Source organism: Xanthomonas sontii, assembly GCF_040529055.1.
Lineage (GTDB): Bacteria > Pseudomonadota > Gammaproteobacteria > Xanthomonadales > Xanthomonadaceae > Xanthomonas_A > Xanthomonas_A sontii.
Genome location: NZ_CP132342.1, coordinates 1,989,918 through 2,220,603, shown reverse-complemented (window position 1 = coordinate 2,220,603; position 230,686 = coordinate 1,989,918). Strand labels below are relative to the sequence as shown.

179 protein-coding genes and 1 tRNA gene are annotated in these 230,686 nt (G+C 69.0%); 89 read left to right on the top strand and 91 right to left on the bottom strand.

Annotated elements, in window-relative coordinates:
* Positions 1–41: 41 nt before the first annotated feature.
* Both RAB70_RS09345 and RAB70_RS09340 read left to right on the top strand, forming a co-directional pair.
* A complete protein-coding gene (locus RAB70_RS09345; protein ID WP_148828965.1) occupies positions 42–920 on the top strand; it encodes a LysR substrate-binding domain-containing protein in 879 nt (292 codons plus the stop codon).
* 205 nt (positions 921–1,125) lie between these two features.
* Complete coding sequence (locus tag RAB70_RS09340; protein WP_039727065.1) at positions 1,126–1,416, top strand: hypothetical protein; 291 nt, start codon at positions 1,126–1,128, stop codon at positions 1,414–1,416.
* Between the two features lie 492 nt (positions 1,417–1,908).
* Here RAB70_RS09340 and RAB70_RS09335 read toward each other — a convergent pair whose 3' ends face one another.
* Positions 1,909–3,768, bottom strand: coding sequence for an ABC-F family ATP-binding cassette domain-containing protein (locus RAB70_RS09335; RefSeq protein ID WP_148828966.1), 1,860 nt, complete (start codon positions 3,766–3,768; stop codon positions 1,909–1,911).
* 252 nt (positions 3,769–4,020) lie between these two features.
* Here RAB70_RS09335 and RAB70_RS09330 point away from each other — a divergent pair, with 252 nt between their 5' ends.
* The 3 genes from RAB70_RS09330 (at position 4,021) to RAB70_RS09320 (ending at position 12,199) form a co-directional block, all read left to right on the top strand.
* Complete coding sequence (locus tag RAB70_RS09330; protein WP_148828967.1) at positions 4,021–6,411, top strand: TonB-dependent siderophore receptor; 2,391 nt, start codon at positions 4,021–4,023, stop codon at positions 6,409–6,411.
* Positions 6,412–6,723: 312 nt separating this feature from the next.
* On the top strand, positions 6,724–9,114 hold the full coding sequence (locus RAB70_RS09325; protein ID WP_148830317.1) for a TonB-dependent siderophore receptor: 2,391 nt from the start codon (positions 6,724–6,726) through the stop codon (positions 9,112–9,114).
* A gap of 700 nt (positions 9,115–9,814) precedes the next feature.
* Positions 9,815–12,199, top strand: a complete 2,385-nt coding sequence (locus RAB70_RS09320) for a TonB-dependent siderophore receptor (protein WP_148828134.1) — start codon at positions 9,815–9,817, stop codon at positions 12,197–12,199.
* Positions 12,200–12,479: 280 nt separating this feature from the next.
* Here RAB70_RS09320 and RAB70_RS09315 read toward each other — a convergent pair whose 3' ends face one another.
* Positions 12,480–12,653, bottom strand: coding sequence for a hypothetical protein (locus RAB70_RS09315; RefSeq protein ID WP_170268097.1), 174 nt, complete (start codon positions 12,651–12,653; stop codon positions 12,480–12,482).
* 342 nt (positions 12,654–12,995) lie between these two features.
* On the opposite strand from RAB70_RS09315, the gene RAB70_RS09310 reads away from it, so the two are divergent.
* Positions 12,996–13,427: a hypothetical protein gene (locus RAB70_RS09310; protein ID WP_026143831.1), complete on the top strand. Its 432-nt coding sequence runs from the start codon at positions 12,996–12,998 to the stop codon at positions 13,425–13,427.
* Here RAB70_RS09310 and RAB70_RS09305 read toward each other — a convergent pair.
* Positions 13,417–14,931, bottom strand: coding sequence for an MASE1 domain-containing protein (locus RAB70_RS09305; RefSeq protein WP_082028689.1), 1,515 nt, complete (start codon positions 14,929–14,931; stop codon positions 13,417–13,419). The two genes, RAB70_RS09310 and RAB70_RS09305, sit on opposite strands and share 11 nt — an antisense overlap.
* A gap of 479 nt (positions 14,932–15,410) precedes the next feature.
* Here RAB70_RS09305 and ybaL point away from each other — a divergent pair, with 479 nt between their 5' ends.
* The 9 genes from ybaL (at position 15,411) to RAB70_RS09260 (ending at position 27,986) form a co-directional block, all read left to right on the top strand.
* Positions 15,411–17,090: a YbaL family putative K(+) efflux transporter gene (gene ybaL / locus RAB70_RS09300; RefSeq protein ID WP_148828135.1), complete on the top strand. Its 1,680-nt coding sequence runs from the start codon at positions 15,411–15,413 to the stop codon at positions 17,088–17,090.
* A gap of 212 nt (positions 17,091–17,302) precedes the next feature.
* The gene (locus RAB70_RS09295) at positions 17,303–18,034 is read left to right on the top strand and encodes an HpcH/HpaI aldolase/citrate lyase family protein (RefSeq protein WP_043091784.1); all 732 of its coding nucleotides are present in this window, start codon (positions 17,303–17,305) and stop codon (positions 18,032–18,034) included.
* A 79-nt stretch (positions 18,035–18,113) separates the two neighbouring features.
* Entirely contained in the window at positions 18,114–20,192 is a 2,079-nt protein-coding gene (locus RAB70_RS09290; RefSeq protein WP_148828142.1) for a TonB-dependent siderophore receptor, read from the top strand.
* Between the two features lie 251 nt (positions 20,193–20,443).
* Positions 20,444–21,670: an acetyl-CoA carboxylase biotin carboxylase subunit family protein gene (locus RAB70_RS09285; RefSeq protein WP_148828136.1), complete on the top strand. Its 1,227-nt coding sequence runs from the start codon at positions 20,444–20,446 to the stop codon at positions 21,668–21,670.
* The gene (locus RAB70_RS09280; RefSeq protein WP_148828137.1) at positions 21,667–23,463 is read left to right on the top strand and encodes an IucA/IucC family protein; all 1,797 of its coding nucleotides are present in this window, start codon (positions 21,667–21,669) and stop codon (positions 23,461–23,463) included. Before RAB70_RS09285 ends, RAB70_RS09280 begins: the two co-directional genes overlap by 4 nt.
* The gene (locus RAB70_RS09275) at positions 23,460–24,632 is read left to right on the top strand and encodes an MFS transporter (protein WP_148828138.1); all 1,173 of its coding nucleotides are present in this window, start codon (positions 23,460–23,462) and stop codon (positions 24,630–24,632) included. The genes RAB70_RS09280 and RAB70_RS09275 overlap by 4 nt, the downstream gene beginning before the upstream one ends.
* Entirely contained in the window at positions 24,610–26,367 is a 1,758-nt protein-coding gene (locus tag RAB70_RS09270) for an IucA/IucC family siderophore biosynthesis protein (RefSeq protein ID WP_148828139.1), read from the top strand. The genes RAB70_RS09275 and RAB70_RS09270 overlap by 23 nt, the downstream gene beginning before the upstream one ends.
* Positions 26,364–27,617: a type III PLP-dependent enzyme gene (locus RAB70_RS09265; protein ID WP_148828140.1), complete on the top strand. Its 1,254-nt coding sequence runs from the start codon at positions 26,364–26,366 to the stop codon at positions 27,615–27,617. The genes RAB70_RS09270 and RAB70_RS09265 overlap by 4 nt, the downstream gene beginning before the upstream one ends.
* Before the next feature lie 54 nt (positions 27,618–27,671).
* Positions 27,672–27,986 carry a PsiF family protein gene (locus RAB70_RS09260; protein WP_148828141.1) on the top strand — a complete coding sequence of 105 codons (315 nt, stop codon included), beginning with the start codon at positions 27,672–27,674 and terminating at the stop codon, positions 27,984–27,986.
* A gap of 600 nt (positions 27,987–28,586) precedes the next feature.
* Here the strand turns inward: RAB70_RS09260 and RAB70_RS09255 are convergent.
* A complete protein-coding gene (locus RAB70_RS09255) occupies positions 28,587–29,684 on the bottom strand; it encodes a sterol desaturase family protein (protein ID WP_148828167.1) in 1,098 nt (365 codons plus the stop codon).
* Positions 29,685–29,822: 138 nt separating this feature from the next.
* Between RAB70_RS09255 and RAB70_RS09250 the strand changes: the two genes are divergently transcribed.
* Positions 29,823–30,595 (top strand): IS5 family transposase gene (locus RAB70_RS09250; RefSeq protein ID WP_148830346.1). Its coding sequence is split into 2 segments (ribosomal slippage): positions 29,823–30,165 and positions 30,165–30,595, totalling 774 coding nucleotides; the frame shifts between segments, so codons are not numbered across the junction.
* Between the two features lie 13 nt (positions 30,596–30,608).
* Here the strand turns inward: RAB70_RS09250 and RAB70_RS09245 are convergent.
* Entirely contained in the window at positions 30,609–31,844 is a 1,236-nt protein-coding gene (locus RAB70_RS09245) for an MFS transporter (protein WP_017914320.1), read from the bottom strand.
* A 93-nt stretch (positions 31,845–31,937) separates the two neighbouring features.
* On the opposite strand from RAB70_RS09245, the gene RAB70_RS09240 reads away from it, so the two are divergent.
* The gene (locus tag RAB70_RS09240) at positions 31,938–32,705 is read left to right on the top strand and encodes a helix-turn-helix transcriptional regulator (protein WP_225851638.1); all 768 of its coding nucleotides are present in this window, start codon (positions 31,938–31,940) and stop codon (positions 32,703–32,705) included.
* Positions 32,706–32,730: 25 nt separating this feature from the next.
* Here the strand turns inward: RAB70_RS09240 and RAB70_RS09235 are convergent, their stop codons facing one another.
* A complete protein-coding gene (locus tag RAB70_RS09235) occupies positions 32,731–34,017 on the bottom strand; it encodes an O-acetylhomoserine aminocarboxypropyltransferase/cysteine synthase family protein (protein ID WP_017914322.1) in 1,287 nt (428 codons plus the stop codon).
* Positions 34,018–34,181: 164 nt separating this feature from the next.
* Here RAB70_RS09235 and RAB70_RS09230 point away from each other — a divergent pair, with 164 nt between their 5' ends.
* Positions 34,182–34,790 (top strand): hypothetical protein, encoded by a 609-nt coding sequence (locus RAB70_RS09230; RefSeq protein ID WP_148828972.1) that lies wholly within the window; start codon positions 34,182–34,184, stop codon positions 34,788–34,790.
* 209 nt (positions 34,791–34,999) lie between these two features.
* On the opposite strand, the gene RAB70_RS09225 is transcribed toward RAB70_RS09230, so the two are convergent.
* Together RAB70_RS09225 and clpB are read right to left on the bottom strand one after the other, a co-directional pair.
* Positions 35,000–35,590, bottom strand: a complete 591-nt coding sequence (locus tag RAB70_RS09225; protein WP_225851639.1) for an HAD-IA family hydrolase — start codon at positions 35,588–35,590, stop codon at positions 35,000–35,002.
* A gap of 59 nt (positions 35,591–35,649) precedes the next feature.
* Positions 35,650–38,235: an ATP-dependent chaperone ClpB gene (gene clpB, locus RAB70_RS09220; protein WP_148828974.1), complete on the bottom strand. Its 2,586-nt coding sequence runs from the start codon at positions 38,233–38,235 to the stop codon at positions 35,650–35,652.
* Between the two features lie 218 nt (positions 38,236–38,453).
* On the opposite strand from clpB, the gene RAB70_RS09215 reads away from it, so the two are divergent.
* Positions 38,454–39,158, top strand: coding sequence for a glutathione S-transferase (locus tag RAB70_RS09215; protein ID WP_148828975.1), 705 nt, complete (start codon positions 38,454–38,456; stop codon positions 39,156–39,158).
* Between the two features lie 221 nt (positions 39,159–39,379).
* On the opposite strand, the gene RAB70_RS09210 is transcribed toward RAB70_RS09215, so the two are convergent.
* From RAB70_RS09210 to RAB70_RS09190, 5 genes are all read right to left on the bottom strand, one after another.
* Positions 39,380–40,213, bottom strand: a complete 834-nt coding sequence (locus RAB70_RS09210) for a DUF3014 domain-containing protein (RefSeq protein WP_148828976.1) — start codon at positions 40,211–40,213, stop codon at positions 39,380–39,382.
* A gap of 139 nt (positions 40,214–40,352) precedes the next feature.
* Positions 40,353–41,534, bottom strand: a complete 1,182-nt coding sequence (locus RAB70_RS09205) for a lysozyme inhibitor LprI family protein (RefSeq protein ID WP_148828988.1) — start codon at positions 41,532–41,534, stop codon at positions 40,353–40,355.
* A 78-nt stretch (positions 41,535–41,612) separates the two neighbouring features.
* On the bottom strand, positions 41,613–43,211 hold the full coding sequence (locus RAB70_RS09200) for a hypothetical protein (RefSeq protein WP_148828977.1): 1,599 nt from the start codon (positions 43,209–43,211) through the stop codon (positions 41,613–41,615).
* Between the two features lie 105 nt (positions 43,212–43,316).
* Positions 43,317–43,769 carry a GNAT family N-acetyltransferase gene (locus RAB70_RS09195; RefSeq protein WP_225851641.1) on the bottom strand — a complete coding sequence of 151 codons (453 nt, stop codon included), beginning with the start codon at positions 43,767–43,769 and terminating at the stop codon, positions 43,317–43,319.
* A gap of 101 nt (positions 43,770–43,870) precedes the next feature.
* A complete protein-coding gene (locus RAB70_RS09190; protein ID WP_148828978.1) occupies positions 43,871–44,350 on the bottom strand; it encodes a DUF3574 domain-containing protein in 480 nt (159 codons plus the stop codon).
* A 243-nt stretch (positions 44,351–44,593) separates the two neighbouring features.
* Between RAB70_RS09190 and RAB70_RS09185 the strand changes: the two genes are divergently transcribed.
* The 5 genes from RAB70_RS09185 (at position 44,594) to RAB70_RS09165 (ending at position 53,526) form a co-directional block, all read left to right on the top strand.
* Positions 44,594–47,032 (top strand): TonB-dependent siderophore receptor, encoded by a 2,439-nt coding sequence (locus RAB70_RS09185; protein WP_148828979.1) that lies wholly within the window; start codon positions 44,594–44,596, stop codon positions 47,030–47,032.
* Positions 47,033–47,224: 192 nt separating this feature from the next.
* Complete coding sequence (otsB, locus tag RAB70_RS09180; RefSeq protein WP_148828981.1) at positions 47,225–47,977, top strand: trehalose-phosphatase; 753 nt, start codon at positions 47,225–47,227, stop codon at positions 47,975–47,977.
* Between the two features lie 76 nt (positions 47,978–48,053).
* Positions 48,054–49,835 (top strand): glycoside hydrolase family 15 protein, encoded by a 1,782-nt coding sequence (locus RAB70_RS09175; RefSeq protein WP_148828982.1) that lies wholly within the window; start codon positions 48,054–48,056, stop codon positions 49,833–49,835.
* Positions 49,832–51,202, top strand: a complete 1,371-nt coding sequence (gene otsA, locus RAB70_RS09170; RefSeq protein WP_017916188.1) for an alpha,alpha-trehalose-phosphate synthase (UDP-forming) — start codon at positions 49,832–49,834, stop codon at positions 51,200–51,202. Before RAB70_RS09175 ends, otsA begins: the two co-directional genes overlap by 4 nt.
* Before the next feature lie 470 nt (positions 51,203–51,672).
* Positions 51,673–53,526: a methyl-accepting chemotaxis protein gene (locus RAB70_RS09165; RefSeq protein ID WP_148828983.1), complete on the top strand. Its 1,854-nt coding sequence runs from the start codon at positions 51,673–51,675 to the stop codon at positions 53,524–53,526.
* 36 nt (positions 53,527–53,562) lie between these two features.
* Here RAB70_RS09165 and RAB70_RS09160 read toward each other — a convergent pair whose 3' ends face one another.
* From RAB70_RS09160 to rluD, 5 genes are all read right to left on the bottom strand, one after another.
* On the bottom strand, positions 53,563–54,315 hold the full coding sequence (locus tag RAB70_RS09160) for a hypothetical protein (RefSeq protein WP_148828984.1): 753 nt from the start codon (positions 54,313–54,315) through the stop codon (positions 53,563–53,565).
* Positions 54,316–54,564: 249 nt separating this feature from the next.
* Entirely contained in the window at positions 54,565–54,957 is a 393-nt protein-coding gene (locus RAB70_RS09155; protein ID WP_017909434.1) for a thiol-disulfide oxidoreductase DCC family protein, read from the bottom strand.
* Positions 54,958–54,985: 28 nt separating this feature from the next.
* Entirely contained in the window at positions 54,986–55,528 is a 543-nt protein-coding gene (locus RAB70_RS09150; RefSeq protein WP_148828985.1) for a DUF4166 domain-containing protein, read from the bottom strand.
* Positions 55,513–56,292 (bottom strand): peptidoglycan editing factor PgeF, encoded by a 780-nt coding sequence (pgeF, locus tag RAB70_RS09145; RefSeq protein WP_148828986.1) that lies wholly within the window; start codon positions 56,290–56,292, stop codon positions 55,513–55,515. The genes RAB70_RS09150 and pgeF overlap by 16 nt, the downstream gene beginning before the upstream one ends.
* 112 nt (positions 56,293–56,404) lie before the next feature.
* Positions 56,405–57,412 carry a 23S rRNA pseudouridine(1911/1915/1917) synthase RluD gene (gene rluD / locus RAB70_RS09140; protein ID WP_043091751.1) on the bottom strand — a complete coding sequence of 336 codons (1,008 nt, stop codon included), beginning with the start codon at positions 57,410–57,412 and terminating at the stop codon, positions 56,405–56,407.
* 116 nt (positions 57,413–57,528) lie between these two features.
* On the opposite strand from rluD, the gene RAB70_RS09135 reads away from it, so the two are divergent.
* The 4 genes from RAB70_RS09135 (at position 57,529) to RAB70_RS09120 (ending at position 61,964) form a co-directional block, all read left to right on the top strand.
* On the top strand, positions 57,529–58,404 hold the full coding sequence (locus tag RAB70_RS09135; protein ID WP_017910377.1) for an outer membrane protein assembly factor BamD: 876 nt from the start codon (positions 57,529–57,531) through the stop codon (positions 58,402–58,404).
* A 335-nt stretch (positions 58,405–58,739) separates the two neighbouring features.
* The gene (locus RAB70_RS09130) at positions 58,740–59,678 is read left to right on the top strand and encodes a hypothetical protein (protein WP_017911682.1); all 939 of its coding nucleotides are present in this window, start codon (positions 58,740–58,742) and stop codon (positions 59,676–59,678) included.
* Between the two features lie 52 nt (positions 59,679–59,730).
* Positions 59,731–60,468 (top strand): ATP-binding cassette domain-containing protein, encoded by a 738-nt coding sequence (locus RAB70_RS09125; RefSeq protein ID WP_148829521.1) that lies wholly within the window; start codon positions 59,731–59,733, stop codon positions 60,466–60,468.
* Positions 60,469–60,500: 32 nt separating this feature from the next.
* A complete protein-coding gene (locus tag RAB70_RS09120) occupies positions 60,501–61,964 on the top strand; it encodes a glycine betaine ABC transporter substrate-binding protein (protein WP_192578969.1) in 1,464 nt (487 codons plus the stop codon).
* Positions 61,965–62,150: 186 nt separating this feature from the next.
* Here RAB70_RS09120 and RAB70_RS09115 read toward each other — a convergent pair whose 3' ends face one another.
* Positions 62,151–63,344, bottom strand: a complete 1,194-nt coding sequence (locus tag RAB70_RS09115; RefSeq protein WP_148829522.1) for an aminotransferase class V-fold PLP-dependent enzyme — start codon at positions 63,342–63,344, stop codon at positions 62,151–62,153.
* Between the two features lie 85 nt (positions 63,345–63,429).
* Here RAB70_RS09115 and egtB point away from each other — a divergent pair, with 85 nt between their 5' ends.
* Both egtB and egtD read left to right on the top strand, forming a co-directional pair.
* Positions 63,430–64,719: an ergothioneine biosynthesis protein EgtB gene (egtB, locus tag RAB70_RS09110; protein WP_148829519.1), complete on the top strand. Its 1,290-nt coding sequence runs from the start codon at positions 63,430–63,432 to the stop codon at positions 64,717–64,719.
* Positions 64,716–65,735, top strand: coding sequence for an L-histidine N(alpha)-methyltransferase (gene egtD / locus RAB70_RS09105; RefSeq protein WP_148829518.1), 1,020 nt, complete (start codon positions 64,716–64,718; stop codon positions 65,733–65,735). Before egtB ends, egtD begins: the two co-directional genes overlap by 4 nt.
* Positions 65,736–65,934: 199 nt before the next feature.
* Here egtD and RAB70_RS09100 read toward each other — a convergent pair whose 3' ends face one another.
* The gene (locus tag RAB70_RS09100; protein WP_148829517.1) at positions 65,935–67,572 is read right to left on the bottom strand and encodes an NAD+ synthase; all 1,638 of its coding nucleotides are present in this window, start codon (positions 67,570–67,572) and stop codon (positions 65,935–65,937) included.
* Positions 67,573–67,917: 345 nt separating this feature from the next.
* Here RAB70_RS09100 and RAB70_RS09095 point away from each other — a divergent pair, with 345 nt between their 5' ends.
* A complete protein-coding gene (locus tag RAB70_RS09095; protein WP_148829423.1) occupies positions 67,918–68,940 on the top strand; it encodes an IS5 family transposase in 1,023 nt (340 codons plus the stop codon).
* A 305-nt stretch (positions 68,941–69,245) separates the two neighbouring features.
* Here RAB70_RS09095 and RAB70_RS09090 read toward each other — a convergent pair whose 3' ends face one another.
* The 3 genes from RAB70_RS09090 to sucC form a co-directional block, all read right to left on the bottom strand.
* On the bottom strand, positions 69,246–71,303 hold the full coding sequence (locus tag RAB70_RS09090; RefSeq protein ID WP_148828466.1) for a pyrroloquinoline quinone-dependent dehydrogenase: 2,058 nt from the start codon (positions 71,301–71,303) through the stop codon (positions 69,246–69,248).
* A 379-nt stretch (positions 71,304–71,682) separates the two neighbouring features.
* Positions 71,683–72,558 carry a succinate--CoA ligase subunit alpha gene (gene sucD / locus RAB70_RS09085; RefSeq protein WP_026144653.1) on the bottom strand — a complete coding sequence of 292 codons (876 nt, stop codon included), beginning with the start codon at positions 72,556–72,558 and terminating at the stop codon, positions 71,683–71,685.
* Positions 72,559–72,580: 22 nt separating this feature from the next.
* Positions 72,581–73,750: an ADP-forming succinate--CoA ligase subunit beta gene (gene sucC, locus RAB70_RS09080; protein ID WP_010342227.1), complete on the bottom strand. Its 1,170-nt coding sequence runs from the start codon at positions 73,748–73,750 to the stop codon at positions 72,581–72,583.
* A gap of 391 nt (positions 73,751–74,141) precedes the next feature.
* Between sucC and RAB70_RS09075 the strand changes: the two genes are divergently transcribed.
* Together RAB70_RS09075 and RAB70_RS09070 are read left to right on the top strand one after the other, a co-directional pair.
* Positions 74,142–75,755, top strand: coding sequence for a PAS domain-containing sensor histidine kinase (locus RAB70_RS09075; protein WP_148828467.1), 1,614 nt, complete (start codon positions 74,142–74,144; stop codon positions 75,753–75,755).
* Between the two features lie 82 nt (positions 75,756–75,837).
* Positions 75,838–77,226, top strand: a complete 1,389-nt coding sequence (locus RAB70_RS09070) for a sigma-54 dependent transcriptional regulator (protein ID WP_148828468.1) — start codon at positions 75,838–75,840, stop codon at positions 77,224–77,226.
* Positions 77,227–77,442: 216 nt separating this feature from the next.
* Here RAB70_RS09070 and pilB read toward each other — a convergent pair whose 3' ends face one another.
* Positions 77,443–79,176 carry a type IV-A pilus assembly ATPase PilB gene (gene pilB, locus RAB70_RS09065; protein ID WP_148828469.1) on the bottom strand — a complete coding sequence of 578 codons (1,734 nt, stop codon included), beginning with the start codon at positions 79,174–79,176 and terminating at the stop codon, positions 77,443–77,445.
* 130 nt (positions 79,177–79,306) lie between these two features.
* On the opposite strand from pilB, the gene RAB70_RS09060 reads away from it, so the two are divergent.
* The 4 genes from RAB70_RS09060 to RAB70_RS09045 are packed head-to-tail and all read left to right on the top strand — an operon-like array spanning position 79,307 to position 83,097.
* Positions 79,307–80,164 (top strand): glycosyltransferase family 2 protein, encoded by an 858-nt coding sequence (locus RAB70_RS09060; protein ID WP_148828470.1) that lies wholly within the window; start codon positions 79,307–79,309, stop codon positions 80,162–80,164.
* A gap of 22 nt (positions 80,165–80,186) precedes the next feature.
* Complete coding sequence (locus tag RAB70_RS09055) at positions 80,187–80,975, top strand: bifunctional 2-polyprenyl-6-hydroxyphenol methylase/3-demethylubiquinol 3-O-methyltransferase UbiG (RefSeq protein WP_148828471.1); 789 nt, start codon at positions 80,187–80,189, stop codon at positions 80,973–80,975.
* The gene (locus tag RAB70_RS09050; protein WP_148828472.1) at positions 80,972–81,922 is read left to right on the top strand and encodes a YbhN family protein; all 951 of its coding nucleotides are present in this window, start codon (positions 80,972–80,974) and stop codon (positions 81,920–81,922) included. The genes RAB70_RS09055 and RAB70_RS09050 overlap by 4 nt, the downstream gene beginning before the upstream one ends.
* Positions 81,923–81,963: 41 nt before the next feature.
* Positions 81,964–83,097 carry a glycosyltransferase gene (locus tag RAB70_RS09045; protein ID WP_148828473.1) on the top strand — a complete coding sequence of 378 codons (1,134 nt, stop codon included), beginning with the start codon at positions 81,964–81,966 and terminating at the stop codon, positions 83,095–83,097.
* An 84-nt stretch (positions 83,098–83,181) separates the two neighbouring features.
* Here the strand turns inward: RAB70_RS09045 and RAB70_RS09040 are convergent, their stop codons facing one another.
* The 3 genes from RAB70_RS09040 to RAB70_RS09030 all read right to left on the bottom strand — a co-directional run bounded on the left by RAB70_RS09040 (position 83,182) and on the right by RAB70_RS09030 (position 85,972).
* Entirely contained in the window at positions 83,182–85,020 is a 1,839-nt protein-coding gene (locus RAB70_RS09040) for a hypothetical protein (RefSeq protein ID WP_148828474.1), read from the bottom strand.
* A gap of 28 nt (positions 85,021–85,048) precedes the next feature.
* On the bottom strand, positions 85,049–85,474 hold the full coding sequence (locus RAB70_RS09035; RefSeq protein ID WP_148828475.1) for a pilin: 426 nt from the start codon (positions 85,472–85,474) through the stop codon (positions 85,049–85,051).
* Positions 85,475–85,579: 105 nt separating this feature from the next.
* Complete coding sequence (locus RAB70_RS09030) at positions 85,580–85,972, bottom strand: pilin (RefSeq protein ID WP_148828476.1); 393 nt, start codon at positions 85,970–85,972, stop codon at positions 85,580–85,582.
* Between the two features lie 364 nt (positions 85,973–86,336).
* Between RAB70_RS09030 and RAB70_RS09025 the strand changes: the two genes are divergently transcribed.
* Genes RAB70_RS09025 through coaE form a run of 3 tightly spaced genes read left to right on the top strand, consistent with a single transcriptional unit; the run spans position 86,337 to position 89,109 of the window.
* A complete protein-coding gene (locus RAB70_RS09025) occupies positions 86,337–87,596 on the top strand; it encodes a type II secretion system F family protein (protein ID WP_148828512.1) in 1,260 nt (419 codons plus the stop codon).
* A gap of 6 nt (positions 87,597–87,602) precedes the next feature.
* Entirely contained in the window at positions 87,603–88,466 is an 864-nt protein-coding gene (locus RAB70_RS09020; RefSeq protein WP_017910397.1) for an A24 family peptidase, read from the top strand.
* Positions 88,467–88,479: 13 nt separating this feature from the next.
* A complete protein-coding gene (coaE, locus tag RAB70_RS09015; RefSeq protein WP_148828477.1) occupies positions 88,480–89,109 on the top strand; it encodes a dephospho-CoA kinase in 630 nt (209 codons plus the stop codon).
* 108 nt (positions 89,110–89,217) lie between these two features.
* On the opposite strand, the gene RAB70_RS09010 is transcribed toward coaE, so the two are convergent.
* From RAB70_RS09010 to rimK, 4 genes are all read right to left on the bottom strand, one after another.
* Positions 89,218–90,552, bottom strand: coding sequence for a HAMP domain-containing sensor histidine kinase (locus RAB70_RS09010; RefSeq protein ID WP_148828478.1), 1,335 nt, complete (start codon positions 90,550–90,552; stop codon positions 89,218–89,220).
* Complete coding sequence (locus tag RAB70_RS09005; protein WP_010340533.1) at positions 90,545–91,222, bottom strand: response regulator transcription factor; 678 nt, start codon at positions 91,220–91,222, stop codon at positions 90,545–90,547. The genes RAB70_RS09010 and RAB70_RS09005 overlap by 8 nt, the downstream gene beginning before the upstream one ends.
* Before the next feature lie 183 nt (positions 91,223–91,405).
* Complete coding sequence (locus RAB70_RS09000) at positions 91,406–91,588, bottom strand: hypothetical protein (RefSeq protein ID WP_148828479.1); 183 nt, start codon at positions 91,586–91,588, stop codon at positions 91,406–91,408.
* Between the two features lie 298 nt (positions 91,589–91,886).
* Positions 91,887–92,780, bottom strand: a complete 894-nt coding sequence (rimK, locus tag RAB70_RS08995; protein ID WP_026143298.1) for a 30S ribosomal protein S6--L-glutamate ligase — start codon at positions 92,778–92,780, stop codon at positions 91,887–91,889.
* Positions 92,781–93,061: 281 nt separating this feature from the next.
* On the opposite strand from rimK, the gene RAB70_RS08990 reads away from it, so the two are divergent.
* On the top strand, positions 93,062–95,371 hold the full coding sequence (locus RAB70_RS08990) for a TonB-dependent receptor (protein ID WP_148828480.1): 2,310 nt from the start codon (positions 93,062–93,064) through the stop codon (positions 95,369–95,371).
* A 409-nt stretch (positions 95,372–95,780) separates the two neighbouring features.
* On the opposite strand, the gene RAB70_RS08985 is transcribed toward RAB70_RS08990, so the two are convergent.
* Positions 95,781–97,829, bottom strand: a complete 2,049-nt coding sequence (locus tag RAB70_RS08985) for a phosphocholine-specific phospholipase C (RefSeq protein WP_192578922.1) — start codon at positions 97,827–97,829, stop codon at positions 95,781–95,783.
* Positions 97,830–98,020: 191 nt separating this feature from the next.
* Between RAB70_RS08985 and RAB70_RS08980 the strand changes: the two genes are divergently transcribed.
* Complete coding sequence (locus tag RAB70_RS08980; RefSeq protein ID WP_148828482.1) at positions 98,021–98,641, top strand: histidine phosphatase family protein; 621 nt, start codon at positions 98,021–98,023, stop codon at positions 98,639–98,641.
* Between the two features lie 117 nt (positions 98,642–98,758).
* Here the strand turns inward: RAB70_RS08980 and RAB70_RS08975 are convergent, their stop codons facing one another.
* The 3 genes from RAB70_RS08975 to RAB70_RS08965 form a co-directional block, all read right to left on the bottom strand.
* Entirely contained in the window at positions 98,759–99,619 is an 861-nt protein-coding gene (locus RAB70_RS08975) for a hypothetical protein (RefSeq protein ID WP_148828483.1), read from the bottom strand.
* A 376-nt stretch (positions 99,620–99,995) separates the two neighbouring features.
* Positions 99,996–100,069, bottom strand: a tRNA-Gly gene (locus RAB70_RS08970).
* A 261-nt stretch (positions 100,070–100,330) separates the two neighbouring features.
* Complete coding sequence (locus RAB70_RS08965) at positions 100,331–102,151, bottom strand: autotransporter domain-containing esterase (RefSeq protein ID WP_017911948.1); 1,821 nt, start codon at positions 102,149–102,151, stop codon at positions 100,331–100,333.
* 172 nt (positions 102,152–102,323) lie between these two features.
* Between RAB70_RS08965 and thiS the strand changes: the two genes are divergently transcribed.
* The 4 genes from thiS (at position 102,324) to RAB70_RS08945 (ending at position 106,106) form a co-directional block, all read left to right on the top strand.
* Positions 102,324–102,524, top strand: coding sequence for a sulfur carrier protein ThiS (gene thiS / locus RAB70_RS08960; protein WP_017914741.1), 201 nt, complete (start codon positions 102,324–102,326; stop codon positions 102,522–102,524).
* A 56-nt stretch (positions 102,525–102,580) separates the two neighbouring features.
* A complete protein-coding gene (locus RAB70_RS08955; RefSeq protein WP_017910410.1) occupies positions 102,581–103,375 on the top strand; it encodes a thiazole synthase in 795 nt (264 codons plus the stop codon).
* A 10-nt stretch (positions 103,376–103,385) separates the two neighbouring features.
* Positions 103,386–104,171 carry a tRNA (guanosine(46)-N7)-methyltransferase TrmB gene (trmB, locus tag RAB70_RS08950; RefSeq protein WP_148828484.1) on the top strand — a complete coding sequence of 262 codons (786 nt, stop codon included), beginning with the start codon at positions 103,386–103,388 and terminating at the stop codon, positions 104,169–104,171.
* Positions 104,172–104,237: 66 nt separating this feature from the next.
* Positions 104,238–106,106 (top strand): SLC13 family permease, encoded by a 1,869-nt coding sequence (locus tag RAB70_RS08945; RefSeq protein ID WP_010341810.1) that lies wholly within the window; start codon positions 104,238–104,240, stop codon positions 106,104–106,106.
* Positions 106,107–106,140: 34 nt separating this feature from the next.
* Here the strand turns inward: RAB70_RS08945 and RAB70_RS08940 are convergent, their stop codons facing one another.
* Positions 106,141–106,479, bottom strand: a complete 339-nt coding sequence (locus tag RAB70_RS08940; protein ID WP_148828485.1) for a Rieske (2Fe-2S) protein — start codon at positions 106,477–106,479, stop codon at positions 106,141–106,143.
* 202 nt (positions 106,480–106,681) lie between these two features.
* On the opposite strand from RAB70_RS08940, the gene RAB70_RS08935 reads away from it, so the two are divergent.
* The 5 genes from RAB70_RS08935 (at position 106,682) to RAB70_RS08915 (ending at position 110,936) form a co-directional block, all read left to right on the top strand.
* Positions 106,682–106,954: a hypothetical protein gene (locus RAB70_RS08935; RefSeq protein WP_017910413.1), complete on the top strand. Its 273-nt coding sequence runs from the start codon at positions 106,682–106,684 to the stop codon at positions 106,952–106,954.
* Between the two features lie 118 nt (positions 106,955–107,072).
* Positions 107,073–107,780, top strand: a complete 708-nt coding sequence (locus tag RAB70_RS08930; protein ID WP_148828486.1) for a fumarylacetoacetate hydrolase family protein — start codon at positions 107,073–107,075, stop codon at positions 107,778–107,780.
* Between the two features lie 109 nt (positions 107,781–107,889).
* A complete protein-coding gene (mscL, locus tag RAB70_RS08925) occupies positions 107,890–108,309 on the top strand; it encodes a large-conductance mechanosensitive channel protein MscL (RefSeq protein WP_017910415.1) in 420 nt (139 codons plus the stop codon).
* 96 nt (positions 108,310–108,405) lie between these two features.
* On the top strand, positions 108,406–109,821 hold the full coding sequence (locus tag RAB70_RS08920; RefSeq protein ID WP_148828487.1) for a M28 family peptidase: 1,416 nt from the start codon (positions 108,406–108,408) through the stop codon (positions 109,819–109,821).
* 65 nt (positions 109,822–109,886) lie between these two features.
* Complete coding sequence (locus RAB70_RS08915) at positions 109,887–110,936, top strand: LacI family DNA-binding transcriptional regulator (RefSeq protein WP_081613398.1); 1,050 nt, start codon at positions 109,887–109,889, stop codon at positions 110,934–110,936.
* Between the two features lie 6 nt (positions 110,937–110,942).
* On the opposite strand, the gene RAB70_RS08910 is transcribed toward RAB70_RS08915, so the two are convergent.
* From RAB70_RS08910 to RAB70_RS08900, 3 genes are all read right to left on the bottom strand, one after another.
* Entirely contained in the window at positions 110,943–112,016 is a 1,074-nt protein-coding gene (locus RAB70_RS08910) for a cytochrome P450 (RefSeq protein ID WP_148828488.1), read from the bottom strand.
* Between the two features lie 88 nt (positions 112,017–112,104).
* Positions 112,105–112,194, bottom strand: coding sequence for a tryptorubin family RiPP precursor (locus tag RAB70_RS08905; RefSeq protein WP_017911958.1), 90 nt, complete (start codon positions 112,192–112,194; stop codon positions 112,105–112,107).
* A 197-nt stretch (positions 112,195–112,391) separates the two neighbouring features.
* The gene (locus RAB70_RS08900) at positions 112,392–113,231 is read right to left on the bottom strand and encodes an RNA methyltransferase (protein WP_148828489.1); all 840 of its coding nucleotides are present in this window, start codon (positions 113,229–113,231) and stop codon (positions 112,392–112,394) included.
* A gap of 486 nt (positions 113,232–113,717) precedes the next feature.
* On the opposite strand from RAB70_RS08900, the gene RAB70_RS08895 reads away from it, so the two are divergent.
* Positions 113,718–114,779, top strand: a complete 1,062-nt coding sequence (locus RAB70_RS08895) for a hypothetical protein (protein WP_148828490.1) — start codon at positions 113,718–113,720, stop codon at positions 114,777–114,779.
* A gap of 42 nt (positions 114,780–114,821) precedes the next feature.
* Here the strand turns inward: RAB70_RS08895 and RAB70_RS08890 are convergent, their stop codons facing one another.
* The gene (locus tag RAB70_RS08890) at positions 114,822–115,379 is read right to left on the bottom strand and encodes a GNAT family N-acetyltransferase (RefSeq protein WP_225851596.1); all 558 of its coding nucleotides are present in this window, start codon (positions 115,377–115,379) and stop codon (positions 114,822–114,824) included.
* A gap of 164 nt (positions 115,380–115,543) precedes the next feature.
* Here RAB70_RS08890 and RAB70_RS08885 point away from each other — a divergent pair, with 164 nt between their 5' ends.
* Together RAB70_RS08885 and RAB70_RS08880 are read left to right on the top strand one after the other, a co-directional pair.
* Positions 115,544–116,287 (top strand): polysaccharide deacetylase family protein, encoded by a 744-nt coding sequence (locus RAB70_RS08885; RefSeq protein WP_148828492.1) that lies wholly within the window; start codon positions 115,544–115,546, stop codon positions 116,285–116,287.
* On the top strand, positions 116,284–117,405 hold the full coding sequence (locus tag RAB70_RS08880; RefSeq protein ID WP_148828493.1) for a glycosyltransferase family 4 protein: 1,122 nt from the start codon (positions 116,284–116,286) through the stop codon (positions 117,403–117,405). The genes RAB70_RS08885 and RAB70_RS08880 overlap by 4 nt, the downstream gene beginning before the upstream one ends.
* Positions 117,406–117,431: 26 nt before the next feature.
* On the opposite strand, the gene RAB70_RS08875 is transcribed toward RAB70_RS08880, so the two are convergent.
* The 6 genes from RAB70_RS08875 to cysD form a co-directional block, all read right to left on the bottom strand.
* Positions 117,432–120,557 (bottom strand): efflux RND transporter permease subunit, encoded by a 3,126-nt coding sequence (locus tag RAB70_RS08875; protein WP_148828494.1) that lies wholly within the window; start codon positions 120,555–120,557, stop codon positions 117,432–117,434.
* On the bottom strand, positions 120,554–121,657 hold the full coding sequence (locus tag RAB70_RS08870; RefSeq protein ID WP_148828495.1) for an efflux RND transporter periplasmic adaptor subunit: 1,104 nt from the start codon (positions 121,655–121,657) through the stop codon (positions 120,554–120,556). The genes RAB70_RS08875 and RAB70_RS08870 overlap by 4 nt, the downstream gene beginning before the upstream one ends.
* A gap of 148 nt (positions 121,658–121,805) precedes the next feature.
* The gene (locus RAB70_RS08865; protein ID WP_148828496.1) at positions 121,806–122,237 is read right to left on the bottom strand and encodes a hypothetical protein; all 432 of its coding nucleotides are present in this window, start codon (positions 122,235–122,237) and stop codon (positions 121,806–121,808) included.
* 119 nt (positions 122,238–122,356) lie between these two features.
* On the bottom strand, positions 122,357–125,035 hold the full coding sequence (locus RAB70_RS08860; protein ID WP_148828497.1) for a M1 family metallopeptidase: 2,679 nt from the start codon (positions 125,033–125,035) through the stop codon (positions 122,357–122,359).
* 720 nt (positions 125,036–125,755) lie between these two features.
* The gene (gene cysN / locus RAB70_RS08855) at positions 125,756–127,750 is read right to left on the bottom strand and encodes a sulfate adenylyltransferase subunit CysN (RefSeq protein ID WP_148828498.1); all 1,995 of its coding nucleotides are present in this window, start codon (positions 127,748–127,750) and stop codon (positions 125,756–125,758) included.
* Complete coding sequence (gene cysD / locus RAB70_RS08850; protein WP_017910600.1) at positions 127,750–128,658, bottom strand: sulfate adenylyltransferase subunit CysD; 909 nt, start codon at positions 128,656–128,658, stop codon at positions 127,750–127,752. Before cysD ends, cysN begins: the two co-directional genes overlap by 1 nt.
* 195 nt (positions 128,659–128,853) lie before the next feature.
* Between cysD and RAB70_RS08845 the strand changes: the two genes are divergently transcribed.
* The 3 genes from RAB70_RS08845 to RAB70_RS08835 all read left to right on the top strand — a co-directional run bounded on the left by RAB70_RS08845 (position 128,854) and on the right by RAB70_RS08835 (position 133,311).
* On the top strand, positions 128,854–130,731 hold the full coding sequence (locus RAB70_RS08845; protein WP_148828499.1) for an assimilatory sulfite reductase (NADPH) flavoprotein subunit: 1,878 nt from the start codon (positions 128,854–128,856) through the stop codon (positions 130,729–130,731).
* A 118-nt stretch (positions 130,732–130,849) separates the two neighbouring features.
* On the top strand, positions 130,850–132,574 hold the full coding sequence (gene cysI / locus RAB70_RS08840) for an assimilatory sulfite reductase (NADPH) hemoprotein subunit (RefSeq protein ID WP_148828500.1): 1,725 nt from the start codon (positions 130,850–130,852) through the stop codon (positions 132,572–132,574).
* Positions 132,571–133,311 carry a phosphoadenylyl-sulfate reductase gene (locus tag RAB70_RS08835; protein ID WP_148828501.1) on the top strand — a complete coding sequence of 247 codons (741 nt, stop codon included), beginning with the start codon at positions 132,571–132,573 and terminating at the stop codon, positions 133,309–133,311. The genes cysI and RAB70_RS08835 overlap by 4 nt, the downstream gene beginning before the upstream one ends.
* A gap of 303 nt (positions 133,312–133,614) precedes the next feature.
* Here RAB70_RS08835 and RAB70_RS08830 read toward each other — a convergent pair whose 3' ends face one another.
* From RAB70_RS08830 to RAB70_RS08820, 3 genes are all read right to left on the bottom strand, one after another.
* Positions 133,615–135,030: a PepSY domain-containing protein gene (locus tag RAB70_RS08830; RefSeq protein ID WP_148828502.1), complete on the bottom strand. Its 1,416-nt coding sequence runs from the start codon at positions 135,028–135,030 to the stop codon at positions 133,615–133,617.
* Positions 135,030–137,084 (bottom strand): TonB-dependent receptor, encoded by a 2,055-nt coding sequence (locus tag RAB70_RS08825; protein ID WP_148828503.1) that lies wholly within the window; start codon positions 137,082–137,084, stop codon positions 135,030–135,032. The genes RAB70_RS08830 and RAB70_RS08825 overlap by 1 nt, the downstream gene beginning before the upstream one ends.
* A gap of 68 nt (positions 137,085–137,152) precedes the next feature.
* Positions 137,153–137,557, bottom strand: a complete 405-nt coding sequence (locus RAB70_RS08820; protein WP_148828504.1) for a DUF2946 family protein — start codon at positions 137,555–137,557, stop codon at positions 137,153–137,155.
* A gap of 411 nt (positions 137,558–137,968) precedes the next feature.
* Between RAB70_RS08820 and arsC the strand changes: the two genes are divergently transcribed.
* Positions 137,969–138,394: an arsenate reductase (glutaredoxin) gene (gene arsC, locus RAB70_RS08815; protein ID WP_148828505.1), complete on the top strand. Its 426-nt coding sequence runs from the start codon at positions 137,969–137,971 to the stop codon at positions 138,392–138,394.
* Positions 138,395–138,527: 133 nt separating this feature from the next.
* Complete coding sequence (locus tag RAB70_RS08810) at positions 138,528–139,730, top strand: GAF domain-containing sensor histidine kinase (protein WP_148828506.1); 1,203 nt, start codon at positions 138,528–138,530, stop codon at positions 139,728–139,730.
* A gap of 346 nt (positions 139,731–140,076) precedes the next feature.
* On the opposite strand, the gene RAB70_RS08805 is transcribed toward RAB70_RS08810, so the two are convergent.
* Positions 140,077–140,664 (bottom strand): phospholipid scramblase-related protein, encoded by a 588-nt coding sequence (locus tag RAB70_RS08805; RefSeq protein WP_017908488.1) that lies wholly within the window; start codon positions 140,662–140,664, stop codon positions 140,077–140,079.
* A 330-nt stretch (positions 140,665–140,994) separates the two neighbouring features.
* Positions 140,995–141,978, bottom strand: coding sequence for a LysR family transcriptional regulator (locus tag RAB70_RS08800; RefSeq protein ID WP_017914513.1), 984 nt, complete (start codon positions 141,976–141,978; stop codon positions 140,995–140,997).
* Positions 141,979–142,145: 167 nt separating this feature from the next.
* Between RAB70_RS08800 and cobA the strand changes: the two genes are divergently transcribed.
* Positions 142,146–143,336: a uroporphyrinogen-III C-methyltransferase gene (gene cobA / locus RAB70_RS08795; RefSeq protein WP_148828507.1), complete on the top strand. Its 1,191-nt coding sequence runs from the start codon at positions 142,146–142,148 to the stop codon at positions 143,334–143,336.
* Between the two features lie 29 nt (positions 143,337–143,365).
* Positions 143,366–144,325, top strand: coding sequence for a cysteine synthase A (gene cysK, locus RAB70_RS08790; RefSeq protein WP_148828508.1), 960 nt, complete (start codon positions 143,366–143,368; stop codon positions 144,323–144,325).
* Positions 144,326–144,376: 51 nt separating this feature from the next.
* Here the strand turns inward: cysK and RAB70_RS08785 are convergent, their stop codons facing one another.
* Together RAB70_RS08785 and RAB70_RS08780 are read right to left on the bottom strand one after the other, a co-directional pair.
* Positions 144,377–144,763, bottom strand: a complete 387-nt coding sequence (locus tag RAB70_RS08785) for a tetratricopeptide repeat protein (RefSeq protein WP_148828509.1) — start codon at positions 144,761–144,763, stop codon at positions 144,377–144,379.
* Positions 144,764–144,882: 119 nt separating this feature from the next.
* On the bottom strand, positions 144,883–145,983 hold the full coding sequence (locus RAB70_RS08780; protein ID WP_043094962.1) for a nucleoside hydrolase: 1,101 nt from the start codon (positions 145,981–145,983) through the stop codon (positions 144,883–144,885).
* Positions 145,984–146,235: 252 nt separating this feature from the next.
* On the opposite strand from RAB70_RS08780, the gene RAB70_RS08775 reads away from it, so the two are divergent.
* Positions 146,236–146,751: an isoprenylcysteine carboxylmethyltransferase family protein gene (locus tag RAB70_RS08775; protein ID WP_017908605.1), complete on the top strand. Its 516-nt coding sequence runs from the start codon at positions 146,236–146,238 to the stop codon at positions 146,749–146,751.
* 22 nt (positions 146,752–146,773) lie between these two features.
* On the opposite strand, the gene RAB70_RS08770 is transcribed toward RAB70_RS08775, so the two are convergent.
* Positions 146,774–147,271, bottom strand: coding sequence for a hypothetical protein (locus RAB70_RS08770; protein ID WP_043094959.1), 498 nt, complete (start codon positions 147,269–147,271; stop codon positions 146,774–146,776).
* Between the two features lie 125 nt (positions 147,272–147,396).
* On the opposite strand from RAB70_RS08770, the gene RAB70_RS08765 reads away from it, so the two are divergent.
* From RAB70_RS08765 to RAB70_RS08755, 3 genes are all read left to right on the top strand, one after another.
* Positions 147,397–147,939: an O-acetyl-ADP-ribose deacetylase gene (locus tag RAB70_RS08765; RefSeq protein WP_017912991.1), complete on the top strand. Its 543-nt coding sequence runs from the start codon at positions 147,397–147,399 to the stop codon at positions 147,937–147,939.
* A 266-nt stretch (positions 147,940–148,205) separates the two neighbouring features.
* Positions 148,206–149,906: a ShlB/FhaC/HecB family hemolysin secretion/activation protein gene (locus RAB70_RS08760; RefSeq protein WP_148828510.1), complete on the top strand. Its 1,701-nt coding sequence runs from the start codon at positions 148,206–148,208 to the stop codon at positions 149,904–149,906.
* 13 nt (positions 149,907–149,919) lie between these two features.
* Positions 149,920–155,847 carry an MBG domain-containing protein gene (locus tag RAB70_RS08755; RefSeq protein ID WP_148830397.1) on the top strand — a complete coding sequence of 1,976 codons (5,928 nt, stop codon included), beginning with the start codon at positions 149,920–149,922 and terminating at the stop codon, positions 155,845–155,847.
* Between the two features lie 190 nt (positions 155,848–156,037).
* On the opposite strand, the gene RAB70_RS08750 is transcribed toward RAB70_RS08755, so the two are convergent.
* Complete coding sequence (locus RAB70_RS08750) at positions 156,038–158,077, bottom strand: sensor histidine kinase (RefSeq protein ID WP_225851706.1); 2,040 nt, start codon at positions 158,075–158,077, stop codon at positions 156,038–156,040.
* A 94-nt stretch (positions 158,078–158,171) separates the two neighbouring features.
* Here RAB70_RS08750 and RAB70_RS08745 point away from each other — a divergent pair, with 94 nt between their 5' ends.
* Positions 158,172–158,855 (top strand): response regulator transcription factor, encoded by a 684-nt coding sequence (locus tag RAB70_RS08745; RefSeq protein WP_148829779.1) that lies wholly within the window; start codon positions 158,172–158,174, stop codon positions 158,853–158,855.
* 148 nt (positions 158,856–159,003) lie between these two features.
* Here RAB70_RS08745 and RAB70_RS08740 read toward each other — a convergent pair whose 3' ends face one another.
* From RAB70_RS08740 to RAB70_RS08710, 7 genes are all read right to left on the bottom strand, one after another.
* Positions 159,004–160,008: a class I fructose-bisphosphate aldolase gene (locus tag RAB70_RS08740; protein WP_010341500.1), complete on the bottom strand. Its 1,005-nt coding sequence runs from the start codon at positions 160,006–160,008 to the stop codon at positions 159,004–159,006.
* Positions 160,009–160,126: 118 nt separating this feature from the next.
* On the bottom strand, positions 160,127–161,536 hold the full coding sequence (locus tag RAB70_RS08735; protein ID WP_148829778.1) for an HD-GYP domain-containing protein: 1,410 nt from the start codon (positions 161,534–161,536) through the stop codon (positions 160,127–160,129).
* Between the two features lie 105 nt (positions 161,537–161,641).
* Complete coding sequence (pyk, locus tag RAB70_RS08730) at positions 161,642–163,108, bottom strand: pyruvate kinase (RefSeq protein ID WP_010341498.1); 1,467 nt, start codon at positions 163,106–163,108, stop codon at positions 161,642–161,644.
* Positions 163,109–163,345: 237 nt separating this feature from the next.
* Positions 163,346–163,996 (bottom strand): HAD-IA family hydrolase, encoded by a 651-nt coding sequence (locus tag RAB70_RS08725; protein ID WP_148829777.1) that lies wholly within the window; start codon positions 163,994–163,996, stop codon positions 163,346–163,348.
* Positions 163,993–165,168 (bottom strand): phosphoglycerate kinase, encoded by a 1,176-nt coding sequence (locus RAB70_RS08720; RefSeq protein WP_026144036.1) that lies wholly within the window; start codon positions 165,166–165,168, stop codon positions 163,993–163,995. Before RAB70_RS08720 ends, RAB70_RS08725 begins: the two co-directional genes overlap by 4 nt.
* A gap of 218 nt (positions 165,169–165,386) precedes the next feature.
* The gene (locus RAB70_RS08715) at positions 165,387–166,751 is read right to left on the bottom strand and encodes a DUF3999 domain-containing protein (RefSeq protein WP_148829776.1); all 1,365 of its coding nucleotides are present in this window, start codon (positions 166,749–166,751) and stop codon (positions 165,387–165,389) included.
* On the bottom strand, positions 166,748–169,483 hold the full coding sequence (locus RAB70_RS08710) for a DUF2339 domain-containing protein (RefSeq protein WP_148829775.1): 2,736 nt from the start codon (positions 169,481–169,483) through the stop codon (positions 166,748–166,750). The genes RAB70_RS08715 and RAB70_RS08710 overlap by 4 nt, the downstream gene beginning before the upstream one ends.
* A gap of 258 nt (positions 169,484–169,741) precedes the next feature.
* Here RAB70_RS08710 and RAB70_RS08705 point away from each other — a divergent pair, with 258 nt between their 5' ends.
* The 3 genes from RAB70_RS08705 to RAB70_RS08695 all read left to right on the top strand — a co-directional run bounded on the left by RAB70_RS08705 (position 169,742) and on the right by RAB70_RS08695 (position 173,257).
* Positions 169,742–170,818 carry a methyl-accepting chemotaxis protein gene (locus RAB70_RS08705; RefSeq protein WP_043091478.1) on the top strand — a complete coding sequence of 359 codons (1,077 nt, stop codon included), beginning with the start codon at positions 169,742–169,744 and terminating at the stop codon, positions 170,816–170,818.
* A 289-nt stretch (positions 170,819–171,107) separates the two neighbouring features.
* The gene (locus RAB70_RS08700; protein WP_223875622.1) at positions 171,108–171,563 is read left to right on the top strand and encodes a hypothetical protein; all 456 of its coding nucleotides are present in this window, start codon (positions 171,108–171,110) and stop codon (positions 171,561–171,563) included.
* Positions 171,564–172,090: 527 nt separating this feature from the next.
* Complete coding sequence (locus RAB70_RS08695) at positions 172,091–173,257, top strand: hypothetical protein (RefSeq protein ID WP_148829773.1); 1,167 nt, start codon at positions 172,091–172,093, stop codon at positions 173,255–173,257.
* A gap of 264 nt (positions 173,258–173,521) precedes the next feature.
* On the opposite strand, the gene gap is transcribed toward RAB70_RS08695, so the two are convergent.
* Positions 173,522–174,523 carry a type I glyceraldehyde-3-phosphate dehydrogenase gene (gene gap, locus RAB70_RS08690; RefSeq protein WP_017911669.1) on the bottom strand — a complete coding sequence of 334 codons (1,002 nt, stop codon included), beginning with the start codon at positions 174,521–174,523 and terminating at the stop codon, positions 173,522–173,524.
* Positions 174,524–174,683: 160 nt separating this feature from the next.
* On the opposite strand from gap, the gene RAB70_RS08685 reads away from it, so the two are divergent.
* The 3 genes from RAB70_RS08685 (at position 174,684) to RAB70_RS08675 (ending at position 177,147) form a co-directional block, all read left to right on the top strand.
* Positions 174,684–175,313, top strand: coding sequence for an OmpW family protein (locus RAB70_RS08685; protein ID WP_017917377.1), 630 nt, complete (start codon positions 174,684–174,686; stop codon positions 175,311–175,313).
* Between the two features lie 257 nt (positions 175,314–175,570).
* The gene (locus tag RAB70_RS08680) at positions 175,571–176,191 is read left to right on the top strand and encodes an OmpW family protein (protein ID WP_148829772.1); all 621 of its coding nucleotides are present in this window, start codon (positions 175,571–175,573) and stop codon (positions 176,189–176,191) included.
* 143 nt (positions 176,192–176,334) lie between these two features.
* Positions 176,335–177,147: a S1/P1 nuclease gene (locus RAB70_RS08675; protein WP_148829771.1), complete on the top strand. Its 813-nt coding sequence runs from the start codon at positions 176,335–176,337 to the stop codon at positions 177,145–177,147.
* A gap of 87 nt (positions 177,148–177,234) precedes the next feature.
* Here RAB70_RS08675 and trxC read toward each other — a convergent pair whose 3' ends face one another.
* From trxC to RAB70_RS08655, 4 genes are all read right to left on the bottom strand, one after another.
* Complete coding sequence (gene trxC / locus RAB70_RS08670) at positions 177,235–177,678, bottom strand: thioredoxin TrxC (protein WP_148829770.1); 444 nt, start codon at positions 177,676–177,678, stop codon at positions 177,235–177,237.
* The gene (locus RAB70_RS08665; protein WP_017911670.1) at positions 177,675–178,154 is read right to left on the bottom strand and encodes an OsmC family protein; all 480 of its coding nucleotides are present in this window, start codon (positions 178,152–178,154) and stop codon (positions 177,675–177,677) included. Before RAB70_RS08665 ends, trxC begins: the two co-directional genes overlap by 4 nt.
* A 78-nt stretch (positions 178,155–178,232) precedes the next feature.
* On the bottom strand, positions 178,233–181,448 hold the full coding sequence (locus RAB70_RS08660) for an efflux RND transporter permease subunit (protein ID WP_148829769.1): 3,216 nt from the start codon (positions 181,446–181,448) through the stop codon (positions 178,233–178,235).
* Between the two features lies 1 nt (position 181,449).
* A complete protein-coding gene (locus RAB70_RS08655; RefSeq protein WP_148829768.1) occupies positions 181,450–182,493 on the bottom strand; it encodes an efflux RND transporter periplasmic adaptor subunit in 1,044 nt (347 codons plus the stop codon).
* Positions 182,494–182,788: 295 nt separating this feature from the next.
* On the opposite strand from RAB70_RS08655, the gene RAB70_RS08650 reads away from it, so the two are divergent.
* The 7 genes from RAB70_RS08650 to RAB70_RS08620 all read left to right on the top strand — a co-directional run bounded on the left by RAB70_RS08650 (position 182,789) and on the right by RAB70_RS08620 (position 187,204).
* Entirely contained in the window at positions 182,789–183,157 is a 369-nt protein-coding gene (locus RAB70_RS08650) for a rhodanese-like domain-containing protein (RefSeq protein WP_017909974.1), read from the top strand.
* A gap of 4 nt (positions 183,158–183,161) precedes the next feature.
* Positions 183,162–183,512, top strand: a complete 351-nt coding sequence (locus RAB70_RS08645) for a helix-turn-helix transcriptional regulator (protein WP_017917369.1) — start codon at positions 183,162–183,164, stop codon at positions 183,510–183,512.
* Positions 183,509–184,339 carry an MBL fold metallo-hydrolase gene (locus tag RAB70_RS08640; protein ID WP_148829767.1) on the top strand — a complete coding sequence of 277 codons (831 nt, stop codon included), beginning with the start codon at positions 183,509–183,511 and terminating at the stop codon, positions 184,337–184,339. Before RAB70_RS08645 ends, RAB70_RS08640 begins: the two co-directional genes overlap by 4 nt.
* Positions 184,340–184,455: 116 nt before the next feature.
* Complete coding sequence (gene modA / locus RAB70_RS08635) at positions 184,456–185,235, top strand: molybdate ABC transporter substrate-binding protein (protein WP_017917367.1); 780 nt, start codon at positions 184,456–184,458, stop codon at positions 185,233–185,235.
* A gap of 9 nt (positions 185,236–185,244) precedes the next feature.
* Positions 185,245–185,940: a molybdate ABC transporter permease subunit gene (gene modB / locus RAB70_RS08630; protein ID WP_017909969.1), complete on the top strand. Its 696-nt coding sequence runs from the start codon at positions 185,245–185,247 to the stop codon at positions 185,938–185,940.
* A 28-nt stretch (positions 185,941–185,968) separates the two neighbouring features.
* Positions 185,969–186,586, top strand: a complete 618-nt coding sequence (locus tag RAB70_RS08625) for a molybdenum ABC transporter ATP-binding protein (RefSeq protein ID WP_148829766.1) — start codon at positions 185,969–185,971, stop codon at positions 186,584–186,586.
* A gap of 60 nt (positions 186,587–186,646) precedes the next feature.
* The gene (locus tag RAB70_RS08620; protein ID WP_148829765.1) at positions 186,647–187,204 is read left to right on the top strand and encodes a flavin reductase family protein; all 558 of its coding nucleotides are present in this window, start codon (positions 186,647–186,649) and stop codon (positions 187,202–187,204) included.
* Positions 187,205–187,249: 45 nt separating this feature from the next.
* Here the strand turns inward: RAB70_RS08620 and RAB70_RS08615 are convergent, their stop codons facing one another.
* The 3 genes from RAB70_RS08615 to RAB70_RS08605 are packed head-to-tail and all read right to left on the bottom strand — an operon-like array spanning position 187,250 to position 189,646.
* Positions 187,250–187,846 (bottom strand): hypothetical protein, encoded by a 597-nt coding sequence (locus RAB70_RS08615; RefSeq protein WP_148829764.1) that lies wholly within the window; start codon positions 187,844–187,846, stop codon positions 187,250–187,252.
* The gene (locus tag RAB70_RS08610) at positions 187,843–189,288 is read right to left on the bottom strand and encodes a TonB family protein (protein ID WP_148829763.1); all 1,446 of its coding nucleotides are present in this window, start codon (positions 189,286–189,288) and stop codon (positions 187,843–187,845) included. The genes RAB70_RS08615 and RAB70_RS08610 overlap by 4 nt, the downstream gene beginning before the upstream one ends.
* Positions 189,278–189,646 carry a BlaI/MecI/CopY family transcriptional regulator gene (locus tag RAB70_RS08605; protein WP_010340889.1) on the bottom strand — a complete coding sequence of 123 codons (369 nt, stop codon included), beginning with the start codon at positions 189,644–189,646 and terminating at the stop codon, positions 189,278–189,280. Before RAB70_RS08605 ends, RAB70_RS08610 begins: the two co-directional genes overlap by 11 nt.
* A gap of 198 nt (positions 189,647–189,844) precedes the next feature.
* Here RAB70_RS08605 and RAB70_RS08600 point away from each other — a divergent pair, with 198 nt between their 5' ends.
* From RAB70_RS08600 to RAB70_RS08565, 8 genes are all read left to right on the top strand, one after another.
* Positions 189,845–191,800, top strand: a complete 1,956-nt coding sequence (locus RAB70_RS08600; protein WP_148829762.1) for an acetyl-CoA hydrolase/transferase C-terminal domain-containing protein — start codon at positions 189,845–189,847, stop codon at positions 191,798–191,800.
* A gap of 364 nt (positions 191,801–192,164) precedes the next feature.
* Positions 192,165–193,286 (top strand): phosphatidylinositol-specific phospholipase C1-like protein, encoded by a 1,122-nt coding sequence (locus RAB70_RS08595; protein ID WP_265531432.1) that lies wholly within the window; start codon positions 192,165–192,167, stop codon positions 193,284–193,286.
* 132 nt (positions 193,287–193,418) lie between these two features.
* Complete coding sequence (locus RAB70_RS08590) at positions 193,419–196,148, top strand: TonB-dependent receptor (RefSeq protein ID WP_148829534.1); 2,730 nt, start codon at positions 193,419–193,421, stop codon at positions 196,146–196,148.
* Positions 196,149–196,449: 301 nt separating this feature from the next.
* A complete protein-coding gene (locus RAB70_RS08585) occupies positions 196,450–196,884 on the top strand; it encodes a hypothetical protein (protein WP_148829523.1) in 435 nt (144 codons plus the stop codon).
* Positions 196,885–197,010: 126 nt separating this feature from the next.
* The gene (locus RAB70_RS08580) at positions 197,011–197,742 is read left to right on the top strand and encodes a DUF3348 domain-containing protein (RefSeq protein ID WP_148829524.1); all 732 of its coding nucleotides are present in this window, start codon (positions 197,011–197,013) and stop codon (positions 197,740–197,742) included.
* Between the two features lie 10 nt (positions 197,743–197,752).
* A complete protein-coding gene (locus RAB70_RS08575; RefSeq protein WP_148829525.1) occupies positions 197,753–200,209 on the top strand; it encodes a DUF802 domain-containing protein in 2,457 nt (818 codons plus the stop codon).
* Positions 200,206–200,856, top strand: coding sequence for an OmpA family protein (locus RAB70_RS08570; RefSeq protein ID WP_148829526.1), 651 nt, complete (start codon positions 200,206–200,208; stop codon positions 200,854–200,856). Before RAB70_RS08575 ends, RAB70_RS08570 begins: the two co-directional genes overlap by 4 nt.
* Complete coding sequence (locus tag RAB70_RS08565) at positions 200,846–201,592, top strand: DUF2894 domain-containing protein (RefSeq protein ID WP_148829527.1); 747 nt, start codon at positions 200,846–200,848, stop codon at positions 201,590–201,592. The genes RAB70_RS08570 and RAB70_RS08565 overlap by 11 nt, the downstream gene beginning before the upstream one ends.
* Positions 201,593–201,723: 131 nt before the next feature.
* Here the strand turns inward: RAB70_RS08565 and tkt are convergent, their stop codons facing one another.
* The 13 genes from tkt to RAB70_RS08500 form a co-directional block, all read right to left on the bottom strand.
* Positions 201,724–203,724, bottom strand: a complete 2,001-nt coding sequence (tkt, locus tag RAB70_RS08560) for a transketolase (protein ID WP_043094912.1) — start codon at positions 203,722–203,724, stop codon at positions 201,724–201,726.
* Positions 203,725–203,933: 209 nt separating this feature from the next.
* Positions 203,934–205,244 carry a dicarboxylate/amino acid:cation symporter gene (locus RAB70_RS08555; protein ID WP_148829528.1) on the bottom strand — a complete coding sequence of 437 codons (1,311 nt, stop codon included), beginning with the start codon at positions 205,242–205,244 and terminating at the stop codon, positions 203,934–203,936.
* A gap of 195 nt (positions 205,245–205,439) precedes the next feature.
* Positions 205,440–207,200, bottom strand: coding sequence for a BatD family protein (locus RAB70_RS08550; protein WP_148829529.1), 1,761 nt, complete (start codon positions 207,198–207,200; stop codon positions 205,440–205,442).
* Positions 207,197–209,059 carry a tetratricopeptide repeat protein gene (locus tag RAB70_RS08545; RefSeq protein WP_148829530.1) on the bottom strand — a complete coding sequence of 621 codons (1,863 nt, stop codon included), beginning with the start codon at positions 209,057–209,059 and terminating at the stop codon, positions 207,197–207,199. The genes RAB70_RS08550 and RAB70_RS08545 overlap by 4 nt, the downstream gene beginning before the upstream one ends.
* On the bottom strand, positions 209,056–210,078 hold the full coding sequence (locus RAB70_RS08540) for a VWA domain-containing protein (RefSeq protein ID WP_148829531.1): 1,023 nt from the start codon (positions 210,076–210,078) through the stop codon (positions 209,056–209,058). Before RAB70_RS08540 ends, RAB70_RS08545 begins: the two co-directional genes overlap by 4 nt.
* Positions 210,075–210,542, bottom strand: a complete 468-nt coding sequence (locus tag RAB70_RS08535; protein ID WP_148829532.1) for a DUF4381 family protein — start codon at positions 210,540–210,542, stop codon at positions 210,075–210,077. The genes RAB70_RS08540 and RAB70_RS08535 overlap by 4 nt, the downstream gene beginning before the upstream one ends.
* Positions 210,539–211,477, bottom strand: a complete 939-nt coding sequence (locus RAB70_RS08530) for a DUF58 domain-containing protein (protein WP_148829533.1) — start codon at positions 211,475–211,477, stop codon at positions 210,539–210,541. The genes RAB70_RS08535 and RAB70_RS08530 overlap by 4 nt, the downstream gene beginning before the upstream one ends.
* Positions 211,478–211,535: 58 nt before the next feature.
* Positions 211,536–212,555, bottom strand: coding sequence for a MoxR family ATPase (locus RAB70_RS08525; protein ID WP_017914104.1), 1,020 nt, complete (start codon positions 212,553–212,555; stop codon positions 211,536–211,538).
* Between the two features lie 153 nt (positions 212,556–212,708).
* Positions 212,709–214,619, bottom strand: a complete 1,911-nt coding sequence (locus RAB70_RS08520; RefSeq protein ID WP_148830319.1) for a type IV pilus secretin PilQ — start codon at positions 214,617–214,619, stop codon at positions 212,709–212,711.
* Between the two features lie 20 nt (positions 214,620–214,639).
* On the bottom strand, positions 214,640–215,179 hold the full coding sequence (locus RAB70_RS08515) for a pilus assembly protein PilP (protein ID WP_026143551.1): 540 nt from the start codon (positions 215,177–215,179) through the stop codon (positions 214,640–214,642).
* On the bottom strand, positions 215,176–215,850 hold the full coding sequence (locus RAB70_RS08510) for a type 4a pilus biogenesis protein PilO (protein ID WP_017914107.1): 675 nt from the start codon (positions 215,848–215,850) through the stop codon (positions 215,176–215,178). The genes RAB70_RS08515 and RAB70_RS08510 overlap by 4 nt, the downstream gene beginning before the upstream one ends.
* A complete protein-coding gene (locus RAB70_RS08505) occupies positions 215,847–216,638 on the bottom strand; it encodes a PilN domain-containing protein (RefSeq protein WP_148830005.1) in 792 nt (263 codons plus the stop codon). Before RAB70_RS08505 ends, RAB70_RS08510 begins: the two co-directional genes overlap by 4 nt.
* On the bottom strand, positions 216,638–217,696 hold the full coding sequence (locus tag RAB70_RS08500) for a pilus assembly protein PilM (RefSeq protein ID WP_017908825.1): 1,059 nt from the start codon (positions 217,694–217,696) through the stop codon (positions 216,638–216,640). Before RAB70_RS08500 ends, RAB70_RS08505 begins: the two co-directional genes overlap by 1 nt.
* 218 nt (positions 217,697–217,914) lie before the next feature.
* On the opposite strand from RAB70_RS08500, the gene RAB70_RS08495 reads away from it, so the two are divergent.
* Entirely contained in the window at positions 217,915–220,341 is a 2,427-nt protein-coding gene (locus tag RAB70_RS08495; RefSeq protein WP_148830004.1) for a penicillin-binding protein 1A, read from the top strand.
* Between the two features lie 154 nt (positions 220,342–220,495).
* The gene (locus RAB70_RS08490; protein WP_148830003.1) at positions 220,496–221,140 is read left to right on the top strand and encodes a hypothetical protein; all 645 of its coding nucleotides are present in this window, start codon (positions 220,496–220,498) and stop codon (positions 221,138–221,140) included.
* Positions 221,141–221,311: 171 nt separating this feature from the next.
* Here the strand turns inward: RAB70_RS08490 and RAB70_RS08485 are convergent, their stop codons facing one another.
* The 8 genes from RAB70_RS08485 to gmk all read right to left on the bottom strand — a co-directional run bounded on the left by RAB70_RS08485 (position 221,312) and on the right by gmk (position 230,571).
* Complete coding sequence (locus RAB70_RS08485; protein WP_026143410.1) at positions 221,312–222,601, bottom strand: citrate synthase; 1,290 nt, start codon at positions 222,599–222,601, stop codon at positions 221,312–221,314.
* Positions 222,602–222,891: 290 nt separating this feature from the next.
* Positions 222,892–223,134 (bottom strand): type B 50S ribosomal protein L31, encoded by a 243-nt coding sequence (locus RAB70_RS08480; protein WP_010341537.1) that lies wholly within the window; start codon positions 223,132–223,134, stop codon positions 222,892–222,894.
* Between the two features lie 151 nt (positions 223,135–223,285).
* The gene (locus RAB70_RS08475) at positions 223,286–224,224 is read right to left on the bottom strand and encodes a nucleoside hydrolase (protein ID WP_017909853.1); all 939 of its coding nucleotides are present in this window, start codon (positions 224,222–224,224) and stop codon (positions 223,286–223,288) included.
* 165 nt (positions 224,225–224,389) lie between these two features.
* Positions 224,390–226,537 (bottom strand): ATP-dependent DNA helicase RecG, encoded by a 2,148-nt coding sequence (gene recG / locus RAB70_RS08470; protein ID WP_265531431.1) that lies wholly within the window; start codon positions 226,535–226,537, stop codon positions 224,390–224,392.
* A 9-nt stretch (positions 226,538–226,546) separates the two neighbouring features.
* A complete protein-coding gene (locus RAB70_RS08465; RefSeq protein ID WP_010341827.1) occupies positions 226,547–226,930 on the bottom strand; it encodes a RidA family protein in 384 nt (127 codons plus the stop codon).
* Positions 226,931–227,259: 329 nt separating this feature from the next.
* Positions 227,260–229,431, bottom strand: coding sequence for a bifunctional (p)ppGpp synthetase/guanosine-3',5'-bis(diphosphate) 3'-pyrophosphohydrolase (locus RAB70_RS08460; protein WP_017909851.1), 2,172 nt, complete (start codon positions 229,429–229,431; stop codon positions 227,260–227,262).
* A 101-nt stretch (positions 229,432–229,532) separates the two neighbouring features.
* Entirely contained in the window at positions 229,533–229,832 is a 300-nt protein-coding gene (gene rpoZ, locus RAB70_RS08455) for a DNA-directed RNA polymerase subunit omega (protein WP_010343101.1), read from the bottom strand.
* A gap of 112 nt (positions 229,833–229,944) precedes the next feature.
* Positions 229,945–230,571, bottom strand: a complete 627-nt coding sequence (gene gmk / locus RAB70_RS08450) for a guanylate kinase (RefSeq protein ID WP_017909850.1) — start codon at positions 230,569–230,571, stop codon at positions 229,945–229,947.
* Positions 230,572–230,686: the final 115 nt, after the last annotated feature.

Sequence of the window (230,686 nt, the reverse complement as noted above, 5' to 3'; positions counted from 1 at the left end):
GGTTATTCAATCGCACCCATGAGCCGAATTGATACCTGGCGATGATCCGTCCGCATCTGCCGTTGAACGCCCTGCGTGCCTTCGAGGCCGCGGCGCGGCACCAGAACCTGACCCGTGCCGCCGCCGAGCTGTGCGTGACCCAGGCCGCGCTCAGCCATCAGATCAAACAATTGGAGGCGCGCCTGGGCGTGGTGCTGTTCCAGCGCCTGCCGCGCGGCGTGGCCCTGACCGACGAAGGCCTGCGCCTGCATCCGGTGCTGACCGAGGCCTTCGACCGCATCGCCGGGACGCTGCAGCGCTTCGCCGGCGGCCGCTATCGCGAGACGCTGAGCGTGGGCGTGGTCGGCACCTTCGCGGTGGGCTGGCTGCTGCCGCGGCTGGACGCCTTCCACGCCGCACACCCGGATATCGAACTGCGCGTGTACACCCACAACAACCGCGTCGACCTGGCCGGCGAAGGCCTGGACCTGGCGATCCGTTTCGGGGATGGCGACTGGCAGGGCCAGCACGCCACGTCGATCCTGGGCGCGCCGTTCGCGCCGGTGTGCGCGCCGGCACTGGCGCCGCTGCTGCGCACGCCCGCCGACCTCACCAGGACCACCCTGCTGCGTTCCTATCGGCTGGACGAATGGCCGCGCTGGCTGCAGGCCGCCGGCGCGCCCGAGGTGCAGGCCGGCGGCCCGATCTGCGATGCCTCGCTGACCCTGGCCAGCATCGCCGCGGCCGGCCACGGCGTGGCCTTGCTGCCGCTGCGGCTGTTCGCCCAGGACCTGGATGCCGGGCGGTTGGTCTGTCCGTTCAGCACCCGCATCGACCTGGGCCGCTACTGGCTGACCCGGCTGCGCTCGCGCGCGGAGAGCGACGCCGCCCGGCGCTTGCGCGAGTGGTTGCTGGCCGAGCAGGCCGCACCGGCCGACTGAGCGACACCGCTGCCGCCGCATTGGGCGCCGGGAGGGCTTGGGCACACGCCGGCACGCACCTTGCTTCGCCTACCAGCAAGGCCTGACAGTAATGTGAAGAATTTGTGCACTGCCGCTTGGCGGCCGGGCAGGCCCGAAATATGATCCTGGTCGCAGTCGCACTGTGCGCCGGGGATGGCGCTGACCGTTTCGGGGAAACATGCTGATGAACCGTGCTGTCCTGACCGCCCGTCCGGGCCTGGTCTCGCGTGACGTCGTGCTGGCAGCCGTCCTGGGCTGCCTGTGTGTGCTGCATCTGGCCTACTTCCTGCGCGGCGGCGCCAGCGAATGGCATTGGGCGCTCAGCGCCGCTGGCCTGGCGCTGATGGCGCTGAAGGCCAGCCTGCGGCCGACGCCGACCGCCCGCCCCTCGCTGCAGAGCCTGCGCTCGCGCACGCCGCTGGACTGGGCGGCGATCGCCGGCGGTCTGCTGGTCGTGGCCAGCGCCGCCGCCTGAGCGGCACGGGCCGGCGCCGCGCGCGTCGGCGGATGCGTCGTCCTCATCCTGCACGGCATGTCCGGCGCGCACGATTGCGTCGGGCACGGCCTGCCACTGTCGCCAGAAGCGTCCTCGTGGGGCAAGCGCGCGCGCAGCCCTGGGCGCTGGCGCAGGTGATGCAGGTGGGACTTGCCGTTGGCTGAGGCGATGCGGCGTCGGGGCTGAAGCCGCTCCCACACCGGGTACGCCGGCTCACGTTCCGGCTTGGCCTGGAGCGGCGTGAAGAAGCGATTGAAGCCCTCTCCCACCGGGAGAGGGGTTGGGGTGAGGGTACGCCGGCACGCACGGCCGGCCACTACGACTCCCCAGGCACCCGCACCTCATCCGCCCCTTTGGGGCACCTTCCCCCGAAAAGGGGGCCATGGTCCCGCAGGGAGAAGGAACCGTCAGCTCGACGTGGATCGTCCGTGCTCGCCGGCGCACACCGGCAATGGCGAGATCCACCGCGGCTCAGGCGCCGTCGATCAACTCCATCCACGCCTGCTCGGCCTGGGCCAGGTCGCGCGCGGCGGCCTCGCGCTCGCGGCCCAGCACCGCCATCTTCTCCGCATCGGCGTAGTGCTTGGGATCGGCGAGCTGGCGGTCGAGTTCGGCCAGCGCCGCTTCCAGCTCGCCCACGCGCTTCTCCGCGGCGGCCAGCTTGTGCGGGTTGGGCGGCTTCTTCACCGGCAGCGGCTTGACCGGCGGCGGCGGGGTCGGCGCGGCCTCGGCCAGTTTCTGCTTGGTGCCCTGCGCGGCCGGGCGGGTGCGCAGCCACGCGGCATAGGCGTCGAGGTCGCCGTCGAACGGCTCGACCACGCCGTCGGCCACGCGCCAGAAGGTGTCGCAGACCAGGCCGATCAGGTGCCGGTCGTGCGAGACCATCACGATCGCGCCCTCGAAATCGCTCAGCGCCTCGGCCAGCGCCTCGCGCATCTCCAGGTCGAGGTGGTTGGTCGGTTCGTCGAGCAGCAGCACGTTGGGCTGTTGCCAGGCGATCAACGCCAGCGCCAGGCGCGCGCGCTCGCCACCGGAGAACCCGTCGACCGGCTCGAACGCCCGGTCGCCGGGGAAATTCCACTTGCCGAGGAAATCGCGGAACGCCTGGTTGCTGGCGTCCTTGTCGATCTCGCGCATGTGGTCCATCGGCGACTGGCCTTCGTGCAGCGACTCCACCGTGTGCTGGGCGAAGTAGCCAATACGCAGGTCCGGATGCGCCATGCGCTCGCCGGCGATCGGCGGCAGCTCGCCGACCAGGGTCTTGACCAGGGTGGTCTTGCCGGCGCCGTTGGGGCCGAGCAGGCCGATGCGCTGACCGGCCTCCAGGCCGAAACCGACGTTGTGCAGGATCACCGCGTCGGCGCCGTAACCGGCCTCGGCGTGATTGAGGCGGATCAGCGAGAACGGCAGCTTGGCCGGCGGCGCCAGTTCGATGCGGAACTCGCGCTCGGCGCGCACCGCCTCGGTGCCGGCCAGCTTTTCCAGGCGCTTCATCCGGCTTTGCGCCTGCGCCGCCTTGGAGGCCTTGGCCTTGAAGCGGTCGATGAAGCTCTGCAGGTGGGCGCGCTCGGCCTGTTCCTTCTCGTGCGCGATCTGCTGCTGGCGCAACTGCTCGGCGCGCTGGCGCTCGAAATCGGTGTAGCCGCCGGTGTACAGCTTGGCGCCGCCGTTGTGCAGATGCAGGGTGTGGGTGGCGACGTTGTCGAGGAACTCGCGGTCGTGCGAGATCACCAGCAACGTGCCCGGATACTTCAGCAGCCACTGCTCCAGCCAGTACACCGCATCCAGGTCGAGGTGGTTGGTCGGTTCGTCGAGCAGCAGCAGGTCGCTGGGCATCATCAGCGCGCGCGCCAGGTTCAGGCGCACGCGCCAGCCGCCGGAGAACGAGGACACCGCGCGGTGATGGGTCTCGGCCGGGAAGCCGAGGCCGTGCAGCAGCTTGCCGGCACGCGCATCGGCGTCGTAGGCGCCCATCTCGGCCATCTTGGTGTGGGCGGCGGCCACCGCTTCCCAGTCCTCGCGCGCGGTCGCCTCGGCCTCTTCGGCCAGCACCGCGGCCACCGCGGTGTCGCCGCCGAGCACGAAGCTCAGCGCCGGGTCCGGCAGCGACGGGGTTTCCTGGGCGACGCTGGCGATGCGCACCTTGCCGGGCAGGTCGACGTCGCCCTTGTCGGCCTCCAGTTCGCCCTTCACCGCCGCGAACAGGCTGGACTTGCCGGCCCCGTTGCGGCCGACCACACCCACCCGGTAACCGGCATGCAGGGTGAGGTCGACATTGGACAGCAACAGCCGCTCGCCGCGGCGCAAGGCGAAATTACGTAGGGAAATCAAGGCAGGGCACTCGGCTAGCGAGGCGGAAGTGTAGCCGCTTCGCCCGTCCCGGCCCACCCGGGGCGGCGACGCGGCGCGGTCCGAGGCGGCGCGCGGGCCGCCGCGAAAACCCGACCCAGGTCCGTTTTTGTATACGCGCCCATGTGAAAAACGGATTTCAATTCGATGGCAAACGCTGCACCGCAGCATCCACCCCGCCCCACCGGAAATCGCCAGACCCGCGCCAATCCCCCAGCCAGGAGTCTCCGCCCGATGACGCAACGCCGCCTCCCCCTCGTCCGTGCCGTCCTGCTCGTGCTCGCCTCCGGCAACAGCCTCGCCCAGTCCCAGCAGGCGCCGACCACGCTGGACAACATCATCGTCACCGGCACCCGCATCGCCGACCGCACGGTGGCCGAATCGCAATCGCCGATCGACATCATCGCGCCCGAGGCGCTGCAGGCCACCGGCGCCAGCGACCTCGCCAGCGCGCTCGGCAAGCTGCTGCCGTCGCTGAACTTCCCGCGCCCGGCGATCAACGACGGCAACGACGCATTGCGCCCGGCGACCCTGCGCGGCCTGTCGCCGGATGCGGTGCTGGTGCTGCTGGACGGCAAGCGCTACCACACCACCTCGCTGGTCAACTACAACCCGTCGGTCGGGCGCGGCTCGGCGCCGGCCGACCTCAACTCGATCCCGATGTCGGCGATCGCGCGCATCGAGGTGCTGCGCGACGGCGCGTCGGCGCAATACGGTTCCGACGCCATCGCCGGCGTCATCAACATCGTGCTCAAGCACGGCGCCAAGGCCGGCAGCAACAGCGTCGCGGTCAACGGCGGCATCATGGACAAGGGCGACGGCGCGCAGAACGGCATCGACGGCTCCTACGGCCTGCCCTTCGGCGGCGCGCCGGGCGGCGAGGCGCCGGGCTGGGTGCGGGTGTCTTGGAACTACCAGAACGCGATGAACACCAACCGCGCCGAGAACACCGACAAGGCCACTACCCTCGCCGGCGCACCCAACCCCAGCGGGGTGCCCTACGAGCGCTACGGCGACCCGGCGCTGAAGACCTATCAGGGACTGGTCAATTTCGGCTACGCGCTCACCCCGCACGTCGACCTGTACGGCTACGCCAACGTCAGCCGCCGCGAGGTGCTGTCCAACGGCTACTACCGCGCCTGGGACAACAGCGACCGCAACGTGCCGGCGGTCTACCCCAACGGCTTCCTGCCGCAGATCTACAACCCGTCCAACGACCGCGCCGCGGTGCTCGGCGTCAAGGGCAGCACCGACAGCGGCTGGACCTGGGACGTCTCCGCCGACTACGGCAAGAACGACGTCACCTTCGACCTGCGCAACACCATCAACACCAACCTGTACTGGAGCACCGGCGCCTCGCCGACGCGCTTCAACGCCGGCGGCTTCCGCAACGAGCAGAACGCGCTCAACGCCGATTTCAGCAAGTCCCTGGACTGGGGCCTGGCCTACCCGGTCAACCTCGCCTTCGGCGCCGAGTACCGGCAGGACAAGTACGCCGTGGTGGCCGGCTCGCCCACCTCGATCTACTTCGATCCGAACGCCATCAACCCGGACACCGGCGCACCGTATCCGGGCGGTTCGCAAGTGTTCCCCGGCCTGTCGCCGACCGTGGCGGGGCAGTTCCAGCGCCACAGCAAGGCGGTGTACGCGGACCTGGAAGCGGACCTGAGCGAGCGCCTGTCCGGCGGCGTGGCCGCACGCTACGAGGACTACAGCGATGCCGGCACCACCCGCTCGGGTAAGCTGTCGGCGCGCTACCAGCTCAACGACGCCTTCGCCGTGCGCGGCACGATTTCCAACGGCTTCCGCGCGCCCTCGCTGGCGCAACAGAACTACGCCTCGGTGGTGACCCTGCCGGTGGACGGCGTGCTCAGCCAGATCGGCACCTACCGCACCTCCGATCCGGTGGCGATCGCGCTCGGCGCCAAGCCGCTGTCGCCGGAGAAATCCACCAACTACAGCATCGGCGCGGTCTGGCAGCCCGGCGGCGGCTTCAATTCCACCCTGGACCTGTACCAGATCCGCATCTGGGACCAGATCCTGTATTCGGACCAGATCTCGCTGGCCGTGCCGATCGGCCAGGTCAGCGCCGCGCAGTTCTTCGTCAACGGCGCCACCACCCGCACCCGCGGCGTGGACTGGGTGAGCAACTACCTGCTCGACCTCGACCGCGCCGGCACGCTCAACCTGAACTTCAGCGCCAACTACAACAAGATCGAGATCCTGGAGATCTCCGATCCGAACTTCGGTCGCGCCAGCCAGGGCCTGCTGACCGACGCGACGCCGCGCACCAAGTACGTGCTCAGCGGCGACTGGAGCCTGGCCGGCTGGACCCTGCATGGCGACGCCACCCGCTATGGCGCCATCACCCGCCGCGGCGACGACGCCGACGGCAGCCAGGACCAGGGCTTCGCCGCGCGCTGGCTGCTCAACCTGTCCACCAGCTACGCCTGGCACGACCTGACCTTCACCGTCGGCGCCGACAACGTCACCAACCAGTACCCGACCCGGACCGCGCTGAACAACATCTACGACGACCGCCCCAACGGCCTGCAGTACTCGCCGCTGTCGCCGTTCGGCTTCAACGGGCGCTACTGGTACGGGCGGGTGAGCTACCGCTTCTGAGCGACCCTGGCGGGCGTCGCCGCGATGGCGACGACGTCCGCCACGCGCGACTCGCGCAGACGACAGGCCTATGCCGCCGCTGTCCCGGTGGGCGCGGACGCTACCAGGACATTGTGCGTGCCTCCCCATTGCGGACGGCGGCGCGCGGCGTTTTGCCGCCCCTTAGAACGCAATGGAATAAGAACATGCGCTTGCATCCTGCGACGCAGCACGCATGTTAAAAAATAATTAGACATCCCTGAGGACGCGGCCTGCCGGCCCTGCCGGTCGCCGCACGCCCCGCCTGCCGTTTCGGCACCTGCTGGAGTTTTTATGAACCGTCCGTTGTCGCTGCTGGCGAGCGCCGTGCTCGCCGCCCTCGCCGCCCCCTCCTTCGCCCAGACCGCGTCCGACGCGCCGAGCACGCCCAGCACATTGGATACGGTCATCGTCACCGGCACCCGCGTCAGCGACCGCACCGTCGCCGAGTCGCAATCGCCGATCGACATCATCACCCCAGAGGCACTGCAGGCCACCGGCACCTCGGAACTGGCCACCGCGCTGTCGCGCGCCCTGCCCTCGCTGAACTTCCCGCGCCCGGCGCTGACCGACGGCACCAGCGGCATCCGCCCGGCGCAGTTGCGCGGGCTCTCGCCCGACCAGGTGCTGGTGCTGGTCAACGGAAAGCGCCGCCACACCTCGGCGATGATCAACGTCAACGGCACCATCGGCCGCGGCGCCTCGGCGGTGGATCTCAACGCGATCCCGATCGCCGCGATCGAGCGGGTGGAAGTGCTGCGCGACGGCGCCTCGGCGCAGTACGGCTCCGACGCCATCGCCGGCGTGGTCAACATCGTGCTCAAGGGCGCCGGCGAAGGCGGCAGCCTGGCCGTGGAGCACGGCAAGTACTCGGCCGGCGACGGCGCCAAGTCGCAGCTCTCCGGCGACGCCGGGGTCGGCTTCGGCGACGGCCGCGGCAGCCTGCACGTGGCCGGGCAGATCAGCCAGCAGGACGCCACCAACCGCGCCGGTCCCTACCAGGGCACCGCGCCGAACACCGGCAACTATCCCGGCATCGGCCAGACCACCTTCGTCTACGGCGACCCCAAGGTCGACGCCACCGCGGTCTCGGCCAACGGCGAGTTCCGCTTCAGCGACAACCTCACCGGCTACGCGACCGCGATCGCCAGCAACCGCGACATCACCTCGTTCGCGTTCTACCGCTCGCGCAACCACAACGGCCAGACCGCGCTGCTGGCGCAGGTCTATCCCGACGGCTACGTGCCGCAGATCGAGCAGTACTCCAAGGACCGCTCGCTGGTCGCCGGCCTGAAGGGCAGCACCGCCGGCGGCTTCGCCTGGGACGTCAGCTACAACTACGGCTACAACAAGGTCGACTTCCACACCGCCAACAGCATCAACTACAGCCTCGGCGTGGACAGCCCGCGGCGCTTCTACGACGGCGCACTGGAGTACACCCAGAACGCGGTCAACGCCGACTTCACCCAGCCGCTGGAATGGGGCCTGGCCTATCCGGTGACGCTGTCCTTCGGCGCCGAGTACCGCCAGGAGAAGTGGAACCAGTCGCCCGGCGAGCCGGCCTCGTACACCGGCACCACCGGCGGCGCGCAGGGGTTCGCCGGCTTCGCGCCGCTCAACGCGGTGCATTCGGACCGCCACAACTACGCGGTGTACGCGGGGCTGGAAGCCGACCTCACCGACAAGTTCTCCGCCGGCCTCACCGGCCGCTACGAGGACTACTCGGATTTCGGCAGCAAGACCTCCGGCAAGCTGTCGGCGCGCTACGCGTTCTCCGACAAGGTGGCGCTGCGCGGCACCGTCGCCAGCGGCTTCCGCGCGCCGTCGCTGGCGCAGCAGCAGTACCAGGCGGTGACCAGCAGCTACATCAACGGCAGCTTCTTCGAATCCGGCACCTTCCCGGTGAACAGCGCCGTGGCCCAGGCGCTGGGTGCCGCGCCGCTGAAGGCCGAGACCTCGCTGTCCTACAGCCTGGGCCTGGTGCTGCAGCCGGTCGAGCGCCTGTACCTGACCGTGGACGCGTACCAGATCGAGATCGACGACCGCATCCTGCTGTCGTCCAACCTCAACGATGCGGCGGTGCTGGGCAAACTGCGCCAGCTCGGCTACAGCAACGTCACCAGCGTGCGCTACTTCAGCAACGCCGCCGACACCCGCACCCGCGGCGTCGACGTGGTCGGCACCTACAGCATCCCGCTGGCGGCCAGCACGCTGGACCTCACCGCCAGCTACGGCTACAGCAAGACCGACATCACCCATGCGGTGACCCAGCCGCAGGCGCTGGCCGCGATCGGCTCGACCCAGACCACGCTGGGCCGCGACGAGATCGGCCGCCTGGAGGACAGCTACCCGAAGGACAAGCTGATCCTCAGCGGCACCTGGAAGCTGCCGAAGTGGGACCTGAGCCTGGCCGCCACCCGCTACGGCGAGTTCACCGTGCGCAATTCGGCCACCGCCGCCCGCGACCAGACCTACGGCGCGGACTGGGTGGTCGACGCCTCGGCCAGCTTCAAGCCGAGCACGAACTGGACGCTGACGCTGGGCGCGGACAACGTGTTCGATCAGTACCCGGACAAGACCGCCAACCTGATCAACTCCACCTACGGCATGCTCCCGTACAGCAACTACTCGCCGTACGGTTTCAACGGCGCCTACGTGTACGGGCGGATCAATTACCGCTGGTGATCGCACGCGCGGGCATCGATTGCGCCTGCGTTGAACGGCATGACGACGGCCCGGGTTTCCGGGCCGTTGTTGTTGGGGCGGGGATTGGGGATTGGGGATTGGGAATTGGAGATTCGCCAGCCTGCGACGTTTTCGCCGGCCTGAGCTTTCTTGCAGGAGCGGCTCCGGCCGCGGCACGATGCTTTCCATGGGGCACGGCTGAAGCCGCTCCTCCGGCGCATGGATCGGGCGTCCTTGTGGGAGAGACTTCAGTCCCGACGCATGAAGGTGCCGGCTGGCGTTGGGCTTCACTCGTCGCGGCTGAAGCCGCTCCCACAAGCGCCATACGCATTGCTCGCGAGATGCTGCCCGCGTGCAACCGCGACGCGCCCAACACCGTGCTCCGCCTCGTGCCGCGCAGCCAGCATCCCTCACATCGCACTGCGAAAAACGCCGCAGCACCCGCGCGCAGGCACCGCCGCGTGCACCACATCCGTGCGCATGGCCGGCATTTTGTCTACACGCCCGGAAAATCCCGGGATTGGCGCTGCCGCAACGCCTGCAGCGGTGGTTGCAATTGCAACCTCGGCATCAGGCTTAACGGAATATTGACTCCATTGACATCAACCGGTAATCCCTAGGTCGCGTCGTCGCATCCGCCAGGGGACAGGGGAGTGCGCATGCAGCGGCGCCTCCCCCCACTTCTGGAGCCGCCTCCCCCATGACGCGCACGCTCACTCCGCTCGCGCACGCCGTCGCCCTGTGTCTGGCGACGTCCGCCGTTTCGGTCCACGCGCAGAACACCGGCAACGCGCAAACGCTGGACACCGTCATCGTCACCGGTACGCGTGTGGCCGATCGCACCGTCGCCGAATCGGCCTCGCCGATCGACATCATCTCGCCGGAGACGCTGCAGTCCACCGGCACCACTGAACTGGCCACTGCGCTGTCGCGCGCGGTGCCGTCGCTGAACTTCCCGCGCCCGGCGATCACCGACGGCTCCGATGCGGTGCGCCCGGCGCAGTTGCGCGGGCTCTCGCCGGACCAGGTGCTGGTGCTGGTCAACGGCAAGCGCTACCACACCACCGCGCTGGTCAACCTCAACGGCGCGCAGGGCCGCGGCTCCTCGCCGGCCGATCTCAACACCATTCCCATCGCCGCGGTCGAACGCATCGAAGTGCTCCGCGACGGTGCCTCCGCGCAATACGGTTCCGACGCCATCGCCGGCGTCATCAACATCGTGCTCAAGGGCAGCGGCACGGGCGGCAGCCTGGCCGGGCGCTACGGCAAGTACAGCGCCGGCGACGGCGAGCAGTACCAGCTCTCCGGCGATGCCGGGCTCACCTTCGCCGAGACCGGCACAGTGCACTTCGCCGCGCAGGCCGGACACCAGGACCAGACCGACCGCGCCACGCCGTACCAGGGCCAGGTGCAGCAGCGCTACGGCGACCCCGACGTGGACCAGGGCGCGGTCTCCTACAACGGTCAGTACAGCCCGGCCGACTACATCACCTTCTATTCCTACGCGATGCTCAGCCGCCGCGAGGTGCTGTCCAACGGTTACTTCCGCTGGTCCGGCGACAACCGCAACCGCCCGGAGATCTACCCCGACGGCTTCCTGCCGCAGATCTACAACGTCAGCAAGGACGTGTCCTGGGTCGGCGGGGTCAAGTCCAGCACCGCCGGCGGCCTGGCCATCGACCTCAGCTACAACTACGGCCGCAACGATCTGAGTTTCGACGTGCGCCATAGCCTCAACAACAGCCTCGGCCTGGCCAGTCCCACCGAGTTCTATGCGGGCGCGCTGCAGGTCACCCAGAACGTGCTCAACGCCGACTTCAGCAAATCGCTGGAGGTCGGCCTGGCCTACCCGGTGACCCTGGCCTTCGGCGCCGAGTGGCGCGGCGAGAAGTTCAACGAATCGCCGGGCTCGCCGGCGTCCTATGTCAACGGCGGCATTCCCTCGGCCAATGGCACCCTGCTGCCGGGCGCGCAGGTGTTCGCCGGCTTCAAGCCCGGCGACTCCGGCCACTACGATCGCAACAGCTACTCGGCCTATCTCGACCTGGAAGGCGACATCACCGACAAGTTCTCCGCCGGCCTGGCCGGGCGCTACGAGAACTACAGCGACTTCGGCGACACCGCCACCGGCAAGCTGTCGCTGCGCTACGCCTTCAGCCCGAAGGTCGCGCTGCGCGCCACCGTCTCCACCGGCTTCCGCGCACCGTCGCTGCAGCAGCAGTATTTCCAGTCGGTCGCCACCAACTTCATCAACGTCGCCCAGCCCGACGGCAGCATCGCCGCCACGCCGTTCGAGATCGGCACCTTCCGCACCGACAACCCGGCGGCGATCGCGCTCGGCGCCGAACCGCTGAAGGCCGAGAAGTCCAAGAACTACGGCCTGGGCCTGGTGCTGCAGCCGGTGGACGCGCTGTACATCACCCTCGATGCCTACCGCATCGACATCGACGACCGCATCGTGCTCTCGGAGAATCTCACCTCCACGGCAGTACGCAACTACCTGCAGGGCAACGGCTACGCCGGCATCGGCGGCGGCCGCTACTTCACCAACGCCATCGACACCAAGACCCAGGGCGTGGATGCGATCGGCACCTACAAGATCGCGCTGCCCGCGAGCAGCCTCGATCTCACCGCCGGCTACAACTACAACAAGACCGACATCGAGAAGATCGCCGGCAATCCTGCGGTCCTGGAAGCGATCGACCCGACCGCGGTACGCATCGGCCGTGCCGAGATCGGCCGCATCACCCGCGGTTCGCCGCGCGACAAGTTCTTCCTGAGCAGCGTATGGTCGCCCGGCGCCTGGGCCTTCACCGCCACGGCCACGCGCTGGGGCGAATTCACCGACTTCGGCACCACGCCGGCCGCCGACCAGACCTATGCGGCCAAATGGACCCTGGACCTGTCGGCCGCCTACACGCTGGGCCGCTGGCGCATGACCGTCGGCGGCGACAATGTGCTCAACGAGTATCCCGACCGCTCGCGCGCCGGCGCCGGCACCCGCACCTATCTGCCGTACAGCACGTCCTCGCCGTTCGGCTTCAACGGCGCCTTCGCCTACGCCAACGTCAACTACAGCTGGTGATGCATTGCGGCGGCGGTGTCCCGGCACCGCCGCCGCCGCGTTCATCGCAGACAACGCCGCGACCGCATATCCGCCAGGTCGGTCTCGATGGCGTGCGGCGCTACACCGCTGACGCAGGAATCGGATGGGCATCAACGCGGCGTTGACGAAGCGTCGGCAAAGCGCGCGCCCATAAGCCTCGTCCCGTTCGGCAACGCATCGCACTCGCGCCGTCATCCGTTCGACCCATGCGTTTGCAGCGACGCGTCGCCTGATCGCGGCCGACGGCGACGCAGAGGCGTCAAACATTCGCCGCGCGATCCGGGCGCATCGGGCCGAGCGACTGTACCGATCCGGTCACGTCGGTGATGGCCATCTCAGACACGGCACGACTCGTGATCGCATTCGACACACGCCGGGCGACGGCGCGATAGATTTCCCCACGATGCAACGCGCTCGCCATCGACAGCGGCATTCGGCATCACTTGGCTGTGCCAAACGCGGAAGCGCCAGCAGCAACATGCCCTGCTGCACCGCGAGGACATACCCGCAATGTGTGGCATGGAAACTGCAATAAGGTCCACGCCCGACACCCCGGCGATGCCGGATGGTCGACGCGAATCGCGCGTGATCTGGGGCCATACCTGAGCAAGCCGATGCGGCGTATTTGCGGGAATTCCTCCGCAAAAATAAGCGTGAGCCACATCACAAGTATGAATCGATTGATTATTTGTCAACAGTGGCCTGTTGCGATTCGCGTAATGTGGAATCGCCTGAACGGCAGGCAAAAAAGCCCCATCCGGGGAAGGACCTGATTATGTGGAAAACTTCTAAACTCGCGACACTCTCGGGCATCGTGCTCTGCTCTGCGCTGGCGTCCAATGCCTATGCACAGAGCTGCTGTCCGGGCGGCGGTGTCGGTACGCCGATCGCCATTCGCGGCTTCGGCGAGAGCGCACCAGCGGCGACCAACCTGTCCACCAACGCATCGGTGCGCATCTATCAGTTCGAGCGTAACGGCGTGACCTACCTGCAGATCAACGACAGCACCGGTCAGGTGCGCGGTGCGGTCGGCCGCGTCGGCGACACCGCCTGGGTGACGCCGATGGGCAAGGACGTGGATCGGGTGAGCACCGTCGACACCTTCGACAGCAGCCGCGGCACCGTGGTCTACGATGCGCGCTACTTCACCGTGCAGGTGACCAGCGGCGCCAACGGCGACGTCTGGACCGTGACCATCAAGAAATAACGGTCTTTTGCAGCGGCTCGGAGATCAGGAAGCTGATCTTTTGCTCATGACGGCGCCGGCAGGTGCCGTCATGAGCCTTCAAGCGGCTGGCCAGTTCCCAGTCCATCTCGTTGGCGCTGTGATGCTTGCGGCCGCTGCCCGGCATCGCCGCATCGGCTTCCACGGTCACCACCAGGCCGCGCTTGCCGCGTGCCGACCAGACTCGTGCGGTGATCGTATGCCGGCCCGCGTCGGGCAGGATTTCCATGGCGTTGAGCACGCAGCGATACGCCGCCAGCTGCAGCCCGATCGACAGCCGCCGCGAATCCCCGTGCAGGCGCGCCTCGACCTCGGTATCGCAGGCGTTGGCGAAGGCGATGGAATTCAGCGCGCCGTACAGGCCGTGGGTTTCGATATCCAGCGGATACAGCGCCGCGACGTAATCGTCCAGCAATTGCGCCTGGATCACCCCGGTACGGTTCATTTCCATCGCCGCGGCGTAGTGACCGTGCTCCTTCAGCGTACTGGCGATGTCGCGGCGCAGCTTGTTGATGTGCACATGGATGTCGGTGTACTCGATCACGCGGTTACGCAGCGTGCGCTCGGCCGACATGTAGCTGGCCTGGGCGACTTGCAGGGCCTGCCTTTCGGCAAAGCCGAAGCGTTGCGCCTGGTCGAAGGCGACAGAGAGCCTGGCGCCTAACGAAGCGAGCGCAGTCACCGCGAATGCCACCAACAACTGCACCTGCAATGTGTCCGCATCGTAGGCACCAGCATAGTTGGTCTTTGGCAGTGACATGGCCACCGCAAAGTTGGCCATCACAACACCGATTGCAGCGCCTCGCCATGCATGCTTGAACGTCAGCCACACAGCCGGCGCGATCATCAGAACCAGAACGAACTGGCGCAGCACACCCTCGGCCTGCATTGCCCCAGCGAACAGGACGGCCATCAGTAACGCAGCGACGCCCGCGCTGTGCAGCAGCGTCCTTCGCTCGCCTGTATCTCCCTCTCCTCGCCTGACCCACAGCAGGGCGGGAAAGACGAACATGACGATACCCAGATAGAAACCTATCCAGAACTTCAGCGTGTTTTCCAGATTGATATAGGCGGCAGGCCCACCCAGCAGCCAGTTGACTCCCTTGTTGACGAGCACTGCCCACAATGCCGCGCACAGGCAGATCAGCGGCAGCCAGCTCTGCTCGACCCGGAAATCAGGAAGGCTGCGCCGGACCGCCCAAGGCAGCAGCGAGAAGGCCGGCATCAACAGGAACGAGCTGCCGTACACCCAGACCGGATTTGCCCCGCCCTCCTCGATCATCGGCACACGCATGCTCAGCAGCGCCGCCGCGTCTCCCAGAAAAACGTAGGGCCAAAGCCGATACGGGAGAAACAGCAGTGCTGCGGTGCGCAGTCCGATCGGCAGGAACCATTGATCCAGAGAGCAGTGCCACACGGCCAGGTAGGCCGCGCAGTACACCGCGCTCAAGAGGATTCCGCTCGCGAATGTCTTCAGTCTAGCCATGCCACCTGGTCCTGGCAGGACACCTAATTGGCGCAAACATACACCACGGGATGGGCCGAAACAGTAGACAGATAACGTCCATCATCCGCTGTAATGCCTTTCCTGACAGGGAGTTGCGCGAGGGACCCAATCGCTGCGACTTCCATCCCACTCAGGGTGTCGGGGAGCGGGAGCCGGGGCTGGGATACGGCACCGCCCGGGGCGCCGGTTGCGCGGCTCGCGGCCCTGGCACGCGCGTCCATGCCCCACCTGCGCGACGCCAGGGGCATGCGGCTCGCGGCCGCCTGCTCCCGATGCCGGCCGCCCAGCCGCCGCCCGAGATCGTCCCGTCCTGTCGCCGCACGCACAGCCCGCCACGTAATGGGCCTGTGGCCCAATCACGATGCCCGGGGTCCGCCAGCCGTTTGGCGCCACCCATCGATTTGCCGACAAAAGCCTCGATCGGCGACACTCGGGGCCTACTTGTTCTGCGATCCTGAATGCATCACGACACCAGTCTCATCGACATCATCGCGGTCGGGCTCGCGCTCGCCTTCATCCTCGGCACGCTCGCCCATCGCCTCAAACTCTCGCCGCTGGTCGGCTATCTGGTGGCGGGCATCTGCGTGGGCCCGTTCACGCCGGGCTTCGTCGCCGACCAGGCCCTGGCCACCCAGTTGTCGGAACTGGGGGTGATGCTGCTGATGTTCGGCGTGGGGCTGCACTTCTCCCTCGAAGACCTGATGGAAGTGAAGTGGATCGCGATCCCCGGCGCGCTGGCGCAGATCGCGGTCGCCACCCTGCTCGGCTGGGGGCTGGCCTGGAGCATGGGCTGGCCGACCCTGCACGGCCTGGTGTTCGGCCTGGCGCTGTCGGTGGCCAGCACCGTGGTGCTGCTGCGGGCGATGGAGGAACGGCGCCTGCTGGAAACCCAGCGCGGGCGCATCGCGGTCGGCTGGCTGATCGTGGAGGACCTGGTGATGGTGCTGGCGCTGGTGCTGCTGCCGGCGCTGGCCGACGCGCTCGGCGGCAAGGGCGCCGACACCGGGGCGATCCTCGGCGCGCTCGGCGTGACCCTGCTGAAGATGGCCGCGTTCGTGGCGGTGATGCTGGTGGTCGGCCGCCGCGCGATTCCGTGGGCGCTGGAGAAGGTCGCTGCGACCGGCTCGCGCGAACTGTTCACCCTGTCGGTGCTGGCGATCGCGCTGGGCGTGGCGTTCGGCTCGGCCACCCTGTTCGGCGTGTCGTTCGCGCTGGGCGCCTTCTTCGCCGGCATGCTGCTGAAGGAATCCGAGCTCAGCCACAAGGCCGCCAACGACTCGCTGCCGCTGCGCGACGCCTTCGCGGTACTGTTCTTCGTCTCGGTGGGCATGCTGTTCGATCCGCACATCCTGGTCGAGCATCCCTGGCAGGTGCTGGCCACGTTCCTGACCATCACCGTCGGCAAGTCGCTGGCCGCCTTCGTGATCGTGCGAGCGTTCGGCCACCCCACCGGCATCGCCCTGACCATTTCCACCAGCCTGGCGCAAATCGGCGAGTTCTCCTTCATCCTGGCCGGCCTGGGCGTGAGCCTGGCGATCCTGCCCGAGACCGGCCGCGACCTGATCCTGGCCGGCGCGCTGCTGTCGATCATCGCCAACCCGCTGCTGTTCACCTGGCTGGACCGCTGGCAGGCGCGGCAGGCGGTGGAGGCGCCGGTGACGGTGGAGCCGGAGTTGCCGCCGGGCCCGTCGCTGGACCTGGTCGACCACGCCATCGTGATCGGCTACGGCCGGGTCGGCAGCGCGCTGGCGGCGGTGCTGCGCGAGCGCGGCGTGCCGGTGCTGGTGATCGACGACAACCGCGACCACGTCGAACGCGCCCACGCCGACGGCATCCCCGGCATCCGCGGCAGTGCCGCCGCCGACCGCGTGCTGGCCGAGGCGCACCCGGACAAGGCCAAGATCGCGATCCTGGCGATCCCGCAGCCGCTGGAGGCCGGCGAGGCCCTGGCCAAGCTGCGCGCGCTGAACCCGGCGCTGACCCTGCTGGCGCGGGCGCACAGCGATGCCGAGGTCAAGCACCTGCTCGACCACGGCGCCGACGGCACGGTGATGGCCGAGCGCGAGCTGGCCTATTCGCTGGCGGAAATGGTGATGGCGACGCCGCCGTACCGGGGGATGCGTGCCGCGGCGCGCTGAGGCCTTGACCGCAGGAATGAGGGATTGGGGATTGGGGATTGGGGATTCGCAAAAGCGGCTCCTCTTCGGACGGTGAGTCGCAGAGCGAAAAGCGCGGTAGCGCACAGAAAGCGTCTACGGCGGCCGTGAGGACCTGCAGCGAATCTTCTTGATAAGCATTCTCGTTTACGGCAGGATTGCGCTCCCTTCCCCAGTTCCGCGCGCCCTCCCCCATGGCCTGCAAGATCGGGTTGCTCAACTCCGTGCCCAGTGCCCTGCTGTGCGAGATGTTCGGGCATGTCGGCTACGACTTCGCGGTACTCGATCTGGAACACGTGCTGCGCTCGCCCGCCGAGCTGGAACATGCCATCCGCGCCTGCGAGCTGGGCGGCTGCGAACCGTGGGTGCGCGTGCCCGAGGTCGATGCCAAGCTGATCGGCCGGGTGCTCGATGCCGGCGCCCGCGGCGTGGTCCTGGCCGGGCTGGACAGCGCCGAGCAGGCCGAGCGCGCGGTCGCCGCCGCGCACTTCCCGCCGCACGGCCGCCGCGGCATCACCGGCGGCCGGGTCACCGGCTTCGGCAGCGTGGCCCTGGCCGACTACATCGCCGGCAGCCGCGCGCGCCTGCGCGTGATCCCGATGATCGAGAGCGCCGCCGGCGTGCGCGCCCTGCCGCAGATCCTGCAGGTGCCCGGCGTGTCGCTGGTGATGGAAGGCGCGCTGGACCTGGCGCTGGACCTGGGCGTCGGCCCGCAGCCCACCCATCCGCAGGTCTGGGAACAGCTGCTGGCGATCGACGCGGCCTGCCGCGCCGCCGGCATTCCGTTCTGCCCCAATCCGCGCGACGCCGCGCAACGCGCGCACTGGCTGGCGCAGGCGGATCTGCAGTGGCTGTTCGCCGGCGAGGACCGCGCGCTGCTGCAGGCCGCGTTGCGCCAGCGCGCAGCCGACCTGCGCAGCCCCTGACCGTTTCGTTCCTGTTGGAGTCGTCGCCTTGATCGCTTCGCTATCCCCTTCGCTGCTGGCCGTCGCCCTCGCCGCCGCCATGCTCGCTCCCACCAGCGTGCGCGCCGAGGACACCCCGCCCGACGCCGACGCGCAGGCGCGGATCCGCCAGCTCGACGCGGTGCAGGTGCAGGGCAGCCTGCTCGGCCGCTCCACCGTCGAGGACGTGCAGCACTACGCCGGCAGCCGCCAGGTGATCGACAGCACGCAGCTGCGCACCGGCGCCAACCGCTCGCTGGACGACGCGCTGCAGAAGGTGCCGGGCATCAAGGTGTTCGACGAGACCGGCACCGGCGCGCTGCCGCAGATCATGCTGCGCGGCCTGTACGAGAGCCGCAGCGGCCGCGTGCAGGTGCTGGAGGACGGCATTCCGCTGGCGCTGGCGCCATACGGGCAGACCAGCCTGTCGCTGTTCCCGGTCGGCCTGAACCAGATCGACCGCATCGACATCGTGCGCGGCGGCGCGGCGGTGCAGTACGGCCCCAACAACGTCGGCGGCGTGATCAACCTGATCAGCCCGGACATCCCCACCACCTGGACCACCACGCTGGGCCAGAAGGTCACCGCCGGCGGCGCCGGGCATTACCTGGGCGACACCGCGATCAGCACCGGCGGCTATGCCAGCGACACGTTCGGTCTGCAACTGGACGCCAACTGGACCAAGGGCGACTACTGGCGCGAGCACAGCGCCACCGACATCAAGAACCTGCGCCTGCGCGCGGAATGGTGGCTGGCGCCGGACACGCTGCTCAAGGCCAGCGTGCAGCGCTACGTCGCCGACATGGACATGGCCGGCGCCTTGTCCACCGCCGACTACCTGCGCGATCCACGCCAGTCGACGCGGCCGCTGGACGCATTCAACGGCCGCACCACGCGCGCCTCGCTGGTCTACCAGCAGGACTTCGGCGATGTGGGGCCGTTCCAGGACCTGCGCCTGGACTGGAGCAACTTCAGTGCGCGCAGCAGCCGCAACTTCATCGTCGGCATGCGCTCGGCGGCCAGCGAGACCTGGCGCCCCGACCTGCCGCCGCAGCTGCGGCAGAGCGCGCCGCGCGATTTCCGCGTCTACGGCAGCGAGCCGCGGCTGAGCTGGACGATGGGCGACGGCGCGGTGCGCCAGCAGTGGACGCTGGGCGCGCGCGCGATCAACGAGGACATCGACTTCCTGGTCGGCAACACCCGCCTCAGGGACGGCCTGTACACCCTGGTACGCGACTGGCGCTTCAAGGACCGCGGCGCTGCCGCCTACGTCAGCGACGCGATCGCCTTCGCCGACGGCCGCGTCACCGTCACCCCCGGCCTGCGCTACGAGCAGCTCGATTCGCGCTACTACAACCTGGCCAGCGGCGCGCGCACGCGCAACAAGACCGACGACGTGCTGCCCGGCCTGACCCTGGGGTTCCAGGCCAGCCCGCAGTGGTACCTGTACGCCGACGGGCAGCGCTCGCTGCGCGCGCCGCAGGTCACCCAGATCATCTTCGGCGACAACCTCGACGCCGAACTGGCCTGGAACTACGAAGCGGGCGCACGCTACCAGCCCAATGAGCGCACCCGCGTGCAGTTCGGCGGCTACCTGATCGACTTCGACCAGCAGATCCAGCTCGACAACACCACGCGCACCTACCGCAACCTCGGCAAGACCCGCCACCAGGGCGGCGAAGTGGAACTGCAGTGGAGCCCGGCGCAACTGCGCGCGCTGACACTGAACGCCGGCTACGCCTATCTGGACGCGCGGCAGGAATCGGGCGTGTACGACGGCCTGCGCGTGCCCTACACCTCGCGCAACCAGCTCACCCTCGGCGCGTCGTACCGGCCCGAGTCCGGTCATACCACCGTCGCCGTTTCCAGCTATTACTTCAGCCGCGCCTTCAGCGATGCGGCCAACACCGTGCAGGAAAACGCGATCGGCTCGGTCGGCGAACTGCCGGCCTACTGGGTCTGGAACGCGCAGCTGAGCCAGGTGCTCAGCGAAGGCGCCAGCGGCAAGCTCAGCGCGTCGCTGGCGGTCAACAACCTGTTCGATCGCAAGTACTGGTACCGCGGCATCGACACCAGTCCCTGGGGCCGGCAGCCGGCGCCGGGCCGCAGCGTCACCGTCGGCCTCGAGTACACGTTCTGATCCACCGCCGGCGTCGGACGACGACGCCGGCCGCCGCACCACCGCGCGCCACCACGGCGCGCCGCCGCCCGCGGGAGACGCGGGCACCTGCAGCGGACGCAGCCGCGTCCTTCCCCTACCCAGCGCGCGCCCGATGCGATGCGCCAGGCAACCACGCGACCCTGCCGCAGCCGCGGCGCATGCCTCCCGTGTCCGCCTCCGCGCGGCCGCGCCGGCGACGTGCGTGCGCCTGCGCCCGACGAGACCCGCACATGACCTCGCACGACGCTCCCCTGCTGCTCCTCAGCCACGTCTGCCACCCGGCGGTGACCGATGGCTTCCTCCCCGCCGCGCAGCGCCTGGGCGTGCCGGTGCTGCTGCTGACCGACCACCGCCACGCCCACCTCGAGCACTTCCGCCGCCATCCGCCCGCCGCACCGGTGCAGGTGCTGGAGTGCGACGTGTTCAATCCGCTGGGCGTGCTCGACCTGCTCGGCAGCCTGCCGCAGCCGCCGCGCGCGGTGTTCAGCAACAGCGATCACCTGCAGACCAGCGCCGCCGTGGTCGCCGCCGCGCTCGGCGTGCCCGGCAAGGACTGGCAGGTCTGCTACGCGGCCAAGAACAAGGCGGCGATGCGCCAGCGGCTGCGCGCGCTCGGCCTGCCGACGCCATGGTTCTGCAGCCTGGCGCCGGGCGCGATGCCGCCGGCGCAGGCGCCGTGGCCGCTGATCGCCAAGCCGCGCGAAGGCGTGGCCAGCCTGGACGTGCGCCACTGCGCCGACGCGGCGGCGCTGCAGGCCTACCTCGATGATTTCTGGCAGCGCCACCCGCAGCGCAGCGTGCTGCTGGAGAGCGTGCTGGAGGGTCCGCTGTTCACCCTGGAAACGCTCGGCGACGGGCGCACCCTGCAGCCGATCGGCGGCTTCGACGTGCAACTGTCGGCGCCACCGCATTTCGTCGAATGCGAGGCGCGCTGGCGCAGCGCCATCGACACCCCGGTGCTGCAGCAGGCACTGGCGCAATTGCAGGCGTTCGGCATCGGCTTCGGCGTGTGCCACAGCGAGTTCATCCTCACCGCCGACGGCCCGGTGCTGGTGGAGATCAACTACCGCAGCATCGGCGACGGCCGCGAATTCCTGCTCGATCACCTGTTCGGCGGACACTGGTTCGACAGTGTGCTCGGCCTGCACCTGGGCCGGCCGCTGCCGACGCTGCAGGCGCGCCGCGCGCAGGCGCTGGTGCGCTACTACGTGGCCGAGCACGACGGCACGCTGGCGGTGGCCAGTGCCGACCACGCCAGCAGCGATGCGCACTGGGAAGCGCGCTACCGGCGCCTGCGGCAACCCGGCGACGCCATCCGCCTGAGCCACTCCAACAAGGATTACCTGGGCGTGCTGGACGTGCTCGCCGACACCGCGTCGGACCTGCAGCAGGCGCTGGCCCGCACCGAGGCGTCGCTGCACTGGCGCATCGACACCGCCACCGGAGTGGCGGCATGAGCCAGGACGCCGACCGCCGCTACATCGACCTGCGCGTGATCGACGCCTGCCTGCGCGAAGACCTGCGCGGCATCGTCAGCCGCGGCGCCGCGGCCACGCCGCCGCCGGCGGTGCTCGCCGCCTGGGCGCAGGCGCCGCTGCCCGCGGACGCCATCTGGTGGCGCATCGCGCACCTGCCCGACGGCGAACTGTGGCTGCCGCTGCGCCGCGCCGGCTACCTGCAGACCGTGAGCGCCTGCAGCGACGGCTGGGTCCTGCACACCGGGCAGCACAGTGTCTGCGAATCCGGCGCCGCGCAGTGGCTGGCGCGACTGGGTGCCGGGCTCGACGCGGAGACCCAGGCCTTGCACCGCGCCTATGTCGAGGAAGCCGAGTGCGCGGTACGCCAGCGCGCGCTCGCGCGGCAGGCCTACGCGCAGCAACGGCCGCTGCTGGCCACCGCGCTGGACGCCGCCGATGCGCACGAGCGCGCCTACCGCTGCGAACAACTGGCCAGCCACCGCGACCATCCGTTCTATCCCAGCGCACGCGCCAAGCTTGGCCTGGACGATGCCGACCTGCCGCGCTACGCACCGGAGTTCGGCCCCAGCTTCGCGCTGCGCTGGCTGGCGCTGCCAATCGCGCAGGTCACCCAGACCACGCCGCCGCCGGCGTTCTGGCCGCGCCCGAGCATGCTCGGCCTGGACCCGGCGCTGGACGCCGACCATGTCGCCTGGCCGCTGCACCCGCTGATCTTCGCGAGGCTGGGCGAGGACGGCTTCGCCCTGCCGGACGGCGCGATCGCCGCGCCGCAGCCGTGGCTGCAGGTGCGCCCGTCGCTGTCGCTGCGCACGGTGATTCCGCTGGCGTTTCCGGATCATCATCTGAAGCTGCCGGTGCCGATGCGCACGCTCGGCGCGCTCAACCTGCGCCTGATCAAACCGTCCACGCTGTACGACGGTCACTGGTTCGAACGCGTGCTGTGCGACCTGGCCGCGCACGATCCGGCGCTGGGCGAACGCTACCTGCACGTGGACGAGGCGCATGCCGGCCATGTCGGCGAGACACGCCACCTGTCCTACCTGCTGCGCCGCTATCCGGCGTTGCCGGAGGCGACCCTGGTACCGGTGGCCGGCCTGTGCGCGACGCTGCCCGATGGCCGACCGCTGGCCGCGCACCTGGCCGACCGCTTCCATGGCGGCGACCTCACCGCCTGGTGGGACAGCTACCTGGCGCTGATGTGCCAGGTGCACCTGCGGCTGTGGCTGCGCTACGGCATCGCGCTGGAGGCCAACCAGCAGAACAGCGTGCTGATCTACGCCGCCGGCCGCGCGCCGCGGCTGCTGATGAAGGACAACGACGCGGCGCGGGTGCTGCTGCCGCGGCTGTACGCGCAACGGCCGGCGCTGGCCGCGCTGGGCACCCCGCGCGACGCGCGTATCGTGGTGCAGGACGACGCCGCGCTGGCGCGGATGTTCTGCACCATCATCCTGCAACTGGATCTGCAGGCGGTGCTGGAAGGGCTGGCGGAATGGCAGCCGGGACTGCGCGCCCCGCTGTACGCACTGCTGCGCGCGCGCCTGCACGGCACCCTGCGCGCGCTGCGTGAGGACGGCATCGACACCGCCCCGGCGCAGGCGCTGCTGGACGCGCCCACGCTTCCGGTGAAGTACCTGCTCAGCGCCGGCAGCCTGCTCGGCAAGCAGATCACCGGCGCGGCGGACATCAACAAGTTCTACGGCGACAGCGCGCCCAACCTGCTGCGCGAGGATGCGCTGACGGCGCGCGCGGTCGCGGCCGGGGCGGCGCGATGAAGCGCCTCCTCGGCCCGGTGCTGGCCGCGCATTATCTGGCCGCCTTCACCGCGCTGGGCATGCCGCTGTTCCTGCCGCAGGTGCTGCAGCAGCTCGCGCCGGGTGCGGCGATCGGCTGGAGCGGCGTGCTGTACGTGCTGCCGACGCTGTGCACTGCGCTCACCGCCAGCACCTGGGGCCGGCTGGCCGACCGCTATGGACGCAAGCGCTCGCTGCTGCGCGCGCAACTCGGCCTGGCGCTTGGCTTCCTCATGGCCGGCTTCGCGCCGAACCTGGGCTGGCTGGTCGTCGGCTTGGTCGTGCAAGGCGCCTGCGGCGGCTCGCTGGCCGCGACCAACGCCTATCTCAGCAGCCAGGCGCAGCGTGGCTCGCTGGCGCGGGCGCTGGACTGGACCCAGTTCTCGGCACGCCTGGCGATGGTCACCGCACCGGCGCTGCTCGGCCTGGCCACCGCGCTGGGGCCGGCGCAGTCGCTGTACCGCTACCTGGCGCTGCTGCCGCTGCTGGCCTTCGCGCTGAGCTGGCGGTTGCCGGCCGATCCGCCGCGCGCGCCGGCGGCAGTCGCATCCACACCCGCGATGCCGCAGGCGGATGCGGCGCAGCGCCGCCAGCGCTGGGCGCTGTGGACCACGCAGTTCCTGTTCTGTTTCGCGATGGTGGTGACCTTTCCCTACTTCCTGCCGTATGCGCAAGCGCACGGCATCGGCAGCAGCGCGGTCGCCGGCCTGCTGTACAGCCTGCCGCACCTGGTCTACCTGGTGCTGATGCCGTGCTGGCGCGGTCGCGACCACCGCATGTCGCCGCTGCCGGCGGGGCTGGCGCTGTTCGCACTGGCCTGCCTGCTGCAGATGGCGCCGCCGGCGCCCGGCTGGTTGATCGCCGCGCGGCTGCTGTTCGGCCTGGGCATGTGGATGGCGCTGCGCGGCCTCAACCGCAGCCTGGCCGAGGTTGCCGGCGGGCGCGGCGCGGGTCAGTTGTTCGGCCGCTTCGATGCCGCCGGCAAGTACGCCGGCGTCGCCGGCGGCGCCCTCGCCGGTGCCCTGGTGCAAGGCCATGGCCTGGCCGTTCCCTTCCTCGCCGCCGCCGCGGCCGCCCTGCTGGCGCTGCTGCCGGCCCTGATGCTCACGTCCGTTCGGAGAACCGTCCATGTCCCCGTTGCCGATGCATGACCCGTGGTACGACAGCCTGGCGCAAGCGCAGGCGATCACCTGCTGGCTCAACTGCTACCTGCGCGAAGTCGCGCTCGGTCGCGGCCTGGCCGACTTCGACTATCGCGGCCTGGACCGGCCCGGCATCGCTGCCGCCGGCGAGCGCTGGCTGCGCCTGCGCCTGCCCTCCGGCGCCACGCTGTGCGTGCGCCTGGCGCATGCCGACGGCCTGGGCCGCTGCCGCTTCGCCTCGGCGCCCTACCTGAAGGCCGACGGCCGTCCGTGGCACTGCCTGGACGCAGAGGCGCTGGTGCGCCTGCTGCTGCAGGAACTCAGCGAAGGCGAGCACGCGCCCAACCTGGAACTGCTGGCGCAGAGCGCCAACAGCATCGCCATCACCGCGCAGTTGCTGCGCCAGGCCGACGCCGCCCAGCCCACCGGCGAGACGCTGATCGATGCCGAGCAGTCGATGCTGTGGGGCCACGCCTTCCATCCCACGCCCAAGAGCCGCGAAGGCGTGCCGCTGGAGCAGGTGCTGGCCTGCGCGCCGGAAGCGCGCAGCGCCTTCCCGCTGTTCTGGTTCCGCATCGATCCGCGCCTGTATCGCGCACAGGGCGATGACGTGCGCGCGACGCTGGCGCAGGCTGGCGGCGGCGCCGACCTGTACCCGTGCCATCCGTGGGAGGCCGAGCGCGTGCTGGCGCATCCGCTGCTGCGCCAGGCGCAGGCGCGCGGCTGGATCGAGCCGCTGGGCGAACGCGGCCTGGCGCTGCGCCCGACCTCGTCGGTGCGCACGCTCTACCACGCCGAGCTCGATCATTTCCTCAAGCTGTCGGTACACGTGCGCCTGACCAACTGCGTGCGCAAGAACGCCTGGTACGAACTGGAAAGCGCGGTGGCGCTGACCCGCCTGCTGGCGCCGGACTGGCAGGCGCTGGCACAGCGCGTGCCCGGCTTCCACGTGCTGCTGGAGCCGGCCGCCACCGATCTGGACTTCTCCGCGCTGGACGCCGATGCGCAGGCCTGCCGCGAGCTGGGCGAGAGCTTCGGCGTGCTGTACCGGCAGGCGATCCCGGCGGCGCAGCGGGCACGCTATCGCCCGCAGGTGGCCGGTGCGCTGTTCACCAACGATGCACGCGGCCAGCCGGCTTGCGCCGCCGCACTGCAGACGCTGGCGCAGCGCAGCGGCAGCAGCCTGGAGGCGGCCACCGCGGCCTGGTTCCGCGCCTATGCGCGACTTCTGCTGGATGGCGTGTGGAGCGCCTGGTTCGGCTACGGCATCGTGCTGGAGCCGCACCTGCAGAACACCGTGATCGGCTGCGAGGACGGCCTGCCGACACAGGTGTGGATCCGCGACCTCGAAGGCACCAAGCTGCTGCCGTCGCGCTGGCCGGCCGCACGCCTGCCGGGCATGTCCGAGACCGCGCGACAGTCGCTGTATTACAGCGCCGAACGCGGCTGGAACCGCATCGCCTACTGCGCGCTGGTCAACAACCTGGCCGAAGCAATCTTCCACCTCGCCGACGGCCACGACCGCCGCGAACGCCAGCTGTGGCAGATCGTCGGCGACATCGCGCGCAGCTGGCAGCAGCGCCACGGCACGCAACCGGCACTGCAGGCCCTGCTCGACGGCGCGCCGCTGCCGGCCAAAAACAACCTGCGCCTGCGCCTGCTGCAGCGTGCCGACCGCCATGCCGACTACAGCTTCCTGCCCAACCCGATCGGCAGCGCCGCGCTGCGGCAGGCGGCGGCATGAGCCTGCGCATCGATCCCGCACCACTGCACGCGGCGCTGGCGCAGTTGCGCACGCAGGCCGACGGCCCGGTCTGCGCCTACGTCTACGACCTGGCCGCGCTGCAGGCGCATGCGGCGATGCTGCGCGCGCACCTGCCGGCCGAGTGCGAGCTGTTCTATGCGGCCAAGGCCAACGCCGAGCCCCCCGTGCTGCGCACGCTGGCACCGTGGGTGGACGGTTTCGAGGCGGCCTCCGGCGGCGAACTGCAATGGCTGCACACGCACCAGCCGGGCCGTCGACTGCTGTTCGGTGGCCCCGGCAAGCTCGATACCGAACTGCAGCTGGCCGCCAGCCTGCCCGACTGCAGCGTGCACGTGGAAAGCCTGGGCGAGCTGCAGCGACTGGCGCGCATCACCGCGTCGCGCACAGGCCCGTTGTCGGTGTTCCTGCGCCTGAACATCGTGGTGCCGGGCATGCAGGACACGCGCCTGGTGATGGGCGGGCGACCCTCGCCGTTCGGCCTGGACGTGGACGACCTGGATGCCGCGATGCAGGTGCTGCGCGGCGCGAGCGGGCTGCGCCTGGACGGCTTCCACTTCCACCTGCTGTCGCACCAGCGCGATGCGCAGCTGCAGTTGCGGCTGATCGCGCACTACCTGCAGACCGTGCAGGGCTGGCGCCAGGCCTACGCGCTGGGCCCACTGACGGTGAATGCCGGCGGCGGCTTCGGCGTGGACTACGCCGATCCGGCGGCCTCGTTCGACTGGGCCGCGTTCTGCGCGGGGTTGCCGGCGCTGCTGCGCACGCACGGCCAAGGTCTGCGCCTGCGCCTGGAGCCGGGCCGCTATGTCAGCGTCGCCTGCGGCTGGTACCTGATGGAGGTGCTGGACATCAAGCGCAGCCATGGCGCGCAGTTCGCCGTCGGCCGCGGCGGCACCCATCATTTCCGCACGCCTGCCGCGCAAGGCCACGACCATCCGTTCCTGGTGCTGCGCGGCACCCAGCCGCCGGTGCTGCGCGATGCGCGGGTGACCCTGGTCGGGCAACTGTGCACGCCCAAGGACGTACTGGCCCGCGACCAGCCGGTGGCCGCACTGGCGCCGGGCGACTTCCTGGCGTTCCCGCTGGCCGGCGCCTACGCCTGGAACATCTCGCACCAGCAGTTCCTGATGCATCCACCGCCACAGATGCTGTTCCTCGACGGGCCGGCGCAGGCCGCCGACGCCTTGCCGCAGCGCCGCATTGCCGACTCGGCCGCCGCCGCGTCATGATCCGGTCACCCGTGCCGGCGCACCCTGCCGGCACATCCAACCGGAGCTGCCGCCATGACCCGTTCCGCCCGCTTCGCCGCCACCTGTCTGCTGCTGAGCTTCACCGCCGCCCCACTGCTGGCCGCCGCCGCGACCAAGCCGCAAACCGCACAACAGACCCTGATGGCCAAGTGCTCGGCCCAGAACAAGGGCAAGAAAGGCGATGAGTACAAGAGCGCGCAAAAGGCCTGCCTCAGCGGCGGCACCGCCCCGGCGGCGGGCAACGCCTCCCAGCAGCGGATGAAGGACTGCAACGCGCAAGCCGCGACGCAGAAACTGCAGGGCGACGCCCGCAAGACCTTCATGAGCGGTTGCCTCAAAAAACAGTGAGCCAGTAAGCCCCTCTCCCCCCGGCGACCGAAGGAAGTCCCGTGGGAGAGAGGGGTTGGGGTGAGGGTACGGCGCGTAGCGTCTCGCGGTGTTTGGGGGCACGAGGCTGCGCCCTACCCTCATCCGCCCCTTCGGGGCACCTTCTCCCAAGGGGAGAAGGGAAAAGCCGAGCCCCTCTCCCCCCGGGAGAGGGGTTGGGGTGAGGGTACGGCGCCTGGCGTCTCGCGATGTTCGGGGGCACGAGGCTGCGCCCTACCCTCATCCGCCCCTGCGGGGCACCTTCTCCCAAGGGGAGAAGGGGAAAAGCCGAGCCCCTCTCCCCCCGGGAGAGGGGTTGGGGTGAGGGTACGGCGCCTGGCGTCTCGCGATGTTCGGGTGCACGAGGCTACGCCCGTACCCTCATCCGCCCCTGCGGGGCACCTTCTCCCAAGGCGAGAAGGGAAAAGCCGAGCCCCTCTCCCCTCGGGAGAGGGGTTGGGGTGAGGGTGCGACAGCCAGCGAAGCCAGCAAGGACCGGCATTGCCAACCGCCACCGCTCCTACGACTCCCTGCTTTCCACAGCCGAACGGCTGGTCATCCCGACTCCCCAATCCCGGCCCTTCAACCATTCGACGCCGGCGTAGAAGCCGCAGCCGCAGGCGGCTCGACATGCAGTGGCAAACCAGCATGATCCACCGGAATCGGCGCATAGTCCTCGCCGAACGCCACTTCGCCCGGCGTCCACCCTGAGCGGCGTCGCACCGCGCCCCAGAAGCGCTTGAGCCCTTCCCACTGCAGCGCCACCAGGCCCAGCTCGTTGTCGCGGTCCACCATCGGGTCGCCCACGCCGGTCGGCCGCACCGGCTCGCCGTACAGCGCGGTGCCGAACAGCACGTCCCAGAACGCGAACACCTGGCCGAAGTTGCAGTTGTGCAGGCCGGGCCGCTCCGGATCCACGCGCATGTGGTGCAGGCGATGGAACGGTGGATCGACCAGGAGTTTGTCGAGCACCGGGCCGAAGCCGAAACGGGTGTTGGCGTGCGACAGGTTCTGCACCAGCTCGCCGAGCAGCATCAGCCAGGCGAACTCGTCGGCCTCGATGCCGAAGGCGATGCCCACCGCGGCCAGCACGAACGATTGCAGCATGCCGTCCAGGTAGTTGCTGCGGTCGTTGGCCCAGCAGCTGAGCTGGCGCTGGCTGTGGTGCATGCTGTGCATCGCCCACCACCACGGCATCCAGTGCTGCACCCGGTGCATCCAGTAGTAGGTGAAGTCGTAGGCGAGGTAGTACAGCGCGAACAGCGCCAGCGGATGCCGGTCCAACCACGGCCAGGCATGGCGCAGGCCGGTCTCCGGCGCCGCCGCGGCGTTGGGGTCGGCGCCGCCCAGCGCGTTCACCACCGGGGTCAGGATCAGGAACGAGAACAGCGGGAACACCCCGATCAACATCAGCCAGGTGTAGTGGAAGTCGATCCGCGCCAGCCGCCGATGTTCCCAGCGCTCGGCCGGCCACAGGCTCTCCAGCGGCCGGAACAGCACGCCGATGATGGACAGTTGCAATGCCGCCACCAGCAACGAGGCGGCGATGTCGTGCGGATCGTCGCTGAGCCCGGTCAGGTGCAGCGCCGCCAGCAGCGGCGCCACCGCGTGGCTGGCGACCAGGTCGACCAGCGTGGACCAGGCGTGGGCAATGGACGAGACCAGGGCGATGACAGGCATGCGAAGACGGCGATGGGGGCGCGACGGCCGACGCGACAGCATGCGGCCGCTGGCTTTCGCCAAGCTGTCCGCGCCGGCCGATGCCGGCCACGCGCGGTCGTGCTAGGCTGTATCGACATTCAGCGGTATTTTTTTGGGATGTCGAAGACCATCACGTCGCGGCCCAGCCGCTATGAATTGACCCAGAGCCAATGGGAGCGGATCGAAGACTTGCTTTCAGGCAAAGCCAGTGACCCGGGCCGCACAGCAGCCGACAACCGCACTTTCGTCAATGGCGTGCTGTGGGTGTTGCGCTCCGGCGCACGCTGGAGTGATCTGCCGCCGCGCTACGGGGCCTACAAAAGCGTGCACAAACGCTTTACCCGTTGGGCCGCCAAGGGCGTCTGGGAGCGGATTTTCCAGAGCCTGACTCGGGCTCGAGACAACGAGTACCTGATGATTGATAGCAGCATCGTCCGGGCGCATGCACAGGCGGCGACCGGAAAAGGGGGGCTTCGGACTCGGCTCTGGGGCGCTCCCGAGGAGGCCTGAGCACAAAGATCCACTTGGCCGTGGATAGCCAGGGCCGGCCGGTGCGGGTCGTGCTGACAGGTGGGCAGCGTAACGACATCACGCAAGCGCGCGCCTTGTTGGCCGGGTTCAAGCCGAAATATGTGCTGGCCGACAAGGGCTATGACAGTCGGGAACTGGTGGCGTTGATCAGGTCACGAGGCGCCAAGGCGGTGATCCCTCCACGCAGTTGCCAGCGGCCGCGCCGCTACGACAAAGCACGCTACCGGTTACGCAATCGCATCGAACGTTGCTTCGCCAAGCTCAAGCAGTTCCGCCGTATCGCCACGCGCTTCGATCGCAAGCCAACGCATTTCTTGGCTTTCCTGTATCTGGCCTCTATCCCAATGTGGCTGAAATGAATGTCGATACAGCCTAGTGCGTCGCGACGGCGTCGGGTCGCCGGCTCGGCAGCAGCGCGGCGACGATGCCCAGCAGCGGAAGGAACGACATCACCTGGTACACGAAGACGATGCCGCGATGGTCGGCGAGCAGCCCCAGCACCGCCGCGCCCAGCCCGCCCATGCCGAAGGCGAAGCCGAAGAACAGCCCGGAGATGGTGCCGATGCGTCCGGGCATCATTTCCTGCGCATACACCAGGATCGCGGAGAACGCCGAGGACAACACGAAGCCGATCAGCACAGTCAACGCGGTGGCCGCATGCAGGCCCACGTGCGGCAGCGCCAGCGCGAACGGCGCCACGCCCAGGATCGACACCCAGATCACCGGCTTGCGGCCGATGCGGTCGCCGACCGGGCCGCCGATCAGCGTGCCCAGCGCCGAGGCCAGCAGGAACGCGAACAGGTGCAACTGCGCGCTCTGCACCGAAATGCCGAAGCGCTGGATCAGGTAGAACGTGTAGTAGCTGCTCAGCCCGGCGATGTAGAAATACTTGGAGAAGATCAGCAGCAGCAGGATGCCGACGATGCGCACCACCGTGGCGCGCGGCAGCGCCGGCACCGCGGCGACCGGCCGCGACGTCGCGCGCGCGGCCTGCAGGTGCAGCGCGTACCAGCGCCCGACGTAGGACAGCAAGGCGATGCCGAGCAACGCCGCGCCGCCGAACCAGGCCACGCTGTGGCGGCCGTTGGGCACGATCACCGCCGCGGCGATCAGCGGCCCCAGCGCGGTGCCGGTATTGCCGCCGACCTGGAACACCGACTGGGCCAGGCCATGGCGGCCGCCCGAAGCCAGCCGCGCGATGCGCGAGGATTCGGGATGGAAGATCGCCGAGCCGATCCCGACCAAGGCCGCCGCCAGCAACACCATGCCGAAGCTGGGCGCATAGGCCAGCAGCAACAGCCCGCACAGCGTGGAACTCATTCCCATCGGCAGCGAATACGGCGCCGGTCGGCGATCGGTGCGCAACCCGATCAGCGGCTGGAACAGCGAGGCGGTGATCTGGTACGTGAGGGTGATCAGGCCGACCTGGGCGAAGCTGAGCTGGAACTGGCCCTTCAGCACCGGATACAGCGCCAGGATCAGCGACTGCATCATGTCGTTGATCAGGTGCGAGGAAGTGATCGCGGCCAGAACGCCGGACGCGACCTTGCGCGGGGCGACGGGAGCAGGCGAGGAAACGACGGGCGCGGCAGGACGCAGCGTGGACATGGCGGGACAGGCATTGCCGGGAGTGCGTGCATGGTAGGCTGCCCTGTCCCGACCTTCTTGCGCGACATGCCCAGCAACCATCGCAAAAAGGACATGCTGGTGCCGCGCGCCGGCCGCAATGCGGACGACGCGCCCGCCGACGTGGTGTGCAAGGCCGTCGACTACCCGCCCGACAGCGCCATCGCCCCGCACCGGCATGCGCGTCATCAGTTGATCTACGCGGTCTCCGGCCTGATGGTGGTGCGCTCGGGCCAGGGCCACTGGGTGGTGCCGAGCACGCGCGCGCTGTGGATCCCCGCCGGCACCGAGCACAGCGTGCGCTGGATCGGCGTCCTGCGCATGCGCAGCCTGTACATCCGCCCCGCCGCCATCGCCGGCATGCCAGACACGCCGACGGTGATGGCGGTGGAGCCGCTGCTGGAAGCACTGATCCGCAGCGCCGCGGAGATCCCCTGGGACCACGCCGCCGACTCGCGCGACGGGCGGCTGATGCGGCTGATCCTGGACGAACTGCATGCCCTGCCGGCGCTGCCGCTATACCTGCCGCAGCCGCGCGATCCGCGCCTGCTGCGCATCGCCGCCGCGCTCGACGCCGACCCGGCCGATGCCACCACGCTGCATGCCTGGGCCACGGAATTAAGCGTGGACGTCAAGACCATCCAGCGCCTGTGCCAACGCGAACTGCAGATGCGCTTCGGCCAGTGGCGCCAGCAACTGCGCCTGCTGCGCGGGCTGGAACGGCTGGCCGCCGGCGACCGCATCATCGACGTGGCGGTGGAGCTGGGCTACGACAGCCCCAGCGCGTTCACCGCCATGTTCAAGCGCCAGTTCGGGCAGCCGCCGAGCCAGTTCTTCCGCTGAGCACGCGTGCAGCCCGCGGCGTGGCTCAGGCCTGCGCCAGCGCCTGCTGCAGGTCGGCGAGCAGGTCGTCGATGTGCTCGATGCCCACCGACAGCCGCACCGTATCCTCGCTGACGCCGCTGCGCTGCAATTCCTCGGGCGAGAGCTGGCGATGCGTGGTGGACGCCGGATGCGTGGCCAGCGACTTGGCGTCGCCGATGTTGACCAGACGGGTGAACAGTTGCAGCGCATCGAGGAAGCGCGCGCCGGCGGCGCGGCCGCCGCGCAGACCGAAGGTCAGCACGCCGGAGCCGTGGCCGCGCAGGTACTTCTGCGCCAGCGCGTGCTCGGGATGGTCCGGCAGGCCGGCGTAGTTGACCCACTCCACCTTGGCCTCGCCCTGCAGGTGCCGCGCCAGCGCCAGCGTGTTCTGGTTGATCCGGTCCATGCGCAGCGGCAACGTCTCGATGCCCTGCAGGATCTGGAACGCGTTGAACGGCGACAGCGCCGCACCGGTGTTGCGCAGCGGCACCACCCGCGCACGGCCGATGTAGGCGGCCTCGCCCAGCGCCTCGGTGTAGACCACGCCGTGGTAGCTCACGTCCGGCTCGTTGAGGCGGCGGAAGCGCTGCGCGTGCGTCGCCCACGGGAAGCGCCCGGAATCGACGATCGCCCCGCCCAGGCTGGTGCCGTGGCCGCCCAGGTACTTGGTCAGCGAATGCACCACGATGTCGGCGCCGAAGTCGAACGGCCGCAGCAGGTATGGCGTGGGCACGGTGTTGTCGACGATCAGCGGCACGCCGTGGGCGTGGGCGATGGCGGCCACCGCCTCCAGGTCGGTGACATTGCCGCGCGGGTTGCCGATCGACTCGACGAAGATCGCCTTGGTGCGCTCGTCGATCAGTCCGGCGAAGGCGCCGGGATCGCGATAGTCGGCGAAGCGGGTCTGGATGCCGGACAGCGGCAGCGTATGCGCGAACAGGTTGTAGGTGCCGCCGTACAGCGCGCTGGAGGAAACGATGTTGTCGCCGGCCTCGGCGATGGTCTGGATGGCATAGGTCACCGCCGCCTGACCGGAGGCCACCGCCAGCGCGCCGATGCCGCCTTCCAGCGCGGCGATGCGCTGCTCCAGCACGTCGGTGGTGGGGTTCATGATGCGGCTGTAGATGTTGCCCTGCACTTTCAGGTCGAACAGGTCGGCGCCGTGCTGGGTGTCGTCGAAGGCATAGGCCACGGTCTGGTAGATCGGCACCGCCACCGCGCGGGTGGTGGGATCGGGACGATAGCCGCCGTGCACGGCGATGGTTTCCAGCTTCCAGTTCGGGTCGGACATGGACGGATCTCGGCAAGAGGAGCCGAGACGATAGCGCCCTGCGTGGCAGCGAATGCAAACCCGCGGTTATGAGGCCATGACGCCGGGTTGTCAGCCCACCCGGTGCGGACGGCGCGCGGGCACCCGGTATGATGGGCCGGCCAGCCCGCCGGGATGCTCACCCGATGCAACGCGCCGCCATCCGCTCGATTCCGCTGCTGCTCTTCGCCCTGCCAGCGTTCGCGCGGGCCGCGCCGCCGCCGTCCTATGCGATGGAACAGTGGAGCCAGCCCTACACTTGCGAGGCGCAGCACCAGCGCTATCTGGCCGATCCCGAACAGGATTCCAGCGTGCCCGCGCACGTCATGATGCAACGCTACCTCGGCGTGCTCGACGCGGTGATCGCTGGCGACGAGGCGGCGTTGACCTTGCGCCATCTCTGCGATCGGTTCGACCTGGATTTTTTCCCCGGCATGCTGCCGCCGCCGTATGCCGAACCGTGGAATCCCTCGCCGCGGCCACCGGTCGGCAACGTCTTCGCTGCTTTCGTCGACGCCGCCGGCATGGCGTTCACGCAAGAGGTCGAAGCGAAGTACTTGCCCGACCGGGCCTCGCTCTCGCTTTCCATCAGTTCCAAGGAAGATGCGCCCGTGGCTGCGGGCAGCGGGCTCGGCTACCGCTATCGCGACATGGGCGACGCCTGCCCGCTGCGGCTAGGGCAACTGGCCGACAGGCTGGCCGCCGCCGGATTCTCGAAAGAGTACTTCGCTGTCGAGCCGCCACCACCGCAATAAGCCGATACCGACTTTGGCGTCGGCGCCAGTTTCCAGCGCGACAAGCTTGCCGTGGGGGCCACCCTGCAAGGTACGTTCGCCGCGCAACGCGCACACCCCGAGGCGGCCTGCGTAGCAGGCATCACGCTGTCCCTGGAGAAGTAGGCGCACGCACTGCCGCAGGCGGGAACGCCGACCCTGGCGCGCCGATCCAGTCCCGGCATGCAAGCTCAGTCGTCGCCGAGCGCGCCATGGACGAGCAGCCAGGCACGCAAGGCTTCTGCGTCCACATAGCGCTCGGCGCGCAGGCCCAGGGCACGTGCCGCCTCGACATGGACCGCCGTGTCATCGACGAACAACACCTCGTCCGCGGCCATCCCCAGCTGCATCAGCGCATGCAGGAAGATCGCCGGCTCCGGCTTGATCGCGCCGACCTCGCTCGAATTCACCACGGCATCGAACGCGTCGGCGAGGCCGAGCGCCTGCAGGTCGTGCGGCAGGCGCGAGGTGGCGTTGCTCAGCAACACCACGGGCATGCGCTGGCGCACCTGTCGCAGCAGCGCCAGCACGGGCTGATTGAGACGGGCCGCCGTCGGCGCGGACCAGGCGGCGACCAGCGCCGCGACGTCGGCCTGGGGCGCCAGCGCGGCGAGACGCGCGACCACCTCGGCGCGCCAATGCGCATCGCTGGTGGCACCACGGATCGCCGGCTCCAGCAGAGCCGGCGCGAACGCCACCGCGCGCAGACTGCCCGGCGGCACGCCGTGCGCGCGCTCCAGCGTCGCATCGTCGTCGGGCCACAGCCGCAGCACGCCGTCCATGTCCACCAGCAGGGCGCGCGCCGCCGACACAGCGGAACGCGCCTGCGCGATGGAACCCATCAGGCCTTCTCGAACACCAGCTTGCCGCCCTCGGCCTCGACCTTGATGGTGTCGCCGCTGAGGAACTGGCCGGACAGGATCTGCTGCGCCAGCGGGTTCTCCAGTTGCGCCTGGATCGCGCGCTTCAGCGGGCGCGCACCGTACACCGGGTCGAAGCCGACGTTGCCGAGCAGCTCCAGCGCGCGGTCGCCCAGTTCGATCTTCAGCCCGCGCTCGGCCAGGCGCTTCTCCAGACCATGCAGTTGGATGCGCGCGATCGACTTGATCTGCGCCTTGTCCAGCGGATGGAACACCACGATGTCGTCCAGGCGGTTGATGAACTCCGGGCGGAAGTGCGCCTGCACCACGCCCATCACCGCCGCCTTCATCTGCGTGTAGGCCTCGGCGCTGCCGTCGCCGCTCAGCTCCTGGATCTGATGCGAACCCAGGTTGGAGGTCATCACGATGACGGTGTTGCGGAAGTCCACGGTGCGCCCCTGGCCATCGGTGAGGCGGCCGTCGTCGAGCACCTGCAGCAGGATGTTGAACACGTCGCTGTGCGCCTTCTCGACTTCGTCGAGCAGGATCAGCGAATACGGCCGACGCCGCACCGCCTCCGTCAGGTAGCCGCCTTCCTCATAGCCGACATAGCCCGGAGGCGCACCGATCAGCCGCGCCACCGAATGCTTCTCCATGAACTCGCTCATGTCGATGCGGATCATCGCGTCGCTGCTGTCGAACAGGAACTCGGCCAGCGCCTTGCACAGCTCGGTCTTGCCGACGCCGGTGGGGCCCAGGAACAGGAACGAGCCGCTGGGCCGGTTCGGATCGGACAGGCCGGCGCGCGAGCGGCGCACCGCGTCGGACACCACCTTGATCGCCTCTTCCTGGCCGACCACGCGCTGGTGCAGTTCGTCCTCCATGCGCAGCAGCTTGTCGCGCTCGCCCTCGAGCATCTTGTTGACCGGGATGCCGGTCCAGCGCGACACCACCTCGGCGATCTCCTCGGCGGTGACGCGGTCCTGCACCAGCTTGAAGTCGTGTTGTTCGGCCTCGTTGGCCGCGGCCAGCTGCTTCTCCAGGTTCGGCAGCAGGCCGTACTGGATCTCGCTCATCTTGGCGTAGTCCTGGCGCCGCTGCGCGGCCTCCAGCTCCACGCGCGCCTGCTCGATCTGTTCCTTGATCTTGGTCGCGCCCTGCAGCGCCGCCTTCTCCGACTTCCACACCTCGTCCAGGTCGGAGAACTCGCGCTCGAGCTTGTCGATGTCGCTCTCCAGGTCGGCCAGGCGCTGCCGCGAGGCCTCGTCCTTCTCCTTCTTCAGCATCTCGCGCTGGATCTTGAGCTGGATCAGGCGCCGCTCCAGGCGGTCCAGTTCCTCCGGCTTGGAGTCGATTTCCATGCGGATGCGGCTGGCCGCCTCGTCCATCAGGTCGATGGCCTTGTCCGGCAACTGGCGGTCGGTGATGTAGCGGTTGGACAGCGTGGCCGCGGCGACGATCGCCGGGTCGGTGATCTCCACGCCGTGGTGCACCGCGTAGCGCTCCTTGAGCCCGCGCAGGATCGCGATGGTGTCCTCCACGCTCGGCTCGCCGACGAACACCTTCTGGAAGCGCCGCTCCAGCGCCGCGTCCTTCTCGATGTACTTGCGGTACTCGTCCAGGGTGGTGGCGCCGATGCAGTGCAGTTCGCCGCGCGCCAGCGCCGGCTTGAGCATGTTGCCTGCGTCCATGGCGCCATCGGCCTTGCCGGCGCCGACCATGGTGTGCAGTTCGTCGATGAACAGGATGATCTGGCCCTCGTTCTTGGCCAGGTCGTTGAGCACGCCCTTGAGCCGCTCCTCGAACTCGCCGCGGAACTTGGCGCCGGCGATCAGCGCGCCCATGTCCAGCGACAGCACGCGCTTGCCGCGCAGGCCTTCGGGCACTTCGCCGTTGACGATGCGCTGGGCCAGGCCCTCGACGATGGCGGTCTTGCCGACGCCGGGCTCGCCGATCAGCACCGGGTTGTTCTTGGTACGCCGCTGCAGCACCTGCACGGTGCGGCGGATTTCCTCGTCGCGGCCGATCACCGGATCGAGCTTGCCGCTCTCGGCGCGCGCGGTGAGGTCGATGGTGTACTTCTCCAGCGCCTGGCGCTGTTCCTCGGCGTTCTCCGACTGCACGGTCTCGCCGCCGCGCAGCTTGTCGATGGCGGCTTCGAGCTTCTTCTTGTCGGCGCCGGCCGCGCGCAGCGCCAGGCCCAACGGGCCGCCGTCGTCGGCCGCGGCCAGCACGAACCACTCGCTGGCGATGAACTGGTCGTTGTGCTGCTGCGCCAGCTTGTCGGTCTGGTTGAGCAGGCGGCTGAGGTCGTTGCCCATCGACACGTTGCCGGGCTGGCCGCTGACCTTGGGCAGCTTCTCCAGCGCCTCGCCGAGCCGCTCGCGCAGCACCGGCACGTTGACGCCGGCCTGCGCCAGCAGCGGCCGGGTGCTGCCACCGGCCTGGTCGAGCAGCGCCACGAACACGTGCACCGGTTCGATGATGGTGTGGTCGCGGCCCACGGCCAGCGACTGCGCGTCGGCCAGGGCCTGCTGGAAGCGCGAGGTGAGCTTGTCCATCCGCATCGGGAAGTCCTCTGAAGGAAAGGGCCGGCCGTGCCGGCATGCCAGCAAAATGCGGCTGTCCGCCCCTGTTTCAAGGCCGTCCGCGACGTCTGTATACACCTCGCGGGACGGCGGCGACGCGACGTGACGTCCGCCGCACTCCGGTACCAGACAGTCACACGCCGCTACCGCAACGGCGGCTACCCTCGGCGCTCCCGTCCCCACGCACAGGCCCCGCCATGCACTACGAGCTCTACTACTGGACCGGCATCCAGGGCCGCGGCGAGTTCGTGCGGCTGGCGCTGGAGGATGCCGGCGCCGGCTATCGCGATGTCGCCCGCGAGCAGGGCGATGCGGCGATGCAGCCCTTCCTCGATGGCGCCCATGCCGGCGCACGCCCGTTCGCACCACCGTTCCTCAAGGCCGGCCGCTTGGTGATCGCCCAGGTCGCCAACATCCTGCACTACCTCGGCCCGCCGCTGGGCCTGGTGCCGGACAGCGAATCGCGGCGGCTACAGGCCCTGCAATTGCAGTTGACCATCGCCGACCTGGTTGCCGAGGTCCACGACAGCCACCACCCCATCGCCAGCGGGCTGTACTACGAGGACCAGCAAGCCGAAGCACGGCGGCGCGCCGAAGACCTGCGCAAGCAGCGGCTGCCGAAGTTCCTTGGCTATTTCGAACAGGTGCTGGACCAGGGCGGCGGGCGCCACGTGCTGCGCGAGCATTCCTACGTGGACCTGTCGCTGTTCCAGCTGATGAGCGGGCTGGACTACGCCTTCCCGCAGGCGATGAAAAAACTCTCGCCGAAGCTGCCGCGGCTGCGCGCGCTGCAACAGCGCGTCTGCGAGCGCCCGGGCATCGCCGCCTACCTGGCCTCGCCGCGGCGCCTGCCGTTCAACGAGAACGGCATCTTCCGGCATTACCCGGAGTTGGATGGCTGAGCGAGGCTGGACGTCCGGTATCGGCGTGCCACGTCCGTTGAAAAACCGCCGTCATGCCGTGGTGATCTATGGTGTAGCGCGTCGGGACTGAAGTCCCTCCCACAAGGGCGCTTCAGGCGTAGCAATAGGCGCTTTCCCGCATGAGCGGCTCGAGGTGGCCTCGGGCCGCTCCTGCCAGAAACAAAAAGCCCGCATGACGCGGCACGCGCCTCGCGTCTGGCTCAGGTCCGCGTCAGGGCTTCGCGCACCGCACGCAACTGCGCCTTGACCGCGGCGGCCTGGGTCGGGCCCATGCGCAGCAGCGCCTTCTGGCCGATCGACAGCGATTCCAGCGCCGGATCCACGAAGCGGTACTTGCCGCGCACCGGATCCATCTCCACCGCGAGCGGCGCGGTCGGCGTCGGGGTCTGCAGCAGGTGGTCGATCACCTGCACCAGGCGATCGTTGAAGTAGCCCTGCGGATAGCCCAACTCCACATAAGCCTGCTGGAACAGCGGATAGAAGCGCCGGTAGGCCGCCACCGCCGTGCCCGGATCGGCCCGGGTGAACGCCTCCACGTAGGGCGCATAGCGCTGGGCATTGGTGTCGGCGATGACGCTGGCGCCGCTGGCATCGGTGCTCACCTGCAGGTCGCCCGGCACTTGCTTGAGCGCCAGGGAGCGGGCCGTGACGCGGCGCTGGGTCAGGTTGTCGACCATGGTCACCAGGCGCTGGATCAGGTGGTCGCGCAGCAGCAGCGCCAGTGGTGCGTCGCCGCCAGCCAGCGCGCTCAGTGCCGACCAGGCCGCATCGTCGCTGGCGGCCAGCGCCGGAATCGCCGCGTCGGCGGCTTCCGCGGCATCGATCGGGTGCTGGATCGGCGGCGGCGTTGCCGCCGCGACAGGCGTGTCAGACGTTGTCGGCGCGGCCGCGGCGGGCGGCGGCGCGACCGCGGCAGGTGCGGGCGCAGTGGCGGGCCACAGCGCGGCGATGTTGTCGCGGAACAACCAGGCCGCGGCGGCGGCCACCAGCACGGCGACCAGGATCCACGGCCAGAACGAGTGACGCGGCTGCATGGGATGCACATCTCCATCGGACAATGGAGGTGTGACCGCCGCGATGCGCACCGGTTCCAGCGCGGGACGGCCAGCGTTCAGCCTAGATGCACGCCTTGCGCGAGGCGCCAGCGCCCCACCAGCGCCGCGTACGCGACCATTACCCCTGCAGGCCTTCGGCAAAGGCGATGCGCGCTCCGACCCAGGCTGCGACCAGCGCCGCCGCGACGCGGTCGGCCTGCGCCGCCGGCATCGCCTTGTGCGCGATCATCCATTGCGCCGCGGCAGCGCGCGCCGGCTGCAAGGCCGCCAGTGCCGCCTTGCGATCAGCCTGTGGCCACACGCTCGCGTCGTGCCACGCGGCGATGGCGGCGGCCGGATCGCCGGGCGGCTCGGCGCCCTTGGGTTGTTTCAGCAATAGCAGTGGCGACACCGTGGCCTGCAGCGACAGCACCCGCCATGCGGCGAAATCCGCGTAGCGCATGGTGCCCGCGTCGTCGGAGACGCGATCCACCAGGCTGCCGAATGCCTGCTGCAAGCGCATCCATGCGGGTTGATCGAACAGGCCGGGCAACGGCCGGCAGATCGGCGCGGAAAGATCGCGGCTGGAGCCATACAGCGGGCCCATGGCGTCGTAGGCGGCCTCGCCCTGCGCGGCGAACACGAAACAATGCACGTAGGGACGCGGATTCGGCTGCGTGGCCGCATCCGGCGTATAGCCGCTGCGTTCGATCCACAGCCGCAACAGGGTCAGGTCGCGCGCTTCCCCGGCCTGTCGGCTGCTCGGCTCGGACGTGTCGAGCAGCCCGGCGGATACCCCGTCCTGCTGCCGCAGGGCGGTGCTAGCGGACGCGAACCGGGCACGCGCTTCGGCCGCCGCCACCCCGGCCGCCGGCACGAAGCGATGCAGGTACACCAGCCAGGCCGAGGCCAGACCACCATCGTAGGCGCGCAGCTGCGCCGCCGCCGCGGCAGGCGTGGTGGGAATGCTGGCGACGATGCGGTCGAAGCGCGCCGCCTGCGGCGCGAACTCGGCGTCCAGCGCGCGTACCCGCGCCTCCATCCGCTGTTTCAGGCAGGCCCCCGGATCGGTCTCGGCCAGGCAGCTCTGGCGCTGCGCCAGCCAGTCGCGCTGCGCGTTGCGCACGCCAGGCCGCTGCGCCGCGGGGACCACGTCGCGCAGCGCCGCATAGCGCAGGGCCAGCCATTCCTCCGTGGCGTCCAACCGCTTGTCCGTGCACAACAGTCGCTCCACCGCCGTGGTTGCCTTGCTGCAATCGAACGACACCGCGCCGGCCTCGGGCACCCAGCCCAGTGCCAGCAGCAGTGCCAGCGCACGCATGCGCAGGCCAGGGCAAGCGTTCATGCCATCCTCCTCTCGTGCATCGTTGCGATCCCGGCACCGCTTGTCGCGCCGCCGTCAGTCCACCAGCACCGCGCGCGGCTTCTGCAACGACAGCAGGCCGAGCAGCGCGGCCAGCACCAGGTAGCCGCCGACGAACTGCCAGGCGATCAGCTTGGGCACGCCGCTCAGCGTCCATGGCAGGTACAGGCCGCCGCGCGGGTCCACCGAGTGGATCAGCCCGAACAGGGTCAGCCCGGCCGCCACCAGCAGGAACACGGCGGCACGGCGCAGGCGGCCGTCCACCATCGCCGCCACTGCGGCGATCCACAGCATCGCGGTGATGATGAAGCCGTTGCCCAGGGTCAGGATCACCGCCAGCTCGGGCAGGCCGTGGCCGTCCAAGGTGGTGGTGAGTTTGGCCAGCTGCTCCGGGGCGATCCAGCCCGGCGCCTTGATCGCAAGCAGGTACGCCACCGACGGCAGGAAACCCAGCACCATCGCGCCGGCATGGCGCTTGGGCGTGGCCTGGAAGGCCTGGGTGGTGATGTCGATGGCGACGTAGACGATGATCGGCGCCAGCACCGCCATCGGCAGCCACTGCACCAGGCCGGCGACCAGCCCGAACATGCCGCCCAGGCCGATGAACAGCCCGGTGAGCAAGGTGTAGCCGCTGCGCGCGCCCATGTGCTTGTAGGCCGGCTGGCCGATGTACGGCGTGGTCTGGGCGACGCCGCCGCAGACGCCGGCGATCAGGGTTGCGCCGGCCTCGACCAGCAGGATGTCGCGGGTGCGGTAGTCGTCGCCGGCGGCACGCGCACTCTCGCTGACGTTGATGCCGCCGACCACCATCAGCAGGCCGAACGGCAGCAACAGCGGCAGCAGCGGCACCGTGTCGGCCAGGCCGGCGACGAACCCCAGGCTCGGCCACGGCAACACCAGCTGCGGCGCGCTCCATTGCGGCGCCTGGTGGCCGGGAATGCCGATCCCCGCGGCGTTGGCCCAGTAGTACAGGCCGGTACCCAACGCCAGCGCCAGCGGCACCCCCGGCAGGCGCCACGGCAACCGGCCCTTGGCGATCAGCACGTACAGCAGCAGGCCCAATACCACCAGCCCGACCAGCGGCGTGCGCAGCGTCTCCAGTAGCGGCAGGAAGCCCATCAACACGATGGCGATGCCGGCGATGGAGCCGAGCAGCGCGGCGCGCGGCAAGGCGCGGGTGACCGCATCGCCGAAGAACGACAGCACGGTCTTCAGCGCGCCCATCACCACCAGCGACGCCATGCCCAGGTGCCAGGTGGCCAGCGCCGCGGCCTGCGGGTCCAGGCCCTGCTGCTTGTAGCGCACGAAGGCCGGGCCGAGCACCAGCAGCGCCATGCCGATGCTGGTCGGCGCATCCAGGCCCAACGGCATCGCGGTGACGTCGCTGCGCCCGCTGCGCACGGCCAGCCGCCGCGCCATCCAGGTGTAGAGCAGGTTGCCGACCAGCACGCCGAAGGCGGTGCCGGGAATCATCCGGGTGTAGATGACCTCGACGGGGAACTGGAACAGGCCGACCAGCGCCAGGGTGATGAAGCCGAGGATCGACAGGTTGTCGACCACCAGGCCGAAGAAGCCGTTGAGGTCGCCGGCGACGAACCAACGCGGACGCGGCGAGACAGGAGCGGGAGTGGACATGCGGGCAGTGGCGGCGTTGGGGGTCGAGGGATGGTAAGGGCAAGCGGCACCGTCGGATCGGTGCACGCGCAGGATGCCGTTTTCCGGCGACGGCGCGCCGCGGCGCTACAGCGGCAGATGCAGGAACTGGTTGAACGCGCTCGGCACGTAATCGCCGAACGCCGGCCCGTTGCGGAAGCCGCGCCGGCGATACAACGCCAGCGCCGGCGCGAACGCCGCGCCGCTGCCGGTTTCCAGGCTCAGCCGCTGCAGGCCTTCGGCGCGGGCGACCGCGATCAGATGGTCGAGCAGGGCCGCCGCCGCACCCTGGCGCAGGAACGACGGATGCGTGCGCATCGACTTCAGTTCGCCGCCGCCATCGTCCAGCGTCCGCAAGGCGCCGACCGCGGCCAGCGTATCGTCGCGCCACACGCTCCACACCCGCACCTGCGGCTGCCGCAGACCGGACAGGCCCAACGCATACACGCAGCCCGGCGGCGACTGCGCATGCATCTGCTGCACGTGGTACTCCAGCAACCCACGCACCGCCGGATCGTCCAGATCACCGGGCCGAATCACGAACGGCCCCGCACTCACTGCAGCGGTCCGCTTTTGCGAATCCCCGCTTTCCACAGCCGAACGGCTGGTCATCCCCAATCCCGAATCCCGAATCCCGGCACTCAAAACGACACGTCCACCGCCTGCCGCGCCCACAGCACCGACTGGTGCCCGGTGGCCTGCTTCCACGCCAGCCGGATCGCCTCGATGTCGGCGCGGCGCTGCGGGGTGTCCTCGTGCAGGATCACCAGCACCTTGGTGTTGAGCCGGTTCGGCTCCTTGGCGCCGCGGAACAGCCACTGGCCGTAGGCATCGAACACGGTCAGGCCGTCGGGAAAGCGCGGCGTCACTTCCTTGTCCAGGAACGCGCGCCAGCGCGCCTCGCTGATCGGCTCGGCCTGCGGACGGTCGGCCGGGCCGCTTTCCTCGCCCACGCCGAAGTACAGCTCGCTGCGCACCCAGCCGCTGGCCTGTGCCGGCCGCGCCGCATCGCCCTGCATGGTCGCGCTGACCTTGCTCGGCGCGGCGGGCGCAGACGGAGCGACGCTGGCGCAGGCGCTCAGGGCCAGGAGGACGGCGATCAACGGGGCACGCAAGAGCATCGGCAAGGTCTCGGTCGGAAGGGGCAGGCAACACACGATCGTAGGCCAGGTACGGACCGGGCCGGATAACCGCCGGGCATGAGCTCATGCCCGAGCGCACCGAACACACGGCTCGCACATCGCCTTAACGTCGGGCTAATATATCGCTTCATCCGGATGGATGCAGCAACCTTTGCCGACCCCAGTCGCCGCCATGGCCGGCGCGGCCGGTCTCGATGGTCATCGTTTCAGGAGAGAACCCCCATGTCGTCCCCGTTCGTCAGGCCGCTGAGCCTGGCCATCGCCCTGGCCCTGGCGGCCCCCGCGTTCGCCCAGGACGCCCCCCCGGCCACCACGACCAACCTCGATACGGTGATCGTCACCGGCACCCGCGCCAGCGGTCGCACCGTGCTCGAATCCACCGCCCCGGTGGACGTGCTCAGCGCCGAGGACATCCGCAAGGCGGGCGTGGTCAACGGCGAACTCGGCAGCGCGCTGCAGGCGCTGCTGCCGTCCTTCAACTTCCCGCGCCAGTCCAACTCCGGCGGTGCCGACCACGTGCGCGCCGCGCAGCTGCGCGGGCTCTCGCCCGACCAGGTGCTGGTGCTGGTCAACGGCAAGCGCCGCCACACCTCGGCGCTGGTCAACACCGACAGCAAGATCGGCAAGGGCACCACGCCGGTGGACTTCAACGCCATCCCGATCAGCGCGATCAAGCGCATCGAAGTGCTGCGCGACGGCGCCGGCGCGCAGTACGGCTCCGACGCGGTGGCCGGGGTGATCAACGTGATCCTCGACGACGACCCGGACAGCGGCGCGCTGGAAGCCAGCTACGGCGCCAACCACACCGACGTCAAGCCGATCCACCGCACCCTCACCGACGGCCAGACCGGCTATGCCAGCGGCAAGGTCGGCACACGCCTGGGCGAGGACGGCGGCTTCTTCAAGGTCGGCCTGGAGCTGAAGAACCACGAGGCCACCAACCGCGCCGGCTTCGACCAGATCCCGCCGTTCGAGGAACAGACCCCGGCCAACCTGGCCCTGGCCGGCAAGCGCAACTATGAACTCGGCGACGGCGCCAGCAAGGATCTCAACGCCTGGCTCAACGGCAAGCTGCCGTTCGGCCAGGGCAGCGAGGTCTATGCCTTCGGCACCTACAACCAGCGCGACACGCAGGGCGCCAACTACTTCCGCTACCCCGACGGCGCCGCCAACTGGACGCAGATGTATCCGCAGGGCTACCGCCCGGTGTCGCTGGGCGAGAACCGCGACCTGCAGGCGGTGCTCGGCGCGCGCGGGCAATGGGGCGAATGGGCCTACGACGCCAGCCTCGACTACGGCCGCAACGACTTCACCTACCGGCTCAAGCATTCGCTCAACGCCTCGCTGGGCCCGGGCAGCCCGACCCGCTTCAAGACCGGCGACTACGCGTTCGCGCAAGGCGTGGCCAACCTCGACTTGAGCCGCAGCTTCGACGCCGCCGGCGCCACCCACACCGTGGGCACCGGCGTGGAGCTGCGCCGCGAGCACTACCGCACCCGTCCGGGCGACCCGGCCAGCTACGCCGCCGGCCCCTACACCGACCGCCCCACCGGCGCCCAGGCCGGCGGCGGCCTGACCCCGCAGGATGCGGCCGACCTGTCGCGCAACGTCGCCAGTGTCTACGCCAGCGTGTCCAGCCAGTTCGGCGACAAGCTCTCCACCGACCTGGCCGCGCGCTACGAGCACTACCAGGATTTCGGCGGCGAACTGACCGGCAAGCTGGCCGCGCGCTACGAGTTCGTCCCGGCATTCGCCCTGCGCGGCGCGATCTCCAACAACTTCCGCGCGCCGTCGCTGAGCCAGATCGGCTACGAGGCCAGTTCCACCGGCTACAACGCCAACGGACAGTTGCTGCAGGGCCGCCTGCTCTCGGTCGACAACCCGATCGCGCAGGCGCTGGGCGCGCGCACGCTGCAGCCGGAGAAGTCGCGCAACTACAGCCTGGGCTTCACCAGCCGCGTCGGCAGCCACTTCGACCTGTCGCTGGACCTGTTCCAGATCGATATCGACAAGCGCATCGCGCTGTCGGAAAACATCGACGGCGACGCCCTGACCGACTTCGTCGCACAGCGCTTCGGCATCGCCGGCCTGCAGAGCGCCAGCTTCTTCGTCAACGCCGCCGACACCCGCACCCGCGGCGCCGAACTGGTCAGCAACTGGCGGCAGGCGCTGGGCCAGGGCCAACTGCAGCTGACCGGCACCTGGAGCTACGCCAAGACCAAACTGGAGAACGTGGTGGCCACGCCGGCGCAGTTGCTGGCGCTGAATCCGGACTACGTGCTGTTCGGCGTGGAAGAGCGCAACACCCTGACCGAGGCGACCCCGCGCACCCGCGCGCAGCTGGCGGCGAACTGGAGCGACGCGCGCTGGTCGCTGCAGACCCGCGTCACCCGCTACGGCAGCGCCACCCGCGTGTTCGACTTCGGCGGCGGCTTCGCCCCGGAGCAGACCTACAGCGCCAAGTGGCAACTCGACGCCGAGGTCGAGTACCACCTCACCCCGCAGTGGAGCGTGGCGGTAGGCGGCCAGAACCTCACCGACGCCTACGCCGACCGCTCCAAGCCGGACATCGCCTACTTCGGCAACCTGCCCTACGACGTGCTCTCGCCAATCGGCAGCAACGGCGCTTACTACTACGGGCGGGTGCGGTACACCTTCTGACGAAGGTGTGGGGAATGGGGAGGCGGGAATCGGGAATGGGAAGGAGCGGGGAATCGGGAATCGAGAAACGGGAATCGGAAGAGCAAGAGCCTGCCCGCACGGCTATTGCTTTTCCCCATTCCCGTTTCCCCATTCCCGATTCCCGGCCCCCAATCCACCTGACGCTAACGCCACCCCGTTCATCATGGCGGAATGGCAGACGCGCTCCCCCTCCGACCGCCGCCGCCGCGTCTGGACGATGCCTGCGCATTGTTCCTGGACGTGGACGGCACTCTCATCGCCTTTGCCGAACGCCCCGACCAGGTGCAGTTGCTGCCCGAGGTGCGTGAGGCGATCGGCCGCCTGCACCAGCGCCTCGGTGGCGCGGTGGCGCTGGTCAGCGGACGTCCGCTGACGCAGCTCGACGCCTTGTTCGCGCCGCTGCGGCTGCCCGCCGCCGGCCTGCACGGCCACGAACTGCGCAGCGACGCCGACGCGCAGGCGGCGATGCCCGCCGATACCTCCGAGTTTCTGCATGCGCTGCATGCGCGTGCCGCGCATCTGCGGCAGGCGCATCCGGGCGTGCTGGTGGAAGACAAGGGCGCCAGCGTGGCCCTGCATTGGCGGGCAGCGCCGAGCGCTGCGGAGGCGGTCCTGGCGTTCGCCGACGAACAGATCGCCGACCTGCCCGGCTACCGCCTGCAGCCCGGCGACCACGTGGTCGAGTTCGTGCCCGAAGGCAGCGACAAGGGCGTGGCGTTGACCACGCTGCTGCAGCAACCGCCGTTCCGCGGACGCCGCCCGGTGTTCGTCGGCGACGATCTCACCGACGAATTCGGCTTCGCCGCGGCCAACCAGGCCGGCGGCTGGAGCGTGCTGGTCGGCACCCGCGCCGACAGCGTCGCCACCTATGCGCTGCCCGATCCACGCGGCGTACACGCCTGGCTGCGCGATAACGCCGGATGAGGCCAGCGCAACGCCCGTTCGTCCGCGCCCCGTGGCCGTTTCCCCCACTGCTTCCGCACAAGGACCCGTCCGCTCCATGAGTTCCCCCAATCTCGACCTCGGCGTCATCGGCAACGGCAGCTTCGGCGCCCTGATCGACAAACGGGCCAGCGTGGTGTGGAGCTGCCTGCCGGCCTTCGACGGCGACCCGGCGTTCTGCGCCCTGCTCTCCCCGCGCGCGCATCCTGGCGGCGATTTCAGCATCGAACTGGAAGACTTCGTCGACAGCGACCAGCACTACCTGGCCAACACCGCGATCCTGCGCACCGTGTTGCGCGACGCCCATGGCGGCGCGGTGGAGGTGATCGACTTCGCGCCGCGCTGGCGCAACCACGGCCGCTTCTACCGCCCGGTCAGCATCATCCGCCAGGTGCGGCCGCTGGCCGGCAACCCGCGCATCCGCGTGCTGGCCAGGCCGCTGGCCGACTGGGGCGCGCGCCAGCCGGAGAGCACCTGGGGCAGCAACCACGTGCGCTGGCTGCTGCCGGATTTCACCCTGCGCCTGACCACCGACGTGCCGGTGCGCTTCATCCGCGACGAACTGCCGTTCGTGCTCAACCACCCGGTCAACCTGATGCTGGGCGTGGACGAATCGCTGACCCGCTCGCTGACCGGCTACATCCAGGAAGCGCAGGAACGCACCGAGGAATACTGGCGCGAGTGGGTGCGCTACCTGTCGGTGCCGCTGGACTGGCAGGACGCGGTGATCCGCAGCGCGATCACCCTGAAGCTGTGCCAATACGAGGACAGCGGCGCGATCATCGCGGCGATGACCACCTCCATCCCGGAAGCGCCGGACACCCCGCGCAACTGGGACTACCGCTACTGCTGGCTGCGCGACGCCGCCTTCGTGGTGCGCGCGCTGAACCGGCTCGGCGCCACCCGCACCATGGAGCAGTTCCTCGGCTACATCTTCAACATCGCCACCACCGACGGCAGCCTGCAGCCGCTGTACGGCATCGGCTTCGAGGCGGCGCTGGAGGAACACGAGGTCGAATCGCTGGCCGGCTACCGCGGCATGGGCCCGGTGCGCCGCGGCAACCTGGCCTGGATCCAGAAGCAGCACGACGTGTACGGCAGCGTGGTGCTGGCCTCCACCCAGCTGTTCTTCGACCTGCGCCTGAAGGATCCCGGCGACACCCACACGTTCCTGCGCCTGGAACCGCTGGGCGAGCGCGCCTTCGAACTGCACGACGTGCCCGACGCCGGCCTGTGGGAGTTCCGCGGCCGCGCCGAGGTGCACACCTACACCAGCGCGATGTGCTGGGCCGCCTGCGACCGCCTGGCCAAGATCGCCGCGCGGCTGGGCCTGGAAGACCGCGTGGCGTACTGGCGCGAGCGCGCCGAGCGCATCCACGCACGCGTGCTCGCCGAGGCCTGGAGCACGGAGCTGGGCCACTTCACCGACACCTTCAACGGCCACCGGCTGGACGCCTCGCTGCTGTTGCTGGCCGACATCGGGTTCATCGCCCCGGACGATGCGCGCTTCATCGCCACGGTCGAGGCGATCGGCCGCGACCTGAAGCATGGCGATGCGCTGTACCGCTACGTGGCGCCGGACGACTTCGGCGAACCGGAGACCAGCTTCACCATCTGCACGTTCTGGTACATCGACGCCCTGGCCGCGATCGGCCGCAAGGAGGAGGCGCGCGAGCTGTTCGAGCGCATCCTCGCCCGGCGCAATCACCTGGGCCTGCTGTCGGAGGATCTGGCCTTCGACAACGGCGAAGCCTGGGGCAATTTCCCGCAGACCTATTCGCATGTCGGCCTGATCATCGCCGCCATGCGCTTGTCGCGCAGTTGGCAGGAGGCGTCATGAGCAGATTGGTGGTGGTATCCAACCGTGTGGCCTTGCCCGGCGAGAACCGCGCCGGCGGCCTGGCGGTGGGCTTGCTGGCGGCGCTGAAGGAGCGCGGCGGCGTATGGTTCGGCTGGAGCGGCAAGACCGTGCGCGGCGACAGCGGCGCGATGCACGAACAGACCCAGGGCGATATCCGCTTCGTCACCATGGATCTGAATCGCGCCGACCTGGACGCGTACTACAACGGCTTCGCCAACCGCACGCTGTGGCCGCTGCTGCACTTCCGCCTGGACCTGGTCGACTACGACCGCGCCACACGCGAGGGCTACCGCCGGGTCAACGCCATGTTCGCCGACAAGCTCGCGCCGCTGCTGCGCGAGGACGACACGGTGTGGATCCACGACTATCACCTGATCCCGCTGGCCTCGCTGCTGCGCGAGCGCGGCATCGGCTGCCGCATCGGCTTCTTCCTGCACGTGCCGTTCCCCTCGGCCGACCTGATCCAGGCACTGCCGGACCATGCGCGGCTGTTCTCCGGCTTCTACGCCTACGACCTGATCGGCTTCCAGACCCGCCGCGACGTCGACCGCTTTCAGGCCTACGTGCGCCTGTTCGGCGGCGGCAAGGTGATCAAGGACGGCGTGCTGGAAGCGCCGGGCGGACGCAGGTTCCGCGCGGCCATGTTCCCGATCGGCATCGACACCGAACTGATCGCGCAGCAGGCGCGCGCGGCGATGTCCAAGCCGGCGGTGCGCGACCTGCGCAGCAGCCTGCGCGATCGCCAACTGGCGATCGGCGTGGACAGGCTGGACTACTCCAAGGGTCTGCCGGAACGCTTCCTCGGCTTCGAGCGCTACCTGGAACGGCATGCCGACCAGCGCGGCAGCCTCACCTACCTGCAGATCGCGCCGGTCTCGCGCGGCGACGTCACCGAGTACAAGCAGTTGCGCAACCAGCTCGAGCAGATCGCCGGTCACATCAACGGCGGCCACGCCGAGCCGGACTGGACGCCGCTGCGCTACGTCAACCGCAACTTCACCCACGCCACCCTGACTGGCTTCTATCGCGCCGCACAGGTCGGCCTGGTGACGCCGCTGCGCGACGGCATGAACCTGGTGGCCAAGGAGTACGTGGCCGCGCAGGATCCGGAGAATCCCGGCGTGCTGGTGCTGTCGCTGCTGGCCGGCGCCGCCGACGAACTGAAGGAAGCGCTGCTGGTCAATCCGCACGACCTGGACGGCGTCGCCGACGCCATCGCCACCGGCGCGTCGCTGCCCAAGGCCAAGCGCATCGAACGCTGGCAGGCGATGATGGATCACCTGCGCAAGCACGACATCAACGCATGGCGCCAGCGCTATCTGCAGGCGCTGGAGAGCGTGCGCTAGCGGCGGCACACGCGTTGCACCACGCGGCGCGCTGCGCCTGCGCGCCGTGCGATCCTGCCTTGCAGGCCATGCGGCATCCGCCATGGCGCGGCATGGCGCGGCATGGCGCAGTGTTCCGTGTCCCGTCGCGGCCCGACTAGCTACGTTGCCTAACATAGCCGCCACGCGCCGCGCCGGCTGATCTGCTTGCCGAGGCCACCGCAGCGCGATCGCTGCTTCGGGATGCACGTCGCGCTTGCGGCCGCCCGCGCCGCGTCCCAGGCGCGGCCCTGCGTCGATCGCCTGCTGCGCCGCAGCACATCATCACGCCTTCGGCGCTCTGCCTTATGCGTTCAGTCCATATAAAGTTTCCGACGAACGGCAGGTGAAGGCGATCAAGCCGGCACGGTGATATGCCGATACTGGATCACCCCCCACGCGATCGCACCGCCCTCGCGGCGTTGCCCGTTGTTTCCCAGCCGGTGCAGACCATGCCCTCGCCAACCGCCGTTCTCCGCCCCACCCCCTCCTGGCTACGCCCGCGTTCGGCGCTGCTTGCTGTCTCTCATGTCCTGGTCCTGCTGGCGCTGGCCGGCTATGCGTTGCACGTCGGCCGCACGGTGGGAGCCAACGGATCGGCATTGCCGCGTTTGCTGCCGGCGCTGCTGGTCGCCGTGGCCGCCGCCGCGGCACTGGTCTGGCTCGGCAGACGCAGCGCGCCACGCGCCCTGGAACACGCCACGCAGGCGCTGCAGGCACTGGGCGAAGGCCGCTTCGAGCAGCGTGTGGAGGTGCTCGGGGACACGGCCGAGGTGGCGCTGTTGCGTGCGCTGCAGAACGCGCAACAGGCGCTGGCGGCGCGCCAGGCGCAGACCGAGGCGGAACTGCGCCACGGCCGTTTCGTGATCCAGGCGCTGGACGATCTCGACACCATGGTGCGTATCGCCGACGACGATGGCCGCGTGCATTTCGCCAACCGCAAGCTGCTGCAGATGCTGCGCACCATCGAACCGGACGTGCAGCGCTTCCGCCCCGAATTCCGCGCCGAACAGTTCGTCGGCGGCAGCATCGGCGACATCTATCCGGACAGCCAGGCGGCGATCGATCGCATGCGCGCGCTGACCGGCTCCAAGCGCGTGCGCGCGCCGTTCTTCGGCCGCCAGATCGATTTCGTGTACAGCCCGATCGACGATGCCGACGGCCGCCGCCTGGGCACCATCGCGCAATGGGAAGAGGTGACCGCGCAGGTCAACGCCGAACAGGCGTTGGCCACGGTGATCGAGGCGGCCGCGCACGGCGATTTCAGCCAGCGCATCGAGACCGCGGCGATGGACGGCGTCCTCAAGTCGCTGGCCGAGGGCGTCAACCGCATTTCCGATGGGGTGGAGAGCAACCTGGCGCAACTGGCCGGAGCGCTGGCGGCGCTGGCCGAAGGCGACCTCACCCACCGCGTCGACGGCCAGGCGCAGGGGGTGTTCGCGCGCTTGCGCGAGGACACCAACCGCACCGTCGCCAAGCTCACCGAAATCATCGTCGGGATCCAGGAGTCGGCCGACACGATCCGCCGCGCCGCCTCGGAGATCGCCGCAGGCAATACCGACCTGTCCGACCGCACCGAACAGCAGGCGGCGAGCCTGGAGGAGACCGCCAGCTCGATGGAAGAGTTGACCTCGGCGGTGAAGCAGAACGCCGACAACGCGCAGCAGGCCAACGGCCTGGTGCAGAACACCGGCGAGGTCGCCCGTTCCGGCGGCCAGGTGATGGACGAGGTGGTGGCGACGATGCGCGCGATCAGCACGTCCTCGCAGCGCATCGGCGAGATCATCGGCGTGATCGACGGCATCGCCTTCCAGACCAACATCCTGGCGCTCAACGCCGCGGTGGAAGCGGCGCGCGCCGGCGAACAGGGCCGCGGGTTCGCCGTGGTCGCCTCGGAGGTGCGGTCGCTGGCGCAGCGCTCGGCCGATGCGGCCAAGGAGATCAAGGACCTGATCGAAGCGTCCACGCGCACCGTCGGCGAAGGCGCCGCGCTGGTCAACCGCGCCGGCGCCACCATGCACGAGATCGTCGGTTCGGTGCAGCGGGTGACCGGCCTGATCGGCGAGATCAGCGCCGCCAGCGGCGAGCAGTCCAGCGGCATCGAACAGGTCAACCGCACCGTGGCGCAACTGGACGAGGTGACCCAACGCAACGCCGCCCTGGTCGAGGAAGCCACCGCCGCCGCGCGCAGCATGGAGGAGCAGGCCGGCGGCCTGGCTGCGGCGGTCGCGGTGTTCCGGATCGAGACGGGACAAGGGCGGCCGGGCGGCAGCAATGTCACCCCACTGCTGCGCCGTACCTACTGAGGCGACGCACGCGACGACCGCCCGCCCCGTCCAGGATCAGGCAAAGCGCATGAATTGCTGGAGCAGGAACTGCAACTGGCTGGCGCGGGTGGGAAACTCGCTCTGAGGAAAGTACCCGGTGTCGGTATTGATCACCGTCACGACCTCATCGCCATTGGGCGCTTGCGAAACGAAGGATTGCTGGGCCTGCCCGAGCAGCATCAATTGCCCCAGCACGTGCGGGTAGTAATCGGCATAGAACCGCTCCACCGCCTCGCGCGTGGCGAAGGCATGACCGGCATGGGCCTTCCTGCTGGGGCCGGTCGCATCGACCACCTTCAACGGCTTGTACACGTTGCCGGTCTTTTGCTTGTCGCCGCCCCACACCGTTCCGGCCAAGGCGCCCTCGTTGACGAAGACGACGGCGTCGTTCAACTCCAGCGGCTGGGCGGTATTCTGCTGGATGATCTCGTCGGTGCGACGCGCGACCAGTTTCAGGCGTTCGATGCTGGCGGCGATGTCGGCCGCGCTTGCGCCGAGTTCGCGATACAGCGCCACATTCTGGATGTTCTGCGCGAAGGTGTCGTCCCGGTCCCAGTCGCCCACATAGAGCCCCACCACGCGCGTCGGCCTTTCGTAGATGGCGAAGCCGGATCGATGCAATGGACGCAAGCGGATGAACGGGCCCGTTCCGCTCATGTAGTAGGTACTGGGCAGCTGCTCGCCGACGAATCTGTAGTTCTTGATATCGATCGTGCCGAACACGCGATTGCTTGGATCGATCAGCCGCGCAGGCGTAGGACTGGGCATAGCGGAACTCCTCTCGGGCGGGTGTGGGAGCGTGGAAACGGGGGGCACCACGGTGTTATCTACCAAGGAGGCTGACGGACGCCGCTGCCAGCGGCTTGCCAGCAGAAGCAGCAGAGGAATCTCCATCGTTGCCGGTCCGATCGCGTGGGTGGCCCGTCCGTCAAGAACGGCCACCGCAGGCACTTGTGAACCCGCGGCGATGGGCTCGCGCGAGGAAACAGCCGATCAGACGCGCCGCGCGCGTCGTGCTCACTCCAGAAAGCGCGAGCGCTGTTGCGGCTCCGGCAGGAAACACTGCGCCGTGGTACCGAACCAGCGATGGCGGTTGCGCGCCAGCACCCGGTAGCCGGCATCGCGCCAGCGCCGCGGCAGCAGGCGCAGCGACGCGACGCTGCGCCACACCCCGCCGAGCCCGGCGATCACCGCGATCGCCGCGTCCGAATCGGTCAAGGCACCGTGCCGTGTCAGCAGCAGGAACGACAGCGGATCGGCCGGATCCAGGCCGTGCTCGCGCAACAGCGCGCTGCCGCGCGGCGACTGCATCGCCGCAAACCGGTAGCGGCCGCGGCGGTCATGGCGCAGCAGGAACCGCACCCAGCGACTGCACAGCGCGCAGACCCCGTCGAACACGACGATGGCCATGTCCTCCGACGCCGCGGGCGCCGGCGGCTCAGGCCGGCGCAAGCCAGCCCTCGTAGCGGATGAACGGGCCGATCCACGGCAGGCTCACCGCGATCAAGAACGCGTAGCGCCCGTCGCGCTGGTCTTCGCGGCAGTGCACGCCGGCCAGCCAGCGTCGCGGCAGCGGCACCACGCCGAAGGCCCAGGCCCGCGCCGCGCGCCATTCGATGCCGGCACCGTCGATCCGCAGGGCGAATTCGAACACCACCGCACCCAGCCGCTCGCGCAGGCGGCCGCGGTGCAGCCACAGCCGCGAGGGCATGGCATGCGTGCCGAAACGGCGCTCCCAGCGCTCGCCGTGGGCATCGGCGCGAAACACCACTTCCACCGGCGTCGCCGGCCCGGTGCGCGGCAACCGCACCAGCCACGCGCACAGCGGCAACAGCGGGTGGCGGCCGCGCTGGACCACGGCCTGGCCGACATAGCGCGACTGAGACGACGGTGTGTGCAGCGCGCGCAGCACCGGCGGCAATTGCGCGAACGCCGGCCCCAGCACCTGCGCGAACAGCGGCGGTGTCAGGGCGCGATCCACGCCAGCGTCGCCATGCGCCCGCTGCGGCGGTCGCGCCGATAGGAGTAGAAGCGCTGCGCATCGGCGATGGTGCACAGGCCGCCACCGTGGATCCGGTCCGGCGCCAGGCCGGCCGCGACCAGGCGTTGCCGCGCCAGCGCGTACAGGTCCACCCGCCAGTGGCCGGGCCGGGTATCCACGAACGCGGTCGCGGCGGCCGGATCGTGGCGCAGGAACGCCTCGCGCACCTCTGCGCCGATCTCGTAGTGCTGCGGTCCGGCCGCCGGCCCCAGCCAGGCCTGCAGTTGCGTGGGCGGCGTACGCAGCGCGGCCACGGTGGCTTCCAGCACGCCGCCGGCCAGCCCCTGCCAGCCGGCGTGCGCGGCGCCGACCTCGCTGCTGTCGCGGGCGGCGAACACCACCGGCAGGCAGTCGGCGGTCAGGATCGCCAGCACCACGCCCGGTTCGGCGGTGACCGCGGCATCGGCGGTCGGCTCGGCATCGATGCCGGCGCCATGCGGCGGCCCGTCGAAACGCAGCACCTGCACGCCGTGCACTTGCCGCAGCCAGTGCGGCGGCGTCGGCAGCGCCAGTCGCGCGGCCAACTCGTCGCGGTTGCGCTGCACCGTGGCCGGGTCGTCGCCGTCGGCGGCGCTGCGGTTGCCGAGGTTGAAGCGGTCGAACGGCGGCTGCGAGGCGCCGGCGCCGGTGCCGGTGCGCAGGGTGGTCAGGGCGCGGACCCGCGGCGGTGCCGGCCAGTCGGCCGGCAGGGCGAAGTCGCTCATTGGCCGCGCCCTCGCCCGACATCGGCCGACATGCCACCAGCCTGGCGCCGCCGGCCGCCGCGCGAAATGCAGTCGCGCGCGAGGGCGTGGGAAACCGGGCTCCCGGCCATGCTCAGCGCCGCGCCCGCTCGGCGGCCGCCTGCGCATCCACGCGCAGGGCGGCCATCAGCTGCTGCAGGTCGGCGGGCACCGCCGCGGTGGCGCGGACCGGCTCGCCGCTTGAGGGATGCTTGAACTCCAGGGTCTCGGCGTGCAGCGCCTGGCGCTTGAAGCCGCGCAGTTCGGCGATCAGCTCCTCGCTGGCGCCCTTGGGCAGCTTCAGCGGGCCGCCGTACAGCGGGTCGCCGACGATGGGGTGCTTCAGGTGCGCCATGTGCACGCGGATCTGGTGGGTGCGGCCGGTCTCCAGGCGGCATTCCAGGGCCGTGTGGGCGCGGAAGCGCTCGCGCAGCCGGTAGTGGGTGACCGCGTCGCGGCCGTCCTCGCGCACCGCCATGCGCAGGCGGTCGCGCGGATGGCGGTCGATCGGCGCATTGGCGGTGCCGCCGGAGACCAGCGCCCCGACCACCACCGCCAGGTATTGCCGGTGCACGTCGCGCGCGGACAACTGCGCCACCAGCGAGGTATGCGCCTGCAGGGTCCGGGCCACCACCATGGCGCCGCTGGTGTCCTTGTCCAGGCGATGCACGATGCCGGCGCGCGGCAGCGCCGACAGCCCCGGGTCGCGGTACAGCAAGGCATTGACCAGGGTGCCGCTGGGGTTGCCGGCGCCCGGGTGCACCACCAGCCCGGCCGGCTTGTTCAGCACGATGACCTGGTCGTCCTCGTACAGCACCTCCAGCGGGATGTCCTCGGGCAGGGCGTGGGTCTGGGTGTCCAGCACCGCATGCAGGCTGGCGATCTCGCCGCCGCGCAGCGCATCGCGCGGCCGCGCCGGGGCGCCGTCGAGCAGGGCGTCGCCGGATTTGATCCATTCGGCCAGGCGCGAACGCGAGTATTCGGGGAACAGTTCGGCCAGCACCGCGTCGAAGCGGCGACCGGCGGCGTGATCGGGGACGCGCGCCTGGCGCGGGCCGTCGCTGACGGCGTCCTCGGGGAGATCCGGGGGGGTATGGGGCATGGCAGGGGCACGGCTTGGGTCGGAAAAAGGGGGTCGCGGCGGCCATAGTCAGTCGCAGGACAGGCCACTAGGCTATCATCGCCCCTTCGTATTCCTGCCCTGCCGCGCCCGAACCCATGATCCGACGCTCCGTCCCGCTGTCCGCGCACGTCCGTTTCATCGCCCTGCTGCTGGTCACGCTGGTCGTGGCGACGGGTTGCCACCGTCAGAAGAAGAACCCCGAAGAAGGCATGCCGGTCGAGCAGCTCTACCAGAAGGCGCATGCGCAGATGGAGAGCGGCAACTGGGCCGGCGCCGAGAGCAGCTTCAAGCGGCTGATCGCGCAGTACCCGTACGGCAACTACACCGAGCAGGCGATGATCGAAAGCGCCTACGCCCAGTACAAGGCCGGCAAGCACGACGACGCGGTGTCGACCATCGACCGCTTCATCCGCACCTACCCGACCCAGCGCAACATCGCCTACATGTACTACCTGCGCGGGCTGTCCAACTCCAACCGCGACACGGTGTTCCTGCGCCGGGTGTGGTCGCTGGATCCCAGCCGCCGCGACCTGTCCACCCCGCAGCAGGCCTACGCCGACTTCAACACCGTCGCCGAGCGCTACCCCAACAGCCGCTACGCCGCCGACGCGCGCGCGCGCATGATCGCCCTGCGCAACGTATTCGCCCAGCACGAGCTGGACAACGCGCTGTACTACCTGCGCCGCGATGCCTGGGTGTCGGCCGCCTCGCGCGCCACCTACCTGCTCGAGACCTACCCGCAGAGCGCCTACCAGAACGACGCGGTCGCGGTGCTGGCCGATGCCTACACCCATCTGGGCAACAAGACCCTGGCCGCCGACGCGCGCCGCGTGCTCGAGCTCAACGACCCGCAGCACCCGTGGCTGACCGGCAACTGGCCGAAGTACCCGTGGATGATCCGCAAGCTCAATCCGTTCGCCGGCGAGAAGTCCGCCGCCACCGGACAGTCGAATTCGCAGATGCAGCGCTGATCCACCGCGCCGACACGATGCACACCGACAGGGGCCGCAAGGCCCCTGTCGCGTTTCCGGGCAGCGCCGATCGGCCCCCGTGGTCCGCTCGGGCACCTGCGCGCGGCGGCTGCAGGCGGCCATGACGACACCAGCGGGCACCCAAGGCGAGGCAGGTGCGCGCGTCGCCAGGCAGCGCCAGTCCCGATCACTGGACGCCCAGCATGGCGCGCCTCCAGGCCGATCCCGGCGGAGTGCGACCCGCACCGCAGTCCCGGGAATTGGCGCCGATGCCCGTGGCCGGGCTTGCTAGGCTGGTCCCGTGCCCGCCCCGGGCCGCTTCCGCCGGGAACGCCATGTCTCTGTCCCTGCTGCGCCTGTTCGCTGCCGTCCTCGCCGTCGCTGCCGCACCTGCCACCGCGGCACCGGCCATCGTGTACGGGGTCAACGGCCACGACGGCCGCCCGGCCTACCCACTCAGCCAGAGCGAGGCGGTGTTCCGCCTGCTCGACCGGCGCAACCTGCGCAGCTACCGGTTCGACGTGGACCCGCGCAACTTCGCCGTGCTCGACCGGCTGGTGCAGCTCTCGCGCCAGTACAACATCGCGCTGCGGCCGATGGTGTATCCGATGTCGCGCGAGATCGGCTACGCGCTGGCGCGCCGCTATGCCAACGACATCAAGGTCTGGGAGATCGGCAACGAGCAGGACCTGGATCGTGCCGCCGCGCCGGCGCGGATCGCGGCCATGACCACGATGTACCGCGGCATGAAGCAGGCCTCCGACGAGGTGGGCGCCGGCCTGCAATTCACCATCAACATCACCGCCTGCAACAGCGACGACCATTCGGCCAGCGCGCGCTGCCCCGGCGACCGCAACGGCTCGCTGTGGTTCCTCGACCAGGCCAAGGCTGCTGGTTTCGACTTCGACCGGATCAGCTTCCACTACTACGCCTTCCACGGCGAGCGCGGCTACTGGATGGACCTGTATCTCGGACAGCTGCGCGCCGCCGCGCAGAAATACGGCACCAAGGTGTACGTCAACGAGCTCAACTGCGCCGAGATCTACACGGGCAACACCGATGGCGGCCATCCCGGCGACGGCGCCTGCTACGACAGCGTGGCGGACCTGCTGCAGACGCTGCGCAACGACTACGCCGACGTGGTCGCCGAGATCAATCTCTACGAACTGCTCGACCAGCCGGACCAGCAGGGCGCGGAGGCGCATTTCGGCCTGATGTACGACCTGGGCCGGCCGAAACCGACGCTGGACCTGCTGACCGACGCCGCCCGCTGAGGCCGCGGCGTCTTCGCACGGCGTGCTCGCCGCCTGCGGCTATGCTGCGGCGATGTTCGAACTGCATCGGGTCACCCGCCGCTACGGCGACATGCTGGCACTGGACCAGGTCGATCTTCGCATCGCCCCGGGCCGCACCACCGCGTTGATCGGTCCCAGCGGCGCCGGCAAGTCCAGCGTGCTGCGCCTGCTGCTGGGGCTGGAGTGGCCGGATAGCGGCGAGGTGCGCTTCCAGGGCGAGCCACTGCGTCGCGCCACCCTGTTGGCGCAGCGCCGGCGCATCGGCTACGTGATCCAGGAAGGCGGCCTATTCCCGCACCTGAGCGCCCGCGACAACGCCGCCCTGCTGGCGCGCACGCTGGGCTGGACGCGGCCGCGCATCGAGGCGCGCCTGCACGAGTTGGCCGAGTTGTGCCACCTGCCGGAAGCGCTGCTGACGCGTTATCCAGCCGAGTTGTCCGGTGGCCAGCGCCAGCGCGTCGGACTGATCCGCGCGCTGTTGCTGGACCCGCCGGTATTGCTGCTGGACGAACCGCTGGGCGCGCTCGACCCGATCGTGCGCCACGAACTGCAGACGCAGATGCGCGAACTGTTCGCGCTGCTCGGCAAGACCGTGGTGCTGGTGACCCACGACGTCGCCGAGGCCGCCTACCTGGGCGATACCCTGGTCCTGATGCGTGGCGGCCGCGTGCTGCAGGAAGGCAGCGCGCGCCAATTGCTGGAGGTGCCGGCCGATCCGTTCGTGAGCCAGTTCCTGCAGGCGCAGCGCACCCTGGAGGAGGCGCGATGACCTCGCGAGGCGCGCGCTGGCGCGCGATCGCGATGCTCGCCTTCGGTGCAGCAGCCAATCTGCTGAGCCTGCCGGCCGCCGCCGACACCAAGGTCGTGGTCGGCTCCAAGAACTTCACCGAAGCGGTGGTGCTGGGCGAGATCGCCGCCGGCGCCGGGCGCCAGGCCGGGGTCGAGGTCGAACATCGACGCCAGCTCGGTGGCACCCGCATCCTGTGGCGCGCGCTGGAGCAGGGTTCGATCGACGCCTATGCCGAGTACACCGGCACCCTGGCCGCCGAACTGCTGCACATGCCCGGCGCCGACGACGACGCGCTGCGGCAGGCGCTGGCGCAGCGCGGCCTGGCGATGAGCGCGCCGCTGGGCTTCGACAACACCTATGCGTTCGGCATGCGCCGGCAACGCGCGCAGGCGCTGGGCATCGCGCGCCTGTCCGACCTGGCCGCGCATCCGACGCTGAAGTTCGGACTGAGCAACGAATTCGTCTCGCGCGCCGACGGCTGGCCCGGCGTGCGCGACGCCTACGGTCTGCCGCAGGTGCCCACCGGTCTGGACCACGACCTCGCCTACCGCGCGCTGGACAGCGGCGCGATCGACCTCACCGACCTGTACAGCACCGACGCCGAGATCCCCGCGCACGACCTGCTGGTGCTGCAGGACGACAGGCATTACTTCCCACGCTACGCGGCGGTGTTCCTGTATCGCGCCGACCTGGGGCAGCGCGCGCCGCGCTTCGTGCAGGCGCTGCAGGGGCTGGGCGGGCGCATCGACGCGGCGACCATGCAGCGGCTCAACGCCGAAGCCAAGCTCGACAAGCGCGCCGAGAGCGCGATCGCCGCACACTGGCTGGGCATCGCCGCGCCGGCCGAGGACGGACGCCTGCCGAGGCTGCTGCAACGCACCCGCGAGCACCTGGCGCTGGTCGGACTGTCGCTGGGCCTGGCCCTGCTGGTGGCGCTGCCGCTGGGCATCCTGGCCGCGCACCGGCCACGGCTCGGCCAGGCGGTGCTGGCCCTGACCGGCGTGCTGCAGACGCTGCCGTCGCTGGCGGTATTCGTGTTCATGATCCCGCTGTTCGGCATCGGCGCCAAACCGGCGATCGCCGCGCTGTTCCTGTACAGCCTGCTGCCGATCGTGCGCAACATGCATGCCGGCATCACCGGCATCCCGCGCGAGCTGCGCGAGACTGCCGCCGCGCTCGGCTTGCCGCCGGGCACGCGGCTGTGGCGGATCGAACTGCCGCTGGCGCTGCGCACTCTCCTCGCCGGCATCAAGACCGCGGCGGTGATCAACGTCGGCACCGCGACCCTGGGCGCGTTGATCGGCGCCGGCGGCTACGGCCAGCCGATCCTCACCGGCATCCGCCTGGACGACCTCGGCCTGATCCTGGAAGGCGCGGTGCCGGCCGCGCTGCTGGCGTTGCTGGTCCAGGGCCTGTTCGAACTGCTGGAGCGGGTGCTGACCCCGCGTGGATTGCGCCTGGCGGCGCGGCGGTAGGTCAAGCCAGCACCGCGGGCATCAGCGATGTGGCCGGCCTTCGGCAACCCGCACCCGCGCTAAACGCATCACAGCGGCATCGGGTCGCGGCTGACGCCAGGCATCAAACAGGATCGGCGATGCGGACCAGTAGTCGATTGCCTTCCCATCGAAACCGAAGACAGACAACAACCGCACGCACGTGCGTTAAGCACGCGCCGCAGCCACCATCTCTTGCGCCAGGCCGCGCATCGCCTCCGGCGTCAACTGCAGATAGGGCGCGATGCGCAGGGCGCCATGGCGATGGGTGCAGATGACTTGCGCGTGCTGCAGCCATGGCAGCAAGGCCGGCATCGACGATGCTGGTGGGCGCAGCGCGTACAGGTGCGGCGCATGCCCAGGCACGGTCCAGTCGCCCGCGCCCAACGCGTGCAACTCCGCGTCGAATGCCGCACCAAGTGCGCCAAGCCGCTGCGCGATGCGCGCCGGCTGCCACTGCTGCACCTGCTGCAGCGCCGCGCTGGCCATCGCCAGGCGCAGCGGGTCGGCGACGCCGCCGGCATCGAAGCGACGCGCGCCGCTGCGGTATGGGGGCGGCGCCTCGGCCGGGAACTGCCAATCCGCCCCCGGGTCGCGCGCCTGCCAGTGCTGTTCGAACGGCACGCCGTGTGCGCGCCAGTGCGGCGAGGCCCACAGCCATGCCAACCCCATCGGTCCGAGCAGCCATTTGTGTCCGACCGAGACCAGGAAGTCCGGCCGCCAGGCATCCAGCCGGACCGGCAGCACGCCCAGGCTCTGGCTCAGGTCCAGCACCAGCATCGCGCCAACCGCATGTACGCGCGGCGCGATGCGGTCCAGATCCAACAGACTGCCGTCGCGCCAGTAGGCGTTGGGCAGGGTCGCCACGCGCACGCGCGGCTCTGCATCCAGCGTCGCCAGGACCGCCGCGGTCCAGTCCTGCCCAGGTGCGCGCCGCACCACCGCCAGGGACGCGCCGCTCTCGGCGCAGCGTTGCTGCCACGCCAGCAAATTCGATGGGAACTGGCCATCGAGCAGCAACACCGCATCGCCGGGCGCCAACGGCACCTGCCGCGCCGCGATGGCCAGGCCATAGGCGGCCGACGGCACCATCGCCACGCCCTCGCCGTCGCCCGAGAACACGGTGGCCGCGGCCAGCGCGCGCAGGTCTTCGATCTGCGCGCGCCAGGCATCGAAGGACGGCGTCCAGGGCGCGATCGACTCGGCCAGCGCCGCCTGCCCCGCGACCAGTGCACGGTGCAGGCGCGGCCCCTTGCTGGCGGTGTCCAGGTAGCGCACGCCGGGCGGCAGCGCGAACGCCTCCGCCGCGGTATCGAAGTCGACCAGGGCGCCGGCGGACGCCGAACCGGCAGGGTGGTGCAAAGCGCTCGTAGACATGTGGCTAGGGTAACGCCACGGTCCGCGACACGTGACGGTCCGTTCACGCCGCTGCGCTAAGACTGCATCGATGCAAGCGATCTCTCCGGCGTCACCGCCCTCGCCCATCGCATCCGTCGCGACGCTGGCGGACCGCCTGCGCCGCGTGCGCGCACGCAGCCGTCATCTCACCGCACCATTGAGCGAAGAAGACGCAATGGTGCAGAGCATGGACGACGCCAGCCCGGCCAAATGGCATCTGGCGCACACCACCTGGTTCTTCGAGCGGTTCGTGCTCGGCGCCGATCCGGCGTACCGCCCCCACGATCCGCAGTGGGACTACCTGTTCAACAGCTACTACCAGAGCATCGGTCCGGCGCATGCGCGGCCGCATCGCGGCCTGCTGTCGCGGCCATCGCTGGCGCAGGTGCTGGACTACCGCAGCGAGATCGAAACCCGCGTACTGGCGCAGTTGCAGGCCGGCACGCTGGAGCCGCAGACGCTGCAGATCCTGGAACTGGGCCTGCAGCACGAACAACAACACCAGGAACTGCTGCTTACCGACATCAAGCATGCGTTCTGGCGCAACCCGCTGGGTCCGGCGTATCGCGCGGATCTGGCGACGCAGCACGCGCCGGCGTCCCCGCTGCGCTGGCTGCAGCGCGATGAGCAGATCAGCGAGATCGGTGCCGCGCCGTGGCCGGCGCATGCCGACTTCGCCTACGACAACGAATCGCCGCGGCATCGCGTGCTGGTGCCGGCGCATGCGCTGGCCAGCCGCCCGGTGAGCAATGCCGAATACGCCGAGTTCATCGCCGACGGCGGCTACCGCACGGTCGGGCTGTGGCTCAGCGACGGCTGGGCCAAGCGTTGTGCCGAGGATTGGCAGCGCCCGCTGTACTGGCATGCCGACGGCACGCGCGAATTCACCCTCGGCGGCTGGCGCGAACGCGATCCGCATGCGCCGGTGTGCCATCTCAGCCTGTTCGAGGCCGATGCCTTCGCCCGCTGGGCCGGCGCGCGCCTGCCGACCGAGGCGGAGTGGGAACAGGCGGCCACCGGCGTCGCCATCGTCGGCAACTTCGTCGACACCGATGCACTGCATCCGCAGTCGACGGCGCCGGCCGACACCGGCCTGCAGCAGTTGTTCGGCGATGTCTGGGAATGGACCGGCAGCGCCTACCTGCCCTACCCCGGCTTCCGCCCGTGGTCGGGCACGCTGGGCGAATACAACGGCAAGTTCATGAACGCGCAGTGGGTGTTGCGCGGCGGCAGCTGCGCCACGCCGCGCGACCACATCCGCGCCAGCTACCGCAACTTCTTCCCCTCCGATGCGCGGTGGCAGTTCGCCGGCGTGCGCCTGGCCAAGGATTCCGCATGAATGCCGCAACCGCCCGTGCCCTCACCGAAGCCGCCCTCACCGACCTGCATCCGCAGCCGGACGACATCACCGCCGATGCGATCGCCGGCCTGTCGTGCAGCCCCAAGCAGCTGCCGTCCAAGTATTTCTACGACGCCGAGGGCTCGCGCCTGTTCGAGGCGATCACCCGCCAGCCCGAGTACTACCTGACCCGCACCGAGCTGGAGTTGCTGGAAGCGCGGATGCCGTCGATCGCGCAGGCGGTGGGCACCGGCGCGCACGTGGTGGAACTGGGCAGCGGCAGCGGCCGCAAGACCCAGTTGCTGCTGGACGGCCTGCGCATGCCGGTGGCGTACACGCCGATCGAGATTTCCCGCGACATGCTGATGTCCAGCACCACGCGGCTGGCCGAGCGCTTCCCGCACATCCAGATGCTGCCGGTGTGCGCCGACTTCACCGCGCCGGTGGCGCTGCCGGCACCACAGCGCGGCGCACGCCGCACCCTGGTGTTCTTCCCCGGCTCGACCCTGGGCAACTTCACCCGCGAGGACGGCATCGCCCTGCTGCGCTCGATGCGCCAGACCATGGGCGCGGACGGCTGCGCCCTGGTCGGCATCGACCTGGTGAAGCACACGGCGCTGCTGGAGGCGGCCTACAACGACGCCGCCGGGGTCACGGCCGAATTCACCCTGAACCTGCTGCGCCGGCTCAACCGCGAGATCGGCAGCGACTTCGACCTGGCGCAGTTCCGCCATCGCGCGGTGTACTCCGAAACGCGCCAGCGCATCGAAACCTTCCTGGTCAGCCAGCGCGCGCAGCAGGTGACCGTGGCCGGGCGCCGCTTCGATTTTGCCGAAGGCGAAGCGATGCAGGTCGAGTACAGCCACAAGTACACCGACCAGAGCTTTGCGGCGATGGCCGCCGAGGCCGGCCTGCGCGTCAGCCACGGCTGGAATGCGCAGGACGATGCGTTTGGGTTGCGGTTGCTGCAGAGCCGGGATCCGGGGCCCGGGGCCCGGGACCCGGAAAAGCCGTAGCCCTGCGAGACGCGGGACATCATGATGGTGTCCGCAGCAAAATCGCTATCAAGCGATTTTTTGTGGGAGGGGCTTCAGCCCCGACAGGCTTTGCCGGTAAAGCCCGTCGGGACTGAAGTCCCTCCCACAGTGCAATCGCAACCGCCTTGCACTCGCGGAAAAATCGCAGGTCCCGGGTCCCGGCTTTTCCGAGTAACCCTCAGGCCTGATACCCATTGCTGATCGGATAGCGCCGCTCGCGCCCGAACGCGCGGCGCGACACCTTCGGGCCCGGCGCGGCCTGGTGGCGCTTCCATTCGCTGATGCGCACCAGCCGCACCACCCGGTCGACCACCTCGGCGGCATAGCCGGCGGCGACGATCTCGTCGCGTGATTCTTCCTGGTCGACGTAGCGGTACAGGATGCCGTCGAGCACGTCGTACGGCGGTAGCGAATCCTGGTCGGTCTGGTTGGCGCGCAGCTCCGCCGAGGGCGGCCGCGCGATCACCGCCGGCGGGATCACCGGCGCACCGCCGACCGTGTTGCGCCACTTCGCCAGGCCGAACACCTCGGTCTTGTACAGGTCCTTCAGCGGCGCATAGCCGCCGCACATGTCGCCGTAGATGGTAGCGTAGCCCACCGCGTACTCGCTCTTGTTGCCGGTGGTCAGCAGCAGGCCGCCGAACTTGTTGGCCAGCGCCATCAGGATCACGCCGCGGCTGCGCGACTGCAGGTTCTCCTCGGTGACGTCGGGCTCGGTGCCGGCGAACAGCGGGCCGAGCGCGCTCAGCAGGCCCTCGAACGCCGGCTCGATCGCCACCGTCTCCAGCTTCACGCCGAGGACGCGGCATTGATCCGCGGCCAGGTCGTTGGACAGGTCGGCGGTGTAGCGCGACGGCAGCCGCACCGCGGTGACGTTGTCCGCGCCAAGCGCGTCCACCGCCATCGCCAGCACCAGCGCCGAATCGATGCCGCCGGACAGGCCCAGCCAGGCCTTGGAAAAGCGATTCTTTGCGCAATAGTCCTGCAGCCCGCGTACCACAGCGCGCCAGGCCAGCGCATCCATGCTCTCGTCGCCGTCGTCGGTCCAGCGCAGCGGCGCGAAGCGGCGCACGGCGGTGTCGTACTCCACCACCAGCCATTGGTCGGTGAAGGCCGCCGCGGCCGGATGCACGGTGCCGTCGCCGTCGGCGACCACCGAAGCGCCGTCGAACACCAGCGCGTCCTGGCCGCCGACCACGTTGAGATAGGCCAGCGCCGCGCCGCTCTCGCGGCTGCGTTCGGCCAGCAAGGCATCGCGCTGCGCATGCTTGCCGCGCTCGTAGGGCGAGGCATTGGGCACCAGCACCAGTTCCGCGCCTGCCCGCACGGTCGCCGCCAGCGGCTCCGGGAACCACAGGTCCTCGCAGATCACCAGGCCGACCGGCGTGCCCTTGACCTCGAACACGCAGTTCTCACCGTCCGGGTCCACGTCGAAATAGCGGCGCTCGTCGAACACCGCGTAGTTGGGCAGTTCGCGCTTGCGGTAGGTGCGCTCGATGCGGCCGCCGCGCAGCACGCTGGCGGCGTTGTAGACCACGCTGCCGGCGCTCTGCGGCCAGCCGACCACCGCGACGATGCCACGCACCTGTGCGGCGATGCGCTGCACCGCGCGCTCGCAGTCGGCCAGGAAACCCGGCCGCAGCAGCAGGTCTTCCGGCGGATAACCGCTGACCGCCAGCTCCGGGAACAGCACCACGTCGGCGCCGTACTCGTCGCGCGCCTCCTCGATCAACGCGATGATCCGGTCGGTGTTCTGGACGACGGCGCCAACCGGGAAATCGAACTGGGCCATGGCGAGGCGGAGGGAAGCGGACATAGGCGACCTTGCAGGAACGAATGGAAGACCGTCAGGCGCCACACGAGCGCATCGCACCTGCCGCGGCGCCGTTGCATCGCACGGCGCCATGCGCAGTGTAGCGCTGTGCCGGGTTGCGGCCGATGATGCGCGTGCCGCCACGTTGGAGTGTGGGCATGGAGTCCGGGCAGGCCGCATCTTGGATGCGCACATGGCGGCAGCCGCGGCGCTGCCGTAGGCCGCTCTCTCCGCTGCACGCGCCGGAGAAAGCCGCTTGGCCAGGCACCCCGCGTCGCGACTGAAGGGCACCTCTAAAAACCCCGCCTTTGGCATCATTGGTCTGGAGAACACGCCGAGGACGCCACGATGATCAGCCTGTTTGCCGGCCACGAACGCGAAGCCAAGCGGCAGCAGATCGGCGATCCTCTGGCTCTGCTGTCACGGCATATCGACTTTGCCGGGATTGCTCACGTCGTAGACGCGAAGCTGTCCTTGGGTACTGGCAAGCGCGGTGGCCGTCCGGCTTGGCCGACGCAGGTGATGATCAAGCTGCTGCTGTTGCAGCAGTTGTACAACCTCTCCGACGATGCGCTGGAGTACCAGGTGCTGGATCGGCGCAGCTTCCAGCAATTCCTCGGACTGGAACACAGCGGCAAGGTGCCCGACGCCAAGACGATCTGGGTGTGGCGCGAACGGCTCAAGACCAAGGATCTGATGGGCGACATCAGCGCGGCGATCGGTGAGCAATTGCAACGTGCCGGGTTCATTGCCCGCGGCGGTCAGATCATCGACGCCAGCATCGTCAGCGCTCCGATCCAGCGCAACACGCGCGAAGAGAACGCGCAGATCAAGCAGGGCGATGACGTCGGCCAGGACTGGAGCGATGCCAAGCGTGCGCAGAAGGATATGCAGGCACGTTGGACCAGGAAGCATGGGGTGGCGTTCTACGGCTACAAGCTGCACGCCAGCACGGACCGTCGCTGGGGCTTCATCCGCCGCTACGACGTGAGCGCGGCCAACGTGCACGACAGCCGTCACTTCGAGCAGGTGCTGGACCCGGACAACACCGGCCGCACGGTATGGGCCGATAGCGGGTATGCCGATGCAGCGCGGGAAGCAGACCTGAAAAGGCGTGGTTACCGCCCCGCGATCCAACATCAAGGGCATGCGCGCAAGCCCTTGAGCGAGGCAGCAAAGCGCCGGAACCGTCGAATTGCCAAGGATCGGGTGTTCGGCGAGCACCCGTTTGCGCGCTTGGCCCAACAAGGCGGCAAGTTCGTACGCTGCATCGGCTTGGCGCGGGCAAAGGTGGTGATCGGGCTGAAGGTCGCCAGCCATAACGTGATGCGGCTGGCACGGCTACAGGAGCGGGCCATGGCGCCAGCGTGATCGGCTGAGGTAGCCCAGCGGCCACCTCAGCCTCCCAACCACCACGATCAGGCGCCGCTCTGGTGCCGTTGCGACAGATGCTACCCCTGGCTCCAGGTCGTGGCAGGTTGTTCGAGGTGCCCTGAAGTCGCTTCCACAATCGAGCAACATGCACGACCAATAGAAATCGCTGGTGCATGCGCCGCGCGTCGCCGCCGAAGCCGCGCTCTCTCCAGGGACAGCACGTGCCGAGGCGTCACTGTGGGAGGGACTTCAGTCCCGACTGCAATCAACCCCGAAGCGCCGGCCAGCCACCGCCATGTGCTTCAGCGAATGCCAGCGCCAGTCCGCTCAAGGCGCCGCCGGCGCCAACGCCGCAACAGCATCACCACTCCCGCACATAACCCGAGCGCGGCGAGGCCCAGCACCGCCATGCGCACGCCGACGCCATGCTGGAACACCACGTCCTTGCCCTCGCCGTCGAGCGTGTAGGCGACCACGTAGTCGCCCATCGTGCCCATGCCTTCGCGCCCGCCGGCCGCGATCACCACGTACTGCTTGCCCCCCACCGCATAGACCGAAGGCGTGGCCTGGCCACCGGCCGGCAGCTTGGCCTCCCACAGGGTCTTGCCGGTGGCGCTGTCGAGCGCGCGCAGGCGCGCATCGGCCGCCGCGGCAATGAAGGTCAGGCCACTGGCCGTGGTCACCGCGCCACCGAGCAGCGGCGTGCCCACCTCCAGCGGCAGCCACGGCAGCTTCTCTTCCAGGGTGCCGAGCGGGCGTTCCCAGGCGATCTTGCGCGTGCGCAGGTCCACCGCCACCAGTCGCCCCCACGGTGGCTTGACGCAGGGAATGCCACCGGACGAGCTCAACATGCCGCGGCGCATGTAGTACGGCGTGCCTTCCATGTCGTTGAACTGCTGGTCCGGATGGCGCGCGCGCTCGGCCTTGCTGAATTGCTCACGCGGGATCAGCGCCACCTGCATCGGCAGGTCCGACACCGGCATGATCGCCAGCTGGCGCTGTGGATCCACCGCGATGCCGCCCCAGTTCACGCCGCCGGCCCAACCCGGCAGCGCGATCGTGCCGCGCACGCTGGGCGGGGTGAACAGGCCTTCCGAGCGCAGCCCGGCGATCAGCGCTGCGCATTCGCGGCGCGCGCCGGGCGTCGCCCCCCAGGCGTCGGCGGCAGTCAGCGGCGTGTGCCGCGCCAGGCGCAGCCCCGGTTCGGGCATCGGCTGGGTCGGCGAGGCGCGTTCGCCCGGCACGTCGGAAGCCGGTACCGGCACCTCGCTGATCGGGAACAGCGGCGTGCCGTCGCGGCGATCGAAGGCGAACAGGAAGCCGGTCTTGGTCGCCTGCAGCACCGCCGCGCGCGGTCCCTGCGCAGTCTGCACCTTGGTCAGCACCGGCTGCGAGGCCAGGTCGTAGTCCCACAGATCGTGATGCACCAACTGCTGCGCCCACACCCGGCGCCCGCTGCGCAGGTCCAGCGCCACCAGCGAGTCGGTGTCACGGTTGTCGCCCAGGCGCTCGCCGCCGTAATAGTCCGGGCTGGCCGAGCCGGTCGGTACGTAGACCAGACCCAGCGCGGGATCCACCGACAGCGGCGCCCAGGCATTGCCGCCGCCGACCGTGGCCGCCTGCTCCGGCTGCCAGCCGGCGGCGGTGGCCTTGGCCGGATCGCGCGGTACCGGATCCCAGCGCCACAGTTCGCGGCCGCTGCGCGCGTCGTAGCCACGCACCACGCCCTGCTCCAGCGCATGCCCGCGGTTGTCGCCGATCGAGCTGCCGACCACCAGCACGTCGCCGGCCACCACCGGTGGCGAGGTCACCGCATAGTTGGCCCAGGCATCGCTGGCGTTGTCGTGCACATCGATGCCGGCATGCAGGTCGATCGTGCCGTCCTTGCCGAACCCGGCGCAGGGCTTGCCGTCGGCGGCATCCAGCGCGATCAGCCGCGCATCCAGGGTGCCGTACACGATGCGCTCGCGGCACGCGCCGGCCGTCGCCTGGGTGTCGCGCCAGAAACTCACCCCGCGCGAGGCCGGGTCGCTGTAGTGCTTGTTGCGCGGCACCTTGGCATCGAAGGACCACCGTTCGCGGCCGCTCGCCGCATCCAGCGCGAAGGCGATGCCGGTCCCGGTGGTGAGGTACATGCGCCCACCCAGCACCAGCGGATTGGCCTCGAAGCGGCGCCGCTCCGGATCGGGCAGGCCCGCGCCGAGTTCGCCGGTGCGGAACGACCAGGCGATACGCAGCCGGCCGATGTTGTCCGGGGTGATCTGGGTCAGCGGCGAGTACTGCCCGCCGCCGGGCGCGCCGGCATAACTGGCCCAGTCGCCTGGCGCCGCCGCGCAGATACCACCGATACCCATCGCCATGCCCGCCCCGCATACCGCTGCCCGCCATCGCCTGATCACGCATCCGCTCCTGTCGCTGCCGAAGAAAGTGGCGGCAGTGTCGGCAGAGTGCCGGACCGTGTCGGCAACGCAGGGACGGCACCACCCGGCCAGGGGACCAATGGCGGGGCCGCAGGGACGAATGGCGACCAAGGGGATGGCGCAACTGCTTGATTGCGCAGACGTTGGCGGGGCAGCAGTGCGTGCCCGCCCCATCCGCCTCGTCGCGCCAGGGACACTGCGGCAGTGCCGCGTACCGGATCCTCTAAACGGAAAAGGCCTCGCTCGCGCGAGGCCCTTGCGGACAGCGGCGGCGACAACGACGCACCCGAAGGCGGGTCGCTGCCGCAGCGCTGACGGCTTACTTCACCAGCGAGGCGATTGCCGCACCCAGGTCGCCCGGCGAGCGGACGGTCTTGACGCCAGCGGCTTCCATCGCCGCGAACTTGCCCTCGGCCGTGCCCTTGCCGCCCGAGGCGATCGCACCGGCGTGGCCCATGCGCTTGCCGGCCGGGGCCGAAGCACCGGCGATAAAGCCGACCACCGGCTTCTTGACGTGCTTGGCGATGTACTCGGCACCGGCTTCCTCGGCGTCGCCGCCGATTTCGCCGACCATGATGATGCCTTCGGTCTGCGGATCTTCGTTGAACAGCTTGAGGCAGTCGACGAAGTTCAGGCCGTTGATCGGGTCGCCGCCGATGCCGATGCAGGTGGACTGGCCCAGGCCGACCTCGGTGGTCTGCTTGACCGCTTCATAGGTCAGTGTGCCCGAACGCGAGACGATGCCGATCTTGCCCGGCTTGTGGATGTGGCCCGGCATGATGCCGATCTTGCACTCGCCCGGGGTGATCACGCCGGGGCAGTTCGGCCCGATCAGCACGGTCTCCGGGAAGGAGCGGGTCAGCACGTTCTTGACGCGCAGCATGTCCAGCACCGGGATGCCTTCGGTGATGCAGACGATGACCTTGATGCCGGCCGCGGCCGCTTCCAGGATCGCGTCGGCCGCGAACGGCGGCGGCACGTAGATCACCGAGGCATCGGCGCCGGTGCTCTGCACGGCATCGGCCACGGTGTTGAACACCGGCAGGTCGATGTGGGTGGTGCCGCCCTTGCCCGGCGTGACGCCGCCGACGACCTGGGTGCCGTACTCGATCATCTGAGTGGCGTGGAAGGTGCCCTGCTGGCCGGTGAAGCCCTGCACGATCACCTTGGTGTTCTTGTTGATCAAAACAGACATTGGAGTTCCTTGGTGTCGTGGATCAGGCAGCGTTCTTGACAGCTTCAACGACCTTCTTGGCGCCGTCGTTGATGTTGTCGGCCGGGATGATGGCCATGCCGCTGTCGCGCAGCAGCTGCTTGCCTTCTTCCACGTTGGTGCCTTCCAGGCGCACCACGACCGGCACCTTGACGCCCACTTCCTTGACCGCCGCGATGATGCCCTCGGCGATCATGTCGCAGCGGACGATGCCGCCGAAGATGTTGACGAAGATGCCTTCGACCTTGTCCGAGGACAGGATCAGCTTGAACGCCTCGATCACGCGCTGCTTGTTGGCGCCGCCGCCCACGTCCAGGAAGTTCGCCGGCTCGCCGCCGTTGAGCTTGATCACGTCCATGGTCGCCATGGCCAGACCGGCACCGTTGACCATGCAGCCGATGTTGCCGTCCATGGTGACGTAGTTGATGTCCAGCTCCGAAGCGGTCACTTCGGTCTCGTCTTCCTGGGACTTGTCGCGCATGGCGACCAGTTCCTTGTGGCGGAAGTTGGCGTTGTCGTCGCTGTTGAACTTGCCGTCCAGCGCGTAGAGGTTGCCGTCGTCGAGGATGGCCAGCGGATTGATCTCCACCAGCGCCAGATCCTTCTCGTTGAAGATGCGGTACAGGTTGACCATGATGCTGGCGAACTGGCCGGCCTGCTTGGCGGTCAGGCCCATCTTGAAGCCGATGTCGCGGCCGTGGTAACCCTGCACGCCCTCGACGAAGTCGACGTTGAGGGTGTGGATCTTGTCCGGGGTCTCGGCGGCGACCTGTTCGATCTCCATGCCGCCTTCGCTCGATGCGATGTAGCTGATGGTGCGGGTGCCGCGGTCGACCAGCACCGACAGGTACAGCTCCTTGACGATCTCGCCGGCGGTGGTCACCAGCACCAGGTTGATCGGCAGCTCGACGCCGGCGGTCTGGTAGGTGGCCATCTTGGTGCCGAGCAGCTTCTCGGCAACGGCCTTCACATCGTCGGTGGTCTTGCAGAACTTGACGCCGCCGGCCTTGCCGCGGCCACCTGCGTGGATCTGCGCCTTGACCATCCAAGGGCCAGCGCCAAGCGACTTGGCGGCTTCAACCGCTTCTTCCGGAGTCGCCGCGACCTTGCCGGCCGGGACCGGGATGCCGTACTCGGCAAGCAGTTGTTTTGCCTGATATTCGTGGAAATTCATGCGTCACCGTGGGAAAAGGAACGGCCGTCCCGCAGCGATCCGGGCCCTGAGTGGCGGCCGGGAGCGGTACGGACGGGACGCCTATTGTCGCCGACCGAGGGCGGCGGCGCAAAAGCGCCGGCGGCCTGGCCCGACCGAGGCCTCCGGCGGGGTCCGCGGTGGCACCGCCGGGTGGAGCAGGCACTCGGGCGCCCACGCCTTGCTGCCCTCACCCCGCGATCTTGTCCTTGGCCCTTGCCCCGATCCGGCGCCGGGCCGCCGGCGACGGCAATCGCGGTTTCCCCGTCTAGGGCGGTGACGGCCCAGGCAGGTCGCCACCGCCCCGGTCGCCCTCCGCGTAGACGGCGCCGCCCCTATACTCGCGCCGTCCGCTGTCCGCCCGGAGTCCGGCTTGCCCACCAGCGCCTCGCTCATCGATCGCATCGAGTCCATTCCGCGCCGCGAGCTGTACTTCTTCGCGCTGTACCGGGTGCTGGTGGCCGGGCTGATCGCCGCCCTGGTGTTCAGCCCGCTCAGCGTACTGGTGGGCGAACCGCGCTACCCGCAACTGGCCGCCACCTTGTCCACCGCCTACCTGGCGGTGGCCCTGGCGTTGCTGATGTGGGGGCGCAACGAGGCGCACCTGGCGCCCATCGTCGGTTTCAGCGCCTTGGCCGACATCGTCGCCGCGACCCTGGCCGCGCATGCCCTGCCCGCGGCCAGCGCCGGCATCGCGATGATGCTGCTGTTCAACGTCGCCGCCGCGGCGATGCTGCTGCGCCTGCGCGGCGGCATCGCCATCGCCCTGATCGCCTCGGCGGCGACGCTGGCCGAATACGTCTGGAGCGTGCTGGACGGCGCCGACAACACCCGCAGCCTGGCCGAACTGGCGATGTTCGCCACCAGCTACCTGGCGGTGGCCTACATCTGCAACCGGATCGGCCAGCGTGCGCGCACCAGCCAGCACCTGGCCGAGCGCCGTGGCGCCGAGGTGGCCAATCTCTACGAAATCAACGAACTGATCATCCGCCGCATGCGCACCGGGGTGCTGGTGGTGGACGCGCAGAACCGGGTGACGCTGGCCAACGAGGCCGCGTCGGCCCTGCTCGGCGATACCGACGGCAACAGCGGCAGCGGCCGGCTGGATCTGGCCAGCGCCGCGCCGGAACTGGCCCGGCGCCTGCAGCGCTGGCGCAACGGCTGGAACCAGGACGAAAGCCCGCTGCAGCTGTCGCCGGACCAGCCGGAGGTGCAGCCGCGCTTCGCCCGGCTGCTGGCCGAAGGCGACCTGACCCTGGTGTTCCTCGACGACGCCACGGTGGTGTCGCGGCGCGCCGAATCGCTGACGCTGTCGGCGCTGGGCCGCTTCTCGGCGAGCCTGGCCCACGAGATCCGCAACCCGCTGGCCGCGATCAACTACGCCTCGCAGCTGCTGGAGGAATCGCCGGCGATCGGCGATGCCGACCGCCGCCTGCTGCAGATCATCCACCAGCAGTGCCAGCGCACCAACGGCATCGTCGAGAGCGTGCTCGGCCTGGCCCGGCGCGAACGTTCCAATCCGGAGAACCTGGACCTGGGCGCGTTCGTGCGCCGCTTCGTCCTGGAATACCGGCAGACCCTGTCGATCGAGACCGACAGCCTCGAAGCGATCCTCGCCCCGCAGCCGGTGCACGCGCTGGTCGACCCCAAACACCTGCACCAGATCCTCAGCGCGCTGGTGCACAACGCGCTCAAGTACGGGCGGGTGATGGAGGAGCCGGCGCGGGTGCGCCTGCGCGTGGCGCTGCAGGAGCGCAACGCCATCGTCGACGTCATGGACCGCGGCCCCGGCATCCCCGAGGCGGTGGCGGCACAGCTGTTCCGGCCGTTCTTCACCACCTCCGAGCACGGCACCGGGCTGGGCCTGTACATCGCCCGCGAGCTGTGCCGGGCCAACCAGGCGCGGTTGGAGTACGTGCCGGTGCCGGCCGGCGGCGCCTGCTTCCGCGTCGCCCTGCCCGGCCCGCACGCCATGCTCAGCGGCTGACAGGTGAGAATCGCTCCGCCAGCGCGCGGCCGGCGCCGGTAAATTGGCGCATGCACCGGTTCCTACGCTATCTTCCCTGCACATGAACGAAACCCGAAGCGCCCTGGTCGTCGACGACGAGCGCGACATCCGCGAGTTGCTGGTCCTGACCCTGGGCCGGATGGGGCTGCGCATCAGCACCGCCGCCAACCTCGCCGAAGCGCGCGAACTGCTGGCGAGCAATCCCTACGATCTGTGCATCACCGACATGCGCCTGCCCGACGGCAACGGCATCGAACTGGTCAGCGAGATCGCCAAGCATTACCCGCGCACGCCGGTGGCGATGATCACCGCCTTCGGCAGCATGGACCTGGCGGTGGAGGCGCTGAAGGCCGGCGCCTTCGACTTCGTCAGCAAGCCGGTGGACATCCAGGTGCTGCGCGGCCTGGTCAAGCATGCACTGGAACTCAACAGCGACAGCCGCGCCGCGCCGCCGCCGCCGGCCCCGGAACAGGCCAGCCGCCTGCTCGGCGCCTCGGCGGCGATGGACGCCCTGCGCAGCACCATCGCCAAGGTCGCGCGCAACCAGGCGCCGGTCTACATCCTCGGCGAATCCGGCGTGGGCAAGGAACTGGTCGCGCGCACCATCCACGAACAGGGCGCCCGCTCCGCCGGCCCCTTCGTCCCGGTGAACTGCGGCGCGATCCCGGCCGAACTGATGGAAAGCGAGTTCTTCGGCCACAAGAAGGGCAGCTTCACCGGCGCCCACGCCGACCAGGCCGGCCTGTTCCAGGCCGCGCACGGCGGCACCCTGTTCCTCGACGAGGTCGCCGAACTGCCGCTGCCGATGCAGGTCAAGCTGCTGCGCGCGATCCAGGAAAAATCGGTGCGCCCGGTCGGCGCCGCCACCGAGGTGCCGGTGGACGTGCGCATCCTCTCGGCCACCCACAAGGACCTGGCCGACCTGGTCGCCGAGGGCCGCTTCCGCCACGACCTGTACTACCGCATCAACGTGATCGAACTGCGCGTGCCGCCGCTGCGCGAGCGCGGCGGCGACCTGCCGCAACTGGCCGCGGCGATCCTGGCGCGGCTGGCCAAGAACCACGGCCGCCCCACCCCGCTGCTGTCGCCCTCCGCCCTGGACGCACTGAGCAGCTACGCCTTCCCCGGCAACGTGCGCGAACTGGAAAACATCCTCGAGCGCGCCCTGGCGATGGCCGAGGACGACCAGATCAGCGCCACCGACCTGCGCCTGCCGCAACCCGGCAACCACGCCCGCAGCGCCGCCGAAGCCGCCCCGGCCCTGCCGCGCGGCGTGGTCGACATCGACCCCAGCTCCTCCGCCCTGCCGTCCTACATCGAGCAACTCGAACGCGCCGCGATCCAGAAGGCGCTGGAAGAGAACCGCTGGAACAAGACCCGCACCGCCGCGCAACTGGGCATCACCTTTCGCGCGCTGCGCTACAAGCTGAAGAAGCTGGGGATGGAGTAGGAGGGCCGGGAATGGGGAATCGGAAAAGCCGCTCTCCTGGCTGCTCTTAGCCCTTCGCCCAATTGAGTGGGGTAATGCGATTGGGCGCAGCCGGCATTGTCCGCCCGCGCCAAGCGTCGAGAAGCCCGGGAACAAGGCTTGGACTACCGGGAGACCAACAGGGACGGGAGAGCCGCTTTTCCGATTCCCCACTCCCGATTCCCTATTCCCAGCTCCTCAATCCTTCGTCACCCGATTGATCTCGGCCAGGCTGGTGATGCCGTTGCGGGCCTTGAGCAGGGCCGACTGGCGCAGGTCCTTGACCCCGATCTTCTGCGCGGCGCTGGCGATGTCCATGGCGTTGCCGCCCTGCAGCACGATCGCCGCGATCTCGTCGTTCATCGGCATCACCTGATAGATGCCGGTGCGGCCCTTGTAGCCCTCGGTGCACTCGTCGCAGCCCACCGCCTCGTACAGTTGGACGCCGGCGGCGATCTCCGCCTCGGTGAAGCCTTCGGCCAGCAAGGCCTTTTCCGGCAACTGGACCGGACGCTTGCAGTTGTTGCACAGGCGCCGCGCCAGGCGCTGGGCGATGACCAGGGTCACCGAACTGGTGATGTTGTAGGGCGCGATGCCCATGTTCATCAGGCGCGCGATGGTCTGCGGCGCGTCGTTGGTGTGCAGGGTGGACAGCACCATGTGACCGGTCTGCGCGGCCTTGATCGCGATCTCGGCGGTCTCCAGGTCGCGGATTTCGCCGACCATGATGATGTCCGGATCCTGGCGCAGGAACGAGCGCAGCGCCGCCGCGAAGGTCATGCCGCGCTTGTTGTTCTGCTGCACCTGGTTGACCCCGGGCAGGCGGATTTCGACCGGATCCTCGGCGGTGGAGATGTTGCGGGTGTCGTCGTTGAGGATGCCCAGCGCGGTGTACAGCGACACCGTCTTGCCCGAGCCGGTGGGGCCGGTGACCAGGACCATGCCGTACGGCTTGTGGATCGCGTCCAGGAACAGCTTCTGCTGCTCCGGCTCGTAGCCGAGCTTGTCGATACCCAGCTTGGCCGCGCTGCCGTCCAGGATACGCAGCACGATCTTCTCGCCGAACAGCGTGGGCAGGGTGCTGACGCGGAAATCGATCTGCTTGTTCTTGGACAGATTGAGCTTGATGCGGCCGTCCTGCGGGATCCGCTTCTCGGCGATGTCCAGCTGCGCCATCACCTTCAGGCGCGCGGCGATGCGCTGGTTGAGCTTGACCGGCGCCTTGGCCACGCTCTTGAGCAGGCCATCGATGCGCAGGCGCACCCGGTAGTCGTCCTCGTAGGGCTCGAAGTGGATGTCGGACGCGCCGCGGCGGATCGCATCCACCAGCACCTTGTTCACGAACTTGACGACCGGGGTGTCCTCCCCCTTGGCGTCGATGCCGGTGTCGCCACCGCCGCCCATGTCCTCGTCGCCGCCGCCGACATCGAGGTTGTCCATGCCCTCGTCGTCGCCCAGCGCGCTGCCGAGGGAATCGTTGCTGGCCTGCCACTGCTCCAGGGTCCGGCGGATCTGGTCCTCGTCGACCAGGATCGGCTCCACCGTCAGATTGGTGTGGAACTTGATGTCGTCCAGCGCCCGGGTCTGGGTCGGGTTGCTGATGCCGACGAACAGGCGGCCACCGCGCTTGAACAGCGGCAGCACCTGGTACTTCTGCAGCAACTCCTCGCTGACCAGCTTCATCGCGTTCTGGCTGGCATCGAAGACCGAGACATCCATCAACGGCATGCCGAACTCCACCGCATTGGCGGCGGCCAGCTGCGCGGCGGTGACCAGCTTCTTCTCGGAGAACCACTGCGGCAGCGGCACCTTGGCCTCGCCCGCCTGGGCCATGGCAGTCCGCGCTGCGGCTTCGTCCAGCGCGCCGTCCTGCACGAGGCGGCGGGCGATCCCGGTGATGCCGACAAGGTTGGCCGATACAGCTACGTTCATATCCGAGTTCTCCGTGCCTGGCGGCAAAGATACTGCATATCCGGCAAGATGCCTCTAATGTTACCGCCTCGCCGGCATGAAGCCTGCGATGACCAGGACTAACATAGCGAGCGGGAAAGGGGACCGATCAGTGGACAGAATCAGCATTATTCTTCCAGCCAAGAACGAGGTCGCAGGATTGGCACGCACGCTGCCAAAGCTGCGCGACTGCCTACCGGAAGCGGAGGTCATCGTCGTCGATGACGGTTCCACCGATGCGACCGCCCAAGTTGCACGAGATCACGGCGCACGGGTACTTGGCAGCCCCTACTCCATGGGCAATGGCGCCGCAATCAAACGTGGTGCGCGCGCAGCAACCGGCGACATCCTGGTATTCATGGATGCGGATGGACAACACGACCCCCAAGACATCCCCAAGCTCCTGACGATGCTCGATGCGGGTTACGACATGGTCGTTGGGGCACGTGACCGTAGCGGGCAGGCCAGCATTCATCGCGGCTTCGCCAACCGTTTCTACAACTGGCTGGCGAGCCGCATGACAGGCTTCCAGGTCAAGGATCTCACCTCGGGCTTCCGTGCCGTCCGCGCAGAACGATTTCGCGAGTTCCTGCATCTGCTTCCCAACGGCTTCAGCTACCCCACCACAAGCACCATGGCCTTCTTCCGAAGCGCCTATCCCGTTGCATATGTCCCTATTCCGGTAGCAAAGCGCGTCGGGACGGGAAGCCATATCCGGCCATTGAAAGACGGCATCCGGTTCCTGCTCATTATCTTCAAGATCGCCACGCTGTACTCGCCACTGAAGTTGTTCGTTCCGGTCTCCGTCGCCTTCTTCGTCACTGGACTGGCTTACTACGGCTACACGTTCGCAACGATGCACCGCTTCACCAACATGAGCACGCTGCTGTTCAGCGCAGCAGTAATCGTTTTTCTGATCGGACTGATCTCAGAGCAAATCACCAATTTGACCTACCGCCGCGACCATTGACGCTCTCTCCAAAGCAGAAGCCATGATTTATTCGACATCGCTGGGCATTTTTGCCCCCGAAGCAGGATGGACCCCACCCATCCGCTATTTGCTCCGGAGAGCGAGAGTTCTCGATATCGTAAAGGACTTGCCGCGAGGAAATCTGTTGGAAGTGGGGTGCGGCGCTGGCGCCCTGCTATGTGACTTCGATCGGCTCGGATTTCAGACAACTGGGCTGGAGAGTTCAGAATCAGCACTTGCGATAGCGAGAACGATTGCGACACTCGATCAAGAACGACATACGATAGAAGAAAAGGCTGACGAAAGCTGGGCCGAAAAATTCACGGTCGTCTGCGCTTTCGACGTACTCGAGCACATCGAGCACGATGGTGCAGCCCTGGAGGAATGGAACCAATGGCTAGCCCCGGGTGGCACTATGGTCCTATCTGTACCAGCGCATCCCCAACGCTGGGGCGCCGGTGATGAATGGGCCGGCCATTGGCGCCGGTACGATCGCGTTGGCCTCACGCGCCTGCTCGAATCTCAGCAACTGGACTGTGTACATTTCGAATGCTACGGCTTCCCTGCCGCAAACCTGACCGAGTGGGTGGGGGAATTCAGCTATCGGAGAATGATCGAGGAGCGTGGCGATCTGTCAAAACTAGCAGCGACACACGCCAGCGGAATCGACCGACGCGATTATTCCCGCTTGGCCACGCTGATCACGTCGTTACCGGGACGCATCGGTTTGCACGCAGCAGTGGTGATGCAGTCGCTTGCGCGCAACACGGACTGGGGCAGCGGCTACCTGATCGCTGCTAGGAAGCGATGAAATCCTTCTGGCGCTGGACATCCAGACTACTAACGGCAGCGTTGGGACTCTATGTGTTGTGGTTTGCGGCCACAACTCTTGGCATTAAGCAAATCGGCGAAGCACTGGCGAACCGGGAGATTGTCATTGGCATCCTTGCCGCCACCACCTGCTATTGCCTGATCTATCCACTGACGGGCTTTGCGTGGAAGCAATTACTGGCAAGACAAAACCAAACATATCCAACAGTCCTGCTCATCAGAATTATCGGTTTGACCCAGTTGGCCAAATATGTACCCGGCAATATCTTTCAACATATATCGCGCGCCGCACTGGCTATGAGGGAAGGCGTCACCACTAAGAGCTATGTTGCAAGCGCCGGCCAAGAGGCGCTCCTCACGGTAGCCGCGAGCCTATGCGTGGGTACTGTCGCATTAGCGCTATCGCCAAGCGGCGTGCAGGCACTTGCCTCGCACGGCCACACCCGAACGCTCTACGCTCTTACGTGCGCAGCCTTTGTAGGTACAGCTCTGCTCTGTCTGGATCTGCGGGCGAGATCGCTTGAGCAAAGCAATCGATGGATACTCAGAATGCTTGGGAGGGCCGGAGGCTTACCAGGACCGACGACCGCGCTGACAGCCCTATCAGCCTACGCCGCCAACTTTCTCGCCGTCGGAGCGGGAATATGGCTGCTGTCCCAGAGTCTAGGAGCAGATGTTGACCTTGCCATGGCAACCGCGGCCTTCGCGCTTTCCTGGACACTTGGATTCCTTGCACCTGGCGCACCCGCAGGGTTAGGCGCACGCGAAGGCATCATGCTGCTGATCCTGGAGAACCAACACAATCAGGAAAAGATCGTGCTGCTTGTACTCCTGACTAGAGCCGCCAGCATCCTGGGAGATCTTCTTGTCTTCCTGCTTTCCCTAGCGACGAATCGCCCTTTACGCGCCGAGAACCGCATCCAGTGACATCTCCAGGCCCCCAAAGCGAAGGCGCCACATCAAACAACATGCATCGGAGACTTGTTGTCGGCGGTGTTGCGCTCCGGGGCAGCGGGTATCCCAACGCATGGAACACGCTGCGTATTCTTAGAGAAGCCGGCATAGACATCGTCGACTTGTGCAACTGGCTCCCCGAAGACTTCCATTTGTGGAAACTGACACGACTTCCACTCCCAAAGGCGGCGATCGCCCTTGGCAAGCTCGCGTTTCAGAACATGGCGTCGGCCATCAAGATCCTGCTGGTTACGCGGCGCAATGACCTGATCTACATTCCCTATCCTGGAGCCTTGCTGCTATGGATACTCTCCTGGATCCCGCAGCGCCTACGGGCGACATACCTATGCGACGCCTACATCACCATGTGGGACACGCTCTACCAGGATCGCGGATTAGGTGGAAAAGCGGAAGGATGGCTATCGCACCTGGTGCTGCGATTCGAATCACGCGCCTTGAGATGCGCCAACGGACTAATCGTTGATACCAACAAGAACGCCGATCATATAGCAGCGACGTTCGGCGTGGCACGGCACCGCATCCAGGCGATTCCGCTTGCCATGGAAGAGACAATCCCGCCGCGCCCTTTGGTCACCGGGATGCAAGCGCCACGCGCTACCAGGATCCTCTTCTTCGGGACGTTCGTCCCGTTGCAGGGCACGACCAAGATCGCACAGGCAATCGCACTCCTGCACGACCGGAGCGACATGGAATTCGTATTGATCGGGGATGGACAGGCCGCGCCGGAGGCGGAACCCTATCTGGCCCAACACCCAAACGTCACTTGGATACGCCGGTGGCTGCCAACCGAAGAGCTGGCGCGTCAAATCGAGGATTCCGACATATGTCTCGGCGTCTTTGGCGGCCCCGGGAAATCCGGGCGCGTGCTCCCCTTCAAAATCTACATCGCGCTGGCCGCCGGCAAGCCTATCATTACGCAACGGGATCATGGCTTACCAGATTCTACCCCCCCGATCCCGGCTTTTTTCACGTCTGCCATACCGGAAGAGATTGCCACAGGCCTTAAAACGCTGGTCGCCGATGGGGAGCTGCGTTCCTCGCTGGCGGGCGCCGGCCCAATCTACTACCAAAAACATCTCGGACCATCGCAAATTGTCAGGCGCTGGCAGCATCTGATGAGATATTGAACGCACACCAACCTGTAGCGACAAGCTAGCCCGCTAGCGGCGCCATCAAGCGCATGCTAGGGATTAGCCCGTCTCCTCCGCTCCCTAGCGCTTGACCAGGGCGCCATTTTTCCTAGCAATACACGGGGCGACGAGCCTCGCCTCTTCAATCCGCCCTTGTTCAACCAGCGACGCGACGAGACGCTCATCATAAGCGGAATCATGCTTTATCTGGATCGCGGCGCAGTATTCCCTTGCCGCCAGGCCGGGATCACGCAGTATCCGGCCGGCGTAATCGGCATACAGCAAATGCGCGTCCAGCAGTTCTGGCTGCCGACGCACATAGATCTCGCTTATCGTTTTCAAAAGCTGATCCGATACCGGTGTGCCATCCATGCGTTCACTATGCAACGCATAGAACGCACTGAATTCCTGCGGACCTAGCGGCCTGGCCTCGAACTTCCGGACAATCCTGGCTTGCCATTCTGGATTGACTGGCCTGCCGGCTTTCGCGTTGATCAATATCATGGCCTGCTCGGGCAATGGCGAAGAACGAGGCAGGATCGATGCCCTCGCCAGTTCTGCCATTGCCAACGTGTAGTTGATGGAATCGACCTCATCGCCAGAGCGCTCCATATAGATACTGGCCAACTCATAGGACGCTCGCGAGGAGTTCTTATTGTCGATCACCGCAGAGTTCGCAAAAAGCGCGGGGTTTCCCCACACCGAACTCCGCAAGAAGGTCGCAAAAGCAAGACCCGCGATACAGGCACCAATCAGAACGAATGCAACCATATGCATGCGGATGCTGACCAGCCACCGCACCAACTCAGTCGCTACCAACAATGGGCCAAGCAACGCAAGATAGTTTCGATGCTCAAACACGAGCTCCAGGGCCAAGGGCGCACTGGTGATGAGATGTGACGCGAAAAAAAATCCCACTCCCAGGCTCACCAGCGGCGCCTTTCGACGTGCCAGGATACCAATCGAGACCAATCCCCCCAAGAACACTAACCCTAGAAACGTCGTAATAGGCTGAAACATGCCGTGCGAAGGCGCGACATCGTCGTGATAGAACGTCAAGTTCCCCGGAGAAGGCCAGACCATCCAGTACATGTATTCGGGAAGAACACGAAACTGCGTCATCACCCGTTCCCACATAGTGAAATCGCGCATCGCGAACTGCCCGGAAATATGTGGCAGCAAGAAGCCAAAGAAAACCACAGCCCCCACAGCAAAGACCGAACCGTAGGCCACCTTTATGGCCTTCTGCAGACGGCGGTCTTGCGCACTAAACCGCATCAACGCCAATTCGATGACAAAGGCATAGACCGGCATCTGAGCGGCGTTTTCTTTGGATAAAACTCCCAGCACAAGGAATACGAAAGACAGCGCGAGCATGGCGCCACCGCGGACTCCAGCCATCTGCCGGGTGCGCGCCGAAACATATGCAATCAGCGACAAAAGAAGAAAGAAGTTCCCCAGCAACTCCATTCTTTGGACCACATAAAGAACGGAGGAGACTTGCAAAGGGTGCACGCCCCAGGCCAATGACACCAGAATACTGGCGATCGCTTGATTTCGATCGGACTCGGCCGGCCACGCAAGCGCGAAGAGACGACGCAGAAGTACCCCTACCAGCACGATGTTGAAAGCGTGCAGCAAAAGATTCCCTTCCTTGTAGGCTCCGGGATCCATACCGTGCATCCAATAGCCGAGCGCCAGACTCAAGGTCGCGATAGGTCGTCCAATTGGACCTCCATAGGCGTGCGCAGCCTCCCACAACCCATGGAGCGTGATGGCCTTGAGCATGATGGAGCCGTTTTCGACGACCGCCTGGTAATCGTCGAACAAGAACCCCCCCGACAGCCCTGGCACGAACACAACGCACCCCAAGACGGCGACCAAGCTCAGCAAGCAGAAGAAATGCAGGCGCTTCATCATGTAGCCCGAATCAAAATAGAGAACCCACTCAATCAGCCCTGCATTCCATCGGAATATATTTCTGCCGGGCCGAACTACTGCATACCCATCCACCTTCTGCCGCACGGTCCCAGCGCATTTCCTTATCCTGAATATCAGCTCCGCCATTCATCCTGCACACGATAGCATGCGTCACGCCCTCCGCTGGCGCGGCAACCATGATCGCATTGCAACGGACACTGCTCGCCTGAAGACTCACCCCCTGCGCACTATATTCATCCACTCCAGCGCCCCTCGCGACCAGCGATTCGTACGCAGCCTTCCCGATTGTAATTTCGCGCAAAGCAGCAACCGCCTGCGCTTTTGCCAGATAGTCCATGTAAATAGGTAAGGCGATGGCGGACAGGACCGCGATGATGGCCACAACGATCATCAACTCGATCAACGTAAAACCATGCACCGCACGTTGCTTCATACCCCCCCAATGCGCACTCATAGGTAGCCGTCACCAGTCATCCTAGAACCGCAGAGAAAAAAAAAGCCCCGATGTCCGGGGCTTTTTTTGTGCATCAGACGCGAATCAGCTGCAGCCGGTCGGCTTGTACTTGGCGTCGACCGACGAGCTGCAAGCCCAGGTGCCGGTGCTGGCAGTACGGGTCAGAGTGACCGTCTTATTGGCGATCTTCGCCGCATTGCCCTTCAGGGTGCAGGCAATCGTGGTGTCGGTCACGGCGATGGTGCAACGGGTCGTGCTCGAGGCCAAACCGATCTGGGCCGGCGTGCTGAGGGTGCTACCCTCGTTCTTCTTCACCTCGAACTGGGTCTTGCCCGGGGTGATTTCGGCCAGACCAGCGGTGGCCTGCGACTTGGCGACGTAGTCCTGATACATCGGCAGCGCGATGGCGGCCAGGATGGCGATGATCGCGACCACGATCATCAGTTCGATCAGGGTAAAGCCCTGCTGCTTCTTCATTGTGAACCCCTAGAGATGGAATGAGGTGGTGGTAGGCACTCGCCCGCGGATCATACTCCCCGAGCGCCGCGGCGAAGCGCCACGTGCGAGGTGATAGAAGCAGACGGCGTGCCAACTTCTCACGCCATCCGGCTCCATGCCTCGTGGCGCATCATGCCCTAGCGCGTAGGGCGAGAGGCAGATAAATCGACAATCTGCGACAGAATGAGCCATCTGCCAAATTTCGGCAAAAAGTGACGCTGAAGGTCACATCAGGGGACAGGGGGCCGTGTCGACGCGGCACCTACGGGTGTCAGACGCCCAGGAAACCGATACCATGCTTGGCATGTCCGCCCGGGGATGGCCGGACGGGGGAGACGACCTGATGTCCGCAACTCGCAGCGCAGTCAAGAAAGAGCCAGTCGCGCGCAATACCAGTCAACAGGTGCCCTTCGTCTGGGAGGGTACCGACAAGCGCGGCATCAAGATGAAGGGCGAGCAGATCGCCAAGAATGCCAACTTGTTGCGCGCAGAACTGCGCCGCCAGGGCATCACGCCATCGGTGGTCAAACCCAAACCCAAGCCTCTGTTTGGCGCAGCGGGTAAAAAGATCACCCCGAAGGACATCGCCTTCTTCAGCCGTCAGATGGCAACGATGATGAAGTCGGGCGTCCCGATCGTGGGCTCACTGGAAATCATCGCCAGCGGGCACAAGAACCCGCGGATGAAGAAGATGGTCGATCAGATCCGCACCGATATCGAGGGCGGCTCCTCACTCTATGAAGCGGTCAGCAAGCATCCAGTTCAGTTCGACGAGCTGTACCGCAACCTGGTCAAGGCCGGCGAAGGTGCCGGCGTACTCGAAACGGTGCTGGAGACGGTTGCCACCTACAAGGAGAACATCGAGGCCCTGAAGGGCAAGATCAAGAAGGCCTTGTTCTACCCGGCCATGGTGATGGCGGTTGCCCTGATCGTTACCTCGATCCTGCTGGTCTGGGTCGTACCGCAGTTCGAAGATGTATTCAAAGGCTTCGGTGCGGAACTGCCGGCCTTCACCCAGATGATCGTCGCGGCATCGCGCTTCATGGTGTCGTACTGGTGGATGCTGTTGCTCTTGCTAGTCGGCACCATCGGCGGCTTCATCTTCGCCTACAAACGTTCGCCTGCGATGCAGCATGGGATGGACCGACTGGTGCTCAAGGTGCCGATCATCGGCCAGATCATGCACAACAGCTCGGTCGCGCGTTTCTCGCGCACCTTGGCGGTGACCTTCCGCGCCGGTGTACCGCTGGTGGAGGCCCTGGACATCGTCGCAGGCGCCACCGGAAATAGCGTCTACGAGACGGCTGTACTGCGCATGCGTGACGATGTGGCGGTCGGCTATCCGGTCAATGTGGCGATGAAGCAGACCAATCTGTTTCCGCACATGGTCATCCAGATGACCGCGATCGGCGAAGAGGCCGGCGCGCTGGATGCCATGCTGTTCAAGGTCGCCGAGTACTTCGAGCAGGAAGTGAACAATGCGGTCGATGCCTTGAGCAGCCTGATCGAGCCGTTGATCATGGTGTTCATCGGCACCATCGTCGGCGGCATGGTCATCGGCATGTACCTGCCGATCTTCAAGCTGGCCTCCGTCGTTGGATAAGCATTAATGGCATTTCTCGATCAACACCCCGGCCTCGGCTTCCCGGCCGCGGCCGGGCTCGGCCTGCTGGTGGGCAGCTTCCTCAACGTGGTCATCCTGCGCATGCCCAGGCGCATGGAATGGCAGTGGAAGCGCGATTCGCGCGAGATCCTGGAGCTGCCGGACATCTACGATCCGCCGCCGCCCGGCATCGTGGTGGAGCCGTCGCACTGCCCGCACTGCAAGCACAAGCTGGCCTGGTTCGAAAACATCCCGCTGTTCAGCTGGCTGGCGCTGCGCGGCAAGTGCCGCTACTGCCATGCGCCGATCTCGCCGCAGTACCCGCTGGTGGAGCTGCTCACCAGCCTGCTGGTGGTTGCCAGCGTGTGGCGCTTCGGCTTCGGCTGGCAGGGCTTCGGCGCGATCGTGTTCAGTTGTTTCCTGGTGGCATTGTCCGGCATCGACCTGCGCACGCGCCTGCTGCCGGACCAGTTGACCCTGCCGCTGATGTGGCTCGGCCTGATCGGCAGCATGGACAACCTGTACATGCCGGCCAAACCCGCCCTGCTCGGCGCTGCGGTCGGCTACTTCTCGCTGTGGTCGGTGTGGTGGCTGTTCAAGCAGATCACCGGCAAGGAAGGCATGGGCCATGGCGATTTCAAGCTGCTGGCCGCGATCGGCGCCTGGTGCGGCCTGAAGGGCATCCTGCCGACCATCCTGATCTCCTCCTTGGTCGGTGCGATCCTCGGCTCGCTGTGGCTGGCGGCCAAGGGCCGCGACCGCGCCACGCCGATCCCGTTCGGCCCCTATCTGGCGATCGCCGGCTGGATCACCTTCTTCTGGGGCACGGAGATCGTGGAGACCTACATGCGCTGGTCGGGACTGCGCTGACGGAGCCCAAGGCTTGACTGATTTCGTCGTCGGCCTGACCGGAGGCGTGGCCTCCGGCAAGAGCGAACTGAGCCGCCGCTTCGAGGCCAAGGGCATCGCCGTCGCCGATGCCGACCTCGCCGCGCGTGCGGTGGTCGCGCCCGGCCACCCCGCCCTGGCAAAGATCGTGGCGCGGTTCGGGCCGCAGATCCTGCAGGACGATGGGCAACTCGACCGCGCCGCCTTGCGCCAGCGGATCTTCGAGGACGCAACGGCACGCCGCGACCTGGAAGCGATCACCCACCCGGCTATTCGCCGGTTGCTGCAGGAACAGTGCCGCGCGGCCGCCGGACCCTACGCGATCGCCGCCATCCCCTTGTTGACCGAGGTCGGTGCGCGCGCGCGCTATCCCTGGCTCGACCGGATCCTGGTGATCGACGCCCCCGAGGCGCTGCAACACGCCCGCCTGATGCAACGCGACGGCATCACCGCCGACCTGGCGCAGCGCATGCTGGCGGCCCAGGCCACCCGCGAAGAGCGTCTGGCCATCGCCGACGACGTGGTGGTCAACGACGGCGCCGCGACGGCACTGCAGGAAGCGGTGGAGAAGCTGGACACTCAGTACCGTGCGCTGGCTGCGGCCAAGGCGTCAGCGTCTTTGTAGATAGTCGCCTTTGTTCCCTCTGGGATCAGCCGCGATCAATCCTTACCGGGAACGCCCGGCCGCGGCTGAAGCCGCTCCTACGCGATGGACGAAGCGCCGTCGCCAGCCTCAGGCCGGCTTGAACCACAGTGTCGCCACTACGCCCTTGGTGGCGCCCGGACGCACGTTGACCTGCCAACCATAGAGATCGCAGAGGCGACTGACGATGGACAGACCGATGCCGCCACCCTGCGAATGGCCCGCGTGGGTGCCGCGGTAGCCGCGCTGGAACAGCTTGGCCGCGTCCTCCTCGCTCAGACCCGGGCCGGAATCGATCACCTGCACCGCGTCGCTCAGCACGCGCACCACCACCTGCCCTTCCTGGGTGTACTTGACGGCATTGCCGATCAGATTGCCCAGCGCCACCGACAGCGCCGCCTCCGGTGCATCGATGGTGAGGTTGCGCTCGCCTTCCAGCAGCAACTGCAGCGGCTTGCCGCCCAGTTGCGCGCGATGCGACTCGATCAACTGCTCGGCCACCTTGGCGACGTTGCTGTGGCCCTGCCCGCGCTCGTTGCGCGACAGCAGCAGCAGCGACCCGATCAAGTCGCTGCACTGCTGTTCGGCGCGCTGGATGCGCTGCAGGCGCTGCAGCACTTTCTCGTCGAGATTGGGCCGGGTCAGCAGCAGCTCGGTGGCGCCGCGGATCACCGCCAGCGGCGTGCGCAGTTCATGGCTGACGTCGGCATTGAACTCGCGGTCGCGCTGCACCACTTCGGTCAGGCGCGCCGAATAGTCGTCCAGCGCCTCGGCCAGCTGGCCGACCTCGTCGTCGGGGAAGTGCGGCGCCAGCGGCTTGGGGTCGCTGCTGCCGCGATAGGCGCGCAGGCGCGCGGCCAGGTCCGACACCGGCCGCATCACCCGCGACGCCGACCACCAGCCGATCACCAGCGACAACGCGCTGAACACCAGCACCGACAGGATCAGGGTGCGCTTGAGCTGCACCTCGCCCTGCATGGTCTGGGTCATGTCATAGGCGAGGAAGAACCAGACGTTCGGGGTCTTGCGCACCGCCACCTTGTAGGAGAACGGCTTGCCGGTTTCGTCGCGACCGGACACGTTGTGGATGCCGTCGGAGAAGTTGTACCACTCCGGCTGCTCGCGCCGCAGCGCCTCGAAGCGGTCGCTCTTGACCACCCGGCCGACCATCTGCTGCACCGGCAGATCCGGGTTCTTCGACGGATCGGAGAAGAACCGGTGCGAGTATTCGTCGATGTTGCGGTTCAGCACCACCTCGACCAGCTGGTTCTCCACGCGTGCCCGCGCCCAGTTGGTGGCGAACGCGAACAGTGCGGTCAGGCCGAAGCCCAACAGCACGAACGAGAGGATGATGCGGCTGCGGAGGCGGCGGCGGTAGCGTCCGCGCCGCCGCACCACACGCGGCAACGCAGGCGCTTCAGGCATCGGGTGCGGCGATGCGGTAGCCGATGCCGTGGCGGGTCTGGATCATCGGCACGTCGAACGGCTTGTCCACCACCGCGCGCAGACCATGGATATGCACGCGCAGGGAATCGGAATCGGGCAGTTCCTCGCCCCAGACGCGGGTTTCCAGTTCCTGCCGGGTCACCACCGCCGGCGCGGCTTCCATCAGCGCCTGCAGGATCTTCAGCGCGGTGGGATTGAGCTGCAGCAGCTTGCCCTGGCGACGCACTTCCAGCGTATCCAGGTTGTATTCCAGATCGCCGGTCTCCAGCACCCGGGTGTGCACGCCCTTGCCGCGGCGCGACAGCGCGTTGAGCCGCACTTCCACTTCCTGCAGCGCGAACGGCTTGATCAGGTAGTCGTCGGCGCCGGAATCGAAGCCGGCGAGCTTGTTGTCCAGCGAATCGCGCGCCGTGAGCATCAGCACCGGCGTCTGCTTGCGCGCTTCGTTGCGCAGCTTGCGGCAGACCTCGATGCCGTCCATGCCGGGCAGATTGAGATCGAGCACGATCGCATCGAACTCGTGCACCACCGCCAGGTGCAGACCGGTGACGCCATCGGCGGCGAAATCGACGGTATGACCGCGATCCTCGAGATAGTCGCCGAGATTGGCAGCGATGTCGCTGTTGTCTTCGATCACTAGAATTCGCACCAACATGTACCCCGTCAGTCGTACTACGTATCAGTAGAGTGCGCCGCGGATGCCGCGCCTCCTCGTCGTCCACAGCGGCACGCCGCCATGGTATTTGCAATGCGTTCCGATGGATGCCCAGGCGAACTTTCGCCCTCGCGATCCACCTGACGATTCGCTGCCTTGGACAGCTCGTCGCCGCTATCAGTTCTCGCTCCAGCCGATCCGCTCGCGAGCTACGGCGCTCGCAAACGGCGCGGCCTGCCATTCGTTCTTCGGCAACGCCTGCGCCAAGCCAGGCTCGCCTGCTTCTTGAACACGTTCACCCGAGTCAGATCGCTGCCGAATTGTACTGAGTTGCCGTGCGAACACTTTCTTCACGTTCATGGGCGCCTCACCTTGGCGCCGTGACCGATCCGGGCTCCTGCATTCCGCAGTTCCCCATTGCGTCGCAATGTAGCTGCCGCGCAAACATGCCCGCAAGCGCGACCCCGGCGTCGGCCGGGGTCTGCGATCGCCAACAAATCGCCCAAGAAAAAGACCCAGGCAGCGGAGCTGCCTGGGCCGAAAGTTTTTCTATCCCGATTACCGTTCCTGCTGAGGAGGGCAGAGCTGCGGTCCGGAGAAGCTTACGCAGGGCGGAATTAAACCGGTGTTAAGCCAGAACGAACGGCCAGTAATGCGACTAAGCCCCTGATTTCTTTCGTTTCAGGCAAGCTTCGAGGTGCTCGATGACCTTGCCGGCGATATCCAGTCCGCAGACCGTCTCGATGCCTTCCAGACCCGGGGTGGAGTTGACCTCCAGCACCAGCGGCCCGCGCTTGGAGCGAATCAGATCGACGCCGGCCACGCCCAGGCCCAGCGCCTTGGCCGAGCGTACCGCGACCTCCTGCTCGCCACGGCTGGCCGCGGTCTTCTCGGCGGTGCCGCCCAGATGCAGGTTGGAGCGGAAGTCGCCCTCCGGCGCGGTGCGGCGCATCGCCGCCACCACCTGGTTGCCGACCACGAAGCAGCGCAGGTCGGCGCCCTCGGCCTCGCCGATGAACTCCTGCACCAGGAAATTGGCATACAGCCCGCGCAGCGCCTCGACCACGCCGCGCGAGGCGCTGGCCTTCTCGGTCAGGATCACCCCGGTGCCCTGGGTGCCCTCGTTCAACTTCACCACGTGCGGCGGCGGGCCGAGCATGGACAGCAGATCGCCGGTGTCGTCCGGGTTGTCGCCGAACACGGTCATCGGCATGTCGATGCCCTTGGCCGCCAGCAGTTGGTGCGCGCGCAGCTTGTCGCGGGCGCGCAGGATCGCGTCGGACGGGTTGGGCGTGCAGACGCCCATCATCTCCAGTTGCCGCAGCACCGCGGTGCCGTAGCGGGTCACCGAATTGCCGATGCGCGGGATCACTGCGTCGTAGCCGGTGATCGGCTTGCCCTTGTAATGCATGGTGAAAGCGCCGGCGGCGATGCGCATGTAGCAGCGCAGCGGGTCGAGCACGCGCACCGTGTGCCCGCGTTCGCGGCCGGCCTCGACCAGGCGCCGGGTCGAGTACAGCTTGGTATTGCGGGACAGGATGGCGAGCTTCATCGAAGGCGGCGGCGGTGGCAGGCCCGGCATCATACGTCGCGCCACCGGCGCCGCGATGCCGCACGTCGCCGCAGGTGCCGACGTCGTGGCAAGGCCAGGACGCGCGGTGATCGCCATCACCCACGTTCCGCGTGCTGTCCCACAGCCGACATCGGACCGCCCCGAAACGTTCACAAAACCGTTGCATCGTGGCGGGCGGGCCGCGTACCGGCCCGGTGCCGGCTGCCCGCGCCCCGCGCGGCAGGACCGGAACGTCTCCCCCTCTTGATTGGTGACTTTCGATGACCCCCACTTCCAGATCCTTGCGCCCGCACGCGCTGGTGCTCGCCATCGTGTCCGCCCTGCCGGCCTTCGCCGCGCTGGCCGAGACCGCGCCGGCCGCCGCCACCGCAACCGCCGATGCGGCGGCCAGCGCGAGCGGCAACGATGCCACCATGCTCGACGCGATCACCGTCGTGTCCAGCGGCACCACCCGCCAGGTGCAGCGCATCACCCGTGAGGACATCGGAATCGCCGCCCCCGGCACCAGCGCGCTGAAGGTCCTGGACAAGCTGCCCGGCGTGCAGTTCCAGTCGGCCGACCCGTTCGGCGCCTACGAATGGTCCACCGCGATCAGCCTGCACGGCTTCGACCAGAGCCGGCTTGGCTTCACCCTGGACGGCGTGCCGCTGGGCAACATGAGCTACAGCGTCAGCGACGGCTTGCAGGTGACCCGCGCGATCATTTCCGAGAACGTGGCCTCGGTGGAACTGGCGCAGGGCGCCGGCGGCCTGGGCACGCCGTCGAGCAGCAACCTCGGCGGCACCGTGCGCTACTACTCCGCCGATCCGGATGCCGACGCCGGCTTCCGCTTCAGCCAGACCCTCGGCTCCGACAGCACCCGCCGCACCTACCTGCGCGGCGACACCGGCGACATCCACGGCTTCTCGCTGTACACCTCGCTGGTGCACGGCGAAATGGACAAGTGGAAGGGCTACGGCAACAACGAGTACAACCAGGCCAACGCCAAGGCGCTGTACCAGTGGGGCGATGGCAACCGGGTCAGCCTGTACCTGGACAGCTCGCACCGCAAGGAATACGACATCATGGACCTGTCGCTGACCTCGCAGCGAGTCCTCGGCTGGGATTGGGACTACCTGATGCCGGACTGGAACAGCGCGGTGCAGATCGCCAACGCGCTCAACGGTAAGGGCAGCTACCCGGCCAGCCTCAACGGCCTGCCGGCCGACTACGACAAGGCCGACGCGTCCTACTACTCCGGCGCCGGCCTGCGCCGCGACAACCTGGCCGCGCTCAGCGGCACGTTCAACCTCGGCGGCAGCGCCACGCTGAACCTGACCGGCTACTACCACGACAACAACGGCGAAGGCCAGTGGACCACGCCGTACGTCGCGTCCTCGCCCAGCGTGCCGCTGTCGATGCGCACCACCGACTACCGCCTCAACCGCCATGGCGTCACCGGCTCGCTGAACTTCACCGTGGCCGGCAACGAGATCGAGGTCGGCGGCTGGTACCAGAACGCCAAGACCGTGCAGGAGCGCAACTACTTCCTGCTCGACGGTCCGTTCACCGACCTGTACTACTTCAACAAGAACGGCACCCTGTTCGCGCGCGGCTTCGCCCAGCACTACGATACCGACACCACCATGATCTACGCGCAGGACACGCTGCGCCTGATGGACGAGCGCCTGACCCTGAACTTCGGCGCCAAGAAGTTGATCGTCGACACCACCGCGCAGTCGCAGGTGCCGTCCGCGTCCAATGCCGCCGGCGAGATCAAGGCCGACTCGGACCTGCTACCGCAGGTCGGCATCAACTACAAGATCGACGATCACCAGGAGGTCTACGCCTCCTACAACAAGAACATGGCCGGCTTCGGCTTCACCCCGTTCCAGGAATCGCAGGCCGCGTTCAATGCGATCAAGGGCTCGCTGGAGCCGGAGACCGCGCAGACCTACGAACTGGGTTACCGCGTGCGCGGCGCCGGCGTGGAAGCGTCGCTGGCCCTGTACCACACCACCTTCGACGACCGCCTGCTGGTCACCTCGCCGTGCAGCGCGATCCAGACCTGCTCGGCCACGCTCAACAACGTCGGTTCGGTGCGTAGCCAGGGTGCCGACCTGGCGGTGATCTGGCGTCCGATCGAACAGCTGCGCTGGCTGAACTCGCTGTCCTATGACGACTCGACCTACCAGGACGACTACCTCAACGGCGGTGTGGTGGCGACCTCCGGCAAGCGCGTGGTCGGCATCCCCGAGTGGATGTTCTCCAGCAGCCTGGCCTACGAGAACGCCGGCTGGCACGCCTCGCTGGACGGCAAGTACACCGGCCGCCGCTACATCAGCTACCTCAACGACTCGTCGGTGCCCAGCTACTGGCGCTTCGACCTCAGCGCCGGCTACGACTTCGGCCAGGTCGGCATGTTCCAGAACCTGGGCCTGAGCGCGAACGTCACCAACCTGTTCGACAAACGCTACTTCGCGACCGTCGGCACCAATGGCTACGTCGTCTCCGACCCCAACGGCTACAACCAGACGCTGATGGCCGGTGCGCCGCGCCAGTTCTTCGTCACCTTCAGCGGCAAGTTCTGAGCCGACGCGACACTGCCAGGGAAGGCATCACGCGCCGCCGCTGCTCTTGCAGCGGCGGCGTTTGCGTTTTGGGAGCGAGGCGAACTTGCAGGGCACGGGGATGGCCATGCGGCATTGGCCGTCGTTTCAGAATCGCATGCGCTCGAAAGGATCGCGACTGAATCTGCCGCCAGCGCCGACGCATCGCCGGGCGTCATGCGCACCCGCTGTCAGCGACGTCGAAGGCCGTCCCCATCCTTGTGGGAGGGACTTCAGTCCCGACTGCAACAGGGTCAAAGCGCCAATGGCCTCGCTTAGTGAACCCGGATCACAGTGACTTCTACAGCGGCCACATTACCTATAGGTCCTGCTCCGGCAACATCCGTGCTCAGCCAGAAACTGGCCACGCATCAGAGCGCCAGTGCAGCCACTACGCGTCGACCGCGCGGCCGATCGCCGGATCGCTCATGCTCGGCCGGCCGGTCTCGATGTGCCCGGCCAGGCGCCGCCGCCACTGCGGCAAAGTCGCGCTGTCGATGGTCAGGTCATACCAGTGGTGCTGTGCCTGCAGCGGCAGACGCAGGACGGTGCGATCACCGGCAGCCAGCGTGATCGCCTGCTCGCCACCATCGCCGCGATACCCGTTGCGCACGCGCAACGCGCAGGGCTGCTCACCGGCATTGACCAGCGTCAGCAGCAAGCATTGCGCGACGGCATCGTAGTCGGCCTCGGCCTGCAGACCGGCATCGCCGATCCCGTCGCCATGGAACTCGCGCAGGAACCCATTGGGCCCGTGCACGCGCAACGCGTAGCCGGCATCGGCGGCAGCGCCGCGCCAGGGGCGCGCATCCTGCAGCTCGCTGCCGGCGGCCAGTGTGTAGAACCAGGGCCCGGCCACACCCTCGTCGGCATAGGTATTGAGCGCAACGCCGGCCGTGCCGCGGTTGCGCATGCGCAACACGCGCGCGTCCGCCTGCACCTCTAGCCGCACATCGAAATCGTACGGCAACGCGCGTGCCGGGCGCTGCCCGGGCTCCTGCACCGGCAGCGCCTGCTGGGCAGGGCGCTGTGGCGGCGGCAGCGTCGCGGTGGCATCGATGCGGGCGATGTAGTCGCGGGTATCCGGCAAGGCAACCGGCGCCGAATCGTGGCCGACGAAGTCCAGCGTGGAGGTCAGATCGCCGGCAACCGCGCGGCGCCAGGGATTGATGTTCGGCTCCATCACGCCGAAACGCTGCTCCAGGAAGCGCAGCACCGAGGTGTGGTCGAACACCTGCGAGTTCACCCAGCCGCCGCGGCTCCACGGCGACACCACCAGCATCGGCACCCGCGGCCCCAGCCCGACCGGCACGCCGTGATAGTCCTCGCCATGCAGATCCACGTTGCTGGCGCCCAGCTCCGGCCGGATCGCCGGCAACGCCGGCGGCACGTGGTCGAAGAAGCCGTCGTTCTCGTCGTAGTTGATCAGGAACACCGTCTTCGACCAGACCTCCGGCGAAGCGGCCAGCACCTCCAGAAGCCGCGCGCTCAAGGATTCGCCATAGGCCGGGGTGGCCTCGGGATGCTCGCTGAGCAGGTACGGCGCGACGATCCACGACACCTGCGGCAGCGTACCGGCGCGCACGTCGCGCTCGAACGCGGCCACCAGGTGTTCGCCGCGCGAGGCCTTGGCGTTGTCGGCGGTGGAGCCAGGCACGATGGCGCGGCCGCGGCGGTACAACGGCGACGCGCGGTCCAGCTTGCGAAAGTTAGCGAAGTACGGATGGCTGTTGTCGCCGTAGTTATCGAACTCCTGATAGACCTGCCAACTGATGCCGGCCTGCTGCAGGCGCTCGGAGTAGGTGCTCCAGGTATAGCCGGGAAAGCGCGGATTGTCGCGCGCCATGTCCGCGGTCCAGTTGCCGTCGTCGCGGTTGTTCACCGCCTGCTCGCCGTCGTTGCCGACGCTCAGGCCGCTGGTGCCGGTGAACATGTACATGCGATTGGGATTGGTCGGGCCGAACAGCGAGGCGTGGTAGCCGTCGCAAAGGGTGAAGGCGTCGGCCAGCGCGTAGTAGAACGGCAGGTCCTCGCGCTGGAAGTGGCCCATGCTCATCGCGCTCTTCTGCGCGATCCAGGCATCGTGGTGCTTCCAGGTCTCGTGCGAGCCCTTCCAGTCGTGGTTGAGATCCTTCATCCACTGCGCGCTGCTGGTCTGGCTGTTGAGCCGGAACGGCAGCACGTAACGATCGCTGCCCTTGCGCTCGGGCTGGTACCAGACCGGCTTGCCGCTGGGCAGCCGCAGCGGCCGCGGATCGCCATAGCCGCGCACCCCGCGCAGACAGCCGAAGTAATGATCGAAGGAGCGGTTCTCCTGCATCAGGATCACCACATGCTGCACGTCCTGCAGCGTGCCGGTGACCCGCGCCGGCGGCACCGCCAGCGCACTGCGGATGACGCCCGGCAACAGCGGCATGGTCGCGCCAGCCCCAAGGGCCATGGACGTGCGGGTGAGAAAACGACGACGGCTGTGATCGACCACGAGAAGCAACACCGGCAACGAGCGAACGCTCAGGCATCGGCCAGCCTAGCGCTGGTCGATGAAGCGGGTTTGACAGTGCGCCGGCGGCTGTCTCGGCTGGCTCGCGACCGCTCAGCGCTGGTTCGACAAGACAATGAGAGAAAGGGGCCATGACCACCCTGATCCTCGCCCGCCATGGGCATGTCGACTGGATTGCACCCGAGCGGTTCCGCGGGCGTGCGGAGTTGCCGCTATCGCAGCTTGGCGAACTGCAGGCCGCAGCCTTGGCGACGCGCGTCGCGCAAAGCTGGACACCGCACGCGATCTACACCAGTCCGCTGTCGCGGTGCGTGCGGACCGGTGCGGCAATCGCGCAAGCGACCGGCGTGCCGACCAGGACCCTGGACGACCTGTCCGACATCGATTACGGCCAGTGGCAGGGACTGACGCACGACGAGGTAGGTGCAGGTTGGCCAGAGATGGCGCGGACCTGGTTCGCCATGCCCGACCTCGCAGTGATCCCAGGAGGCGAAACGCTGGCGGATGTCCTGGTTCGCGCCATGCGGGTTCTACAGAACATCCTGCACCATCACAGCGGCCAGACCGTGGTCCTCGTCGGCCACGACAGCATCAATCGGGTACTTCTGCTGCAATGCCTAGGACTTTCGCTGAGGCGCTATTGGCGCATCAAGCAGGAGCCGTGCTGCGTGAATGAAATCGTGATCGAAGAAAATGACTTCACCCTCTATCGCCTCAACGAAACCCATCACACGCTCGGGCTTCGCGCCTAGTGCAGTCCAATGCGCTTGTTTCCGGCCTTGGAAGGCACTGTCGTGCATGTGACTGCGAAGGCCTGCTCTGAGCAGAGCGCAGCCAGACACCCGGAAAAGCTCAAAGTTCTGATCATTTCAACAGTTCTTTTTGGCTGGGCCACCGAAAAATCCCAGTTCGATCCAGAGCGCCAAGGCGCGCACAGCAATTTCTAGCGAGTGACTGTCTTCGTATTTGCCCAAGCGCAGCGCTGCCAACGACTGGACGCCGGGCGGCATCATGATCGCCGCTTTCTTCTCGCCCTTCACTCTCTTCTTAACGACCAAGCTAAAATACATCAAAGGCCAGTATCGAATGGTCGGCCACATATACGTCAAGTATATTCTAGTGAGGGATAAAGGCTCCATCTGCGCCGAAAACTTGGCACCGTCGTTTCCCACCCCAGAAAAGTGAAGCAGCCCATCCTTCTCGCCGGCAACAGACAGCCCAATTTTCGCAAAGGCGTCTCTCGCCACCTCATTGAATATTTGCTTCCGCGCAACAATCGCTTCGCCTCCCTTCAAATCGATGGCCGCTCCACGCGTGACGATGCAGAGATTTTCAACCTCCTGCTCGACGCTTTCTTGATATGCCGGCAGATGCGCAGAGAGCATCTGTCCGAGTTGCTCAGGAAAGAACCGCACGAACAAATCACGCTTTCGCAAGAAATCGAGAATAGGATCATCCAAGATAAGCTCAATGGCCTTACCAACCTCTTCTCGAGAGGTGGCATTCCACTCCGCGAGTCGGACGCCAAGCTCACTCTCACGCTCCTTAGCGGCAACAAAGAATTCTGGAAAGGACTGATTTTTGATGAACCTTTGATAGCTATCAGACCCAAAAACTGCTGTCGCCAGAGACATCTCGCCCTGGATACTTGAAAACCCCCGACCGACGAAAATCTCGTCTATCGAGGCCAGATTCATATTCTCGCTTGAAATTTGCAAAATGAAGTTCACTCTTGTAATGCCGGAGACAACCGATTTCCGAATGTGGTCAAGACGCACCAAAGCGATACGTCTTTCATGCCCCTCAAAGCGCGCTCCACTTCTCAACCCACGCGATAGTCCGCCAAGCCCGACCTATAGAAAATCAAGCCAGTAAATTGGATGGTTCCAAGATACTCGCCTTGGTCGAAAAGACGTAGCGCGCGCCGACCATGGGCTTCAGATCAGCGGGAACAAAGAAGCGCGCATACAGGCCAGCCGAGCGCGAAATGATAAGAGGCTTGGGCAAGATTGATGCCTCGATTGATACCTCGGAGGGCATCGCTCGGAATCATCAATCGGCCTGAATCTTCAACCCAGTCAATCACTTGCAGACTAAGTTGGAACGTGGAGCGGGCGATGGGAATCGAACCCACGTCAGTAGCTTGGGAAGCTACAGCTCTACCATTGAGCTACGCCCGCGTTGCCGGTGCAGTCTATGCGCTGGGCCGGGGGTTGCGCAAGAAATCGGCGCAGTGCTGCAGCGTACGGACGAAACCGACACGGCCTAGTAGGGGTGTCGGAGAAATGCAGAAGGGCTTCAGTCCCGACGGCTCGAGATCAGAGGCGTCGGGGCTGAAGCCCCTCCCACAACTGGCATCCAATGCCGTTGGTTTACGTCACCCCATCTGTCCTACCCTGCCCGGCACACAGCCGGGCAAGGCAGGCAACGTCGGGCAGTGCTTAGAAGCTGCCGCCGAAGTTCACGAACAGCGAGGTGTCGTGTGCGCGCGACTGGCCGGTGGTGGTGGCGAGGCCGACGTTGCTCTCGAAGCCCCACAGCTTGGTCCGCGCGCCCAGCACCACCGACGCGTAGTTGCGGTCGAAGTTGATGCCCGGCACCGCGTACTCGCCCAGGTCGGACATGGTCTGCAGGTACGCGGTGGCTTCCTGGTTCTTCTTGAACTCGTGGTCGTAGGTGGCCTGCAGGTACGGCTTCACCGTGCCGGCATCGATGCTGGCCTTCCAGCCGATGCGGCCGACCATCGACTCGACGTCGCGGTCGCTGTAGCCCAGCGCGCTGGAGTTCGGGTTGCTCTCGGTGTAGCCGTCGAGCTTGACCTTCTGCCAGATCGCCGCGGCCACCGGGCCGTGCTTGAAGCTGCCTTCGCCGAACTCGTAGCCGCCCTGCAGCGCCGCGGTCAGGTTGCTGCCGTCCGGCGAGCCCTTGTGCTCGATGGTGGCCGGGCCGAGGTTGACCTTGCGGGTGACGTCGTAGCTCAGCCAGGTGTAGCTGACCTGGGCGTTGACCCAGGCATGCTCGCCGTACCAGCCGGCGAAGCCGCCGAGGGTGCTGTCGTCCTGGGTATAGTCGCCGCCGCGGTTGCCGAAGTCGGCATCGGTGCGACCGAAGCCGCCGAAGCCGCCGAACACCCACTCGCCACGCGACCAATCCACGCCGAACAGACCCGCCGGGGCCATGCCGTCGTACAGGTCGCCATGCTGGTAGCGCTGCATGTCGCCGCGCAGGTTGCCCCACCAGCGCACGCCATCCGCTTCCGGGCGGCCGTCGACGTGCCAGGCGACCTGGTCGGCGCGCGAGCGGCCGACCATCTGCGCCGAGTGCGTCAGGATCTGCTGGGTGCGCGGGCCTTCCAGGATCGACAGCGCGTACTGCGCCAGCAGTTCGTGGGTGCGGCCGGTCGGGTGCACGCCGTCGGCGAACACGTAGGTGTCGGCGGCATCGGCGCTCACGTAGCTGGTCGGGTTGCAGGTCAGCGACTGCGCGGTGATCTGCGGCTGGCAGGCGGTGCCGGTGACGTTGGTGAAGCCGTAGGCGCCCGGGTTGGCCACCACTTCCTGCAGCAGGTGGAAGGTATCGACCGGGATCACCCGCAGCCCGGCGCTCTTGAGGCCGGAGAACAGCGCGGTGTTGTAGGCGGTGGCGAGCGCGGTGCCCTGCGCCATCGCCGCGGCGCCGCCGGCGCGGAAGCGCGGGGTGATGCCGACGTCCGGCAGGTTGTTGACCATGACGTAGCGCGCACCGGCGTTCTGCAGGCTGGCGACGATGCCCACTTCGGCGGTCACGGCATTGCCGATGGTGGCCTGCACCGGCGCACCGCCGGCGATGGCGAACAGGTCGTTGGCACCGCCCCACACCGAATACAGCGCGTTCGGGTCGGCCTTGCCGCCGTTGGCGGCCAGGTAGTTGCTGGCCTGGGTGGCCAGCGACGGCGCCACGCCCAGCGCGCTCGGGTTGGCCACGCCGACACGGGCATTGCCGGCGGCATAGTCGTCGCCGATCTGGCCGTTGCCGTTGGCGGCGGCGTTGGTGCCGTAGTACTCGGCCACGTACTGCGCCCAGACGAAGTCGGGGTTGGTGGTGAACTGGCCGGTCACCGCACGCACCGAGGCCGGCAGCAGCGGACGGTAGTAGCCCGCGTCGGTCAGGCTGTCGCCGAAGAACACGGTGCGGCTATAGGTGGACTGCGCGAACGCAGGTGCGGCGGCGAGCACGATCGCGGCGGCGAGCAGCGAGCGGAGCGGACGGATGGACGAAGTCATGGAAGCCCTCCCGGGCAGAAATGGAACACGAGAAATGCAGCGAAACGGGGGAGCGGCCGCACCATACGTAGCCGCATGGCCGACATCATTCCACCTCTGCCGGACACGCTCACGTTGCACTGCCGCAAGATTGCGACTCGCACGCCCACGGCGCACATTGCACAATGATGGCATGAACATCGAATTGAACGGCAGACAATGCACGCTGGCGCCGGCCACCACCGTGGCCGCGCTGCTGCAGGCCGAAGGACTGGGCCAGCGGCGCGTGGCGGTCGAGGTCAACGGCGAGATCGTGCCGCGCGGCGCGCATGCCGAGCACGAACTGCACGCCGGCGACCGGGTCGAGATCGTGCACGCGCTGGGCGGCGGCTGAATCTCACCGCCGTGCGCGGGCTCGGCAGGGCCGGTGCGATGGGCGATAATCCGCCGATGAACGCTCCCGCCCCCCACGATGCGCTGGTGATCGCCGGCAAACCCTACCGTTCGCGCCTGCTCACCGGCACCGGCAAGTTCGCCGATCTCGAACAGACCCGCCTGGCCACCGAGGCAGCCGCCGCGCAGATCGTCACCGTGGCGATCCGCCGCAGCAACATCGGCCAGAACCCGGGCGAGCCCAACCTGCTCGACGTGCTGCCGCCGGAGCAGTACACCATCCTGCCCAACACCGCCGGCTGCTACACCGCCGAGGACGCGGTGCGCACCTGCCGGCTGGCGCGCGAACTGCTCGACGGCCACAACCTGACCAAGCTGGAAGTGCTGGGCGACCAGCGCACCCTGTTCCCGGACGTGGTGCAGACCCTCAAGGCCGCGGAAATCCTGGTCGCCGACGGCTTCGAGGTGATGGTCTATACCAGCGACGACCCGATCCTGGCCAAGCGCCTGGAAGAGATCGGCTGCGTGGCGGTGATGCCGTTGGCCGCGCCGATCGGCTCCGGCCTGGGCATCCAGAACCGCTACAACCTGCTGGAGATCATCGACAACGCCAAGGTGCCGATCATCGTCGACGCCGGCGTCGGCACCGCCTCGGACGCGGCGATCGCGATGGAGCTCGGTTGCGACGGCGTGCTGATGAACACCGCCATCGCCGGCGCGCGCAATCCCGTGCTGATGGCCAGCGCCATGCGCAAGGCGGTGGAAGCCGGCCGCGAGGCGTTCCTGGCCGGGCGCATCCCGCGCAAGCGCTACGCCAGCGCCTCCTCGCCGGTCGACGGACTGATCGGGTGAGGTCGCAGGCATGACCGATCCGTTCTCCAGCGCCGGCGCCAAGACCCCGCCGAAACCCTTCACCGTCGAGGAAGGCCATCGCCAGGTGCGCAGCTTCGTGCTGCGCCAGGGGCGCTTCACGCCGGCGCAGCAGCGCGCGTTCGACGCGCTGTGGCCGCGCTTCGGCCTGGACTACAGCGGCCAGCCACGCGATCTGGACGCCACTTTCGGCCGCACCGCGCCCAAGGTGCTGGAGATCGGCTTCGGCAACGGCGCCGCGCTGCGCCATGCCGCGCAGCACGACCCCAGCCGCGACTACATCGGCATCGAGGTGCATGCGCCCGGCGTGGGCCGCCTGCTCAACGCCCTGGCCGAGGACGGCGCCGATCACGTGCGCCTGTACCACCACGATGCGGTGGAGGTGCTGCAGCACGAGATCGCCGACGGCAGCCTGGACGAAGTGCGCATCTACTTCCCCGACCCCTGGCACAAGAAGCGCCACAACAAGCGGCGCCTGCTGCAGCCGGCCTTCGCCGCGCTGCTGGTGCGCAAGCTGCGCGCCGGCGGCCGCCTGCACTGCGCCACCGACTGGGCCGACTACGCCGAACAGATGTGGGACGTGCTCGACGCCACCCCCGGCCTGGTCAACCGCGCCGGCCCGCGCGGCCACGTCCCGCGCCCGGACTGGCGCCCGCAGACCCACTTCGAGACCCGCGGCCAGAATCTGGGGCATGGGGTGTGGGATTTGCTGTACGACCGGGAATCGGGAACGGGGAATGGGGAATCGGAAGAGCCCTCGTCTGCCGCCCCCCGCTAGCGACGACCTGCGACGACCGGCCGCTTCTGCCATTCTCCATTCCCGATTCCCCATTCCCGGCCTCGCATGGATACCGCGCTGACGCTGACCACCGATATGAAGCTCGTGCTCGGGCTGGTCGGCTTCACCATGGCGATGTTCGTGTTCGAGCGGATCCGTGCCGACGTGGTGGCGCTGGTGGTGCTGGTGGTGCTCGGGGTCACCGGCCTGATCGCGCCGGAGGAGCTGTTCAGCGGCTTCTCCGGTAACGCGGTGATGAGCATCATCGCCACCACCATCCTCGGCGCCGGGCTGGAGCGCACCGGCGCGCTGAACCGGCTGGCCTCGTGGCTGCTGCGCCGCGCACGCGGGGTGGAGGAGCGGCTGATGCTGCTGACCACCGCCATCGCCGGGCTCAATTCCTCGTTCATGCAGAACCCGTCGGTGATGGCGCTGTACCTGCCGGTGGCCTCGCGCCTGGCCGGACGCACCGGGCTGACCCTGCAGCGGCTGCTGCTGCCGATCGCCGCGGCCATCGTGATGGGCGGCGCGCTGACCATGGTCGGCAACTCGCCGCTGATCCTGCTCAACGACCTGCTGCAGTCGGCCAACAACAACCTGCCCTCGGGCATGGCCACCATCGAGCCGCTGCGCATGTTCGCGCCGCTGCCGATCGGCGTGGCGCTGCTGGCGGCCTCGCTGATCTATTTCCGCGTGCGCGGCGACAAGGCGCTGGCCGAAGAAGAGCGGCTGATCAACGATGGCGTCACCCCGGCGCGCACCGAGAGCTATTTCGCCCGCACCTACGGCATCGAAGGCGATGTGTTCGAGCTGATCGTCAGCGCCGACAGTCCGCTGGTCGGCATGACCCTCGGCGAAGCCGAGACCGTGCACAACGCACCGCTGCTGCTCGCCCTGAAGACCGGCAACGACACCCGTCTGGCGCCGCCGGCGGACATGCGCATCTGGGTCGGCAGCGTGCTCGGGGTGATGGGCGCGCGCCAGCAGGTCGCCGATTTCGCGCAGAACCAGTTCCTGCGCCTGTCCTCGCGCCTGCGCAACCTCGGCGACCTGTTCAACCCCAGCCGCGCCGGCATCTCCGAGGCGGTGATCCCGCCGACCTCGCGCTTCATCGGCAAGAGCGCGGCAGAACTGCGCCTGCGCAAGCAGGCCGGGATCAGCCTGCTGGCGATCAACCGCGACAAGCAGGTGATCCGCGAGGACGTGCGCAAGGTGCCGCTGCGCGCCGGCGACATGCTGGTGTTCCACAGCATCTGGCAGGATCTGGCGCAGGCCTCGGAAAGCCGCGACTTCGTGGTGGTCACCGACTACCCCAAGGGCGAGCACCGCCCGCACAAGTTCAAGATCGCGATGACGATCTTCGCCCTGACCATCCTGATCGCGCTGACCTCCAGGCTGCCGGTGGCGCTGACCCTGATGACCGGCGTGGCCGGCATGCTGCTGACCGGCGTGCTGCGCATGGACGAGGCCTACGCGGCGATCAACTGGAAGACCGTGTTCCTGATGGCCGGGCTGATCCCGCTGGGCTGGGCGATGGACAGCAGCGGCGCGGCGGCCTGGGTCGCCGGGCATACCATTGCGCGACTACCGGAAGGCATGCCGGTGTGGGCGCTGGAGATCGCCCTGGGCCTGCTGACCACCGCGTTCTCGCTGGTGATCAGCCATGTCGGCGCGACCATCGTGATGGTGCCGATCGCGGTCAACCTGGCGCTGGCGGCCGGCGGCAATCCCACCGCGTTCGCCCTGATCGTGGCGCTGTCGGCGTCCAACAACCTGATGACCGCGTCCAATCCGGTGATCTCGATGATCACCGGCCCGGCCAACTACCAGCCGCGCGAACTGTGGCGCGTCGGCGGCCCGCTGTCGCTGGTCTACACCCTGGTGGTGGTGCTGATGGTCAACCTGATGTCGATGGGCTGGTGGCACGCGCTGTAGCCGCGCGTCGCACCGCAAGCGCGCGCCCTGCGCGCTAGACCAGCACCACCTGCCCTGCCCGTACCTCCACCGGCACCGCATGCAGGCTCTGGCCGCGGCACGGGCCGGACACGCACAGTCCGCCCTGCAGCTCGAACGCGGCCCCGTGCGCGGCGCACACCACGTGGCCCTCGCGGCTTTTCAGGAACTGCCCCGGCGCCCAGTCCAGGCGGCGCCCGGCATGCGGGCACACGTTCAACCACGCACGCACGCGGTCGCCCTCGCGGTACAGCAGCAGCGATTCGGGCTCGCCGCCGATCAGCGCCTCGGCCTCGGCCAGCTCGCCGGAAACCAGGTCGTGCAGCGGCGCCAGCACGGCAGATGATTCGGTCATGGAACGCAGCGCGGGCAGCAAGGGGTGGTCATTCTGGCATGGGCGATCGGCAGCCGTGACGCCGCACGCCCTTCACCCGGCAAGCAAATGCAAGCCCCTGACCGCAAAGTGTTAATTTTTCGCTTAACGAAGTTTTCACTCCGTCACATAAAACAGCGCCGATACTGCGCGCCTTCGGTTCAAACTGAAACAGAGTTCTGCCATGCGCGCTCGCCTCTTCAATTTCGACCAATTCCGGCACGTCTTCGCGCCGCGCAAGCCGCGCCATCCGCTGGTCAAGCTGGCCGTGGGCCTGCTCGGCCTGGCGATCCTGGCCGGGCTGGTGTTCGTCAGCGTGTTCGTGGGCGCGGCGATGATCCTGGGCGGCATCGCGATGAAGCTGCTGAGCCAGCGCGGCAAGCGTCCGGCCACCGCGCGCCGCCATGTGGTCGATGGCGAGTATCGGGTGGTGCGCAAGCCGGCCTTGCCGCTTTAGAGCTGGGAATGGGGAATCGGGATTGGGGAATCGCGAGAGCGACATCCGCTTCCCTGTTGGAATCGGGTTGAACCCGACCCGCTAAACTGCTGCATCCCCTCTCGTTGGATGCATGCTCATGAAAGATCTGTTCGCCGCTGCCGAGGCTCCGCGCGTTCCCGTGCGTGGGCAGGGCCTGTTTCCGGTGCATCGCATCTACTGCGTGGGTCGCAACTTCGCCGATCACGCGCGCGAGATGGGCGCCAGTGCGCCGGCCTCGAAGGCCGAGCGCGGCCAGCCGACCTTCTTCATGAAACCGGCCGATGCGCTGGTGATCGGCGACGACGCCATCCCCTACCCGTCCGCGACCGAGGATCTGCACCACGAGGTCGAACTGGTGGTGGCGCTGGGCCAGGACGCGCCCGCCGGCGTGCTGCCGGTGGACGGCGCCGAGGCCCTGATCCTGGCTTACGGCGTGGGCCTGGACCTGACCCGTCGCGACCTGCAGGCCGCGGCCAAGGCCAAGGGCCTGCCGTGGGACATCGCCAAGGGCTTCGACGCCTCCGCGCCGATCAGCGAGCTGATCCCGGCTGGCGAGGTCGGGGCGCTGGAGGCCTTGAACCTCTCGCTGGAAGTCAACGGCGAGGTGCGCCAGCAATCGCTGCTGGAGCAGATGATCTGGAATGTGCCGGAGATCCTGCACGAACTGTCCAAGCTGTTCGCGCTGCGCGCCGGCGACCTGGTGTTCATGGGCACGCCGGCCGGCGTGGCCGCGCTGCGCCCGGGTGACCGCTTCAGCGCGCGCCTGGAGAACGTGGCCGAGCGGCACGGCCGCATCGTCGGCTAAGGGGCACGCCTGTCGCGCGACATACGCGCGCCTGTGATTCGACCACCACGGCGACTGCGCTAGGCTAGCGCCGCGGCGACAGGCCCGCACTGACAAGAGAGGAGTCCCGATGAGCATGATCCGCGAATTCAAGGAATTCGCCATGCGCGGCAACGTGCTGGACCTGGCGGTCGGCGTGGTGCTCGGTGCCGCGTTCGGCAAGATCGTCACCGCGCTGGTCGAGAAGATCATCATGCCGCCGATCGGATTGCTCGTGGGCGGCGTGGATTTCTCGCGCTGGGCATGGACGCTGAAGGCGGCGACGGTGGACGCGGCCGGCAAGCCGGTACCGGCCGTGGTGATCGGCATCGGCGATTTCCTCAACACCATCATCCAGTTCGTGATCGTGGCCTTCGCCATCTTCATGCTGGTCAAGGCGATCAACCGCATCGCCCGCAAGGAACCACCGGCGCCGAAGGCCCCGACCGAGGAAGTGCTGCTGCTGCGCGAGATCCGCGATTCGCTCAAGCACGAGCCGCGCCCGGAGTAAGCGCGACGGCACACGCGGCTTCCGCCATGGAGGCCGCGCCGTGCACGGCGGTGAGGCACTGCTAAGCTCGCGGTTCCTGTGTCCGCGGAGTTTTCCATGCGTCGTCTTGCCGTCGTCATCGCTGCTGTGCTGAGTCTGTCCTCTCCTGCGGTTGCCGCCGAGGCCACGCGCATCCCGGAGGCGGCACTCCGCGACGCGGCGGCCTTGCGCGAGCGGGCACTGGCCGACGACACCGGCTGGAAGGTGGTCGAGTCGCTGACCACCGAGATCGGCCCGCGGATGGCGGGCAGCGAGGCCGATGCACGCGCGGTGGCCTGGGCCACGGCGAAATTCAAGGCACTCGGCTTCGACAAGGTGTGGACCGAGCCGGTGACGTTCCCGAAATGGGAGCGGCGCAGCGAACACGCGCAGGTGCTCGGCGCGCATGCGCAACCGCTCACCGTCACCGCGCTGGGCGGCAGCCCCGGCGGCACGGTCGAGGCCGAGGTGGTGCGCTTCGCCGACCTGGCCGCGTTGCAGGCGGCGCCGGCCGATGCGCTGCGCGGCAAGATCGCCTTCGTCGATTACCAGATGCTGCGCACCCGCGATGGCAAGGACTACGGCAACGGCGGCGCGGTGCGCAGCAAGGGGCCGTCCGAAGCGATCCGCAAGGGCGCGATCGGCTTCGTGATGCGCTCGGCCGGCACCGATTCGCACCGCGTGCCGCATACCGGCATCACCCGCTTCGACGAAGGACTGACGCCGGTGCCGGCGGCGGCGCTGTCGGTGCCCGACGCCAACCAGCTGGCGCGCCTGCTCGCGCGCGGCCCGGTACGCCTGCGCCTGGCGCTGGACTGCGGCTGGGACGGCACCGCCACCTCCTACAACGTGATCGGGCAGATCACCGGGCGCACGCTGCCGAACGAGGTGGTGCTGATCGGCGGGCACCTGGATTCCTGGGACCTGGGCACCGGCGCGATCGACGACGGCGCCGGCGTGGCGATCAGCATGGCCGCCGGGCATCTGATCGGCCAGCTCAAGCAGGCGCCCAAGCGCAGCATCCGCGTGATCGCCTTCGCCAACGAGGAGCAGGGTCTGTACGGCGGCAAGGCCTACGCGCAGGCGCATGCCAAGGACGTGGCGCGGCACCAGATCGCCGCCGAGAGCGACTTCGGCGCCGGCCGCATCTATGCCTTCAACACCGGCTCCGGCGATGCCGCCGGCTCGCGCGCGGCGACCCGGCAGATCGCCGAGGCGCTGGCGCCGCTCGGCATCGCCTATGCGCCGGACGCCGGCGGCCCCGGCCCGGACGTCGGTCCGCTCGCCGCCAAGGGCGGCGCCTGGGCCTGGCTGGCGCAGGACGGCAGCGATTACTTCGATCTGCATCACACCGCCGACGACACCCTGGACAAGATCGACCCGAAGGCGCTGGCGCAGAACGTCGCCGCGTATGCGGTGTTCGCATATCTGGCGGCGCAGGCCGACGGCGGTTTCGGCAGCCAGGCCAAGACAGTGGAACCGCCCAGGGAGTAAAGTAAACCGGACCTGCGCAGGACGCGCGCAGGGGCTTCCCCTCCGCAGCAGCGCCAGGACCTTTGATGGGCATACGGCAACGTCGCGCGGGCTCAGCGGTGACGTTGCTGGATGTAGCCCGCCATGCGGGCGTGTCGCCGATGACTGCTTCGCGCGTGATCAATCGCCACCCGCGCGTGAGCGCTACCATGCGCGAGCGCGTCGAAGCGTCGATCAAGGCGCTCGGCTACCGCCCCAACCTCGCCGGCCGCTCGCTGCGCACCGCAGGACTGGCGCGCATCGGCGTTCTCTACAGCAATCCCAGCGCGGCCTACCTCAACCAGTTCATGCTCGGCATGCTCGAGCAGAGCAGCCTGGAAGGCTGCCAGGTGCTGGTGGAAAAGAGCGACGACAGCGACAGCCAGCGCGCCGCCACCGAACGCCTGCTTGAGGCCGGTGCCGATGGCCTGATCCTGCCGCCGCCGCTGTGCGATGCGCGGCAGACCATCGCCGAACTGGATGCGCGCGGCATTCCGCTGGTGGCGGTCGCCACCGGCGCACCGATGCCCGGGGTCAGCTCGGTGCGCATCGACGACTACCAGGCGGCGTGCGCGCTCACCCGACATCTGCTCGACCTGGGCCACCGCGACATCGGCTTCGTCAGCGGCGATCCCGGGCACACGCCCAGCGCGCTGCGCAGCCGCGCGTTCTTCGACACCATGGCCGGGGCCGGGCTGACGGTGGCGCCGGAGCGCGTGGCCGAAGGCCTGTTCACCTACCGCTCCGGCCTGCTCGCGGCCACTGCGTTGCTGCAGGTCGCCCCGCGTCCCAGCGCGATCCTGTGCAGCAACGACGACATGGCCGCGGCAGCGCTGGCGATCGCGCACGGACTGCGCCTGCGCGTGCCCGAGGATCTGTCGATCGCCGGTTTCGACGACACGCCGGTGGCCACCACGATCTGGCCGGAGCTGACCACCATCCACCAGCCGGTCGCGGCGATGGGCAGGGCCGCGGTGACGCTGCTGCTCGGCGAAATTCGCCAACGCCGCGACGGACTGCCCAGCCGCGGTACCCATCAGGTGCTGGACTACACCCTGGTCACGCGCGGGTCCACCGCGCCGCCCGCCCCGCGCTGAGCGCCGTCACCGCGTGCGGCAGGCAACGCTTCGCGCGCGCGCGTGCCGGATCACGTCGACCTGGGCCACACCGAGCAGCCCGGTCAACGGCACAGTGGCGCGACGCTGCTGCGGGTCCGCGACCAGGTCCTGACCGCGCAGCAGGTCCAGTAGCCGCTCCGCCAGCGGCATGACCATGTGCCGGCCCCAGCAGCGCTCGGAGGCATGGCCGAACGGCAGGTAGCCGGGCAACGCATCGGGATCCACGCCGTCCCAGCGCTCGGGCCGGAACGCCTCCGGCTCCTCCCACAGCGCCGGATCGCGATGGCTGAGCAAGGGCAGCACCAGCACGTCGTCGGCGGCGCCGATACGCGGATCCAGCGCACCGTACTCGGGCGAGGCATTGCGCAGGATGTTCCAGGACGGCGGCAGCAGGCGCAGGGTTTCGTAGAGGATGTTGCGGTTGCAGGCGCGCGCGTCGAACGGCGACCCCAGCCACAGCGCGTTGGCGACCAGCGTGGAAATGGTGAAGCACACCGGCGCGGCGGTGCGCCGGTACAGGCCCATCGCATCGCGGCGCGCGCGGTAGCCATCGGCCGCGGACAACAGCGTGGCCAACGCCGAGGCCTCCGCGCCCGGCGCCAGCGGTGCGAGCGCGCCGGCGGCGATCACCGCCCAGGTCAGGCGCGGCGTCAGTTCCAGGGTGCGGTCCATCAGCAGGCGCAGCCGCCACGGGTCGCCGCCGAGCAGCAGGTCGCGCAGATAGACATGGCCGATGTGCGGCCATGGGCCGGACAGATCGAGCGTGGGCGGCGGCGGACGCTTCAGCGCCTCGCGCACGTCGCGGCCGATCGCCTGCATCAGTTTCGCCGCTTCGCTGCGCGCGATCGAGCGGCCGTGCAACGGCTTGAAGGTCGGCCGTTCGTGTTCGGTGGCGGGCCGGGCGGCGAGCAGGCGGTCGCTCAGCGCGGCGCCGGCGACACCGACCGTGTCGGCATCCAGGCGGAACGCGTCCTGCCCCACATGCGCGCGCAGCAACGCCTGCAGACGCGGCGCGAAGACCGTGGCGCGCGCATCGCGGTCGACCATGGTGGCGGACATCGCCAGTCTCCTGGAGGAACGACGCCCGGCGCAGTGCGTCCGCCGGGCACCGGCCGCACGGCATGCCGCGCGGCATCGCACACGACGCTCAGTACCAGATGTACCAGGCGTACGACTTCAGCGGCTTCTTCGACGACAGCAGGTGCTTGATGGAGAACAGCAGCTTCATGAGCGACATCTCCGCAGGAGTGACGATGGCCCTTTCGGGCGGGGGACTGCGCGGTTTCGCCGACGCCAGCGCGCGTGGCGCGATCGCATCGGCGAGGCGCGCCTGCACGCTACGCCGCCGGCAGGCCCCTCGCAAACCCGAAACCGGCCGGCGCGCACACTATTGCGTAGCCAAATGCAGCCGCCTCTCAGCGCGTGACGCCGTGCTCAGCGCGCCGCACGCCCGTGCGGATGCCGGCTGCGCCAGGTGCCCAGCAACACCGCGGTGGCGGCGGCGACGTTGAGGCTTTCCACCGCGCCGCTGCCGGGGATGGACAGGCGCAGATCGCAGGCCTGCGCGAAGTCGCGGTCCATCCCGTCGCTCTCGGCGCCCATCACGTAGACCAGGCGCTGCGGCAAGGCACTGGCGAACAGATCGTCGCCGCCGTCCACCAGCGTCGCCGCGAGGGCGAAGCCCGCGCCGCGCAATTGCGCCTGCGCCTGCATCGTGGGCGGCAGCCGCACCAGCGGCACCGCCTCGGCGCCGCCCTCGGCCACGCGCGCGGCAGCACCGGACAGCGCCAGTGCGGCCTGCTCCGGCAACAGGATCGCGCCCACGCCGAAGTGCGCCGCCGAGCGCAGGATCGCGCCGAAATTGTGCGGATTGCCCACGCCATCCAGCCACAGCGCCAGCGCCGGACCCGGCGCCAGCGCCTGCAGCCAGTCGGCCAGGGCCAGCGGCGCGACGCGCAGCACGTCGGCGACCACGCCCTCGTGGTGGCTGCTGGCGGCGAGCTTGTGCAGATCGGCCTCGTCCACCACGCGGTAGCCGACCCGGTTGGCCACGCACCACTTCAGCAGCGGCTGCAATGCCGGGATCCGCGCCTCGCTCAGGTACAGCTTGCGGATCGCCTCCGGCCGCCGCGCGTACACCGCGCGCACCGCGTTGAGGCCGTAGAGGCGCAGTTCGTTGCGGTTGGTCGCCGCCGCACCCTCGCCCCCGGCCCCTCTCCCGGGGGGAGAGGGGGGATTCCCACCGCGCGGGCGGTTGCCCCAGGGCGAGGTCATCGGCGCACGCCCGCGGCGCAGGCGCACCGCGCCGACGCGGCACAGCGGGAACGAAGGGCATGACGCATGGGACTCTCCTGGAAAACGCACGGGGCGCGCGCCCGGGACGGCGCGCTTTGGGGATTTTCGCTCATCCGCGCCCCACTGGCTGCCCCGGCATGACGCAGCGCGGCCCCGAGACTTGTCTACGTCATGCACCGCAAAGCGCAACCCGCATTCCGGCCGCACCGTGAAGTGGTTCGCTCCCGCCTTCCACCGTGCGGAATTCGCGGCAGCGCATGCGCAAATCCGACAAGCCTGGCGTGCGCATCGGGTCCATTGTCGCCGCTCCTTCCGCCACCATGCAGGCGCCATCGACCCACCATCACCGTGCCATTCGCTTCGCAGACGGGATACCTGCGATGGCCTGCGCCGCCGCATCGCGCAGCGCCGTGCTCCGCGGGCTCCCGAGAACGCACTCCGCATTCTCACGACAAGGCGATTCCCATGCACTCCGACATCCGTCCGTTTTCCTCGTCCGCACGCCGCTGCGTGCACGCCGCCCTGCTGCTGATGCTGCCCCTGCTCGGCCTGAGCGCCAGCGCACTGGCCCAGACCGCCGCGCCCGACGCCCGCCTGGCGCGGGTCGGCGCCCTGCCCGCCGCGCACAAGCCCACCAACGTCCCCGACGACTACATCCAGACGCCGTTCGGCTACTTCGCGCCGGCCTGCGTGCGCCAGGTCCATCGCAGCGATCGCGTGCTCGCCGACGGCGCCCTGCAGCATGCCGATGGCGTGCGCGAACAGGCGCAGGCCTGCACCCAGGACAACTTCACCCCCAACGGCACCCGCGTCCACCCCGACGGACGTGGCCTGGACGGCCAGCCGATCCGCGCTGGCGCGGCGCTGCGGGCAGCGCGCGCGCGCGGCGCGGTGCCGCCGCCGATCACACACGACTGGGTGCAGTCGGCCATCGACGTGACCGGCAACAAGATGGGGCGCATCGTGGCCAGTTGGACGGTGCCACAGAACCCGACCAACGTCGCGCAGCAGACGGTGTACTTCTTCCCGGGGATGCAGAGCGACGATCCCACGATCCTGCAACCGGTGCTCGGCTACCGCGGCTACAACGACAGCTGGGACCTGAGCAGTTGGAACTGCTGCCAGGACGGCATGGTGTGGCACAGCGACTTCATCGCGGCCAGGGCCGGCGACCGGATCGTCGGCGATACCTACGCCACCTGCAACAACGGCCTGCCCTGCACGAACTGGAACGTGGACACGCGCAACGTCACCACCGGCCAGAGCGTGCGGCTCAGCACCACCTACGACATCAATTCCCGGACGCACCTGGTGGTGGGCGGTGCGCTGGAAGTCTATGCGGTGGACAGCTGCGACCAGTATCCGCCGGACGGGAGCATCACCTTCGATGCGATCGGCGTCTACGACTACCGCATGCAGCGTGTGGCGTCGCCGGCATGGGTGTCGTACAGCGACAGCTCGGGCCTGGACGTGCAATGCAACTACGCGGTGGACACCACCGCGACCTCGGCCACCATTTCCTACTGAAGCCGTGGCCCGCGCGCGTCGCTCGCACGGGCGACGCGCGACTCAGGCAGCCGCCCCGGTCCGCGCGAACAGGCGCAAATCGCGCGGCTGTCCATCGCGCAACGACAGTTCGCGGCGCGTGCCGATCTCAACGAAGCCGTTCTTCTGCAGCACGCGCGCCGAGCCATGGTTGTCTGGTAGCGTCAACGCCTCGATCCGCTGCAGGCGCAACGCCGGCACCGCCCAGTCCAGGTAGGCGGCGACGATGCGGGTCATCCGGCCCTGGCCCCACTGCTCGCGGCCGAGCCAGTAACCGAGCTCGGCCCGCTCCGGCGCCGGCTGCGCCGCTGCATGCAGGCCGATCCCGCCACAGGCCTCGCCGCCGATCTCGATCGCCAGCACCGGGTCGTTCAGGTCGATCACCTGCCCGCCCAGGAAGGCCTCGCCGTCGGCGCGCGTGTAGGGATGCGGAAAGCGCCGGCTGAGCCCGCGCGCCACCTGGGCGTCGTCGGCGTGGCGGACCAGCGCATCCAGGTCCTCGGCACGCCAGCGCCGCAGCGCGATGCCGTCCAGATGCAGTTGCAGATCGCGCCAGGGGGCGGCAGCGGCGGTCTCGGACATCGGCGGCTCCTGCGGCAACGGAAGCGCAGCATAGCCGCCGGCCGCGGCCTGCACGGCGGCGCGATCGTCTACGGCTGAGGGTTTTACCCGACAGACCAGCGAAAGCCAGGCCCGGTAGACTCCCGCGCCGCACCTCGCCCTTCCGTCCAAAGAGCCGTTCCCCGATGCCCTCCGACACCGCCGCCACGGCCCGCATTCCGATCTTCATGTACCACAACGTGGCCGAGGCGCCGCGGCACCTGCAGGTGTACCGCAGCCTGTACGTGAGCCCGGGCCGCTTCGCCCGGCAGATGCGCCTGCTGCAGCGGCTGGGCTACCGCGGCGTGTCCATGTCCGATGCCATGCCGTACCTGCGCGGCGAACGCCAGGGCAAGGTCGCGGTGGTCACCCTGGACGACGGCTACCTGGACAACCTGCACGCGGCGCTGCCAGTGCTGCAGCGGCTGGGTTTCACCGCCACGGTGTACATGGTCAGCGGCTGCATCGGCCGCCACAACGTGTGGGATGCGCAGAAGCTGGGCATCGAGAAGCCGCTGATGAACCTCGCCGAGCTGCGCCAGTGGCGCGCCGGCGGCATGGAGGTCGGCGCGCATACCCGCTCGCACCCGCACCTGACCGGCTGCAGCGATGCGGCGCTGCGCGAGGAGATCGGCGGCTGCAAGCGCGAGCTGGAGGACCTGCTCGGCGAGGCGGTGCCGCAGTTCTGCTATCCCTATGGCGATGTCGACGACCGCGTCGCCGACGTGGTGCGCGAGGCCGGCTACACCGCCGCCACAAGCACCCGCCGCGGCCGCGCCCCGGCAGGCTCGGACCCCATGCGCTACCCGCGCATCCAGGTCGCGCGCCATCACCTGCTGCCGCAGTTCGCGCTGCGCGCCTTCACCGCCTACGAGGACCGGCGCGGATGAAATTCCTGTTCGTCGGCACCAATCCCGAAAACACCGGCGCGGCCACCCATTTCGTGGCGCTGGCGCAGGCGCTGGCCGGCGTCGGCCATCAGGTCGAGGTCATCGCCTGCGAGGGCGGCCTGATCGCCGACGAATTGCGCCGCAGCGGCATCACCGTGCACGTCGGGCACTTCCGCAACGTGCTGGACCCGGACGGCTACCGGCCGCTGCTGCGCGTGGCGCGGCGCAGCCGGCCGGACTGGCTGGTGGGCAACTTCGGCAAGGAATACTGGCCGCTGCTGCTGGCCGGACGCGTGCTGGGCATCCCGGTCACGCTGTTCCGCCACCGCACGCCGGCGATGAGTGCGCTGTCCGGCTATGCGATCCCGCGCCTGGCGGCGCGCTTCTTCGCGGTGTCGCACTACGCGCGCCAGGCCTACCTGGAGCGCGGCGTGCCGGAGGCGCTGGTGCAGGTGCTGTACAACCCGGTGACCATGGAGCGGCTGCGCCCGGATCCGGAACGCGGCCGCGCCATCCGCGCCGCGCAGGGCCTGCCCGAGGACGCGATCGTGCTCGGCTACAGCGGGCGCATGCATGCCGGCAAGGGCATCTTCCCGCTGCTGGAAGCCGCTGGGGCGGCGATGGCGGAGGAGCCGCGGCTGCACTGCCTGTGGCTGGGCGACGGCCCGGACGCGGCGCAGTTGCAGGCGCAGGCTGCGGCCCAGCCGCACGGCCAGCGCCACCGCTTCGTCGGCTGGGTCAACGACACCACGCCCTACTACAACGCGATGTCGATGCTGGCGTTCCCGTCGCTGGCGCCGGAAACCTTCGGCCGGGTCTCGGTGGAGGCGCAGGCCAGTGGCGTGCCGGTGCTGGCCAGCCACGTCGGCGGCACCGCGGAGACGCTGGACCCCGGGGTCAGCGGCGAACTGCTCACGCCCGGCGATGTGGACGGCTGGCGCGATGCGATCCTGCGCCTGTGCGACGGCGAACGGCGCCAGCGCATGGGCCAGGCCGGGCGCGACTTCGTGCAGCGCCATTTCGGTGGCGCGGTGATCGCCGCGCAGTTCGTGCACCTGCTGCAGCAGCCGCGCTGCGCGCCGCAGCCGCTGGCGCCGTCGCGCGTCGATCCGGCCTGAGCGCGGCTGCCTGAGCGCCCCCCGGCTCAGGCGTGGCCGCCGACCGACGGGGTCTGCGCCTCCAGTTGCTGCAGGCGCTGCTGCACCGCGTCCGGCGAGCGCGTGTACGGCGCCAGCAGCGCATAGAACGCCGGCACCACGAACAGCGACAGCAGCGTGGACACCGACACGCCGAAGATCACCACGATGCCGATGGTGGCGCGGCTGGCCGATCCGGGGCCGCCGGCGACCACCAGCGGGATCGCGCCGACCACGGTGGCCAGCGAGGTCATCAGGATCGGCCGCAGGCGCACCGCCGAGGCTTCTACAATCGCGTCGCGCACGCTGCGCCCGGCATCGCGCAACTGATTGGCGAACTCGACGATCAGGATGCCGTTCTTGGCCGCCAGCCCGACCAGCATGACGATGCCGATCTGACTGAACAGGTTGAGCGTACCGCCGCTGATCGCCAGGCCGATCAGCGCGCCGAGCACGCCCAGCGGTACGGTCAGCATGATCACCAGCGGGTGGATGAAGCTCTCGAACTGCGCCGCCAGCACCAGATACACGATCAGCAAGGCCAGTGCGAAGGTCAGCAGCACCGCGCCGCCGGCCTTCTGGTACTCGCGCGATTCGCCCTTCCAGTCGAGCTGCGCGTAATCGGGCAGTTCCTCGCGCGCCACCTGCTGCGCCCAGGCGATCGCCTCGCCGAGCGGGTAGCCCGGGGCCAGGCCGGCGTTGATGGTGATGGCACGCAGGCGATTGAAGCGGTGCAGGTTGCCCGGCTCGGCGACTTCGCGCAGGGTCACCAGGTTGGACAGCGGGATCAGCTGGCCGCTGTCGGCGCGTACCCGGATCGCCGCCAGGTCGGCCGGATCGGCGCGGCCGTCGCGACTGGCCTGCAGCATCACGTCGTACTCCTCGCCGTTGTCGACGAAGGTGGTGACCTGGCGCGCGCCCATCAGCGTCTCCAGCGCGCGGCCGATCTCGGTCACCGGCACGCCGAGGTCGGCTGCCCGCTGACGGTCGATCTCCACGCGCATCTGCGGCCGGGTTTCCTTGTAGTCCGAGTCCGCCCCGACCAGCCCGGGGTTGTCGGCGATGCGCGCGAGCAGGCGGTCGCGCCACTGCGCGATCTCGGCGTAGTCGGGGCCGCCGAGCACGATCTGGAACGGCTGCCCGCGACTGTTGACCAGGCCGCCGCCGACCTGGGTGCGCGCACGCACGCCGGGCAAGGCGCGCAACTCTTCCTGCAGCGTCGCGGCGACGTCGGCGGTGGCCACGTCGCGCTCGCTCCAGTCGCGCAGGAACACGCTGACCCGGCCGGTGTGCATCTCCTCGCTGGCGCCGAAGCTGCCGGGCACGCGCGGGTTGGCGCGCGCGATCGGCTGGCCGTCGCCGCGGTGGCGGTCGAGGATGGCCTCGACCTGGTGCATCTGCCCCACGGTGTAGTCGAAGCCGGCGCCTTCCGGCGCATCGATCATCACCTGGAACGAGCCGCGGTCCTCGGCCGGCGCCAGTTCCGAGGGAATCATCCGCGCCAGCAGCGCGCTGGCCGCCAGCGCCGCCAGCATCAGCGCGCCGAACACCCAGGCGCGGCCGACGTGGCGCTCGAGCACGCGCCGGTAGCGCGCGCTCAGCCCCTGCAGCCGCGCCTCGACCCAGCCATGCACGCGGTTGGGCTTCTCGCGCGCGTGCGCCTTGAGCAGCTTGGACGACATCATCGGGGTCAGGGTCAGCGCGACGAAGGCGGAGATCGCCACCGCCGCGGCCAGCGCCACCGCCAATTCGCGGAACAGGCGCCCGGTGTTGCCTTCTAGGAAACCGACCGGCAGGAACACCGCCACCAGCACCGCGGTGGTGGCGATCACCGCGAAGGCGACCTGCGCGGTGCCGCGCCGCGCCGCCACCAGCGCCGGTTCGCCCAGGTCGACGCGACGCTGGATGTTCTCCACCACCACGATCGCATCGTCCACCACCAGGCCGATGCACAGCACCAGAGCGAGCAGGGTCAGCAGGTTGATCGAGAAGCCGAACGCATACAGCGCGATGAACGCGGCCACCAGGCACACCGGCACCGTCACCGCCGGGATCAGCGCCGCGCGCACGCTGCCCAGGAACAGCCAGATCACCACCAGCACCAGCACCACCGCCTCGATCAGGGTGTGGTAGACGCGTTCCACCGAGGCATCGATGAACACGGTGGAATCGAAGGCGACGAAGATCTGAGTGCCCTTGGGCAGGGTCTGCTGGATCTGCTGCGCGGCCGCACGCGCGGCGCGGGCCACATCCAGGCTGTTGGCGGTGGAGGTCTTGACGATGCCCAGGCCGACGTTGGGCACGCCGTTGCTGCGGAAGTAGGCGCGGCGCTCGGCCGAGGCCAGTTCCACCTTGGCCACGTCGCCCAGCCGCACCACGTAGCCGTCGCGGCCCTTGCCGAGCGGAATCGTGGCGAAATCCGCCGGTGCGCGGTAGCTGCGCTCCACGCGCAGGGTGAAGTCGCGGTCGGCCGACTCCAGGCGGCCGGCCGGCAGTTCCACGTTCTCGCGGGCCAGCGCGTTCTCCACGTCGGCCACGGTGAGGTCGCGCGCGGCCAACTGGTCGCGGTCCAGCCAGATCCGCATCGCATAGCGCTGGCGCCCGCCCAGGCGCACCTGGGCCACGCCATCGATGCTGGAGAGCCGATCGACCACGTAGCGTTCGGCGTAGTCGGATAGCTGCAGCGCATCCATCGTGCTGGAGCTCATGTTGAGCCACAGGATGGCATCGGCATCGGCCTCGACCTTGGCGATCTCCGGCGCGTCGGCCTCGTCGGGCAGGCGGTCGAGCACGCGGCTGACCGCGTCGCGCACATCGTTGGCGGCGGCCTCGATGTCGCGGGTGGCGCGGAACTCGATGCTGATGTCGGCCACGCCGTTGGAACTGCGCGCCTGGATCGTCTCGATGCCTTCGATGCCGGCCAGCGCGTCCTCCAGCACCTGGGTGATGCGGCTCTCCACCACCGCCGCCGAGGCGCCGGGGTAGCGCACCTCCACCGACACGATCGGCGGATCGATCGCCGGCAACTCGCGCAGGGTCAGCCGGCTGTACGCCATCACCCCCAGCACCACCAGCAACAGGCTCATCACCGCGGCGAACACCGGCCGGGTGATGGAGACGTCGGACAGCCTCATCGCGCCAGGTCCGCCGCGGCGCTGCCGCTGCGCGCGCCGCCGCCGTTCACGCCGGCGGCGGCATCGACCACGGCCACGCCCGGACGCAGCTTGCCGGTGCCCTCGACCACGATGCGCTGGCCGGGCTGCAGGCCGTCGACGATCTCGACCAGGCCGTCGCGGCGCGCACCGGTGCGCACGTCGGCGCGCGCCACGGTGGCGTCGACGCCGACGCGATAGACGAAAGCGTCGCGCCCCACCTGCACCACCGCGATCTCCGGGATCACCAGCGCCTGCCGGGCGGGCCGATACAGGCGCACGTCCATCAGCATGCCCGGGCGCAGCGCGCGGTCGGCATTGTCGAACGCGGCACGCACGGTGACCGCGCGGGTGGCGCTATCCACGCGCGCGTCCACGGTGGCGACCTTGCCGTCGAAGGCGCGCCCCGGATAGGCCACGCTGCGGCCGCCGACGGCATCGCCCGCCTTCACCGTCGACAGCGCCGCCTCCGGCACCTGGAAATCCACGTAGACCTGGGCCACGTCGTCGAGCGTGGCGATGGTCGCGTCGGGCGTCAGCAGCGCGCCGGGGCTGACCTGGCGCAGGCCGAGCACGCCGGCGAACGGCGCGCGCACGCTGCGGTCGCCGATCTCCGCGCGCATCTGCAGCACCCGCGCCTGCGCGGCATCGCGCAGCGCGCGTTGCGTGTCCAGTTGCGCGCGCGACACCAGTTGCCGCCCGACCAGTTCGCTCTGCCGCCGATACAGTTGCTCGGCCTCGGTGTAGGTGGCCTCGGCCTCGCGCAACGCCGCCTGCTGACCCTGCCCGCGCAGCGTCACCAGCGGCGCGCCGGCCGCCACTTCCTGGCCACTCTCGAAATGCACGCGCTCCACGATCTCGCTGACTTTGGCGGTCAGCGTCACCGACTCGCGGGCCTTGACCGTGCCCAGCGCGGCCAGGCTGTCGTTCCACTCACGCGGCTGCACCGTCTGCAGCGTCACCGGAATCGCGGCACTGGCCGCGGCCGGCGCCGGGGCCTTGCCGCAACCGGCGAGCACGAGCGCGAGCGAGGACAACAGAAGGCACACCAGGCGGACGCCGGCGCGTGGTCGGTGCGGCATGGAGATCCCGGACGCGTGGAGTTCGACCCAGTCTAACGGCCTGGCGTGACGGGCGTTGACACGTCGCGACCATGACCGACGACCCTTGCCGGCCAACGCATGCGCTGCGCGATGAGACGCAGCGCACGCGTGGCGCGGCTTGGGCCGCTCAATCAGTCTTGCCGGTACGACGCCGGGTGAAGTACGGATAGGCCACCACGAAGGCAAGCGCCGATGCAGTCCCAAGCAGCATGCGCACCGCCTGCCCCAGGGTGTGCGGCACATACAGGGCATGTGCCGACGCGTCATACCAGATCGCGTGCAGCATCATCAATCCGAACGAGGCCATCGGCAGTCCGAACACCAGCCAGCCGAAAAAGCGCAGCGCCGGCGACGTACGCCCCTCGGCTAATTTGCCGACGACCTCTGTGCTGGCCAGGTGGTACTGGAACGGATCGGAGGTGGCGTATCTGGGCGGCGGCGGCGGCGGCGGCGCTGGCTCGGGCTGCACCGGCTGATGCGTCACCTGTTCGGCGCACGCCGGTTGGACCAGTTCGGCCACATTGGTTCTGGCCAACACGTCATGCAGCTTCGGATCCATGCGTTCCCCCTGAACGTTGCCCGGCAGCGTCGTCCGCCACCGAATCCGCCATCCCTGCGCCTGCCGCGCGAGTGCGTGCCGCATAGCATGCGGGCGGCGCAGGGACCTGGCAACTGCAATCAGTGCGGCGAAAAAGCGGCGCGCTGTCGCGCCTGCAGCGCACTGCACAGGCGAATCGTCTCGGCGGTCTGCGCAAGGCCGCGGTCGGCGCCGCTGAGTGCCTTCAGGCGCGGCGTGAAGAACGCCTCCAGCCGGTCCGCTTCGGCGGCATCGCAGCCACCGCTGGCCGCCAGGGCCGGCAAGCGACCGCCGTCGAAGGAACCGGAGCGCGCCACGATGCGATCGAAGTGCGCGGTGTACCAGGGCCACATCGAGGCGTGCGTGGCCGGCTCGGCATGCGCGCCCATCAGCAGGCTGTTCATCTCGCCGACCTTGATCGCATCGGTCAGGGCGAAATCGCGCACCTTCTGCACCTGCTGCGGATCCTGCACGGCGCCGAGCGCTTCGATCATCGCGTTGCGCTGGGCCGGTTCGCCGTGACCGCGCAAGGCCGCGATCAATGCGTCCACCGCGGGCGCGCCGCGCGCCTGCACCGCCACCGTCAGCGCTGCGCCAAGCAGATCCGGGTTGGCGGCGGCGAAATCCAGCGCACCGCCCTTGCCGGCCAGCACCGCATCGCCCTGGGCCAGCAGCGCCTGCCGCACCGCCGGCACGCCCATGGTCACCCCGAGCAGCTCGGCCAGGTCGGAGCGCAGCGCCACGTCGTCGTCGCTGTCGCCGGCGCGGCGCCGATCGCCCAGCGCCTGCAGGCGTGCGCCGAACGCGGCGTCGGTGGCCTGGCGCAGCATGGCGCGCTGCGCCTCGTCGCGCGCCAGCACCCGCCAGATCCAGGCGATGCGGTCGTTCATCGCGGTGGCCACCGCCGTGGCCTTGGCCGGCGCCAGTTGCTGCATCGCCGCGATCACGTCCGCGGTATCGGCCTCGCCGGTGCGGAACGCGCTGTCGATGGCATCGGCATAGGCCAGCTTCTCGGCATCGTCGAGCGCATCGAGATGGCGGCCGAGCACGGTCAGCTGCGGCTTGGGCAGGGCGAAGCGGTAGTAGCCGGTGCCGCCGGCATTCGGCATCACCCAGCTGTCGGCATCGGCACCAGCGAGCGCGAGGCGGCCGTCGCTGGAAGACAGCATCTGGCAAGCACGGCGCACGCCCTGGCGCGTGCCGTACTTGACGCAGACCGGCACGCCCCAGGTCTGCTCGGCGCTGCCACGCGACCCCAGCGGCAGGAAACGCTGCTGGTGCAGGTGCAGCACCGCACCGCCGGCCTGCGGCTGCAGGCGCGCCTGCAGGTAAGGCACGCCCGGCTGATCGAGGAAGCTGCGGAACGCGGCCTTGACACCCTCGCCCTTGCCGGCCGCGGCGGCGATGGCGTCGACCAGATCTTCGGCAGTGGCGTTGCCGAAGCGGTGCGCGCGGATGTAGCTGCGCATGCCGCTGCGGAAGGTATCCTCGCCGACGAACTGTTCGAACATGCCCAGCACCGCGGCGCCCTTGCGGTAGGTGATGCTGTCGAAGGCGGTCTCGATGTCGCCATTGCCGGTGATCGGCTGGCGGATCTTGCGCGCGCTGACCAGGCTGTCGTTGTTCATCGCGTCATGCGCGGCACTGATGCGGTCCAGGTCGGCGCGGTACTGCGGCCGCAGGCGCATGGTGATCTTCTGCTGCATCCAGGTGGCGAAGGCCTCGTTGAGCCACAGGTCGTCCCACCAGGCCATGGTCACCGTGTCGCCGGTCCATTGGTGCGCCAGCTCGTGCGCGGTGACGTTGAACGAGCCCTCGACGTTGTGCCGCGGCGAATCCTCGTCCAGCAACAGCAGCCAGTCGCGGAAGGTGACGAAACCGGGATTCTCCATCGCGCCGGCGGAGAAGTCCGGCGCGGCCACCAGATCCAGCTTGTCGAACGGATAGCCGAAGTCGTAGTAGTCCTCCAGCGCGGTGATGATCTCCGGCGTCTGCTGCAGCGCGCGCCGGATGCGCGGGCCCTGTCCTTGTGCAGCGACGCCGCGCAAGGGGGTGGACTGCGGGCGCTGCGGCGTGGCCGGCAGCGCCGGCCCGTCGACCACGTCCCACGGCCCGACCGCGTAAGCCACCAGGTAGGTCGGCAGCGGCACGGTCTCGGCGAAGCGCACGGTCTTCCAGCCCTTGCCTGCCGGCTCGGTGGACTCGGCGCGGGTATTGGCCAGCGCCTGCTCGCCCTCGGGCACGGTCAGGCGCAGGGCGAACGGCGTCTTCAGCGCCGGCTCGTCGAAGCCGGGGAAGGCGTAGCGCGCACTGATCGGCTCCATCTGCGTCAAGGCGTAGGCATGCCCCTGCGCCTTGACCTGGTAGAGGCCCTGCAACTGCTGATTGAACGGCGCGCTGTAGACGATGGTCAGGGTCAGCTCCTGCGGCTGCAGGGTGCGCCCGAAGGCGATGCGGGCCACGCCGGCCTGCGCGTCGGCCTGGGTGTAGCGAACCGGGAACGACGCACCATCGGCGGTGCGCAGCGTGGCCTTGCTCACCCGCAACTCCTTGCCGTGCAGCCACAGATGGTCGGAGGCGCGCTCCAGGCGCACGCGCAGGGTGGCGGTGCCGTCGAAGTCGGTGCGCTCCGGATCGATCTTCAGGTCCAGCGCATAGTGCTCCGGCACCGCCCAATTCGGCAGGCGTCCGGTCGGCACCGCATCGGGGGCCTGCGCACAGGCCGCGCCGCAGCACAGCGCGAGGACGGAGAACAGCACGCGACGGGACAGAGCTGGCATGGACGGGCCTTCGCCGATGAGGAGGGCGACGACTTAAGCATGCGCGGCCGCGGCTGTCACGTCATGAACGCCAGTGGTTTAGCACGCGGGCGTTGCGGAGGCTCTTCACGTCCGGCCCCTACATCTCAAGCAACAGCCAGGGCTTTCGCCTTGCGGAGAGTCACTTTGATCAGCCTTCGGCTGTGGTAAAGCACACCCTGCCTTGCGCCCTCCGCGCTGACGCGCTCCGGGTCCGCGTCCATCCCGGGGATTCGCGGAAGGGGCATCCTGCCCCTGCCGCGAACGGCGCACATCCATGTGCGCCGCCCCTGCGGGGTTTTCCCCGCGATGGCCGCCGCTGCGGAAGGGAACCCGTTCAATCAAAAGCCGGAGCAACATCAACAGCAAAGGCCGAAGCAACTGCGACTGCTGCGCACGCCTGGGTCATTGCCGTGTCCGCCAACAAATGCGCTGCGCGTGGTGGCGCTCATTGCCTGTTGATCCTGATGGACACACAACAACGCTGATTTCCGCAACAGCGAGCGCTATTCGCGTGTGACGGAACATCTCCTGCCGAGACTTGCGACACGTTGACTGGGTGCACTGTGGGAGGGACTTCAGTCCCGACGCCTCGAGGTCGGGTGCCTGGCGGGCGCCCTTCGGCGCGAGTGCATGACAGTGACTCCTACAGTGCGGCGGCATCGGGAAGGCGATCGACCCTCGCAACGCCCCGCCCCCGCCTCAGTCCTGCAACCCCAGCGCCGCCAGCACCTGCGCGGCCAGCGCTTCGACATTGTCGCCATCGGCGTGCAGGTGCAGTTCCGGCCGCTCCGGCGCCTCGTACGGGGAGTCGATGCCGGTGAAGTTGGGAATCAGGCCAGCGCGCGCCTTGGCGTACAGGCCCTTGACGTCGCGCGCCTCGGCCACCGGCAACGGCACGTCGACGAACACTTCGAGGAACTCGCCCTCGCCGAAGCGCTCGCGCGCCAGTTGCCGCTCGGCGCGGAACGGCGAGATGAAGCTGACCAGCACGATCAGGCCGGCATCGGTCATCAGCCTGGCCACCTCGGCGACGCGGCGGATGTTCTCCACGCGATCCTCGTCGGTGAAGCCCAGATCGCGGTTCAGGCCATGGCGCACGTTGTCGCCATCGAGGATGAAGGTGTGGTAGCCCAGTGCGTGCAGGCGCTTGTCGACCAGGTTGGCGATGGTCGACTTGCCGGCGCCGGACAGGCCGGTGAACCACAGCACCTTCGGTGTCTGTCCCTTGATCCGCGCGCGCGCGGCCTTGTCCACGTCCAGGTGCTGCCAGTGCACGTTGCCAGCGCGGCGCAGCGCAAAATCCAGGGTGCCGGCGGCGACGGTGGCGTTGCTGTGGCGGTCGATCAGGATGAAGCCGCCGAGCGCACGGTCCTGCGCGTACGGGGCGAAGGCGATCGGCTGGTCCAGCGCCAGGTTGCAGTAGCCGACCTCGTTCAGTTCCAGGCGCTTGGCCGCCAGCCGCTTCTGTGTGTTGACATCGATGCGGTGCTTGATCTCGGTGACGCTGGCGGCCACGGTGCGCGCGCCGATCTTCAGCCAGTACGGGCGACCGGGCAGCAGCGCGGCATCGTCCATCCACAGCACGTGCGCGGCGAACTGGTCGGCCACCTCCGGCGGATCGCCGGCAGCGGCGATCACATCGCCACGGCTGACGTCGATCTCCTCGGTCAGGGTCAGCGTCACTGCCTGCCCGGCGACCGCGCGCGGCACCGCATCGGCGCCGATCAGCACCTGCGCGACCTGCGCGCGCCGCGCCGACGGCAGCACCACCACCGCATCGCCGGGCTGCACCGCGCCGGCCGCCACGGTGCCCGCGAAGCCGCGGAACTGCGCGTGCGGGCGGTTGACCCACTGCACCGGCAGACGCAGCCCGCTGTCGGCGATGCGCGCGTCCAGTTGCACGCCTTCCAGATGTTCGAGCAGCGCCGGGCCGGCATACCAGGGCGTGCGCGCCGAGCGCTGCGACAGGTTGTCGCCCTCCAGCGCCGACAGCGGAATGCACTGCACGTCGGCGATGCCCAACTGCGCGGCGAGCGCGCGGTACTCGGCGGCGATCGCGTCGAACGTCGCCTGCGCGAAGCCGACCAGGTCCATCTTGTTGACCGCCAGCACCACGTGGCGGATGCCCAGCAGCGCGACGATGTAGCTGTGCCGGCGGGTCTGGGTCAGCACGCCCTTGGACGCATCGACCAGTACCACCGCCACGTCGGCGGTGGAGGCGCCGGTGGCCATGTTGCGGGTGTACTGCGCATGCCCGGGGCAGTCGGCGACGATGAACTTGCGCCGGTCGGTATCGAAATAGCGGTAGGCCACATCGATGGTGATGCCCTGCTCGCGCTCGGCGGCCAGGCCGTCTAGCAGCAGCGCATAGTCGATGGCTCCCCCGCGGGTGCCGTGGCGCTTGCTGTCGGCACCGAGCGCGGCCAGTTGGTCGTCGAACAGCCGCTTGCTGTCGTACAGCAAGCGACCGATCAGCGTGCTCTTGCCGTCGTCGACGCTGCCGCAGGTGATGAAGCGCAGCAGCGGTTTGTGTTCGTGTTGCTGCAGGTAGGCGGCGACTGCGTCGCCGCCTACGGGAATAGGGAATGGGGAATGGGGAATGGAAACAGCGGTCTCCTGCGACGCGCCAGATGGCGGCGATGCTTGCTTTTGCACTTGCGATTCCCGATTCCCTGCTCCCGATTCCCAGCCCATCAGAAATACCCCTCCACCTTCTTCTGCTCCATCGACGCGCCCGGATCCTGGTCGATGATCCGGCCCTGGCGTTCGGAGGTGGTGGCCTGCAGCATCTCGGCGATGATCTTCTCCAGGGTGTCGGCCTGCGACTCGATCGCGCCGGTCAGCGGGTAGCAGCCGAGGGTGCGGAAGCGCACGCGCCGCAGTTGCGGGGTTTCGCCGGGACGCAGCGGCAGGCGCGCGTCGTCGACCATGATCAGCGCGCCGTCGCGCTCCACCACCGGGCGCTCGGCGGCGAAGTACAGCGGCACCACCGGAATCGCTTCGCGGTAGATGTACAGCCAGATGTCCAGCTCGGTCCAGTTGGACAGCGGGAACACGCGCACGCTCTCGCCGGGATGGATGCGCGGGTTGTACAGATTCCACAGCTCCGGACGCTGCTGCTTAGGATCCCAGCGGTGGTGCGCGTTGCGGAACGAGAACACGCGCTCCTTGGCGCGCGCCTTCTCCTCGTCGCGGCGCGCGCCGCCGATGGCGGCATCGAACTTCCACAGGTCCAGCGCCTGCTTGAGCGCCTGGGTCTTCATCACGTCGGTGTGCACGCTGGCGCCGTGGCTGAACGGGCCGACGTCCTGGGCGACGCCGTCGGGATTGATGTGCACGCGCAGCTCCACGCCGGTCTCGGCGGCGCGGCGGTCGCGGAAGGCGATCATCTCGCGGAACTTCCAGCGCGTGTCCACGTGCAGCAGCGGGATCGGCGGCGGCGCCGGCGCGAACGCCTTGAGCAGCAGGTGCAGCAGCACCGAGCTGTCCTTGCCGACCGAATACAGCAACACCGGGTTGCGGAACTCGGCAGCGACCTCGCGCAGGATGTGGATGCTCTCGGCCTCGAGGCGGTCGAGGTGGGACAGGGGGAACGCACTCATCGAGACGGCGGCGGCAGGCAGTGGGAGACCGGACCGAAGCGTAGCAGCGGTCGTGGCAGTCGGGGCGGCAGTGTGCGTCGCGCCGGCCGCCCGGCAGAAATAAGCCCCGGGCATGAGCCGATAACCCCTGTTCCTTTCTGCACCGCGCAACGCTTCCCTAACATCGGTCATCCCTTCCCAACACCCGGACCGGCCATGACCGCCGCCTCGCCCGCGTTGCCGCCCAGCCCCTTGCCCGAGGAGCGCAAGGCACTGCTGGCGCGGACCGTGGAGGGCCTGGACGCGGCCGGCCTGTGGTGGCTGTCCGGCTACGCCGCCGGCCTGGCCCAGGCGCAGGGGCCGGCGACGCCGGCGCTGGCCGTGGTCACCGGTGCCGCCGCGTCACCCTCGCCCGCGCCGCAGTTGAGCATCGTCTACGGCAGCCAGACCGGCAACGCGCGCCGCGCCGCCGAACAGGTGGCCGCCGAGGCCGAAGCCGCCGGGCTGGCGGTGCGCCTGCTGCGCGCCGATGCCTACCCCACGCGCGAACTGGGCAACGAACGCCTGCTGTACGTGGTCATCAGCACCCAGGGCGAGGGCGACCCGCCGGACGATGCGATCGGCTTCGTCGAGTTCCTGCAGAGCCGGCGCGCGCCAAAGCTGCCGCAGCTGCAGTACGCCGTGCTCGGCCTGGGCGATTCCAGCTACGCCGATTTCTGCGGCATCGCCCGGCGCCTGGATGCACGCCTGGCCGAACTCGGCGCGCAGCGCCTGCTGCCGCTGGGCGAGGCCGACCTGGAGATCGAGACGGTCGCGGCGCCATGGCGCGCGCAGGCGCTGGCGCAGGCGCGCGACGTGCTGGGCCGCCACACGCCCGCGGCGCCGTCGGCCACGGTGACCCCGCTGCGCGGCACCGCGGCGACGGCTTGGAGCCGCACCCAGCCGTTCGCCGCCGAGGTGCTGGCCAACCAGCCGATCAGCGGCCGCGACTTCAAGGGACCGCGCTACGCCGCGCACGGCCCGGCCGACAAGGACGTACGCCACCTGGAGCTGTCGCTGGCCGGCAGCGGCCTGCACTACGAACCCGGCGATGCCCTGGGCGTGCGCCATCGCAACCCGCCTGCGCTGGTCGAGGCGGTGTTGACCGCGACGCGACTGGACGGTCACGCCGAGCTCACCGCCGATGGGCAGACACTGTCCCTGTACGAGTGGCTCAGCGGCCACCGCGAACTGACCCGGGCCTCGCGCCCGTTGCTCAGCGCGGTCGCCGAACGCGCCGGCGCGACCGCGCTGACCGAGCTGCTCGACCCCACCCAGACCGCCGGCCTGGCGGCGCTGCTCGCCGATCACCAAGTGATCGACGTGCTGCGTCGCTGGCCGGCGGATTGGGACCACGCCGCGCTGCTGCAGGCGCTGCGGCCGATGGTCCCGCGCCTGTACTCGATCGCCTCCAGCCGCAAGCGGGTCGGCGACGAAGCCCACCTCACCGTCGACGTGCTGGCCTACGACGCGCACGGCCATGCGCACGGCGGCGCCGCCAGCGGCTATCTGGCCGCCCTGGCCGAAGGCGACAGCGCGCCGGTGTACATCGAACCCAACGAACGCTTCCGGGTGCCGGCCGACGCCAGCCGCGACATCCTGATGATCGGCCCCGGCACCGGCGTGGCGCCGTTCCGCGGCTTCGTGCAGGAGCGCGCCGAGAGCGGCGCCAGCGGCCGCAACTGGCTGTTCTTCGGCGCCCGCCACTTCAACCGCGACTTCCTCTACCAGGCCGAATGGCAACAGGCGCTGCGCAGCGGCGAACTGCACCGGCTGGACCTGGCGTTCTCGCGCGACGTGCAACCGCTGCGCGGCACTGCCGCCCCGGCCAAGGTGTACGTGCAGCAGCGCCTGCGCGAACACGGCCGCGCGGTCTACGACTGGCTGCAGAACGGCGCGCACCTGTACGTATGCGGGGCCATCGCCATGGGCAAGGACGTGCACGCCACCTTGCTGCACATCGTCGCCGAACACGGCGCCCGCAGCCCCGAGGACGCCGCCGCCTACCTCAGCCAACTGCAGCGGGAGGGGCGGTATGCGCGTGATGTCTATTGAGGCGGGGAATCGGGAAACGGGAATGGGGAATGGGCAACAGCCGGCCTCGACGGGCTTTCCATAATCCGACGCACCAGCTCTTGCCATTCCCTATTCCCTATTCTCGATTCCCTGCCCAATGTCCCACTCCGTCGAAGACATCAAGCACCACAGCCAGCGCTTGCGCGGGTCGCTGCTGCAGAGCCTGGCCGATCCGGTCACCGGGGCGCTGCGCGAGGACGATCAGACCCTGATCAAGTACCACGGCAGCTACCAGCAGGACGACCGCGACCTGCGCGAGGAGCGGCGCCGGCAGAAGCTGGAGCCGGCCTACCAGTTCATGATCCGCACGCGCACCCCGGGTGGGGTGGTCGATCCGGTGCAGTGGCTCAAGCTCGATGCCATCGCCACCACCTACGGCAACCACTCGCTGCGCGTCACCACGCGTCAGGCGTTCCAGTTCCACGGAGTGATCAAGCGCGAGCTGAAGGCGACCATGCAGGCGATCAACGCCGCGCTGATCGACACCCTGGCCGCCTGCGGCGACGTCAACCGCAACGTGCAGGTCGCCGCCAATCCGCTGGCATCGCAGGCACACGCCACGCTCTACGCCGACGCCGCGCGCGTGTCCGAATACCTGCTGCCCAACACCCGCGCCTACTACGAGATCTGGCTGGACGAGGAGCAGGTCGCCGGCAGCGGCCAGGAGGACGAGCCGATCTACGGCAACGCCTACCTGCCGCGCAAGTTCAAGATCGGTTTCGCGCTGCCGCCGGTCAACGACGTGGACGTGTTCGCCAACGATCTGGGCTTCATCGGGGTGCTCGACGCCGACGGCACGCTGGCCGGCTACAACGTCAGCCTCGGCGGCGGCATGGGCGCCAGCCATGGCGATGCGGAGACCTACCCGCGCGTGGCCAACGTGGTCGGCTTCATCGACCGCGCGCACCTGCTCGATATCGCTACCGCGGTGGTGACCACCCAGCGCGACCTGGGCAACCGCACCGTGCGCAAGCGCGCGCGCTTCAAGTACACCATCGACGACCACGGCCTGGACACGGTGCTGGCGGAGATCGAGCGCCGTGCCGGCGTGCGCCTGCAGCCCACGCGCGACTTCGCCTTCGAGCACAACGGCGACCGCGCCGGCTGGCAGGCTGGCGAGGACGGCCGCTGGCACCTGACCCTGTCGCTGCCGGCCGGGCGCATCGCCGACCACGCCGACGGCGCACAGCACCTCAGCGGCCTGCGCGCGATCGCCGCGCAGCTGCGCGACACTGGCGACGGCGCGCACTTCCGCATGACCGCGAACCAGAACCTGGTGATCGCCGGCATCCCCGCGGCGCAACGCGAGGCGATCGACGCGCTGGTGCGCGCGCATGCGCTGGACGCCGGCAACCGCGCACCCACCGCGCTGGCGCGCGCGGCCATGGCCTGCGTGGCCCTGCCCACCTGCGGCCTGGCGATGGCCGAGGCCGAGCGCTACCTGCCGGCCTTCGCCGCGCAGTTGCAGCCATTGCTGGCGCGCCACGGCCTGCAGGACGCGCCGATCCTGCTGCGCCTCTCCGGTTGCCCGAACGGCTGCTCGCGGCCGTACCTGGCCGAGATCGCCCTGGTCGGCAAGGCGCCGGGCCGCTACAACCTGATGCTCGGCGGCGACCACCGCGGCCAGCGCCTCAACACCCTTTACCGCGAGAACATCGCCGAGCCGGAGATCCTCGCCGCGCTGGAACCGCTGTTCGCGCGCTATGCCAACGAGCGGCATGAGGACGAGCGCTTCGGCGATTTCCTGCACCGCACCGGCGTGGTCGAGTTGCCCGCCTATCCCAACCACCGTCACCTGATTCCGTCGGAACTGCACGCATGAGCGCTCTGCCCGCCGCCTCCCAAGACGCCTCCGCCAACGCACCGGTGCCGGCCCTGGATCTCGATGCCGCCAATGCGCTGCTGGCGACGCTGTCCGCGCCGGAGCGCGTGGCCTGGGCGTTGCAGCACGGCCCGGCCGAAGCGGCGCTGTCGTCCAGCTTCGGCGCGCAATCGGCCGCCACACTGCACCTGCTGACCCGGCAGCGACCGGACATCCCGGTGATCCTGATCGACACCGGCTACCTGTTCGCCGAGACCTACCGCTTCGCCGACGCGCTGACCGAGCGGCTCAAGCTCAACCTCAAGATCTATCGCCCGCTGGTCAGCCGCGCCTGGATGGAAGCGCGCCACGGCCGCCTGTGGGAACAGGGCATGGTCGGCATCGAGCAGTACAACAATCTGCGCAAGGTCGAGCCGATGCGCCGCGCCCTGGACGAACTGAGGGTCGGCACCTGGTTCACCGGCCTGCGCCGCAGCCAGTCCGACAGCCGCGCGCAGACCCCGTTCGTGCAGAAGCGCGGCGAGCGCTACAAGATCAATCCGATCGCCGACTGGAGCGATCGCGACCTGTGGCAATACATGCAGCAGCACGACCTGCCCTATCACCCGCTGTGGGAACAGGGCTACGTCTCCATCGGCGATTTCCACACCACCCGCCGCTGGGAACCGGGCATGCGCGAGGAAGACACCCGCTTCTTCGGCCTCAAGCGCGAGTGCGGGATCCACGAGGATCTGTGAGACACGCCAGCACACGTTCGGGCTTTTTGTAGACGCGGCGTCAACTGCGACAGGCGTTACCGGCCACACCGCGTCTTTCCCTTAGGAGCGGCTTCAGCCGCGACCGGGTTTCATGGGAACGCCCGGTCGCGGCTGAAGCCGCCTCTACAGAGACAGCCCCTTATCTCCAGTGCAAGGCTGACGGCAACAATGACCGCGGATCGCTCTTTGTGGGAGGGACTTCAGTCCCGACTGCAACAAGTCGGATGCGCCGATGGATCGGCTTATCGCGGCAGCATCACAGCACATTCCGACATCGACCTGCTAAGCCCCCACCACCGGCTCCCGCCGCAGCACCAGCACCCAGTCCAGCGCCAGCATCAGCAGCAAGGACACACCCACCAGCGGAAACAGCATCCCGCCCAGCACCAGCAGCGCGACCACGCCGCGCAGCGTGCGCCGGTCCGCAGGCAGCGGCGGCACCCCGAGCCCGCCCTGCGGGCGCCGCTTCCACCACATCACCGCCGCGCTCACGCACAGCAGCACGATGCCCAGGCAGGCCACGATCAGCACGATCTGGTTGAGCACACCGTACTCCTGGCCCAGGTGCACGTTGATGCCCCACTCCAGCGTCTTGGCCAGCGGGCCGTAGTCTGCATAGCGCATATCCAGCAGCACCTGGCCGCTGTACTGGTCCAGATGGATCACCCGTTGCTGCGCCAGGTCCGGCGGATACACCGAAGCGGTATAGACCCCACGCACGCCGCGCGGCAGCGCCACGCTGTAGCCCGGTGCGATGCCGCGCGCCTGGAACCGCGCCACCGCCGCATCCAGGCCGATCGCGCCCGCCGCCGGCATGGCGTCCGGCATGTCGGCCATGCCGCCATGCGCGCCGTGCGCCGCGTGCGGGTCCGCGGCCGGCGGCGACGACTGCGGCAGGCGCGCCTGGCGTAGCGACCACGCCGGCACCTCGCTGTCGCTCAGCCGCTGCGTCGACATCGGCAGGTCCACCCGCAGCCCGGACGGATAGCCGTAGTGATGACCATTGGCCAGGCGGTTGACCTGCGCGCCCCAGAACCACGACCACGGCATCCCGGTCAGCGCCAGGAACAGCAGCAGCACCCCGACCACGCTGCCGGTAAGCGCATGCAGATCGCGCCAGAACAGCCGCTGCGCCGGCCGCCCGCGCACCGTGGTCACGCCGCCGCGGCGCCCGCGCGGCCACCACAGGTACACGCCGGTGAACACCAGCAGGATCGCCCAGCCAGCGGCCACCTCGATCAGCGCATTGGCGAACCAGCCGACGTAGTCGAGGCTGTGCAGGCGGCGGATCGTCCAGGCCACGGTGCCGTGCTCGGGCAACTGCCCCAGCACCCGCGCCCGGTACGGGTCCACGTACACGACCTCGCGGCGGCCATCGGCGGTGGCGATGGTCACTTCCGCCGAGGCATCGCGCCGCGGCGGCGTGGTGTAGCGCAGTGCGTGGCCCGGTTGCGCGGCCAGCGCCGCGTCCAGCAGCCGCTGCGGCGCCAGCGTCTGCGCGTGGGCGGGTACCGGCACGGTCTTCAGCGCGCGGTGGAAGTAGCCGTCGATCGGCTGCTGATAGACGAAGGCCGCACCGGTCAACGCCAGCCAGACCAGCAGCGGCAGTACCAGCAGGCCGGCATAGAAATGCCAGCGCCACACGGCGCGGTAGAAGCGTGCCGGCGCCACAGCGGAAGCGGGAGAGTGCGTCGCCATCACCAGCCCCAGCTCAGCGTGGCATACAGCGCGCGGCCGTCGCCGGGCGAGTAGCCGGAGGACCCGCTGTCGTACCAGGCGTAGACGTAGTGCCGGTCGGTCAGGTTCTTCAGTTGCAGCGACACTTCGCGCTGCGCACGCCAGCGCCAGGTCGCGCCGAGATTGGCCAGCGCGTAGCCGCCGTAGCGGCCGAGGGTGTTGCTGCGCTCCACGTAGTAATCGCCCTGTGCGTTGCCCCAGGCCGACAGTGTCAGCCGCGGCGTGGCCTGCCAGTCGATGCCGGCGTTGGCCAGGTAGTGCGGCACGTTCTCGATTTCCTTGCCGCGTGTGGCCGGCGCGCTCGGGTCGGGGGTGACGATGACCGCGCGCTGCCGCGAATACGCCAGCCACAGCGTCCAGCGCTCGTCCGGACGCAGGTTCAGTTGCGCATCCCAGCCGCGGCGCAGGGTCTTGCCGACGTTACCGACCTCGCCGGTGCCGACGCTGCCGTTCACGCCCAGGATGGTGGCCACTTCGTCGGAGGCGCGCTGCTCCCAGTAGGCCACGCGTGCGTCCCAGCGCTGCTGCGCACCGGCGAACTTCAGGCCGGTCTCCCAGCCATCGTTGTAGGACGGTGCCAGGTTGCGCGCCTGGGTACGGTAGGCGCCGTTGCCGCTGCCGATCTGGAACGTGCGGCCGATGTTGGCGTACAGGCTGGCCTGCCCAGTGAGCGCGTACACCGCGCTGAACTTGGGTTGGCGGATCGTGCCGTAGGCGTAGGTCGGATAGCGCGCGCCGCTGGCGACGTCGCGGAACTGCCCGCTGACGCGATCCACCCGATAGCCCGGCACCAGTTGCAGGCGTTCGGTCGGGCGCAGCACCGCCTGCACGTAGGCCCCTTCGGTATGCAGATCGAAGTCCCAGTCGCGCAACGGCGCGGTGCGCACGCGTGCCACCGTGCGATAACGCTGCGAGAGGTTGTCCTGCCACTGCGCGTCGACCCCGCCCTCCAGCGCGAAGGCGTCGGCACGGGCCAGCGCCGGGCGCCAGCTGAGCCTGGCCAGCACGCCGCGCTGGCGCTCGTCGGTGTCGCGCTCCTGCTGCGCACCGGCCGCGGTGAAGCGCACCCAGCGCTGGTTGTCGTAGCGGTTCCGGTACGCCTTGGCGCTGCCCTGCACGGTCTCGGCCAGGCGCGCGTCCAGGTGCAGCGACACCTGCGTGGTGTGGCGCTGGCTGCGGTCGTCGCGCGCGTAGTCGGGCGAACTGCGTGGCGCGCGCTGCGCGGTGGCGTAGTCCAGATACCCCGCCTCCAGCGCCGTGTTGCGGTAGTCGCGCGCGCTGAGTCCGGCACGCCAGCGCCCGTCCGGATCGGTGTAGAACCACTTGCCGGCGAACGCATGCTTGCGCGCGTCGGCGTGGTCGCGGTAGCCGTCGCTGTCGCGCCAGGCGGCGAAGTAGTTCTGGCTCCAGGCGCCGCGCTCGATGCCCTGCGTCGCCTGCACCTCGCGGGTGCCGAAGCTGCCGACGGTGACGCTGGCGCGGCCGTCGTTGCCGCCGCTGCGGGTCAGCACGTCGACGCTGCCGGCGATCGCGTTCAGGCCGTAGCGCGGGTCGTTGGTGCCGCGCACGATCTCGATCGCGGCGATGTCCAGCGGGAACACCGCATCCAGGTACGGCATGGCGCCGGCATTGTCGTTGCTGGGCACGCCGTCGATCAGCAGCTTGACCGCATTGACCCGGCCTTCGCCGTTGAAGCCGCGGAAGGAGAAGCGCCCGGCGTCGGTGCCCATCTTGAACTGGGTCACCTGCACGCCGGGCGCGCGCATCAGCAATTCCCAGCTGTAGTCCACGTGCTGGTCCTGCAACAGGTCGCCGCCGAGGATGTCGACGGAACTGAACACGCTGCGCGCGCTGAAACCGGCGGCGAGCGGCGAGACGGCCTGGACCTTGCCCAGGGTCAGCACGGAATCGCCGGCGGTGCCGGGCGGCGCGTCGGCGGCATGGGCGGGCGCGGCCGCAGCGAGACACACACAACAGCACGCCACCACCGGTGGCATGGCAGGAAAACGGAACATGGCGAAAACTCCATCGGCACGAGGGCGTGCCGCAGCGGCGCCGCGGCACGGAAACGGCAACCCGTGGATCAGGAGAACAGCGGTGGTCCGCGCGGCGGGTGTGCGCGGCGTGCGGTGGCCGTGACGACAAGGCTGTGCCGCGCCGCCACCGGCACTGGCGGACAGCGCCAGGGCAGCAACGCCAGCAACAGCACTACCCACGGCAGCAGCCGCGCGGCGAGCAGGCAGTAATCGCAGGCCGGCGCGTGCGCCAGGCCGGCATCGTCGTGGTGGCCGCCATGCGCCGCCGAGACGGCTCCCGCCAGCGCCGCCAGGCGCAGGCCGCCGCTGGTGCACAGCGCCTGATCCTGCAGTGTGGCCGCCTCGGCCCGTGCCTGCCGCCACTGGCTGATCGGCGGCGCCAGCAGCAGCAAGCCGAGCGCCAGCGCGGCGAGCGCGGCCCAACACGACGGCAGCTGGCGGAGACGGACCATCGGCGCATTCTAGAGGGAGCGACGGCCATTGAAACGCGTGCGATGCCGTGTGCGGCGAAGTGACGCATGCACGTCGTGGCGGTGCCGGACCGGCAGCGTCCTCGGTCGGTAGACCGAAGCCCCAGCGGCCGCGACCGCCCCCGGAGCACGGCCGCATCGCCATCGTCCTGCCGCCGCCCAGGCGCCCGGCAAGGTGGTCCGTCCGTTGCCTGGCCGGACCATGCGCTCTCTGCAGATCGACGACGGGCCGGCGTTTCCGACGCGGCGGCGACCATCGCGGGCGCCGCGCACCGCCGTGTCCGGCGAGCGCGGCGCTTGCATGGCGCCGCGATTGCGGCACCATCGGCCGCGGCCGCGTGGAGGATTCCGGCACGGCCGCCACCCTGTTCCGTCCCACTCAGCGAGCCGCCCATGCCCACGATCACGATCTACCACAACCCCGCCTGCGGCACCTCGCGCAATGTGCTCGGGCTGATCCGCAACAGCGGCGTCGAGCCGACCGTGATCGAGTATTTGAAGACGCCGCCGGATCGCGCCACCCTGCAGACGCTGGCGGCGGCCAGCGGGCTGCCGCTGCGCGACCTGATGCGGCAGAAGGGCACGCCCTACGCCGAACTGGGACTGGACGACCCGACGCTGGACGATGACGCGCTGCTGGAGGCCATCCTGCAGCACCCGATCCTGCTCAACCGGCCGATCGTGATCAGCCCACTGGGCACGCGCCTGTGCCGGCCGTCGGAGACGGTGCTGGAAATCCTGCCGACGCCGCAGCGCGGCGCCTTCGCCAAGGAGGACGGGACGCCGCTGGTCGACGCGCAGGGACGCTGGGTGGGCTGACCAGGCGACACCGCCTGCGCAGCCGATTCGCTAAGCGCAGGTGCAGCGCACGCGAGCACCATGTGAAAGCCGCGTCGGCAAAAACCGTGACAGGTACCATAGACTGCGTGCCTTTCCGCCCGAGTCGCGCCGCATGTCTCCCGTCGAACCCGCCGCCGACCCGGTCTATTGCGCGGCCAAGCCCCGCAACGAAGCGCTGCGGCTGGACGCCTTGCACAGCTACGCGATCCTGGACACCCCGCGCGAGCCGGCGTTCGACGACATCACCCGGCTGGCCGGGCTGATCTGCCAGGCGCCGATCGCGGTGGTCAACCTGATCGACAGCGAGCGCCAGTGGTTCAAGAGCGAGATCGGGCTGGGCACGCGCGAAACGCCGCTGGCGACCTCGCTGTGCGCGCACGCTTTGCTCGAGGACGACCTGCTGCTGGTGCCGGATACCCGCGAGGACCCGCGCTTCGCCTGCAATCCGCTGGTCACCGGCGAGATGCGCCTGCACTTCTATGCCGGCGCGCTGCTGAAGACCTCCGACGGCCTGGCCCTGGGCACCGTCTGCGTGCTGGACCGGCGCCCGCGCCAGCTCAGCTACGAGCAGATCGAAGCGCTGCGCGCGCTGGCGCGGCAGGCGATGGGCCAACTGGAACTGCGCAAGGCGCTGCATCTGGCGCAGGAATCCAACCATTACCGCAGTCGCCTGATGGCCATCGCCGGCCACGACCTGAAGACCCCGCTGCGTACCGCGTCCTATGCGCTGAGCAAGCTGCAGCGCCAGCAGGACGCGGCGCAGGATGGTTCGCTGGAGACCGCACGCACCGCCTTGAACCAGGTGGCCAGCGGGCTCGACCAGCTCGCCACCAACGCCGCCGCCGGCGAGCTGCGCCTGCCGGCACTGCAGACCCTGGCCCTGACCGACGTGCTGGCACCGATCCTGGCCACCTGGCAGCCGCAGGCCGCGGCCAAGGGCGTGCAGCTGCGCAGCGTGCCGACGTCCTTGCGCGTGCTCAGCAGCGCGGCCTTGCTGTCCACGTTGCTCGGCAACCTGCTCGGTAACGCGGTCAAGTACACCGCGCAGGGCAAGGTGCTGATCGGCTGCCGGCGCCGCGGCGACCAGGTGGCGGTGGAGATCATCGACCGCGGCATCGGTATGGACGAAGAGGGCCTGCGCACGCTGTTCCAGGCCTTCCGCCAGGCCGACCCGCGCAGCGACGGCCTCGGCCTGGGCCTGTGGATCGTGCGCCGCGCCGCCGAGACCCTGGGTTGCACCGTGGAAGTGCGCAGCCAGCCGGGCCACGGCAGCCGCTTCACCGTGCTGCTGCCGGCGGCGAGCACGGACGCCTGAGCTGCGCTGAGTGCGGTTACTGGCACTGGCGACCGTACCCTCATCCGCCCCTTCGGGGCACCTTCTCCCGGGGGGAGAAGGAAGATGTCAAGCGCAGCCGCGCAGCGTTGAGTCGCTAAGGCTTGGCAGGGAACAGTGAGGTACTGAGGTCTTCCGGCAGCATGCAGTCGGGACTGAAGTCCCTCCCACAATGGCCAGCGCCGCTCAGTGCGAGGGGCCAGGGTGCAGCAGCCGCGGGAATCCAGCTTTTGCGATTCCCCAATCCCGATTCCCCAATCCCGATTCCCCATTCCCGGCTTCACCGCGATTCCCCAATCCCGATTCCCCATTCCCGGCTCTTCGACCATCATTCCTTCAACACCATATCGATGCACAGCACCGCCGCCATGATCAGGATCCGCCGCGGATCCTCGGCCGGCAGGCTCTCGGCGATCGACAGCATGTAGTTGTCGGCGCTGGTGAACAGTTCCTTGCCCAGCCCGGCCCACTTCTTCGAGACCTGGGCCAGTTCGCGCTCGCCCTGCACGAAACGGAAATCCCAGCTGGTCCACTTGCCGCGCAGGGTGCACACCGGCGCGCCCTGGGCATCGAGCACGTCGAACTTGCCGCCGATGGAGAAGAACTTCTGGCTGAAGGAACCGACCAGCCGATCGCGCTCGTCCAGCACCTCGACCTTGGACAGGAACAGCGAGAAGCCGCGCTTGACCGTCAGCACCTTCTGTCCATCCGGAGTACGCACTTCCACCTGGAACGGGGTCATGCGCTTGTAGTCGGTGAACCGGAAGATCTTGGTGAACACGCCCAGGTTCGGCTCGCGGCATTCCAGCAGCTTGCGGTTGCTGTGCGGATCGAACACGTCGTAGTTGTTGGCGGCCTTGAACATGCCGACCTGTTCCTTGACGAAGAACAGGTTGTGCTGGAGAACAGGATGCATCGGGCGTCCTTGCGTTGGGAAAGTCGACGCGCCCTGGGCGACGGCCGCACAGCGGCGGCGCGGTGCCGACAGCCGCCGGCACGTCCAGGGTCGCGGTCTGCCGGGCGGCAGCGCGGGCCGCATGATAGGGGGCGACTCGCGCTGCGGCAACGCGCACGGCAGGCAACCACGCCGGTGCGGGGTCTTCATTCCAGTGCAGGCCGCGACACCGTTGCCCTTACTTCTTTTGCCAGACGTCTGTCCGAAGCCAATCGACGTATCGATCAAAGGACGCCGCTGTCGCGATTCCCCAGTCCCGATTCCCCATTCCCGGCTTCAACATTCCCGGCTTCAACTGGTAATGGTCTGAGTCAGATCTTCCCAGCTCGGCGGCGCCGGCCAGTCCGGCTGCTGGTTGCCTTCCATCACCCGACGCAGGTCGCGGGTGTCGATCTGCGGCGCCAGCACGTGCACCAGTTCCAGCGCGTAGTCGCGCAGCACGCGGTCGCGCGGCAGCACCGCCCAGGCGATGCAGTCGGGAATCTCCGGCGGCGCCGGCCACGCGCGCAGGTCGGTGTCGTTGGCGCTCACCGCCATTTCCGCCAGCAGGCCCACGCCGAGTCCGGTGCGCACGTAGGTCTTGATCAGGTCCGCGTCAAGCGCGGTCAGCGCGATCCGCGGCTCCAGCCCGAGCCGGCCGAAGGCGCGCTGCAGCGAGGAGCCGGCGCGCGTGGAGGATTCGTAGCTGATCAACGGCTGCGCCGCCAGCGCGGCCATGTCCGGCACCCGCTTGGGCACGTCCAGCGCGTGCCCGCGCGGCACCAGCACCAGCCGCCGCCAGCGGTACAGCGGCACGGCGATGCCGGCGGCCGGCGCCGTGCCGGCGGTGCTGACGATGGCGATGTCGGCATCGCCCTGGCTGAGCAGGTCCAGCGCCGCGCTCTCGGCGGCCTGCTGCAGGTGCACGCTGACCTGAGGATAGGCCTGCTTGATCTGCGCCACCGCCGGCGGCAGCACGAAGCGCGCCTGGGTGTGGGTGGTGGTGAGGGTCAGTTGGCCCTGGCTCTCGCGGCGCTGGTTGGCGGCGTAGGTGCGGATGTTGTTGGCCTCGGCCAGCACCGCACGCGCGCGCTCGATCACCTCGCGCCCGGCCGGAGTCACCGTCTCCAGACTGCGGCCCTTGCGCACGAACAACAGGAAGCCCAGTTCGTCCTCCAGTTGCTTGAGTTGTTTGGACAGCCCCGGCTGGGTGGCATGCACGCGCGCCGCCGCCAGGGTGATGTTCAGATCGGCATCGGCAATGGCGACGAGGTAGCGGAGTTGGGTCAGCGTCATCGGGACGAGGGCGAGGCGCCGCCTGGCGGGACGCTCGACTGTAGTGGAATTCGGCCTTTCACCTTATAACCGAAAGCTATCTGCCTTGGGCATGAAGTCATTTCCTGGGGCTATGAGCCGGCGCTACGGTCGTCGCTCCCGCCTGCCCTGCGTTGCGAGCCGTCCCTGTGAGCCCTGCCCCGATTGCCCTGTATCCGGACCTGCGCGACCGGGCCGTGCTGGTGATCGGCGGCGGCGCGGCCGCCGAGCGCCAGTTGCAGACACTGCTCGCCGCCGGCGCCCTGCCACGGGTGGTCGCGCCGACCCTGACCCCGGGCTTGCATGCGCTGGCCGCGCAGGGACGGCTGGCCTGGCTGCAAGGCGCCTTCGACAGCGCCTGGCTGGACAGCATCTGGTACCTGATCGCCGCAAGCGAGGACACCATGGCCAACCGCCAGGCGCTGCAGGCCGCGGCCGCGCGGCGGGTGCTGGCGCAAGCCGTGCCAGCCGAGCCGGCGTCCGCGGCCAATGCCGCTGCCGCCGAGACCGCCGCACAGCAGGCGCTGCCGCTGCGCCCAGGCAGCGTGACCCTGGTCGGCGCCGGGCCCGGCGATCCCGGCCTGCTCACCGGCCACGCGCTGCACGCCCTGCGCCAGGCCGACGTGGTCCTGCACGACCGCCTGGTCAGCGCCGCGATCCTGCAGCTCGTGCCGGCCGGCACCGAGCGCATCGCCGTCGGTAAGTCGGCCGACGGCCATAGCGTGGCGCAGGAGCAGATCCATGCCTTGCTGCTGGAACACGCGCGGCGCGGACGCCGGGTGGTGCGGCTGAAGGGCGGCGACCCGTTCGTGTTCGGCCGCGGCGGCGAGGAACTGGAATACCTGCGCGCGCACGGCGTGGACTACGCGGTGGTGCCCGGCATCACCGCCGCGCTGGCCTGCGCCGCCTACGCCGGCATCCCGCTGACCCATCGCGACCACGCGCAATCGCTGCGCCTGGTCACCGCGCACTGCAAGGCCTCGCTGGACACGCTGGACTGGGCCGCGCTGGCACAGGAGCGGCAGACGCTGGCGGTGTACATGGGCGTGGCCGGCCTGGACACGGTGCGCACGCGCCTGCTCGCCGCCGGTCGCGCCGCCAGCACGCCGTTCGCGCTGGTCGAGAACGGCTCGCGTGCCGAGCAGCGGGTGGTGCGCGGCACCCTCGCCGACCTGCCCGACACCGCCCGCGCGCATGCCGTGCGTGCGCCGGCGCTGCTGATCCTGGGCGAGGTGGCCGCGCTGGCCGACGCCCTGCACTGGTTCGGCACCGCCCCGCTGCACGCGCTGCCCTCACCTTCCCCGAAGCAGGCGGCGCCTACCCTGGCCCACGCCGCCTGACCCGCCCCCCATTCCCGGAGACCTTGCCCATGGCCATCTACGACAACATCCTCGACACCATCGGCCACACCCCGATCGTCAAGCTGCAGCGGCTGGCGCCGGCGCACGTGGACCTGTACGTCAAGGTCGAAGCCTTCAATCCCGGCGGCTCGGTCAAGGACCGCCTGGCCCTGGCGATCGTGCTCGACGCCGAGGCGCGCGGCCTGCTCAAGCCCGGCGACACCATCGTCGAAGCGACCTCCGGCAATACCGGCGTGGCGCTGGCGATGGTCGCCGCCGCACGCGGCTACAAGTTCGTGGCGACGATGGTGGAGACCTTCTCGATCGAGCGCCGCAAGCTGATGCGCGCCTACGGCGCCAAGGTGATTCTGACCCCGGCCGCCGAGCGCGGCAGCGGCATGGTGCGCAAGGCCGAGGAACTGGCCAGGCAGCACGGCTGGTTCCTGGCCCGGCAGTTCGCCAACCCGGCCAATCCGGCCTACCACCGCAGCACCACCGCCGCGGAAATCCTGCGCGACTTCGCCGGCCGCCGGCTCGACCATTTCGTCAGCGGCTGGGGCACTGGCGGCACCCTCACCGGCGTCGGCGAAGTGCTGCGGCTCGCGCGTCCGGAAGTACACATCACCGCCACCGAACCGGTCGGCGCGGCCCTGCTGCAGGGCCAGGAGTGGAAGCCGCACAAGATCCAGGGCTGGACGCCGGATTTCGTGCCCGAGGTGCTCAACCGCGAGGTCTACGACGAGGTGCTGAGCGTGGAAGACACCGACGCCATCACGGTGTCGCGCCGCCTCGCCGCCGAGGAAGGCATCTTCACCGGCATCTCCGGCGGCGGCACGGTGGCCACCGCGCTGCGTGTGGCCGAAACCGCGGCGCCCGGCGCGGTGATCCTGGCGATGCTGCCGGATACCGGCGAGCGCTACTTCTCCACGCCGCTGTTCGCCGACATCAACGAAGGCAGCGACGACGACTGGCTGGCCGGCCTGCCGTAAGCGCGCAGCGGCAGGCATGCGCCCTGGCGCTGCCGCATCGGCGCGGCATCGCTATTGTGCGTGCGGATCGAAGTACGCCGTCCACGATATCGGCGCGGCGCGCAGGCTGGCCGCGTGCCGGAACGCGGCCATGGCTTCGGCCTGCTGGCCCACGTTGAGCAAGGCCACGCCCAGATTGAAGTAGGTGCTGCGATCGTCGGACTGCAGGCGCACGGCGCGGCGCAGTGCCGCCGCTGCCCGCCGGTAGTGCCCGCGATCGCACAGCACCGCGCCCAGACAGGTGAGCGGGCGTGGATCGGCGGGTGCCGCTCTGGCCGCGGCGCGCACAAGTGCCTCGGCCTCGGCCAGCAGCGCATCGGCACGCTGCGGCTCCCGGAACGCTGCCATGACCAAGGCCTTCGCCTGCGCGAGGCGGTCGTCGGGCACGGATACGCTCATGCCGGCACACCGCAGGCCGGCGTCCCGCCTGCCCCGCACGCGAGCGGCAGGACGACGAGCCCGCTGCGCACCAAGACGCCGTGGCGTGCAGCGGACTGCACATCCGCATGCGCCATGCCTCAGCCCGGCAGCGGCGCGCCCAGCGCCGGCGGCTGCGGCGCGGTCAGCCGCTCCACCAGCAACTGCTCGATGGCGGCCACGTCGACCTCGCGCACCACCTGCTGCGCCTGCTCGCCCAGGCCCGGCTGGTAGCCCGGCGCCCACGACAGGATGTCGCCATAGCCGGCGCCGAACTCGGTGTTGGTGTCCACGTACAGCGTCTCGCTGACGGTAGCCAGTTCCGGGCGCAGCCACACCGCGGTGGCCAGTTCGTCCCACATCGGGAAGCCCGGTTCGCGCCGGCGCAGCGCATGGCCGATCGGCGTGTCGGCGGCGCCCATCCGCGCCAGCAGTTGCGGGGTCAGTTCGGTGGCGGTGGACGGATCCACCGGCACCATCACCATGCGCCGCCACGGCGCGCGCATCACGATGCTGGCCGCCTCCGGATCCCAGCGGATGTTGAACTCGCGCCGCGGCGAATTGACGAACTCGCGCGCGAACTGCGCCGCCGACACGCTGTCGCGGCGCTGCCGCGGATTGAGGCTGCCGCCCATGTACACCAGTTCCTTGGCCAGCGTGGCGAAGTCGGGATCGAGCCGCTGCGCCAGGGCCAGATTGGTCAGCGGCCCGGTGGCGACGATGCTGACCTCGCCGGGGAACTCGCGCACCTTGCGGATCATGAACAAGGCGGCCGGCTCGCTGGCCGCCTGCACCACGGTGGGATTGCCCAGCGGCAAGTCCGGGACCACGTCGTGCGCGTGGTAGCGCGGTGCGCTCTGCACGGTGTCGTGCTCGACCCACTGCCGGGTCCAGGCGCCCTTCCACAGCAACTTGCCGTACAGCGCTTCCCAGCGCTCGGTGGCCACCTCGCTGTTGAGCAGCGGGAACACCGGGCCGGGCAGCACCGGCACTTCGCCGCGCCCGGCGATCTCGAGCAGGCGCCGGGTATGCGCCAGCGCTTCGTCGCGCCAGATGTTGCCGCTGACCACCGAGATGCCCAGCACCTCCACCTCGGGCGATTGCAGCAGCAACAGCTGCGCGGGAGTGAAGCCGTCGATGTCGTCTTCGAGGATGACCCGGCGGCGCGGGGCGGCGGTGCTGCTGGCGGAAGCGATTGGCATGAGGCAGGACAGTGGTGGCGGAAGGGGGACGACCGGCGCGTCGGGTGCGATCGACGCGGAACGACGCGACACGTCGAACGCAAGCGTCTGCGACGTACCGCACGGGCGCTAGGGTAATCGGGTTTGCGCGCACTGCCACGCACGACGAGGCACTGCCGGGTCGCGCCCGTGCCCATTCGTGACGCGCGCGCGCGGACGCCGTGGGCAGCCGCGTAAACTTGCGCGGCCGCAACCGAACCAGGGAAGGACTGCATGCACGACCGAACCGACCGCACCGATCCACCGCCCGCACGCGCGCAAGCGCGCGTGCCGTTGCTGGTGCGCACGACCTCGCCGGCGCATTTCCTGCTGGCGCTGCTGCTCGGCGCCAGCCTGCAGCACGCGCTGCCGTTGCCGTTGCCGCAGGGCGCTGCACTGGCCTGGCTGCAACTGGGCGGCGGCGCCGTCGCGCTCGCCGGCCTGCTGCTGGCGTGCTGGTGCTTCGTGCTGTTCGCGCGCGACCGCACCACCCTGCTGCCCGAGCGCGCGCCCTCGCACCTGGTCTGCCACGGGCCCTACCGGCTGACCCGCAACCCGATGTACGTCAGCCTGACCCTGAGTTACCTCGGCCTGAGCGTGCAGATCGGCTGGCCGTGGTCGGCGCTGTTGCTGCCCTTGCCGCTGCTGGCCTTGCAGCGGGTGGTCATCCCCTACGAGGAAGCGCGCCTGCGCGAACGCTTCGGCAGTGCCTATGCGCGCTACTGCGCGCAGGTCGCGCGCTGGCTGTAGCCACTGGCCGCGTCGGCATGCCTCAGCGCGCCAGCCACCAGGCCGCCGCCGCAGCCAGCAACAGCGCCAGCAGCACCCAACGCCAGGCCCCACCACGGTCGCCGGCGGCCACGGTCGAGGCAGCCCCCAGCGTCGGCGCCGAGCGCAGATGCCGCTGCACCATCTCCAGTGCCTCGCGCAGCGACATGTCCGGATAGTGCTCGAACACCAGCTTGGCAGCCGTGCGCCGCTCGCCGCGGCGCAGCGCCAGTTCCGCCGCCGGAGGCAGGCGCCGTTCCTCGGTCGGCGTTTGCGCCGGGGCCGACGTTGCCGGTGTCGCGCCTGCTGCGGCAGCGGAGGCGTGGCGGTCGAGCATCTCCGTCACCGTGCGCGCCGCGCCGGCCAGCAGCCAGGCATCGACCTGCTCCTTCGCACTGCGCAGGTCCATGCCGCTGTGCGCGCGCAGCAGCTTGATCGCTTTGATGATCTGGCCCTGCGCGAGGGCATCGGCGACCTGTGGCGGCGGCGGGTTCGGGTTCATGTCGCAAGTGCTGAGATGGGAGCGCGTCAGTCTTGCCGCTGGCCGGTTAAGCGGCCGTGGCAGCGCGCGGCGGCGGTGGCGACACCCTCACGCATCCATCATTCGGCTCCCCTAAAGATCGGCGCATGAAGATCGAAATCTGGCAAGGCGACATCACCCAGCTCGACGTGGACGCGATCGTCAACGCCGCCAACGAGTCCCTGCTCGGTGGCGGCGGCGTGGACGGCGCCATCCACCGTGCCGCCGGCCCGGAACTGCTGGAAGAATGCCGGCGCCTGCCGGAACTCAAGCCGGGCGTACGCTGCCCGGTCGGCGAGGTGCGCGCCACCGCGGGTCACCAGCTCAAGGCGCGGCACGTGCTGCATACCGTCGGTCCGGTGTGGCGCGACGGCGCCCACAACGAACCGGCCTTGCTCGCAAACTGCTACTGGCGCGCCCTGCGCCTGGCCGAGCAGATGGGCCTGCACTCGGTGGCGTTTCCGGCGATCAGCTGCGGCGTCTACGGTTACCCGCTGCACCAGGCCGCGCGTATCGCGGTGGCCGAGACCGACGCCTGGCAGCGCGCGCATGCGGTGCCCAAGCGGATCATCCTGGTGGCCTACAACGACGCCACCGCCAAGGCGTACCGGCAGGCGTTGCGCGACGCGCAGTGCGCCACTGCAGCCTGAGCGGTCGACCCGGACGCTCTCAGAGATCCGGCGACTACCCGCGAATCACCACAGGGCCTGCGTTCCACCCGGGCGCAGGCACGCCCTGATTCACTGAGATGGCGGCCGCCCAGCGCCCGGCGCTGGCACAGCGTGCTGTGGGGATTATCCCGACACCGTGTCGGGGGGCCGTGCAAAGAGTGATCGCGCGCTCAGATTCGCTCAGATTGATCGGCGGTGGGAAGGCTACATTGCGCGAGCCTCAACCCTAACGCCACCTTAACACCATGACGATTTCTTGCCGTCCGCGTCCGAGTACGCTGGCGAATGCCCTGTTCGTGCTTCCGTGGGCCGCCGGCCTGGCCTTGACGCTGACCTGCGCGACGGCGCTGGCCCAGGAGGCCGCCCCGGCCACCGGTACCAGCACCAACGACGCCGCGGCGCCGATCGCGGTACAGGCGATCCGCGTCACTGGCGTCGGCGACCATCCGCGCGAGCAGATCGATCCGGCGCGCCTGCAGGCGCTGGCCGACGCCCGCCTGCGCGCACTCGGCGGCGGCACGCTGCCGGCCCAGCTCAGCTTCGCGCAACTGCAGCAGATCGCCGACACGCTGACCCAGGCCTACCGCCAGGCCGGCTTCCTGGTCGCCCGGGCATATCTGCCGGTGCAGACCCTGGGGCCGGACCAGGTGGTCGAGATCCGCGTGGTCGAAGGCCGGGTCGGCAAGATCACCGTCGAGGGCGCGCGCCGCTACGACGACCGCCTGATCGCCAGCCCTGCCCTGGCCCTGCAGGGCCAGATCCTGCGCCAGCAGGATCTGCAGTCGGCGCTGCTGTACACCCGCGACCTGCCGGGCGTGTCCGCCACCTCCGTGCTCAAGCCCGGCGCCAACCCCGGCGAGACCGACGTGGTGATCCAGGCCAGCGAGGAGCGCCCGCTGCAGGTCAGCGTCGGCGCCAGCAACTACGGCACCCCGAGCATCGGCCGCTACCGCGCCCAGGTGGGTGTGGACTGGAACAACCCGCTCGGTCTGGGCGACCACCTGTCCGCCAGCTACGCCTATGCGCTGGATCCGGCCAATACCTGGCAGGGCAGCCTCGCCTACCAGGTGCCGATCGCCGGCGTCGACGGCCTCAGCGCCAGCGCGTCCTACACGCGCAGCGTGGTCAACCTCGACAACGGCGCGTTCGCCGCGCTCGACATCCAGGGCCCGACCCAGCAGAGCGCGCTGGGCCTGGACTGGAAGTTCGTCAATTCCGATGCCTGGCGCGTGCAGAGCTGGCTGCACCTGGTCAAGGAAAGCTCGCGCCTGCAGGGCCTGGGCGTGCTGCTGTCCAAGCAGAAATTCGACGTGGCCGAACTCGGCACCAGCGTGCGCCACGACGACCGCCGGCTCCACGCCATCGACCTGCTGCAGCTCAGCGTGCGCGGCGCGCTCGACGACGATTCGCCGCAGACCGATTACCTGTACGCCCGCCACGACCGCCACTTCACCGTCGCGCGCCTGAGCTACACCCGGCTGCAGGGGCTGACCGCCACGCAACGCCTGCAGCTGCGCGTCAACGGCCAGTACAGCGACGACACCCTGACCCCGCTGGAGCAGTTCTCGCTGGGCGGACCGACCAGCGTGCGCGCCTTCCCGCTCGGCGCCGCGCTCGGCGACCGCGGCTTCGACTCCGGCCTGGAGTACCAGGTGGACGCACCAGGCTTCGCCAGCGCCGCCTCGCCGTTCGGCGGCCACGCCTGGGGTCAGCTGCTGACCGCCAGCGTGTTCTACGACTACGGCCGGGTCTACCCGAACGGCGCCAACCGCGCGGTGTACGACAGCGTCACCACCTTCGAGGGCGCCGGCGTCGGCCTCAGCTTCCGGCTGCCCGACTGGCACGGACTCTCGTTCGATCTGGCCGCGGCCAAGCCCACCGGCACCACCAAGCCGGGCGACGGCAAGGATGTGCGCTACTGGGCCCGCTTCGGCCTGACCTTCTGACCTGGGGATCTCCATGAACCGCATCTACCGCCTCGTCTTCAACCGCCACCTCGGCGTGCTCCAGGTCGCCTCCGAAGTCGCCACCGGCCACGCCGGCGCCACCGGCACCGGCACCGGCGCGGCGCGTCTGGCCGCGCCGCTGCTGCCCTTCGCCCTGGCCTGTGCGCTGGCCGCGCCGGCTCACGCCAGCGGCGTGCCGTCGCTGTCCAGCGCCACCGGCGCCACCGTGTCGCAGAACGGCGGCACGCTGCAGATCGACCAGAACGCGGCCAAGGCGGTGCTGAACTGGAACAGCTTCAACGTCGGCAAGGACGCCAGCGTGGTGTTCGTGCAGCCGTCCAGCTCGGCGGTGGCGCTCAACCTGATCGATGCCAGCCGCGGCGCCAGCGTGATCGACGGCAGCCTGCGCGCCAACGGCAATGTGTTCCTGATCAACTCCGCCGGCATCCTGTTCGGCAACCACGCGCAGGTGAACGTCGGCGGCCTGGTCGCCAGTTCGCTGGGCCTGGCCGGCGACGACGACAGCGGCTACCTGCTCGCGCGGGGCGACCATGGCGCCGCCAGCGTGGTCAACCAGGGCAGCATCCGCGCCGGCAACGGCGGCTCGGTCAATCTCGTCGGCAACCATGTCGCCAACCGCGGCAGCATCAGCGCCGACGGCGGCGCCATCCGCCTGCTCTCCGCCGATCAGGTCAAGGTGACCATGGACGCGGCCGGCGCGATCGGCATGCAGATGGTCGCGGCGGCCAGCCAGTCGGTGGACGGCGCGGCGGCGGCGGTGGAGAACAGCGGCACGCTGCGCGCCAATGGCGGGCAGATCCTGCTGCAGGCCGGCAGCACCGGGCTGTCGCAGTTGCTGGTCAACAACACCGGCGCGCTCGAAGCCACCGGCATCGACACCTCCGGCGGCAGCGTGCGCCTGGTCGGCAGCGGCGGCGACGTGGCCAGCAGCGGCCGCATCGATGTCTCCGGCACCCGCGGCGGCAGCGTGCAGGTGCTGTCCGATGGCGCGGTGAACGTCGCTGGCCGCATCGACGCCAGCGGCACCGCGGCCGGCGGCAGCGTGCGCATCGGCGGCGGCTACCAGGGCGGCGAACAGTTGCAACACGCCAGTGCGGCCACGGTCGCCGACGGCGCGCTGCTCGATGCCAGCGCGACCGGCCAGGGCAACGGCGGCTCCATCGTGGTCTGGTCCGATGGCCACACCGCGGTGCACGGCGCGTTGCGCGCCGATGCGGCCGGCAGCGGCAACGGCGGCCTGCTCGAAACCAGCGGCCACACCGTCGACTTCTCCGGCATCGCCGTCGGCGCCAAGGGCGCCGGCCACGGCAGCGCCGGCACCTGGCTGGTCGATCCGGAAGACCTGACCGTGGACAGCGCGGCCGCCAGCACCATCAGCGGCGCGTTGAACGGCGGCACCAACGTCACCCTGCTCACCTCCAGCACCAACGCCAGCGGCCCGGGCACCGTGAGCAACGGCAGCGGCGACATCAACGTCAATGCGGCGATCGGCTGGAGCGGCAACTCCACGCTGACCCTGGACGCCTACCACAGCATCTATCTCAATGCCGCCGTCACCGCCACCGGCAACACGGCCGGCCTGGTGCTCAACTACGGCGGCTACACCGACAACGGCACCGTCGGCGGCACGGGCGACTACTACGTCAACACCCCCGTCTCGCTCGGCGGCGCGCACGCCAGCCTGGCGATCAACGGGCAGGCGTACACGCTGATCCACTCGCTGGCCGACGCGGCCACCTATTTCAACAGCCCGGGCGCCTATGCGTTGGCCCAGGACATCGACCTGGCCGGCGTCACCCGCAGCAGCGCCCTGGTGTCCTCCTTCCAGAGCAAGCTGGCCGGCCTGGGCCACAGCATCAACAACCTGACCATCTCCGGCGCCAGCGGCTACGTCGGCCTGTTCGGCACCACCAGCAGCAACAGCCTCATCCGCGATGTGCACCTGGGCAACGTCTCCATCTCCGGCGGCTATTACGTCGGCGGCCTGGTCGGCTACGGCCAGGGCGCGATCAAGAACGTCACCGTCGACGGCGTGGTGAGCGGCACCTCGGGCGGCATCGGCGGATTGGCCGGCTACAACCTGGGTTTGATCGACAATGGCGTGTTCAACGGCAGCGTCAACGGGCAAAACACCGTCGGCGGCGTAGCGGGCAACAACGTCGGCGCCACGATCCGCAATTCCCACAGCACCGGCAGCGTGACCGGCAGCTCCAGCAACACCGGCGGCCTGGTCGGCTACAACGACGGCGGCAGCCTGACCAACACGTATTCCACCAGCACCGTGAGCGGCACCAGTTCCGTCGGCGGCCTCGTCGGAACCAACCAGAACGCCGGCTCGATCAAGAACAGCTACGCCACCGGCAGCGTGACCGGCAGCAGTTCCATGGTCGGCGGGCTGGTCGGCATGAACTACCAGAGCACCATCACCAACACCTACGCCACCGGCAGCGTCACCGCAACGGCCTCGGTGGGCGGGCTCGTGGGCGTCAATAATGCGGGCGGTGCCAGCGTCAGCTCCAGCAGCGTCAGCAACAGCTACGCCACGGGTGCCGTCATCAGCACCAACAACAACAACGTGGGCGGACTGATCGGCGCCAATTCGGGCAGCGTCAGCAATGCGTCGTGGGACGTCGACAGCACCGGCCAGGCCAATGCCATCAGCAGCGGAGGCGGCGGCAGCGCCACCAATCTGACCAGCTTCGGCAGCAACAACCGTTACAGCCACAGCACCTACGGCAATCTCGGCACCTGGGCGTTGCTCGCCGGCACCAGCAACGTCTACGTCGCCAGCGATGGCGTCGGCAGTCCGGCCTGGATCATGATCGAGGGGCAGACGCGCCCGTTCCTGGCCAGCGAGTACAGCACCACCATCGGCAACGCACACCAGTTGCAGTTGATGGCGTACAACATGGCGGCCAACTACAGCCTGTCGGCCGACATCGATGCCAGCCAGACCGCCGGCAGCAACGCCAGCGGCATGTGGAGCAGCGCCGGCTTCAGTCCGGTCGGCGACAGCAACAACGCCTTCACCGGCAGCCTCGATGGCACAAACCACACCATTTCCGGGCTGACCATCGCCCGCGGCGGCACGTCCTACGTCGGCCTGTTCGGCAACACCGGCGCTGCCAGCCGGATCCTCAACCTCGCCCTGACCGGCACCACCGTCACCGGCACCGCCTACGTGGGCGGCGTCGCCGGCTTCAATGCCGGCACGCTCAGCGGCATCCGCGTCACCGGCACCATGAGCGGCACCGGCAACTTCATCGGCGGCATCACCGGCTACAACAATGCCGGGACGATCACCGGCGCGCAGACCAGCGGCAACGTGGTCGGCAGCGGCGGCCCCTACAGCGGCAACTACGTCGGCGGACTGATCGGCAGCAACGCCAGCGGCACGATCAACGCGTCGTCCTCGTCGAGCACGGTCTCCGGCGGCAGCAGTGTCGGCGGCCTGGTCGGCAACGACTACCAGGGCAACTACAGCAACGTGCAGGCCAGCGGCAGCGCGACCAGCACCAGCACTGCCAGCGGCGACCATGTCGGCGGGCTGATCGGCAACGCCAATCAGAGCCAGATCCAGAACGCCTCGGCCAGCGGCAACGTCACCGCGACCACCACGCATGCGGGCGGTCTGCTAGGCCAGGCGTCCACCGCTACCCTCACCAATGTGCAGGCCAGCGGGAGCGTCTCCGGCTCGAACTACGTCGGCGGGCTGATCGGAGTGGCGAACAGGGGGACCATCACGAACGCGCACGCGACCGGTGGCGCATCGGGAGTCAGCTATGTCGGCGGACTGGTCGGTAACCTCTTCAGCACAAGCCTCAGCGACGCTTACGCCGTCGGCGATGTTTCCGGCACGTGGTACATCGGCGGGCTGGTCGGGTACAACTCTCGAGGCAGTCTGGCCCGTGTCTATGCCACTGGTTTCATCGCCGCCACCGAGTATGCGGGCGGCCTGGTCGGTTACAACCTGACCGGCACCATCAACGCGGCCTATGCCGGCGGCCGTGGCGTGATCGGCACCCAGTATCTCGGCGGTCTGGTCGGCTATAACGATGGCGGCATCATCAACGCCAGCTACGCCATCGGCGACATAGGCGGCAGCAACGCCGTCGGCGGCCTGGTCGGCACCAACAGTGGCACGATCAACGCCAGCTTCTTCGCCACCGACATCGGCGGTAATCCGATCAACGCCGGCCTGCGCTTGGCGGGCAGCAACACCGGCAGCATCGATGCGATCAGCGGCGGCAGGTCCTGGAGCGCGTTGAACACGCTGTCCACGTTTACCGATGCCGGCTGGGCGATCGACAACCGCGGCGGCACCGGCCAGACCTGGCGCCTGTACGAACACATGGGCACGCCGCTGCTGCGCAGCTTCCTGACCCCGTTGACAATCGGCACCAGCCTCTCCGGGCTCGACAAGACCTACGACGGCAACGGTGTCAGCGGCACGATCTCGTCCTACACGGCCGGCGGCGCCTTCAACCCCAGCTTGCTGTTCGGATCGTCGCTGCGCTACGCGACCGCAGGCAATGGCGTCGGCAGCTATACCACCGGCAACGGCATGCTGCAGATCGGTGGCCTGGCGTCCTCGCAGCAGGGCTACGACATCGGCTACGTGGTCTCCGGCGGCATCGCCATCACCCCGGCGACGCTGACAGTGACGGCGACCTCGGGCTCCAAGACCTACGGCAGCACCCTCAACCTCAGCGGCTACCGCGTTTCCGGTCTGATCGGCAGCGACAGCGTCTCCGGGGTCGCGCTGGGCAGCGCGGGCGCCGGTAGCGGCGCCGCAGTGGGCAACTATGCCGTCACCGCCTCCGGCGCGACCGGCGCAGGGCTGTCCAACTACGTCGTCAACTACGTCGACGGCAGCCTGCGCGTCGATCCGGCGACGCTGCGCATCGTCGCCAACGACGCCAACAAGACCTACGGCGGCACCGTCACCCTCAGCGGCTACAGCGTTTCGGGCCTGCTCAACGGCGACACCGTCTCCGGCGTCGCCCTGGGCAGCGCCGGTGCCGGTGCCGGCGCCGCGGTCGGCAACTACGCCATCACCGCCTCCGGCGCGACCGGCGCCGGGCTGTCCAACTACGTCGTCAGCTACGTCGACGGCAGCCTGCGCGTCGATCCGGCAACCCTGCGCATCGTCGCCAACGACGCCAGCAAGACCTACGGCGGCATCATCAACCTCAGTGGCTACAGCGTTTCAGGCCTGCTCAACGGCGACACCGTTTCCGGCGTCGCCCTGGGCAGCGCCGGCGCCGGTGCCGGCGCCGCGGTCGGCAACTACGCCATCACCGCCTCCGGCGCGACCGGCGCCGGGCTGTCCAACTACGTCGTCAGCTACGTCGACGGCAGCCTCCGCGTCGATCCGGCCACCTTGCGCATCGTCGCCAGCGATGCCAGCAAGACCGTCGGCAGCACCGCCACCCTCACCGGCTACCGTGTCTCCGGCCTGCTCAACCGCGACACCGTCTCCGGCGTCGCACTGAACAGTGCCGGTGCCGGCAGCGGCGCCGCGGTCGGCAACTACGCCATCACCGCCTCCGGCGCCACCGGCGCAGGGCTGTCCAACTACACCATCAGCTACGTCGATGGCCTGTTGAACGTGGTCGCCGGCAACGGCGATGGCGGCGGCGCTGTCCAGTTGCCGACCACCACCGTGCAGGCGATCAACACCTCGGTCGCCGCCGCCACGGTGACCAGCGATGCCGGCAGCACGACAGAGACCAGTCCGCAAAAGGCCGAGGAGACGGCCAGGCAACTGGCGGCCGCGGCACATGGCGGCAGCAGCGGCACCGTGACGGCCGCCACCGACTCGATCCTGATCGTCGACGGCGGCATCCGCGCCCCGGCGGTCGCCTGCAGCCCGGGCGCGTCCAACGCCTCCGCGGACAGCTGCATCATCCGGCAGTAGCCGGGAATGACCTGACGACACCGCGCGGCGGTGTCGTCGGGTCATGGCACCGCTTTCGTCACGGCCCTCGCCGGCACACGAATCGGCACCGGGCTCTCTGCACGAACGCGCGGCGATCGGTCGCCGCCGCGCCCGATTGTTTTTGCTGTTGGCGCAGAGCGGGCGTCGGGATACGCACGGCCGCCTGCGATCAGGCATCCGTCGCCGGCGGCACGCGCGACACTGCGAGCTGTGCATCCGGGCGGCGCGGCAGCAGCAATACGAAGCAGACCGACTCGTCGGGTGCCTGCCTGGCCAGGCCGACCCATCCCCCAAGACGCTCGGCGATGCGCCGCACCAGGTACAGACCGAGCCCCGCGCCCGGCGCATGCCGCGCGCTTTCGCCGCGGTAGTACTTCTGGAACAGCCGCTCGCGTTCGGCAGGCGCGATGCGTTCGCCCGGATTGGCGACCTCCAGCCGCAGCCCTCCGGCACTGCCGCGGACGCGCACGCGGATGGCCATGCCCGCCGGGCAATGGCGGTCGGCATTGGCGAGCAGGTTGCGCACGGCCACCCGCAGCAGTCCGGTATCGGTGAGCAGACCGTCGTCGTCGGTGAGAACCTCGCAGACCACGCGCTGCGGCGGGAAGTCACCGCACAGGTCGTCGAGCAGGACGCGCAGGGCGCACGGCTGCAGCCGCAGTTCCGAAGCCGCCTCGCCCATGCGGTCGTCGGCGAGATACTCGTCCACCAGCGCCAGCAGCCGTTGCGCCGCGTCGCGGATGTTGCCGCAGCGCACGCGATTGCGTTCCGGCGGCGCATCCAGCTTGCGCGCCAGCTGTTGCGCCGAAGTCATGATGACGGCCAGCGGCGTGCGGAACTCGTGCGACACCATCGCCACGAAATCGCGTTGCTCCTGCATGACCTTGCGCTCGGTCTGCAGCAAGCCGCGCAGGTCGTTCTCCAGCGCCTGCCGCCTGCCGATTTCGTTGCGCAGCTCTGCGGTGCGCAAGGCCACGTCACGCTCCAGCGCCAGACCGTGTCTGCGCGCGAGTGCCACCGCGGCCTCGGCATGCCGCCGTTCGCGCAATCGGCGCTGCCGCTCGTAACGACCGATGAGGAACACGCTCAGCAGCGTCATGTGCAGCATGGTGCCGAACGTGGTGGCGTACTGGGTCCACGCATTGACCGGGACGAATCCGAGGTTGCGCAGGAAGCCCAACATCACCCCCAGATAGAACGGAAAGAACGCGAGCACGAAGAACAGCGCCGGCCGATAGCGGCGCCACAGCAGGTGCAGGCCCAGCCCCGCCAGCAGCAGGATTTCCAGCAGACCCAGCGACTGCACCGGCTGCATGCCCCAGGCGTAGTGGCCGGCGAGCACGAACACGGCGCACCCCAACGCGACCGCCCACAGCAGACGTGTGCCCCAACGCACCAGCCGCGGATGAAAGGCGCGCAGGTTCAGTTGCCGGCTGGCGACCTGGAATCCCACCGGCAGACTGCAGGCGATGCTGATGCCCAACAGCGTGTCGCTCCACGCCATCGGCATGCCGGTGACCTGCTGCACCAGGCCGATGGACATCGCTTCGTTGAACACGCAGCCGCCGAGATAGGCCACGAACAGGCCACTCATGCGCGCGCGCGTGGCGAGCCAGAACAACACGTGCAGGCACAGCAGCAACAGGTAGAAGCCGAAATACAGGCCGAACTGCAGCCCCTCGCGCCGCGAGTGGTTATCGAACGGCAGCCGTTGCCAGACGTCCAGACGGGTGACCAACGCGTTCTTGCTGCGCAACCGCAGCAGCACCTCGTAATCGCCCGCATGCGTTGGCGCGAACTGGAAGACCGGGCTGCGGTAGTCCACCGGCCAATCGCGCCGCGGCACGCGTTCGCCGCTGTCCCCCAGCGCGCGCCAGGCGCCGCCCTCGGGCCGCACGTAGGCCTGCACGTCGTCGAGCAAGGCATTGCTCAATCGCATCATCCAGCCGCCGGGCGGTACACTCTGGACATGAACAGGCAGGCGCAGCCACACGGCACCGTCGGCGAATCCCGCGTTGAGGCCGTCGGGCAGCCGGGTCCAGCCGGTCGCGGCGGCGGCCTGCACCACGTCCAGTCGGCCGTGCGGATCGTCCAGGCGCTGCAGATACCCGCTCGCATCCTGGTGCGCGCTGGTCAACGGCAGCGCCGCGACCGGGGATGGCGCCGCGTCGGCGGCCACGGCCACGCCCACCACAAGCCATGCGCCCACCAGCCAGCGCCACCATTGCGCCATCATTCGCCATACCGCACCCTTGCCAGCCGATGACGTTACAGCAAACCGCACTGCGCGAGGACGCGACTCCATGTCCGAGGTGATCCTGCTCGAGGACGAGCCGGTGCTGTGCGAAGAACTCGGCGAGTTCCTGCAGGATCTGGGCTATATCGCCGTCTGCGTGGACAGCATCGCCGGCTTCCGGCAACGATTCGATCCGGCGCGCCACACCATGGCCGTGATCGACGTCGGTCTTCCCGACGGCAGCGGCCTGGAACTGGTCAGTGAACTGCGGCGTGCCGGCCATCGGCTGGGCATCGTGGTGTTCAGTGCACGCAACACCGCCAGCGACCGCATCGCGGGACTGGAACTCGGCGTGGACCACTACCTGGGCAAGGGCGTCGATCTGGACGAACTCGCCGCCACCCTGGCGTCGCTGGGCCGGCGCCTGGCCCTGCCGCCACCGGCGGCGCGCTGGGTCCTGGAACTGGCTGCCGCACGCCTGAACGTTCCCAACGCGCCGCCGGTGCCGCTGTCGCGCCAGGATCTGCTGGTGCTGGCCTGCCTGATGCGCCATGCCGGCGAGAGCGTGGGCCACCGCGAGATCGCCGAGGGGCTGGGGGTGAACTTCCTCGAGTACGACCGGCGGCGGCTGGACACGCAGATGTACCGCCTGCGGCGCCGCGTGGAGGAGATCAGCGGACGCCCGCTGCCGGTGAAGACCTTGCGCAACAGCGGCTATCGCTTCCACGCACCGGCGGCGATCGCACCCTGAGCGCGTCGGCGTGCCTCGCCGAAGCGCCCTGCGGCCTGGCCACCAGTGCGCAAGCTCCGCTGCCGGCTCCCGCAACACGATGGCCCCGAAACGAAAAACGCCGGCGATGCCGGCGTTCTTCTCTCCTCTAAGGCGATGTCGGGGCCGATCAGCCCTGCCACTTGCCCAGCGCGGCCAGGCCGTTTTCCTTGGCGCGCTCGTACACCACCTGCTGTGCCTTGGCGAAATTGCCCTTCATGTCCTGCGCCCACAGCTTCAGCGCGGCCTGCTGCATGGCGCGGCCGTAGGAGAAGCTCAGCGGCCACGGCAGGTTACCGAGCTGGTTCATCGCGTTGAGGTGCGCGGTGGACTGCTCGTCGGTCTGACCGCCGGACAGGAACACGATGCCCGGCAGGATCGCCGGCACAGTGCTCTTGAGGCACATCACGGTGGACTCGGCCACTTCCTCGACACTGGCCTGCTCGTCGCAGTCCTTGCCGGCGATGACCATCGAGGCCTTGAGGATGGTGCCTTCCAGGACCACGTTCTGCTCGTACAGCGCGCCGAACAGCGAACGCAGCGTGGCTTCGGTGACCTCGTAGCAGGTCTCGATGTCGTGGTCGCCGTCCATCAGCACTTCCGGCTCCACCATCGGCACCAGGCCCTGCTCCTGGCACAGCGCGGCATAACGGGCCAGCGCATGCGCGTTGGTCTCGATGCACACGCCCGACGGGATGTCCTCGCCGATGGTGATGACCGCACGCCACTTGGCGAAGCGCGCGCCGAGCTTGTAGTACTCCTCCAGGCGCGCACGCAGGCCGTCGAGGCCTTCGGTGATCAGTTCGCCCGGCATGCCGGCCAGCGGATGCGTGCCCTTGTCGACCTTGATGCCGGGGATGATGCCGTGCTCGGCCATGTACTTGGCGAACGGTACGCCGTCCTTGGTCTTCTGGCGGATCGTCTCGTCGTACAGGATCGCGCCGGAGATGTGGTCGCTCAGCTTGGGCGTGGTCAGCAGCAGCTCGCGGTAGGCACGGCGGTTCTCTTCGACATTCTCGATGCCCACGCCGGCGAAGCGCTTGGCGATGGTGCTGGTGGATTCGTCGATCGCGATGATGCCCTTGCCCGGGGCGACCATTGCCTGTGCGGTTTCGGCAAGCTGTTCGATGCTCATACGGTTCCTGATGGCTGCAGCGGGGGAACGCCCATTATACCGGGCCGGCCTGCATGCATTCCGTTACCGCGGGGATTGCAAGCGGTTACAGGCGTAGACCGTGCATGTTCCCGGCACGTCAGCCAAGTGCATCCGTCATTGCGTCACACTGCGCCTCTTCTTCGGCCTGCGCGGTCTGCAGCGGCGCGGCGTCCAGGGCCGGCACCGGCGCAGGCGCGCCCTGCGCTGTCGGCAAGGCGATGTCGAGCGCATCGAGCAAGGGCTGCCAGTCGTCGGCACTGCGCGCGCGGCGGTGCGCCAGCAACGCGGCGTGGTGGCGCAGCCCCGGCAGCTGCCAGCGCAGTTCGCAGCAGACGCGGTCGACTTCCTCGGCCGCTTCCGGCGCAGCGATCAGCCACGGCAGTTGCTCGACCATCTTGCCGGCGCCGGAATCGTGGATGGCCATGATGTAGCCCACGATCAACAGCAGCAGATGCTGCAAGGCCGCGCGCTCGTCCTCGCGCAGGTCGCCGCCGCGCTGCAGCCGCAACGCCTCGTCGCGCGCCCGCTCCAGGCCGTCGAGCAAGGCCGCCACCACCTCGCGCAGGTGCTGCGGATCGTGCGCCGGCGCCTGTTCCAGCGCGCAGTCGCGCAGGCGCTCGGTCAGCAGGTCGACGACGTCGCGCGGGAACTGTCCGGGCACCACGCGCAGCGCGATGCGCATCCGCGCCAGCGCCTGCGCATGGCCCTGCTCGCGTTCGAACAACCCATCCAGCGCTTCGGCACAGGAGATCAACCGGCCCAACGGCGACAGCGCCGACGCGCCGACCGGATAGCCGGAGCCGTCGATGCGTTCGTGGTGCTCGCGTGCGGCCGCGGCCTGCTGCGCCGAGTACACGCCGGATTCGCCCAGCAGCGCGGCGCTGATCACCGGGTGCACGCAGCGCATGCGCCACTGCGCGAAGTCCTGCTGCGCCTCGGGAATCTCCAGCACCACCGGATCCACGTACATCTCGCCGAGATCGTGCAGCAGGCCGACTTCCGCGGCCTCGCGCATCGCCGCATCCGAGCGCGACAGCAGCGCCGCCAGCCAGGACACCAGCATCGCCACCCGCACCGCGTGCGAGAACGCGGCCGGCCGGGTCTGGCCGAGGGTGGTCAGCAAGGTGCCCGGCGCGCCCAGCGTGCGGGCGCGGGCCAGCATGGCCATCACCGGCTGCGCCTGCTCGCCCAGCAACTGCCGCAGGTGCGGGTGTTCGTCCAGTTCGCGCTGCGCGGCCAGCTGCACTTCGCTCGGGCGCAGTTCCTCGCAGAACGCCAGCGAGGATTCCAGCGGACGCAGCAGGCGCCGCGCGATCAGGCGCTCGCGCAGGCCGGCGTTGATGCGCTGGCCCTTGGCGACGAGCAGGATGCCGCGGCGGTCGCGGATATCCTCGGTGACCACCAGCTCGCGCGTGGCCGAGGCCTGGATCAGGTGTTCAAGGCAATGCGTGCCGGGGCGCTCGGGCAGGTCCAGCCCGAGTTCGGCGTGCGCGCTTGGGGACGTCATGGGGGTGTCGCACGATCAGGGAACGGGAGGGCGCCGCGCCGTTCCATGCGCGATCGAACAGGTATTGCCGACGGCGCGGCGGCCGGAGCCGCCGCGCCGCGTCCTTCAGAGTTCGCCCAGGCCGCTGGCACGGCCGTCCGGGCCGACCTCGAGCAGGCGCAGGGTGTTGGTCGCGCCGTGGGTTTCCATGTGCTCGCCGCTGGTGAACACCACGCGGTCGCCCGGCGCCAGCAGGCCGGCTTCGACCAGCACGCGGATCGCGCCGCGCGCGGCCTCGCGCGGGGTCAGGCCGCGACTGTCGAAGTTGATCGGGAACACGTCGCGCATCATCGCCATGTGCCGGCGCGCGCCGTCGTGGCGGGTCACCGCGAAGATCGGCGCCTTGGCGCGGAAGCGCGACAGGTAGCGCGGGGTGCCGCCGGATTCGGTCATCGCCACGATCGCGCGCACGCCCACGTGCTGGGACAGGAACATCGTCGCCATGGCGATGGCCTGGTCGGCGCGCTCGAGGTTGCGCGGGGCCATGCCGAAGTCGGTTTCGGTCTCGAACTGGCGCTCGGCGCCCAGGCAGATGCGCGCCATCGCCTCGACCGCGCGGATCGGATAGGCGCCGGCGGCGCTCTCGGCCGACAGCATCACCGCGTCGGTGCCGTCGATCACCGAGTTGGCCACGTCCAGCACTTCGGCGCGGGTCGGGATCGGGCTTTCCACCATCGACTGCAGCATCTGCGTGGCGGTGATCACCACTTTGTTCTGCGCCAGCGATTCCTTGATGATCTTCTTCTGCAGGCCCGGCAGCTCGGCGTCGCCGATTTCCACGCCCAGGTCGCCACGCGCGACCATCACCACGTCCGAGGCCTCGACGATCTCGCTCAGGTTCTCGATCGCCTCGGTGCGCTCGATCTTGGACACCAGCGCCGCGTCGCAGCCGTGCGCGCGGGCGATGCGCCGCGCCTCGTTCATGTCCTCGGCGTTGCGGCAGAACGACACCGCGATGAAGTCCACGCCGATCTTGGCGACGATGCCGATCAGTTCCTTATCGCGCTCGGTCAGCGCGCCCAGCGACAGGCCGCCGCCCTGCTTGTTGAGCCCCTTGCGATCGGACAACACGCCGTCGTTGAGCACGCTGGTGACGATGCGCTCGCCCTGCACCTCGACCACCTTCAGCTGCATCAGGCCATCGTCCAGCAGCAGCACGTCGCCCGGCGCCACGTCCTGCGGCAGGCCCAGGTAGCTGACGCCGACCTGGCTGGCGTCGCCCGGCGCGGCATTGGGGTCGGCGATGAGGTCGAAGCGGTCGCCGAGCTTGAGCGAGACCTTGCCCTGGGCAAAGCGCTCGATGCGGATCTTCGGACCGGGCAGGTCGGCGAGGATGCCGATCTCGGCGCCGACGCGGGCCGCGGCGGCGCGCACTTCGGCGGCGCGCTTGGCCTGGCCCGACGGATCGCCGTGGCTGAAGTTCAACCGCACCACGTTGACGCCGGCGCGGAACAGATCCTCGAGTACGCCGGGCGGGTCGGTGGCCGGACCGAGGGTGGCGAGAATCTTGGTGCGGCGCTGGCGTTCGATCATGATGGCATCCTTGGAAAAAGCGCTCAAAGCTAGCACACGCGCCCATCACACAGCATGGCATTTCGGCATAGACGCACGCGCGGTCCGGCATAGCGAGCGGACAATGCGGGACAGTATGCGGTCATGCCGCGCCAACAGCCGCCGGCCCGCGGACACCGCGTGGGCAGGCTCACGCCAGGCGACGCAGCATGCGCAGCCAGCGCCCTGTGCGCCGGACGCACCGGCGCACGTGCCCATTCAGGCCGCGACGAGCGCCGGCAACTGCGCCGGCGACTGCGCCAGCACATCGGCGCCGGCCTGGCGCAGTTCCTCGGCATCGCCGAAGCCCCACAGCACGCCGATGCTGCGCATGCCGTGATGGCGCGCGCCGTCGATGTCCATGCGCCGGTCGCCGATCATGCGGCACTGCGCCGGCACGACAGAGAGCCGGCGCAGCGCCTCGGCGATCAGGTCCGGCTTGGCCCGCCGCGCGCCGTCGTCGCTGGCACCGACGATCTCCTCGAAGCGAGTGCCGAACGGCAACTGCTCGACGATGCGCCGCGCGAAGCGTTCGTTCTTCGAGGTCACCACCGCCAGACGATGGCCTGCCATGGCCACCGCCTCCACCGCCGCGCCGATGTCCGGGAACACCGTGTGCTCGCGCCAACCATGGCTGTCGTAGCGGCTGCGGTACAGCGTCAAGGCCTGCTCCACCAACGCCGCATCGCCGCCGAAGTGCTGCTGGAAGCTGTCGCGCAGCGGCGGGCCGATCCAGGCGCGCAACTGCGCCGGGGTCGGCAGCGGTTGGCCCAGTTCGGCGAAGGCATGGCGCAGGCTGCCGACGATGCCGGCCTCCGAATCGACCAGGGTGCCGTCCAGGTCGAAGAACAGGACGTCGGCGGCGCTCACGCGCCGCGCGCCTGCAGCGCGGCCACCGCAGGCAGGGTCTTGCCTTCCAGGAACTCCAGGAACGCGCCGCCGCCGGTGGAGATGTAGCTGACCTGCTCGGCGATGCCGTACTTGTCGACCGCGGCCAGGGTGTCGCCGCCGCCGGCGATGGAGAACGCCGACGAGGCGGCGATCGCCCGCGCCAGGGTCTCGGTGCCCTTGCCGAAGGCGTCGAACTCGAACACGCCGACCGGGCCGTTCCAGACCACGGTACCGGCCTTGGCGATCAGCTCGGCGTAGTGCGCAGCGGTCTGCGGGCCGATGTCCAGGATCAGGTCGTCGTCGGCGACATCGGTGACCGCCTTCACCGTGGCCTCGGCGTCGGGCATGAACTGCTTGGCCACCACCACGTCGCTGGGCAGCGGGATCGCCGCGCCGCGCGCATTGGCATCGGCCACGATCTTGCGCGCGGTGTCGAGCAGGTCCGGCTCGCACAGCGACTTGCCGACCGCATGCCCGGCCGCGGCGATGAAGGTGTTGGCGATGCCGCCGCCGACGATCAGCTGATCGACCTTGTCCACCAGGTTGGACAGCAGCTCCAGCTTGGTCGAGACCTTGCTGCCGGCGACGATCGCCAGCAGCGGCTTGGCCGGTTGCTCCAGCGCCTTGGCCAGCGCATCCAGCTCCGCCATCAGCAGCGGGCCGCCGGCGGCGACCGGGGCGAACTTGATCACGCCATGGGTGGACGCCTGCGCACGGTGCGCGGTACCGAACGCGTCCATCACGAACACGTCGCACAGCGCTGCATACTTTTTCGCCAGGGCCTCGTCGTCCTTGCCCTCGCCGACGTTCATGCGGCAGTTCTCCAGCAGCACGATGTGCCCGGGCTGCACGTCCACGCCATCGACCCAGTCGCGGATCAGCGGCACGTCGACGCCGAGCAGCGCAGCCAGGCGGATGGCCACCGGCTCCAGCGAATCCTCCTGGGTCCACACGCCTTCCTTGGGCCGGCCCAGATGCGAGGTCACCATCACCGCCGCGCCCTGTTCCAGCGCGTGCTTGAGCGTCGGCACCGAGGCCAGGATGCGCTGCTCGGAGGTGATCAGGCCATTGTCGATCGGCACATTCAGATCTTGCCGGATCAGCACGCGCTTGCCGGACAGGTCGAGATCGGTCATTCGCAGGATGGACATGTGATTGCTCGCTTTCGTGGGGTTGCAAAGGGAAAACCGCGCCATCGGTGCAGTATCGGCGTCGGCATCGGAACGTCGGGGGCACGCCGTTCGGCCGATCGCCGCGCAGCGGCCAAACCGCCATTGTCCGGCGTCGGCCGCACAGCGGCAAATCGGCGGGGGACGGTGCGCTGCCCCGCGCGCGCGGCGCGGCGTGCGCGCCGTCGCCGCGGCATCGATCAGCCCGTGCCCTCGCCGGCGCCGGGTTTGCGCAGCAGGCTGAGCGCGAAACCGACCACCAGCAGCGCACCACCGACCAGCAGCGCCCACAGCAGCCAGGTCTTCCAGTCGCGCGGCGGCGGTGGCGCCTGCAGCGCCGCGGCACCGGCCAGTGGCTGCGCCGCGCCGAGGCTGGCAGTGGCCGGCGCCCATTGCGGCCCACGCTGGGTGTGCAAGGCCTGCAACGCGGCGGCCAGCGGCGCCTGCGCACGCTGGGTGCGCGCACTGCCGGCGGCCAGCGCATAAGGCGGCGCGCCCTGCGCCAGGAACACCAGCGTCTCCGGCTGGTAGCCCAGGCGCAGCGCCGGCCGCTGGCGGCCCGGGTCCTGCGCCGCCAGCAACCGCCAGTAGCGGTCCCGCACCGGCGCAGTCAGCGCCTGCGGCGGCGAGCGGCTGCCGCCGCCCACCTGGTAGGCCAGCCATGGACCGGCGCGGTCCTGCCACGGCGCCTCGGCGCTGTCGCGGCTCTGCACGCGCCATTCGATGGCGTTGTTGCCGGGCAAGGCGATGTCGACGCGCGTCACCGGGTAGCGCCCCGGCGACACGAAGGCATAGCCGTGCTGCGCGGGATCGGTGCTCGCCGCGTCCAGTTGTTGCCAATGCCAGTCGGCGACGACCGGCGTCGGTGCCAGTTCGGCCTCCACCCCGGTCAGCGGCGGCGCGCCGGCACCGGCCAGCGGCAGCAGGCGCAGATAGTGCACTTCGCGGCCGATGGGGATGCGCAGTTGCTGCAGCCGGTGCCCCTGGTTGCTGAGGTCGACCAGGGTCGCATCGGCCACCAGCACCTCCCAGTCGCGCAGATCGTCGCTGCCCTCGACGCGGTAGCGCGCTTGCTGTGGCTGCGCAGCGGCGGCCCATTGCAGCGACAGTGCGCGCAGCGGCGCATGCAACGCGCTGGCATCGACCAGCCAGCCGGCAGCGCCCGCGTCGGAGCCAGCGCCGGCCACGCGGGTCTGGATGCGGCGCACACTGCCGTCGCTGTCGCGCTCGGCGATCAGCTCCAGATCCGGGGTCCGCCCGTCGGGCGCCGCCGGCAGCGGAAACCACGGCAACGGCTGCCGGCGCGGCGCCGTCTCGGCCTGTTCGGCGGCGAACAGGGCCGCCGGCAGCGGGTCGCCGGCCGCGTTGAACACCTCCACGTCGCCCAGCGAGGCGCGCTGCGCACTGCGGTAGACCGCATCGTCGAGCTGCACGCGATAGGCGCCGGCATCGGCGTCCTGCAGGGTCAGCGGCCACTGCTGGGCGTAGTCGTCGCGCTGGCTGGCGGCGAACGCGCACAGCGGCAACCCAGCCAGCAACAACGGAAACAGCGCACGTCGGATCATGGGATGGCCTCCTCGACCGGTTCGGCAGCGCGCGGCGGCGCCGGCGCCAGATAGCCGACCACCGTACACAACAACCCGTACGCGATGAACGAGGCGATGCCGGCGACGTTGCCGAGGTTGCCGCGGTCCACCAGCAGCAGCTTGCCCAGCACCACCGCCATCAGTACCGCGCCGGCCAGCCACAGGCCGCGCTGGCCGCGCCGCGAGCCCAGCACCCAGCCAAGCACGCCCAGCACGCTCCAGACCACGGTCAGACTGGTCTGCGCCACGCCATTGCCGAGCACGCCGGGCCACGGCACCGCCGCCCAGTAATGCACCGCATGCAGGGTGACGCTGGTGATCCACAGGAAGCCGGCACCGGCCAACAGCTGGGTGCGCCAGGGCCGCAGCAGCGCCGGCAGCTCCGCGGTGCGGGTCCAGCGCACGCCCAGGACCAGCAGCGCCAGTTGGGTCAGTTCCAGCGGATTGAGCACCGGCACCCAGGGCAGCGGCGCGCTGCTGCCGGGCAGGCCCAGGCTGTACAGCCAGGCCACCGCCAGCAGGCCGAAGTAGGTGCTCTGCAGCGCGCCGCGGCACGGCGCGAATGCCGCACCCAGCGGAGCCGCCAGCCAATTCCAGCGCCACAGCGACAGCGCCGTCGCCAGCAACCAGGGCGCCAGCAACAGCATCCAGCGCCAGCCGGCGGCGAGCTCGCTGTGCAGCGCGATCCAGGTGCACAGCAGCCCGACCACGCTGGGCCACACCAGCCACCATACGAACTGCGCCGCACGCGCGACGCCGCCACCGCTGTCGCGCAGGCACAGCAGGCTGCGCACGCCGAGCACCGCGAACAGCGCCCAGGCCCAGGCGCCATGCCCGGCGAACGGCTGCCCGTGCACATCGGCCTGCCAGACCGCCAGCGGCAAGGCCAGGGCCAGGCCACCCAGCGTGGTCGCGGCCAGCGCCAGTGCAGGCCAGCGCCGCTGCGCCTCGGCGGCGAGCCAGCCGCTGACCGCGACCCAGGCGAGCAGCACGTCGGCACGCGCGTCGGCGTCGACGAATCGCACGATCTCGGTGACGCCGATCCCGCACCACCAGAACAGCCCCCACACGTAGTAGCCCAGCGCCGGCACGGCGGCCCGCCCACGGCGGTAGCACCAGGCGCTGGCGAAGCCGGCCAGCGCCAGCAGCAGCCCGCTCATGAAGGTGGCGTTGGCCACCGCCTGGGTGTCCTGGGCGATGTCCTCCACGCCCACCAGGAAACCGAACGACGCCGCCAGTTGCAGGCCGGCGCCGCTGAACTGCGGCAGCCAGCGCCGTTGGCGCAGGCCCAGCCACGCCAACGCCGCCCCCTCCAGCGCGAACACGCTGGCGGTCGCGCGCGCGGACAGCGCCAGCGGCACCGCCAAGGTGGCGAACCCCACCGCCAGCACCGCATACGCCTGCCCCAGCACCGCGAAGCTCGCGCGCCGGATCAGCGCCGCCGCCAGCAGGGCATAGATCGCCGCCAGTCCCAGCGCACACAGCGCCAACGGCAGGCCGTCGCCGCGCAGCAGCCCCGCCTGCAGCGAAAACGCGATCAGCGGCGTGCCGAACACCAGGCTGCCGTCGATCAGCGTGCTGCGCGCTGCCTGGCGCCGCGCGTACAGGATCGGGATCAGCAGGTAGAAGGCGAAGAACAGCAGCAGGAACGGCTCGGTGCTGGCGAACTTCTCGGGCCGGTACTGCAACACGCCCCACAGCGTGCCGATGCCGAAGGTGAAGCCGAACCCGAGCAGGTTCAGCACCCGCCACGGCCGGTACCAGGCGATCGCGAACACCGCCGCGTTGAGCAGCGCGTAGTAGGAGAACAACGCGACGTGGTTGCCGCTGCCGGTGGACAGCCACAGCGGCGCGAGGAAGCCGGCCAGCGTGCCCAGCACCGCCAGGGTGCGCGATTCCTGCGCCACCGCCAGCACGCACATGCCCGCGACCAGGGCGATGCTCAGCGCCAGCGCCGCGCCGGCGGGGATCAGCCCGGACAGCTTGAACGCGGCAAACACGGTCAGCAGCAACACGCCGATCGCCCCGCCCTGCAGCGCCAGCGCGAAGCTGCGCTTGCGCGTGCGCTGGCGCCAGCCGAAGGCCAGGCCGGCCAGCGACGCGGCGGCGATGCCGGCGTAGCGCAGCTGGATCGGCATGCGCAGCCAGCCCTGGTCGCCGGCGTACTTCAGCAGTGCGGCGACGCCGGCCAGCAGCACCAGCATGCCGATCTTGACCGGGACATTGCCCTCGGTGAACCAGCGTTTGATCCCGCCCAACAGCCGTTCGATCGGATCCGGCCCACGCGGCGCGGCGGGCTGGGCCGCCGCGGCGGTGCGCGCCTGGGCTTGCTGCTGCTCGGCGCGTTCGACCGCGGCGGCCAGCGTCGCGAAATCCTCGCCCCTGGGAGGCACCGGCAAGGGCGGCGGCGCCGCTGCGCGCTCGGCGAACGGGTCTGGACGCGGAAGGTCGAGGCCTGCAGCGAACGGCATGTCCTCCGCCTCGACCTCGGACTCGGCGACGGCGGCCTGGCCCTCTGCGACAGCGGCCGCGGAATCGGCGCGATCCGTTGCGGCGGCAGGCGTGGCGGCGGCCATCCGCGCCACCTGCGCCTCCAGTGCGGCGAGCCGCTGGCGCAGGCGCGACTGCCCGACCAACGCCACGATCGACAGCAGTGGCAACGCCAGCACCACCAGCGCCGCAAACACCACCAGCACGACCAACTTGTCCATTCGTCTCACATCTCCAAAGGCGGTGGCGCGGCGCCCGTGGCGCGCACCGGGAGCCCGGCGGCGCCGGACCTGGCGCAGATGGTAGACGAGTTCGGCGCCGACATCGGCCCACGGACGGGGCCGCAGCCCAGTCAGCGCAAGGCCCGGCGTTCCGACAAACGGTTTTCACACCACCCTCAAGCCCAGTGCACCGGCGGCCGCTACACCCCTTATCGCGTCGTCCGTCTGCTGTTTTCTCCCACCCCACCGGCAGCATGAATGAACCTACCCGCCCACCCCGCCGACGCGGGGATCGATGACCATATTCGCGCCGTCGTCGGCTTGTCCGACCAGTTGCTCGGCCAGTTGCGCCGCTCGCTGCAGGGGATCGACGCGATCAACCGCACCACCCACATGATCTCCATGAACGCGCGCATCGAGTCGGCGCGGATCGGCGCCGCCGGACGCGGCTTCAGCGTGATCGCGCAGGAAATGGACGGGCTGTCGCGACGCGTGGCCGAGGCCACCCAGGACCTGGACAAGGTCGCCGCGCGCACCAGCGCGGAGATGCGGCAGACACTGGGCCGCCTGCAGGACGACGTGCGTCGCACGCGGCTCAGCGAGCTGGCCCTGAGCAACATCGACCTGATCGACCGCAACCTCTACGAGCGCAGTTGCGACGTGCGCTGGTGGGCCACCGACGCGGCGGTGGTCGCCGCGGCGCGTGCCGACAGCGATGCCGAGGCGCTGGCCTACGCCTCGCGGCGCATGGGCCAGATCCTGGATTCGTACACGGTCTACTTCGACCTGATCCTGGCCGGAAGCGATGGCCGCATCCGCGCCAACGGCCGGCCGCGGCAGTTCGGCTCGGTCGGCAGCGACGTCTCCGCGCAGCCATGGTTCGAACACGCGATGCGCACGCGCAGCGGCGAGGAATTCGGCTTTCAGGACGTGCATGCCAGTGCGCTGGCCGACGGCGAGCGCGTGCTGGTGTACGCATGCACGGTGCGCGACGGCGGTCGCGTCGATGGCCGCGTGCTGGGCGTGCTGGGCATCGTGTTCCGCTGGGACGCGCTGGCGCAGACGATCGTGCAGCGCACGCCGCTGTCCGAATCCGAATGGGGCCGCAGCCGCGCCTGCATCGTCGATGCGCAGGGCCGGGTGCTGGCCGACTCGGCCGGGCGCATGCTGCAGGACCGGATCGACTTCGACGGCCGCGACGCCTTGTTCAAGCAGCCGCGCGGCGCCGTGCTGATCGATCTCGACGGCCGGCCGCACTGCATCGCGCACGCCGCCTCTCCCGGCTACGAAACCTACCGCACCGGCTGGCACTCGCTGATCCTGCAGGCGCTGTAGGCCGCACGCACTGGCGCCCACCGCAAAAGCGGCAGCGGATCACAGGCTGCCGCGCGCGGTGTCGGCGCAGCCGCCTGTGCTGCACCCGCAGACCGTGTGCCGACGACTGCGACGACCTCATCGGCAAGGCGTCGTCTCTGCCTGAACGCCCGTGCGTGCTGTATTGACGGCGTCATTTCGCCATGCCTAAGCTCGTCGCGCCGCGTTGATGCCGCCCCGACGCATCGCCTCGACGCGACCGGTGCACTCTGGATTGCAGACGCCACTCCCCAGGTAAACGGACATGACCATGAAACCCTTTCGCACCCTGCTGATCTCGGCCCTGCTGGCCGGATCTTTCGCCGCTCCCGCCCTGGCCGAAAAGGTCGACAATCCGGATCTCTACACCGCCGATGCGGTCAAGAAGAACATCGTCATCGGCAAGACCACCAAGGAAGAGGTACGCGCCATCTATGGCGAGCCAAGGCACGTCTACAGGACGTCCGGAAAGGAAGGCGGTTACGAAAAGTCCTGGACCTACAGCCCGGGCGAGTCGCACGGCGAAAAAGTGCGTGGTACCGCGACGACGGTGCTCAAGCGCATGCTGCCGGGTTTCTACACCGGCCAGGCGATCAACGAGGCACAGGACCACGGCGTCGGTGCACGCAACGTCAAGTCGTATAACCTGGAAGTGGAATTCGACGCCAAGGGCGTGGTCACCGATTACCAGCAGACCGAAAGCAACCAATCGCGCGACGCGCTGTAATCGCGAGGCCGAGCCAGCCTGCGGCACCCGACGCGCCGCGGCAGGGCCAGCGGCTCGCCACAACGCAAAAGGAGCGCGTGAGCGCTCCTTTTGCGTTGTGGCCTCGACCTGTGTACGCGACAGCGCCAGAACGGGCCGAGCGCTGCACGGGAACAGCCCCATCCCGCCAGTCGCATGGCCGAGACCACTCCAGCACCTGGACAAGGTCGCCGCACGCACCTCAGCGAACCGGCCCTGGTCAGTGTCGACCCCACGAGCACAGTGACGACATGCGCTGGTGGGCCTGAAACACGGCGCAAGGACTCCATCGGCTCTCGCAGAACCACTCCGGCCATGAAGAGTGGATCTCGCGTTGGGACCAATGCAATCATCGTGGATGCGGCAAGCGACCACCCCGGCTTGCATGCGAAAGTCGAGGAAAGCAATAAAGACGCAACGAAAACGGCGGAAAACTGGCCACGCAAGGCCGATGCGCAGCCAATGACCGTCCAACATCCCTCCATTTGCAACTCAAAAAACGAGCAGATATGGATTGCCTTACGCTACAGGACAAGTACCCGGACCTCTATTTCTTCTGGCTGGAAAAGCTTGGCCTGTATTACGCAGCCGGCGAAGAGAACAAGACATACCTGATCGAAAGCAATGGAGACATCGTCTACCAATCGCCCGAAGAGACGTTCGCCGACTTAAATGGAAGCCACTTCCCCTACAGCTGGGACAAGTGGGAAACGGATTTCAATCGTCAGATCGATTACTGGATAGAAATCCATTTTTCAGGGAAATTCATTACCAACTCGATTTTCTCCTTTCGGAACGGCAACCTTGTCCGCTTACTTGAAGACGAGCTCATCCTGTATGCAGTCCCCATAACGCCGCAACGACTGTTGCTGCAAGTGGCCAAGGACAAGGACAATCCCTTGTCCCGCGTCAGCATCCACCTCTACGACACGCTTAGAAACGAACTCAGGGAACTATGGGAAGGCCCTTACCGGGAAGAACCATTTTCTGTTCATCGCGTGCGCGGCGCGGAGCACTTTTTTTCGATCTGGATTCGCGACGACGAAAACCCCATCGATCACTACACACGCAAAGTATTCCAGCTATATACCGCCAAGGGAGAACCGCTGGTAGATTTTGAAACGGCCTGGGGACATGGCGGCGGAGACACCTGTTTCGATCTCTCACAACGAGGCATGGGAATCACTCACAGAATTCTGGATAAACCCATTTTTATATCTTCGCACTGGTATTTCAACCGCTATGAGGCATGCGATGTACTGATCGACAGGAAAGGCAATAACTACGGGGACTTTTATTACATTGCAGGACAGAAACCCTCGTATTTCGGCAAGTCCTCGACCAGACACCCGAAGTACATCGACAAGAAAATCCTGTGCCTCGCGCTGCCCGTACGCGATCATCAGCCGCCGTGCCTGACGATCCTCAACGAGGACGGCAGCAGGATCGTGACGGAATTCGAGTGTCCGTGGCTTTTTTTCAACCTATCCGCAACGCTCGTCAAAGACAAATCCATCTTCGGCAAGACCTGCCTTGTGGTGATCGACAAGGAATGTCACGCAAGGCTTATCGGCCTCGATGGAAAGGAAATCGAAAACACCACGCCCATTCCCCTGAAAAGCATCGACCCTAGAATGAACTATCCGAAGCTTTTCGCGAAGCAATGCCGGCAATAGCAGTGCATCGAATTGGCTTCAGGCCAGGCAGGTCCTGAGTTCATCCGGATCCCCAGCCTGAACAGTGTCGCCGCGACCGCACGAACATCGACCTAGGCAGGAAGCACCTGCACGATCTGTCCGGCAAGCCGGCGTGCGACACCTGGAGCGTGTCATGTCCTTTGGGGCATGCAGGCACGGGACCTGCGCCATTCCATCCGGGCACGTCATCGCCCACAAAAAAAGCGCCGCAAGGCGCTTTCTTTGTGGACGACGCCAGGCGGCTTACTTCGCCACCACCTTGACCATCTCCAGGCACTTGTTGGAGTAGCCCCACTCGTTGTCGTACCAGGACACCAGCTTGACGAAGGTGCCGTCCAGGGCGATGCCGGCATCGGCGTCGAAGATGGAGGTGCGCGCGTCGCCGCGGAAATCGGTGGCCACCACCTTGTCCTCGGTGTAGCCGAGGATGCCCTTCAGCGCGCCTTCGCTCTGCGCCTTCACCTCAGCGCAGATCTCGGCGTAGGTGGCCGGCTTCTCCAGTTCCACGGTCAGGTCGACCACCGACACGTCCGAGGTCGGCACGCGGAAGCTCATGCCGGTGAGCTTCTTGTTCAACTCCGGGATCACCACGCCGACCGCCTTGGCCGCACCGGTGCTGGACGGAATGATGTTCTCCAGGATGCCGCGGCCGCCGCGCCAATCCTTGTTGCTCGGCCCGTCCACGGTCTTCTGGGTGGCGGTGGCCGCGTGCACGGTGGTCATCAGGCCGCGCTTGATGCCCCACTTGTCGTTGATCACCTTGGCCAGCGGCGCCAGGCAGTTGGTGGTGCAGCTGGCGTTGGAGACGATGGCCTGGCCCGCGTAGGTGCTGTCGTTGACGCCATACACGAACATCGGCGTGTCGTCCTTCGACGGCGCCGACAGGATCACCTTCTTGGCGCCGGCGTCCAGATGCTTCTGCGCGGTTTCCTTGGTCAGGAACAGGCCGGTGGACTCGATCACCACGTCCACGCCGACCTCGCCCCACTTCAGCGCCGCCGGATCGCGTTCCTGAGTCAGGCGGATCTTCTTGCCGTTGACCAGCAGATGATTGCCGTCGACCGACACCTCCGCCTGGAAGCGGCCGTGCACGGAGTCGTACTGCAGCATGTAAGCCAGATAATCCGGCTCGAGCAGGTCGTTGATGGCGACGATCTCGATGTCGCTGCCGAAATTCTGCACCGCCGAGCGCAGCACGTTGCGCCCGATGCGACCGAAACCGTTGATGCCGACCTTGATTGCCATTTCAGTAGCTCCTGCGGCCGCGCCTGGCGCGGCGGATGGAAGGGGAAATCCCATTCTAGCAGGCCGGCCGCGCCACGCCGGACACGCCGGTTTGATCAGGATCAAGGCGGCATGGGGCGGCGCGCCGGACACTGCGCCCACACCCAACCGAGACTCCACCATGCGCACCACCTCCCCCCTCCTGCTCGCCGGCCTGGCCGCCGCCCTGACCCTGTGCGCCCTGCCGGCGCTGGCGCAATCGCAAGGCGACTGGACCATCGGCATCGGCGCCCACCAGGTCAACCCGAAGTCCGACAACGGCACGCTCGCCGGCGGCACCCTGCCGCTGCGCATCGACAGCAACATCCGGCCGACGGTGACCTTCGAGTACTTCGTGCACCAGGACCTGGGCGTGGAAGTACTGGCCGCGCTGCCGTTCGAGCACGACATCAGCGTCAAGGGCGTGGGCAAGGTCGGCAGCACCAAGCACCTGCCGCCGGTGGTGTCGCTGCAGTACCATTTCAACAGCGCCGGCAAGGTCTCGCCGTTCGTCGGCGCCGGCCTCAACTACACCACCTTCTTCAGCGAGAAGACCACCGGCGCGCTGGCCGGCAGCAAGCTCAAGCTGGACGACTCCTGGGGCCTGGCCGCGCATGCCGGCGTGGACATCGCGCTCACCGACAAGTCGGCGCTGCGCGTGGACATGCGCTGGATCGACATCGACAGCAAGGTCAAGGTCAACGGCAGCGACCTGGGCACCGCGCACATCGATCCGCTGGTGTACGGCCTGGCCTACGTGATGAAGTTCTGAGACGGGCGCCGGCGCCGCTGCGACCTGCGGCGCCGGCGGCGCCGGCGGCAACAGGATCGGCGCCGCTCGCGGCAGCGGCGCCATTCCGGAGCATGGCCGTACCGGATCGACACGCGGGCCGCACACGCGGCCTTGCCGGAGCGCAGCGCGTCCGCCCCGCTTCTCTGGCAGACTACGCGCCACACGGATGTGGATCGGTGCCCGCCGGGCCGACACGGGGTTCGCATCCGCCCACTCGTCGTCCACCGGGGTCTCCCATGCCGCCACGCCTGTTCCGTCGCCTTGCCGTCGCCGCCCTCGCCAGCATCGCCCTGCCCGCCGCGGCGCAGTCGGCCGGCCACTTCACCACCAGCTATGGTCTGCACGGCATGGTGCCGGGGTCGTCCAACGGCACGCTGCGCGGCAGCGACCAGCGCTTCGACGCCGACGTCGCGCCGGCCGTATCGTTCAGTTACGAATACTTCTTCCGCGGCAACCTCGGCGTGGAGATCCAGGGCCTGGTCGGCCAGCAGAAGATCGGCGTTGACCGCGGCGGCGATATCGGCAGCGCCTGGATGCTGTCGCCCACCATCTCGCTGCAGTACCACTTCAACGGCAACGGCGACATCTCCCCGTTCGTCGGCGCCGGCCTCAACTACACCGCCTTCCTCGGCAGCGACGGCAAGGGCGCGTTTTCGTCCAACGACGTGAAGTTCAAGGACACCATTGGTCCGGCGCTGCATGCCGGCGTGGATTTCGCGGTCGGCGAACGCAGCGCGATCCGCGTGGATGCGCGCTGGACCGGCATGCGCAGCGACGTGAAAGTGGACGGCAGTACGCTCGGCAAGGCCAAGCTCGATCCGGTCACCTACGGCGTCGCGTACCTGATGTATTTCTGAGCCTGCAGCCGGGTCGTGTCCCCGGACGCGGCTCGGCACGGTCGGCGACGCCGCCTGGCACCGGCGTCCGCCATGCTGAGCGGCAACGCAATAGACCCGGCACGCGTCATGGCCGCGTCGTCGGCGCCGGCTAGAATCGGCGCATGAAAATCTCTCCCTTCGTTTGCACCGCGTTCGCCGCGGCCCTCGCCGCCGCACCGTCCGCCGCCTTCGCCTGGGGCCCGCTGGGTCACCGCCTGGTCGCCGATCTCGCCGACACCCAGCTCACCCCGCAAGCCCGCGCGCAGGTCCGTACCCTGCTGCAGGGCGAACCCGACCCGACCCTGGCCGGCGTCGCCAACTGGGCCGACCAACTCCGCGAACACGATCCCGACCTCGGCAAGCGCAGCGCGCGCTGGCACTACGTCAACCTGGCCGAGAACGACTGCCACTACGAACAAACCCGCGACTGCCCGGACGGCAACTGCGCGGTCGAGGCGCTGCGCCGCCAGGCCGCGATCCTCGCCGACCGCAGCCAGCCGCAGGCCGCGCGTGCGCAGGCGCTGAAGTTCGTGGTGCATTTCGCCGGCGACGTGCAGCAGCCGCTGCATGCCGGCTACGCCCGCGACAAGGGCGCCAACACCGTGCAGATCCAGTTCGAGGGCAAGGGCAGCAATCTGCATTCGCTGTGGGACAGCGGCCTGCTACGCAGCCGTGGGCTGGACGAGCAGGCCTACCTGGCCGAGTTGGAAAAGCAGCCGTTGCCGGCGCCCTCGCCGGCGGGCAGCGCGCTGCCGCCACCGGCCGCGGCGTGGGCCGAGGCCTCCTGCAGGATCATGCTGCGTCCGGGCTTCTATCCGCCCGGCGCCACGCTGCCGGCCGATTACGTGACGACCTGGCGCCCGGTCGCCGAGGCGCAACTGCGCCAGGCCGGTGCGGATCTGGCGGCCACGTTGAACGCGGCGCTGGGCAAGTAAGCCCGGCGCACCGTGCAGGAGCGGCTTCGGCCGCGATGGACTTTCCCAGGTAAGCCCATCGCGGCTGAAGCCGCTCCGACGAGAGCGTTACGCAGAATTCAACTGTGCAAGCGTCCAGCGCACGATCTCGGCGGTGCCGATGGCGCCGCTGTGTCGGCCGAGCTCGCGGCCCTGGCGCAGCAGAAGCAGCGTCGGGATGCTGCGGATGCCGAAGCGCCCGGCCAACGCCGGCTGCGCGTCGCTGTCCAGCTTGCCCAGGCGCAGCCGCGGCTCGAGCTGCGCGGCCGCGGCGGCGAAATGCGGGGCCATGGTTCGGCATGGGCCGCACCACGGCGCCCACACGTCCACCAGCAGCGGCAGCTCGCTGCGCTCGGCATGCGCGGCAAACGTCTCGGCGATCAGTGTGACCGGTGTGGCGTCGAACAAGCCGCGATGGCAGCGTCCGCATTGCGGCGCGTCCGTCAGTTTCACCTCCGGCACCCGGTTGAGCGCGGCGCAGTGCGGGCAGGCGACATGCAGCAGCGTGGTCATGCGCCGGCCTCGATGCTCTTGTCGCCCAGCAGCACGGTGCCTTGCGCATCCTTGACCGTGACCTGCACGTCGATGCCCTGGCGCACGCTCTGGGTGACCACGCAGAACTGCTCGAACTGCGCCAGGATCCGTTCCAGCTGCGCATAGTCCTGGTTGGCGCCGGGCAGTTGCAGTTCCACCGACGCCTGCGGAATGCGCCAGAACCCTTCCGGATTGCGCATCGGCGTGGCGGTGATGTGCGCGACCACCCCGGCCGGATCGTTCTTGTACTTGCGCATCGCGAACAGCAGGCTGGCGGCCAGGCAATTGGCGATGCCGGCCAGCAGGATGCGCGTGGGATTGGGGCCGCGCTCCTGGCCCAGCGGCGCGGTTTCGTCGCTCAACCAGGGCTCGAGCGTGGTTTCGTCGAAGCGAATGCGGAACGCGAAGTCCGTGTCCTGCTCCAGGGTGACGCGGATCGGATCGCCGATGGGCATCGCGGAAACTCCACTTCGCAGAAAGGGATTTCGACTCTACGCCGGCACCGGTAACGGCGTGTGGACGCAGCCTTGCGCTCACGCCGCCGCTTCGCGCTGTGCCAGCGGGTAGTACAGCAACGGGATGACCAGCAGGGTCAGTGCGGTGCTGACCAGGATGCCGAACAGCAGCGCCACCGCCAGGCCGTTGAAGATCGGATCGTCGAGGATGAACAGCGCACCCAGCATCGCCGCCAGGCCGGTCAGCACGATCGGCGGTGCGCGCACCGCACAGGCCTCGATCACCGCCTGCTCGGCGCTGCGTCCCTGCGCCAGGGCATGGCGGACGAAGTCCACCAGCAGGATCGAATTGCGCACGATGATGCCGGCCAGGGCGATCATGCCGATCATGCTGGTCGCGGTGAACTGCGCGCCGAGCAGGGCATGGCCCGGCATCACCCCGATCACCGTCAGCGGAATCGGCGCCATGATCACCAGCGGCAGCAGATAGCTGCGGAACTGCGCCACCACCAGCAGATAGATCAGCAACAGGCCCACCGCGTAGGCGATGCCCATGTCGCGGAAGGTCTCGTAGGTGATCTGCCACTCGCCGTCCCATTTCACCGCGAAGTCGACGGTGTCGACCGGCGGTGCGATGAAATGCTGCCGCAGCGTCTGCCCATCGAGCCGGTGGCTGCGCAGTTGCCCGACCAGGTCGAACATGCCGTACAGCGGGCTGTCCAGGCGCCCGGCTTCGTCGCCGGTGACGTACACCACCGGCCGCAGGTCCTTGTGCGCGATGCTGTCGTCCCAGGGCAGGCGCTGCACCGCGACCAGTTCCGACAGCGGCACCAGTTGCCCATCGCCGCCGCGCACGCGCAACGCCAGCAGGCGGGCACTGGCGGCCTGTGCGGCGCCCGGCAGGCGCAGCCGCACCGGCTGCGCCACCTTGGACGTGCCATCGTGCAGCCAGGTGACGTCCAGACCCTGCACCGCCGTGGCCAGGGCATCGGCGATGGCCGCCTGGCTCACGCCCAGGCGCGCAGCGCGCACGCGGTCGACCACCAGCGTTTCGCGGGTGGCCGCACTCTCCACGCTGGTGTCGACATCGACCACGTTAGGCGTGCGCAGGAAGCGCCGCTCCAGCGCCAGGGCGAGCTGGCGGCTGCGCGGATAGTCCGGCCCGTACACCTCGGCCACCAACGGTGACAGCACCGGCGGCCCCGGCGGCACCTCCACCACCTTCAGCGACGCGCCATGCCGGCGTGCGATCGCCGCCAGCGGCGGCCGCAGCGCGCGGGCGATGGCATGGCTGTGGCGCGTGCGCTGGTGTTTGTCGACCAGGTTCACCTGCAGGTCGCCGACGTTGTTGCCGCTGCGCAGGAAGTACTGCCGCACCAGGCCATTGAAGTTGACCGGCGCCGAGGTCCCGGCATAGCCCTGGTAGTCGTGCACCTCGGACGTGCGGTCGAGTACCCCGGCCAACTCCACCAGCAACGCATCGGTGTCCTGCACGGCGCTGCCTTCGGGCAGGTCGACCACGATCTGCAGCTCGGACTTGTCGTCGAACGGCAGCATCTTCAGCACCACCCATTGAAGACCGACCAGGCCCACCGCGGCCAGCAGCAGCGCCGCGATGCCGGCGAACAGCCAGCCGCGCCGGCGCGCGCCGCGGCCCGGATCCAGGAACGGGTGCAGCAAGCGCCCGAACAGGCGCTGCAGGCGCGGCGGCGCGTCGCCCCGCGCGTGTGCCTGCGCGGCGTGCGCCGGCACATGCCGCTTCAGCAGCTTCAGCGCCAGCCAGGGCGTCACCACCAGCGCGATCGCCAGCGACAGCAGCATGCCGACCGAGGCGTTGATCGGGATCGGCCGCATGTACGGCCCCATCAGGCCGCTGACGAAGGCCATCGGCATCAGCGCTGCGATCACGGTGAAGGTGGCGAGGATGGTCGGGCCGCCGACTTCGTCCACCGCCGGCGGAATCGCCTCGCGCAAGGTCTTGCCGCCGGCGCGCAGATGGCGGTGGATGTTCTCCACCACCACGATGGCGTCGTCGACCAGGATGCCGATGGAAAAGATCAGCGCGAACAGCGACACGCGATTGAGCGTGAAGCCCATCGCCCACGAGGCGAACAGCGTGAGCGCCAGGGTCAGCACCACCGCGCTGCCGACCACGATGGCCTCGCGCCAGCCCAGCGCGAACAGCACCAGCAGCACCACCGAGGCGGTGGCGAACACCAGCTTGTGGATCAGTTTGGCGGCCTTGGCCGCCGCGCTGGCGCCGTAGTCGCGGGTGACCTCGGCATGCACGCCCTGCGGCAGCAGTTCGCCGCGCAAGGCCTGCAGGCGCGCGCTCACCGCGCGGGTGAGCGCCGAGGCGTCGCTGCCCGGCTTCTTGGCGATGGCCAGGGTCACCGCCGGCGCGCGCCCCTGCGCCGGGCCGCCGCGCGTGGGCGGCGTGCCGTACCACACGTAGGCCGTGGGCAGGTCGGCACCGGCCTGGATCTGTGCCACATCACGCAACTGCAGCGGCCGGCCGTCGTGCACGCCGATCACCAGCTCGCGCACGGCGTCGGCATCGGCCAGGAACCGCCCGGCGCTGAGCGGCACCGCACGGCCGCCGCCGATGCGATCGCCGAGCGGACGCACCACGTTCGCCCCCCGCAGCGCCTGGCCGAGGTCGGCCACGGTGAGGTCGTAGGCGGCCAGCCGCGCCGGATCCAGCGTCACCGTGACCACCCGCGGCGGCGCGCCGATGCTGTAGATGTCGCGCGTTCCCGGCAGGCGCTTGAGGTCGGTCTCCAGGGTGCGCGCGATCGCGCCCAGATCGGCGGCGCTGCGCTGCGGATCGTCGCTCCACAGGGTCACGCTCATCACCGGCACGTCGTCGATGCCCTTGGGTTTGACCAGCGGCGCGCTGGCGCCCATCTGCGTCGGCAGCACGTCCAGGTTGGAATACACCTGGTTGTACAGGCGCACCAGCGCGGTCTGCCGCGGCACTCCGACCTCGAATTCGACGGTCAGCACCGCCTGCCCGGGGCGGCTCAGCGAGTACACGTGCTTGATGCCCTCGATCTCGTCGAGCTTCTGTTCCAGCGGCGTGCTCAGCAGTTGTTCGACCTCGCGCGCATCGGCGCCCGGCAGCGACACGAACACGTTGGCCATGGTCACGTCGATCTGCGGTTCTTCCTCGCGCGGGGTGATCGCTACCGCCGCCAGGCCGAGCAGCAGGCCGAGCAGGGCCAGCAGCGGCGTCAGCGGATTGGCCTGGAAGAACGCCGCCAGGCGGCCGGACATCCCGAAACGGGCAGCCATCTCAACGCTCCGCCAACGCGCGCCGCTGCGCGGCCAGCGCCTGCCCGGCAGCGACCGGATCGCGCACCACCCGCTCGCCCGCGCGCAGCCCGGCCAGCGCTTCCACGCGCTGCGCGTCGCGCTGCCCGATCCGCAACTGCCGCAGGCTGAGCCGGCCGTCGGCCAGCACATAGGCGGCGCTGAGTTCGCCCCGTTGCAGCAGCGCCGACAGCGGAATGCGCAACGAGGCCGACTCCGCGGCATCGCCGGCAGCCAGCGGCACCTCGACCTTGGCCGTGGTACCGGGTGCCGGGGCCGGTTGCAGCGCCGGCAACGGCACCCGCACCGTGACGCTGTGGCTGCGCGGATCGGCGGTAGGGAACACCGTCACCTGCGGAATCTGCAGGATGCGTCCATCGTCCAGCCGCACCTGCGCGCGACGCGCGGCGCGGACCGCGTCCGCATCCGACTGCGGCACCTGCACCTCGATGCGCTGCGCGCCGGGCACGTACAGCGACAGCAAGGCCTGCCCGGCCGCCACCGCCTCGCCCGGCTGCACCTCGCGCGCGCTGATGACGCCCGCGAACGGCGCGCGCACCACGGTGTAGTCGGCCGGCTGCTGCGCCTGCGCCAGTTGCGCGACGGCGGCAGCGCGTGCGGCATTGGCCGCATCGCGGGTGGCGCGGGCCTGGTCCAGTTGCGCGCGCGACACGTATTGCGCCCCGGCCAGCGACGCATAGCGGCGATAGCTGGCCTCGGCCTCGTCGGCGCTGGCCGTCGCGGCACGCACTTGCGCCTGCGCACTGGCCACACCGGCGCGCTGTTCCACTGCGCTGAGTTGCAGCAGCACCTGGCCGGCGGCGACCCGGTCGCCCACGTCCACCGCGACGCTGCGCACGCGCCCGCCGGTCTGCGCACTCAGATCGGCGTACTCCACCGCGGTCACGACGCCGTCCCAGGAGCGCGACGCCATCGCCGCTGGCTCCACCTGCACGGTCGCCAGCGCCGGCAATGGCGGTGGCGCGACCGTGGCGGCGTCATGCCGACAGCCGGCGAGCGCCAGCATCGCCAGCGCCGCGAACGCGCCCGCCAGGGGCGCACGACCGTTGCCGCGGGCCGCCGTAGCGGCAGGTGCAGCAAGCGTCCCGCGCAGCCGTCTGGCACGCCAGGCACAGCGGATCGGCCAACGAAGCACACGCATGATCGAACTCCAGAGGAAAGGGCGCATCCGCGCCGTCGGTGGGCACCCCACCGCGGCAGATCGGGCGCGGCCGCCCGAGGCTGGCCGCGAGATAAATTAGAATTTTCTTATATTAGAGTCAACTGATATGATGGGCGCACTTTCCCGCCGAGCACCCCCAATGCCCGCCTCCTCCGCCCAAGTCCTGGTCGACCGCGCACGCGCGCAGATCCACGAAACCCCTGCCCACACCGATGCCGCCGCCACGCCGCTGCCCGGCGAGTGGATCATCGACGTGCGCGAACCCGGCGAGTTCGCCATGGGCCATCTGCCCAACGCCATCAACATCCCGCGCGGCATCCTCGAATTCCGTCTCGACGCCGATCCGGCGCTGGCCCGACGCGACCAGCCGATCCTGCTGTACTGCGCCAGCGGCGGCCGCTCCACGCTGGCGGCGCTGAGCCTGCAGCACCTGGGCTACACCGCGGTGCGCTCGCTGACCGGCGGCTTCCTGGGCTGGACCGCGGCCGGTGGCCCGGTCGATTTCTGAGCCCATGCCGCGCCGCGCCGCAACCGCCCTGGATCCTGCCGCGATGCGCGCGCACGCCAGCGAGGCGGCGCGCCTGCTGAAGGCGCTCGGCAACGAGAAGCGCCTGCTGCTGCTGTGCCTGCTGGTGGACCACGAGCAATCGGTCGGCGAGCTCAACGCACGTGTGGAGCTGAGCCAGTCGGCGCTGTCGCAACACCTGGCGCTGCTGCGCGAGGATGGACTGGTGCAGACCCGCCGCGAGGGTCAGACCATCTATTATTCGCTGGTGCCCGGCCCGGTGCAGCGCATCCTCGAGGTGCTGCACGGCATCTACTGCAGCGCCGCGCCACCTGCCGCCACCCGGAGCGATCGATGAGCCAGCATCCGCACGTCCACGCCTTCCACCACGCCGCTTCCGGCACCTGGAGCTACTTGGTCGAGGATGGCCGCGACGCCGCGGTGATCGACCCGGTGGTGGGCTACGACCCGCAGACCGGCGCACTGGACGACGCGCCGGCGCAGGCGCTTGCGTCGTGCCTGGACGCGCGCGGACTGCACCTGCGCTGGATCCTCGAGACCCACGCCCACGCCGATCATGTCTCCGCCGCGCAGTGGTTCAAGCAGCGATGGCCGCAGGCGACGCTGGCGATCGGCGACGGCATCCGCGAAGTGCGTGCCCGTTTCGCGCCACAGTTCGGCCTGGACGCGGACGCGCAGGCGCGCTGCGGCTTCGATCACCTGTTCGCCGATGGCGAGCGCTTCGCGGTCGGTGATGTACAGGCGCAGGTCATCGCCGTGCCCGGCCACACCGGCGACAGCGTCGCCTACCTGATCGGCGATGCGCTGTTCCCGGGCGATTCGCTGTTCATGCCCGACAGCGGCACCGCACGCTGCGATTTCCCCGGCGGCGACGCGGCCACGCTGTACCGTTCGATCCAGCGGCTGTACGCGCTGCCGGAGGCGACGCGCGTGTTCGTGTGCCACGACTATGGCGCAGGCGGCCGCGCGGTGGCCTGCCAGACCAGCATCGGCGAACAGCGCCGCAGCAACATCCATGTGCGCGATGGCATCGACGAAGCGGCCTTCGTGGCCTTGCGCCAGGCGCGCGATGCGACGCTGGCCGAGCCGCGGCTGATGCAGCCGTCGGTGCGCGCCAACATCCAGGCCGGCCGCACCGACGACCTGGCGCCGCCGGCGGCGTGAGCAGGCAGCGCGCCGCCGGCGCGCTAGGATGCGGAGTTGCGACAGCGCTGCGCGACCGTACGCGCGCGCCGCCGCGCCCTGCCGCATCGCCTACCTGCCCCCCGCTGGAGTGACCCATGACCCGACCGCTGCGCCGCCTGCTGTGCCTGTGCACCTTGATCGTCGCCACCGCGATCGCGCCGGTCTCGGCGCAGACGCCGCTGACCGTGTTCGCCGCCGCCAGCCTCAAGGAATCGCTGGACGAGGCCGCCAGCGCCTACCAGCGCGCCAGCGGCACCCCCGTGCAGGTGTCCTATGCCGCCAGTTCCACGCTGGCCCGGCAGGTGGAACAGGGGGCGCCGGCGGACGTGTTCGTCTCCGCCGACCAGGAGTGGATGGACTACCTGCAGCAGCGCAAGTTGATCGATCCGGCACTGCGCCGCGACCTGCTCGGCAACACCCTGGTGCTGGTGGCGCCGGCCGCCAGCAAGGCGCAGGTCGACCTGCGCAAACCCGGCGCGCTGCTCGCCGCGCTCGGCGCGCAGGGGCGCCTGGCGGTCGGCCAGACCGCCAGTGTGCCGGCCGGCAAGTACGCGCGCGCCGCACTGCAGGCGCTGGGTCAGTGGGACAGCGTGCAGCCGCGCCTGGCCGAGAGCGAGAGCGTGCGCAGCGCGCTGATGCTGGTGGCGCGCGGCGAAGCGCCGCTGGGCATCGTCTACGGGTCCGACGCCCAGGCCGAACCGAAGGTGCGGGTGGTGGCGACCTTCCCCGCCGACAGCCACGCGCCGATCGTGTATCCGGTGGCGCCGCTGCGTGCGAGCCCGCAAGCCAAGGCCGCCGCCGAGTTCGTGCGCTGGCTGGGCACGCCACCGGCACAGGCGATCTTCCGTCGCCACGGTTTCTCGCTCGCCCGTTGAGGCCTGGCGTTGTTCGACTTCACCGCGCAGGAACTGACCGCGATCGCGCTGAGCGTCAAGGTCGCGCTGGTCGCGGCGCTGGCCAGCCTGCCGTTCGCCGTGGCCTGCGGCTGGCTGCTGGCGCGGCGCCGCTTCTTCGGCAAATCGTTGCTGGACGCGCTGCTGCACCTGCCGCTGGTGATGCCGCCGATCGTCACCGGCTACGCGCTGCTGCAACTGTTCGGCCTGCAGGGGCCGATCGGCGGCTGGCTGTTCGAACATCTCGGCGTGCAGTTCGCGTTCCGCTGGACCGGCGCGGCGCTGGCCAGCGCGGTGATGGGCTTCCCGCTGATGGTGCGGGCGATCCGCCTGGCCCTGGAGTCCACCGACCGTCGCCTGGAAGCGGCGGCCGCCACGCTCGGCGCAGGCCCATGGCGGGTGTTCTTCACCATCACCCTGCCGCTGGCATGGCCGGGCGTGGTCGCCGGCGGGGTGCTCGGCTTCGCCAAGGCGCTGGGCGAGTTCGGCGCCACCATCACCTTCGTCTCCAACATCCCCGGACAGACCCAGACCCTGGCCTCGGCGATCTACAGCCTGCTGCAGGTGCCCGGCGCCGAAGCCGGCATCTGGCGGCTTGCGGCGGTGGCGCTGGCGATCTCGCTGGGCGCGCTGCTGGCTTCCGAGTGGCTGGTGCGACGCCAGCGTGGCACCGAGGTGGACGCATGAGCCGCGCAACCGCCCGGAGCCGACGCCGATGCTGAGCATCGACCTGCACCTGCAGCGCGGCCGTTTCGCGCGCCACGTGCGCATCGAGGAACAGGCGCGCGTGGTCGCCCTGGTCGGCCCGTCCGGCGCCGGCAAGACCAGCCTGCTCAACGCCATCGCCGGCGTGCTGCCGCCGCGCAGCGGGCGCATCGCCATCGATGGCCGGGTGCTGTACGACAGCGCTGCCGGCATCGACCTGCCGGCGCATCGCCGTGGCATCGGCTACGTGTTCCAGGACGCGCGCCTGTTCCCGCACATGGACGTGCGCCGCAACCTCGGCTATGGCCGCCACGGCCGCGGCAAGCCGGCGCGCTTCGCACTCGATGCGGTGGTCGAGCTGCTCGGCATCGGCGCGCTGCTGGAGCGGCGCCCCGACACGCTCTCCGGCGGCGAAGCGCAGCGCGTGGCGATCGGCCGCGCGCTGCTGTCGCAGCCGTCGCTGCTGCTGTTCGACGAACCGTTGTCGGCGCTGGACGCCGACCGCCGCAGCGACCTGATCCCGTACCTGCAGCGCGTGCGCGACGAAGTGCGCCTGCCGATGCTCTACGTCAGCCACCAGGCCGAGGAAGTGGCGCGCATCGCCGACGCGGTGCATCGGCTGGACTGACGCCGACATCGCGTTCACCGGGGCCGGCGAGACTGAAGGCCCCACCACGGCAGACTGCGCATGCGCCGCTACCGCAAGCTCGAGTTCCCCACCCAGGACGTCCGCCGCTTCCTCGAGCCGGGCCCGGTGGTGCTGGTCAGTTCGGCGTGGAAGCAGCAGCGCGACGTGATGACCCTGGGCTGGCACATGGTGCTGGAGTTCTCTCCCTCGCTGCTGGCCTGCTGCATTTCCAGCGCCAACCACAGCTTCGACCTGATCCGACGCAGCAAGCAATGCGTGATCAACCTGCCCACCGCCGACCTGGTCGACACGGTGGTCGGCATCGGCAATACCAGTGGCGCGGACCTGGACAAGTTCGCGCACTTCGGCCTCACCGCAGTGCCCGCCACGCACGTGGCGGCGCCGCTGATCGCCGAGTGCTACGCCAGCTTCGAATGCCGCCTGCACGACGGCAGTCAGATCGGCAAACACGGCCTGTTCGTATGGGAGGTGGTCAAGGCGCACGTCCCCGCCTCGCCGAAGCGGCCGCGCACCCTGCACTACCGGGACGACGGCCGCTTCATGCTGTCGGGCGCGGAGATCTCGCGGCGGCGCCTGTTCAAGCCGGAGATGCTGTAGTTCCCGGCAACGGGCAAGGCAGACTACACGCTGCGATCGAGGCGCTCAGCGCGCGCCGCCGACGCGTCCCGATTGCACGCTGGCCTTGCCCTGCCGGACCTCGAAGGTGAACGCGTAGGCCAGCGTCACCGGCACCTCCTGCACCGACTGCGCATCGTCGCAGCGTTTCTCCTGCGCCGGCCGCTGCGCCGGATCGGCATAGGTACAGATCGCCGCCGGCACGAAGCGCCACTGCGCGACCGTCTCCTGCACCGCCTGCAGCAGATCGGCCATCTCCGGCTGCGCGCCCGCGCTGCAGTCCGGGCGATCGTTCAACAGGGCGCTGCGCTCCACCGTGCCTTGCGCGGACAGGATCACCCGCACGCAGACCGTGGTCGGGGCCAGCGTGCGGCGCGGCGACTCGGCCGGCAACTGCGGCGTCGGCGCCTGCAGCGGTTGCGGCATGCGGAACACTTCCTGCGGCTGCATCCGATACGACTGCACCGCCGCCGCACCGGGCGTCGCGCCGAATCCTGTTTCCAACATGCGCTGATCCACCGAGTCGATGCGCTGGGTCGGTTGCGGCGCCTCTTTCGGCACGTGGCTGGCGCAGCCGGAAAGGACCAGTGCCAGCAGCATGCCGGCCCGCAAGTGCGCACTCATCGCACGGTCCGCGCCATGCCGCACAGCGGCGCGGCGCCGCCCTTGCCGGAGAACACCTTGTCGCACAAGCTCGCCAAGGTGTCGCCAGCATCCTCGCCCAGGCGATACCAGCGGTAATTCGCAGCATCGGCGACGCCAGCCGGCGCGTCCTCGGGGTACATTTCCACGTCGAACGCGACCGGGATCTTCACGCGGCTGGCCACAGCGCGTCCGTGCGCAGTCGCCGGCGAGAAGCGCCACTTCCAGGCGGCGGTGACCGCGGCAGCATCCAAGACTGCGCTACCGCTGCCATGATCCAGCACGCGCACGCCGCTCGGCGCCCCGTGCGCATCCACGTCGACCAGCAGGACCAGATTGCCGGAGATGCCCGCTCGCACCGCTTCATCCGGGTATTTCGGGGGCGGCATGTCGATCACCTTGGCAGGCCGCGCTCCGGTCCGCGCGGCGACCACCGACGCCTGCTGCACCGATCGTGCCGACGTGCCATCCACCTCGCTCGCGGCAAGATCGCGCGCCACGCCCGTGGCATCTGTTCCAGTTGGCAACGCCAGTGCCATCGCACTCCCGCTCAACGCGGCCAGCGTCACCGCCGCGAGGCCCAGACGACGCCGCCAACCGCGCACCGCCGGGCGCCGCAGCAAGGCAATGCGCTGGCACAGGACGCTGCCCACCTGCCAATGGCAGCCCACCGGCAAGGCCAACGCGTCCAACTGGGTCTGCAGCATCGCCTCGGCGTAATGCCGGCGCGTGCCGGGATGGCGAACCAGCACCGCGGCATCGCAAGCCAGTTCCTGATCCAGGAGGAAGCGCGTGGCCGCCGAGTGCAGCAGCGGATTGAACCAGTACACGCAGCGCAGCACGGCGAGCAGCAGGTTGCTGCGGGTGTCGCCGCGGGCGATGTGCATGCGTTCGTGCGCCAGTACCAGTTGCGCCTGCGGCGGCGGATAGCGCGCGGCGAAGTCCATCGGCACCACCACTTGCGGCCGCCACGCACCCAGCACCAGCGGCCCATGCAGCGCATGCTCGGCGACCAGCACGCCATCCTCGCCAGGCTGCAAGCGACCCAGGCTGCGCCGGTAGCGGCGCTGCTGCCGCCACAGCACGGCCGCCGAGGCCAGCGCACCCGCCAGCCACAACGACAACAACCAGACCGTGGCATGCCCGCTCACCGACACGCCGTCGCCTACCGACATCTGCGCCCGTGTCACGCCGACCAGCACCGCCGGCATGTCCAGCGCCAAGCCCGCCGGCAACGCTGGACGCCAGCCGCTGGGCAACAGTGCCGCCAGCAGCGCCAATGGCACCGCGATCCATAGCGCGTAGGCGATGCCGGCGCCGAACGCGCGCCGCATCGGCACGCGCAATGCCAGCACCGCCGCGATGGCCACGCTGACGACCAGCGCGGTACTCCCGAGGTCCCTCACGATCCCGTCAATGCTCATCGTCCAGCTCCTGGATCAGTCGTTTGAGTTCGGCGATATCGGCATCGCTGAGCTTGCCGCGTTCGCTGAAGTGCGCCACCAACGGCGCGATGCGGCCGCCAAACAGGCGGTCGAGCAGGCCTTCGCTCTGTTGCTGCACCCACTGCGCGCGCTGCAGCAGGGGCGTGTACAGATAGCGGCGGCCTTGTTTGTCGGCGCGGATCGCGCCCTTGTTGAGCAAGCGGTTGAGCAGGGTCTTGACCGTGGGTTCGGCCCAGCCGCCATGCCCGGACAAGGCGGCGAACACCTCTTCGGCGCTGAGCGGGTGCCGCTCCCACAGCACCTCCATGACCACGGCTTCCGCATCGCTGATCGACATTTCGTTTACGCCCGTAAATTTTCAATGATTACGCGCGTAAACAAAACGCATGTCAAGCGTTTTTTGCGCAGCTTCGGATGTCCTGGCGATCGGCATGCCACCACGCCCGGAGGTCGTCGCCGCCAATCGCGTACGCCGCGGCACCGCGCGTATCGCTCGCACCACGATCCACGCAATCGCCGGCACACCCTCTAAGCTATGCCGATGACCGATCACCTCGACGACCTCGACGCCGCTGCCGACCTGATCCTGCAGCGCATCGCCGGCCCGCTGCGCGTGGGCGCACCGCTGGGCCTGGGCAAGCCGCATCGTTTGCTCAACGCGCTGTACGAGCGCATCGAACACGATCCGACGCGGCCGCTGCAGATCTACACCGCGCTGTCGCTCAATCCGCCGGCGCCCGGCGGTGGGCTGCAGGGTCGGTTCGCGCGCCCGTTCGTGCAGCGCCATTTCGGCGAGGATTTCCCACGTCTGCGCTACGTGCAGGCGATGCAGCGCGATGCGCTGCCGGCGCACATCCAGGTCGAAGAGTTCTACATGCAGTCCGGCGCGCTGCTGCGCTCGACCCAGGCGCAGCGCAGCTACACCAGCCTCAACTACACCCATGCCGCCGATGCGGTGGCGCAGCGCGCGCCGAACCTGATCGTGCAGAAGGTGGCGTGCGAACCCGACGGCACCCGGCTGTCGTTCTCGTGCAACAACGACATCACCCAGGACACCCTGGCCGCAGTGCAGCGGCGCGGCCTGCCGCGGCCGCTGCTGGTGGCCGAAGTCGATCCGCAGTTGCCGTGGATCGGCGGCTGCGCGGCGGTGGAGCCGAGCTTCTTCGACGTGGTGGTGACGCCGCCGGGGCCGTATCCGCGCCTGTTCGGGCTGCCGCGGCAGCCGGTCGCCGACGCCGATTACGCCATCGGCCTGTACGCCAGCACGCTGGTGCGCGACGGCGGCACCCTGCAGATCGGCATCGGCACCCTGGCCGATGCGCTGTGCCACGCGCTGGTGCTGCGGCATACCGACAACGCGCGCTACCGGCAGGTGCTGGCGGCGCTGGATCCGGAACTGGAGCGGCATCCGGCGGTACGCGAATGCGGCGGCCTGGAGCCGTTCGCGATCGGCCTGTTCGGCTGCAGCGAGATGCTCAACGAAGGCTTCCGGCAACTGGTCCAGTGCGGGGTGATCCGGCGCAAGGTGCTCGACGACGCGCCGCTGCTGCAGCGCGTGGCCGACGGCACTGCCGATGCGCAGGACCTGCAGCGTCTGGAGCGCGAGGGCGAATACCTGCAAGGCGCGTTCTACCTGGGCTCGCCGGAGTTCTACGCCTGGCTGCGCGACATGGACCCGCAGGCGCGCGCGGCGATCGGCATGCGCCGCATCAGCGAGATCAACCAGCTCTATGGCGGCGAGACGCTGCGCCGGCTGCAGCGGCGCGAGGCGCGCTTCTTCAACTCGTGCATGATGGCCACCGCGCTCGGCGCGGCGGTGTCCGATGCGCTGGACGACGGCCGCGTGGTGTCCGGCGTCGGCGGCCAGTACAACTTCGTGTCCATGGCGCACGCGCTGGACGACGCGCGCAGCGTGCTGATGTTCCGCGCCGTCCGCAGCGATGCCGGCGCGACGCAGTCCAACGTGCGCTGGAACTACGGCCACACCACCATTCCGCGGCACCTGCGCGACCTCTACGTCAACGAGTACGGCATCGCCGACCTGCGCGGCCTGACCGACGAGGACTGCATCGCGGCGATGGTCGGGATCACCGACGTGCAGGCTCAACCCGCCTTGCTGGAGACGGCGAAGGCCAACGGCAAGCTGGCCGCCGACTTCGCAGCATCCACGCACTGGCAACGCAATCACGCTGCGCGCGTGCGCGACGCGCTGGCGCCGTTCCGCCGCGACGGCACCCTGCCCGACTATCCGCTGGGCAGCGATTTCACCGAGGTCGAGCAGCGCCTGCTGCGCGCCCTGTCCTGGCTTCAGCAGCACACTGCCAGCACCGGCGCCAAGCTGAAGACGGTGGCCAGCGCGGTGCTGGCGCGTCCCGCGGCGGATGCCGCCTGCATGCAGCGCATGGGGCTGGACGCGCCGCGCAGCCTCGGCGAACGGCTGGACGCGACGTTGCTGGCATTCGCCCTGCAGCGCACGCGCACGCCGCAATGACGCACGCACAGCAATGGCAGGGAGCCACCCGGCGACGCAGGGTTTACGTGTAGAAGCGGCTAGACGTGCCCTGGGCCCACAGCCGCAACGCGCGCGATCGGGAATGCCGGTCGCGGCCAAGTCGCTCTCGCAACAACGACAACACTTCGCACTGAGTTGCGGCAAAAGCGCATCGCCGGCGGTGCTTGTCCAAACCAGCCGCAACAACGTGACGACGGTCATGCGTGCATAGGACACCGCACACGATCGTGGCACAGCGCGGACCATGACACGATTTGGCAACACCCGCGTCAACTCCACTCGGGATGCTGTCGAGATATCGTTACCAAGCGTGGCCACGATGTTCCCCCAACGTTCTGTCCCGATGTCGTCGAATCTCCGCAGTGCGCCAGCTGCGCTGCGCGCCCTGCTGGCGGTGTCGGCGTTGTTGCCATCTGCGCTGTGCGCCGCACCCAGGCTTGGCGACCTGCAGTACATCGGCAGCCACAACAGCTACCACGCCGGCTTCGCGCCCAGCGAAGCGGCGCTGTGGAAACGCCTGGATCCAGCGACGTTCGCGGTGCTGGACTACCGGCATCCGCCGTTGACGCAGCAACTGGACGACGGCGTGCGCCAGATCGAACTGGACATCTACGCCGACGCCAATGGCGGACGCTACGCGCACCCGGCGATGATCGACCAGCTCGCCAAGGCCGGGCTGCCGCCGGCTCCGCCGATCGCCGCGCCGGGCGTGATGCAGCGGCCGGGCTTCAAGGTCATGCACATCCAGGACCTCGACCAGCGCAGCACCTGCCAGCCGCTGCTGGCCTGCCTGCGCGAGGTGCGGGCGTGGTCGCAACGGCACCCCGGGCACCTGCCGATCTTCATCCTGCTGGAAACCAAGCAATCGACCGTGCCGGCGGCCTTCCCCACGGTGCAGCCGGAGCCGTTCGACGGCAAGGCGCTGGACGCGCTGGACGCCGAACTGCGCTCGGTGTTCGCCGCGAACGACTACATCAGTCCCGATCAGGTGCGTGGCACTGCGCCGACGCTCAACGCCGCCGTGCTCGCGCAGGGCTGGCCTGCGCTCTCCGCGGCGCGCGGCAAGGTGGTGTTCCTGCTCGACCAGCGTGCGGTCGGCCCGGCCTACCTGGCCGGCCATTCGTCCTTGCGCGGCCGCGTGTGCTTCACCAATGCCGATCCCGGCGCCGACGACGCCGCCTTCGTCGAACGCAACGACGGCAGCGCCGACGAGATCGCGACGCTGGTGAAGGCCGGCTACCTGGTGCGCACCCGCACCGACGCGGACCTCGAGGAAGCCCTGCGCAACGACACCGCGCGACGCGACGCCATGCTCGCCAGCGGCGCGCAACTGCTCAGCACCGACTTTCCCGATCACGAGCCTGCAGCCTCCGGCTACGTGGTGCGCTTCCCCGGCGACGCCGTCGCCCGCTGCAATCCGCAGCGTCCGCAGGCCGACTGCCACGGCGTCGACCTGGGCCACTGAATGCCATTGGCCGCGCGACGTCGCGGCCACGCCCCACACGTACGCAATGGAAGGCCTGGGCGATCCGCGCGCCGGCATCGGCGTGTCCGGACTTCGGATCGCAACCGCTGTTTCCCCCAACGAGCCACCCCCATGCTCCCGATCCATCGCCCCCGCCCCCTGTGCTGCGCCATCGCCCTCGCGCTTGCGCTCTCGCCAGCCGCCCGCGCCAGCGACGCCGCTGACGCCAGCGCGCGCACCACCACCCTGGACTCGGTCAACGTCCAGGCCACGCAGGCCACCGCTCCGGGTTCGCTGGACGAACAGCGCCTGTCCAACGGCGTCAACAGCGTGATGAGCAAGCAGCAGATCGACGCGATTCCCTCCGCCGGCATCGCCGACGTGGTCGCGCACCTGCCCGGGCTGTCGGCCTACAGCGACATGCACCTGGGCCAGGCCACCACCGGCGAGAACGCCTACGTCAGCATCCGCGGCCTGGATGCCAGCTACAACAGCTACCGCCTCAACGGCTTCGGCATGCCCGAGACCGATTCGTCCACGCGCGCGATCTCGCTGAACATGCTCGCGCCGTTCGGCATCCAGTCGGTCAAGGTCTCCAAGTCGCCGACCCCGGACCTACCGGGCGACGCGATCGGCGGCGCGATCGACATGCGCACGCCCAGCGCGTTCGACTTCGACGGCGACTTCTACGGCAAGACCACCACGCAAGGCCAGTTCAACGCGCTCGCTTCCGACCTCGGCGGCAAGCACACCGGCGGCACGCTGCAACAGGAGCTGGCCTGGAAGTTCGGCGACGACCACGCGTTCGGCGTCTATGCCTCGGCCTACTACGGCAGGAACAACAACATGGCGCAGGCGCCGGCGCCCAACAGCGCCTACTTCCCGGCGGACCCGGCGCAGGCCAAGGCGGTGGACCTGCGCGACGTCGGCCCGCTGCTCAGCGCCCGCTACAAGTACAGCGTCTACACCAGCCAGATCGAGCGCTACGGCGGCAACCTCGCCTTCGACTGGCAGGGCGAGCACACCACCCTTTTCGCGCGCGCCATCTACGGCAGCTACAACGTCACCGGCCAGCAGGACCAATCCAGCGCACGCCTGGAAACCGTCAACAACCAGCCGACCGCGGTGCGCGGCGGCTACTTCAACACCCACGACATCAAGGAAACCCTGGCCACGCTGCAGTTGGGCGGGCAGACCACGCTGGACCGCCTGCGCTTCGATTACGGCAGTTCCTTCGGACGCGGCACGCGCAGCCGTCCGGACTACGTCGCCGCAAGCCTGTACGGCTTCACGCCGGGCAGCTTTGCGTTCGATCTCAGCAACCCGACCTATCCGAGCATCGGCCCGAGCTCGCCAGCCCTGAAGAACTTCTTCTACAGCCTGGATTCGGCGCTTTTCTGGAAGACCCAGGGCCACGATGCCGGCAGCCACGACAACCGCGCCAGCGCGCATGCCGACATCAGCTACCGCGTGGACGGCAACGTGCTCGACGAGGTCAAGACCGGCCTGTCGCTCGATCACGCCGACCGCGGCTCCTACGATCACCCGTTCTTCCACAAAGACGGCAATTTCGTCTACAACGGCCCCTACTTCGGCGGCAGCAACTACGTGTTCCCCAACGCCGGCGGCCCGCCGCTGAGCGCGCTGCCCGGCCGCCTCACCTATGCGGCGTTCGATGGACACTACGCCGGCCCGTTCAAGATCCTCGACCGCGACTGGGTGCGTGCGCAGGCGGTGCCGTACAAGTACGTCAACGATCCCAATGGCGCCGGCATCTATAACGCCAACGACTACAACGCCAACACCACCTCCAGTACCGAGGCGATCTACGCCGGCTACGCGATGGCAACGCTGCATGTCGGCGCGGTGACCATCCTGCCCGGCGTGCGCTACGAACTGACCCGCTACTCCGCCGATGCCTGGCAATCGAACGGCGACGGCATCAACGGCCGCTTCGTCGGCAGCGGCCGCAGCTACGGCGAGGTGTTGCCGGGCATCAGCCTCAACTATCGCCCGGACGAGCTGACCGTCTACCGCGCCTCGCTGCGACGCAGCTTCAGCCGCCCGGCGTTCGGGCTGATCTCCGGCGAGACCGTGTACACGGTCGACCCCACCCAGAAGGTCATCGGCATCTCCAAACCCAATCCCGACCTGCAGCCGAGCAAGGCCGACAACGCCGACCTGTCCGCGGAGTTCTACGACCGCAACGGCGGCGTGCTCAGCGCCTCGACCTACTACAAGCGCATCACCGGCTTCATCTACACCTCGCAGTCGGCGACCAGCAACGACAACACGCTCGGCGGCCTGGTGCCGACCGGTACCACCTTCGAGGACGGCGTGCCGGTGACCATGCCGCAGAACGGCGGCACCGCGACGCTGTACGGCGTGGAACTGGCCGGCAGCAAGCGCCTGCAGGATCTGCCTGGGTTCTGGGGCAACTTCGGTATCGCCGCCAACCTGACCCTGCAACACAGTTCCGCCGACAGCAAGCGCGCCGACCAGCCCGAAAAGACCTGGCTGCCGCGTGCGCCCGAGCGCATCTACAACCTGGACCTGTTCTACGACGACAGCCGTCTGCGCGCCGACCTGAGCTACAACTACACCGGCCTGCAACTGCTCGGCCTGACCAGCGACCGGCTCAACTACTACCTGCAGCCGGTCAAGTCGCTGGACTTCACCGCCACCTACCACCTGCCGCACGGCATCGACGTCGGCATCGCCGCCAAGAACCTGCTGAATTCGGCCACGTTCTACGAGACCCAGGGCAAGTCCACCCACTACATGGCCTACGACCCCGGTGCCGATGGCGCCTACGTGGAAACCGGGCGCGTGTACATGCTCACGCTGAGCTATACCTACTGACGCGGCCCTGCCTCCGCCGCTGCGGCGAGTGCCTTGCGTGCAGACTGCACGCAAGGCATTGGGCAGGATGCATCAGCGCCGCGACCCGCCCTCAGAGGCCACTCCTGGCGCCGAAGCATCGAGGGGCGAGGCAATCCTTCGCAAGCTGCATCGCGCTTCCTCGGCCTGAAGGCCGGGGCATCTAGGGACATTTCCCGATCACGCACATGCCAGCGCGCAGCGACATTGGCTGCGCGCCGACCATGTCTGCATGGCGCGCAAGCCGACCATCCATCCCCATTGCGACCAAGGATTCCCTTCGATGAACATGCGCCCATCGCTCCGCGCTCTTCTGCTCGTGCTGTCGACACTGCTGCCCTTTGCTGCACTGGCCGCTCCGCCCGCCACCGTCGCCAGTTGCGCGGGCATCGCCGCCGCCTATCCGACAGACCTCGGTCCGCGTTGCAACAGCAACTACGCGAAGATCAATCACCAACCGCAAGACGCCGCACAGCGCCTGCAGACCTACTACGCGCGCGTTGAAGTGCTGAAGATCTTCAGGAAAGCCCTGCTGTGCAATGGCCTGTACGGCGCCAAGGCTTCGGAACAGCAGCGTTTCGGCGGCGGCGAAGACGGCCATCTGCAGGCACTGGCCAATCTCTACCAGAACATGCAGAACGACCCGAACCGCCCCGCGGCGCTGTATACGGCTGCCGATCTGAAAGACATCAAGATGAACAAACCGCAATGCAAATGAGGCAACGCATTCGCACCGAACGCCAGGCGCACTGAGGTCGCTGGCGTCCCCTCGCGGTTCGGCATCGGCCGCCTCCGGGCAGCCGATGTCATTCGCGTGTAAAATTGCGGGTTTTTGACCACTCACATGGCGAAAGCCCTTCCACGGGCGCCCGTCCCGGGCCCGGCCTTCATTCGCCTGCTGGCGCGCCTGAGCGATGCGTCGATGCCCGCGTCCAGCCCTGCGCTGGCCGACCGGCTCGGCCAATGGATCGACTGGAACCGCGCGGTGGCGGTGTCGCGGGCGCTGGACGGCAAACTGCCCGAGCCTGCCGAGGACTCCCCCGGGGCGCCGGAACCGTCGGCCCTGGAGGCCGAATGCAGCCGCGTGCGCGCTGCACTGGAAGAGAGCATCGCCCTGGACATCGCCAAGGAAACCGGCAAGCCCGTGGGCAAGCGCCAGCACGACCCCGACGCACCGATCGACTACGCGCCGTTCCGCCAGCGCTACCAGGCGCTGCAGCGCGCGATGCTGACCGCGACCGGGCGCCTGCGCGGGCTGCTGCGCGATGCCCTGGTTCCGCTCTCGCCGGAGATGGCGCGGCTGGCCGAGGTCGATGCGGTGATGGAACTGACCCTCAGCCCGCGCGAGCAGACCCTGCTGGCGACGGTGCCCAACCTGCTGGAAGCGCATTTCCAGCGCCTGCGCGCCGCCGCGGCGCCCGCCCCCGATCCATCCCTGACCGACGTTCCGCCGGCGCCTGCCGACACGGCCTGGCTGGACCTGTTCCGCCAGGACCTGCACAGCGTCCTGCGCGCCGAACTGGACGTCCGTTTCCATCCCATCGAAGCGCTGCTCGCCGCGCTTCGCAGCCGTTGATCCGATCCTCATGCCCAAGACCCTGCTCCATTCCGTCCTGTTCCTCGCCGGCCTTGCCGTGGTCTGCTGGATCGGCGTCGGCTATCTCGGTTCCAACCCGCTGGGCGCCAGCTTCGCCGCGCTGATCGGCCTGTGCTACCTGGCCGGCATCGCGGAGCTGTACCGCTACCGCCAGGCCACGGCGACGTTGCAGACCGCGCTGATCGAGGCCGAGTCCGCGCGCGACGACCTGGGCGGCTGGCTGCAACGGCTGCACCCGAGCCTGCGCAACGCGGTGCGCCTGCGCATCGAAGGCGAACGCGCGGCCCTGCCGGTGCCGGCGCTGACCCCGTACCTGGTCGGCCTGCTGGTGCTGCTGGGCATGCTCGGCACCTTCCTGGGCATGATGGCCACCCTGCGCGGCACCGGCCTGGCACTGGACAGCGCCACCGATCTGAATGCCATCCGCGCCTCGCTGGCGGCGCCGCTGAAGGGCCTGGGCTTCGCCTTCGGCACCTCCATCGCCGGCGTCGCCGCCTCGGCGATGCTCGGCCTGCTCGCCGCGCTGTGCCGGCGCGAGCGCCTGCAGGCGGTGCAGCACCTGGACCTGCACGCCGCGACCGCGCTGCGCACGCATTCGCTGGCCTACCAGCGCAACGAGGCGTTCAAGCTGCTGCAGGCGCAAGCCACGCTGATGCCGAGCCTGATCGAACGCATGCAGACGATGATGGCGGCGCTGGAACAGCACAGCGCGGTCAGCGGCGAACGCCTGGCCAGCAGCCAGGACGCCTTCCACAGCCGCACCGAGGCCGCCTACACGCGCCTGGCCGGCGCGGTCGAACACGCCTTGCAGGCCGGCGTGGCCGCGCATGCGCGGGCGTTCGGCGACGCGCTGGAACCGGTGGTGCAACGCACGCTGGACGGCGTGGCGCGCGAGACCGCCGCGCTGCAGGACAGCGTCGGCCAGGCGGTGCAGCGGCAACTGGACGGCCTGGCCAGCGGCTTCGCCCAGGCCGCCGAGCAGGCCACGCAGCGCTGGGACAGCGCGCTGGCCGAACAGCAACGCGTCAACGGCGCACTGCTGCAGGAACTGGGCAGCGCGCTGCAACGCGCCGGCGACGGCCTGGAGCAACGTGCCACCACGCTGGTGGAGGCGACCGCGGCACGCCTGCAGGGCGCCAGCGACGACGCCAGGCAGGCCTGGAGCGAGGCGATGGCGCAGCAACGCGAAGCGAACGACGGCCTCGCCGCGCGCCAGGCACAGGCACTGGACGCAGTGGCCAGCCGCCTGGATGCCACCGCCGAAGTTGCCCAGCAAGCCTGGAGCACGGCGCTGGAACAGCAGCGCGAGGCCAACGCGGCCCTGGTCGCACGCAACGCGCAGGCACTGGACACCGTGGCGACGCGGCTGGACGCCACCGCCGAAGCCGCACAGCAGGGCTGGGACGCTGCGATGGCACAGCAGCGCGCGATCAACGACACCCTCGCCACGCACACGACGCAGGCGCTGGAGACCGTGGCGACCCGCCTGGACGCCACCGTCGAGGCCGTGCAACAGGCGTGGAGCGCGGCGCTGGCGCAGCAACGCGAGGTCAACGAGGCCCTGGCCACGCGCAACGCGCAGGCGTTGGACACCGCCGCGGCCAGCCTGGAACAGCGCGCCGCCGCCCTCGCCGAGACGCTGCAGCAGGCTCATGCCGACCTGCAGGAGGCACTGGAAGCGCGCGACCAGGCGCGTCTGCGTGCCTGGACCGACAGTTTCGCCAGCATGGCCGCGACCCTCGGCGGACAGTGGGAGCACCATGGCGAGCGCATCGCACAGCGCCAGCAGGAGATCTGCAGCACCCTGCAGGAAACCGCGGCGGCGATGTCCGAGCAGGGCCAGGCACAGGCGCGCGACACCATCGCCGAGATCGAGCGGCTGGTGCAGGTCGCCTCGGAAGCGCCGAAGGCCGCGGCCGACGTGGTCGCGGAACTGCGCCAGAAACTCTCCGACAGCATGGTCCGCGACACCGCCATGCTCGACGAGCGCAACCGCCTGCTGGCCACGCTGCAGACCCTGCTGGAGGCGGTCAACCACGCGTCCACCGAACAGCGCAGCGCGGTGGACGCCCTGGTCGCGACCTCGGCCGATCTACTGGAGCGCGTCGGCAGCCGCTTCACCGACCAGATCGACGCCCAGACCGGCAAGCTCGACGACGCTGCAGCGCAGGTCGTCGCCGGCGCCACCGAGGTGGCCAGCCTGGGCGACGCGTTCTCCGGCGCGGTGCAGGCCTTCGGCGAATCCAACGCCGCCCTGCTGGAACGCCTGCAGGGCATCGAGCAGGCGCTGGACAAGTCGCTGACGCGCAGCGACGAGCAACTGGCCTACTACGTGGCGCAGGCGCGTGAGGTGATCGACCTGAGCATGCTCTCGCAGCAGCAGATCACCGAGGAATTGCGTCAGCTCGCCGCGCGCCAGGCGCCCGACCAGGCCGACGCGGCATGAGCGACGAGCTGGAACTCGAGGCCGACAACGGCGCACCGGTCTGGGCGGTGTTCGGCGACCTGATGTCGGTGCTGCTCGGCGCCTTCGTGCTGATCCTGATCGGGGTGATCGGCGTGCAGTTGCAGCTGTCGAACAAGCTGGATGCGGAAATGCGCCAGCGCCAACGTGAAGCGCAGCAGCGCAAGACCCTGGAACAGGCGCTGGCCGCGCCGCTGGCGGCCGGCCGGGTGACCCTGGTCGACGGCCGCATCGGCATCCGCGGCAACGTGCTGTTCGCACTGAACTCCGACCAGTTGCAGCCGGAGGGCCGCGACCTGCTGAAGAGCCTGGCCGCGCCGCTGGCCGGCTACCTCAAGGCGCGCGACGAGATCCTGATGGTCAGCGGCTTCACCGACGATCGCCAGGTGCGCGAGAGCAATCGCCAGTTCGCCGACAACTGGGAACTGTCGGCCGAGCGTGCGTTGACCGTGACGCGTGCGCTGATCGAGGCAGGCGTCCCTGCCGATGCAGTCTTCGCCGCCGCCTTCGGCGCGCAGCAACCTGTGGCGCCGAACGTGGACGAGGCCGGACGCGCCAGCAACCGCCGCGTGGAGATGGCACCGCTGCCGCGCATGCGCAAGAGCGCCGCGTCACCGCATGCGCCCTGATCGGATCGCCGCCACCGATCGCCTCGCCGCCTGGTGTGCTGAGCATGCCGAGCGGCTGGACCCGCTGCGCTTCCGCTTCCTCGAAGCGCTGGCGCGCCGCACCGAGGCGCAGCAGGGCAAGGCGCGGGAACTGCTGGAGCAGAAGCTGTCCGCGTTGCTCGACGCGTACGCCGCGGCGCTGGCCGCGGCACCGCAAAGCGCTGGCGATGCCGACGCCGCAGTGCGAGCGATGCAACCCGGCCCGCTCGGCGCCTTGCTGGCGCAGTCCCGCCACGCGGCCGTTGCGATCCGCGCCGGCAACGACCACGGCGCCAACCTGGAGGCCAACAGCGAAGCCTCCACGGCGACCGCCCCCATCGACACAGAACTCCCCGCACCATCGCCCTTGCCCACCGCAGCGACCGCAGCGGCGCGACTCACCGCACCGCAACTGCCCGCGGTCGAAGACGCACGCCGGCTGTGGACAGAACTGCGCAGCCGCAGCCAATTGCGGCAGTCGCTGCAACCGGCACCCGCCGACGCCGGCCCGCTCAACTCCGGCGTGCTGGTGCATCGCGCATTGGCGTTGATGCGCACGCTCTCGCCCGGCTACCTGCAGCACTTCCTGTCCTACGTCGATGCGCTGTCCTGGCTGCAGCAACTGCACGACGGCGGCGCACTGGCGAAGCCGCAGCAACCCGGCAGCGCCGCAGGCAAACCGACGACACCCCGCAGCAAGCCGCGCAAGCGCGGTTGATCGCATCACCGATGCGCATCGCGCCGATTGCGTGGTCGTAGAAGCGTCCCTTTCCTCATCCGACACACCCACACAGGCAAGAAAAAGGCCGGCATGCGCCGGCCTTTTTCGTCACCATCGCGGGATCTGGCTTACAGCGCCTTCGCCGCCGCCACCACATGCTCGGCGGTGATCTGGAAGTGCTTGTACAGCACGTTCGCCGGCGCCGACGCACCGAAGCTGTCGATGCCCACCACTGCGCCGTCCAGGCCCACATAGGCGCGCCAGAACGCGGTGACCCCGGCTTCCACCGCCACGCGCTTGCGCACCGCCGACGGCAGCACCGACTCGCGGTAGGCGGCGTCCTGGCGATCGAACACGTCGGTGCAGGGCATCGACACCACGCGGGTCTTCAGGCCCGCGGCATCCAGCGCCTGCTTGGCTTCCACCGCCAGGCCCACCTCCGAACCGGTGCCGATCAGGATCACGTCGGGCGTGCCGCCCTCGGCATCGGCCAGCACGTAACCGCCGCGCTCGATCAGCTTGATCTGCGCCTCAGTGCGAGCCTGGAACGGCAGGTTCTGGCGGCTGAACACCAGGCAGCTCGGGCCGTCCTTGCGGGTGATCGCGGCCTTCCAGCTCACCGCCGACTCCACCGTGTCGCAGGGGCGCCACACGTCGTTGTTGGGGATGTAGCGCAGCGACGCCAGGTGCTCCACCGGCTGGTGGGTCGGGCCGTCCTCGCCCAGGCCGATCGAGTCGTGGGTGTAGACGTGGATCGCATGCGCCGGGATCAGCGCGCTCATGCGCACGCCGTTGCGCGCGTAGTCGCTGAACACCAGGAAGGTGGCGTCGAACGGAATGAAGCCGCCGTGCAGCGCCAGGCCGTTGGCGATGGCGGTCATGCCGAACTCGCGCACGCCGTAGTACACGTAGTTGGCGTTCGGATCATCCGTGGCGACCGACTTGCTGGCCTTCCACAGGGTCAGGTTGGAATGCGCCAGGTCGGCCGACCCGCCGACCAGTTCCGGCAGCAGCGGCGCGAACGCCTCGATCGCCATCTGCGAGGCCTTGCGCGAGGCGATGGTCTGGCCTTCGGCGGCCTGCTTGGCGATGTAGGCGTCGGCCTGGGCGAGGAAGTCCTCCGGCAGCTCGCCATGCGAGCGGCGGGTCAGTTCCGCGGCTTCGGCCGGGTACTGCTTGGCGTACTTGTCGAAGGCCTGCTCCCACTCGGCCTGGCGCAGCGTGCCGGCACCACCGGCGCGCCAGCCGTCGTAGATCGCCTGCGGGATCTCGAACGGTGCGTACGGCCAGTTCAGCGCCTTGCGCGCGCCCTCCAGCTCTTCCTTGCCCAGCGCGGCGCCGTGCGAGGATTCCTTGCCGGCCTTGGTCGGCGCACCGAAGCCGATGGTGGTGCGGCAGCAGATCAGGGTCGGCTTCTCGCTCTCGGCGATCGCCGCCTCGATCGCGGCCTTGACCGCATCGGCATCCTGGCCGTCGACATCGCGGATCACGTGCCAGCCGTAGGCCTCGAACCGCGCCGGGGTGTTGTCGCTGAACCAGCCGGCGGTGTTGCCGTCGATGGAGATATGGTTGTTGTCCCAGAACGCCACCAGCTTGCCCAGGCCCCAGGTGCCGGCCAGCGACGCGGCTTCGTGGGACACGCCTTCCATCATGCAGCCGTCGCCCATGAACACCCAGGTACGGTGGTCGACGATCTGGTGCTCGGGACGGTTGTAGCGCTGCGCCAGCAGCTTTTCGGCCAGCGCGAAACCGACCGCGTTGGCGAAGCCCTGGCCGAGCGGACCGGTGGTGGTCTCCACCCCGGGGGTCTCGCTGCGCTCCGGGTGGCCGGCGGTCTTGCTGTGAAGCTGGCGGAAGCGCTTGAGCTCCTCGATCGGCAGGTCGTAGCCGGACAGGTGCAGCAGCGCGTACTGCAGCATCGAACCGTGGCCATTGGACAGCACGAAGCGGTCGCGGTTGAACCAGTGCGGGTTGTTCGGATTGTGGCTGAGGAAGTCGTTCCACAGCACTTCGGCGATGTCCGCCATGCCCATCGGCATGCCGGGATGGCCGGAATTGGCGGCCTCGACCGCATCGGCGGCAAGGAAACGGATCGCGTTGGCGAGTTCGCGGCGGGTAGGCGTCGTCATGAGGGATCTGTCGGAAGCGGGCGCGTGGCGTCGGGCCCACTATTGTCCCACAGGCGGGGATTGGGGATTGGGGATTGGTAGCGTCACCGGCTGGACGCCTGAGATGGTGCAGGAGCGGCTTCAGCTGCGACAGGCGTTCACCGCAAGGCCAATCGCGGCTGAAGCCGGTCCAACGCCTGGCCCGTCAGGCCGCGACGCTGCCGCCTTCATCAATCCCGAATCCCGACTCCCGAATCCCCGCCATCCTCCCCCTTGGCCACCATCGTGGTCAGGGCCAGATCGCCGGTCACGTTCAGTGCGGTGCGGCACATGTCCAGGAAATGGTTGACGCCCAGGATCATGCCGATGCCGACCGGGTCCACCCCGACCATCGCGCAGATCAGCGCCACCACCGGCAGCGAGCCGGACGGGACGCCGGCGGTGCCGATGCCGCCGAGAATACAGACCAGCATCACCATGCACTGCTGCGCGATGCTCAGCTCCACGCCGAAGAACTGCGCCAGGAAGATCACCGTCACGCCCTCGAACAGCGCGGTGCCGTTCTGGTTGGCGGTGGCGCCGACGGTGAGCACGAAACGCGAGACCTTGTGCGGCAGCCCCATCTGGTCGGCCACGCGCAGCGCGGTCGGCAGCGTGGCGTTGCTGGACGCGGTGGAAAACGCCATCACCGTCGCCTCGCGGGTGGCGCGGAAGAACCACAACGGCGAGCGCCCGGCCAGGCGCACCGCCACGCCGTAGCTCACCACCATGTGCAGGCCCAGCGCCAGCACCACCACGCCCACATAGGCGCCCAGCCGCACCAGCAGCTCGAAGCCGAACAGCGCCGCCAGGTTGAACATGAAGCAGGCGACCGCATACGGCGCCAGGCGGATCACCAGCCCGATCAGGGTCATCGAGATCTCGAACACGCCCTCGATGCCGCGGCGCAGCGTCGCCACCTTGGCGTCTTCGCTGAGCACCATGCCCACGCCGAACATCACCGCGAAGAACATCAGCGACAGGATCGCGCCATTGCTGGACGCGGCTTCGACCACGTTGTCGGGCACGATCGACAGCAGCATGTCCATGCCGTGCGGCTGGTGCCTGCTCTGGTCGACGATCTGCGCGGTGCGCTCCACGTTCTGCTGCAGCAGTTGCTGCGCCAGCTCGCGATCCACGCCGATGCCGGGCTTGAGCACGTTCACCAGCACCAGACCCAGCAGCACCGCCACACCCGACAGCACCACCGTGTAGCCCAGCGTCTTCCAGCCGATCCGGCCGAGCGCGCGGATGTCGCCCATCTCCGAAATGCCCATCACCAGCGCCGAGAACAGCAGCGGCACGATCAGCATGAAGATCAGGTTGAGGAACAGCTTGGAGAACGGCGTGGTCAGGTACTTGGTCAGCGCCTGCACCCAGGCCGCATCGCCGCCTACGCTCATGTGCACCGCCAGCCCCAGCACCAGCCCAAGGACGAAGCCGATCGCCATTTTCCAATGCAACGGCATGCCGGTTTCGGCCTTCACGGGGGTGTCGGTCATGAGTACGCCTTGCGAAAAGGAGCACCCAGCTTAACAAACCATGAGCAGACATCGACCATCACACGATGGCTCAGGCTGCGCGATGAGCGCATCGGCTTGCCGCGTCTCACCTGCAACGTCGGATGGCGCTACCCAAGACTGGCGAGTCACGATCCCGCGATCGCAAGGTCGAGCCTGGCTGCACGCCCCCCCCGCTCAAGCCTTGCGCGTCGGGTACAACGGCGGCAGATCGTCTTCCGCCGCGCCGCGCGTGGCGACGCGCCAGCGCGGTCCCGACGCGAACGCCGCGCGCAACACGGCGCGCGCCCCGGTCACATCGCCGCCACCGCCCCAGCGTGCGTGCTGCATGCGCAGCACCGCATCGCGCTGCGCCGGATCGTCCAGACGCTGCACCACCGTATCCAGGTCGGCGACGCCGGCCTGTGCGCACAGGATCGCCGCGACCTCGTCCAGACCGCCGCTGTCCAGGGCCTTGCGCAATTCCGGCAATGCGGCGCGCGCCGTCGCGGGTGCCGATGTCGCACCCGGCGCAGCGTTGGCCGCCGACCTCGGCAGCGCTGCGACGCCGCGTGCACGACGCAAGCGGCGCCAGGCCCAGACCAGGGTCGCCAGCCACAGCACCGCAAAGCCCGCGGCCAGCGCCATCCACAGCGGCGACGAGGCGAGCCATCCCCGCAGGGTATGCGTCGGCGCCACCGCATTGTCAGCGGGAACCGCGCTCAGCGTCGGCGCCGCGGGGGTGACCGGGGCGGGGGCCGGCGCAGGCACGCCTTGTCCGGGCTGCACCTGCAGGGTCAGATCCGGCAGGCTGGCCTCGCGCGCAGCGCCAGCGCCCACGTCCCACCACGGCATGCGCAGGCCGCGCACCAGCAATGGGCCGGCCGCCTGCGGCACGATCGAGTAACGGCGGGTGACGGTCACTTGCGGCCCGCCGTCGACGAAGCGTTCCTGCACCTGCGGCGGCTCGGCGAACACCTGCGCGCCATCGACACTGGGCGTGGGCAGTTCGGGGAACTGCGCCTGGGTCGCGCCGCGTGCCGTGGCCTCGACCACGATGTCGGCAGCCTCGCCGGCCTTGGCACGCTGCGGCGTGGCGGTGTAGCGCAGGCGCAGTTCGTGCAGCGGCAGCCACGGCTGCGGCGCATTGGCCGGCTGCGCGCGCACCTGCAGGGTCTGCGCGGTGCCGCGCGTATTGAGTTCGCCGCCGCGGCCGAAGTAGTCGTCGAAGAAGCCGGTGGGGCCGCGGCCGCTGAAACGCGCGCCCGGCAACAGCAGCGAGCCGCTGCGCTCGGGCACCAGCAGGTAGTGCCGCTCGACCACCGTGTACATGCGCCCGTCGATCTGACGGCGGTTCTGGATGTCGTCGCCGACGCGCTGCAGCGACGCGCCGGCCGGCGCGTCCAGGTCCAGTTCGCCCGAGCTCAGCGGCACGCCGAGATACAGCCGTACCACCACGCCCACGCTCTGCTGCACGTAGGGCCGCGCGTCGTCGACGACGGTCTGCACGAAGACGTCGGCGTTGCCCACCTGCGCGGGCACGTCGGCATTGGCGGTGGCCGGCACCGCGGCGCTGGCCGCGGCCACCTCCAGCCGCAAGGGCGCGGTGCGTTCGTTGCCGACCTGCAGCGACGGAATCTCCAGCGTGCCGGTGCTGCGCGGCGTCAGCATCACCCCGAACAAGGACTTCGACGAGACCGCGCCGTTGACGATCTGCATCTGCCGGCTCTTGACCTCGTTGCTGAGCGCGAAATCCGCGCGCAGCGGCGCGTAGTCCGGCGTGGCCGCCGCCTGGTCGGTCTCGATGTTGAGGGTCACGCCCTCGCCGGCGCCGACGTTGTCGCGATCCAGCCACGCGCGCGTGGCGGCAGCCGCCGGCAGCGCCAGCAGCAGCGCGGCCAACACCATCAGCACCGCGCAGGCACGGGCCCCCTGGCCGAGTCGCTTGAAGTGGATCATGGTTCTTGTTCCCGCTGCCTGCGTTCGTGTTCCAGCCTGAATTTGGCGCGCAGCAGATTGCCCGGATCGTCCGGCACCCGCCGTAGCCACGCCTCGACCGCCTGACGCTGCTCGCGTTGCTGCGGCGTCTCGTTCGCGGCGGCAGCGGCGCGCTCGGCGGCCTGTTTGTCGGTGCCGCCCTGCTGTGCCATCGCCTGCTGCATCTGCTGGCGCTGCGCCGCATCGGCCTGCTGTTGCGCCTGTGCATCGCCCGGCTTCGGCGGCGCCTGCCGCGCGTCCTTGGCGCCATCGCGTCCCTGCTGGCCGTCGCGCTGCTGGCCGTCGCGCTGCTGGCCGTTTTGCTGCTGGTTCTTCTGCTGCGGGTTCTGCTTGGCGCCGTTCTGCTGCTGACCCGCCTGCTGTTGACCGTTTTGCTGTTGACCGTTCTGTTGCTGGCCGTTCTGCGACTGCCCGCTCTTCTGCTGCTTGCCGTCCTTGCCCTGCTGGCCGGACTTGGAGTCCTGCGACGACTGGCGCTTGCGCGCGGCCTCCACCGCGGCGCGGTTGGCGATCGCATCGGCCATCCGCGGATGCAGTTTCAGCGCCTTGTCGTAGGCGTCGATCGCCTCGTCGTAGCGGCCCTGCCGTGCCAGCGCATTGCCGAGGTTGTACCAGCCGGCGTCGCTGTCGATGCCTTCGAACTGCTGTTGCGCGGCGGCGAAATCGCCCTTGCGGTAGGCCTGCACGCCTGCATCGAGCCGTTGCTGGCGGACCTGGTCGGCACGTTCCCACCACCCGCCTGCGACAGGACCGAGTGTCGGCGTCTGTGCTGGCGCTGGCGCCTGAGCCTGCGCATGCACCGGTAGCGGCATCGCCAGCGGCGCCAACACCAGCAGCAGCACCGCGGCGCCACCGCGACGGCGGAACGCGAGCAAGGCCAGCAGCATCAGCGGCGGCAGCAACCAATAGCCTTGATCGAGCCACACGCGGCCATGGCTTTCGTCGGCCGCCGTGGCGTCCGCTTCCTGCGGCCGCAGCACGCCCAGCGCGCGCAGATCCGTATCGTCTGGCGTCAACGCCGCGTAGCGGCCCGCGCCCGCTTCCGCCAGCGCGCGCAGCGCGCCCGCATCCAATTGCGCGTGCGACAGCCGACCCTGGTCGTCGCGGTAGGCCGCGCCCTGCGCCGTGCCCAGCCCAAGCGCGGACACGTGATAGCCCTGCCTGGCCGCGCGCGCCGCGGCCTGCTGCGCCTGCGCGTCGGCCTGGTCGCTGAGCACCAGGATGTCGCCGCGGGAGAAGCCGGCCTGGCGCAGCAACTGCGCCGCCCAATCGATCGCCAGGTCGGTGCGCTGCCCCGCCACCGGCATCACCTGCGGCGACAGCGCGTCGAGGAACAGGGCCACGTTCGCCGCATCGTCGGTCAGCGGCGCCACCGTGTACGGCTCGCCAGCGTAGGCCACCAGCGCCACTTCGCCGCCGGCGCGCTCGTGCAGCAGCCGCGCCAGCTTGGCCCGCGCCTGCAGCAGCCGCGACGGCGGCAGGTCGCGCGCGTCGATCTGCGCGGACAGGTCCAGCGCGATCACCAACGGCGTGCGCGCCTGCCACAGCGGCTGCTGTTCCTGGCGCCAGCTCGGTCCGGCCAGCGCCAGCACCGCCAGCGCATAGCCCAGCGCGCCCAGCAACAGGCCGGCACTGCCCTTGGCATCGCCACGCGCGAGCAGATGCGGCAACAGATGCGGGTCCACCGTGCGCCGCCAGATGTCATGGCGCCGCCGCCGGCGCCACCAGCTCCAGCCGAGCAACGGCAGCAACAGCAGCGCCCACAGCCATTCGGGGCGCAACAGGTGCAATGCCTGGAGGAACTCCATCGCGCGGGTCATTGCCGCCTCCAGGGCCAGATGAAGGACAGCAACGCCAGCGCCAGCGCCGCCGCCAGCGGCCAGGCGTAGCGCTCGATCCGCGGCCGCACCGCAGGACCGGCCGAACGCACCGGCTCGAGCCGGTCCAGTTCGGCGTAGATCGACGCCAGCTCGGCGGTATCACGGGCGCGGAAGAAGCGCCCACCGGTGTCCTGCGCGATCTTGCGCAGCGTGTCCTCGTCGACCTGGTCGTCGCCGCCGCTGCCGGGGATCGGCAGGCCGAACAGGGACATGCCGCCATCGCCACCGAAGGCGATGGTGTACACACGCACGTGTTCGGCCTTGGCCAGTTCGGCGGCCTTCAGCGGGTCGAGCACGCCGGCGGTGTTGACGCCGTCGGTGAGCACGATCAGCACACGCTCGCCCTGCTTCTGCTCGCGCAGGCGCTTGACCGCCAGCGCGATCGCGTCGCCCAGCGCGGTCTCGCGCCCGGCCAGGCCGACCACGCTGTCGCGCAACTGGTCGCGCACCGTGGCCAGATCGGCGGTCAACGGGGTCAGCGCATACGCCTGCTGGCCGAACACCAGCAGGCCGATGCGGTCGCCATCGCGGCGATCGAGAAAGTCGGCCAGCACCGCCTTGGCCGCGGTCAGCCGATCGACCACGCGCCCGCCCAGGGTCATGTCGGGTTCGCTCATGCTGCCGGACAGATCCACCGCCAGCATCAGCTGCCGCGCTTGCTGCGGTGGCGCGATGGGTTCGCCCAGTTGCAGCGGCCGCGCCGCCGCCGCGCACAGGCAGAACCAGGCCAGCCAGGCCAGCCACACGCTGGCACGCCACAATCCGCCGCGTGCCGGCGCGGCGGCCACGGCCTGCAGGCGCTCGCCATAGGGCACGCGCAAGGCCGGCGCATTGCCGCGCCGTGCCGGCAGCAACAGATTGGCCAGCAGGGGCAGCGGCATCGCCAGCCACATCCACGGCCAGGCGAAGCCGGCCAGCAGGTCGCTGAGGCTCTGCCACGACGACGACACCAGACTCATCGCCGTCCTCCACGCCGCGCCGCCATCAACGCCAGGAACCGGCGCCGCGCCAGCGGCAGCAATGTCTGCACCTGCGCCGGGTCGAGGCGGGGGCGGTAGCCACCGTCGAGCAACACGCGGCCGGGGCCGGCGGAGAACGCCTGGTGTTTGTCGCCGCCATCAAGGAACCGCAACCAGTCTTCGCCCTGCAGCGCCGCAGCGGCCGGATCGCGGCGTTGCGCCGCGCGCCGCAGCAGCTCCGAGACCGCGGCCACCTGTGCCGGCGGTTCGCCCGTACGCGTCGCCGCATCGAACTGACGCTGCCAGCGCTGCTCGCGCCGGCGCCGGCGCATCCATACCAACAGCGCCACGCCGAGCGTCAGCAGCAGCACCGCCGCCAGCATCCACCAGCCCGGTGCGGGCGGCCACCAGGCCGGTGCAGGCGGCAGATGCACATCGCGCAGGGGCAATTGCTGCGGGCTCATGCCGACGCCCCCCGTTGCACCGGCAGCAACCACGACTCGCTGGGTGCGTCGCTCAGCAACACCCGCACCTGCACGCCGCGGCCCGGCAGTTCCGCCGCCAGGGTTTCCAACGGCTGCACGAATTGCGCGCGCCAGCGCTGTTGCGCGGTGCTCGCCAGCAGATCCACCTCCACGCGGCGGCCGCTTGCCCAGAACGGCAGGGCGGCACGTGGCGGATGCACTTCCAACGGGTCGGCGAGCAGCAGCAACTCCACTTCGTTGTGCAGCGCCAGCCCGGCCCAGCGCGCGGCGGGCACGGCCTGCGCACTGGCCGGATCGGCCAGCACGGTCAGGCGCGATCCCGGGCGCAGCAGCTTGGCCGCGTGATCCAGCGCCATGCTCAGGCCGGCATCGTCCTGCGGCGGCTGCGCATACCAGCGCGCCAGTGCATCGAGCACGCGCAGCACGCCGCGCGGCCCGGCGGCGGGCGGCACCGGCGCTTCGCTGCGGCTGCCGCGCAAGGCGGCCAGGCGATCGCCCTGGCGCTGCGCCGCCCACGCTGCCACCGCCCCGGCACGCGCCGCCTGCACCGATTTGAAGCGCACGCGCGTGCCGAAGTACAGCGACGGCGCGGTGTCGGCGACGATCAGACTGAGCCGTTCGCGCTCGGCCTGGAACAATTTGGTGTGGGTGCGGCCGCTGCGCGCGGTGAGCCGCCAGTCGATGTGCCTCACGTCGTCGCCGGCCACGTACTCGCGCGACTCGGCGTACTCCATGCCGCGCCCGCGCATCGGCGACGGGGCGGCGCCACTGAGGCCATGGCGGCCTCGGCGCGGCGGCGGCATGCGTGCGACCGCGGCGCGCAGGGCCACCAGCTCGGCCAGGCTGGGACGGATCCCCGCCTCGGCCGGCGCGGCAACGTGCGGCATGCCCGGCGCAGTCGGCTGCGGTGCCATCGTCGTTACTCCGCGCGGAGGCGGGCGGCGGGCAACAGCCGTACCTGGCGGCGTCCGGTCACGGCGGCGGCACCTTGTCCAGCAGGGCGGCGACCAGACGATCGCCGTCCCAGCCTTCGGCGGTGGCTTCGTAGCTGGGCAGCACGCGGTGGCGCAGCACATCGGCGGCGACCGCGCGCACGTCGTCGGGCGTGACGAAGTCGCGTCCGGCCAGCCAGGCGCGGGCGCGGGCGCACCGCTCCAATGCGATCGAACCGCGCGGACTCGCGCCCCAGGCGATGCGCCGCGCCAACGCGGCGTCGTAGCCGCTGGCATCGCGCGAGGCCAGCACCAGTTCGATCAGATAGCGCTCCAGCGGCGGTGCCATGTGCAGCGCCAGCACCGCGCGGCGTGCCGCGAATACGTCTTCCAGCGGCATGCGTGGCGGCGGCGCCTCGCCGGCCTCCAGCGTCTCGCGGGCGCGCTCGCGCGCCAGCCGCAGGATCTCCGCCTCCGCGGCCGCTTCCGGGTAGCCGATCCGCACATGCATCAGGAAGCGGTCCAGCTGCGCCTCCGGCAGCGGGAAGGTGCCCTCCTGCTCGATCGGGTTCTGTGTCGCCATCACCAGGAACAGCTTCGGCAGCGCATAGGTGTGCCGGCCGACGGTGACCTGGCGCTCGCCCATCGCCTCGAGCAGGGCCGATTGCACCTTGGCCGGCGCACGGTTGATTTCGTCGGCGAGCAGGATCGGGTGGAAGATCGGCCCGGGCAGGAACTCGAAGCGGCTCTCCTGCGGGCGCCACACCTCGGTGCCGGTAAGGTCGGCCGGGAGCAGGTCGGGGGTGAACTGGACGCGGGCGAAATCCGCTTCCAGGCGCGAGGCCAGGGCGCGGATCGCGGTGGTCTTGGCCAGGCCGGGCGCGCCTTCGACCAGCAGATGGCCATCGGCGAGCAGCGCAATCAGCAGGCGCTCCACCAGCGCCGACTGGCCGACGATGGTCTGGGACAGGCCGTCGCGCAGGGCGACGAACGCGGCGTGCAGGCGCTGCTGCTCGGGCGCGGCCGGCGGGGAATCGAGGGTCGGGGATGGAGTGTTCATTTGCGCAGTCTGACCGATCGCCGGTGAAAATGGTTCCGCGCACGGCGGACGCCGCGTGCTGCGAATTCAGGATTTCCTCATCGATGGGCGCAAACGCCGACGGGAGAGGCTTACGCCTCTCCCGTCGAAGATTTCCCGCCTTGCCCGCGCCGATCAGCCGGCGCGCTTGGCCACGCGCATCACCTTCGGGGTCACGAAGATCAGCAGCTCTGCCTTGCTCTTGCTGCGGCCGCGCTGCTTGAACAGGTTGCCCAGGAACGGGATGTCCCCCAGGAACGGCACCTTGGAGATGCTGCTGCGATCCGTGAATTCGTAGACGCCGCCGATCACCACGGTCTGCCCGTCGTCGACCAGTACCGCGGTGTTGATCTCGCGGCGATTGATTTCCGGGACAGTGCCGTACAGCGGCAGGGTAACGTAGCGCTCCACCTCGTCTTTCTTGACGTTCATGTTCAAGAAGATGCGATTGTCGTCGGTGATGGTCGGTGTCACCTTCAGCTCCAGCAGCACATCCTTGAACTGCACGTTCGGGGTGGCGGCGGTGCCACCAGTGCCGCCGGTGACCGTGACGTAGCCGATTTCCTTGCCTTGCCGGATCACGGCCTCGCGCTGGTTGGAGGTCACGATGCGCGGGTTGGAGATCACCTCGCCACGGCCCTCTTCCTGCAGCGCCGACAACTCCATGTCCAGCGAGAAATTGGCGCCCAGCAAGGTGTAAGCGATAGAGCCTGGCGTGCCGTTGGTGAAGGTACCTGCGGGCATGTTGAAGTTCAGCCCGCTCGGGATGTTGTGCACGCTGTTGTTGATGATCGACGTGTTGTTGGCCAGGTTGCCACTGACCACGCCGGTATTGCCGCCGTACTGCCTGCGGCCGGCAATGCCGAAGCGCGCACCCAGATCGCGGGCGAAGGTATCGGTGGCGATGACGATGCGGCCTTCGATCAGCACCTGGTCGACCGGGCGGTCGATCACGTTGATCAGCTCGCGCATCTGCGCGACCTTCTTCGGGATGTCGCTGATCATCAGCGTGTTGGTGCGCTCGTCGGCGACCAGACGCCCGCGCGGCGACAGGAAGCCGTTGTCGTTCTGGCTGCTGCCGTTGCCGCCGCCGTTTCCACCGCCGCCACCGCCACCGCCGATGCCCTTGGCCTCGGTCAGCGCCTTGAAGATCGCCGTGGCGCTGTGATAGTTGATCTGCACGTAGTCGGTGATCAGGTCCTCGCGGTTCTCGATCGCGATGCGCGCGTCTTCCTTGTCCTGCTCGAACTTGGCCAGCTCCTGCTGCGGCGCGACCCAGATCACCTTGCCGTCGCGGCGCTTGTCCAGGCCCTTGGCGCGCAGCACGATGTCCAGCGCCTGGTCCCAGGGCACATTGACCAGGCGCAGGGTGACGCTGCCCTGCACGGTATCGGAGGCAACGATGTTGAGATTGGACTCCTCGGCGATCAACTGCAGCACCGTGCGCACCGGCACGTCCTGGAAGTTGAAGGTCACCGGCTTGCCGCTGTAGCCGCGGGCGGCCACCTGCGCGGCGGCCTGGCTGACCGTGGTCGCGGTGACCGCGCCCACCGCCGGCGCGGCGGCGCGCGGGGTGATCTCGACCACGTACTCGTTGCCCGACTGGTAGGCCAGCGATTCGAACGCGCCATTGGTGTTCAGCACCAGCTCGGCGCCGCCCGCATAGGGCTTGGCATCGATGCGCTGCACCGGCGTGGCGAAGTCGGTGACGTTGAGCGGACGCTGCAACTCCGGCGGCAGCGTGGCGTTGCCGACATCGACCACCACGCTGTTGCCCTGGGTGCGCAGGTCCGGGCTGGCGCCGGTGCCGTTGAAGGACAAGATCAGCCGTCCCGCACCGCCGTCGCCGCGCTTGAAGTCGATCTTCGACACCGTGAGCTTGGCCGGCGCCGCCGCAGGTGCGGGAGACGCGGCAACAGGCGCGGCGGGCGGCGCCGCACTGGCGACGACCGCATTCCCGAGCATCGCCGCCAACCCCAACGCGCATAGCCGCATCGTCGCGTGACGCCGGATGGGGCGCAGGCTCAGGGCTTTGGAAAAAGTCATCGTGCTATCCCCATAATCAATCATTGATCGTCCAGCGCGACGGAGGCGGGACGTTCCAGCCAGCCGCCGGCGCCATCCGGCACCAGTTCAATCAAATCGATGCGATCCTCGTGCACCCCGGTCACGCGGCCATCGCTCTGCCCCATGTACACGCCCGGACGCACGCGATAGGTCACCTTGTCCGGCGCCATCACCAGCGCCACCTGGCCCGCGCCGCTGCCCAGCGTGCCGACCATGTTGAGGCTGTCCAGCGGGAACTGTTCCAGCGGTTCCTTGCGGCGGTTCGGGTCCGGGCGCAGGCCGCTGCTGCCGTCGGGACTGGCCCAGGCATCGCTGAACGGATCGCGCAGGCCCTGCGCCGCATACTCGAAGGTTTCGAACTGCTGCATCACCGGCAACGGCTCCAGCGGCTGCGCCGGTCGCGCGCGCACTTCCTTCACCCAGTTCTCCAGATTCGGCGCATCGCCCGGCGTGCTGGTGATGGTGCGGCCGCAAGCGCCGAGCACCAGCGCCAGCGCGCCCGCAACGAGAATCCTGACCACCCGATGCTGCCGGCTCATGCGCCACCGCCTTGCTTGCCGGCCTTCTTCGCGGCCGCCGCGGCCTGTTCCTGGTCGGCCATTTCCTTGTCGTCCAGGTAGCGATAGGTCTTGACCGTACCGGACAGCTCCAGCTCGCCGCGCGCGGTGATGCCGTTGCTCTTGTCGCGCGGCTTCAGGTTGATGTCGTGCATGGTCAGGATCACCACCCGCGGCAGCGAGGCCACGCCACTGACGAAGGCGCCGAACTGGTGGTAGCTGCCGACCATGCGCAGGGCGATCGGCTTCTCCGCGTAGAACTCCTTCGGCGACTCCGGGCCCGGCTGGAACAACTCGTTGGTCAGGCCGCTGGACAGCGCGGTCTGCGAGATGTCGATGATCAGGTCGGGCATCTCGGTCTTGCTCGGCAGCTGCCGCAGCATCTGCTGCAGCACCTGCTCCATCTGCACCAGTTGCTGCTTCAGCGGCTGCAGGTTGACCGCACGGCTCTGCTCCTTCTCGAAGGAGGCGCGCAGTTCGGTTTCCTTCTGCTCCAGCGCCTGCAACTCGTCGCTCTTGCTGCTGATCAGCAGGAACCAGGACAGGGTCAGGATGAACAGGGTCACCAGCACGCAGAACACGATCTTGGCCTGCTGCGGCCAATTGCCGATGTTGTTGAAATCCAGCTCTTTGATGTTGAATTTCTTGCTCATGACGCCGGTCCCTGTTTCGCTGGCGTGGCGGCGGGTGCCGGCGCGGTGGCCGGCGCCGGTGCGGCAGGGCTGCCCGCGGCAGGTGCAGGCGCAGGAGCGCCCGGAGCCTGCGCAGGCGGCGTGCCAGGCGCGCCGCCCGCGGGGGCTGCGCCAGGTGTTCCGGGCGCAGCGGAACCCGCAGGTGCCGTCCCGGCGGCGGCCGGATCGGTGCTCTCGCCCGGCACCGGCAGCTTGACCCGCAGCGTGAACACGTACGGCAGCGCCTTGGTATCGACAATCGGACCCTTGGCTTCCTTCTCCTGGGCCTTGGCCTCGATCACCGTCAGCTCCGGATTGGTCATCCAGCCAGAGCCCTCGAGGTTGCGCATGTAGGTACTGACCCGCGCGTTGGACTGCGAGCGGCCCTCCAGGGTCAGCATGTCGCCTTCCTGCTTCACCGAGGTCAGCACCACGCCGTCGGGAATGGTCCGCACCAGCGAGTCGAACAGGTGCACCATCTGCGAGCGCTTGGCCTGCAGTTCCTCGATCACCTGCTTGCGCGCCAGCAGGCGGCGCTTCTTCTCGTCGAGGGTGTCGATTTCCTTGTTCTGCGCCTGGACCTTCTCGATCTCGGCCTGCAGATACGCGTTGCGCTCGTTCTGGCCGCTGATCTGCAGGTCGTAGTAGAACCAGATCAGCCCCGCCAGCAGCACCCCGGCGAACGCGGCCAGGCCAAGCATCGAATAGAACTCGCGTTCGCGCTGCTTGCGCCGTTCCGCCCGCCAGGGCAGCAGATTGATCTTCGCCATCAGTCGAAGCTCCTCAGCGCCAGGCCGGTGGCGATCATCAGCGCCGGCGCGTCCTGGGCCAGCGCATGCGCCTGCACCTTCGGCCCCAGGGTCATCTGCGCCAACGGGTTGGCGACCACCGTGGCCACGCCCAGTTGCTCCTCCACCATCTCCGGCAATCCGGCCAGGGCGGCGCAGCCGCCGGCCAGGACGATGTGGTCGACGCGGTTGAATTCGCTGCCGGCATAGAAGAACTGCAGCAGGCGGCTGATCTGCTGCACCGTGGCTTCCTTGAACGGCTCCAGCACCTCGACCTCGTAGCTTTCCGGCAGCCCGCCCTGGCGCTTGGCCATGCCGGCTTCCTCGTAGGTCAGGCCGTAGCGGCGCATCACTTCGTCGGTCAGCTGCTTGCCGCCGAACACCTGCTCGCGGCTGTACAGGCTGCGCCCGCCACGCAGGACATTGAGGGTGGTCATGGTGGCGCCGATGTCGACCAGGGCGACGATGCCGTCGGCGGCCACCGGCAGCTCGCTGGCCACCAGCGCGAAGGCGTTCTCGACCGCGAAGGCCTCCACGTCCATCACCTTGGCCACGAGCCCGCCCAGTTCCAGGGCCGACTGGCGCAGTTCCACGTTCTCCGAGCGCGAGGCGGCCAGCAGTACCTGCACCATCTCGGGGTTGTTGGGGATGACGCCCAGCACCTCGAAATCCAGGTTCACTTCGTCGATCGGGTACGGGATGTAGTTCACCGCCTCCAGCTCGACCTGGGCTTCCAGCTCGCTCTCGTCCAGCTCGGCCGGCATCGGGATCACCTTGGTGATCACCGCCGAACCGGCCACGGCGGCCGCGGCATGCTTGGCGCGGGTACCGGACCGGGTCACGGCGCGGCGGATCGCCTCGCCCACCGCCTCGACCTCGACGATGTTCTTCTCGACCACGGCATTGGGCGGCAAGGGTTCGACGGCGTAATGCTCGACGCGGAACCGGTTGCCGTTACGCGAAAGCTGCAGCAGCTTGACCGCGGTCGAGCTGATGTCGATGCCGATCAGCGGCTGCTGACTCTTTGGGATAAGCCCCACGGATTTTCCCCTGCCGGCGGGCACTTGGACGCCAATGTTGCGCCAGCGCATTAATAACAAATTTTTTGCAATTGGCAACCGCCCGGTTGCATGTCGCGATCCGTGTCACGGCATGACCTGCGGCAGCAAACCCGTCGCATCCCCGGAACCGGCCCCAGCCGTTCCCCGGCGTACTCTATACTCTGCGCCCAAGAAATCTGCAATCGGAATCTCTCGCGATGCCCCGTTTTCGTCGTTGGCTGCGCTGGGCGCTGGTCTTGTTCGTCCTCCTTGGCCTGGTCGGCGCCGCCGTGGCAGGCGGGCTGTACTACGTCGTCTCCTCCAAGCTCCCGGACGTGCAGACCCTGCGCAAGGTCGAACTGCAGGAGCCGATGTACGTCTACTCCAGCGACGGCAAGCTGATGGCGCTGTTCGGCGAGACCCGGCGCTACCCCATCACCATGAAGGACGTGCCGGAGCGGCTGAAGCAGGCCTTCCTTGCCACCGAGGATGCCCGGTTCTATGAGCATGGCGGGGTCGACTACAAGGGTATCGCCCGCGCGGTGTGGCTGCTGGCCACCACCAACGACAAGCGCGTACCGGGCGGCTCCACCATCACCCAGCAGGTGGCCCGCCAGTTCTTCCTGAGCTCGGAATACAGCTACACCCGCAAGCTGGCGGAGATCCTGCTGGCGCGCAAGATCGAGGCCGAGCTGACCAAGGACGAGATCTTCGAGCTGTATCTCAACAAGAGCTTCTTCGGCAACCGCGCCTACGGCGTCGCCGCCGCCGCCGAGTACTACTACGGCAAGAAGCTCAACGAGCTGAGCCTGGACGAGATGGCCTCGCTGGCCGGCATCCCCAAGTTCCCCTCAAGCGGCAACCCGATCAGCAACCCCGAGCGCGCCAAGCAGCGCCGCGACAACTATGTGCTCAGCCGCATGGCCGCGCTGGGCTTCATCACCCCGGCCGAGGCCGAGGCGGCCAAGGCGGTGCCGATGCACGCCGCGCCGCACGAGCGCCCGGTCGAGGTCGAGGCCCCGTACGTGGCCGAGCTGGTGCGCCAGGAAATGATCGCGCGCTTCGGCGGCGACGTGCTGGACAAGGGTTACCATGTCTACACCAGCATCGATGCGACCCTGCAGGCCGCCGCCAACCATGCGGTGCGCCAGGGCCTGGTCGTCTACGATCGCCGCCACGGCTGGCATGGAGTGGAAAAGCATTTCGACGTCCCGGCCACCGCCGATGCGGCGGCGCTGGCCAGCCACCTGAGCGGCGTCTACGCGCAGGGCGGGATGCTGCCCAGCATCGTCGCCGGCACCGGCAGCGACGGCAGCGCCACCGTGGTGCTCGCCAACAAGACCGAGCTGGTGCTGCCGGTGGCCGCCAGCCGCTGGACCGGGCGCAGCCCCGCCACCCTGCTCAAGCGCGGCGACCTGGTGCGCATCCAGGAAGGCGACAAGCCGGGCGAATGGGAGATCACCCAGATCCCGCGCGGCCAGGCGGCGCTGGTGTCGCTGGACGCCAACAACGGCGCGCTGCGCGCCATGGTCGGCGGCTTCAGCTACGCCGGCAACAAGTTCAACCGCGCCACCCAGGCGCGCCGCCAGCCCGGCTCCAGCTTCAAGCCGTTCCTGTACGCGGCCTCGTTCGAGAAGGGCTTCAACCCGGCCTCGATCGTGCTCGACGCACCGGTGGTGTTCCGCGACCGCCGCGGCAAGACCTGGTCGCCGCAGAACGACGGCGGCGGCTTCCGCGGCCCGATGCGCCTGCGCGAGGCGCTGGTGCAGTCGCGCAACCTGGTCTCGGTGCGCCTGCTGGACGCCATCGGCGTGGACTTCGCGCGCAAGTACATCAGCCAGTTCGGCTTCCAGGAAGCCGAGTTGCCGCCGAACCTGTCGATGTCGCTGGGCACCGCCTCGCTGACCCCGCTGTCGGTTGCGCGCGGGTACACCGTGTTCGCCAACGGCGGCTCGCTGGTCAACACCTGGATCATCGACAAGGTCACCGACCGCGACGGCAATGTCCTGTTCCAGGAGCATCCGCTGACCGCCTGCCGCAGCTGCGGCAGCGTCGGCGGCAACGCCGCACCGGTCAGCCAGGTGGTGGACGGCTTCAACTTCGGCGCGGCCACGCCGCCGCCGGCGGCCAAGCCGGCAGAGCCCGCAGCCACGGCGGCTGCAGCCGAGAAGCCCGCCGACCCCGAGGCCAAGGTGGCGCCGCGCGCGATCGACGAGCGCACCGCCTATCAATTGGTGTCGATGATGCGCGACGTGGTCCAGCGCGGCACCGGCACCGCGGCCAAGGTGCTCGGCCGCGAGGACGTGGGCGGCAAGACCGGCTCCACCAACGACCATCGCGACGCCTGGTTCTCCGGCTTCGGCGGCCCGTACGTGACCACCGTGTGGGTTGGTCGCGACGACTACCGCTCGCTCGGCTATCGCGAGTACGGCGGCAAGGCGGCGCTGCCGATCTGGATCGACTACATGCGGGTCGCGCTGAAGGACCAGCCGATCGCCCGCAACGATCCGCCGGGCGGCATGGTCCAGGTCAGCCTCAACGGCGCCACGGAATGGGTCAAGACCGAGGACATGGACCGTATCCAGCAGTTCGACGAAAGCCTGCAGGACCAGAAGACCGACGACGCGGCATTCGATATCTTCTGATCGCGTCGCGTTCCCCCGCCCCCGGCGTTCGCCGGGGCAGTTCCCGCCGGGCGCGCCTCGCCCGGCGGACGCCGCCTCAGGCAGCAGCGCCTGCTACACCTGAATTTCGCAATGCTGCGGTACAGTCGGGGCAGGCTTTGAGGGGAGGCGCACCATGCACCACGCTCGGCAACACGCCCGGACCCGCACGCACGAACGCCGCCGCCGGCTGGCGCATGAAGCCGCCCGGTTGATGGCCGAAGGCGGCATCCGCGATTTCCACCAGGCCAAGCTCAAGGCCGCCGACCGGCTCGGCATCCACGACGACGCCTCGCTGCCGCGCAACAGCGAGATCGAGGACGCCCTGCGCGAATACCAGCGACTGTTCGCCGGCCCCGACCATGCCGGCGAACTGCGCCGGCGCCGCGAGGCGGCGCTGCGCGCGATGGACTTCCTGCACGCCTTCGCGCCACGCCTGGCCGGACCGGTGCACGACGGCACCGCCGACGCCAACAGCCCGGTGCAACTGCACCTGCACAGCGACGACGCCGAAGCAGTGGCACGCTTTCTCGAAGAACACCGCATCCCGGCCGAACTGCGCAGCCGCCGCCTGCGCCTGGACCGCGAGCGTAGCGAGGACTTCCCGGTGTGGCTGTTCACCGCCGAGGAGCTGACCTTCGACCTGACCGTGCTGCCCTACGACGCGCTGCGCCAGGCGCCGCTGTCGCAGGTGGACGAGAAGCCGATGCGGCGCGCCTCGATGCCGCAACTGCGGCAACTGCTGACCGAGCAGGACATCGCCGACTACCAGTCCGGCTGAGCGGACCGCCGCGTCAGCATGTCGTGGGCGCCGCGCCGCTGGCTGGCGCCCGTGCCGCGGCCTGCAGCGGCGCGACAGGCTGCTGCCAATCTCCCTCCCCGCTTCGACCCCGCCACAAACGAAAAACGCCCCGCGAGGCGGGGCGTTCCGGACAGCCTTGACGGCGATCGATCAGCGCTTGTCGGCGCTGGTGTAGTCGCGCTTGTCGTAGCCGGTGTAGATCTGGCGCGGACGGCCGATCTTCATTTCCGGGTCGACCTGCTGCTCCAGCCAATGCGAGACCCAGCCAGCGGTGCGGGCAATGGCGAACATCACGGTGAACATCTCCACCGGAATGTTCAGCGCCTTGTAGATGATGCCCGAGTAGAAGTCGACGTTCGGGTACAGCTTGCGCTGCACGAAGTAGTCGTCCTTCAGCGCGGCCTCTTCCAGCTTCAGCGCCACTTCCAGCAGCGGGTCGTTGACGCCCAGCTCGCCCAGCACCTTGTGGGTCATCTCGCGGATGATCTTCGCGCGCGGGTCGAAGTTCTTGTACACGCGGTGGCCGAAGCCCATCAGGCGGAAGCTCGAGTTCTTGTCCTTGGCCTTGGCCACGGCGCTCTCGACGTTGTCGGCGGTGCCGATCTCTTCCAGCATCTTCAGCACGGCTTCGTTGGCGCCACCGTGCGCCGGGCCCCACAGCGCGGTGATGCCCGCGGCGACCGAGGCGTACGGATTGGCGCCGGTGGAACCGACCAGACGCACGGTCGAGGTCGAGGCATTCTGCTCGTGATCGGCGTGCAGGATGAACAGCAGGTCCAGGGCCTTGGCCACGACCGGATTCATCTGCAACTGCTCGCTCGGCACCTCGAACATCATGTGCAGGAAGCGCTCGACATAGCCGAGGTTGTTGCGCGGGTAGCGGATCGGCCAGCCGATGGAGTAGCGGTAGGCGGCGGCGGCGATCGTCGGCACCTTGGCGATCAGGCGGATCGCGGCCAGGCGGCGCTGTTCCGGATCGTTGAGGTCGAGGGTGTCGTGGTAGAACGCCGACAGCGAGGCCACGGTACCGGCCATCATCGCCATCGGGTGCGCGTCGTGGCGGAAGCCGCCGAGGAAGTTCTTCAGCGACTCGTGCATCATCGTGTGATGCGTCACTTCGTGGTCGAACTTCTTGAATTCGTCGGCGGTGGGCAGCTCGCCGTTCATCAGCAGATAGGCCACTTCGAGGAAGTTGGACTTCTCGGCCAGTTGCTCGATCGGGTAGCCGCGGTACAGCAGCACGCCGTTGTCGCCGTCGATGTAGGTGATCGCCGACTTGCAGCTGGCGGTCGCGGTGAAGCCCGAGTCGTAGGTGAAGAGACCGGTCTCCTTGGTCAACTTGGAAATGTCGACGCAATCGTTGCCCAGGGTGGGCTTGAGTACCGGAAGAACGACCGACTTGTCGCCGGCGTTCAACGTGACCTGATCAAGATCGGACACAGTGTGCGCTCCTCGATGGAAGGCGCCTGTCCGATTACGTTGCGAACAGACGCGTGAAGGAAGTCCACGGCAATCGCCACGGATCGCGCCATTATCGCACAGCAGCATTTGCGTCGTCGCTCACCCCTCATGCTGCACGATGGCGGCAGGAAAGCGACACAGCGTTGCATCCTCGCCGCACTTTCACGGAAGGATGACACCGGCGCGTCAACGCCGGGAAGACAGGATGTGGCGGATAGCAAAACGGCCGCGCAAGCGGCCGTCGCTCTACATCCGTTCGACGGTTCCGATCAGCGCGCGTAGCGCTTCTGGAACTTGTCGATGCGGCCGCTGGTGTCGATGACCTTGTGCTTGCCCGTGTAGAACGGGTGCGAAGCCGAGGAGATTTCGACCTTGATCAGCGGATACTCTTCGCCGTCCTCCCACTTGACCGTCTCTTTCGAGGACATGGTCGAACGGGTCAGGATCTTGAAATCGGAGGTGACATCGTGGAACACGACGTCGCGGTACTGGGGATGGATGTCGGCCTTCATGGGCTCGCACCGTAGGTGGCTGCTGGACAAGAGGGAAACTATAACAGCCCTGCCGCCCTGCACGCAACGTTTACGTGAAGGCAAGTGAGGTGACGGCTCGCGGCTGTTCTACCACTGGGGTCCCGCCCGGAGCCGGGCGGGACCGCCAGGCTCAGCCGGCGCCGACCGCCGCGCGGGCCAGGCCCAGGAAGCGGGCGTGGTCGTAGCGGATGAGCATGGTCGCGTTGTCCGGCAGGCCCAGCTGGCGGTTCCAGTCGACCAGGGTGGCGCCGCGGGTATGCACCCCGGACAGCTCGATCTGCATCGGGCGCGCCTGCACCTCCTCGGCGCCGTCGGGCTGCAGCGCCCAGGCCATCGCCAGCGCGTCGGCGGCATACCAGTGCTCACCGCGGGCGTCTTCCGACCACAGCCGGGTCTTGCGCGAGATCAGTTCGTAGAAGCGCGCCTTGGGCGCATCCACCGCCAGCCACTGCTCGACCTCGCGGTGCGGCAGGCCGTGCGCCACGGTCGCCTCCCAATCCGCCACTTCGATGTGCGGGAACGCCTTGAACACGATGTGCGCGGCTTCCGGGTCGAAGGCGATGTTGAACTCGGCGGCCGGGGTGATGTTGCCGTGGCAGGTGATCGCCCCGCCCATCACCAGGAAGCGGCCGACGCGCTGCGGCAGGGTTGGGTCCAGCTTCAGCGCCAGCGCGATGTTGGTCAGCGGCCCCAGCGCGACCAGCAGCAGGCGCCCGGCGTACTGGTGCGACAGGCGCAGGATCGCCAGCGCGGCATGCTCGGCCTCGGCGCCGCGCGCGGCCGGCGGCAGGTCGACGTCGCCGAAACCGTCCTGACCGTGCACGTGCCCGGCGTCCACCGACGGGTGCAGCAGCGGATCGGCGCAACCGGCGAACACCGGCACATCCTCGCGCCCGGCCACTTCGCACAGTTTCAGCGCGTTGCGCACGGTGTGGCGCAGGCCGACGTTGCCGGCGGCGATGGTCAGCCCGACCACCTCGTGGCGCGGATCGGCGAACGCCATCAGCAGCGCCAGCGCATCGTCCACGCCGGGGTCGGTATCGATCAACAGGGGAATCTTGTCGCTCATGCGTCGCTTCGCTCGTCCATTCGGCCGCCGAGTCTGGCACTGCGGCGCAGGCATGGGAAGGAGTGGGGAGTGGGGATTCGCAGGGGCAGCCGGGCCGGTCGCTTTACGAATCCCCGCTTTCAACAGCCGAATGGCTGGTCATCCCCAATGCCGAATCCCAGCCCCTCAGGCCGCGGCAAACCGCACCGCCCCACCGACCCAGCGCGCGACGATGCGGTCGGCCAGGACCGGCGCTTCCTCCAGCAGCCGGTCGGCCAGCGCGTGCACGCGCGGCAGCAGGCCGGCGTCGCGGGCCAGGTCGGCCACGCGGAACGCGGCCAGGCCGGTCTGGCGGGTGCCGAGCAGTTCGCCGGGACCGCGCAGTTCCAGGTCCTTCTCGGCGATGACGAAGCCGTCGTTGGTCTGGCGCATGGTTTCCAGGCGCTGCCGCGCCATCGCCGACAGCGGCGCCTGGTACATGAGCACGCAGCTCGACGCCGCCGCGCCGCGCCCGACCCGGCCGCGCAACTGGTGCAACTGCGCCAGGCCGAGGCGCTCGGCGTTCTCGATGATCATCAGCGAGGCATTGGGCACGTCCACGCCGACCTCGATGACCGTGGTGGCGACCAGCAGGTCGATCTCGCCCTGCTTGAACGCGCGCATCGCCGCCTGTTTCTCCGCCGGCTTCATGCGTCCGTGGACCATGCCCACGCGCAGTTCCGGCAACTGCGCCGACAACGCTTCGAAGGTGGCCTGCGCGGCGCTGGCCTCGAGCCGGTTGCCGGCGCCGCCTTGCGCGGACTTCTCGTTGTCCTCGGCCTCTTCGATCAGGGTGCAGACCCAATAGGCCTGACGTCCTTCGGCGCAGGCCACGCGGATGCGCTGCACCAGTTCCGGACGGCGCTCGGCGTTGAGCACGATGGTCTGCACCGGCGTGCGCCCCGGCGGCAGTTCGTCGATGGAGGAGACGTCCAGATCGGCATAGGCGGCCATCGCCAGGGTGCGCGGGATCGGCGTGGCGGTCATCACCAGTTGATGCGGCACGCCCGCACCGGAAGCACCCTTGTCGCGCAGCGCCAGGCGCTGGTGCACGCCGAAGCGGTGCTGCTCGTCGACGATGGCCAGGGCCAGGTCGTGGAAGCGCACCGCCTCCTGCATCAGCGCGTGCGTGCCGACCACCACCTGCGCCTCGCCCGAGGCGATCTGCGCCAAGGTGGCGCTGCGCGCCTTGCCGGTGACCTTGCCGGCCAGCCAGGCCACGCGCACGCCCAGCGGCTCCAGCCAACCGCGCAGGTTGGCCAGATGCTGTTCGGCAAGCAGTTCGGTGGGCGCCGCCAGCGCCGCCTGCTTGCGCTTGTCCACCGCCAGCATCGCCGCCAGCGCGGCGACCACGGTCTTGCCGCTGCCGACGTCGCCCTGCACCAGCCGCAGCATCGGCGCCGGCCGCTCCAGGTCGGCGCGGATCTGCGCGAACACGCGTTGCTGTGCGCCGGTCAGTTGGAACGGCAGCGACTGCTGCAGGCGCTTGGCCAGCAGTCCGCGGCCGCGCAGCGACGGTGCCGGCTGGCACTGCATGGCGATGCGCTGGCGGCGCAGGCTCAGGTGATGCGCGAGCAGTTCCTCCAGCGCCAGGCGCTGCTGCGCCGGATGCAGGCCGGCGGCGAGCGCGGCCAGGTCGGCCTGCGGCGGCGGCCGATGCGCGACCAGCAACGCGCTGCGCAGCGACGGCAGGCCAAGTTCGCTCAGCAGCGACGCCGGCAGCAGTTCCAGTGCCGCCTCCTCCGGCAGCCGGTCCAGCGCCTGGCCGATCAGCCGACGCACGGTCGCCGGACCGACGCCCTCCACCGCCGGGTACACCGGATCCAGGCGATCGCCCAGCGCCGCATCGTCGCCCTCGCCGAGGATCTGGTAGCTGGGATGCACGAACTCCAGCCCGTGCTGGCCCGGCTTGGGCGTGCCGAAGGCGCGCAAGCGCGCGCCGACCGCGAACTGCGCCGCCTGCGCGGCACGGAACTGGAAGAAGCGCAGCACCAGGGTGCCGCGCGACTCGTCGGCCACGGCCACGCGCAGCATCGGCCGGTAGCGGAAGCCGCGGTCCACCGCCTGCACCCGCCCCTCGACCTGCGCCGGCACGCCCGGCTGCAGCGCCGCCACCGTGGTCAGGCGGGTGCGATCCTCATAGCGCAGCGGCAGGTGCAGCCACAGGTCCTGCAGGGTGGACAGGCCGCGCGCGGCGAATTTCTCCGCCAGCTTGGGACCGACGCCGGGCAGCGTGGTCAGCGGCGCCTCGCCTGCCGCCGACAGCGCCGGCGCCGGAACCTGCACGCGCGGCACGGCGGGGGATCAGTCCAGCACCATCACCGCGTCCACTTCGAAGCCCGCGCCCTTGGGCAGCGCCGAGACTTCGATGGTGGAACGCGCGGGGAACGGCGCCTGGAAGTAGTCCTGCATGACCGCATTGACCTGCGCGAACTGCGCCAGGTCGGTGAGGTACAGCCCCAGGCGCACGATGCGGTCCAGCGAGCCGCCGGCCGCCTCGGCCACCGCCTGCAGGTTGTCGAACGCGCGCCGCGCCTGCGCGGCGATGTCGCCGGCGACGATCTCGCCGGTGGCCGGATCCAGCGGGATCTGCCCGGAGAAGTACACGGTGTTGCCGGCGCGCACGGCCTGCGAATACGGGCCGATCGCGGCCGGTGCACGGTCGGTATGGATGATCTGGCGGGACATGGCGACTCCGTTGGAAGAATGTCCGCCTAGTTTAGCTGGCGTGCGCGGCTAGGGATTGGGGATTGGGGATTGGGGATTGGGGACTGGGGAGCATGACCGTGACAGGATCGCGACCAAGCGTTTTTTCGCAGGCGTCGACTGTCATGCAGCCGCGTTGGCAGGCGGCGCGGACGATGCCCGATCACGTGCACTGGCACGAAGCCCCAGTCCATTCCTTGTGAGAGCGGCTTCAGCCACGACGAGTGAAGCAGAAAGCCGCCTGACACCATCACGCGTCGGGACTGAAGTCCCTCCCACAAGAACTCCCGACCCATTCCGCCCGGCACCGCCTACTGGCGGCGCACGCTCTGCACCGCATTCAAGCGCCGCAGCCGGCGCATCACTTCGGCCAGGTGGTTACGGTCGCGCACCTGGATGTTGAAGCGCAGCACCGCGGCGTTGAAGTCGCGGTCCAGGTAGTCGACGCGCTCGATGTTGGACTGGCTCTGCGCGATCGCCGCCGCCAGCTGCGCCAGCACGCCGGTGCGGTTCTCCACGTCCACCACCAGCGCGGTGTCGTAGTCGCCGATGACGCTGGTATCCCAGCCGATCGGCACCCAGCGCTCGGGCGACTTGCGCAGTTCGGCCAGGTTCGGACAGTCCAGCCGATGCACCACGATGCCCTTGCCGGCGGTGTGGTAGCCCATGATCTCGTCGCCGGGAATCGGCTGGCAGCAGTTGGCGAAGCTGACCACGCCGCGCTCGGTGCCGTTGATCAGGATCTTTTCCTGCGAGTGCTTGGAATGCCCGCCGCCGCGCAGTTCGGCATACGCCATCAGCGCCTGCGCCGCCTGGTTGGGCATCCAGTTGCCCAACGCCACGTCGGCCAGCAACGCCTCCAGGCGCGGGTAGCGGTGCTCGCTGAGGAACGAATCAAGGCGCCCCTTGGGCAGCCGCTCCAGCGAGCTGTCCATCGCCTCCAGTGCGCGATCGAGCATGCGATGGCCGAGCTGCACCGCGTCCTCGTGTTCGAGCTGCTTGAGCTGGTGGCGGATCGCGGTGCGCGCCTTGCTGCTGACCACGAACTCCAGCCACTGCGGCTTGGGCGTGGCCGAGCGCGCGGTGATCACTTCCACCGTCTGTCCGCTGACCAGCTTGGTGCGCAACGGCACCAGCTTCTTGTCCACGCGCGAGGCCACCGCGCGGTTGCCGACGTCGGTATGCACCGCATAGGCGAAGTCCAGCGCGGTGGAGTTGCGCGGCAGCGCCAGGATCTTGCCCTTGGGGGTGAACAGGTAGACCTCGTCCGGGAACAGGTCGACCTTGACGTTGTCCAGGAACTCCAGCGACGAGCCGGCGGCGCGCTGCGATTCGATCAGCTCGACGATCCACGCATGCGCGCGGCTCTGCGCGCTGTTGGGCGAATCGCCGCCGAACTTGTAGGTCCAGTGCGCGGCGACGCCGCGTTCGGCGATCAGGTCCATTTCCTCGGTGCGGATCTGCACCTCGATCGGCGAGCCGTAGGGCCCGAACAGCACCGTATGCAGCGACTGGTAGCCGTTGGCCTTGGGAATGGCGATGAAGTCGCGGAAGCGCGCGTCCAGCGGCTTGAAGGTGGCGTGCACCGCGCCCAGCGCGTGGTAGCAGTCGGGCACGCCGCGCACCACCAGGCGGAAGCCGAACACATCCATCACTTGGTCGAAGGATTTGTTCTCGTCGCGCATCTTGTTGTAGATGCTCCACGGCGTCTTGATCCGGCTCACCAGCCGGTGCTCCAGTCCTTCCTTGGCCAGACGCTGCGACAACTGCACTTCCACCTGCGCCATCGACTCGCGGCGCACCACCGGCTGGCTGCGGATGTGTTTTTCGATGATCGCGTGGCGCCACGGATGCAGCGCGCGGAAGCCGAGGTTCTGCAGCTCGGACTTCATCAGGCTCATGCCCAGGCGCTGAGCGATCGGCGCGTAGATCTCCAGGGTCTCGCGAGCGATGCGGCTGCGCGCCTCGGCGCTCTGCGCGCCCAGCGTACGCATGTTGTGCAGGCGATCGGCGAGCTTGATCATGATCACGCGCAGGTCGCGCGACATCGCCAGCAGCATCTTGCGGAAGCTCTCGGCGGCCGCTTCCTGGCGGTCGCGGAACTTGAGCTTGTCCAGCTTGGTGACGCCGTCGACCAGTTCCGCCACCGCCTCGCCGAACTCGGCGGCCAGCTCGGCGCGGGTCAGCGGCGTGTCTTCGATGGTGTCGTGCAGGATCGCGGCGATCAGTGCCTCCACGTCCAGGCCCAGTTCGGCCAGCACCCCGGCCACCGCCACCGGATGGGTGATGTAGGGCTCGCCGGACTTGCGGGTCTGCCCCGCGTGCGCGGCCGCACCGACCTCCCAGGCGCGGCGCAGCAGCGGGATCTGCTCAGGCGGCAGATAGCTGGCGCTGCGTTCGAGCTGCAGGACGTAGTCGGGGACCGCCTCGTCGGCCGACGATGGCGCGGCGTGGGCGACCTGGGCAGAAGGGCCTGGGTTCATGCGGAAAGACTATGCCAGCGGCGCGTGGACGGCAAACCCGCAAAACGAAACAGCCCGCGGATGCGGGCTGTTCGCAGGACGATCGCGACGCAGGGACGCGATCAGTCGTCGTTCTTGGACATGTCCTCGTCGGCGACGACCTCGGCCGCGGCCCATTCCAGGGCTTCGCGCTCGGCGCGCTCGCGTTCGGCCTTCTCGACCTCGTCGATCAGCGCGTTGTCGATCTTGCGCGCGGCGATCTCGCGCAGCGCCAGCACGGTCGGCTTGTCGGCCGACTCGGTGTTGTCGAGGGTGGCCTGCACGCCGTTGGCGAGCTGGCGGGCGCGCTTGGACGCCATCATGACCAGTTCGAAACGGTTGTTAACGACTTCCAGGCAATCTTCTACGGTGATGCGGGCCATGCGGGCTCCCGGCGGGCCGGCGGCGGCCACGCGTTCGAATGAGGGAAAGGGCGGGGATTGTAGGGCGGCAACCGCCCGAGATCAACCCCACCCCATTCAGTTCCCTTTGGAATCAGCCAGTTGGCTGTTCCTGCAGGAGGGTGTCGATCAACGCGGCATGGCGCTGCTGCTGCTGCGGCCGGCGCAGGCGGCTGGCGACGAAGATCGCGCACATCTCGTCCACCGCGGTGTCGAAATGCTCGTTGACGATCACGTAGTCGAAGTCGGCGTAGTGCGACATCTCCTCGCGCGCGGCGGCCAGCCGCTGCGCGATCACCGCCTCGCTGTCCTGGCCGCGCTTGCGCATGCGCTGCTCCAGGGCCTCGCGCGACGGCGGCAGGATGAACACGCTGACCGCGTCCGGCACCTTGGCCCGGACCTGGCGGGCGCCCTGCCAGTCGATCTCCAGCAGTACGTCGTGGCCGGCGGCCAGCTGCGGCTCCACCGACTGCCGCGCGGTGCCCTTCCAGTCGCCGTGCACGCGGGCGTACTCGAAGAAGTCGCCGGCATCGATCATCCGCTGGAACTCGTCGGCGGAGACGAAATGGTAGTGCTCGGCATGGCGTTCGCCCGGGCGCGGCGCGCGCGAGGTGAACGAGATCGACAGTGCGATCTGCGGATCGCGCGCCAGGGTGGCGTTGACGATGCTGCTCTTGCCGGCGCCGGACGGGGCCGCCACGATGTAGAGAGTGCCACGCATCGCTCGGGTCTCGGCGTCGACGGTCGGGCGGCGCACGATACCAGTCCCAGCCGCGACCGCAAGCCGGCGCGCATATCGCGCCTGACACTGGCGCACCGGCCGCCTCCGCAGCGGG

Bases quoted from the DNA above. Each gene is read 5' to 3' on its own strand.
- RAB70_RS09345 (WP_148828965.1), top strand. From the start codon at position 42: ATGATCCGTCCGCATCTGCCGTTGAACGCCCTGCGTGCCTTCGAGGCC.
- RAB70_RS09340 (WP_039727065.1), top strand. From the start codon at position 1,126: ATGAACCGTGCTGTCCTGACCGCCCGTCCGGGCCTGGTCTCGCGTGAC.
- RAB70_RS09330 (WP_148828967.1), top strand. From the start codon at position 4,021: ATGACGCAACGCCGCCTCCCCCTCGTCCGTGCCGTCCTGCTCGTGCTC.
- RAB70_RS09325 (WP_148830317.1), top strand. From the start codon at position 6,724: ATGAACCGTCCGTTGTCGCTGCTGGCGAGCGCCGTGCTCGCCGCCCTC.
- RAB70_RS09320 (WP_148828134.1), top strand. From the start codon at position 9,815: ATGACGCGCACGCTCACTCCGCTCGCGCACGCCGTCGCCCTGTGTCTG.
- RAB70_RS09315 (WP_170268097.1), bottom strand. From the start codon at position 12,653: ATGCCGCTGTCGATGGCGAGCGCGTTGCATCGTGGGGAAATCTATCGC.
- RAB70_RS09310 (WP_026143831.1), top strand. From the start codon at position 12,996: ATGTGGAAAACTTCTAAACTCGCGACACTCTCGGGCATCGTGCTCTGC.
- RAB70_RS09305 (WP_082028689.1), bottom strand. From the start codon at position 14,931: ATGGCTAGACTGAAGACATTCGCGAGCGGAATCCTCTTGAGCGCGGTG.
- ybaL (WP_148828135.1), top strand. From the start codon at position 15,411: ATGCATCACGACACCAGTCTCATCGACATCATCGCGGTCGGGCTCGCG.
- RAB70_RS09295 (WP_043091784.1), top strand. From the start codon at position 17,303: ATGGCCTGCAAGATCGGGTTGCTCAACTCCGTGCCCAGTGCCCTGCTG.
- RAB70_RS09290 (WP_148828142.1), top strand. From the start codon at position 18,114: ATGCTCGCTCCCACCAGCGTGCGCGCCGAGGACACCCCGCCCGACGCC.
- RAB70_RS09285 (WP_148828136.1), top strand. From the start codon at position 20,444: ATGACCTCGCACGACGCTCCCCTGCTGCTCCTCAGCCACGTCTGCCAC.
- RAB70_RS09280 (WP_148828137.1), top strand. From the start codon at position 21,667: ATGAGCCAGGACGCCGACCGCCGCTACATCGACCTGCGCGTGATCGAC.
- RAB70_RS09275 (WP_148828138.1), top strand. From the start codon at position 23,460: ATGAAGCGCCTCCTCGGCCCGGTGCTGGCCGCGCATTATCTGGCCGCC.
- RAB70_RS09270 (WP_148828139.1), top strand. From the start codon at position 24,610: ATGTCCCCGTTGCCGATGCATGACCCGTGGTACGACAGCCTGGCGCAA.
- RAB70_RS09265 (WP_148828140.1), top strand. From the start codon at position 26,364: ATGAGCCTGCGCATCGATCCCGCACCACTGCACGCGGCGCTGGCGCAG.
- RAB70_RS09260 (WP_148828141.1), top strand. From the start codon at position 27,672: ATGACCCGTTCCGCCCGCTTCGCCGCCACCTGTCTGCTGCTGAGCTTC.
- RAB70_RS09255 (WP_148828167.1), bottom strand. From the start codon at position 29,684: ATGCCTGTCATCGCCCTGGTCTCGTCCATTGCCCACGCCTGGTCCACG.
- RAB70_RS09245 (WP_017914320.1), bottom strand. From the start codon at position 31,844: ATGTCCACGCTGCGTCCTGCCGCGCCCGTCGTTTCCTCGCCTGCTCCC.
- RAB70_RS09240 (WP_225851638.1), top strand. From the start codon at position 31,938: ATGCTGGTGCCGCGCGCCGGCCGCAATGCGGACGACGCGCCCGCCGAC.
- RAB70_RS09235 (WP_017914322.1), bottom strand. From the start codon at position 34,017: ATGTCCGACCCGAACTGGAAGCTGGAAACCATCGCCGTGCACGGCGGC.
- RAB70_RS09230 (WP_148828972.1), top strand. From the start codon at position 34,182: ATGCAACGCGCCGCCATCCGCTCGATTCCGCTGCTGCTCTTCGCCCTG.
- RAB70_RS09225 (WP_225851639.1), bottom strand. From the start codon at position 35,590: ATGGACGGCGTGCTGCGGCTGTGGCCCGACGACGATGCGACGCTGGAG.
- clpB (WP_148828974.1), bottom strand. From the start codon at position 38,235: ATGCGGATGGACAAGCTCACCTCGCGCTTCCAGCAGGCCCTGGCCGAC.
- RAB70_RS09215 (WP_148828975.1), top strand. From the start codon at position 38,454: ATGCACTACGAGCTCTACTACTGGACCGGCATCCAGGGCCGCGGCGAG.
- RAB70_RS09210 (WP_148828976.1), bottom strand. From the start codon at position 40,213: ATGCAGCCGCGTCACTCGTTCTGGCCGTGGATCCTGGTCGCCGTGCTG.
- RAB70_RS09205 (WP_148828988.1), bottom strand. From the start codon at position 41,534: ATGCGTGCGCTGGCACTGCTGCTGGCACTGGGCTGGGTGCCCGAGGCC.
- RAB70_RS09200 (WP_148828977.1), bottom strand. From the start codon at position 43,211: ATGTCCACTCCCGCTCCTGTCTCGCCGCGTCCGCGTTGGTTCGTCGCC.
- RAB70_RS09190 (WP_148828978.1), bottom strand. From the start codon at position 44,350: ATGCTCTTGCGTGCCCCGTTGATCGCCGTCCTCCTGGCCCTGAGCGCC.
- RAB70_RS09185 (WP_148828979.1), top strand. From the start codon at position 44,594: ATGTCGTCCCCGTTCGTCAGGCCGCTGAGCCTGGCCATCGCCCTGGCC.
- otsB (WP_148828981.1), top strand. From the start codon at position 47,225: ATGGCAGACGCGCTCCCCCTCCGACCGCCGCCGCCGCGTCTGGACGAT.
- RAB70_RS09175 (WP_148828982.1), top strand. From the start codon at position 48,054: ATGAGTTCCCCCAATCTCGACCTCGGCGTCATCGGCAACGGCAGCTTC.
- otsA (WP_017916188.1), top strand. From the start codon at position 49,832: ATGAGCAGATTGGTGGTGGTATCCAACCGTGTGGCCTTGCCCGGCGAG.
- RAB70_RS09165 (WP_148828983.1), top strand. From the start codon at position 51,673: ATGCCCTCGCCAACCGCCGTTCTCCGCCCCACCCCCTCCTGGCTACGC.
- RAB70_RS09160 (WP_148828984.1), bottom strand. From the start codon at position 54,315: ATGCCCAGTCCTACGCCTGCGCGGCTGATCGATCCAAGCAATCGCGTG.
- RAB70_RS09155 (WP_017909434.1), bottom strand. From the start codon at position 54,957: ATGGCCATCGTCGTGTTCGACGGGGTCTGCGCGCTGTGCAGTCGCTGG.
- pgeF (WP_148828986.1), bottom strand. From the start codon at position 56,292: ATGAGCGACTTCGCCCTGCCGGCCGACTGGCCGGCACCGCCGCGGGTC.
- rluD (WP_043091751.1), bottom strand. From the start codon at position 57,412: ATGCCCCATACCCCCCCGGATCTCCCCGAGGACGCCGTCAGCGACGGC.
- RAB70_RS09135 (WP_017910377.1), top strand. From the start codon at position 57,529: ATGATCCGACGCTCCGTCCCGCTGTCCGCGCACGTCCGTTTCATCGCC.
- RAB70_RS09130 (WP_017911682.1), top strand. From the start codon at position 58,740: ATGTCTCTGTCCCTGCTGCGCCTGTTCGCTGCCGTCCTCGCCGTCGCT.
- RAB70_RS09125 (WP_148829521.1), top strand. From the start codon at position 59,731: ATGTTCGAACTGCATCGGGTCACCCGCCGCTACGGCGACATGCTGGCA.
- RAB70_RS09120 (WP_192578969.1), top strand. From the start codon at position 60,501: ATGCTCGCCTTCGGTGCAGCAGCCAATCTGCTGAGCCTGCCGGCCGCC.
- egtB (WP_148829519.1), top strand. From the start codon at position 63,430: ATGCAAGCGATCTCTCCGGCGTCACCGCCCTCGCCCATCGCATCCGTC.
- egtD (WP_148829518.1), top strand. From the start codon at position 64,716: ATGAATGCCGCAACCGCCCGTGCCCTCACCGAAGCCGCCCTCACCGAC.
- RAB70_RS09100 (WP_148829517.1), bottom strand. From the start codon at position 67,572: ATGTCCGCTTCCCTCCGCCTCGCCATGGCCCAGTTCGATTTCCCGGTT.
- RAB70_RS09095 (WP_148829423.1), top strand. From the start codon at position 67,918: ATGATCAGCCTGTTTGCCGGCCACGAACGCGAAGCCAAGCGGCAGCAG.
- RAB70_RS09090 (WP_148828466.1), bottom strand. From the start codon at position 71,303: ATGGCGATGGGTATCGGTGGTATCTGCGCGGCGGCGCCAGGCGACTGG.
- sucD (WP_026144653.1), bottom strand. From the start codon at position 72,558: ATGTCTGTTTTGATCAACAAGAACACCAAGGTGATCGTGCAGGGCTTC.
- sucC (WP_010342227.1), bottom strand. From the start codon at position 73,750: ATGAATTTCCACGAATATCAGGCAAAACAACTGCTTGCCGAGTACGGC.
- RAB70_RS09070 (WP_148828468.1), top strand. From the start codon at position 75,838: ATGAACGAAACCCGAAGCGCCCTGGTCGTCGACGACGAGCGCGACATC.
- pilB (WP_148828469.1), bottom strand. From the start codon at position 79,176: ATGAACGTAGCTGTATCGGCCAACCTTGTCGGCATCACCGGGATCGCC.
- RAB70_RS09055 (WP_148828471.1), top strand. From the start codon at position 80,187: ATGATTTATTCGACATCGCTGGGCATTTTTGCCCCCGAAGCAGGATGG.
- RAB70_RS09050 (WP_148828472.1), top strand. From the start codon at position 80,972: ATGAAATCCTTCTGGCGCTGGACATCCAGACTACTAACGGCAGCGTTG.
- RAB70_RS09045 (WP_148828473.1), top strand. From the start codon at position 81,964: ATGCATCGGAGACTTGTTGTCGGCGGTGTTGCGCTCCGGGGCAGCGGG.
- RAB70_RS09040 (WP_148828474.1), bottom strand. From the start codon at position 85,020: ATGATGAAGCGCCTGCATTTCTTCTGCTTGCTGAGCTTGGTCGCCGTC.
- RAB70_RS09035 (WP_148828475.1), bottom strand. From the start codon at position 85,474: ATGAAGCAACGTGCGGTGCATGGTTTTACGTTGATCGAGTTGATGATC.
- RAB70_RS09030 (WP_148828476.1), bottom strand. From the start codon at position 85,972: ATGAAGAAGCAGCAGGGCTTTACCCTGATCGAACTGATGATCGTGGTC.
- RAB70_RS09025 (WP_148828512.1), top strand. From the start codon at position 86,337: ATGTCCGCAACTCGCAGCGCAGTCAAGAAAGAGCCAGTCGCGCGCAAT.
- RAB70_RS09020 (WP_017910397.1), top strand. From the start codon at position 87,603: ATGGCATTTCTCGATCAACACCCCGGCCTCGGCTTCCCGGCCGCGGCC.
- RAB70_RS09010 (WP_148828478.1), bottom strand. From the start codon at position 90,552: ATGCCTGAAGCGCCTGCGTTGCCGCGTGTGGTGCGGCGGCGCGGACGC.
- RAB70_RS09000 (WP_148828479.1), bottom strand. From the start codon at position 91,588: ATGAACGTGAAGAAAGTGTTCGCACGGCAACTCAGTACAATTCGGCAG.
- rimK (WP_026143298.1), bottom strand. From the start codon at position 92,780: ATGAAGCTCGCCATCCTGTCCCGCAATACCAAGCTGTACTCGACCCGG.
- RAB70_RS08990 (WP_148828480.1), top strand. From the start codon at position 93,062: ATGACCCCCACTTCCAGATCCTTGCGCCCGCACGCGCTGGTGCTCGCC.
- RAB70_RS08985 (WP_192578922.1), bottom strand. From the start codon at position 97,829: ATGGCCCTTGGGGCTGGCGCGACCATGCCGCTGTTGCCGGGCGTCATC.
- RAB70_RS08980 (WP_148828482.1), top strand. From the start codon at position 98,021: ATGACCACCCTGATCCTCGCCCGCCATGGGCATGTCGACTGGATTGCA.
- RAB70_RS08965 (WP_017911948.1), bottom strand. From the start codon at position 102,151: ATGACTTCGTCCATCCGTCCGCTCCGCTCGCTGCTCGCCGCCGCGATC.
- thiS (WP_017914741.1), top strand. From the start codon at position 102,324: ATGAACATCGAATTGAACGGCAGACAATGCACGCTGGCGCCGGCCACC.
- RAB70_RS08955 (WP_017910410.1), top strand. From the start codon at position 102,581: ATGAACGCTCCCGCCCCCCACGATGCGCTGGTGATCGCCGGCAAACCC.
- trmB (WP_148828484.1), top strand. From the start codon at position 103,386: ATGACCGATCCGTTCTCCAGCGCCGGCGCCAAGACCCCGCCGAAACCC.
- RAB70_RS08945 (WP_010341810.1), top strand. From the start codon at position 104,238: ATGGATACCGCGCTGACGCTGACCACCGATATGAAGCTCGTGCTCGGG.
- RAB70_RS08940 (WP_148828485.1), bottom strand. From the start codon at position 106,479: ATGACCGAATCATCTGCCGTGCTGGCGCCGCTGCACGACCTGGTTTCC.
- RAB70_RS08935 (WP_017910413.1), top strand. From the start codon at position 106,682: ATGCGCGCTCGCCTCTTCAATTTCGACCAATTCCGGCACGTCTTCGCG.
- RAB70_RS08930 (WP_148828486.1), top strand. From the start codon at position 107,073: ATGAAAGATCTGTTCGCCGCTGCCGAGGCTCCGCGCGTTCCCGTGCGT.
- mscL (WP_017910415.1), top strand. From the start codon at position 107,890: ATGAGCATGATCCGCGAATTCAAGGAATTCGCCATGCGCGGCAACGTG.
- RAB70_RS08920 (WP_148828487.1), top strand. From the start codon at position 108,406: ATGCGTCGTCTTGCCGTCGTCATCGCTGCTGTGCTGAGTCTGTCCTCT.
- RAB70_RS08915 (WP_081613398.1), top strand. From the start codon at position 109,887: ATGGGCATACGGCAACGTCGCGCGGGCTCAGCGGTGACGTTGCTGGAT.
- RAB70_RS08910 (WP_148828488.1), bottom strand. From the start codon at position 112,016: ATGTCCGCCACCATGGTCGACCGCGATGCGCGCGCCACGGTCTTCGCG.
- RAB70_RS08905 (WP_017911958.1), bottom strand. From the start codon at position 112,194: ATGTCGCTCATGAAGCTGCTGTTCTCCATCAAGCACCTGCTGTCGTCG.
- RAB70_RS08900 (WP_148828489.1), bottom strand. From the start codon at position 113,231: ATGACCTCGCCCTGGGGCAACCGCCCGCGCGGTGGGAATCCCCCCTCT.
- RAB70_RS08895 (WP_148828490.1), top strand. From the start codon at position 113,718: ATGCACTCCGACATCCGTCCGTTTTCCTCGTCCGCACGCCGCTGCGTG.
- RAB70_RS08890 (WP_225851596.1), bottom strand. From the start codon at position 115,379: ATGTCCGAGACCGCCGCTGCCGCCCCCTGGCGCGATCTGCAACTGCAT.
- RAB70_RS08885 (WP_148828492.1), top strand. From the start codon at position 115,544: ATGCCCTCCGACACCGCCGCCACGGCCCGCATTCCGATCTTCATGTAC.
- RAB70_RS08880 (WP_148828493.1), top strand. From the start codon at position 116,284: ATGAAATTCCTGTTCGTCGGCACCAATCCCGAAAACACCGGCGCGGCC.
- RAB70_RS08875 (WP_148828494.1), bottom strand. From the start codon at position 120,557: ATGAGGCTGTCCGACGTCTCCATCACCCGGCCGGTGTTCGCCGCGGTG.
- RAB70_RS08870 (WP_148828495.1), bottom strand. From the start codon at position 121,657: ATGCCGCACCGACCACGCGCCGGCGTCCGCCTGGTGTGCCTTCTGTTG.
- RAB70_RS08865 (WP_148828496.1), bottom strand. From the start codon at position 122,237: ATGGATCCGAAGCTGCATGACGTGTTGGCCAGAACCAATGTGGCCGAA.
- RAB70_RS08860 (WP_148828497.1), bottom strand. From the start codon at position 125,035: ATGCCAGCTCTGTCCCGTCGCGTGCTGTTCTCCGTCCTCGCGCTGTGC.
- cysN (WP_148828498.1), bottom strand. From the start codon at position 127,750: ATGGGCTGGGAATCGGGAGCAGGGAATCGGGAATCGCAAGTGCAAAAG.
- cysD (WP_017910600.1), bottom strand. From the start codon at position 128,658: ATGAGTGCGTTCCCCCTGTCCCACCTCGACCGCCTCGAGGCCGAGAGC.
- RAB70_RS08845 (WP_148828499.1), top strand. From the start codon at position 128,854: ATGACCGCCGCCTCGCCCGCGTTGCCGCCCAGCCCCTTGCCCGAGGAG.
- cysI (WP_148828500.1), top strand. From the start codon at position 130,850: ATGTCCCACTCCGTCGAAGACATCAAGCACCACAGCCAGCGCTTGCGC.
- RAB70_RS08835 (WP_148828501.1), top strand. From the start codon at position 132,571: ATGAGCGCTCTGCCCGCCGCCTCCCAAGACGCCTCCGCCAACGCACCG.
- RAB70_RS08830 (WP_148828502.1), bottom strand. From the start codon at position 135,030: ATGGCGACGCACTCTCCCGCTTCCGCTGTGGCGCCGGCACGCTTCTAC.
- RAB70_RS08825 (WP_148828503.1), bottom strand. From the start codon at position 137,084: ATGTTCCGTTTTCCTGCCATGCCACCGGTGGTGGCGTGCTGTTGTGTG.
- RAB70_RS08820 (WP_148828504.1), bottom strand. From the start codon at position 137,557: ATGGTCCGTCTCCGCCAGCTGCCGTCGTGTTGGGCCGCGCTCGCCGCG.
- arsC (WP_148828505.1), top strand. From the start codon at position 137,969: ATGCCCACGATCACGATCTACCACAACCCCGCCTGCGGCACCTCGCGC.
- RAB70_RS08810 (WP_148828506.1), top strand. From the start codon at position 138,528: ATGTCTCCCGTCGAACCCGCCGCCGACCCGGTCTATTGCGCGGCCAAG.
- RAB70_RS08805 (WP_017908488.1), bottom strand. From the start codon at position 140,664: ATGCATCCTGTTCTCCAGCACAACCTGTTCTTCGTCAAGGAACAGGTC.
- RAB70_RS08800 (WP_017914513.1), bottom strand. From the start codon at position 141,978: ATGACGCTGACCCAACTCCGCTACCTCGTCGCCATTGCCGATGCCGAT.
- cysK (WP_148828508.1), top strand. From the start codon at position 143,366: ATGGCCATCTACGACAACATCCTCGACACCATCGGCCACACCCCGATC.
- RAB70_RS08785 (WP_148828509.1), bottom strand. From the start codon at position 144,763: ATGAGCGTATCCGTGCCCGACGACCGCCTCGCGCAGGCGAAGGCCTTG.
- RAB70_RS08780 (WP_043094962.1), bottom strand. From the start codon at position 145,983: ATGCCAATCGCTTCCGCCAGCAGCACCGCCGCCCCGCGCCGCCGGGTC.
- RAB70_RS08775 (WP_017908605.1), top strand. From the start codon at position 146,236: ATGCACGACCGAACCGACCGCACCGATCCACCGCCCGCACGCGCGCAA.
- RAB70_RS08770 (WP_043094959.1), bottom strand. From the start codon at position 147,271: ATGAACCCGAACCCGCCGCCGCCACAGGTCGCCGATGCCCTCGCGCAG.
- RAB70_RS08765 (WP_017912991.1), top strand. From the start codon at position 147,397: ATGAAGATCGAAATCTGGCAAGGCGACATCACCCAGCTCGACGTGGAC.
- RAB70_RS08760 (WP_148828510.1), top strand. From the start codon at position 148,206: ATGACGATTTCTTGCCGTCCGCGTCCGAGTACGCTGGCGAATGCCCTG.
- RAB70_RS08755 (WP_148830397.1), top strand. From the start codon at position 149,920: ATGAACCGCATCTACCGCCTCGTCTTCAACCGCCACCTCGGCGTGCTC.
- RAB70_RS08745 (WP_148829779.1), top strand. From the start codon at position 158,172: ATGTCCGAGGTGATCCTGCTCGAGGACGAGCCGGTGCTGTGCGAAGAA.
- RAB70_RS08740 (WP_010341500.1), bottom strand. From the start codon at position 160,008: ATGAGCATCGAACAGCTTGCCGAAACCGCACAGGCAATGGTCGCCCCG.
- RAB70_RS08735 (WP_148829778.1), bottom strand. From the start codon at position 161,536: ATGACGTCCCCAAGCGCGCACGCCGAACTCGGGCTGGACCTGCCCGAG.
- pyk (WP_010341498.1), bottom strand. From the start codon at position 163,108: ATGATCGAACGCCAGCGCCGCACCAAGATTCTCGCCACCCTCGGTCCG.
- RAB70_RS08720 (WP_026144036.1), bottom strand. From the start codon at position 165,168: ATGTCCATCCTGCGAATGACCGATCTCGACCTGTCCGGCAAGCGCGTG.
- RAB70_RS08715 (WP_148829776.1), bottom strand. From the start codon at position 166,751: ATGATCCGACGTGCGCTGTTTCCGTTGTTGCTGGCTGGGTTGCCGCTG.
- RAB70_RS08710 (WP_148829775.1), bottom strand. From the start codon at position 169,483: ATGGACAAGTTGGTCGTGCTGGTGGTGTTTGCGGCGCTGGTGGTGCTG.
- RAB70_RS08705 (WP_043091478.1), top strand. From the start codon at position 169,742: ATGAACCTACCCGCCCACCCCGCCGACGCGGGGATCGATGACCATATT.
- RAB70_RS08700 (WP_223875622.1), top strand. From the start codon at position 171,108: ATGAAACCCTTTCGCACCCTGCTGATCTCGGCCCTGCTGGCCGGATCT.
- RAB70_RS08695 (WP_148829773.1), top strand. From the start codon at position 172,091: ATGGATTGCCTTACGCTACAGGACAAGTACCCGGACCTCTATTTCTTC.
- gap (WP_017911669.1), bottom strand. From the start codon at position 174,523: ATGGCAATCAAGGTCGGCATCAACGGTTTCGGTCGCATCGGGCGCAAC.
- RAB70_RS08685 (WP_017917377.1), top strand. From the start codon at position 174,684: ATGCGCACCACCTCCCCCCTCCTGCTCGCCGGCCTGGCCGCCGCCCTG.
- RAB70_RS08680 (WP_148829772.1), top strand. From the start codon at position 175,571: ATGCCGCCACGCCTGTTCCGTCGCCTTGCCGTCGCCGCCCTCGCCAGC.
- RAB70_RS08675 (WP_148829771.1), top strand. From the start codon at position 176,335: ATGAAAATCTCTCCCTTCGTTTGCACCGCGTTCGCCGCGGCCCTCGCC.
- trxC (WP_148829770.1), bottom strand. From the start codon at position 177,678: ATGACCACGCTGCTGCATGTCGCCTGCCCGCACTGCGCCGCGCTCAAC.
- RAB70_RS08665 (WP_017911670.1), bottom strand. From the start codon at position 178,154: ATGCCCATCGGCGATCCGATCCGCGTCACCCTGGAGCAGGACACGGAC.
- RAB70_RS08660 (WP_148829769.1), bottom strand. From the start codon at position 181,448: ATGGCTGCCCGTTTCGGGATGTCCGGCCGCCTGGCGGCGTTCTTCCAG.
- RAB70_RS08655 (WP_148829768.1), bottom strand. From the start codon at position 182,493: ATGCTGGCGCTCGCCGGCTGTCGGCATGACGCCGCCACGGTCGCGCCA.
- RAB70_RS08650 (WP_017909974.1), top strand. From the start codon at position 182,789: ATGCCCGCCTCCTCCGCCCAAGTCCTGGTCGACCGCGCACGCGCGCAG.
- RAB70_RS08645 (WP_017917369.1), top strand. From the start codon at position 183,162: ATGCCGCGCCGCGCCGCAACCGCCCTGGATCCTGCCGCGATGCGCGCG.
- RAB70_RS08640 (WP_148829767.1), top strand. From the start codon at position 183,509: ATGAGCCAGCATCCGCACGTCCACGCCTTCCACCACGCCGCTTCCGGC.
- modA (WP_017917367.1), top strand. From the start codon at position 184,456: ATGACCCGACCGCTGCGCCGCCTGCTGTGCCTGTGCACCTTGATCGTC.
- RAB70_RS08625 (WP_148829766.1), top strand. From the start codon at position 185,969: ATGCTGAGCATCGACCTGCACCTGCAGCGCGGCCGTTTCGCGCGCCAC.
- RAB70_RS08620 (WP_148829765.1), top strand. From the start codon at position 186,647: ATGCGCCGCTACCGCAAGCTCGAGTTCCCCACCCAGGACGTCCGCCGC.
- RAB70_RS08615 (WP_148829764.1), bottom strand. From the start codon at position 187,846: ATGAGTGCGCACTTGCGGGCCGGCATGCTGCTGGCACTGGTCCTTTCC.
- RAB70_RS08610 (WP_148829763.1), bottom strand. From the start codon at position 189,288: ATGAGCATTGACGGGATCGTGAGGGACCTCGGGAGTACCGCGCTGGTC.
- RAB70_RS08605 (WP_010340889.1), bottom strand. From the start codon at position 189,646: ATGTCGATCAGCGATGCGGAAGCCGTGGTCATGGAGGTGCTGTGGGAG.
- RAB70_RS08600 (WP_148829762.1), top strand. From the start codon at position 189,845: ATGCCGATGACCGATCACCTCGACGACCTCGACGCCGCTGCCGACCTG.
- RAB70_RS08595 (WP_265531432.1), top strand. From the start codon at position 192,165: ATGTCGTCGAATCTCCGCAGTGCGCCAGCTGCGCTGCGCGCCCTGCTG.
- RAB70_RS08590 (WP_148829534.1), top strand. From the start codon at position 193,419: ATGCTCCCGATCCATCGCCCCCGCCCCCTGTGCTGCGCCATCGCCCTC.
- RAB70_RS08585 (WP_148829523.1), top strand. From the start codon at position 196,450: ATGAACATGCGCCCATCGCTCCGCGCTCTTCTGCTCGTGCTGTCGACA.
- RAB70_RS08580 (WP_148829524.1), top strand. From the start codon at position 197,011: ATGGCGAAAGCCCTTCCACGGGCGCCCGTCCCGGGCCCGGCCTTCATT.
- RAB70_RS08575 (WP_148829525.1), top strand. From the start codon at position 197,753: ATGCCCAAGACCCTGCTCCATTCCGTCCTGTTCCTCGCCGGCCTTGCC.
- RAB70_RS08570 (WP_148829526.1), top strand. From the start codon at position 200,206: ATGAGCGACGAGCTGGAACTCGAGGCCGACAACGGCGCACCGGTCTGG.
- RAB70_RS08565 (WP_148829527.1), top strand. From the start codon at position 200,846: ATGCGCCCTGATCGGATCGCCGCCACCGATCGCCTCGCCGCCTGGTGT.
- tkt (WP_043094912.1), bottom strand. From the start codon at position 203,724: ATGACGACGCCTACCCGCCGCGAACTCGCCAACGCGATCCGTTTCCTT.
- RAB70_RS08555 (WP_148829528.1), bottom strand. From the start codon at position 205,244: ATGACCGACACCCCCGTGAAGGCCGAAACCGGCATGCCGTTGCATTGG.
- RAB70_RS08550 (WP_148829529.1), bottom strand. From the start codon at position 207,200: ATGATCCACTTCAAGCGACTCGGCCAGGGGGCCCGTGCCTGCGCGGTG.
- RAB70_RS08545 (WP_148829530.1), bottom strand. From the start codon at position 209,059: ATGACCCGCGCGATGGAGTTCCTCCAGGCATTGCACCTGTTGCGCCCC.
- RAB70_RS08540 (WP_148829531.1), bottom strand. From the start codon at position 210,078: ATGAGTCTGGTGTCGTCGTCGTGGCAGAGCCTCAGCGACCTGCTGGCC.
- RAB70_RS08535 (WP_148829532.1), bottom strand. From the start codon at position 210,542: ATGAGCCCGCAGCAATTGCCCCTGCGCGATGTGCATCTGCCGCCTGCA.
- RAB70_RS08530 (WP_148829533.1), bottom strand. From the start codon at position 211,477: ATGGCACCGCAGCCGACTGCGCCGGGCATGCCGCACGTTGCCGCGCCG.
- RAB70_RS08525 (WP_017914104.1), bottom strand. From the start codon at position 212,555: ATGAACACTCCATCCCCGACCCTCGATTCCCCGCCGGCCGCGCCCGAG.
- RAB70_RS08520 (WP_148830319.1), bottom strand. From the start codon at position 214,619: ATGACTTTTTCCAAAGCCCTGAGCCTGCGCCCCATCCGGCGTCACGCG.
- RAB70_RS08515 (WP_026143551.1), bottom strand. From the start codon at position 215,179: ATGAGCCGGCAGCATCGGGTGGTCAGGATTCTCGTTGCGGGCGCGCTG.
- RAB70_RS08510 (WP_017914107.1), bottom strand. From the start codon at position 215,850: ATGAGCAAGAAATTCAACATCAAAGAGCTGGATTTCAACAACATCGGC.
- RAB70_RS08505 (WP_148830005.1), bottom strand. From the start codon at position 216,638: ATGGCGAAGATCAATCTGCTGCCCTGGCGGGCGGAACGGCGCAAGCAG.
- RAB70_RS08495 (WP_148830004.1), top strand. From the start codon at position 217,915: ATGCCCCGTTTTCGTCGTTGGCTGCGCTGGGCGCTGGTCTTGTTCGTC.
- RAB70_RS08490 (WP_148830003.1), top strand. From the start codon at position 220,496: ATGCACCACGCTCGGCAACACGCCCGGACCCGCACGCACGAACGCCGC.
- RAB70_RS08480 (WP_010341537.1), bottom strand. From the start codon at position 223,134: ATGAAGGCCGACATCCATCCCCAGTACCGCGACGTCGTGTTCCACGAT.
- RAB70_RS08475 (WP_017909853.1), bottom strand. From the start codon at position 224,224: ATGAGCGACAAGATTCCCCTGTTGATCGATACCGACCCCGGCGTGGAC.
- RAB70_RS08465 (WP_010341827.1), bottom strand. From the start codon at position 226,930: ATGTCCCGCCAGATCATCCATACCGACCGTGCACCGGCCGCGATCGGC.
- RAB70_RS08460 (WP_017909851.1), bottom strand. From the start codon at position 229,431: ATGAACCCAGGCCCTTCTGCCCAGGTCGCCCACGCCGCGCCATCGTCG.
- rpoZ (WP_010343101.1), bottom strand. From the start codon at position 229,832: ATGGCCCGCATCACCGTAGAAGATTGCCTGGAAGTCGTTAACAACCGT.
- gmk (WP_017909850.1), bottom strand. From the start codon at position 230,571: ATGCGTGGCACTCTCTACATCGTGGCGGCCCCGTCCGGCGCCGGCAAG.